The organism is Gordonia sp. SL306 (genome assembly GCF_026625785.1).
In the GTDB taxonomy this organism is placed as follows: Bacteria; Actinomycetota; Actinomycetes; order Mycobacteriales; family Mycobacteriaceae; genus Gordonia.
In genome coordinates, this window is the sequence record NZ_CP113063.1 from 1,260,591 (window position 1) to 1,491,276 (window position 230,686).

215 protein-coding genes and 3 pseudogenes (2 of these 218 only partly in view) are annotated in these 230,686 nt (G+C 66.2%); 76 read left to right on the top strand and 142 right to left on the bottom strand.

All coding sequences use genetic code 11. The features are described from left to right. On the bottom strand, positions 1-91 hold the 5' portion of the coding sequence (locus OVA31_RS05655) for a TetR family transcriptional regulator (protein WP_267630123.1). 518 nt of this gene lie to the left of the window's left edge; the window shows 91 of its 609 coding nt (coding positions 1-91); its start codon is at positions 89-91; its stop codon lies off the left edge, out of view. Positions 92-249: 158 nt separating this feature from the next. Between OVA31_RS05655 and OVA31_RS05660 the strand changes: the two genes are divergently transcribed. After that, positions 250-867 (top strand): Type 1 glutamine amidotransferase-like domain-containing protein, encoded by a 618-nt coding sequence (locus tag OVA31_RS05660; protein WP_267630124.1) that lies wholly within the window; start codon positions 250-252, stop codon positions 865-867. On the opposite strand, the gene OVA31_RS05665 is transcribed toward OVA31_RS05660, so the two are convergent. The 3 genes from OVA31_RS05665 to menD all read right to left on the bottom strand — a co-directional run bounded on the left by OVA31_RS05665 (position 819) and on the right by menD (position 4,206). Next, positions 819-1,337, bottom strand: coding sequence for a DUF3592 domain-containing protein (locus tag OVA31_RS05665; RefSeq protein ID WP_267630125.1), 519 nt, complete (start codon positions 1,335-1,337; stop codon positions 819-821). The two genes, OVA31_RS05660 and OVA31_RS05665, sit on opposite strands and share 49 nt — an antisense overlap. A gap of 122 nt (positions 1,338-1,459) precedes the next feature. After that, a complete protein-coding gene (locus OVA31_RS05670) occupies positions 1,460-2,380 on the bottom strand; it encodes a hypothetical protein (RefSeq protein WP_267630126.1) in 921 nt (306 codons plus the stop codon). 149 nt (positions 2,381-2,529) lie between these two features. Beyond that, positions 2,530-4,206, bottom strand: coding sequence for a 2-succinyl-5-enolpyruvyl-6-hydroxy-3-cyclohexene-1-carboxylic-acid synthase (menD, locus tag OVA31_RS05675; protein ID WP_267630128.1), 1,677 nt, complete (start codon positions 4,204-4,206; stop codon positions 2,530-2,532). 86 nt (positions 4,207-4,292) lie between these two features. Here menD and OVA31_RS05680 point away from each other — a divergent pair, with 86 nt between their 5' ends. The 3 genes from OVA31_RS05680 to OVA31_RS05690 all read left to right on the top strand — a co-directional run bounded on the left by OVA31_RS05680 (position 4,293) and on the right by OVA31_RS05690 (position 7,511). After that, positions 4,293-4,910, top strand: coding sequence for a class I SAM-dependent methyltransferase (locus tag OVA31_RS05680; RefSeq protein WP_267630129.1), 618 nt, complete (start codon positions 4,293-4,295; stop codon positions 4,908-4,910). Between the two features lie 174 nt (positions 4,911-5,084). After that, complete coding sequence (locus OVA31_RS05685; RefSeq protein WP_267630130.1) at positions 5,085-6,182, top strand: AbrB family transcriptional regulator; 1,098 nt, start codon at positions 5,085-5,087, stop codon at positions 6,180-6,182. Between the two features lie 45 nt (positions 6,183-6,227). Next, entirely contained in the window at positions 6,228-7,511 is a 1,284-nt protein-coding gene (locus tag OVA31_RS05690; protein ID WP_267630131.1) for a saccharopine dehydrogenase family protein, read from the top strand. Between the two features lie 59 nt (positions 7,512-7,570). Here OVA31_RS05690 and OVA31_RS05695 read toward each other — a convergent pair whose 3' ends face one another. The 3 genes from OVA31_RS05695 to OVA31_RS05705 all read right to left on the bottom strand — a co-directional run bounded on the left by OVA31_RS05695 (position 7,571) and on the right by OVA31_RS05705 (position 10,352). Further along, a complete protein-coding gene (locus OVA31_RS05695) occupies positions 7,571-9,367 on the bottom strand; it encodes a hypothetical protein (RefSeq protein ID WP_267630132.1) in 1,797 nt (598 codons plus the stop codon). Between the two features lie 136 nt (positions 9,368-9,503). Beyond that, positions 9,504-10,157 carry a PaaI family thioesterase gene (locus OVA31_RS05700; protein ID WP_267630133.1) on the bottom strand — a complete coding sequence of 218 codons (654 nt, stop codon included), beginning with the start codon at positions 10,155-10,157 and terminating at the stop codon, positions 9,504-9,506. 24 nt (positions 10,158-10,181) lie between these two features. Further along, a complete protein-coding gene (locus OVA31_RS05705; RefSeq protein ID WP_267630135.1) occupies positions 10,182-10,352 on the bottom strand; it encodes a hypothetical protein in 171 nt (56 codons plus the stop codon). A 127-nt stretch (positions 10,353-10,479) separates the two neighbouring features. Between OVA31_RS05705 and OVA31_RS05710 the strand changes: the two genes are divergently transcribed. Continuing rightward, positions 10,480-11,445, top strand: a complete 966-nt coding sequence (locus tag OVA31_RS05710; protein WP_267630136.1) for a 1,4-dihydroxy-2-naphthoyl-CoA synthase — start codon at positions 10,480-10,482, stop codon at positions 11,443-11,445. Positions 11,446-11,496: 51 nt separating this feature from the next. Here OVA31_RS05710 and OVA31_RS05715 read toward each other — a convergent pair whose 3' ends face one another. Then, a complete protein-coding gene (locus OVA31_RS05715; RefSeq protein WP_267630137.1) occupies positions 11,497-12,675 on the bottom strand; it encodes an EAL domain-containing protein in 1,179 nt (392 codons plus the stop codon). A gap of 304 nt (positions 12,676-12,979) precedes the next feature. Between OVA31_RS05715 and OVA31_RS05720 the strand changes: the two genes are divergently transcribed. Further along, the gene (locus tag OVA31_RS05720; RefSeq protein WP_267630139.1) at positions 12,980-13,900 is read left to right on the top strand and encodes a glycosyltransferase; all 921 of its coding nucleotides are present in this window, start codon (positions 12,980-12,982) and stop codon (positions 13,898-13,900) included. A 5-nt stretch (positions 13,901-13,905) separates the two neighbouring features. Here the strand turns inward: OVA31_RS05720 and OVA31_RS05725 are convergent, their stop codons facing one another. The 4 genes from OVA31_RS05725 to OVA31_RS05740 form a co-directional block, all read right to left on the bottom strand. Then, on the bottom strand, positions 13,906-16,053 hold the full coding sequence (locus tag OVA31_RS05725; RefSeq protein ID WP_324290188.1) for a glycosyltransferase: 2,148 nt from the start codon (positions 16,051-16,053) through the stop codon (positions 13,906-13,908). Further along, entirely contained in the window at positions 16,026-17,630 is a 1,605-nt protein-coding gene (locus OVA31_RS05730; protein WP_267630141.1) for a hypothetical protein, read from the bottom strand. The genes OVA31_RS05725 and OVA31_RS05730 overlap by 28 nt, the downstream gene beginning before the upstream one ends. Positions 17,631-17,665: 35 nt before the next feature. Beyond that, positions 17,666-19,012 (bottom strand): O-antigen ligase family protein, encoded by a 1,347-nt coding sequence (locus OVA31_RS05735; protein WP_267630143.1) that lies wholly within the window; start codon positions 19,010-19,012, stop codon positions 17,666-17,668. Between the two features lie 167 nt (positions 19,013-19,179). Next, positions 19,180-20,928: a WecB/TagA/CpsF family glycosyltransferase gene (locus OVA31_RS05740; protein WP_267630144.1), complete on the bottom strand. Its 1,749-nt coding sequence runs from the start codon at positions 20,926-20,928 to the stop codon at positions 19,180-19,182. Between the two features lie 47 nt (positions 20,929-20,975). Here OVA31_RS05740 and OVA31_RS05745 point away from each other — a divergent pair, with 47 nt between their 5' ends. Next, the gene (locus tag OVA31_RS05745; protein WP_267630145.1) at positions 20,976-21,137 is read left to right on the top strand and encodes a hypothetical protein; all 162 of its coding nucleotides are present in this window, start codon (positions 20,976-20,978) and stop codon (positions 21,135-21,137) included. 633 nt (positions 21,138-21,770) lie between these two features. Here the strand turns inward: OVA31_RS05745 and OVA31_RS05750 are convergent. From OVA31_RS05750 to OVA31_RS05780, 7 genes are all read right to left on the bottom strand, one after another. After that, positions 21,771-23,213 (bottom strand): lipopolysaccharide biosynthesis protein, encoded by a 1,443-nt coding sequence (locus tag OVA31_RS05750; protein ID WP_324290189.1) that lies wholly within the window; start codon positions 23,211-23,213, stop codon positions 21,771-21,773. 114 nt (positions 23,214-23,327) lie between these two features. Beyond that, positions 23,328-24,257 carry a hypothetical protein gene (locus OVA31_RS05755; RefSeq protein WP_267630148.1) on the bottom strand — a complete coding sequence of 310 codons (930 nt, stop codon included), beginning with the start codon at positions 24,255-24,257 and terminating at the stop codon, positions 23,328-23,330. A gap of 12 nt (positions 24,258-24,269) precedes the next feature. After that, on the bottom strand, positions 24,270-25,523 hold the full coding sequence (locus OVA31_RS05760; RefSeq protein ID WP_267630149.1) for a class I SAM-dependent methyltransferase: 1,254 nt from the start codon (positions 25,521-25,523) through the stop codon (positions 24,270-24,272). A gap of 1 nt (position 25,524) precedes the next feature. Beyond that, positions 25,525-26,295, bottom strand: a complete 771-nt coding sequence (gene rfbF, locus OVA31_RS05765) for a glucose-1-phosphate cytidylyltransferase (protein WP_267630150.1) — start codon at positions 26,293-26,295, stop codon at positions 25,525-25,527. Then, a complete protein-coding gene (locus OVA31_RS05770) occupies positions 26,292-27,473 on the bottom strand; it encodes a DegT/DnrJ/EryC1/StrS family aminotransferase (protein ID WP_267630151.1) in 1,182 nt (393 codons plus the stop codon). Before OVA31_RS05770 ends, rfbF begins: the two co-directional genes overlap by 4 nt. Then, positions 27,470-28,504 (bottom strand): NAD-dependent epimerase/dehydratase family protein, encoded by a 1,035-nt coding sequence (locus OVA31_RS05775; protein ID WP_267630152.1) that lies wholly within the window; start codon positions 28,502-28,504, stop codon positions 27,470-27,472. Before OVA31_RS05775 ends, OVA31_RS05770 begins: the two co-directional genes overlap by 4 nt. 335 nt (positions 28,505-28,839) lie before the next feature. After that, positions 28,840-29,736: a LysR family transcriptional regulator gene (locus tag OVA31_RS05780; protein ID WP_267630153.1), complete on the bottom strand. Its 897-nt coding sequence runs from the start codon at positions 29,734-29,736 to the stop codon at positions 28,840-28,842. Between the two features lie 173 nt (positions 29,737-29,909). On the opposite strand from OVA31_RS05780, the gene OVA31_RS05785 reads away from it, so the two are divergent. Then, a complete protein-coding gene (locus OVA31_RS05785) occupies positions 29,910-31,397 on the top strand; it encodes a sugar transferase (RefSeq protein WP_267631416.1) in 1,488 nt (495 codons plus the stop codon). A gap of 338 nt (positions 31,398-31,735) precedes the next feature. Beyond that, the gene (locus OVA31_RS05790; RefSeq protein ID WP_267630155.1) at positions 31,736-32,905 is read left to right on the top strand and encodes a sensor domain-containing diguanylate cyclase; all 1,170 of its coding nucleotides are present in this window, start codon (positions 31,736-31,738) and stop codon (positions 32,903-32,905) included. Here the strand turns inward: OVA31_RS05790 and OVA31_RS05795 are convergent. Continuing rightward, entirely contained in the window at positions 32,884-33,609 is a 726-nt protein-coding gene (locus OVA31_RS05795; RefSeq protein WP_267630157.1) for a hypothetical protein, read from the bottom strand. The genes OVA31_RS05790 and OVA31_RS05795 overlap by 22 nt on opposite strands. 140 nt (positions 33,610-33,749) lie before the next feature. On the opposite strand from OVA31_RS05795, the gene OVA31_RS05800 reads away from it, so the two are divergent. Continuing rightward, positions 33,750-35,879 carry an Rv1355c family protein gene (locus OVA31_RS05800; protein WP_267630158.1) on the top strand — a complete coding sequence of 710 codons (2,130 nt, stop codon included), beginning with the start codon at positions 33,750-33,752 and terminating at the stop codon, positions 35,877-35,879. Here the strand turns inward: OVA31_RS05800 and OVA31_RS05805 are convergent, their stop codons facing one another. After that, positions 35,880-36,944, bottom strand: coding sequence for an LLM class F420-dependent oxidoreductase (locus tag OVA31_RS05805; RefSeq protein WP_267630159.1), 1,065 nt, complete (start codon positions 36,942-36,944; stop codon positions 35,880-35,882). Between the two features lie 233 nt (positions 36,945-37,177). Here OVA31_RS05805 and OVA31_RS05810 point away from each other — a divergent pair, with 233 nt between their 5' ends. From OVA31_RS05810 to menE, 4 genes and pseudogenes are all read left to right on the top strand, one after another. Beyond that, complete coding sequence (locus tag OVA31_RS05810; protein ID WP_267630160.1) at positions 37,178-38,410, top strand: inorganic phosphate transporter; 1,233 nt, start codon at positions 37,178-37,180, stop codon at positions 38,408-38,410. Positions 38,411-38,476: 66 nt separating this feature from the next. Then, positions 38,477-38,758, top strand: coding sequence for a hypothetical protein (locus tag OVA31_RS05815; protein WP_267630161.1), 282 nt, complete (start codon positions 38,477-38,479; stop codon positions 38,756-38,758). Positions 38,759-38,889: 131 nt separating this feature from the next. Beyond that, positions 38,890-39,183: pseudogene (locus OVA31_RS05820) on the top strand (DUF3349 domain-containing protein); the annotation flags it as partial. 164 nt (positions 39,184-39,347) lie between these two features. Continuing rightward, positions 39,348-40,514 carry an o-succinylbenzoate--CoA ligase gene (menE, locus tag OVA31_RS05825; protein ID WP_267631417.1) on the top strand — a complete coding sequence of 389 codons (1,167 nt, stop codon included), beginning with the start codon at positions 39,348-39,350 and terminating at the stop codon, positions 40,512-40,514. 306 nt (positions 40,515-40,820) lie between these two features. Here the strand turns inward: menE and OVA31_RS05830 are convergent, their stop codons facing one another. Then, the gene (locus tag OVA31_RS05830; RefSeq protein ID WP_267631418.1) at positions 40,821-41,942 is read right to left on the bottom strand and encodes a DUF2235 domain-containing protein; all 1,122 of its coding nucleotides are present in this window, start codon (positions 41,940-41,942) and stop codon (positions 40,821-40,823) included. Between the two features lie 453 nt (positions 41,943-42,395). Between OVA31_RS05830 and OVA31_RS05835 the strand changes: the two genes are divergently transcribed. The 3 genes from OVA31_RS05835 to OVA31_RS05845 all read left to right on the top strand — a co-directional run bounded on the left by OVA31_RS05835 (position 42,396) and on the right by OVA31_RS05845 (position 44,528). Next, positions 42,396-42,656: a hypothetical protein gene (locus OVA31_RS05835; RefSeq protein WP_267630162.1), complete on the top strand. Its 261-nt coding sequence runs from the start codon at positions 42,396-42,398 to the stop codon at positions 42,654-42,656. Between the two features lie 146 nt (positions 42,657-42,802). Beyond that, positions 42,803-44,017, top strand: coding sequence for a DUF6745 domain-containing protein (locus OVA31_RS05840; protein WP_267630163.1), 1,215 nt, complete (start codon positions 42,803-42,805; stop codon positions 44,015-44,017). A 58-nt stretch (positions 44,018-44,075) separates the two neighbouring features. Further along, on the top strand, positions 44,076-44,528 hold the full coding sequence (locus tag OVA31_RS05845; RefSeq protein WP_267630164.1) for a hypothetical protein: 453 nt from the start codon (positions 44,076-44,078) through the stop codon (positions 44,526-44,528). 76 nt (positions 44,529-44,604) lie between these two features. On the opposite strand, the gene OVA31_RS05850 is transcribed toward OVA31_RS05845, so the two are convergent. Beyond that, complete coding sequence (locus OVA31_RS05850) at positions 44,605-45,456, bottom strand: GmrSD restriction endonuclease domain-containing protein (protein WP_420714143.1); 852 nt, start codon at positions 45,454-45,456, stop codon at positions 44,605-44,607. 1 nt (position 45,457) lies between these two features. Between OVA31_RS05850 and OVA31_RS24745 the strand changes: the two genes are divergently transcribed. The 6 genes from OVA31_RS24745 to OVA31_RS05875 all read left to right on the top strand — a co-directional run bounded on the left by OVA31_RS24745 (position 45,458) and on the right by OVA31_RS05875 (position 51,150). After that, a complete protein-coding gene (locus OVA31_RS24745; RefSeq protein ID WP_420714144.1) occupies positions 45,458-45,718 on the top strand; it encodes a hypothetical protein in 261 nt (86 codons plus the stop codon). A gap of 899 nt (positions 45,719-46,617) precedes the next feature. Continuing rightward, the gene (locus OVA31_RS05855; protein WP_267630166.1) at positions 46,618-48,360 is read left to right on the top strand and encodes an HNH endonuclease signature motif containing protein; all 1,743 of its coding nucleotides are present in this window, start codon (positions 46,618-46,620) and stop codon (positions 48,358-48,360) included. A 38-nt stretch (positions 48,361-48,398) separates the two neighbouring features. After that, the gene (locus tag OVA31_RS05860) at positions 48,399-48,710 is read left to right on the top strand and encodes a hypothetical protein (protein ID WP_267630167.1); all 312 of its coding nucleotides are present in this window, start codon (positions 48,399-48,401) and stop codon (positions 48,708-48,710) included. Between the two features lie 80 nt (positions 48,711-48,790). After that, entirely contained in the window at positions 48,791-49,375 is a 585-nt protein-coding gene (locus OVA31_RS05865; protein ID WP_267630168.1) for a YdcF family protein, read from the top strand. A 178-nt stretch (positions 49,376-49,553) separates the two neighbouring features. Next, the gene (locus OVA31_RS05870; protein WP_267630169.1) at positions 49,554-50,195 is read left to right on the top strand and encodes a TetR/AcrR family transcriptional regulator; all 642 of its coding nucleotides are present in this window, start codon (positions 49,554-49,556) and stop codon (positions 50,193-50,195) included. Positions 50,196-50,280: 85 nt separating this feature from the next. Beyond that, a complete protein-coding gene (locus OVA31_RS05875; RefSeq protein WP_267630170.1) occupies positions 50,281-51,150 on the top strand; it encodes a 1,4-dihydroxy-2-naphthoate polyprenyltransferase in 870 nt (289 codons plus the stop codon). A gap of 27 nt (positions 51,151-51,177) precedes the next feature. On the opposite strand, the gene OVA31_RS05880 is transcribed toward OVA31_RS05875, so the two are convergent. The 9 genes and pseudogenes from OVA31_RS05880 to OVA31_RS05920 form a co-directional block, all read right to left on the bottom strand. Continuing rightward, positions 51,178-51,444, bottom strand: a complete 267-nt coding sequence (locus OVA31_RS05880; RefSeq protein ID WP_267630171.1) for a cyclic-phosphate processing receiver domain-containing protein — start codon at positions 51,442-51,444, stop codon at positions 51,178-51,180. A gap of 54 nt (positions 51,445-51,498) precedes the next feature. After that, a complete protein-coding gene (locus OVA31_RS05885; RefSeq protein ID WP_267631419.1) occupies positions 51,499-51,828 on the bottom strand; it encodes a hypothetical protein in 330 nt (109 codons plus the stop codon). Positions 51,829-52,153: 325 nt separating this feature from the next. Beyond that, positions 52,154-53,071: a Clp protease N-terminal domain-containing protein gene (locus OVA31_RS05890; RefSeq protein ID WP_267630172.1), complete on the bottom strand. Its 918-nt coding sequence runs from the start codon at positions 53,069-53,071 to the stop codon at positions 52,154-52,156. Then, positions 53,064-53,354: a helix-turn-helix domain-containing protein gene (locus tag OVA31_RS05895; protein WP_267630173.1), complete on the bottom strand. Its 291-nt coding sequence runs from the start codon at positions 53,352-53,354 to the stop codon at positions 53,064-53,066. The genes OVA31_RS05890 and OVA31_RS05895 overlap by 8 nt, the downstream gene beginning before the upstream one ends. A gap of 77 nt (positions 53,355-53,431) precedes the next feature. After that, positions 53,432-55,219 (bottom strand): hypothetical protein, encoded by a 1,788-nt coding sequence (locus OVA31_RS05900; protein ID WP_267630174.1) that lies wholly within the window; start codon positions 55,217-55,219, stop codon positions 53,432-53,434. A 725-nt stretch (positions 55,220-55,944) separates the two neighbouring features. Then, positions 55,945-58,506, bottom strand: coding sequence for an FtsX-like permease family protein (locus OVA31_RS05905; protein ID WP_267630175.1), 2,562 nt, complete (start codon positions 58,504-58,506; stop codon positions 55,945-55,947). 11 nt (positions 58,507-58,517) lie between these two features. Then, a pseudogene (locus OVA31_RS05910) lies at positions 58,518-59,148 on the bottom strand (ABC transporter ATP-binding protein). Between the two features lie 205 nt (positions 59,149-59,353). Further along, positions 59,354-60,487 (bottom strand): PLP-dependent cysteine synthase family protein, encoded by a 1,134-nt coding sequence (locus OVA31_RS05915; RefSeq protein WP_267630176.1) that lies wholly within the window; start codon positions 60,485-60,487, stop codon positions 59,354-59,356. A gap of 6 nt (positions 60,488-60,493) precedes the next feature. Continuing rightward, complete coding sequence (locus OVA31_RS05920) at positions 60,494-60,820, bottom strand: DUF4229 domain-containing protein (RefSeq protein WP_267630177.1); 327 nt, start codon at positions 60,818-60,820, stop codon at positions 60,494-60,496. 200 nt (positions 60,821-61,020) lie between these two features. Here OVA31_RS05920 and OVA31_RS05925 point away from each other — a divergent pair, with 200 nt between their 5' ends. The 3 genes from OVA31_RS05925 to OVA31_RS05935 all read left to right on the top strand — a co-directional run bounded on the left by OVA31_RS05925 (position 61,021) and on the right by OVA31_RS05935 (position 62,164). Then, complete coding sequence (locus OVA31_RS05925; protein ID WP_164310910.1) at positions 61,021-61,242, top strand: BldC family transcriptional regulator; 222 nt, start codon at positions 61,021-61,023, stop codon at positions 61,240-61,242. A 69-nt stretch (positions 61,243-61,311) separates the two neighbouring features. Then, entirely contained in the window at positions 61,312-61,521 is a 210-nt protein-coding gene (locus OVA31_RS05930) for a hypothetical protein (RefSeq protein WP_267630178.1), read from the top strand. A gap of 166 nt (positions 61,522-61,687) precedes the next feature. Next, positions 61,688-62,164 (top strand): helix-turn-helix domain-containing protein, encoded by a 477-nt coding sequence (locus tag OVA31_RS05935; RefSeq protein ID WP_267630179.1) that lies wholly within the window; start codon positions 61,688-61,690, stop codon positions 62,162-62,164. Here OVA31_RS05935 and ccsB read toward each other — a convergent pair. The 7 genes from ccsB to OVA31_RS05970 all read right to left on the bottom strand — a co-directional run bounded on the left by ccsB (position 62,149) and on the right by OVA31_RS05970 (position 69,017). After that, on the bottom strand, positions 62,149-63,165 hold the full coding sequence (gene ccsB / locus OVA31_RS05940; RefSeq protein WP_267630181.1) for a c-type cytochrome biogenesis protein CcsB: 1,017 nt from the start codon (positions 63,163-63,165) through the stop codon (positions 62,149-62,151). The genes OVA31_RS05935 and ccsB overlap by 16 nt on opposite strands. A gap of 27 nt (positions 63,166-63,192) precedes the next feature. Next, positions 63,193-64,896, bottom strand: a complete 1,704-nt coding sequence (resB, locus tag OVA31_RS05945) for a cytochrome c biogenesis protein ResB (RefSeq protein WP_267630182.1) — start codon at positions 64,894-64,896, stop codon at positions 63,193-63,195. Further along, a complete protein-coding gene (locus OVA31_RS05950; protein ID WP_267630183.1) occupies positions 64,893-65,705 on the bottom strand; it encodes a cytochrome c biogenesis CcdA family protein in 813 nt (270 codons plus the stop codon). Before OVA31_RS05950 ends, resB begins: the two co-directional genes overlap by 4 nt. Next, on the bottom strand, positions 65,702-66,361 hold the full coding sequence (locus OVA31_RS05955; RefSeq protein WP_267630184.1) for a TlpA family protein disulfide reductase: 660 nt from the start codon (positions 66,359-66,361) through the stop codon (positions 65,702-65,704). The genes OVA31_RS05950 and OVA31_RS05955 overlap by 4 nt, the downstream gene beginning before the upstream one ends. 8 nt (positions 66,362-66,369) lie before the next feature. Then, positions 66,370-66,978, bottom strand: coding sequence for a histidine phosphatase family protein (locus tag OVA31_RS05960; protein WP_161062670.1), 609 nt, complete (start codon positions 66,976-66,978; stop codon positions 66,370-66,372). A gap of 17 nt (positions 66,979-66,995) precedes the next feature. After that, entirely contained in the window at positions 66,996-68,333 is a 1,338-nt protein-coding gene (gene hemL / locus OVA31_RS05965) for a glutamate-1-semialdehyde 2,1-aminomutase (protein WP_267630185.1), read from the bottom strand. A gap of 84 nt (positions 68,334-68,417) precedes the next feature. Then, positions 68,418-69,017 carry a TetR/AcrR family transcriptional regulator gene (locus OVA31_RS05970; protein WP_267630186.1) on the bottom strand — a complete coding sequence of 200 codons (600 nt, stop codon included), beginning with the start codon at positions 69,015-69,017 and terminating at the stop codon, positions 68,418-68,420. Between the two features lie 80 nt (positions 69,018-69,097). On the opposite strand from OVA31_RS05970, the gene OVA31_RS05975 reads away from it, so the two are divergent. Further along, entirely contained in the window at positions 69,098-70,525 is a 1,428-nt protein-coding gene (locus OVA31_RS05975) for an MFS transporter (RefSeq protein WP_267630187.1), read from the top strand. A 98-nt stretch (positions 70,526-70,623) separates the two neighbouring features. Here the strand turns inward: OVA31_RS05975 and OVA31_RS05980 are convergent, their stop codons facing one another. The 3 genes from OVA31_RS05980 to OVA31_RS05990 all read right to left on the bottom strand — a co-directional run bounded on the left by OVA31_RS05980 (position 70,624) and on the right by OVA31_RS05990 (position 74,049). After that, positions 70,624-71,082, bottom strand: coding sequence for an endonuclease domain-containing protein (locus tag OVA31_RS05980; RefSeq protein ID WP_267630188.1), 459 nt, complete (start codon positions 71,080-71,082; stop codon positions 70,624-70,626). Positions 71,083-71,665: 583 nt separating this feature from the next. Then, entirely contained in the window at positions 71,666-72,550 is an 885-nt protein-coding gene (locus OVA31_RS05985; protein WP_267630189.1) for an SGNH/GDSL hydrolase family protein, read from the bottom strand. Continuing rightward, positions 72,547-74,049, bottom strand: a complete 1,503-nt coding sequence (locus tag OVA31_RS05990; RefSeq protein ID WP_267630191.1) for a PucR family transcriptional regulator — start codon at positions 74,047-74,049, stop codon at positions 72,547-72,549. The genes OVA31_RS05985 and OVA31_RS05990 overlap by 4 nt, the downstream gene beginning before the upstream one ends. 103 nt (positions 74,050-74,152) lie before the next feature. On the opposite strand from OVA31_RS05990, the gene OVA31_RS05995 reads away from it, so the two are divergent. The 5 genes from OVA31_RS05995 (at position 74,153) to OVA31_RS06015 (ending at position 81,229) form a co-directional block, all read left to right on the top strand. Next, positions 74,153-75,547, top strand: a complete 1,395-nt coding sequence (locus OVA31_RS05995; RefSeq protein WP_267630193.1) for an aminobutyraldehyde dehydrogenase — start codon at positions 74,153-74,155, stop codon at positions 75,545-75,547. A gap of 10 nt (positions 75,548-75,557) precedes the next feature. Next, a complete protein-coding gene (gabT, locus tag OVA31_RS06000) occupies positions 75,558-76,910 on the top strand; it encodes a 4-aminobutyrate--2-oxoglutarate transaminase (RefSeq protein ID WP_267630194.1) in 1,353 nt (450 codons plus the stop codon). Positions 76,911-76,975: 65 nt separating this feature from the next. Then, entirely contained in the window at positions 76,976-78,946 is a 1,971-nt protein-coding gene (locus tag OVA31_RS06005) for a primary-amine oxidase (RefSeq protein ID WP_267630195.1), read from the top strand. A 49-nt stretch (positions 78,947-78,995) separates the two neighbouring features. Further along, entirely contained in the window at positions 78,996-80,465 is a 1,470-nt protein-coding gene (locus tag OVA31_RS06010) for an NAD-dependent succinate-semialdehyde dehydrogenase (protein WP_267630196.1), read from the top strand. Between the two features lie 215 nt (positions 80,466-80,680). Further along, entirely contained in the window at positions 80,681-81,229 is a 549-nt protein-coding gene (locus tag OVA31_RS06015; protein WP_267630197.1) for a YdcF family protein, read from the top strand. Positions 81,230-81,310: 81 nt separating this feature from the next. Here the strand turns inward: OVA31_RS06015 and OVA31_RS06020 are convergent, their stop codons facing one another. Further along, a complete protein-coding gene (locus OVA31_RS06020) occupies positions 81,311-82,474 on the bottom strand; it encodes an acyl-CoA dehydrogenase (RefSeq protein ID WP_267630199.1) in 1,164 nt (387 codons plus the stop codon). A gap of 113 nt (positions 82,475-82,587) precedes the next feature. Further along, the gene (locus tag OVA31_RS06025) at positions 82,588-83,310 is read right to left on the bottom strand and encodes a TetR family transcriptional regulator (protein ID WP_267630200.1); all 723 of its coding nucleotides are present in this window, start codon (positions 83,308-83,310) and stop codon (positions 82,588-82,590) included. Between the two features lie 177 nt (positions 83,311-83,487). Here OVA31_RS06025 and OVA31_RS06030 point away from each other — a divergent pair, with 177 nt between their 5' ends. Continuing rightward, a complete protein-coding gene (locus OVA31_RS06030) occupies positions 83,488-85,521 on the top strand; it encodes an acyl-CoA dehydrogenase (RefSeq protein WP_267630202.1) in 2,034 nt (677 codons plus the stop codon). A 17-nt stretch (positions 85,522-85,538) separates the two neighbouring features. Here the strand turns inward: OVA31_RS06030 and OVA31_RS06035 are convergent, their stop codons facing one another. The 11 genes from OVA31_RS06035 to OVA31_RS06085 all read right to left on the bottom strand — a co-directional run bounded on the left by OVA31_RS06035 (position 85,539) and on the right by OVA31_RS06085 (position 95,599). Next, positions 85,539-86,231: a DUF3093 domain-containing protein gene (locus OVA31_RS06035; protein WP_267630203.1), complete on the bottom strand. Its 693-nt coding sequence runs from the start codon at positions 86,229-86,231 to the stop codon at positions 85,539-85,541. Between the two features lie 11 nt (positions 86,232-86,242). Continuing rightward, complete coding sequence (locus OVA31_RS06040) at positions 86,243-86,659, bottom strand: hypothetical protein (protein WP_267630204.1); 417 nt, start codon at positions 86,657-86,659, stop codon at positions 86,243-86,245. Next, a complete protein-coding gene (locus OVA31_RS06045) occupies positions 86,646-87,431 on the bottom strand; it encodes a hypothetical protein (RefSeq protein ID WP_267630205.1) in 786 nt (261 codons plus the stop codon). Before OVA31_RS06045 ends, OVA31_RS06040 begins: the two co-directional genes overlap by 14 nt. Positions 87,432-87,580: 149 nt before the next feature. After that, complete coding sequence (locus OVA31_RS06050; protein WP_267630206.1) at positions 87,581-88,342, bottom strand: alpha/beta fold hydrolase; 762 nt, start codon at positions 88,340-88,342, stop codon at positions 87,581-87,583. A gap of 4 nt (positions 88,343-88,346) precedes the next feature. Beyond that, entirely contained in the window at positions 88,347-89,480 is a 1,134-nt protein-coding gene (locus OVA31_RS06055; protein WP_267630207.1) for a hypothetical protein, read from the bottom strand. 11 nt (positions 89,481-89,491) lie between these two features. Continuing rightward, a complete protein-coding gene (locus tag OVA31_RS06060) occupies positions 89,492-90,490 on the bottom strand; it encodes an aldo/keto reductase (RefSeq protein ID WP_267630208.1) in 999 nt (332 codons plus the stop codon). After that, positions 90,487-91,404, bottom strand: coding sequence for an NAD(P)-dependent oxidoreductase (locus OVA31_RS06065; protein ID WP_267630209.1), 918 nt, complete (start codon positions 91,402-91,404; stop codon positions 90,487-90,489). The genes OVA31_RS06060 and OVA31_RS06065 overlap by 4 nt, the downstream gene beginning before the upstream one ends. Positions 91,405-91,486: 82 nt before the next feature. Further along, positions 91,487-92,236, bottom strand: coding sequence for a FadR/GntR family transcriptional regulator (locus tag OVA31_RS06070; protein ID WP_267630210.1), 750 nt, complete (start codon positions 92,234-92,236; stop codon positions 91,487-91,489). Positions 92,237-92,319: 83 nt separating this feature from the next. Continuing rightward, a complete protein-coding gene (locus OVA31_RS06075; RefSeq protein ID WP_267631420.1) occupies positions 92,320-93,756 on the bottom strand; it encodes an MFS transporter in 1,437 nt (478 codons plus the stop codon). 10 nt (positions 93,757-93,766) lie between these two features. Beyond that, a complete protein-coding gene (locus OVA31_RS06080) occupies positions 93,767-94,528 on the bottom strand; it encodes an HpcH/HpaI aldolase family protein (RefSeq protein ID WP_267630211.1) in 762 nt (253 codons plus the stop codon). A gap of 45 nt (positions 94,529-94,573) precedes the next feature. Continuing rightward, positions 94,574-95,599 (bottom strand): ester cyclase, encoded by a 1,026-nt coding sequence (locus OVA31_RS06085; RefSeq protein WP_267630212.1) that lies wholly within the window; start codon positions 95,597-95,599, stop codon positions 94,574-94,576. A gap of 149 nt (positions 95,600-95,748) precedes the next feature. Between OVA31_RS06085 and OVA31_RS06090 the strand changes: the two genes are divergently transcribed. The 5 genes from OVA31_RS06090 (at position 95,749) to OVA31_RS06110 (ending at position 101,493) form a co-directional block, all read left to right on the top strand. After that, positions 95,749-97,143: a four-carbon acid sugar kinase family protein gene (locus OVA31_RS06090; RefSeq protein ID WP_267630213.1), complete on the top strand. Its 1,395-nt coding sequence runs from the start codon at positions 95,749-95,751 to the stop codon at positions 97,141-97,143. Between the two features lie 37 nt (positions 97,144-97,180). Beyond that, complete coding sequence (locus OVA31_RS06095) at positions 97,181-98,038, top strand: class II fructose-bisphosphate aldolase (RefSeq protein ID WP_267630214.1); 858 nt, start codon at positions 97,181-97,183, stop codon at positions 98,036-98,038. Between the two features lie 58 nt (positions 98,039-98,096). After that, positions 98,097-99,131 carry an ester cyclase gene (locus OVA31_RS06100; protein ID WP_267630215.1) on the top strand — a complete coding sequence of 345 codons (1,035 nt, stop codon included), beginning with the start codon at positions 98,097-98,099 and terminating at the stop codon, positions 99,129-99,131. 75 nt (positions 99,132-99,206) lie between these two features. Beyond that, entirely contained in the window at positions 99,207-100,490 is a 1,284-nt protein-coding gene (locus OVA31_RS06105; protein WP_267630216.1) for a lyase family protein, read from the top strand. Positions 100,491-100,497: 7 nt separating this feature from the next. After that, on the top strand, positions 100,498-101,493 hold the full coding sequence (locus OVA31_RS06110) for an asparaginase (RefSeq protein WP_267630217.1): 996 nt from the start codon (positions 100,498-100,500) through the stop codon (positions 101,491-101,493). Between the two features lie 30 nt (positions 101,494-101,523). Here the strand turns inward: OVA31_RS06110 and hemB are convergent, their stop codons facing one another. The 6 genes from hemB to OVA31_RS06140 all read right to left on the bottom strand — a co-directional run bounded on the left by hemB (position 101,524) and on the right by OVA31_RS06140 (position 107,944). Further along, positions 101,524-102,501: a porphobilinogen synthase gene (gene hemB, locus OVA31_RS06115; RefSeq protein WP_267630218.1), complete on the bottom strand. Its 978-nt coding sequence runs from the start codon at positions 102,499-102,501 to the stop codon at positions 101,524-101,526. Positions 102,502-102,587: 86 nt separating this feature from the next. Beyond that, positions 102,588-104,288 carry a bifunctional uroporphyrinogen-III C-methyltransferase/uroporphyrinogen-III synthase gene (locus OVA31_RS06120; protein ID WP_267630219.1) on the bottom strand — a complete coding sequence of 567 codons (1,701 nt, stop codon included), beginning with the start codon at positions 104,286-104,288 and terminating at the stop codon, positions 102,588-102,590. A 113-nt stretch (positions 104,289-104,401) separates the two neighbouring features. Further along, positions 104,402-105,358, bottom strand: coding sequence for a hydroxymethylbilane synthase (gene hemC, locus OVA31_RS06125; protein WP_267630220.1), 957 nt, complete (start codon positions 105,356-105,358; stop codon positions 104,402-104,404). Continuing rightward, positions 105,355-106,713 (bottom strand): glutamyl-tRNA reductase, encoded by a 1,359-nt coding sequence (locus OVA31_RS06130; RefSeq protein ID WP_267630221.1) that lies wholly within the window; start codon positions 106,711-106,713, stop codon positions 105,355-105,357. Before OVA31_RS06130 ends, hemC begins: the two co-directional genes overlap by 4 nt. Next, a complete protein-coding gene (locus OVA31_RS06135; protein ID WP_420714145.1) occupies positions 106,710-107,549 on the bottom strand; it encodes a redox-sensing transcriptional repressor Rex in 840 nt (279 codons plus the stop codon). Before OVA31_RS06135 ends, OVA31_RS06130 begins: the two co-directional genes overlap by 4 nt. 137 nt (positions 107,550-107,686) lie before the next feature. Continuing rightward, the gene (locus OVA31_RS06140; RefSeq protein WP_267631422.1) at positions 107,687-107,944 is read right to left on the bottom strand and encodes a glutaredoxin family protein; all 258 of its coding nucleotides are present in this window, start codon (positions 107,942-107,944) and stop codon (positions 107,687-107,689) included. 163 nt (positions 107,945-108,107) lie between these two features. Between OVA31_RS06140 and OVA31_RS06145 the strand changes: the two genes are divergently transcribed. Further along, a complete protein-coding gene (locus OVA31_RS06145) occupies positions 108,108-109,298 on the top strand; it encodes an HAD family hydrolase (RefSeq protein WP_420714146.1) in 1,191 nt (396 codons plus the stop codon). A gap of 87 nt (positions 109,299-109,385) precedes the next feature. On the opposite strand, the gene OVA31_RS06150 is transcribed toward OVA31_RS06145, so the two are convergent. From OVA31_RS06150 to OVA31_RS06195, 10 genes are all read right to left on the bottom strand, one after another. Further along, positions 109,386-110,549, bottom strand: a complete 1,164-nt coding sequence (locus OVA31_RS06150; RefSeq protein WP_267630222.1) for a zinc-binding dehydrogenase — start codon at positions 110,547-110,549, stop codon at positions 109,386-109,388. A 54-nt stretch (positions 110,550-110,603) separates the two neighbouring features. Next, positions 110,604-111,806: a lysophospholipid acyltransferase family protein gene (locus OVA31_RS06155; protein ID WP_267630223.1), complete on the bottom strand. Its 1,203-nt coding sequence runs from the start codon at positions 111,804-111,806 to the stop codon at positions 110,604-110,606. Between the two features lie 166 nt (positions 111,807-111,972). After that, the gene (locus tag OVA31_RS06160) at positions 111,973-113,028 is read right to left on the bottom strand and encodes an NAD-dependent epimerase/dehydratase family protein (RefSeq protein WP_267630224.1); all 1,056 of its coding nucleotides are present in this window, start codon (positions 113,026-113,028) and stop codon (positions 111,973-111,975) included. 126 nt (positions 113,029-113,154) lie between these two features. Next, entirely contained in the window at positions 113,155-113,256 is a 102-nt protein-coding gene (locus OVA31_RS06165; protein ID WP_003402602.1) for a 30S ribosomal protein bS22, read from the bottom strand. Between the two features lie 244 nt (positions 113,257-113,500). Then, on the bottom strand, positions 113,501-113,734 hold the full coding sequence (locus tag OVA31_RS06170) for a helix-turn-helix domain-containing protein (protein ID WP_161061838.1): 234 nt from the start codon (positions 113,732-113,734) through the stop codon (positions 113,501-113,503). A gap of 189 nt (positions 113,735-113,923) precedes the next feature. Then, on the bottom strand, positions 113,924-114,793 hold the full coding sequence (proC, locus tag OVA31_RS06175) for a pyrroline-5-carboxylate reductase (RefSeq protein WP_267630225.1): 870 nt from the start codon (positions 114,791-114,793) through the stop codon (positions 113,924-113,926). A gap of 86 nt (positions 114,794-114,879) precedes the next feature. Further along, a complete protein-coding gene (locus OVA31_RS06180) occupies positions 114,880-115,737 on the bottom strand; it encodes a thioesterase family protein (RefSeq protein ID WP_267630226.1) in 858 nt (285 codons plus the stop codon). Between the two features lie 44 nt (positions 115,738-115,781). Beyond that, positions 115,782-116,705 (bottom strand): sugar phosphate isomerase/epimerase family protein, encoded by a 924-nt coding sequence (locus tag OVA31_RS06185; protein WP_267630227.1) that lies wholly within the window; start codon positions 116,703-116,705, stop codon positions 115,782-115,784. An 8-nt stretch (positions 116,706-116,713) separates the two neighbouring features. After that, a complete protein-coding gene (locus tag OVA31_RS06190) occupies positions 116,714-118,282 on the bottom strand; it encodes a hypothetical protein (protein WP_267630228.1) in 1,569 nt (522 codons plus the stop codon). A gap of 99 nt (positions 118,283-118,381) precedes the next feature. After that, on the bottom strand, positions 118,382-119,374 hold the full coding sequence (locus OVA31_RS06195; protein ID WP_267630229.1) for a Ppx/GppA phosphatase family protein: 993 nt from the start codon (positions 119,372-119,374) through the stop codon (positions 118,382-118,384). Positions 119,375-119,519: 145 nt separating this feature from the next. Here OVA31_RS06195 and OVA31_RS06200 point away from each other — a divergent pair, with 145 nt between their 5' ends. Further along, positions 119,520-120,347, top strand: a complete 828-nt coding sequence (locus OVA31_RS06200) for a hypothetical protein (protein WP_267631424.1) — start codon at positions 119,520-119,522, stop codon at positions 120,345-120,347. Positions 120,348-120,557: 210 nt separating this feature from the next. Here OVA31_RS06200 and OVA31_RS06205 read toward each other — a convergent pair whose 3' ends face one another. The 4 genes from OVA31_RS06205 to OVA31_RS06220 all read right to left on the bottom strand — a co-directional run bounded on the left by OVA31_RS06205 (position 120,558) and on the right by OVA31_RS06220 (position 123,951). Continuing rightward, positions 120,558-121,244 (bottom strand): response regulator transcription factor, encoded by a 687-nt coding sequence (locus OVA31_RS06205; protein WP_164310878.1) that lies wholly within the window; start codon positions 121,242-121,244, stop codon positions 120,558-120,560. Then, positions 121,241-122,656 carry a sensor histidine kinase gene (locus tag OVA31_RS06210; RefSeq protein WP_267630230.1) on the bottom strand — a complete coding sequence of 472 codons (1,416 nt, stop codon included), beginning with the start codon at positions 122,654-122,656 and terminating at the stop codon, positions 121,241-121,243. The genes OVA31_RS06205 and OVA31_RS06210 overlap by 4 nt, the downstream gene beginning before the upstream one ends. A 151-nt stretch (positions 122,657-122,807) precedes the next feature. Further along, positions 122,808-123,140, bottom strand: coding sequence for a GNAT family N-acetyltransferase (locus OVA31_RS06215; RefSeq protein WP_267630231.1), 333 nt, complete (start codon positions 123,138-123,140; stop codon positions 122,808-122,810). Positions 123,141-123,204: 64 nt separating this feature from the next. After that, entirely contained in the window at positions 123,205-123,951 is a 747-nt protein-coding gene (locus OVA31_RS06220) for a phosphoglyceromutase (protein ID WP_267630232.1), read from the bottom strand. Between the two features lie 116 nt (positions 123,952-124,067). Between OVA31_RS06220 and OVA31_RS06225 the strand changes: the two genes are divergently transcribed. Continuing rightward, on the top strand, positions 124,068-125,501 hold the full coding sequence (locus OVA31_RS06225) for an APC family permease (RefSeq protein ID WP_267630233.1): 1,434 nt from the start codon (positions 124,068-124,070) through the stop codon (positions 125,499-125,501). A gap of 167 nt (positions 125,502-125,668) precedes the next feature. Here OVA31_RS06225 and OVA31_RS06230 read toward each other — a convergent pair whose 3' ends face one another. The 3 genes from OVA31_RS06230 to mshA form a co-directional block, all read right to left on the bottom strand. Then, positions 125,669-127,273: an AMP-binding protein gene (locus tag OVA31_RS06230; protein ID WP_267630234.1), complete on the bottom strand. Its 1,605-nt coding sequence runs from the start codon at positions 127,271-127,273 to the stop codon at positions 125,669-125,671. 190 nt (positions 127,274-127,463) lie between these two features. Further along, entirely contained in the window at positions 127,464-128,075 is a 612-nt protein-coding gene (locus OVA31_RS06235; protein ID WP_267630235.1) for a YbjN domain-containing protein, read from the bottom strand. A gap of 4 nt (positions 128,076-128,079) precedes the next feature. Then, complete coding sequence (mshA, locus tag OVA31_RS06240) at positions 128,080-129,429, bottom strand: D-inositol-3-phosphate glycosyltransferase (RefSeq protein ID WP_267630236.1); 1,350 nt, start codon at positions 129,427-129,429, stop codon at positions 128,080-128,082. Between the two features lie 165 nt (positions 129,430-129,594). Here mshA and OVA31_RS06245 point away from each other — a divergent pair, with 165 nt between their 5' ends. The 3 genes from OVA31_RS06245 (at position 129,595) to OVA31_RS06255 (ending at position 132,914) form a co-directional block, all read left to right on the top strand. After that, the gene (locus OVA31_RS06245; protein ID WP_267627959.1) at positions 129,595-130,803 is read left to right on the top strand and encodes an IS30 family transposase; all 1,209 of its coding nucleotides are present in this window, start codon (positions 129,595-129,597) and stop codon (positions 130,801-130,803) included. A 196-nt stretch (positions 130,804-130,999) separates the two neighbouring features. Further along, entirely contained in the window at positions 131,000-132,289 is a 1,290-nt protein-coding gene (locus tag OVA31_RS06250; protein WP_267630237.1) for a cytochrome P450, read from the top strand. A gap of 22 nt (positions 132,290-132,311) precedes the next feature. Next, positions 132,312-132,914 carry a TetR/AcrR family transcriptional regulator gene (locus tag OVA31_RS06255; RefSeq protein WP_267630238.1) on the top strand — a complete coding sequence of 201 codons (603 nt, stop codon included), beginning with the start codon at positions 132,312-132,314 and terminating at the stop codon, positions 132,912-132,914. A gap of 17 nt (positions 132,915-132,931) precedes the next feature. On the opposite strand, the gene OVA31_RS06260 is transcribed toward OVA31_RS06255, so the two are convergent. Next, a complete protein-coding gene (locus OVA31_RS06260) occupies positions 132,932-133,315 on the bottom strand; it encodes a DUF5313 family protein (protein ID WP_267630239.1) in 384 nt (127 codons plus the stop codon). Between the two features lie 245 nt (positions 133,316-133,560). Here OVA31_RS06260 and OVA31_RS06265 point away from each other — a divergent pair, with 245 nt between their 5' ends. Genes OVA31_RS06265 through OVA31_RS06275 form a run of 3 tightly spaced genes read left to right on the top strand, consistent with a single transcriptional unit; the run spans position 133,561 to position 136,254 of the window. Further along, the gene (locus tag OVA31_RS06265) at positions 133,561-134,487 is read left to right on the top strand and encodes a metal ABC transporter solute-binding protein, Zn/Mn family (protein WP_267630240.1); all 927 of its coding nucleotides are present in this window, start codon (positions 133,561-133,563) and stop codon (positions 134,485-134,487) included. A gap of 4 nt (positions 134,488-134,491) precedes the next feature. After that, on the top strand, positions 134,492-135,382 hold the full coding sequence (locus tag OVA31_RS06270) for a metal ABC transporter ATP-binding protein (protein ID WP_267630241.1): 891 nt from the start codon (positions 134,492-134,494) through the stop codon (positions 135,380-135,382). Continuing rightward, entirely contained in the window at positions 135,379-136,254 is an 876-nt protein-coding gene (locus tag OVA31_RS06275) for a metal ABC transporter permease (protein ID WP_267630242.1), read from the top strand. Before OVA31_RS06270 ends, OVA31_RS06275 begins: the two co-directional genes overlap by 4 nt. A gap of 15 nt (positions 136,255-136,269) precedes the next feature. On the opposite strand, the gene OVA31_RS06280 is transcribed toward OVA31_RS06275, so the two are convergent. Beyond that, the gene (locus OVA31_RS06280; RefSeq protein WP_267630243.1) at positions 136,270-136,794 is read right to left on the bottom strand and encodes a DUF2599 domain-containing protein; all 525 of its coding nucleotides are present in this window, start codon (positions 136,792-136,794) and stop codon (positions 136,270-136,272) included. A gap of 120 nt (positions 136,795-136,914) precedes the next feature. Between OVA31_RS06280 and OVA31_RS06285 the strand changes: the two genes are divergently transcribed. Further along, positions 136,915-137,958 carry a beta-mannosidase gene (locus tag OVA31_RS06285; protein ID WP_267631425.1) on the top strand — a complete coding sequence of 348 codons (1,044 nt, stop codon included), beginning with the start codon at positions 136,915-136,917 and terminating at the stop codon, positions 137,956-137,958. Here the strand turns inward: OVA31_RS06285 and OVA31_RS06290 are convergent. From OVA31_RS06290 to OVA31_RS06305, 4 genes are read right to left on the bottom strand one after another with little or no spacing between them, the layout of a single operon-like run. Beyond that, positions 137,951-139,651: an ArnT family glycosyltransferase gene (locus OVA31_RS06290; RefSeq protein ID WP_267630244.1), complete on the bottom strand. Its 1,701-nt coding sequence runs from the start codon at positions 139,649-139,651 to the stop codon at positions 137,951-137,953. The genes OVA31_RS06285 and OVA31_RS06290 overlap by 8 nt on opposite strands. Continuing rightward, positions 139,648-141,165, bottom strand: coding sequence for a glycosyltransferase (locus OVA31_RS06295; protein WP_267630245.1), 1,518 nt, complete (start codon positions 141,163-141,165; stop codon positions 139,648-139,650). The genes OVA31_RS06290 and OVA31_RS06295 overlap by 4 nt, the downstream gene beginning before the upstream one ends. Then, positions 141,162-142,685: a hypothetical protein gene (locus tag OVA31_RS06300; RefSeq protein ID WP_267630246.1), complete on the bottom strand. Its 1,524-nt coding sequence runs from the start codon at positions 142,683-142,685 to the stop codon at positions 141,162-141,164. The genes OVA31_RS06295 and OVA31_RS06300 overlap by 4 nt, the downstream gene beginning before the upstream one ends. 7 nt (positions 142,686-142,692) lie before the next feature. Beyond that, positions 142,693-144,672 (bottom strand): hypothetical protein, encoded by a 1,980-nt coding sequence (locus tag OVA31_RS06305; protein ID WP_267630247.1) that lies wholly within the window; start codon positions 144,670-144,672, stop codon positions 142,693-142,695. Positions 144,673-144,875: 203 nt separating this feature from the next. On the opposite strand from OVA31_RS06305, the gene OVA31_RS06310 reads away from it, so the two are divergent. Next, positions 144,876-145,676 (top strand): alpha/beta fold hydrolase, encoded by an 801-nt coding sequence (locus OVA31_RS06310; protein ID WP_267630248.1) that lies wholly within the window; start codon positions 144,876-144,878, stop codon positions 145,674-145,676. Positions 145,677-145,777: 101 nt separating this feature from the next. Here the strand turns inward: OVA31_RS06310 and OVA31_RS06315 are convergent, their stop codons facing one another. The 7 genes from OVA31_RS06315 to OVA31_RS06345 form a co-directional block, all read right to left on the bottom strand. Further along, complete coding sequence (locus tag OVA31_RS06315) at positions 145,778-147,328, bottom strand: carboxylesterase/lipase family protein (RefSeq protein ID WP_267630249.1); 1,551 nt, start codon at positions 147,326-147,328, stop codon at positions 145,778-145,780. A 147-nt stretch (positions 147,329-147,475) separates the two neighbouring features. Further along, on the bottom strand, positions 147,476-148,237 hold the full coding sequence (locus tag OVA31_RS06320; protein WP_267630250.1) for a LamB/YcsF family protein: 762 nt from the start codon (positions 148,235-148,237) through the stop codon (positions 147,476-147,478). A gap of 28 nt (positions 148,238-148,265) precedes the next feature. Next, positions 148,266-149,219, bottom strand: a complete 954-nt coding sequence (gene rlmB / locus OVA31_RS06325) for a 23S rRNA (guanosine(2251)-2'-O)-methyltransferase RlmB (RefSeq protein WP_267630251.1) — start codon at positions 149,217-149,219, stop codon at positions 148,266-148,268. A 1-nt stretch (position 149,220) separates the two neighbouring features. After that, positions 149,221-150,615, bottom strand: a complete 1,395-nt coding sequence (gene cysS, locus OVA31_RS06330) for a cysteine--tRNA ligase (protein WP_267630252.1) — start codon at positions 150,613-150,615, stop codon at positions 149,221-149,223. A 53-nt stretch (positions 150,616-150,668) separates the two neighbouring features. After that, a complete protein-coding gene (ispF, locus tag OVA31_RS06335) occupies positions 150,669-151,127 on the bottom strand; it encodes a 2-C-methyl-D-erythritol 2,4-cyclodiphosphate synthase (RefSeq protein WP_267630253.1) in 459 nt (152 codons plus the stop codon). Next, a complete protein-coding gene (gene ispD, locus OVA31_RS06340) occupies positions 151,124-151,873 on the bottom strand; it encodes a 2-C-methyl-D-erythritol 4-phosphate cytidylyltransferase (protein ID WP_267630254.1) in 750 nt (249 codons plus the stop codon). Before ispD ends, ispF begins: the two co-directional genes overlap by 4 nt. A gap of 41 nt (positions 151,874-151,914) precedes the next feature. Further along, the gene (locus OVA31_RS06345; RefSeq protein WP_161061799.1) at positions 151,915-152,403 is read right to left on the bottom strand and encodes a CarD family transcriptional regulator; all 489 of its coding nucleotides are present in this window, start codon (positions 152,401-152,403) and stop codon (positions 151,915-151,917) included. Between the two features lie 355 nt (positions 152,404-152,758). Between OVA31_RS06345 and OVA31_RS06350 the strand changes: the two genes are divergently transcribed. Both OVA31_RS06350 and radA read left to right on the top strand, forming a co-directional pair. Beyond that, positions 152,759-153,346, top strand: a complete 588-nt coding sequence (locus OVA31_RS06350; protein ID WP_267630255.1) for a hypothetical protein — start codon at positions 152,759-152,761, stop codon at positions 153,344-153,346. Positions 153,347-153,406: 60 nt separating this feature from the next. Next, positions 153,407-154,786, top strand: coding sequence for a DNA repair protein RadA (radA, locus tag OVA31_RS06355; protein WP_267630256.1), 1,380 nt, complete (start codon positions 153,407-153,409; stop codon positions 154,784-154,786). Between the two features lie 6 nt (positions 154,787-154,792). On the opposite strand, the gene OVA31_RS06360 is transcribed toward radA, so the two are convergent. Next, on the bottom strand, positions 154,793-155,377 hold the full coding sequence (locus OVA31_RS06360; protein WP_267630257.1) for a PaaI family thioesterase: 585 nt from the start codon (positions 155,375-155,377) through the stop codon (positions 154,793-154,795). A 28-nt stretch (positions 155,378-155,405) separates the two neighbouring features. Between OVA31_RS06360 and disA the strand changes: the two genes are divergently transcribed. Continuing rightward, positions 155,406-156,488: a DNA integrity scanning diadenylate cyclase DisA gene (gene disA, locus OVA31_RS06365; RefSeq protein WP_420714196.1), complete on the top strand. Its 1,083-nt coding sequence runs from the start codon at positions 155,406-155,408 to the stop codon at positions 156,486-156,488. A 15-nt stretch (positions 156,489-156,503) separates the two neighbouring features. Here the strand turns inward: disA and OVA31_RS06370 are convergent, their stop codons facing one another. Next, positions 156,504-157,670, bottom strand: a complete 1,167-nt coding sequence (locus OVA31_RS06370; RefSeq protein WP_267630259.1) for a CaiB/BaiF CoA transferase family protein — start codon at positions 157,668-157,670, stop codon at positions 156,504-156,506. Continuing rightward, positions 157,667-158,854 (bottom strand): acyl-CoA dehydrogenase family protein, encoded by a 1,188-nt coding sequence (locus OVA31_RS06375; protein WP_267630260.1) that lies wholly within the window; start codon positions 158,852-158,854, stop codon positions 157,667-157,669. The genes OVA31_RS06370 and OVA31_RS06375 overlap by 4 nt, the downstream gene beginning before the upstream one ends. Before the next feature lie 106 nt (positions 158,855-158,960). On the opposite strand from OVA31_RS06375, the gene OVA31_RS06380 reads away from it, so the two are divergent. After that, positions 158,961-159,968, top strand: coding sequence for a LacI family DNA-binding transcriptional regulator (locus OVA31_RS06380; protein WP_267630261.1), 1,008 nt, complete (start codon positions 158,961-158,963; stop codon positions 159,966-159,968). 144 nt (positions 159,969-160,112) lie between these two features. Here OVA31_RS06380 and OVA31_RS06385 read toward each other — a convergent pair whose 3' ends face one another. Both OVA31_RS06385 and OVA31_RS06390 read right to left on the bottom strand, forming a co-directional pair. Further along, positions 160,113-160,883: a hypothetical protein gene (locus tag OVA31_RS06385; RefSeq protein ID WP_267630262.1), complete on the bottom strand. Its 771-nt coding sequence runs from the start codon at positions 160,881-160,883 to the stop codon at positions 160,113-160,115. A gap of 114 nt (positions 160,884-160,997) precedes the next feature. After that, positions 160,998-161,633: a carbonic anhydrase gene (locus OVA31_RS06390; protein ID WP_267630263.1), complete on the bottom strand. Its 636-nt coding sequence runs from the start codon at positions 161,631-161,633 to the stop codon at positions 160,998-161,000. Between OVA31_RS06390 and OVA31_RS06395 the strand changes: the two genes are divergently transcribed. Beyond that, positions 161,632-162,528 carry an A/G-specific adenine glycosylase gene (locus OVA31_RS06395; RefSeq protein ID WP_267630264.1) on the top strand — a complete coding sequence of 299 codons (897 nt, stop codon included), beginning with the start codon at positions 161,632-161,634 and terminating at the stop codon, positions 162,526-162,528. The two genes, OVA31_RS06390 and OVA31_RS06395, sit on opposite strands and share 2 nt — an antisense overlap. On the opposite strand, the gene OVA31_RS06400 is transcribed toward OVA31_RS06395, so the two are convergent. Both OVA31_RS06400 and OVA31_RS06405 read right to left on the bottom strand, forming a co-directional pair. Then, positions 162,485-163,378, bottom strand: coding sequence for an alpha/beta fold hydrolase (locus OVA31_RS06400; protein WP_420714147.1), 894 nt, complete (start codon positions 163,376-163,378; stop codon positions 162,485-162,487). The genes OVA31_RS06395 and OVA31_RS06400 overlap by 44 nt on opposite strands. A 29-nt stretch (positions 163,379-163,407) precedes the next feature. After that, positions 163,408-163,788, bottom strand: coding sequence for a DUF427 domain-containing protein (locus OVA31_RS06405; RefSeq protein WP_267630265.1), 381 nt, complete (start codon positions 163,786-163,788; stop codon positions 163,408-163,410). Positions 163,789-163,860: 72 nt separating this feature from the next. Between OVA31_RS06405 and OVA31_RS06410 the strand changes: the two genes are divergently transcribed. The 3 genes from OVA31_RS06410 (at position 163,861) to OVA31_RS06420 (ending at position 166,460) form a co-directional block, all read left to right on the top strand. Then, on the top strand, positions 163,861-164,169 hold the full coding sequence (locus tag OVA31_RS06410; RefSeq protein ID WP_267630266.1) for an antibiotic biosynthesis monooxygenase family protein: 309 nt from the start codon (positions 163,861-163,863) through the stop codon (positions 164,167-164,169). A 29-nt stretch (positions 164,170-164,198) separates the two neighbouring features. Further along, positions 164,199-164,834 (top strand): LON peptidase substrate-binding domain-containing protein, encoded by a 636-nt coding sequence (locus OVA31_RS06415; protein WP_267631427.1) that lies wholly within the window; start codon positions 164,199-164,201, stop codon positions 164,832-164,834. Between the two features lie 123 nt (positions 164,835-164,957). Continuing rightward, a complete protein-coding gene (locus OVA31_RS06420; RefSeq protein ID WP_190266050.1) occupies positions 164,958-166,460 on the top strand; it encodes an aldehyde dehydrogenase in 1,503 nt (500 codons plus the stop codon). 254 nt (positions 166,461-166,714) lie between these two features. On the opposite strand, the gene OVA31_RS06425 is transcribed toward OVA31_RS06420, so the two are convergent. The 12 genes from OVA31_RS06425 to OVA31_RS06480 form a co-directional block, all read right to left on the bottom strand. After that, positions 166,715-167,323, bottom strand: a complete 609-nt coding sequence (locus OVA31_RS06425) for a hypothetical protein (protein WP_267630267.1) — start codon at positions 167,321-167,323, stop codon at positions 166,715-166,717. Continuing rightward, positions 167,324-168,277, bottom strand: a complete 954-nt coding sequence (locus OVA31_RS06430) for a hypothetical protein (RefSeq protein WP_267630268.1) — start codon at positions 168,275-168,277, stop codon at positions 167,324-167,326. Then, a complete protein-coding gene (locus tag OVA31_RS06435; protein ID WP_267630269.1) occupies positions 168,274-169,734 on the bottom strand; it encodes an MCE family protein in 1,461 nt (486 codons plus the stop codon). The genes OVA31_RS06430 and OVA31_RS06435 overlap by 4 nt, the downstream gene beginning before the upstream one ends. Continuing rightward, the gene (locus tag OVA31_RS06440) at positions 169,734-170,987 is read right to left on the bottom strand and encodes an MlaD family protein (protein ID WP_267630270.1); all 1,254 of its coding nucleotides are present in this window, start codon (positions 170,985-170,987) and stop codon (positions 169,734-169,736) included. Before OVA31_RS06440 ends, OVA31_RS06435 begins: the two co-directional genes overlap by 1 nt. Then, positions 170,987-172,252 carry an MCE family protein gene (locus OVA31_RS06445; protein WP_267630271.1) on the bottom strand — a complete coding sequence of 422 codons (1,266 nt, stop codon included), beginning with the start codon at positions 172,250-172,252 and terminating at the stop codon, positions 170,987-170,989. Before OVA31_RS06445 ends, OVA31_RS06440 begins: the two co-directional genes overlap by 1 nt. Before the next feature lies 1 nt (position 172,253). Beyond that, positions 172,254-173,477, bottom strand: coding sequence for an MCE family protein (locus tag OVA31_RS06450; protein WP_267630272.1), 1,224 nt, complete (start codon positions 173,475-173,477; stop codon positions 172,254-172,256). Then, on the bottom strand, positions 173,474-174,532 hold the full coding sequence (locus OVA31_RS06455; protein ID WP_267630273.1) for an MCE family protein: 1,059 nt from the start codon (positions 174,530-174,532) through the stop codon (positions 173,474-173,476). The genes OVA31_RS06450 and OVA31_RS06455 overlap by 4 nt, the downstream gene beginning before the upstream one ends. Further along, positions 174,525-175,703, bottom strand: a complete 1,179-nt coding sequence (locus OVA31_RS06460) for an MCE family protein (RefSeq protein WP_267630274.1) — start codon at positions 175,701-175,703, stop codon at positions 174,525-174,527. Before OVA31_RS06460 ends, OVA31_RS06455 begins: the two co-directional genes overlap by 8 nt. Positions 175,704-175,708: 5 nt before the next feature. Then, positions 175,709-176,560: an MlaE family ABC transporter permease gene (locus tag OVA31_RS06465; protein ID WP_267630275.1), complete on the bottom strand. Its 852-nt coding sequence runs from the start codon at positions 176,558-176,560 to the stop codon at positions 175,709-175,711. A 3-nt stretch (positions 176,561-176,563) separates the two neighbouring features. Continuing rightward, entirely contained in the window at positions 176,564-177,304 is a 741-nt protein-coding gene (locus tag OVA31_RS06470) for an MlaE family ABC transporter permease (protein WP_203588569.1), read from the bottom strand. A gap of 114 nt (positions 177,305-177,418) precedes the next feature. After that, positions 177,419-178,309 (bottom strand): 3-oxoacyl-ACP reductase, encoded by an 891-nt coding sequence (locus OVA31_RS06475; RefSeq protein WP_267630276.1) that lies wholly within the window; start codon positions 178,307-178,309, stop codon positions 177,419-177,421. Between the two features lie 95 nt (positions 178,310-178,404). Next, positions 178,405-178,593 (bottom strand): ferredoxin, encoded by a 189-nt coding sequence (locus OVA31_RS06480; protein WP_164310824.1) that lies wholly within the window; start codon positions 178,591-178,593, stop codon positions 178,405-178,407. A gap of 158 nt (positions 178,594-178,751) precedes the next feature. On the opposite strand from OVA31_RS06480, the gene OVA31_RS06485 reads away from it, so the two are divergent. The 4 genes from OVA31_RS06485 (at position 178,752) to OVA31_RS06500 (ending at position 183,810) form a co-directional block, all read left to right on the top strand. After that, positions 178,752-179,954, top strand: a complete 1,203-nt coding sequence (locus tag OVA31_RS06485; protein ID WP_267630277.1) for an acyl-CoA dehydrogenase family protein — start codon at positions 178,752-178,754, stop codon at positions 179,952-179,954. Between the two features lie 110 nt (positions 179,955-180,064). Further along, complete coding sequence (locus OVA31_RS06490; RefSeq protein WP_267630278.1) at positions 180,065-181,213, top strand: acyl-CoA dehydrogenase family protein; 1,149 nt, start codon at positions 180,065-180,067, stop codon at positions 181,211-181,213. Then, a complete protein-coding gene (locus OVA31_RS06495) occupies positions 181,210-182,775 on the top strand; it encodes a long-chain-fatty-acid--CoA ligase (protein WP_267630279.1) in 1,566 nt (521 codons plus the stop codon). The genes OVA31_RS06490 and OVA31_RS06495 overlap by 4 nt, the downstream gene beginning before the upstream one ends. A 96-nt stretch (positions 182,776-182,871) precedes the next feature. Continuing rightward, a complete protein-coding gene (locus OVA31_RS06500; protein WP_324290193.1) occupies positions 182,872-183,810 on the top strand; it encodes a hypothetical protein in 939 nt (312 codons plus the stop codon). 76 nt (positions 183,811-183,886) lie between these two features. Here OVA31_RS06500 and OVA31_RS06505 read toward each other — a convergent pair whose 3' ends face one another. Beyond that, complete coding sequence (locus OVA31_RS06505) at positions 183,887-185,035, bottom strand: NAD(P)H-dependent flavin oxidoreductase (RefSeq protein ID WP_267630280.1); 1,149 nt, start codon at positions 185,033-185,035, stop codon at positions 183,887-183,889. A gap of 1 nt (position 185,036) precedes the next feature. Continuing rightward, entirely contained in the window at positions 185,037-186,680 is a 1,644-nt protein-coding gene (locus tag OVA31_RS06510; RefSeq protein ID WP_267630281.1) for an acyl-CoA synthetase, read from the bottom strand. 71 nt (positions 186,681-186,751) lie between these two features. Between OVA31_RS06510 and OVA31_RS06515 the strand changes: the two genes are divergently transcribed. Beyond that, positions 186,752-187,573, top strand: coding sequence for a crotonase/enoyl-CoA hydratase family protein (locus tag OVA31_RS06515; protein ID WP_267630282.1), 822 nt, complete (start codon positions 186,752-186,754; stop codon positions 187,571-187,573). 50 nt (positions 187,574-187,623) lie between these two features. Here OVA31_RS06515 and OVA31_RS06520 read toward each other — a convergent pair whose 3' ends face one another. The 3 genes from OVA31_RS06520 to OVA31_RS06530 form a co-directional block, all read right to left on the bottom strand. Continuing rightward, positions 187,624-189,039 (bottom strand): cytochrome P450, encoded by a 1,416-nt coding sequence (locus OVA31_RS06520; protein ID WP_267630283.1) that lies wholly within the window; start codon positions 189,037-189,039, stop codon positions 187,624-187,626. 62 nt (positions 189,040-189,101) lie between these two features. Then, positions 189,102-189,581, bottom strand: a complete 480-nt coding sequence (locus tag OVA31_RS06525) for a TetR family transcriptional regulator (RefSeq protein ID WP_267630284.1) — start codon at positions 189,579-189,581, stop codon at positions 189,102-189,104. A gap of 286 nt (positions 189,582-189,867) precedes the next feature. Then, on the bottom strand, positions 189,868-190,905 hold the full coding sequence (locus OVA31_RS06530) for an LLM class F420-dependent oxidoreductase (RefSeq protein WP_267630285.1): 1,038 nt from the start codon (positions 190,903-190,905) through the stop codon (positions 189,868-189,870). Positions 190,906-190,997: 92 nt separating this feature from the next. Between OVA31_RS06530 and OVA31_RS06535 the strand changes: the two genes are divergently transcribed. From OVA31_RS06535 to OVA31_RS06545, 3 genes are read left to right on the top strand one after another with little or no spacing between them, the layout of a single operon-like run. Beyond that, the gene (locus OVA31_RS06535; RefSeq protein ID WP_267630286.1) at positions 190,998-192,032 is read left to right on the top strand and encodes a Zn-ribbon domain-containing OB-fold protein; all 1,035 of its coding nucleotides are present in this window, start codon (positions 190,998-191,000) and stop codon (positions 192,030-192,032) included. A 42-nt stretch (positions 192,033-192,074) separates the two neighbouring features. Continuing rightward, the gene (locus tag OVA31_RS06540) at positions 192,075-193,124 is read left to right on the top strand and encodes a thiolase domain-containing protein (RefSeq protein ID WP_267630287.1); all 1,050 of its coding nucleotides are present in this window, start codon (positions 192,075-192,077) and stop codon (positions 193,122-193,124) included. Further along, the gene (locus OVA31_RS06545; protein WP_267630288.1) at positions 193,124-194,302 is read left to right on the top strand and encodes a thiolase domain-containing protein; all 1,179 of its coding nucleotides are present in this window, start codon (positions 193,124-193,126) and stop codon (positions 194,300-194,302) included. Before OVA31_RS06540 ends, OVA31_RS06545 begins: the two co-directional genes overlap by 1 nt. Positions 194,303-194,429: 127 nt before the next feature. On the opposite strand, the gene OVA31_RS06550 is transcribed toward OVA31_RS06545, so the two are convergent. From OVA31_RS06550 to OVA31_RS06560, 3 genes are all read right to left on the bottom strand, one after another. Then, on the bottom strand, positions 194,430-194,978 hold the full coding sequence (locus tag OVA31_RS06550) for a carboxymuconolactone decarboxylase family protein (protein WP_267630289.1): 549 nt from the start codon (positions 194,976-194,978) through the stop codon (positions 194,430-194,432). 126 nt (positions 194,979-195,104) lie between these two features. Next, positions 195,105-195,566, bottom strand: coding sequence for a nuclear transport factor 2 family protein (locus OVA31_RS06555; protein WP_267630290.1), 462 nt, complete (start codon positions 195,564-195,566; stop codon positions 195,105-195,107). Beyond that, entirely contained in the window at positions 195,563-196,852 is a 1,290-nt protein-coding gene (locus OVA31_RS06560; RefSeq protein ID WP_420714148.1) for a cytochrome P450, read from the bottom strand. The genes OVA31_RS06555 and OVA31_RS06560 overlap by 4 nt, the downstream gene beginning before the upstream one ends. Positions 196,853-197,191: 339 nt before the next feature. On the opposite strand from OVA31_RS06560, the gene OVA31_RS06565 reads away from it, so the two are divergent. Then, positions 197,192-198,355, top strand: coding sequence for a steroid 3-ketoacyl-CoA thiolase (locus OVA31_RS06565; RefSeq protein WP_267630291.1), 1,164 nt, complete (start codon positions 197,192-197,194; stop codon positions 198,353-198,355). Beyond that, positions 198,355-198,843 carry a nitroreductase family deazaflavin-dependent oxidoreductase gene (locus tag OVA31_RS06570; RefSeq protein ID WP_267630292.1) on the top strand — a complete coding sequence of 163 codons (489 nt, stop codon included), beginning with the start codon at positions 198,355-198,357 and terminating at the stop codon, positions 198,841-198,843. The genes OVA31_RS06565 and OVA31_RS06570 overlap by 1 nt, the downstream gene beginning before the upstream one ends. Here OVA31_RS06570 and OVA31_RS06575 read toward each other — a convergent pair. Beyond that, a complete protein-coding gene (locus tag OVA31_RS06575; protein WP_267630293.1) occupies positions 198,824-199,477 on the bottom strand; it encodes a TetR/AcrR family transcriptional regulator in 654 nt (217 codons plus the stop codon). The two genes, OVA31_RS06570 and OVA31_RS06575, sit on opposite strands and share 20 nt — an antisense overlap. Before the next feature lie 189 nt (positions 199,478-199,666). Between OVA31_RS06575 and OVA31_RS06580 the strand changes: the two genes are divergently transcribed. Together OVA31_RS06580 and OVA31_RS06585 are read left to right on the top strand one after the other, a co-directional pair. Then, positions 199,667-200,923: a cytochrome P450 gene (locus OVA31_RS06580; protein ID WP_267630294.1), complete on the top strand. Its 1,257-nt coding sequence runs from the start codon at positions 199,667-199,669 to the stop codon at positions 200,921-200,923. 114 nt (positions 200,924-201,037) lie between these two features. Beyond that, on the top strand, positions 201,038-202,282 hold the full coding sequence (locus OVA31_RS06585) for a cytochrome P450 (RefSeq protein ID WP_267630295.1): 1,245 nt from the start codon (positions 201,038-201,040) through the stop codon (positions 202,280-202,282). Positions 202,283-202,442: 160 nt separating this feature from the next. On the opposite strand, the gene fadD8 is transcribed toward OVA31_RS06585, so the two are convergent. Next, positions 202,443-204,083, bottom strand: coding sequence for a fatty-acid--CoA ligase FadD8 (fadD8, locus tag OVA31_RS06590; RefSeq protein ID WP_267630296.1), 1,641 nt, complete (start codon positions 204,081-204,083; stop codon positions 202,443-202,445). A gap of 183 nt (positions 204,084-204,266) precedes the next feature. On the opposite strand from fadD8, the gene OVA31_RS06595 reads away from it, so the two are divergent. Beyond that, on the top strand, positions 204,267-204,920 hold the full coding sequence (locus OVA31_RS06595) for a GNAT family N-acetyltransferase (RefSeq protein WP_267630297.1): 654 nt from the start codon (positions 204,267-204,269) through the stop codon (positions 204,918-204,920). 183 nt (positions 204,921-205,103) lie between these two features. Here the strand turns inward: OVA31_RS06595 and OVA31_RS06600 are convergent, their stop codons facing one another. Genes OVA31_RS06600 through OVA31_RS06610 form a run of 3 tightly spaced genes read right to left on the bottom strand, consistent with a single transcriptional unit; the run spans position 205,104 to position 207,221 of the window. Next, positions 205,104-205,484: a hypothetical protein gene (locus OVA31_RS06600; protein WP_267630298.1), complete on the bottom strand. Its 381-nt coding sequence runs from the start codon at positions 205,482-205,484 to the stop codon at positions 205,104-205,106. 2 nt (positions 205,485-205,486) lie between these two features. Next, positions 205,487-206,383 carry an SDR family oxidoreductase gene (locus OVA31_RS06605; protein WP_267630299.1) on the bottom strand — a complete coding sequence of 299 codons (897 nt, stop codon included), beginning with the start codon at positions 206,381-206,383 and terminating at the stop codon, positions 205,487-205,489. A gap of 46 nt (positions 206,384-206,429) precedes the next feature. Next, positions 206,430-207,221 (bottom strand): SDR family oxidoreductase, encoded by a 792-nt coding sequence (locus tag OVA31_RS06610; protein ID WP_267630300.1) that lies wholly within the window; start codon positions 207,219-207,221, stop codon positions 206,430-206,432. A 77-nt stretch (positions 207,222-207,298) separates the two neighbouring features. Here OVA31_RS06610 and echA20 point away from each other — a divergent pair, with 77 nt between their 5' ends. Genes echA20 through OVA31_RS06630 form a run of 4 tightly spaced genes read left to right on the top strand, consistent with a single transcriptional unit; the run spans position 207,299 to position 210,868 of the window. Further along, positions 207,299-208,072, top strand: a complete 774-nt coding sequence (gene echA20 / locus OVA31_RS06615; RefSeq protein ID WP_267630301.1) for a (7aS)-7a-methyl-1,5-dioxo-2,3,5,6,7,7a-hexahydro-1H-indene-carboxyl-CoA hydrolase — start codon at positions 207,299-207,301, stop codon at positions 208,070-208,072. Beyond that, on the top strand, positions 208,072-209,007 hold the full coding sequence (locus tag OVA31_RS06620) for a CoA transferase subunit A (protein WP_267630302.1): 936 nt from the start codon (positions 208,072-208,074) through the stop codon (positions 209,005-209,007). The genes echA20 and OVA31_RS06620 overlap by 1 nt, the downstream gene beginning before the upstream one ends. Next, positions 209,004-209,786 (top strand): CoA-transferase subunit beta, encoded by a 783-nt coding sequence (locus OVA31_RS06625; protein ID WP_164310797.1) that lies wholly within the window; start codon positions 209,004-209,006, stop codon positions 209,784-209,786. The genes OVA31_RS06620 and OVA31_RS06625 overlap by 4 nt, the downstream gene beginning before the upstream one ends. Then, positions 209,783-210,868 carry an NAD(P)H-dependent flavin oxidoreductase gene (locus OVA31_RS06630; protein WP_267630303.1) on the top strand — a complete coding sequence of 362 codons (1,086 nt, stop codon included), beginning with the start codon at positions 209,783-209,785 and terminating at the stop codon, positions 210,866-210,868. The genes OVA31_RS06625 and OVA31_RS06630 overlap by 4 nt, the downstream gene beginning before the upstream one ends. Positions 210,869-210,945: 77 nt before the next feature. On the opposite strand, the gene OVA31_RS06635 is transcribed toward OVA31_RS06630, so the two are convergent. The 6 genes from OVA31_RS06635 to OVA31_RS06660 form a co-directional block, all read right to left on the bottom strand. Next, entirely contained in the window at positions 210,946-212,544 is a 1,599-nt protein-coding gene (locus OVA31_RS06635) for an acyl-CoA synthetase (RefSeq protein WP_267630304.1), read from the bottom strand. Positions 212,545-212,616: 72 nt separating this feature from the next. Beyond that, entirely contained in the window at positions 212,617-213,216 is a 600-nt protein-coding gene (locus tag OVA31_RS06640; protein ID WP_267630305.1) for a TetR family transcriptional regulator, read from the bottom strand. 116 nt (positions 213,217-213,332) lie between these two features. Continuing rightward, a complete protein-coding gene (locus OVA31_RS06645; RefSeq protein WP_267630306.1) occupies positions 213,333-214,841 on the bottom strand; it encodes an aldehyde dehydrogenase family protein in 1,509 nt (502 codons plus the stop codon). Between the two features lie 221 nt (positions 214,842-215,062). Then, positions 215,063-216,217, bottom strand: coding sequence for an acetyl-CoA C-acetyltransferase (locus OVA31_RS06650; RefSeq protein WP_267630307.1), 1,155 nt, complete (start codon positions 216,215-216,217; stop codon positions 215,063-215,065). A 40-nt stretch (positions 216,218-216,257) separates the two neighbouring features. Next, entirely contained in the window at positions 216,258-217,079 is an 822-nt protein-coding gene (locus tag OVA31_RS06655; RefSeq protein ID WP_190266080.1) for an SDR family oxidoreductase, read from the bottom strand. Continuing rightward, a complete protein-coding gene (locus OVA31_RS06660; protein ID WP_267630308.1) occupies positions 217,079-218,338 on the bottom strand; it encodes an acyl-CoA dehydrogenase family protein in 1,260 nt (419 codons plus the stop codon). The genes OVA31_RS06655 and OVA31_RS06660 overlap by 1 nt, the downstream gene beginning before the upstream one ends. Positions 218,339-218,380: 42 nt before the next feature. Between OVA31_RS06660 and OVA31_RS06665 the strand changes: the two genes are divergently transcribed. Continuing rightward, complete coding sequence (locus OVA31_RS06665) at positions 218,381-219,931, top strand: FadD3 family acyl-CoA ligase (RefSeq protein ID WP_267630309.1); 1,551 nt, start codon at positions 218,381-218,383, stop codon at positions 219,929-219,931. A 63-nt stretch (positions 219,932-219,994) separates the two neighbouring features. Here the strand turns inward: OVA31_RS06665 and OVA31_RS06670 are convergent. From OVA31_RS06670 to OVA31_RS06690, 5 genes and pseudogenes are all read right to left on the bottom strand, one after another. Continuing rightward, positions 219,995-220,144, bottom strand: a pseudogene (locus OVA31_RS06670) (endonuclease domain-containing protein); the annotation flags it as partial. Positions 220,145-220,221: 77 nt separating this feature from the next. Beyond that, the gene (locus OVA31_RS06675; RefSeq protein ID WP_267630310.1) at positions 220,222-220,362 is read right to left on the bottom strand and encodes a type IV toxin-antitoxin system AbiEi family antitoxin domain-containing protein; all 141 of its coding nucleotides are present in this window, start codon (positions 220,360-220,362) and stop codon (positions 220,222-220,224) included. 114 nt (positions 220,363-220,476) lie between these two features. Beyond that, positions 220,477-222,039 carry a lysine--tRNA ligase gene (gene lysS, locus OVA31_RS06680; RefSeq protein WP_420714149.1) on the bottom strand — a complete coding sequence of 521 codons (1,563 nt, stop codon included), beginning with the start codon at positions 222,037-222,039 and terminating at the stop codon, positions 220,477-220,479. A 62-nt stretch (positions 222,040-222,101) separates the two neighbouring features. Continuing rightward, positions 222,102-223,556 (bottom strand): aldehyde dehydrogenase family protein, encoded by a 1,455-nt coding sequence (locus OVA31_RS06685; RefSeq protein ID WP_267630311.1) that lies wholly within the window; start codon positions 223,554-223,556, stop codon positions 222,102-222,104. After that, positions 223,553-223,768 (bottom strand): hypothetical protein, encoded by a 216-nt coding sequence (locus tag OVA31_RS06690; protein ID WP_267630312.1) that lies wholly within the window; start codon positions 223,766-223,768, stop codon positions 223,553-223,555. Before OVA31_RS06690 ends, OVA31_RS06685 begins: the two co-directional genes overlap by 4 nt. Before the next feature lie 110 nt (positions 223,769-223,878). Between OVA31_RS06690 and OVA31_RS06695 the strand changes: the two genes are divergently transcribed. After that, entirely contained in the window at positions 223,879-224,319 is a 441-nt protein-coding gene (locus OVA31_RS06695) for a rhodanese-like domain-containing protein (protein WP_267630313.1), read from the top strand. A gap of 121 nt (positions 224,320-224,440) precedes the next feature. Here OVA31_RS06695 and OVA31_RS06700 read toward each other — a convergent pair whose 3' ends face one another. From OVA31_RS06700 to folB, 8 genes are all read right to left on the bottom strand, one after another. Further along, positions 224,441-225,250 (bottom strand): type III pantothenate kinase, encoded by an 810-nt coding sequence (locus tag OVA31_RS06700; RefSeq protein WP_267630314.1) that lies wholly within the window; start codon positions 225,248-225,250, stop codon positions 224,441-224,443. A 1-nt stretch (position 225,251) separates the two neighbouring features. After that, complete coding sequence (panD, locus tag OVA31_RS06705) at positions 225,252-225,677, bottom strand: aspartate 1-decarboxylase (RefSeq protein ID WP_164310786.1); 426 nt, start codon at positions 225,675-225,677, stop codon at positions 225,252-225,254. A gap of 32 nt (positions 225,678-225,709) precedes the next feature. Continuing rightward, entirely contained in the window at positions 225,710-226,627 is a 918-nt protein-coding gene (gene panC, locus OVA31_RS06710) for a pantoate--beta-alanine ligase (RefSeq protein WP_267630315.1), read from the bottom strand. Continuing rightward, positions 226,624-227,595 carry a Rossmann-like and DUF2520 domain-containing protein gene (locus OVA31_RS06715; protein WP_267631431.1) on the bottom strand — a complete coding sequence of 324 codons (972 nt, stop codon included), beginning with the start codon at positions 227,593-227,595 and terminating at the stop codon, positions 226,624-226,626. The genes panC and OVA31_RS06715 overlap by 4 nt, the downstream gene beginning before the upstream one ends. Before the next feature lie 333 nt (positions 227,596-227,928). After that, positions 227,929-229,182 (bottom strand): DUF6779 domain-containing protein, encoded by a 1,254-nt coding sequence (locus tag OVA31_RS06720; protein ID WP_267630316.1) that lies wholly within the window; start codon positions 229,180-229,182, stop codon positions 227,929-227,931. Positions 229,183-229,266: 84 nt separating this feature from the next. Then, positions 229,267-229,800, bottom strand: coding sequence for a DUF3180 domain-containing protein (locus OVA31_RS06725; protein WP_267630317.1), 534 nt, complete (start codon positions 229,798-229,800; stop codon positions 229,267-229,269). Beyond that, a complete protein-coding gene (gene folK / locus OVA31_RS06730; RefSeq protein ID WP_267630318.1) occupies positions 229,797-230,324 on the bottom strand; it encodes a 2-amino-4-hydroxy-6-hydroxymethyldihydropteridine diphosphokinase in 528 nt (175 codons plus the stop codon). The genes OVA31_RS06725 and folK overlap by 4 nt, the downstream gene beginning before the upstream one ends. Continuing rightward, positions 230,321-230,686, bottom strand: partial view of a dihydroneopterin aldolase gene (gene folB, locus OVA31_RS06735; RefSeq protein WP_267630319.1) — the 3' portion only. 9 nt of this gene lie beyond the right edge of the window; 366 of the gene's 375 nt are visible here — the last part of the coding sequence; its start codon lies off the right edge, out of view — the gene reads right to left on this strand; its stop codon occupies positions 230,321-230,323. Before folB ends, folK begins: the two co-directional genes overlap by 4 nt.

Sequence of the window (230,686 nt, forward strand, 5' to 3'; positions counted from 1 at the left end):
GGTATTCCGCGACCGCCGCGTCGAGCAGACGTTCTCGCGTCTGCAGGCGCTGAGCTTCACGGCCCCTTGGTATTTCCCGCTCGATGCTCATGTTCAGCTCGTCAGTTCCTCGTCGACAGCCAGCAGTGAAGGTAGACACTGGTGTGCATCCCGTAAGCCCAACTGGAGTGATATTGACAGATGTCAGTGACAGGCGTCAACGAAATTGGGAAATCGGCTGTTTTCCATCCGCCGTGGCAGTCTGGTGGCATGGCCGAAATGCTGCTGTTGAGTCGATGGCTGGGGGCGGTTCCCGCCTTCCTCACCGCTCACGGGGCGGCCCCGAATGCGCGCATCGGCTTCGTGCCGACGGCGTCGTCGATCTATTCCGACCGGGCCTGGGTCGACCTGGATCGCAGCACGCTACGGCACCAGGGGTTCACCACCGTCGAGCTCGACGTCGAGACGATGCCGACGACGGACTTGGCCGTCGCACTCGACGACCTCGACGCGGTCTTCGTCTCCGGCGGCAACGTCTTCCATCTGCTGGCGGCGCTGCGTCGGACCGGGTTCGCCGAGATCCTCACCGAGCATGTCCGCGCCGGTCTCCCCTATCTCGGTGCGAGCGCGGGGGCCTGCGTCGTCGGACCCGACATCGAGCCCCTCGGCATGCTCGACGACCCGGCCGAGGCGACCGGCCTCGCCTCGACGACCGGACTCGGCTGGATCGACGAGGTGGTGGTGCCGCACGCAGACGGCATCGTCAGCGGGACGGCCGTCGTCGACGAGCTGCGCACCCGCTTCGGCGATCGGTTCCCGTTGCGATTCCTCGATGACGATCAGGCGTTGCTGGTCTCCGGTGATTCGGTCTCGGTGGTCGCGTCCTGATCCGGGTCGTCGGTGATGTCTTGGTCGGTGAGGTCTTCCGATGAGGAGCGGGACAGCATCCGGCGATTGATCTCGGACAGCGCGATCATCACCGCACCGACGACGAGCCACCCGACCACGGCGATCGACAGCGCCGGGACGATCGCCAGGGTCCAACTGCGCCCGGCCGGTCGCGCCAGGTCCGGATTGGTGACGTCGTACTCGACACTGATGCGCTGGCCCTGGGTCAGCTCCGTCGGGTAGAGCAGGCCGAGACGAGGGCTGTGGAACTGGCCGTCGGGGGTCTGGAAGTTGACCGCGGCGTGCAGCCGATCCGCCGACACCACGTCGGCCATGACCATCGCACGGTTCTCGTCGATCTGCCGATCATTCCTGTGACACCCCGCGACGAGGACCAGGCCCATCGTCGTGACCACCACGCCGAGTACGAGCAGCACGATCTGCACACGGCGCAGGATGGTCGGGTTCACGGCCACCACCTTAGTCGGCCTGTTCCGACCCATCTGGTTCTGGCCGCAGCTTCAGCTTCTGGCCGCAGCTTCAGCTCGAAGCCGGAACCCGATACTGCGGCCAGAAAGTCAGGCGAGCCGCGTCAGGCGAGCCGCGAGGCGAGTTCGAGCGCGCGCAGGATCTTGGCGTGCAGGCGTTCTGGATGCTTCAGATCCGCCCACGCCCATCGGACAATGATGTAGCCCAGCGCACGCAGTGCGTCCTCGCGGACCTTCTCTTCGTAGAGCACTTCCTCGATGTCACGCCCGTACGTTGCGCTCCGGTACTTCGCCCGACCATCCATCTCGCCGACGACACGGCCCGCGATGAGGACGTCGACCCGCGCCACGAACCGGCCGGATTCATCGGTGATGACCTGTTGGATCTCGGGTTCGGGGATGTCGGGGAAGGTCAGCAGGACGGCACGGCTGAACGACTCCGCGACACTCTCGGCACGACCATCCGCCACCGCGAGCGCCCGCCGGAGCGTGGCGGCACCGTGTTGACGCTTCGTGCGTGCGGCGTGTTCGTCGAGCACGTCGCGTCCCACCCCGAGGGCGAGTGCCGCATCGAGCGCGCAGACGGCCTGGTCGAATGTGCCCATCCGTGCCACATCGGCCGCGGTGCGACCCAGACTGGTGACCCGTCGCCCGTCGATGGCCTCGATGTCCGATTCCCGCAGTCGCCGATCCCGATGAAGGAAAACTGTCGCCGTCTCGCGTCCACCGGTCGACGTCACGAAATGCACGAGCTGATGATCGGGTTCGAGCAGTGGGAGACGGTGCACGGCCGCCGCCGACGTATGGCTGAGGGCACGCCGGTCTCCGCCGCCGAGAGACGCGGCGAACACTTTCTCCCGATATATCTCGTCGTGCTCGTTCGGCGCTGCCTCCGTCGCGCGGTATGTCCCCCGCCAGACCCGATCCAGTACCTGGTCGGCGACTGCCCCGCGAAGTTCGGAGTCGCCGACAAATGCCGCCTTCGCCCGATGAATGAATCCGAAGCCGTCCGCATGAAGATCCATGCCCTCTTTGACGCACCCGGACGCCCGGCGGATCCGGCGCAACATTCTGGCCGCACCTTCAGCTTCTGGCCGCAGTAGCAGCTCGAAGCCGGAACCCGATACTGCGGCCAGAATGACGACCCCTACGCCGGCCGGCCGTGCCGCGCTGCCTACGCCAGCCGCGCCGCGATAGCCGCGTGCACGTCGCGCAATGCCGCACGATCGGTACTCACCTCGACCACCTCGACGCCACCCGCAGGCGCCGGTTCACCCAGCACCGACGACAGCTCGCCCAGCCCGACCCGACGATGCGGGATGTGGAAACCGGCGCACAGGGACGCCAGGTCGGCGCGGTGCGGCGTCCCGAAGATCCGTTCGTAGGCACCCGCGTAGGGACCAGTGTTGAATCGCGGATCGCCCTGCTCCAGCAATCCGAAGATGCCGCCGCCGTCGTCGTTGGCCACGACGATCCGCAGCGACGACGGGCGCGGCTCACCCGGCCCCACCACCAGTCCGGTGACGTCATGGATGAAGGTCAGATCGCCCATCAGGGCAATGGTGTGCGCTCCGGGATCGGACCTGTCGAGCGCCAGCGCCGCTCCGATCACCGTCGAGTTGGTGCCGTCGATCCCCGCGACGCCGCGGTTGGAGAGCACCCGCACCCCCTCGGTGACCCGCCCGGCCAGCGCGACGTCGCGGATCGGGTTGCTCGCCCCGACCACCAGCTGGTCGCCGGGACGCATGGCGGCGCTGACGGCCCGCGCGACGTGAAGTCCGGTGGCGGCATCCGGATCGTCGAGCAGCAGACTGTCCAGCTCGGCATCCACCGCACCGAGAACCCGCTGCTGGGCGGCCGCGCATTCCTTGAGCCATTCCTCGCGCGCCTCCCCGATCGGTTCGACGCGCGTGCCGGTGGCGTACACGTTGCCGGACACATCCGGCCAGCGCGGACCGGTCGTCAGCGCATAGACACGCACCTCGGGATCGGCCAGCAGTTGCGAGACGCCGCGGTGCAGCGTCGGACGACCGCAGATGATCGCCTGCTGGGGCCGTAACGCTCCGAGCGCCAACGGATGCAGCGGCGTATGTGCTTGCGGTGCAGTCGGTTCCGCCACCGTCGGGATGCCGGCGAGCGCGGGATGGAACCCCGCCCCGTGACCCGAGACGACGACGGTGTCGAGCGACAGGTCGATGGGGATCGGCACATCGAGCTTGCCGACCGGAGCCTGCGTCCACGGCAGTCCGTCGGGGCGGCCGGCGAAACTCCCGAGATCGTCGTCGGGTCCGGCGCTCGCATCGGGCACCAGCGGCTCCCGCAACGGGATGTCGAATTGGACCGGCCCGGCGTTGCCGGTGCGGGCACCTCGGGCGGCCGCCAGCACACGGCCGACCGCCGACCGCCACTGGCTGTTCGTATCGAGGTCCTGCTCGGCCAGGCCGAGGCTGATCGTCGCGCGCACCTGGGTGCCGAAGATGCCGAACTGTTCGACGGTCTGGTTGGCTCCCGATCCCAGGAGTTCGTATGGCCGGTTCGCGCTCACCACCACCAACGGCACCCGCGCATAGTTCGCCTCGAACACCGCCGGACTCATGTTCGCGACGGCGGTACCGCTGGTCATCACGATCGGTACCGGCTGCCGCGACGACACCGCCAGCCCGAGGGCGAGGTAGCCGGCCGACCGCTCGTCGATCCGCACGTGCAGCCGCAGCCGGCCCGCCGCATCGGCCGCATGCAGCGCGAACGCCAGGGGCGCGTTGCGCGACCCTGGGCACAGGACCGCCTCGGTCACGCCGCCGCGGATCATCTCGTCGACGATGACCCGGGCCTGCAGAGTCGAGGGATTCATTCCACCAGCGTAGGACTGCTTGCGGTTGTCATCCGAACGGCCTGACGACAGTGGTGCCCGTCACATGGATGCGGCAGGATCGAGGCATGGGCTTCTACGACGACCGCGTCCTTCCGCACCTGATCAACCTGACCTGCGGGATGTCGGCGCTGACGCCGTTGCGCAGGCGCACCTGCGAGGGGCTGTCCGGTGACGTCGTCGAGCTGGGATTCGGCTCCGGCCTCAACGTCGACGTCTACCCCGATACCGTGACCCGCGTGTACGCGATCGAACCGTCCGACGGTGGGTGGGGAATCGCCGCCGACCGCGTCGCGTCGTCGCGCGTCCCCATCGAACGAGCCGGCCTCGACGGCCAGCGTCTTCCCTTCGACGACGACACCTTTGACGCCGCGCTCACCACGTTCACGATGTGCACCATCCCCGACCTGCCCACCGCGCTGTCGGAGGTAGCGCGGGTGGTGAAGGGCGGTGGCACACTGCATTTCCTCGAGCACGGCAGCGCGCCCGACGCCGCGGTGCGTCGCTGGCAGCATCGCCTGGAGCCGATCCAGCGCCGGGTGGCCGGTGGCTGCCACCTGACCCGCGACATCCCCGGGGTACTCGCCGACGCGGGCCTCACCGTCACGGCGATCGACCGCTTCTATCAGCCGGGCACCCCGAAATCGTTCGCCGCGATGAATCTCGGTGTCGCGCGGGTCGCGTGATCTCGATACATCCGCTCGCTACGCTCGCGGGCTACTCGATCAGCGGATGACGCGTCCCGCCGGTTGAGCCGCCCGCCGGTTGAGTAACGACGCGCGAGCGTAGCGAGCTCGTCGTGTATCGAATCCGAACCCGAGACCGAGGCCACACCCACCCCACCGCCTACTCTCGACCGAGTGCGTCGCTGGATCGTGTTGGCCCTCCTCACCGCGATCGCGACCTACCTTCTCGAACTCCTCGAAGTGGACGCGGCCGCATTGTTCGCCGGCCTCGTCGTCGCGGGTGCGCTGGCCATCGCCGGTGTCGCCCCACGCCGACGGTCCGCACCGCGTGAGGCCGACGACTCCGATCCCGCCGACGACTCCGCACCGCCCGCGATACCGCGACCGGCGATGCTCGCCGCACAGGGCGTGCTCGGCGTCTACATCGGGACCATGGCCGATCCGGAGACCCTGTCCGGACTCGGGTCGTCCTGGCTCCCGGTACTCGCCATCGGCCTGGGCACACTGGCCCTCTCGGTGACCGGCGGCGCACTGCTGGGTCTGCATCGTCTGGTCGACCCGTTGACCGGGTCTCTGGCCCTGGTGGCCGGCGGCGCGTCCGGGCTCGTCGCGCTCACGAGGGAACTCGGCGGCGACGAACGTATGGTCGCGGTCATCCAATATCTGCGGGTCGCGCTGGTCACCATCACGATCCCGCTGGTGGCCTCGGTGGTCTTCGACGCACATTCGTCTGGCGCCTCAGTGGCATCGCCGAGCGGCGGCGACCAGGCCTGGGGACTCCTGTTGCTGGCGGTCGGCCTGGGCATCGGCATACCGGTAGGCCGGCTCGTCCACCTGCCCGCAGCCGGACTCCTCGGCCCGATGGCGGTGGCCACCATCGCCGAACTGACCGGGCTGGCAGGCGACGCCGCGGTGTCGACGATTCTGCTGACCGTGGCCTACGCGGTGATCGGGTGGCAGGCCGGCCTCGGATTCACGATGGACCGGCTGCGAGCGATCGGCCGTGTCCTGCCGGCCGCGCTCGTGCTGATCCTGGCGATCGGTGTGGGCTGCGCACTGCTCGGGGTGTTGCTGTCGGCGTGGACCGGCGAATCGATGTTCGACTGCTACCTCGCCACCACTCCCGGCGGTATCTACGCCGTGCTCGCCGCCGCCACAGCGGCCGGGTCGAATGTCGCGTTCGTCGTCGCGGCCCAGATCCTGCGCGTGTTGCTGATGCTGTTCGTGGCGCCGTTCGCGGCGCGTGCCGCTGCCCGCCGGTTGGCGCGGTGACCGGCGACCTCGACCGGGTACCGGCACCTGACTAGAGTCGGGGGCATGAACGGGGACGCCAGCTCACCAGCACCAGGATCGAATGCCCGCGAGTTCGACGTCGTCGTATTCGGTGTCACCGGGTTCGTCGGCGAACTGACCGCCCGATATCTCGCCGAGCACGCGCCGACCGGCACCAGGGTCGCGCTGGCGGGACGGTCGGAGACCAAGCTGGCGGCCACCCGCAAACGGCTGCCGGCCCGCGCCCACGATTGGCCGCTGATCGTCGCCGACTCGTCGTCGCCCGCATCGCTCGACGCGATGGTCGCCCGCACCCGGGTCATCTGCACCACCGTCGGGCCCTACCTCCGCTATGGCGAGGCACTGGTGGTCGCGGCGGCGAGCGCAGGCACCGACTACGTCGACCTCACCGGCGAGGCCCCCTTCGTCCATTTCTCCATCAACAAGGCGCACGAGACCGCCGTCGCGACCGGCGCCCGGATCGTCCATTCCTGCGGGTTCGACTCCGTTCCCTCGGACCTCGGCGCCTACCTGCTGTACAAGAAGATCGCCGACGACAAGGCGGGCGAACTCACCGACACGACCTTTGTGGTCAAGTCGTTCAAGGGCGGCATCTCCGGCGGCACCTTCGATTCGGTGCGGGTCATCGCCGAGCAGTCACGCGACGCCGAGACGCGGAGGTTGCTGCTCAATCCGCACTCGCTGTCGGGTGAGCCCGGCAACACGCCGCGGGTGTCGATGTCGTCGGAGCCCAGCGACATGACGATGATCAGCGCCAAGAAGGTCGACCCGTCGATGCGCGGGACGTTGGCCCCGTTCTTCATGGCGGCGTCCAACACCCGGATCGTGCGCCGGACCGACGCCCTCCTCGACAACGCGTACGGCAAGGACTTCCGGTACGCGGAGACAATGTCGGTCGGCCAGGTCCCCGGGGTCTCCACACTCATCGCCGGTGTCGTCGCGGTGGGCACCGGCGTCTTCCTCGGCGCGATGAGCTTCGGCCCGACCCGCAAGCTCCTCGACCGCCTGCTCCCCAAGCCCGGCGAGGGACCGAGCGAAAAGGTCCGGGAGAAGGGATCTTTCGTCACCGAGACCTACACCACCACGACCACCGGCCGCCGCTACCGCTCGCGGATGCGCATGAAGGGCGACCCCGGTTACAAGGCGACTGCCATCATGCTCGGCGAGAGCGCCCTGACGCTGGCCCTCGAACGCGACCGACTGTCGAGCCTGACCGGCGTGCTGACCCCGGCCGCGGCCATGGGCGACGTCCTCGCCAACCGCCTCCGCACCGCCGGTGCCACCCTCGACGCCGTCGAGCTCACCTGACCCCGCCGACGGCAACCGGAATCCCGCCGACAGCAACCTCTTTCGCGCCGACGGCAACGTCAGACGATGACCGCCGCGCCCTCGATCGGCTTCACCGCGTCCACTGCCCGCCGCGGGATCGACGGAATCCCGTCCCCGGGCAGCGTGTCGGTCTCGGTGACGGCCGGACCGGCGCCGCTGCCCTGGGCCACCAGCGTGCCGTAGAGCCTGGGCTCCCCTCCGGCATCCCGCTCGCCCTGCACCGAGGTGACCGCGTACGACCCCTCTGGCAGGTCGATCCGATGTGTCCCACCGGCTTCCACGACGTAGAAGTCGGTTTGCGGCAACGTGTTCGACGCCGCGCCACCGGTGAACACGGTGACCGCGATGTCCTGGTCGCTGTCGTTGTGGATGGTCAGCCCACCGGTGTCGGTCGTGTAGTAGACGCCGTCCGCCGCCCCGTCGGCGCCGGTCGCGAAGGTCGGCCACAGGATGCCGGTCGCCAGACCGTCCGACGGGTCCCAGAACCGGTCGTCCGGATCGGCGACGGGATCGGCGGTGTCGCGGATCGCCCCGCCGAACGGATTGAAGTTGTAGCTCAGCGTCTGGTCATCCTGCACGACGACCATGCCGTAGATGATGGCGCGCCCGGCCGGATCACGTTGCCCCTGCATCACATAGCCGGAGATGTCGCCGGAGGCATCGATCGTCGTCGAGCCACCCGCGGGAACCACGTACACGCCGTCACCGTGCGGAACGTTGAACTGATCCACCGCGATGATCGCGACATCCGTGTCGGTCGTGTTGGTGAACGTGATCGTGTCGGCATCGGTGTCGTAGGTGTAGGTGATGCCGTCGTTGTCGACGATCCGGTAGTTGTCACCGATCAGCACCTGGAAGTCCGAGGGGTCGAGGTACTTGTTCCCCGGATCGATGCCGGACCACACCAGCCGTGCAGTGAGAACCTTGATCGCCTGGGCAAACAGGGAATCGTCGGTGTCGGCCGCCGCCGGCCGGGTTCCCGACGACAGCTCGGCGACGGTCTGCGTCGGTAGAGTGAACCGCTCGCCCGGCCCCAGCAGACCGACGTAATCGGTGCCGTCGTCGCGGCTACGCCTGCTGAGCACACCGGCCGTCACGAGACTCTGGTTGAGGAAGATCAGGCCGTCGCGGCCGGGTCCGTTCACCAGCCGGTAGAAAACACCCGAGCCGAGCGCCGCCAAGGCGGTAGTGGTGCCCGGTTCGCCGACGAACTCGTCGACCGGCTCGATTGTCGACGATGTCGCGTTGCCGGAATCGGGTACCACCGCGGCGGTCGGGTCGGGCGACGTCCGTGTCGCGGAGGGAGACGTACCCGCGCGATGGCGGCCCGGCGACGTCGGGTCGGCACGGTGGCGGCCCGACGTATGGGTGCCGGCATGATGCCGCCCCGACGACTCGGACTGCGACGGCGACGGGGTCGTCGGCGTCGGAGCCGACGACTCCTCGGCGGGCTGCTGCTCCGGTGTTTCGGGAGCGGGTGCCTCGGGAGCGGGCGTTTCGGGAGCGGGCGTTTCGGGAGATGCGGTGTCCCCGGCCGCGGCGCCCTCGGGGTCGGCCGGGTGCTCGGTCGTCGCGCCCGAAGGCTCCTCCGTGCTCGGGGCGTCGGGTGCAGAGGTCGACTCCCCGGTCTCCCCCGTCGAAGGCACGTCATCGGTTTGACCCGCGCCTGCGTCCGTCGTCGCCGATCCGGAGCCCGCATCAGACGGCGACGAGACGCCGGCGTCGGTTCCGGTGCCGTCATCCGCCGCGGCGATCGCGGCAGGCGCAGCGATCACCAGAGCGGCAGCGATGCCCGATGTGGCGACGATTCGCCGGGTCCGACTCAGCCTGTGCACCGACGATCTCGTCATTTCAGCCCTTCAGCGTCACGACCGCTCCGAATCCCGGGAAATTGTCGCCGGGATGGTCAAGAGTTCGATCGCGAGAAAGGCCCGCGGCGTTACCGATTCGACAGGTCGCCGCCGCGAATCGTTATTGCTGGCCGGGATTGAGCTTGATGAAAAGTGCGTCCATCTCGGCGCAGAGCCGGTCGCCGTCGTGGATCGTGCCCTTGATGAACACTTTCCGGCCGTCGACCTTCTCGGCCCAGGTCCGGCATTGCAGAGGCGTGTTCAACGGGGTGATCGATCGGTACTGCACGGTGAGATAGGCGGTCCGGCTGACGCCCTGGATTGCCACCGCCGATGCGTATCCGCCGAGATCGTCGAACGCCACCGCGACCTGACCACCGTGCGCGGCCTTGTTGCCACCGAGGTGGAAATCGCGGAAGGTCACGGTCGCGAAGACACCGTCGTCGTTGACGTCGGTGACCTCGAACGGCGGCAGGGTGATGTTGCCACGGGCGGGCAGATCGATCCGCGTTCCGGCAGGTGAATGCCACTCGTCGATCCGGACCGCGGCGAGTTTCTCGTTGATGGCGGCGAGCTCATCGATCAGTTCGTCGGTCAGTTCGGGCGTCGGGCAGGCGTAGCGCGCGCGGTCCATGAGCGTGCGGACCTGCTCGCTGAACTCTCCGTACCGCGGGCCGCCTCGTTCGGTCGTGATGGCCGTGTGCGCGCGGAAGCCACCCTCATGGGGATCCTCCACTTCGGTGGAAGTATCGGGACTGACGGCACCATCACTCATGGAGCAACCGTATAGAACGGACAATCAGCGGTCGCGACGTGCCCGGGGAGGGAGGTCGAGCGGGCGGCCGCCGATCTCACCCGGCTTCTCGTTTCGGTCGCGCAGACGCACTGCCCGGGCGATCACGAGCGCAAGCACCACCGCGACCGTCACCCACACGGTGACGATGATCGCGACGACGATCCAGCCCGACATCTGTTCAGCATGCCAAAGGTCGGCACCTATCCACCACTCGTGCCCACGTGGAACTGCCGGTTCATCGTGGCGCGATCTTCCGTACACCCGCGAACGTTTCTCGCGCCGTGCGTCCTAGGCTGTCGACATGAGCAACTCCGCTTCCGATCCTGGCCAGCCGTTCGACGCCGAACAGTGGGCGGCGGTGCCGGGCTTCACCGACCTCACCGACATCACGTACCACCGGCATACCGGACCGGGGCGCGCCAACGGAATCGTCCGCATCGCCTTCGACCGGCCGGAGATCCGCAACGCGTTCCGGCCACATACTGTCGACGAGTTGTACCGCGCCCTCGACCACGCTCGCCGCTCCCCCGATGTCGGCACGGTGTTGCTCACCGGCAACGGCCCGAGCCCCAAGGACGGCGGCTGGGCGTTCTGCAGCGGTGGAGATCAGCGGATCCGCGGGCGCTCGGGGTACCAATACGCCACCAGCCACGATTCCGACGTCACCGGAGCCGGCGCCGACACCGTCGACGACGCGCGCGTTAAGGCCGAAGGCGGCCGTCTCCACATCCTCGAGGTTCAGCGCCTGATCCGCACCATGCCCAAGGTCGTGATCGCGGTGGTCAACGGATGGGCAGCCGGCGGCGGCCATTCCCTGCACTCGGTGTGCGACCTGACCATCGCCTCACGTGAGCACGCACGGTTCAAACAGACCGACGCCGACGTCGGCTCCTTCGACGCCGGATACGGCAGCGCCTACCTCGCCAAGCAGGTCGGCCAGAAGTTCGCCCGCGAGATCTTCTTCCTCGGCGAGGCCTACGACGCGGAGACCATGTATCAGATGGGCGCGGTCAATCGCGTTGTCGCACATGTCGACCTCGAGAAGACCGCCATCGAGTGGGGACGCAAGATCAACGGCAAGTCGCCGACGGCGCAGCGCATGCTGAAGTTCGCGTTCAACCTCACCGACGACGGCCTCATGGGGCAACAGGTCTTCGCCGGCGAGGCGACACGATTGGCGTACATGACCGACGAGGCGGTCGAGGGGCGAGACGCGTTCCTGGAGAAGCGGTCTCCGGACTGGGACGCGTTTCCGTACTACTACTGAGACATCGACGCACTCTGGGGATGATCGCAGCGGTGCCAGGTTCCGAGCCGATCACCGGATGCGTGCCGAGGGTCTTCCGAACAGGTACCCCTGGGCGAAATCGAAACCCAGCTCCTGGAGCTCGGGAATGATCGCCTCGTCCTCCACTCCCTCCGCGACCATCGTTACCCCCGTCGCCTGGGCAACGTCACAGATCGCGTGCACCAGCGCGCGACTGGAGGCGTCATCGGGTATCTGGTCCACCAGATTCTTGTCAACCTTCAGAACGCCTATCGGGAGGTCGCGGACATACCGAAGCGCGGAAAACCCAGAACCGAGATCGTCCACGCAGATGATGCATCCGATCTCATGCAACTGCTGCACTGCAAGCGCAGCCGGGGTCCCGAGCCCGACCGCCTCGTTCTCGCTGAGCTCGATCCAGATTTGTCCGGGTTCAACACCATTCGTATCGACCAACTCCTGCGTGTACGTCCCGATCGCGCTGTCCCACAACTGTTGTGCGGACAAGTTGATGGCGACAAAAGCTTCCTCACCGATTGCAGGAACGATTTCTGACGACAGTGCCCGGACGGCTTCCCCGATCGCATGCCTGCCGATGGGCACGATCAACGAGGTCTCTTCGGCCACGGAGAGAAACGCATCAGGCGACAGCAGCCCAGCTTCGGTATTCCAGCGCAGGAGCGACTCATACCCGACGGTCCGCCTGTCCGGGAGGGTGACGATCGGCTGGTAGTGGAGCACGAAGTCGTTGTCGTCGGATCGGCTCAGACGGGTTGCGATCTCGACATCCTCGCGGATGCGAACGGGCGTCGTCGGGTCGGCGAACACCACATTGTGTTGCCGCGTGATGGCAGTCGACAGAGCGGAGTCGGCAAACTGCGTGAGAGCATCCGACGTGGCCACACTGGGCAGGTCCGCGCTGACCGCGACGCCTGCACAGATGTCCAGAAAACACGCCACCCCACCCATCTCCAGCCGCCGAGAGCTCAGGCTTCCTCTCACGGCGCTGACGAGCCCTTCGAGGCCGGGTTCAGTCGGCGGCAGCCAGATCAGCCACTCAAACGCTGAGCGCCGCTCAAAATTCGCCGTCGGACTCAACGGCCGCAACACCTCATCAACGAATCGGTCGGCGATCAAAGCCGATTCGGCTCGGCCATAGGCCACGGCAGCCCGGTGGTACGGGTCTGCAGCCATCGCGATCGCTGTCGTTCCCGCGAGTCCGCGCTTCATCACCGGCGCCCCGTCCTCAAATCTGGCCTCGGTCGGCCAGTACCCTGCCAGTGTATGTCCAAGTGCATCGACTCGGGGACGCCGATACTGCGCATGTTTTTGTCGATAGGCCGGGTTTGCTTGAGCCTGACGATGTCCCGCGGCGCATAAGATGCAGATGGCCGGGTGCGCCTACAGTTCAACAAGTCCCTACTCGCCGGCGCCTACGGCAGGTTCAGGGAGCCGACAATCCACGTGCCTTGTTCGGGTTATGATCTGTGCGAGCGATCGCCGGTTGACCGATGCGGACCCGACGGAGGTTGGAGTGCAGCAGCTTCTGAGTGTTTGCGTGCCGCTGTTCAACAGCGCCGATACGGTTCAGAAGTGCCTGGAGAGCGTTCTATCGCAGTCCTACGGCGACTTCGAGTGCCTGGTTGTGGACAACGCCTCCACCGATTCGACGGTCGAGCGTGTCCTTCAGTTCGACGACCCACGCATACGACTCGTGCGCAACGAACGAAATATCGGGCTGGTGGGCAATCACAACCGATGCGTCGAACTCGCACGCGGCAGCGTCATGCAGTTCGTACACGGAGATGACTGGCTCCTACCGAACTGCCTCGAACTTCTCCTGCCCTTCTTCGACGATCCCGACGTGGTCCTCGCCTTCGCACCGCGCATCGTGGAGACCGACGACACCGAATGGAAAGCGAGATACGCGCGTCTCGAGACACCATTGGCACCTTTGGCGACCATCAACAACGGGCAGGAACTGATCCGTCGATACCTCGACGCCGGCGCCGGAGGCAATCCGATCGGTGAACCCACCGCCGTGATGGTTCGACGCGAAACCCTGATCAAGGCCGGCGGCTTCCGGGTCGACGTACCGCAGCTACAGGACATCGAGGCGTGGCTGCGCGTCATCGCATTGGGCCATGTCGCATACGTGGACGACGAGCTGACGGTGCGATGGCACCATTCCGGCTCCGAGACCGATCTCCATCAAGGAGCGCCCTCCATCGACCGCATGTGGGTCATGACCGGACTGATGAACTGTCGCGAGTTGGATAACTCGTTGCGGCGACGCGCATTTACGCTGTGGCTGCGATCATTCGCACACGTCCCCGAGGACCTGGTCCGCAATCCCAGCGGGCAGCGCATGCAGTTGCTCAACCGCCTTGCTCGTCAGTTGGCGGCAACCGCGCGAACCACTCCCCTGACGTTCGGCGAAGGCACGAATCCCTGACACGATCACCCACGGAGAATCGACGAGAGCACCGGACCGATTCTGCGCCAATCCAGCGATTGTCGAGCACCCACGGCGGCGCAACGGAAACCGCGATTGACCGCAGGATCATCCATCTCCGTGAGCGCCTGGGCCAATGCAACGTGGTTCCGGGGCGGCACGACGAGGCCGATACCAAGAGATCGGACCGTCTCACCGAGCCCACCGACGTCGGACACGATCACCGGAACGCCGTGCTCGATCGCCAAGTGCAGCACTCCGCTCTGGGCTTCGAAGTCAGTGTACGGCAGCACAACCGCATTCGTGCGCGCCATGAGATCCGGAACCCGGTCGTGCTCGACGAACCCATCGATCCACTCGATTCGGCAGTCCCTGGCGACCCCAGCTTCGATTGCCTCACGCGTCGGATGTCCCGCTCTGCCGGCGATCGTCAGTGAGCACTCGCCCACATACTGTGTGAAGGCATCCACGAGCACCTCGACCCCTTTGTTTGCCCGGATTTCCCCGAACAACAGGTAGGTCGGTGGCCCACTCCTTCGCACGCCAGTGAGCGAAGACGATGAAATACCATGCGGGACAACGGAGAGATGGCGAACACGATACCGCTCACTGGCAACTCGACTGTTGCCTTCGGTGTGGACCAACACCGAGTCGGCCAACTGCAGCCCCTTTCCGGTGATCCATTCATCGACGACATCCAACCGCGATGCCGAATAATCGTGGCGCCGAATGTTATGCAGCCGCACTATCACTCGCTTTCCCAACAACTTCGACAAGACGACGATAAACGGCAAAGTGAAACGCTGGATCTCCTCCAGAAGAACGACGTCCACGTCGCGTGCACGCATCAAGAACCGGCTGAAGGCCACGTCGTGCCGTCGCCACGGCCGCGATCGCTCCCACACCCAGCGCCACGTCGATCCCAGGTCAGATCTCGGGATCTGCTTCGGGATCGCCACCGGTTGGTTGATCCGCTCGGAGACGAAGCGCACATCGAGGTCTGCTCGTCGGGGCCAGACGAAACGGATGTCGTCGTCGGTGTCGAGAACCCCGGTCAACGCGTTGAGGACGTACTCCGGGTGACCACCGCGGGCGGTGGGAGCGAAGACCGCCACAGTCGTGACCGCTCGTTCCCCGTCGTGTTCGCGCAACCCGTCATCGTATCGGCAGGAACGACCGATGGTCCACCGCGCAACCTTCTTCACAGCCGCTTCTCTTGTACCGTCGAGCAGACCGGCGATGGCAGCGCGAAGCTCCGCGATGCCCCCTCTAAGGCGGCGCTCACGCAGCGGTCTCAACAGCTGTCCGACAGTGCGCTTTGCGCCGGCACCGACGAGCAGCGACGCCAATCCGACATGCGGAGCAAGAACCACGATCCGATTTCGGTTCATGTAGCGGTGATAGACGGCGCTGCGCCGCTCGCCGAAATCAGTCTGCGAGCCGCCTTCCTCATGCCACACGCGAGCGTGGGGCTGGACCACCAACGACACTCCGCGACTCTTCCAACGTAAGGCGAGGTCGACGTCCTCCCAGTACAGGAACAAGCCGTCGTCGAATGCCTCGGCACGCCATAGCCGCAGCGTCGTCGCCAGCACTGCACCACTCAGAAAACCCGTCGTGTACGCATCGGTTTCGAACGGCGGCGGGACCTGACCGTAGCCCGAATGCGAGACCACGCCACGCCGTAGCTCGATGTCTCCTCCTGCGAACCAGACCACCGGAGCCACCCGATCGCCCGTCACGATCACCGGTGAGACGACGCAGTCACCGGAGATCGAGTCGATCGCGTGCGCCAGTTCGCGAAGGCATCCGCGCTCTATCCGGGTATCCGGATTGAGGACGCACAGCACGGCATCGTCGTCGATTGCGCAGAGATACCGCAGGATCGCATTGTGCCCGCTGCCGAAGCCGACGTTGCGTGGACTCCTGATCAGTGTCAGCCTCTCGACACCCTCTGCGATCTCCGACAGTCTGCCCCACTCCGCGTCGTCGACACTGTTGTCGAGAACGGTCACCGATCTCGCACCATCTTCGATCAACTGGCGGACAAGCACTTTCAAGTATCCAGAAGTGAAGTAGTTCACTATCGCCACGTGTACCCCGGGCCCCGAGAATCGATCTGTCATCACACACTCGGCTCGAATCTCCGCCATGCTGCCAGCATTCCGTTCTGCCGATCTCGGCCGGACTCTGCCATGAGTCCGTACTCATCGTTGATCAAGCCCCATTGATAGACCCCATGGACACGTTCCGATGAGGTCGCGAGCCGCCCGATACTCCGGTAGACGGCAACCCGGTCCACGTCCTCATCACGGCTCGCCCCCACCTCACCGAACACCAGCGGGATGTCCGTCGCGAGTTCGTACGGCGCGAGATAGTTGGTCCGGGAGCGAATGTGCGGTGGCCGATAGACGTGGATGTCAAAGAAGTCGATGACCTCGCGCCATCTACTCATCTCCGCTCTGTCAGTCAGCTTCTCGATCAGTTCCCCGGTGTGAACGTCGGATACCGACAGCGGTAGATCCGTCTCGTTCCTGATCGTCGCGGCCCACCGTGTGACATGCGCGAACACCACATTCTTCGCTATCTGCGGATAGATCACCGAGACCTCGTTGCAGAGTTCCACCGCCACCACGTTGTCGTAAGTGGACAGCTGCTTCGCGATCATGGTCACCAACGGCTCAACCTCGTCCAGGCGGTCCAACGGTGTGTGCCGGAGGTCGAGGAGACAGTAGTAGACAGACAGTCCTCGGCGCCGACAGTAGGCGGTGAACTGGTCGAGTCGTCGTCGATACGAGCCGGGGTCGACGGCACCGAACAGCATCGCACCGACATCTCCGACAATCCTGATCGTGCGCGATCCGGCCTCGACGGCGAGATCGATCGATTCGCGGACCCAGTCCCAATCCCAGCGGGTCCAGAAGTTCTGCCATGCCGAGCCGTCATCGATATCCGCGGCCCGTGGGATCACACAACTACCTTTGAGCCCCTTCGGAAGCGGGCCCGGCGACCTGAGCCGCTTTCCGATCAACGGGATGATCCCTACACCCCATGTGGCGCCCAGCGAATCGAACTCTCGGCGCAGGGTCGTGCCCGAGACAGCATGGTCCCAGCAGCGGAGCTGTTGCAGCATCCCATCGAAGGACTTCTGACGACCTTTGGCTCCCAGCGTCAGCCGCCCGACGCCTCCGAAACCGACCTGGCCGGAATAGGTTGCGACGTGCGCGCCGTTGAGAAACCCCTGAACGATCCGTGAAGAATCGAAGGTCATGGCGAAAACACAGGGCCGCAATGCGATCGATGTATCCTCCACCCGCATCAACTCGACCCCCCGGGACCAGATCGCGATCGAATCGATGTCCGCCAGCACCAGGTGGATGTCGACGTTCCGAGCATCGGTGAGGGTACAGATCCTTCCAGTTCCGCCGCTGCGGGCGTCGACCACTACCAGGAGACTGAACTCCGTAAGGCCCGGTAGAACGTTCGCCACCATGGCGTCCGTGGACGAGAATCGCCAACCCGCAGAGGACGGCTCGGGCAGTGTTGCCTGCCGGACCTGGGCCGGGCCGGGCACACCACTCCCGACCTGATTTCTTATCACCGCAAGCCCGTCGACGCGGTCGAATGAGGAACGCTTACCGTCGATGTCTAGGACACAGCCGGGACCCGTTGCCTCGGGATAGCTGCGGGGTGTCACCGTGCATCCGACAAACAGAGCAGGGGCTGCCACCGCGGCAAGTTTCAGGAGTCGACGCCTCGTGATCCTCAATGCACTGCCCTCGTCAGGATGTCGTCCGGCGTCACCGCAGCATCCTGCTTCATGACATCGCCGCGGCATGCTGCTCTGGCGATCGCATAACCCAGGAGGCAGCCGAACACGATCGAGCCCCCGTGATCGTTCGGCATCGGCGCGACGGCGATGACGGCCGCCAGGCCCGCCGTCGTCCCGGCGACAGCAATGCTCGGACCGTCTCGCCAGTTCCGGAGGATCACCGGTAGCACACAGGTGGCCAGCACTCCGAGGAACGCGACAAGTCCCAGGACTCCGGCCTTGGTCCTGATCCACCCGTAGTAGTTGTGGGCATACAATTGACCCGCACCTGCCGCGAACTCCTCGGGCGCACCCGTCGCCGGTTTGTACCTGAGGCCGAGTCCGTTTCCAAGAATCTCCTTATCTCCGACGCTTTCCGCGAGGTAGTGGTTCTCCAGACGCCGGTCCTGGGTTGATGAGTCGACCGTCCTCGTCGACTCATCAAGGCCGGAGATCACCCTGTTGGAGTAGCCGGAAACCTGGCTCTGCGCCCACTCATGCGCGCCCATGCTGCTCGCACCGACGAACGCGAGCCCAAGCGCCACGGCCAGCACCCCAAGAGCAACAGCTATGCGGACTATGATCCGCAGGAGCATTCCGTTCACCACGGCTGTCACAATCAGAAACGCGAGCATTACCCCCACGCCCAGAAACGCATTTCGCGAGAAGCTGAGGAAGTCCACTATCAGCGCGGGTATCAGAAGGACGACAATCATTTTCGTTCTACCGACACCGACCAGCAGCAACGCTACGGCGATCAAGGTAACCGCGAGCGCCAGCGGGGTCGTCGATGTGAGCAGCCGATGCGCATCTGATCCACCCGCCACCAGGCGACCCGTGGTCGTATACAGCTGTGCCGCTTCCTCTCGGCCGGACAGCGCGAGACCGGTGACCGACGACACGAGCATCAGGAGTGCGGACCCCGACAACGTGAAGAAGAGCGCGGGAACGTGCCGAGCGACATCGCCGAGGGAGACGATGACCGCGGCAACGAACACTGCTCCGACCATCGCCACCACCGGCCGCATGTCGTACTGCACATCGCGAATCGGATAGCCTGCCACCAGTCCGTGTGCAACTGCAATCATCACCGACACAATGAATACACCGAGCGCAATTGCGACCGGGGAATGCAACATTCGTCTACCGACCGGTTTCGCCTGTCGTAGCCGCACGCCCGCGTAGACAACCGCGGCGAGCAGGACGACCTCGTGGAAGTAGACGAACAGTCCGCCCACACGGACGCCGTCTGGCACCGATGCCGGCACCGTCATGAACGTGATGACGATGACCGCGTCCACAAGCAAGGCAGGCCGACGCCATACACAGGCCACCAGCGCGACGCCACCAGCGACGGCCACCGCGCTTTCGAAACGGCCGGCACCGAGAAGCACGACCACTGCCAGCATCGCACCACCACCGGCGAGGGCGACCCATCGCAGGCCCCCGGATGCCGGCGGGACGAAGTTCATGCCGGTGCCAAGACGTCGTCGACGAGAGTCAGCCACCGGTTGGCAACGGCCGGCTCCGAAAGACGTTCCCGTACCACCTGCACGGCCACGTCGAGTGCACTCCTGGTGTTCACGTCGTCGAGGGCGAGGACCGATTCCGCAAGACCGCGCGCGTCGCCCACCTCGAACGCGAGCGCCGCGCCGGGTTCGACAAGAAAGCCGTGCGCAGGAATCCGACTGACCACCAGTGGAACCGAGCTGGCGATACCCTCGAGCAGGACCATCGGCATCGCCTCCCATCGGGACGGCAATATCAACGCGGACGCGCGTGTCATCATCGTCCTGACCTCAGCGTTCGGTATCGGTCCCGCGAACACCACCCGGTCACCGAGACCGGCAGAACCAACCTGGGATTTGAGGACGCCCATCAGCGGCCCCTCACCCACCAGGGTCAGGGTGCGTTCCGGCAGGAAGCGCATGGCATCGACTGCGGTACATATCGATTTCTCGGCGGAGTGCCGCGCCACGATCAGCAGGTCTACCTCACGACGAGGGCGGTCGTCGATGTTCGCGGCCAGCGGCACCGGGTTCTCGATGACGACCCCTTTTCCGGCGGCGGGGCGAACCGATGGGGAAACGAAGACCTCTTCGTCGATGAGCGACATCCGCTTACCGGCCGAGTACATGCCCGCGGCCAGTCGCGGATAGCGATCGATCGGCCAATGATGAACAGCTACCACCTTCGGGCGATGAGCTCGACGTAGCGACATCGACATCAGGACCACCGCAGCGATGGCGTAGTGGGTGTGAGCGATCACCACGTCGCGCCCACGCATCAGGTCACGGAGTTTGCCCAACATCGTCGCGAGAGTGCGCGGTGTCGCGGGGCGGGTGTCGGCAAGGCACCGGGAATCCGCGAACAGGTCACTTCCCGACTTGTTGTACAGGAAGTACGATGGCAATCCGGCGTTCCCGGACACATGATGCTCGATCCACCACGACAGAGTCTGTGCGCCGGCTCTTTCCAGCTGAGTGACGATTTGCACCACATCCGGTTCAGCGAGCTGGTCGCGTTTGACGAAGAATCGCTTTTCGTCCTGTACTCGTAGCCCGGACATCTCGAGTCGCGCGGCCACATGGCGGAGCCGCACGGCAGCGACAAACGGCTCGACAGTGTAGCGCCGCGCCAGGCGACGCGGCTCGTGGCACAACCTCCACAACCAGCCGAGCCGCAATATATGCACCATCGGAGGAAAGTAGTTCTCCGCGTGGGCAAGTTGGTCGAGCCAACCTCCGGCCGTGAAGATCTCGACGCCGACAAGATCTTCTCGCAGCCTGATCGCAATCCGATCCTGCAATGGCGATCCCATGCCGAGAACGATCACGGTCGCGCCGGAAGCTCGGAGCCTCTGCACGAGTCGGGTGTGGTCAGCAATCCCGTCGAATCCATCGATTGCGAGAACCGCACCGGGGAACCGCTGTGCTGCCGACACTGCGGTGCCGGCTTCTCCACCGACGAAAGCCATTGTCCGACCTGAACGATGACATTCTCTGAGGATCGCGGGGAGGTTCAGGTCCGCCGAGGACCGCGTGATCGACGAGCCTTGAAGGCTCAGCATCAGCTGCAGGAACGTGCCGTCGACCCCAACCTTGTCGGCCTGCGCCACTGCCTCCCAGTCGGCCTCCAGCGCGCTATGATGGTTCAGCCACGTCGTCACCCGCGACACCTCGCCCGACACGTCTGGCACAGAAGCCTCACTGGTCATGACCGCGGCACCTCCTCCTCGACGGGCGACTGCCCACTCGGCCAGGAATGACCGTTCAGTTCAGCCGTTTCCGACACGGGGGCTTCGACATCATCTTCAACGGGCACAGCATCGCCATCACCGTGCTCAGGCGTCCTGTTCCGGACAAGACGCTCGACGCGACCCCAGGCGACGACGACACCGGCGGCCAGGAGCAAGCCGGCAAGTAGTCCGATGGCGAGGTTGCGGCCAGAACGCGGGGAGGACGGACCCTGCGGTGTCAGCGGTTCCTGCAGTATTCGCAGTGCGACGATCGGCCCGCCACCATCATCGGGTGAATCTCCCCATCGCGCGGCTTCGACTACCTGCTGGCACACCTCCCGGCTCAACCGGACAGCTTCGGTGGGTGTGGCAGCGGTCACGCCAACGCTCATCGCCACCGACTGTGGTTGCGTCTCAACACTGATACGGGACTGCAGATCGGCCACACTGAGATCCAGCCCCAGAGACGCTATGGCCTTCTCCGAGACACGGTCACTCGTTGCCAAGTCGCGATAGGAGACCACACGATCCTGTGCCATCAAGGAGCCTTGGTAGGATTCTCCCGGCGTTCCGCTCGTAGCGGGCGAAACGTACAACGAACAAGCAGCGGTGTATTCGCGTGGCATTGTCGAGTTCCCCAGGACGGCCGCGCCCACGCACAGTGCGCATACCGCAGCCGCCACAATCCATTTGAGACTTCGGTTCCGCAGCACGCGGCGTAGGTCACCGGTATTCATGGTGGTCCTCCTTGTATGGTGTCGCTTCGTCGGGCGCGACCTCAGCGCGCTCGATCACGTAAAGTTGGACTGTCACTTGCGTTGTCAATCCGACCTCCTGCCCCAGACACGCGGGAGGGTGTTCAGCAGACCGGCGATGCCCACATAGATCGTGGTGAACAGGACTGCAGACAACAGGAACGGGAGGATGGCCGCTTCTCGGGTGCTCGGATCCGCCACGATGCCGATCGGCATAGACACGACGAGCGCCGCAGCCGCGGCCGCGTAACCAGGAAGAACATTCACCAGATAACTACGGATCGGAACACCCAGCGCGAGGTGTACCAACACCACACCCACCGCGACGCCCAGAACCACTGCCATCGCGGCCGCGGCAACGACGCCGACGTAACCGAACAGCAGTCCTGCCGGAATCGCCAGAGCCAGCGCCAGTACGCAGGAGGCGACAGCCGACCAGATGAGCATTCGCATCCGGTTGATCGCCAGCGTCGCGGCCGTACTGACCCCGGTCGCGACGTTGAATGTCAGTGCCACGGAGAGCAGGATGGCCGCGCACAGCACCTCGTCGTTGGGTTCCCCCAACCAGAGCGGAATGGCACTGAATGACGTCGCCACCAGAAGGAAGGGCGCGAAGATCGATACACCACAGTTCAATCGGACCAGGGGTAGGTATGCGTCCCGGACCGCGCCGTCCCCGCCGTCGGCAAACCTGCGGGTCATGTGCGTTGTCAGAGCGACTGATGCGATCGATCCGAACGCCCGCGCGCCCAGGGCCAGACGGCTGCCCAGGTCATACGCGCCGGCCGCCGCCGGGCCTATGACGATCCCGAGAATGATTTTGGGAGACTGGAACAGGACGATGTCACCGACTCCGAGGACCTGCCCTTTCAACCCGAAAGCGATGACATCGCGGGTGATTGCGAGCGTGGGCCTCCCGACGGGAAACTCGCGTTCGTCGACCACGACGGCGACGACGACCAACACCAGGCCGATGACTCCGCCGATTGCGCTGGCAATCGCAAAAGTGCTGAGCTCAGGACCCACGACCAACCCGATGACTCCGCCTACCGCGACCAAGCCCGTCTGGACAGCCAGCCCCACATTCCCTGCGATCATTCGTCCGCGCCCGAAGGCAGCCGCGGCGACCACGCGCGCCAGCATCCCCGTCACGAGGATGACGGCCGTGGCGCACAGCAGTGTTCGCGCCAGCCCGACCGATCCGGTGTGCAGCGATCCCTCGAACACGAACGCAACGGCGCTTCCGACCGCGATCAGGATGCAGCCGAGCGCGATGGTGATCGCCAGCGCAACCCCGAGGACCGCACGTTCCGCAGGACGCTCACCTCTCGCATGATGTAGCGCTACAAACCTTGTCACCGAGCGTGATACACCAAGGTCGAACAACGCTGCGTACTGAGCCAAGGCGCCCGTCACGGACCAGATGCCGTAGTCGTGCATACCGAGCGTGAGCACGATGAAGGGCGTGACCAACAGGTTGAGGCCGTAGCCCGCCACCAACGGAAGCATCTGGGCTGCAGTGCCCGTTCGAAGGGAATGTTGCTGTGCCGGCGGATGCTCTGGCGCGCTGGATCTGCCGCCATCCGATACGGCTAGTGACCGAACCACCTGCCTCAACTCTCGTTAGTTGACTTCGAGAACTGCGGGATCGAAGACGAGGACCCCGTTCGCACTGCCATCCGCGTCATTCATCGCGATGACATCCTCGGGAAGCGGATCGAAGGTGTCTGCGCGCAGGTAGTCACGAACGGATGTACCGGTGGAGCGCGAATCCACGTTCTCCGGACCCACACGCGCCATCAGATCGTCGATATGCAGCGTTCTGAAGTCAAAACTGATACGCGCGCTATCGGTCTCGTTTGGGACCGTTGAATGCAGTTGCGCGCCCGAGAACGACAAGATGGAGCCGCTCTCACCCACCACCCGAACCGCAGACCCCTCCATCCCCGTGCCCGCCTTCGGATGTGGACGAGGATCATGGGTGACGTACCTGGCTGCGTCGCGTCGTGAAGTACGGTTCCATTCATAAGCGTCGAAGTCGGAACTACTGTTTTCGACCGGCCGACCCCAGAAATCGGGATGAAACTGCATCCCTTTGACTGCCGCGTTTCCGGCCACCGGGACCCACCAGTTGTTCTGACAGTCGGGCGCGGCATACCACGTGTCGCGGTGAGCGGAGTAGTTGTATCCCAGGCCGGACGACAGGTAGCTCGCGGTGGGAACGACCCGGAGTTTTGGCACATCGAAGTACGTCTTCGTGATGTCGGCACCGAGGTCCAGCAGGATCTCGCGGAGGAGTTCCTTGGATCGGAGGTGATGAGTGAATGCCGGTTTCAGCGCGGCGAGAATTCCTACATACTCCTCCACCGCGAGGTCCCGATGGGCCGTCATCGGATCACGGCCGTCGAACGCTCGGGATACCATGTCCAGTGCAAAATCAGCCATAGCTCTGATCGAGGCGCGCGGCGACAGGCAGAAAACCGTTCCGTCGTATACCCTTTGGCGACGGACATGGTCGGACAGATTCGCTTCGGTGGATACGACGAATGGCATGGCAACTCCTGACTATTGGTCGGTAGCCTCAGGGCTGAGAATCTCCAGGTGCGGAATCGGAATGACGAACTTCCCGTTCCAGTCTCCGACGAACTCCAGGTCGCGGACGATCTCGCCTCGCAGATTCCACGGGAGAATCAGCACATAGTCCGGCTTCGCCGTCCGTATGTGCTCGGGATCCATGATCTGCAGACGGGTACCCGGAAGATGGCGGCCCTGTTTGTGCGGGTTCCTGTCGACGGTGCACTCGACGAGATCTTGGCCGACGCCACAGTAGTTCAGCAGGGTGTTGCCCTTTGCCGGCGCGCCGTAGGCGATCACCCGCTCACCACGTTCACGGGCCGAGATCAGGAAGCTCAACAGTTCGCGCTTCGTACGTGCAGCTGCCACGGCGAAGTCACGATAGCCCTCGATCCTGTCGAGTGCGAAATGCGACTCCTTGCGTGCCAATGCATCCAGACGCTCGGTGAGCTCGTATCGATCACTTTCCGCGTGACATGCGTATATGCGCAGCGAGCCACCGTGAGTCGAGACCTCTTCGACATCGAACAATCGCAGACCGTGACGCTCGAAGACTTGCGTCACCGAGTGAAGTGAGAAATACGAGAAGTGTTCGTGGTAGATGGTGTCGAACTGATTGTGCAGGATCAGGCGCAGCAGGTGCGGGAACTCCATTGTGATACGCCCGCCGGGCGAGAGCAGCAGCTTCATCCCGGCGACGAAGTCATTGAGGTCAGGCACGTGCGCCAGTACGTTGTTGCCGATCAAATGGTCGGCGAACACACCTTCGTCGACCAGCTTCTCCGCGAGCTTCGTCCCGAAGAAGTCGACGCGGGTGTCAATACCCTTGTCGCGCGCAACCTCTGCAACATTCGCCGCGGGTTCGATACCGAGAACGGCAACGCCATCACGCTGGAAGTACTGCAAGAGGTACCCGTCGTTGCTGGCTATCTCCACAACTCTCGTCGACGAATCGATGTCGAACCTGTGGGTGACATCCTCGACGTACTCTCGCGCATGCTCCAGCCAACTCGACGAGTACGACGAGTAGTACGCGTAATCGGAGAAGATCTCTTCGGGAGTCTCGAACTCTCCTAGTTGGACTAGCAGGCAGTCGGTGCAGACGTATGCGTGCAGCGGGTAGAAGATCTCTGGTCGGCCGAGTTCCTCAGGTGCGACGTACGAGTTCGCCATCGGCGACAGACCAAGGTCGCAGAACGTCTCGGTCAGTTCGGCCCAGCATGATCGACAAACGGTAGAGGTCATTTCAATCGTTCCAGATCTTCCACGGAGCTTTACCGCACTCCCAGAGGTCGTTCAGCATCACCTTGTCCCACAGAGTGTCCATCCCGCGCCAGAAGCCTGAATGCTGGTAGGCCGAAAGCTGTCCATCGGTCGATAACTTTTCCAGCGGTTGACGTTCAAAGATCGTGTCGTCACCGTCGATGTAGTCGAGAAGCTTGGGCGAGGCCACGAAGAACCCGCCGTTGACCCAGCCGGAACTGCCGTGCGGCTTCTCCTGGAACTGCGCAAGACCGTTGTCGATGTCGAGCGTTCCGTAACGTGCCGGGGGCTGAACCGCCGTCACGGTCGCGACAGTGCCTCCGCGCTCGTGAGCATCGATCACCGCGCGCACATCCAGGTCGGCGACACCATCCCCGTAGGTAAACGAGAATGTGTCGTCGCCGATGTGTTCCCGCGCACGCAGCAGCCGGCCACCGGTCATCGTCTCGAGTCCGGTGTCGAGCAGAGTCACCTTCCATGGTTCGCACTTGGAGCTGTGGGTACTCACCGACCCACTCCCGAGATCGACTGTGATGTCGGACATGTGCAGGAAGTAGTTCGCGAAGTACTCCTTGATCATGTAGCCGCGGTAGCCCAAGAGGATCACGAAATCGGTGACCCCCGCGGCGCTGTAGATCTTCATGATGTGCCACAGGATCGGGCGTCCACCGATCTCGACCATCGGCTTCGGACGGGTTTGCGATTCCTCACTGATCCGAGTACCGCGTCCACCGGCGAGAATGACTGCCTTCACGATTGGTCCTCTCCTTGTTGAAGGATCGAAGTGAAGGCGACACACACGGCCTCGACCTGGTCCTCGGTGAGCATGAGCGCGGACGGGAGATTTATTGCCCTCGCGGCGATGTCGTATGCGACAGGATTGGTGCGGGCCGCGGTGGCCGCCGTCTCGTAACCGTCGAATGCGGGCAGAGAGCTCAGTGGCGGTAGGAATGGCCGGCTGTCGATCTGCCGATCGTCGAGCAGTTCCATCATCTGACGGGTGGACAGACCACGCGCACGATCGACAACCGCAGTGACCATCCAGAAGGTACTGACCGCGTCGTGTTCCCGAATGTTGAGAGTGACGCCGGTGAGCTCGGCCAACCGCGTTTCGTACCACGCGAAGATCTGCCGCTTCTTCTCGACGAGCTCGTCGATGCGCAGAAGTTGGGCACGCCCGAAGGCCGCTTGCAGACTGCTCATTCGAAACTTGTGGCCGATCTCGTCGGTGACAAAGAACCGGTGTTCGGTCGGTTTCCGGCCGTGATCACGAATCCTGGACATCCGTTCAAAGAGCGCGTCGTCGTCAGTGACGGTCATGCCGCCCTCACCCGTCGTCATCGTCTTCGTCCCGTGGAAACTGAAAACGCCGATGTTTCCGAAACACCCGGCGCGGATACCGTTTCGGGACGCGCCGATCGCCTGCGCGGCGTCCTCGATGATGGGAATCTCCCCGGCCACCTGGCGGACTCGGTTCATGTCAGGAGTGTTCCCGTAGAGATCGACGGTGACGATTGCCTTCGTCCGTGGCCCGATAGCCCGCTGCAGTGATTCGGGATCGATACACCAGGTTTCCGGATCGACATCGGCGAACACCGGCGTTGCCCCGACGTAGATGATCGGCGCCGCGGTGGCCACCCACGTCGCCTCGGGCACCACCACCTCGTCCCCGGGCCCTACCCCCAGACCCAGCATCGCCAGATACAACGCCGAAGTGCCATGCGGTACCGCGATCGCGTGCCGCAGCCCGAGATGATCGGCGAACTCCCGTTCGAAGAGGGCGACCGATCGCCCGGCATTCCCGTACCAGTCGGTAGCGGCGGCTTCACTGACGTAGCGCACCTCGAGATCGGTGACCCACGGACCGGCGACCGGAATTCGCGGCCCGGTCGGCCGGGCAACTGGCGTGGATAATGCGGCGATGTCGGTCACGCTGTCCCCCAACGTAGGTCCGTTCCTACGGCGCCGGCGGAACGCAGCCGCTGGATCTCGCGAAGTCGGACGTAAGCCGGCCCCGCGAACATCTCGGTCGTCATCCCACCCTCGCGATAGGCCCCCCAGAGTTGCTCGACCCCGTGCCGAACGGTCCATCGCGGCTGATACGCGGGCAGGATTCGACGAATCTTGGAGAAGTCGACCTTGTAGTCGCGAATGTCGGGTGATGCGTTCATGCCGAATCCGACGGCGCACTCGGGCACCACGTCTGCGACGATGTCCGCAATGTCGCGCACTTGGTAGTTCTCACCGGTTGTTCCGACGTTGAAAGCCTGGTCGTGGATCGCCTCCGTCGGCGCTTCGAGCGCGGCCGCGAAGGCATCGGCTATGTCCAGGACGTGCACCAACGGTCGCCACGGCGTGCCGTCGCTTTCCAGCAGGACCTTCCCCGATGTCGCCGCGTGCGCGACGAGATTGTTGACGACGATGTCGGCGCGGAGTCGTCGCGAGACTCCGTAAGCCGTTGCGTTGCGGAGGTATACCGGCGAGAAGGTGTCGTCGGCGATTGTGCTCAGGTACTGCTCCACGCGCACCTTGGATTCTCCGTATGGGGTCACGGGCTTGAATTCGGCGTTCTCGTCGAGTTCCTCGTCACCGCCTCTGCCGTACAGGCTGCACGAGGACGAGAACAAGAATCTCCGCACGCCCGCCTTCTTCGTGGCCGCCGCCAGACGCAACGATGCGTCCAGATTGATGTCGTGGGTCAATTGAGGGTCGAGATCCGACAGCGGGTCGTTCGAGAGTGCGGCGAGATGGATCACGGCATCAACATCGAGTTTCTCGAGATCGGTGGCGGTCACATCCCGGATGTCAGCGAACAGCGCCGGCAGGGTGACCGGTGCGGCCTGGAAATCACAGTGGCGAAAGAAGTCAGTGTCCAGGCCCACCACGTCATGGCCGCGAGCCTGGAGAACTGGGACCATCTCCGATCCCAGGTATCCCAGATGTCCGGTGACGAGGACCCTCATCGCCCCTCCTCGCGAGAATGATGCAGCCGTGCACAATCTGCGGATCTGACGAGTTCGGTCAGCAGGACCGAACAATCGTGATGTATCACTATTACTGTCCCCCAGGGCAACTGGACGAAACGCGGCAAACTCACCGACAGTGGTTCGTCTACCAGCCACGTTCGACGAGAGGATCACGGCTAAATCTAGGGTTCCCGGCCGTGGGCCACAATCAGATTCCGCGTGACAATTGACAGCCAACAGTTGTTCTCACTGCTAGGAGCGGCAGCGGACCGTTCGCCGAGTGCCGATTCCGTTGCGGGAAAGCCCAGTTGTGGGGCAGGCAAAGCCGACCGTCACGGTCGGAGCGATGCGACTATCCTGTTCCGGATATCGGAGGTGGTGTGCGGCAGCCACATGGCCTGCACCGGCATGGTCGGCGACTCAGCGATGTCGATGACCCGAATCCTGTTGCCGTATAGCCATCCCGGCTCGTTGGTAACGAAGGTGCATGCCTGCGGATGCGCGATCACAGCGGTGTGCGGCGGCGTACCGCGCAGTCTGGACACCGTCAGCCTGGGCTCGAACCCGGCAGCCTGACAGATCGATATCAGCATGCGGATGTATTCGCTGTCCTCTTCCGGCTCTGCTACCGACACCACGATCTCGTACTCCGTCAGGCCCCCCAGGCCGACTCGGTCGTATTGGGCCAGCGGGTGGTCGCTGCCGACGGCCAGTCGCAGCTCATGATTGCCGGCGATGGTCCCCGCCAGATCCAACGGCGTCTGGATCCCGCGCCTCAACGCGAGGTCGATGTGTCCGTCGAGCAATTCAGCACGGATCTGGTCCGCAAATATCAGGCGCACGGTGATCGGCACCGAAGGATCGGCGATGACGACCGGTTCGATGACCGTGAACACCTCGGAAGGTGCGAGATTCGGCGTGTGTCCAATGACGTACGGTCGTATGCTCGCCGCGCCGGCGGCCTGCACCATCGCCGTCAGCTGGTTGCCGCCCGCGAGAAGTGCTGCCGCACCCCGGTAGAGGGTTTCGCCGGCTTGTGTCAGCATCAGGCTGCGCCTCGTCCGCGAGAACAACTCGACGCCGAGTGTCCGTTCGAGTTCTTTGATCGCCGACGACGCCGCCTGCTGCGTCATGAACATCTTCTCGGCCGCAACGCGCAAACTGGGCGCCTCAGCGACGGTCACGAACATTCGAAGGCGTCGCAGGTCCAAATCATCTCGACTCTTCATCAACCTGTCCCTGTCAGTTGTCCACGACGCTGTGATTGTAGGTTGTGATTCCCATCTTTACATTGGTAATGCGCTTCCTGGACGTTTCGGGATGCACCTCGCGGACGAAACACAAGATCTGACGACCGGTTTGGGGGATCATGACTGCGTATCGCGCCACCGGGCACGAGTCGATGGCTGTCGAGCGACGCCGCCGACTCGGTCGCGATCGACACGAGTTCCTGCCGATCGCGTCGCGCGGACGAGCATGGGTCCCAGGGTTCGTGACCGCGATCGCTTTGACAGATGTGGCGGTGATATCGGCGGCAGTTGTTGTGGCACAGCTTCTCCGGTTCGGTTCCGGCTTGGATACCGACAGCTTCGGGGGTGTCCACGGTGATCCGGTGGTGGTCATGACATTGTTGATCGCGGCTTGGGTGATCTCGCTGAGAGCGCATCAATCGCTTGACCGACGCATCCTGGGCGTCGGGACCGAGGAGTACAGCAGGGTCACAACGGCATGCCTCAGCGTCTTCGGAGTCCTGGCAATTCTCGTTCTCGTCCTGAACCTGGAGGTTTCTCGTGGATACTTCGCGTTGGCGCTACCCCTCGGGACCGTGGGTCTGTTGGTGTCGAGATGGGTGTGGCGCAGGCAACTGAGCCGTCAGAGATCTCGCGGCATCGGTCTTGAGCGTCTACTGCTGGTCGGCGAGCACATGTCCGTGGCCAGCGTGACCGACCGCCTGAATTTTGCTCCAGAACAACCATTTACGGTTGTGGGAGCGTGCACAACGAACACAGATCCGCACGAGTCCTGGGTGGGCAGTTCCCGCGTCCCGGTGTACGGCGGCCTCGACGACGTGGCCGCTGCCGTCGCTGCCACTGACGCGACAACCGTCGCGGTCACCTCTCCGGATGCGTTCGGACATCGCGCCATGCAGGACCTGTCGTGGGACCTACATCTCATGGATGTCGACCTGCTGGTCGCTCCGGGGGTGGCAGATGTCGCGGGGCCCCGGATGATGGTGCGCCCCGTCGCCGGACTGCCACTTCTCCATATAGGCAGACCGAGTTATGCCGGCGCGAACCGGTTCCGCAAAGCGCTCCTCGACCGTGTCGGTGGCGCGCTGATCGTATTTGCCCTCGCGCCGCTTCTCATGGGCATCGCTCTGGCCATCAAAGTCGATACGCGAGGACCTGTGTGGCACCGGTCCGACCGCCTGGGCGTCAACAATCGACCGTTTCGCATGTGGAAGTTCCGGTCGATGGTTCCCGATGCCGAAGCGTTGATGGCCGATCTCGTCGACCGCAACGAGGGCAATGGGCCCCTGTTCAAGATTCACGACGACCCGAGAGTAACGCCCGTGGGCCGTGTCATCCGCCGATACAGCCTCGATGAGCTGCCGCAATTGTTCAATGTGCTGAGCGGATCGATGAGCCTCGTGGGTCCACGTCCACCGCTTCCCTCCGAAGCTGCGACGTATGACGGTCGGGTGGCCCGCCGGATGCTCGTGAAGCCCGGGATGACCGGCCTTTGGCAGGTGTCGGGACGATCGAATCTGTCGTGGGAGGAGTCTGTCCGGCTCGATGTCTCTTACGTCGAGAACTGGTCGATCATGCAGGACGCGGTGATCTTGTGGCGCACCTTCCGGGCAGTCGTTTCCAAGAACGGCGCGTACTGAACAGCAGCACGTCATTGCATTTCTCAGTTGGTTGCCATGCACTGTCGCCGATGACTTCGTTTCGCTAACAAAGCATTTAGCGATACACGCAATCCGGTCCACCATTGCCGGCCGGCATGATCCGAGATTCGCCAAACCCAGCGGGGGATCCGCATCGAAATTTCATCCCATTGACGGTATTGATGCTCGCACGCGCCCCAGACTTCCCCGCGTGGGTTAGTCTCGATGCGTTGGAGCGTTCGTCTTGTCATTCTGTGTGCGTCGCAGACGATGACTTCGTTTCGCTCACAAAGCATTACAAATGAATAATACAGTCGGGGTCACAGGGGAGACGAAGTGTGACCGTTCTGAGAATAATGTTCGACCGATATGACGCCCGATCCCTGGCCACGCTCATCAGCACCGGCGGGGTACTTCCGCTGCCCATCGTCACATTGCTCGCGCCGGACACTCTTCGACCCGGCTCGCTCGTCCTGCTGCTGATCATCTGGTCGTTCATCGCAGCTGTGTTCGTGATCACTGCGATCCGCAGCCGACTCACCGACGCCGAGTTCGCCGTGCTCGGCGGTTTGGGCATCATCGGCATCTGCGGGACTGCCCTGATCCTGTCGAACAAGACGTCAGCCATGGCGGTCCTAGCCCTCGTCGCGGCCATCCCGACCATCGCCGCGATCTCCCCGTCGATCCCGCTGATGTTGTCCCTCAGCTCGCTGGCAGCAGTCGGCGCGGTTGTGGTGCTCGCCGTGATTGCCGCGACACCGGCGGCGTTCGTCATCAGTGTCGGAGCGATCCTGGGGTCCATAACGGTGCCGCTCTTTCTGGTCATCGCCTTGCGGCGATCGCTGGAAGCCACCCTGGAACGCCAGACGCAACTGAGCGGTATCGACCCATTGACAGGGCTGCTGAACCGGCGTGGCTTCCTCAGCCGGGTCGCCCCACTGCTCTCCGCGGCACACGTCTCGACCGGCTGGGTCGGCATTCTGTTGATGGACATCGACCACTTCAAACGGGTCAACGACGTGTATGGGCACCTCGCCGGCGACGGGGTGTTGCTGACCACCGCTGCGGCTATTCGTGAGGTGGCCCCGCCCGGATCGGTGGTCTGTCGTTTCGGTGGCGAGGAGTTCCTGGTGTTCTGTGTGGCCCGGGACGAGGCGGAACTACGTATCGCGGCCGAGCGGTTCCGCCTCGCGGTCTCCGAGGCGGCTCCGGTGACAGTGAGTGTGGGAGGAGTCTGTGCCCCACTCATCGCTTCCAGTCGCTCACGCGGCGCATCAACCGACGAAGTCGTGAGCCAAATGCTCGACCGCGCGGACCACTGCGTCTATCAGGCGAAAACACAAGGCCGCGACCGCACAATCATCGAGCCGATGGATCCGGTGCTATGGCGTCGCCCCGCGGTCAATCCGGGGGCAGTCAAGCCTCATGACACCACCCTGCAGTACACCGTGTTCGAACTCTTCTCCCGGCAGCTGGGTACGGCGAATCAAGCCGCCGAACGCAGCTGAGCCAGATCAGAGGTCCAGAGCGCATCCGCCTCGGCACGCATTCGGCTCCACGTCTGTGGTGACGTGTGCGCTTCGAGCCGCGCCAGGTCCCACCACATCAACTGCGTTCGATAGCGGTCGTCGGGAAACGGCGTCGGCGGGATCGACGTATCCACGCGGCCACCACCGGATTCCCAGCGCTTCAGGACGTGGTCGCCCGCGGTCGCCATCATGTGGCCCACACCGGCCATCTCCATGATCACAAGTCCGAGCCGGGCGAGCTGTCCGGCAACATCGCGCGCGACGGGCGAACGTTCGTCGACCCACGCTGTCTTCACCTCCACGACCCCTTCGTCGAGCCGAGACTCGATCGCATTGACCAGTGGCACCTGCCCTGACTGGCCGGCCCACTCTTCCAGCGCGTGGGATTGAGCGGCGGCGACGAACCGATGCTGAACGCGCAGACCTCCGAGTACCTTCCTGTCCTCACCGATGACGGCGAAGAACCGGGCTGTGCTCTCGCCGTCGGCGACGAGGTCGGAGTCGAGTGCGGCGGCGCATCCGTGGCGGGTGTACGCCGCTGCAGCACCGCGCAGATATCGTCCCCACAGGCGCCGTTCGGCGTGTGGGGTCGCGGTGATGAGGGTGTACTGATTGCCACGCGTGAACCCGGTCCGATCGGATGGCGAATCCGAGAACGCACTACCGTCAAGAATCGCTGTCATCGCCGAGCGCCAGCCTTCCAGAGTGACACTTTGGACGGGTGACTGCTCTGGTCTGAGTTGCAGGCTTGCCATGCTGCACAGTTTGCGCGGGCACCCTCTTGGGAACTTACCGGACTGGTAGCGTGGCAAACTAATTTTGCGTGAGCCCAGATACCAGGAACCCCTTTCCAGACGACGCCGTCGCAACGATTTACACCGAAGGCTCAGTTCCCGCAGCCCTGGCCGACGACCCCATTCTGGATGTACTCGACATCACCCCAGGAGCATCGGCGGCCCTCAGCCAGTTGTTACCACGGCCGACGAGGAATCTGCTCGATGAACCTGCACGGTATGTGCACTTTCCGTGGCGGCGCGCGCTGATCAGAATTCCCGGCCCGAACTCGTATCGACGACTCCGACTCGACCGCAACAGACACAAGATAACGCTCGCCGAGCACGACTGTGCCGCCCGTTTACGAATCGGAATCGTCGGCTTGAGCGTCGGTCATGCGATTGCGTTGACCCTCGCGCTCGAGGGGCTCGCCGGTGAGTTTCGTCTGGCCGACTTCGATTCTCTGGAAGTGACCAATCTCAACCGCGTCCCCGGATCGCTGGTCGATCTGGAAATCAACAAGTCTGTCGTTGCCGCGCGCCGGATCGTGGAAATTGATCCGTACGTGAGGACATATCCGTTCACCGACGGAATAACGACAGGAAATATCGACGAATTCCTCGCCGGTCTCGACCTCGTCATCGAGGAGTGTGACTCCTTCGATGTCAAGGTCCTCATCCGACAACACTGCCGGCAGCTCGGCATCCCGGTCCTGATGGAGACCAGCGACGGAGGAACCCTCGACATCGAACGCTTCGACCTCGAACCGCAGCGTCCGCTGTTCCACGGCCTGGCCGGCGACTTGAACATCGACGATCTCGTCGATCTCGACCGCGCCGCCCTCACGCCACTCGCGGTGAGAGTGCTCGAACCTGCCAAGGTCACGGCGCCGATGGCGGCCTCGGCGATCGAGCTCGGTCACACCGTCACCGCGTGGCCGCAGTTGGGTGGCGACGTCCTGCTCGGCGGTGCGACCGTCGCCGCGGCCGTACGCAGGTTCGTGCAGGGCCGGCCGCTGCCGTCGGGACGCGTGCGGTTCGACCGCGATGCGTGGCTGGACGACATCGCCGACCCCCTCGCGCTGCAGCCACCGCCGGCCTCCGCGCCGACGACGCCCGAACCGCCGCTCACCGACGGCATGTCCGGTCGTGATCTGGTCGCCTATGCGGCGTCGCGAGCGCCCTCGGCGGGGAACCAGCAGCCGTGGGAGATCATCGCTGATGAACGATCGGTGACGATCCTGCTCGACCCGACGCGAACGTCGATCCTCGATGTCGGCCACCGGGCCTCTGCCGTGGCGGTAGGGGCGGCGGCCTACAACGCCCGAGTCGCCGCCACGAGCCGCGGACTGCAGGTCGAGACTCAGATCGTCGGCGCCGGCGACAGGCTCGGCGTGCGGATCGCGTTCGACGGCGCCACGAACGCCGACCTCCCGCCTACTGTCACCGACCTGTCAGCAGTGTTGGCCCGCGGCACCCGTCGTGGACACGGTGACGGTTCTCCGATGCCCGCAGCGGATGCGGCCCGAGTGGCCGCCGCCGCCGACACCGAACACACTCGGGCTATCGTGCTGACCGATCGAGCCGACGTCGAGCACTACGCGTCCATCGCGGCACGCTCTGATCGCATCCGGTTCCTGACGCCCGATCTGCATCGCGAGATGTTCGCCGAGCTGACCGACGACCCCGGCGATCAGACCGGCATCGACATCGAATCGCTCGCCCTGCCGGCGGCGATGAAGGGAATGTTCGAGGTGCTACGGCGGCCCGAAGTGATGGCACTCCTCGACGACTGGGACGGTGGCGAGGCGTTGGGCGCCGACGCGGCGGCCCGAGTGACGTCCTCCTCCGCACTGGTCATCGTGGTGCAGGACAGCAACGATCTGGCGGCCTACACAAACGCCGGCCAAATCACCGAGCAGGTGTGGCTGACCGCCGAATCGTTGGGCTTCGCGGTGCATCCGGTGACCCCGGCATTCCTCTACGCCTCCGATGACGCGTCCGCGCGCGGTCTGTCGGACGGACACGGCGACGAACTCGCCGAGCTTCGCCGCTCGATGCTGACGGCCTGGCCGTTGCGCAACGGCGAGGCACCGACGATCGTGTTACGGCTCTCGCGCTCGACCGAGTATCCGGCGATGAGCCGACGAGAGCCGGTTGATCGCTCGGTCGCCCGGTGATCAGCCCACAACCCCCCGCAGGATCTCCATGTCCGCCACCCGCTCCTTGTGCGACCCGGCCGCCGGCGTCGCGAGCAAGCAGCCGACCCCGGCACCGCGGAAGGCCTCGACGCGTTCCGCAACCAGCGAGCGCGGACCGATCAGCGACATCGCACGCACGAGTTCGTCCGGCACGGCTTCGGCGGCCTCGGCCTTCTTCCCGTCGAGGTAGAGGTCCTGGATGATCTTGGCCTCATCGACATAGCCATAACGCTGCGCGAGGGTGTTGTAGAAGTTCTTACCGCGAGCTCCCATGCCGCCGATGTACAGCGCGGCGTGGTGGCGGACCGCCTGTAGCGCGTTCTCGACCTCCTGCTCGTCGTCGGAGATGAGGGTCGCGGCCTGCACCACGATCTTCAGCGGCGGCAGCGACGGATCGCGCTTGGCCTTACCCGCGGCCAGCGGTTCGCCGAACGCGGCATCGACGAACTCGGGGTGGAACAGGAACGGCTGGAACTCCTCGAACATCTCGGCGGCGAGCTCAGTGTTCTTGGGACCGATAGCCGCGAGCAACATCGGGATCTTGTCGCGGACCGGGTGGTTGATGATCTTCAGCGGCTTGCCGAGCCCGGTGCCGCCATCCTCCTTGGTGAGAGGGAGGGTGTAGTGCTTGCCCTGGTAGTCGGACTTCTCGCGCTTCCAGATCTTGCGGCAGATCTCGGCATGCTCGCGGGCACGCCCGACCGGATAGTCGTACTTGACGCCGTGGAAACCCTCGATGACTTGGGGACCCGAAGCGCCGATGCCGAGGATCGCCCGGCCACCGCTGATGTAGTCGAGGCCGGCCGCGGTCATCGCGAGGTTCGTCGGGGTGCGTGAGTACATGGGCAGAATTGCGGTCTGCAGTTCCATCTTCTCGGTCTTGGCCGCGATGTAACCGAGCTGGCTGACGGCATCGAAGCTGTACGCCTCGGGAACTGCGATGCGGTCGACGCCGACCGATTCGAAGTCGGCGAGGTTGTTGATGGTCTCGCGGAAATCGCCCGCGTAGTTGATCGGCATTCCGAGCGTCATCGCAGCAGTCATGGTCGGATTCTTCCACAGCTGTCGTGCGGGTCACACAGCTGCCCGAGCGCTCGATCTGCCCGGCCGACAAAGCCCTGGGGCCGCGAGCCCGCCCGGCCGGTGGCGGATTGACGGCGGCAACATGAACAACGGATGAACATATCGAGCTTCTTGGCAAACTCCCAGGTCAAATCGAACATTTCAGGCGTTCAAGGGTTAGGTGACCGGGCCTGCGGGACCGCATCATATTGAGTATGACCGGAGAGATGCTGATTCTTGTGCTGCTGGTGATCACGGCACTTGGCTTCGACTTCACCAACGGATTCCATGACACCGGCAACGCCATGGCGACATCGATCGCCACCGGCGCACTCAAGCCGAAGGTCGCCGTCGGGCTCTCGGCGATCCTGAACCTCGTCGGCGCGTTCCTGTCAGTCGAGGTCGCGGCCACCATCACCAAGGAAGTGCTGAACATCCAGCAGACCTCCGGTGACGACAAGGGCGACATCATCAGTGGCCTGACGCCCACCACCGCACTGCTGATCATCTTCGCCGGCCTCATCGGCGGCATCCTCTGGAACCTGTTCACCTGGCTCTTCGGCCTGCCGTCGAGCTCGTCGCATGCACTCTTCGGCGGCCTGATCGGCTCGGGTATCGCAGCGCTCGGGATGTCCGGCATCAACTGGCACGGCGTGTTCTCGAAGATCATCGTGCCCGCGCTACTCGCTCCCGTGATCGCCTGCCTGGTTGCCTCCTGCGGCACCTGGATGGTCTTCGCGATCACCAAGAGGATCGCCGAGAGCAAGAAGGAGGAGGGCTTCCGGTACGGCCAGATCGCCAGCGCATCACTGGTTTCCCTCGCTCACGGCACCGGCGACGCGCAGAAGACGATGGGCGTCATCGCGATGGCCCTGATCGTGACCGGTCACCTCGATGCGTCGTCGGTCAGCCACGGTCTGCCGTTCTGGATCGTGTTCAGCTGCGCCGGCATGATCGCGCTCGGCACCTACCTGGGTGGCTGGCGCATCATCCGAACCCTGGGCAAGGGCCTGGTCGAGATCAGCTCGCCGCAGGGCATGGCAGCCGAGGCATCGTCGGCGGCCATCATCCTCACCTCCAGCGCCGCAGGCATGGCGCTCTCCACCACGCAGGTTGCGACCGGCTCGATCCTCGGCTCGGGAGTCGGTAAGAAGGGCGCCCAGGTCCGCTGGGCTGTCGCGGGCCGCATGGCCATCGCCTGGGTGACCACCCTGCCGGCCGCCGGCCTGGTCGGCGCGCTCTGCTTCGGCATCGCCCACCTGCTCGGCAACGCCCTGGGTGCGGTGGTGATCTTCGGACTCCTGATCGTCGCGTCGGGCTACATGTACTGGCGCGCACAGCAGAACAAGGTCGACGCCAGCAACGTCAACGCCGAATGGGACGACTCCACCAACTCGATCATCCCGGCCGAGACCGCCGTCGCCGAAGCCAAGGCCCCGGTCGCCTGACCCGCCGCCTCTCCACTGTCGCCTGACCGGCCGCTGACGCCGTCAGACACGAAAGGACAAACCTCGATGGACATCGTCGAAGCGATCGGCAAGGTTCTGATCGTCGGACTCATCTTCGGCGCCGGCCTACCCGCCCTGTTCGCGTTCGGGCTTCGGTTCCACGCCGAGGGCGCATCCGAGACCAACGCCGACGGCACTGTGTCGCAGGGCAATCCGGCCATGCGGGCGCTCGGGTATGTGATCTTCGGCGTGGTCGGACTGCTGATCCTGCTCGGTCTCCTGTGGATCACCCGGCAGACGATCTTCTACTACACCGACATCAAGATCTTCCCGTTCGGCTACAAGTAGGCGTTTCCGTCGTCAAGGTTTGCTCAAACCAGGTCTGCTCATCATCGTCACTGTCGGGATCTTCGCCTGACCACATACAATCGCGGCAGAAGAGTCTGCGCTGCCGTCGGGGAAGAAAGGGGGCCGCATCCGTGGATCGACCACAGTTCCTCCAGCGAATCGTCGAGTGGCTGCGTGCCGGCTACCCCGACGGAGTGCCGCAGGGTGATTACATCCCGCTCGTCGCGCTGCTACGGCGCCAGTTGACGGAGGACGAGGTCCAGGAGGTCTCCGTCGACCTCATCGCCGAGTCCCCGCCTCCCCCGGAACCCATCTCCAAGATCGACGCCGCGGTCCGGATCACCAAGGTCACCCATGAACTCCCCCACGAGGCAGACATCGCCCGCGTCCGTTCCCACCTCGAGGCATCGGGATGGCCATTCGACGACAGCCCCCTTGCCTCGGCCACCCCGGACAATCCGTCGACGGACCCCGGCGACCCGCCGACGGCAACCGAGAATCCGTCGACAGCAACCGATGATCCGTCGAGCGGGCACACAAATCCCCCGACCGGGCGAGACGAGACCGATGACCCCGACGGTGATGAGTCCTGAAGACTCTCCGCGCCCTTCATTTACCTGCCCGACCCGAGGTTCTCGACCGCCTCGGTGACCTGTCCGCGATCCTCGACGGTTCGGCTGCGTTCGTACCGGTACCGGACGACCCCCGTGACGTCGCTGCGCTGCGCGACGCACTCGGTGTCGGCGAGATGATCGACGACGAGATCTCGTTGGTGGTCTCGACGTCTGGTACCACCGGAGTTCCGAAGGGCGCGCAGCACACTCCCGGCACCCTGGCCGCATCCGCCACCGCCACCGCGACTCGGCTCGGCGGTCCGGGCAACTGGCTGCTGGCACTCGCTCCGCATCACATCGCCGGTGTGCAGGTTCTGTTGCGCGCCTTGGCTTCCGGCTTCACGCCCGCGGCCCTCGACGTCACCGACGGCTTCGACCCCGATGCCTTCGCGGACGCTCTCGAGAACCTCGACGGCCCGCGCCGATACACGTCCCTGGTGCCGACGCAACTGATCAAGGTGCTCGATTCGCCACGGGCCACCGCAGCGCTACGCAACGCCGATGCACTCATGGTCGGCGGCGCCGCAACGCCGATTCCGTTGCTGCGCAGAGCTGTCGACGCCGGAGTTCCGATCACCCGCACCTACGGCATGAGCGAGACCGCCGGTGGCTGCGTCTACGACGGCGTACCTCTCGACGGGGTCACCGTGCGCATCGACGACGCGAATCCCGAAGGCGTGGGCCGGGTGATTCTCGGCGGGGCCGTGGTCGCGCACGGCTACCGCAACCGCCCCGATCATCCCGCCTTCGTCGAGCCGGGCTGGTTCCGCACCGACGACCTCGGCCACCTCGACGACGCAGGCGTCCTGTCGATCGTCGGCCGCGCCGACGAGGCGATCTCGAGCGGCGGCCTGACCATCGTGCCGCAAGTGGTGGAGGCGGTGATCCTCGACGACCCCGCCGTCGCCGAATGCGCTGTTGTCGGAGTGCCCGACGATCGGCTGGGCGAGAAGGTCGTGGTGTTCGTCGTCGCTTCTGGCACAACAACACTCGACCCCGATCAAATTCGCGGGTCGGTCACTGAGCGACTGGACCGCTACGCTGCACCGCGCGAGGTCATCGAACTCACCGAGCTTCCGACGCGGGGGCCGGGCAAGGTGGATCGTCGGGCGTTGCGGGAGCGGTACGCCCCGCGCCCATAGCCCCCGTTTCGCTTCTGGCCGCACCTGCAGCTCCTGGCCGCAGTATCAGCTCGAAGCCGGAACCCGAAGGTGCGGCCAGAACAGGGCTATTTCGACGACTCGGTGGACGAACTGGTTGCGGGCGCATTCGACGGAGTTTCGGACCATCTGCTCTCACACCGAAGCGCGATCGCCATCGGATCGTCCCTCTGCTGGTGATGTTGCTGAACGAGGTCGTCGAACCATCTGACCCCGTCGTCCCGCCTTCAGCGCGAGATCGACAGGACGGTCGGGGTCATTTTGTGATAGTCGGTAGGTGGATCGCGGCTATTGATCCACCGGCAAGAAGTCGACATCGAGTTGCTCGCCCTCGGCGTCGAGGTACCCGCGGAGCTTCGGCGGTTGATATCCCGTGACTTTCCCGGCACGTCGCGCCGCACATGACGCGACATATTCGGACCCGCGGTCGGCCTCGCCGATCGGACGGTCGAGCCGCGCGAGCAGACGGTAGAAGCCCTTCCTGGACTCGTCCAGTGCCGCGTAGGCGTTGGTCCCCTGCAGGAGACGATCGATTCGGTTGAGAACAGCGATCGGGGCTGTCGACGCCGCACCGTCGGCCGCGACGTCGCCAGAGGTGCTGCCACCGAACGTCAGTCCGTGATCGGACGCCTTCTTCATCATCCAGACGAGCGGAATGTTGCTGATTGGCGTGTTCGCATAGCCGCCCCCGACATTGCAGTGCACGCCGGAGAACCAGACCTGCTCCACTACTTGCTCTTTCGCATCCGGATTGGACAGCCAGAGGGTGGGCTCGAACGGACCTCTCTTCTCATCGATGGCCAGTGCGTGATAAGCCGCTCCGACTTTCGAGCTCAGCTTGGTGTCATGGAAAGCCCACCGACTGTTGACCTTCTTGATCAGTGGGTACTGGCCGAACGGAATGCCCAGTGATCCCACGGTGTCCCAGACACCGATGAAGCGGATATTCACGTCATCGTGCGAGTATTGCTGCCTGAAGCGCTTCGCCGCCTCACCGTCCGGAGCATTCTCCGTCCTGTCCCGGTCACGGTAGATGTTGAAAGCCTGGTCGATTTGCTTCTTGTTCTCGCGCTTCAATATCCCCACATTGCGAATGAAACCGGCGAGACTACGCGCGGTGTAGGCTCCCCGACTGAATCCGAACAAGAAGATCTCATCGCCCGGTTCGTAGTTGTCGACGAGTTCCTCATAGCCCGTCTTCAGGTTCTTCGACAGCCCCCACCCCAGGGCGCCTCCCCGGATCTTCTGCAATGGGTTCGACCCGACACCGGCAACATAGAACTTCTTCTGGGGGGTGCCATCGTCATTGAACTTCGCGATCTCCTCGAACAGCGTGACCACGTTTGTGGGATTCCGCTGCCCGAAGAAGTTCCACGTACCGTCGCAACAGACGATCAACCGCTTCGTCATAACCACCCGACCTCCTCGTGAAACTACCCACTTGCCTGGTGACTTTACGGCTCGAAACCGAAGGGCCGCGTCGAGCAAACAGTGGAATGAGCTGGATCGTTGGCTCGACCGGTCAGCTCAACGGGCCCTCAGCACCTGCCCGCGAGCCCGGCCGAATATCCGTGGGGCGCGCCCGCCGGTCGACAGCGAGTCCGCGGGACCCTGCCCGACGAGCGCAGAGCCTCGTCAGTCCTTCAGTTGATGGACAACCACGCGAGCGCCTGCTTCTTCGAACAGTCTTTCTCGATAACAAAGCCCGCATGTGAGAAACTTAACAGCGAGCCCCGCACCGGGAAGGCAGGTTGATGATGCGGGTCGAGCGACCTGAACTCGTTAGCGTCGGCAACGAAACGTTCCGTACCAGAACACAATCAGCGGCCGGTTCACACCGGACATCTCCAGAGGAGAGCAGCCATGACCATCAGTATTCGTAAGGTCGCCGTCGGCGTCGCTATCGGCGCAGCGGTGTCGATGCCGCTGGCGCCGGTCGCATCGGCGGCGCCGTCCACGGTCCCGGCGACCGCGTCACACGACGCGGCCACCATTGTCGTCCCCGACCTTCCAGTGCCCCTTCTCCCCGTTCCGCTGCTCCCCGTACCGCTGGTGCCCATCTTCCCGCTCCCGGATGTGCCGAAAGCCGTCTGCATCACGTTCGTGTGCGTACCGGTCAACTGACAGCGCCAAGGCACTGCGCCAACAGGTCACACGAATCGAAAGGGCTTGCTTAATAGCGTATTTCGTATGCGCACTTGCGCAGGCCTGGATTCGGTGCCACTCTTGATTGCTATGACTACCGGAAAGGCGGACACCGCCACCCTCGCGTGAGCGCCGTGCCGTTCCACTCATGGACTCCTGATCGAGTCGTTCTCTCCAACCCATCTGGGCAAGAGGTTGCCGACATATCGGCGATCCGCGATTTCTGGCTCGAGTACGGTCTCTCAACTCGCCGCAGCGATAGAGCCTCAGCCGAATCTGCTGTCGCACAGTTATATCGACGATCGTGCTGTGCTGAACCCGAGTTCATCTGGGTGCCGTCCCCGCGGGCCGCATCGGAACTGATCGAAGCCGAAGGCCTCGCGTCGAACATCTCACTGGCCGACGATGCCATAGCCCGACATATTGCCGGCATGATTTCCTTATCACGCGAACGTATGACCGCCCGCGTCCCGAACGACAAGTGGCAGCACTCAGATACCCGCCTGGCGATCGAGGCCGCTCGGGTCATGACGCCGGAACATGCGATAGAGGCCGGTGTGGATCTCCGCGTCGTCATTCGATCCGGTGTGCAGGACCCATTGCGCACCAGCTTGTTTGATGGGATCGCGCCTGCCATCCGGACGATAACGACGTCGTTCAGCGGGCTCGTCACCTGGTACGGACAACAGGAGGCCCACCACATCGCCGCCGGCCACGCCCTCCTGCGGTACGGGCGAGCCAGACCGTCACCAGATGATGTCGAGTTGCTGGAGATCCAGTCCACACTGGTCACCGCCACGGGCTGGTGGTGGGCGTTCGACGACGTCTGCGTGATGTCCGAACGACCGTCCGCATTGCACACCGAACCGACACCGGGCGGTGTGCACAATGAGCGCAGATTGCATCACGCAGATCGACCCGCTGTCGAGTTCATCGACGGTGCCGCGGTACACGTCCTGCACGGCACCATCGTCCCCGACTGGGTGGTGAGCGATCCCACGCCCGAACGCATTGCGCAGGAACGCAACATCGAGGTCCGACGTTCCGCGATCGAGCACATTGGGTGGGACGCCTACATCGACGCTGCCGGCCTGACCCTGGTCGATCAGGCAGACGATCCCGGCAACAGTGGATGCCTGCTGCAGCTGTATGCGACCCCGCGTGAGTGGCGCACCAACGGGAAGATCCTGCTCGCGGTCAACGGTTCTCGGGAACGCGACGGACATCGTCGTCGATACGGCCTGCAGGTACCCGGCTTTGTCCCGTCGGCGCTCGACGCCGCAGGCTGGACCTACGGCATCCGCGGCGACGACTATGCCGGGCTGGTGCGACGGACCTGACCTCGAAACCGCCCTCCACCATCCGATTCCGTTCTCGGACAACCACCAAGGTGATCACATGAACTCGACCATGACTCTCTCCGATCTCACCGAGCTCTCGGGCATCGATGTCTTCGACTATCTCGACCAGACCATCTCGATACCGGTGATCGACGGTATGCAAGCGCAGGGTGACCTCATCGTGGTGCCATGCCCGTTGCTTGCTGACGCCGTCAGCACAGTGCCGTGGACCCACCGCGTCGGGGTACCGCTGAGAGGCGTGGAGCTCCTCCGTAGTGCGGCCGGCGGCAACCCGCACAGCCTGGTCGCCGACAGCGGACGCTGCAACTGGCTGTCGCCGGTCACCGACGAAAGCGGCCTCGCCCTAGGCATTCTCGACACCGCCGTGACCGCTTACCTCATCCATCCCGAGCACGGTGCCACCGGAATCGCACCTGGACGGTATGTCATCCGCAGGCAGCGTGAGCGCAGCACTGCCGGCCTGTATGCCGTGCAGATGGTCGCGGACTGACGTGAGACCTCCCGACGGCGACGAGATCGATTGCCAGATCGGCTTCAGCGAGACCGACCCTGACGATGTGCCACGACTACTCGCAGGCGACACCGTCACCGTCTCGATCCAAACCGGACCGATAGCCCGGCTCGCCCGCCTGAATCGGCGCAGCGCCGGCCGCCCGTACCGCAGAGCAGTTGCGGTAATAGGTGCTGCCGCTGTCATCCGCTACGGGCGGAGGCGCCACGTACACCGGCTGAGTGGTGGTCGGCGGCGGAGTGTAGGCGGGCGCGGGTGTCGCTGTCCTCGTCGCGGTCTCCGACGGTTCCGGTGCCGGGCTGGTGGTCGCGATCGGGGTACCGCCGCAGCTGGAGAGAATCCGCGCCATCGCGTCCTTCTCCGCCTGCGTCACCCACAGGCGATAGAGCACTTTGACGTCAATCTGCCGGGATACGTAGGCGCAGCGATACGACTTGTTCGACGGGAGCCAGGTCGCGGCGTCACCGTCGCTCTTCTGCTGATTCGCCGGTCCGTCGGCGGCTTGCAGGTTCCGCGGATCGTTCGCGAGGTTGCGACGCTCGATGGGGCTCAACTGCTGGGCACCCTTCTGCCAGGCGTCCGAGAGCGCCACGACGTGATCGATCTGCACTGCCGACGACGTCGTCTTCCCCCGGACAAACGAAATCGTTGTGCCAGTGTATGGGTCATTCAGCGTGCCGGTTTGCACCGCGCACCCGTTGGAGCCGGACTTGAAGCTGATCGCCGTCAAGTCGCGGCGCAGGATGTCGTTGCGGGTATCGCAGCCGTTGTGGCCGCCGGCCACCGAGACGTCGTCGGTCCACGCCTGTCCGAACTGCTCACGGGAGTAACCGGTTTTCGGGGCACGGCCCTTCACAGCCAGAGTCTCGAGCTTCGCGAGCGAGCCGTCGGCGGAGTTCGCTGACACCGTGGTCGCCCCGGCGGCGGCGACAGGCCGCAATGTCGGCTCGCTCGACGACGTCGTTGTGTTTGTGGCCGCGCCCGAGGCCGTCGACGACGTGGCTACCGGTTCCGACTCACCCGGCCCACAGGCCGTGCTGATCACGACGACACCGGCCAACACCGCGACACCGGCTACGAGCGCCGTCCGGCTGTTGCGCGAGATTCCCGACTTTGACTGCGCGTTCACTTCTTCAACCCTTTGTTCCTTGGCATTCCCCACCCTGTGATCGGCGAGCGGTGTGGGGACGTTACCCAAGTCCTCGTTGCAGGCCCAGGGGCATCCCGCGACCGCCGACTCAGATCCGGCGTCACTTGGGGTGGGATCATCTCGTTGGCGCCGATACCGACTCCGACGACGGGACCGTAAGCACTGGCGGGAGTGTTTGTAACCGCATAGACAAGCCGCTTGCCGCACAGATCCAACCGTTGATCACCGAAGTACGCAGCAAATACCCGAACTCCCAGATCGCGTTGATCAAGCAGGGCCCTCGGCAGGGTTCGGACGTGTCGCGTCAACTCTTCGAATATGCATCCGCTATGTCGGCTGAAGGCGACCAGGTGATCGACGTCTACTCCGCATTCCCCAGCAGCACTGCGGGTCTCGCGGCGGTGATGCTACCCCGAGCCGGGAACGTTCTGATCTGTCGGGCGAATTCGGCCATGTCCATCACGACGCGGAAATGACTTGCGAGGCCCGTCCCGGAACTCGATGATCTCTCGGACGTCGAACTCGACGTCTTAACCCGTAGCCGCGAGGCCCGGTGGATCCAGTGGGCCGGCATGGGTTCCCACTGCGGTCCAGGCAAAGCTGACCCGCGGCTCGTGCGGGTGGAAGAAGGGATCGTGCGAATTGAATCCGCGTAGGAGATCTGCGACGAAATCCCTGACTGCGGTTTCATCGACGGAGTTCGCGGAGCGTCATCGAGCGGCATGATTCCACCTGACAAGACTGAGGCTCTTCAGTCGGACAATGCGGTCGCAAGCCTCTGGGCGATCCGCCCTTCGAGGCAATTTCATCTCGACTGATCGACGCCGATTGCCTCGGCGAAAGGGCTTGCGCGGAAGGTTTCGAACCTGTTAGACTTCGAACATACGTTCGAACAAACCGGATCCGGGGGTCCGCCACATGAGCGAGTCCGACTCCGATCATGCCCATGCGTCTGTCGATGACGGTGGTGAGGTCGATGTGGCGGCGGTGGCCGGCCAGTGGTTACCGCAGGGCATGTTCGCCGAGCATCATCCGCGCAGTCATGACGAACTGCTCGACCGACAGGCCGAATTGGCCACGGCCGCCGCGGCGTCGGTCGGTGATCTGCCCGCCGGTGAGAATGTGGTGGAGCTCTACCGTGAGCTGCACGGAATGCTCGACCGCATCGCCGGCATCGACACCACCGCCACCGGTGAGGCCGATCTGGTGGCGGTGGCCGCCGAACACGAACGCGCCGCCCGCCGGATGAGTTCGATCGGACACCGCCGGGTCATGGACGTCTGCGACCGCGACGCCCACACCGCCGCCGGCTACCGCTCACTGCACAACTTCATGGCCGAACGGCTGCGCATCGGCGACCTACGCCACCGCAAAGAACAGATGGCCGCGGTCTCGCAGATGTACAACCTGCAGGGCGAATTGCTCGCCCCGCGCTTCCCGCAGACGGCCGCCGCGCTGGCCGACGGCGCGATCGGACCCGACCACGTACACACCATCGTGAACGCCATGGCACGCATCCCGGCCGCGGTGGCACCCGGCCTGGTGGAGGCGGCCGAAGCCAGTCTGGCCTACTTCGCTCGCGACTTCTCCCCGAAAACACTCACCGACCTCGGCGCCCGCATCCTGGGCCACCTCGACCCCGACGGCACCGTGACCGATCAGCGTGACCGCGCCCGCCAACGCCGCCTGCTGCTGAGCAAACACGACGCCCAACAAATGAGCCGGCTGACCGCCACCCTGGACCCGACCACCCGCGCCATGTTCAACGTCGTACTCGCCGCCTGGGCCGCACCCGGCATGAACAACCCCGACGACACGCAATCACCCACCGGACAACGCGAACACGCCGACCCCGACACCCTCGCCGACGCCGCCGCCCGCGATGCCCGCACCCCCGAACAACGCAACCACGACGCGTTGCGCGCCCTGCTCGACTACATCCTGAAAAGCGGTGGACTCGGCGACAGTCACCGCGGACTGCCGCCACACGTGATCATCGCGATCACCGAACAGGAACTACGCGAACGGGCCGGCCTCGGCCACACCACCACCGGCGCCACCCTGCCCATCGCCGACATCATCGAACTCGCCGCCCACGCCGACCTGCACCTGGCCGTGTTCGCCGACCACACCCGCGAAGTCCTGCACCTGGGCACCGCGAAACGATTCGCCAACCAAGCCCAACGCCTGGCGCTCTTCGCCCGCGACGGCGCCCACTGCACCCACCCCGACTGCGACATGCCGTTCAGCCACACCGAAGTTCACCACGCCGAACGCGACTGGGCCGACGGCGGCCGCACCGACATCGACGCCCTCGCCGCCGCGTGTCCCACCCACAACCGCATGGTCGGACCCAAACCCGGACAATTCACCACCCACATCGTCGCCGACGGACCCGACGCCGGCCGCCCCGCCTGGACCCGCAACACCGACGGCACCCGACCACCCAACCCGCCACGCATCAACCGACGCAACCACATCGCCGACACCCTCCGACACCACCTCGACGACAGCGGACTCTCAGGTGACACCCCCGCACGCCCAAAAGAAGTGGCCCCACCCGACTACCGATACGCCGGACCCATGCGCTTCACCCGACTCGTACACGACGGCATCACAGTCGAAATCCTCACACCAGACGACCTCGACCTGGCCCGGTAAATGCGACTGCCCCACCGCCGTCACTGGATACTGGTGGGATGCGATCGATCGATCCGTTCCACGCGCTTGTCCTCCTGGGACTGCTCTTCACCAGCGGCGCATGGTGCCTGGCCCGTCCGGGACGATGGTCGGCCACGGTGCTCGTCGTGGTGGCCGGAGCGTGGATCGTGTTCAACGGACCGCTGGAGGGTCGAACGCTGTTCGTGCTCAGCGCCCGCCACGGAGTGACCGAAGGGGATGTGCTGTCGGTCGTCGGGTTCGCCATCGCAGGATGGGCGCTCTGGCAGACCGAGACTCGAGCCGGGCGACGGTGGGCGCGCGAGCGAAGAGCACGACGCAGGTCTCGCTGAGCGAATCACTCCTGGACCAGCCCGTGTGATCTGTCGTACAACGATCCGCCACTCGCACTCGAGCCGTGCACAATTCAGGAATGGCGGTACGGCGATCTCGGTTCAGATCCATCGCCGCCATCGCTCTCTGCGTGCTGCTCATCGTCGCCGCGACCGTCGTCGGAGTCGGCTATCAGCTCTTCAACCGCGAACACCAGGACGAACTACGACCTGCGGATGCCATCGTCGTCCTAGGCGGCGAGCACGACGGCCGAGAGGATTACGGACTCCGATTGGCGCACGAGGGATTCGCCAAAACTGTCGCGATCTCGGATCCGTACCGCCCTTACCCACTCCTCGACAAACAGATCATGGACCGCGTCTGCAATGCAGGCACCCCCGACATAGAGGTCATCTGCTTCGCGCCGGATCCGTCGACGAAACAGGGCGAGGCCATGTTCATCCAACACCTGGCAAAGGAGCGTGGCTGGCGATCGGTGATTGTGATCAGCTGGCGCTATCACATGGTGCGCGCCCGGTACATCTTCGGACAATGTTTCGACGGACAGGTGATCATGCGCAGCGTCCCGCGCGACTATTCGCGATCTGTCGTCAAATGGGCGTATCAATACGCCTACCAATACGGCGGGCTCGCCAAAGCCGCCGTACTCGGGTGCGACCGATAGCGAACCTCGTCGCAGGAAACAGCGATATCGCCCGAAGACATCTCAACAGCTGCTGAGACCTTGGCTTCCCAAACGGCCCCGGGCTGGCTCACGCTTATAGACTGAACTCTCGGTTGCGCAGCCCAGGCCCGCGAAATGGACAGCGGGCGTTGGGGTGCGAGTGTGAAGGAGAAGCGTCATGGCACCCAGAAATCATCGCCAACGTGAACGGCGCCGCAAGTTCGGCGAGGCATCCATCGAGATCATCGCCACTCACGGACTACGAGCGCTCACCCATCGGGCAGTCGACGAGACCGCCGGGTTTCCCATCGGCTCGGTGAACTATTACGCACCCACCCGCGCCAAGCTCCTCGCACTTGCCCTGGAGACAGTCCACGAGGAGCTGCAGACACTTGCTGCCGAGTCGTTCGGGCCACTCCTGGGACCCGGCCCCCACGACCAGAGGACAGTGGTCGAGTGCGGGACCAACTTCGTCGACACGGCTCGACGAAAGGGCCTGGCCGTGGTCACCGCGCGACAGATGCTGCTGGCCGAAGCGCAGTTCTATCCCGAGCTGGGCGAATTGATCGAGTCACACCGGAGGCAGCTCATCGAGCTCTCGGTAGTGGTCGGCGCTCCTTTTGAGCCAGCACGGCCCGAGGAGGCGGCAACGATCGTCGTCGCGCTGATGGACGGGCTACTGCAGCAGTTGGTCGTCGGCAAGTATGAGGCCTTCACCAGGCCGATGATCCGGCTCGCGATGTCGCGAATCTGCAATATCGGCAGCGAGTCGTCGCGGCTGGTCGGTGCGGAACAGGTGCCCGTACGGAACTCGGCGTAGCTCCGCGACTCGCCCGGCGTGTGAACTCCCAGCAAGCCCAATGCCACCGACATCCCGGCCGTACCTGCGTGGCAGGATCGATCTCGTGGCAACCCCGAAGCAGTGGCTAGAAGGCGCGCGCCCTCGCACGCTGCCCAATGCGATCGCGCCGGTCGTCGTCGGCGTGGGAGCGGTGCGCGACCTCGGCGATGTCGTGTGGTGGAAGGCAGTACTCGCACTCCTGGTCGCGGTCGCGTTCATCATCGGCGTGAACTTCGCCAACGATTACTCCGACGGAATCCGCGGCACCGACGACGATCGGGTCGGTCCGATGCGACTGGTCGGGTCCGGGGCAGCGTCGCCGGGTGCGGTGAAGCGCGCCGCGTTCGCCTGCTTCGCGGTCGGCGCGATCTGCGGGTTGGCGCTGGCCATCAGCACTGCCTGGTGGCTGGTCGTGGTGGGCGCCATCTGTATCGCCGGCGCCTGGTTCTACACCGGCGGCAACAAACCGTACGGCTACATCGGACTCGGCGAGATCGCCGTGTTCGTCTTCTTCGGGCTGGTTGCGGTGCTCGGCACGCAATACGTGGTCGGTGACACCGTCGACTGGGTCGGGCTGCTGTGCGCGATCGCGATCGGCTCCATCTCGTCGGCCGTGCTGGTGGTCAACAATCTGCGCGACATCCCCAGCGATACCGAGTCCGGCAAGGTCACCCTCGCGGTTCGGCTGGGCGACAAGAAGACCCGCATCTTCTTCGGCGTACTCCTCGCCGTTCCACTCGTGGTGAGCCTTGCACTCATCGCCGCGACCCCCTGGGCACTGCTCGGCCTGCTCGCGGCTCCGCTGGTGTGGCTCGCCTACAAACCCGTGCGGGCGGGCGCACTTGGTCCCGGGCTGATCCCGGCGCTCGGCGGCACCGGGCAGGCCATGCTCGCGTGGGCGGTGTTGTCGGCGGTCGGTCTGATGATCAGCTGATCGAGATTCCCCGCCGCCACCTATCGGTCACGGCTTGTACCGGGCGATCATGCCCTCCAGCCATTCGACGCCGACCGGGTTGGCACTGTGCACCCGAACCTCCTCCGGCCACACCCCGTGTTCACACATCCACAACACGATGGGCCGCGTGGTGTCGTCACCGCCGAGATCGTGATCGAGTGAGAGCTCCTCGACCGGTTCTGATCCACTCAGCGCGTCGATGGCAGCTGCGCTCGTGGTGCACCATGTCCAGCCGTCGGGGGCCGGGCGGAGGTCGTCGACCCAGAGTTTCATCCGACCACGGTGGCAGACTCACAGGTCCGGGGCGAATGAATATCTGCGCTCCCCTCACCTACCTCGGCGCTGCCCCTGCGGAGGAGCCGTATCCGCCGGCCGCAATGCCCAGCCCGGCACCCAGTGCGTCACCTTCTCCTGCCGGTCCTTGGCGGTGATCGTGTAGGTGACCTTGCCGTACCACTCGCCCCATTCCGACCGGGCCCACGCCGTGAGCACACCGAGGTGCACCGACCGGATCTGCAGACCATCCGGAAAGTACTCGCCGGTGTAGTGCGGGGTCTGCGGATACAGGGCGTTCAGGTCGACGAGCACGGCCTTGTGGCCGACCGGGAAGTACACCGGTCGTCGTGGTTGGCCGCTGTCGCCGCCGATCCACTTCATGCTCACATGTCGAACACTAGTTCGAATAACGTACATCGACAAGCCGGCCCCACCCCGGCCGGGTGGCGGGCTACTCAGCTCGATCTGGTGACCCGAAGGGGCGTGATCTCGCCGCGCCGCGCGGACGGTACAGGCGGAATCCACAACAAGTCACCCAGCCTCACGTGAGCCACATCTGTTGCGCAGCAACACATTCGGAAATGACAACATCCGCAGATGGCCATATCTCACAATGCAACAGATCGGCCGGCCGCCCTCGATCACGAGGACGACCGGCCGATCATCGTGTGCCGCTGGGCGTCACCGCCCGAGCGTCACACCGGCGTCACACGCCGGCATCGACCTCCGGCAGGCTCGCCAGTACGGCGGCCTTGAGATCGTCGGCACTGGTGGCCGACGCGATGACGGCGCGCGATGCGTCGTCACCGGCGTCGATGATGCCGATCAGGAGGTACTCAGGACGCAGCCGCCGGTCGCCGCGCTCACGCGCGAGTTCCACGGCCTTTCCGAAAACGTCTCGGGTCTCGGCGGCGAAACGTGGGCGCGACCCACGGCCACGCGGTCCGCGTCGTCCGCGACCCGGTTCCCAGGGCCCCTCGTCGTCGGCGAACGGCCCACCCGGGCCAAAGGGTCCCGGACCGAAGCCGCCGCGGCCGAAGCCTTCCGGACCGAAGCCCGGTCCGCCGGGGCCGAATCCACCGGGCCCAAAGCCGCCGGGGCCGAAGCCCTCAGGACCGAACCCTTCGGGATCGCACCCGTCCGGACGAGGTCCACGACCCCGATGTGGGCCATGTCCGTGCCGGTGCCCCCGGCCCCGTCCGCGGCCATCGGGCCCGCCGCGGCCGCGTCGGCCGTATCCGCGGTCCGGGCGCTCGGCCCAGCCCTCGGATACGTCTTCACCGAATCGGCCGCGGACGGCCTCGCGCACCTTGTCGAGGTCGATGCCGATGCTGCGCAGGGCATCTCGGTCCTCGTCATAGCGTTGCTTCGCCGATTCCTCGGCGCCGGCGTCGGCGGCCTCGGCGGTGTCGTCGTGCTCGGCGTGATACTTCTGCGCCGCCTCGCGTGCCGACGTCAGGGTCAGACCCTGCTCGCCGAGCAGCGTGAACAGCGGACTCCGGGCGTTGCAGAGCATGCCCAGGATGAGGTGATCGTTGCCGAGTTGCCGGTGACCCAGGTCGCCGGCCTCCTGCATGGCGAAAGCCAGCAGCATTCTGTCATCACGGTTGAATCGCTCAAACATTGTTGATGTCTCCTTCTGGCCCGCTCGCGCGGGCCTCACGTTGTGAATGTTTCTGGTGCACGGCTTGGCGGCTGATCTGCAGAACTTCTGCGATCGACTGCCAGCTCCATCCGTTGGCGCGGGCATTGGCGACCTGGACGTCCTCGAGACGGTCGGCCAGGGTTCGCAGCGCCCGAACCGCGGCCAGCCCCCGGGCGGGGTCGCTGCTCGCGGCGTCACCCGCGAGGTCGGCGCCAGTGGCGTCGGCATGTGCCGTATGGGTCGGATTCTCTTCGTCGTGCATGTTGTCAGGTTATGTTGACATCAACCCGTTGTCAAGAATTATTGACAGAGAATCTTCGCAAGCTGCTGACGAACGGCTCACCAGGGCAAACGCAGTGGGATGTCCGGGATGGGACCCGGCAGGTCGATGTCGCCGTCGAGCAGATCACCGAGCGGACCGAGACCGTCCCTGATTATCTGCTTGCCACCCTCCACCACGATGTCGAGCAGCCCCTCGGCGTACGGATCGGTGGGCCGGTCGGGCGCGCGCTCGACGTATGGGGTGGGTTCGTCGCCGTTGATGACCCGGACGATGTTCCGGAAAGCGTCGGAGTTCGGGTCGTGCCAGTAGGAGCCGTGCGAGCTGGTGCCCTCGATCAGGGTGCGGTGTCCGTTCGCGTCGGGCCCGGTGAATCCGGTGTCCATCCGGACGACCCCCGCCGCGGTGTCGGGGTCGGAACCATGCGGATTGCCCGGCACCGACTGGACGTACTGGATCGGGTCGCCCGGGGCCGTCAGCGAATATCGCTCGACCTCGGGGTTCGGGTTGCGCCACGGTCCGTCGAATACGCCGGTACCCGCCGACGACGCGTAGACGACCCGGTCGGCACGCAACCCCAGTTGTTCGGCCGAACCGACCACCGATCCGCCGTAGGAGAATCCGATGAACGTCGTCGTCGCCTCCGGCGCGCGCTGCGCGAGCTCGGCGTCGAGGGCCGCCCCGAATCCGACAAGACGTGGAGCCATGTCCCGCGCGAAACCGGTCTCGACTGCGGAGTCGTCGATCGACTCCCCGAGGCCCGATCCGATACCGAGAAGGCCGGCGACCGCTCCCCTGCCGACTGCGTCGGGCAGCCCCTCGAAGCCGACCTTCTGTGGCAGGTCACCGTCGAGGTAGACGAACACGGGTCCGCCGGTTCGCTGTGCGAGATCTTGTGCAACGCCGTAGGATTCCGCGCTCCGATTCATCGAGCTACGCGTTCCGGGGACGTAGACGGTGGCGTTGCGGGTGCCCGATCCCAGTCCGCCGACCATCTCGATGAACCGTCCCTCGGCGGTGTTGTCGAAGGCGATGAACCTGCGTTCCGCGGTCCCGTCGGGACTCCGCTTCGCGAACTCCTCGAGCACTGCCGCACGCGGACCTGCCGCCCGGCCAGCCTGCCGCTCCTCGGTCAACGCGTTCCGGATGTTGATCTCGTTGGCGTCTGCGCGGGTGTCGAAGTCGACGCCGTCGAGGTTGCCGATGGTCTGGGGATCGGCATGCATGACCCGGCGGCGGTCGTCCGCGGCCATGCGCGACCACAGTTCCCGGCGCTCGACCGCTGTCATGCTCCGCAGCGTTGCCACCACTTCGTCGGGATTCACGTTGTGTCCATTGGAGAACCGGGGCACTGGTTGGCCGGTTCGCGTGGCGGCGAGTTCACCGGCAAGTCGTTCGAGGCGCGCACCATGGTCGTCGTCGAGCTGCCCGACCACCTCGAGCGCCCTCATGATCGCCACCTCGAGCGCCTGGGCGTCAGTCTCTTTCGACATGTCGACGCGCACCACCTCGCCGAGATCGGTGACGACGAATCCGCCCGCGAGCGCGGCGTCGACCAATCGGAGCACGAGTTCGCGTGCATGGGTCAGATCGGCGCCGGCGTCCTCGGCCTCGTCGGCGATCCGGTTCAGGATGTTGCGGATCTCGTGCACGTTCCCGCGCTCCCGAGCGACGGTCAGGTCTGCCGCACAACGGCTCTCGCCACACCAACCCGACGTGGCGTCGAGAGCACGGATCACCCCATCCATCGCGTTGTCGAGGGTTGCCGCCGCTGACTCGGCGACCGCTCCCGCCTCACTGACCCGATGGGTGTTCCATTCGCGCAGTTCGGGGATCGTCGGACGCATCAAGGTCTGGAGGGGTCTCTGAAGGATGTCGCGGCCGCACGATCCTCGCTGTCCGAGTCGATCCGCAGGCGATGCAGAGTCATCCCTATTGCCTCCAGCCGGTCGGCGACCGCGGCAGTCGCGTTCCTGGCTGCCACTGCTGCGGCCCGCAATGCCAACGCCACCCGGCTCGACGGGCACGAAACATGCTCCAGCGCTCCGAGATCAACGTCTCGGATCACCGTCGCCTGCGAGCGCCACGCATTCGCTGCGCTTGCGACCTCCTCGGGCCGGATACCGAAGCCGGGAGATGTCGGGTATCGCCGATCCGATGCCATCGTCGACCTCCTTCGAAACGGATCGGCGCAACGCCGATGGGGCATGTCTGGAGATACGACGCAGTGCACGTCGTCGGGGTTCCATGAGCGCCGGTTGTCCACAGATGTGTCACGAGCGCGGTTGGTCGGCGCATCCGCCGGTGATACTCATCGCCATGAAGTACATAGGAAGACCGACGACGCTATCGCAAAGCAGCCGAATATGGTTATCTCACACTGCGTTTCACCTACACGGCAGTCACGACCGGGTGGGAGGACGCGGAGGGACAGGTGCTCGCGATCGTGCGCGAGGGTCGCCATCTGCGGCGAGGCAAGAAGAAGACTGACATCAGGATCACCTCACCGGACCAATGAGCACACTATGTGGACAACGCCCGGCTGAGGTGATGCTGATGTCGCCGGAGCCGACTACTCGGTCAGAATCGACTCGCTGATGTTCATCCGGGACGCCCGCTGGGCCGGCACCAGTGCCCCGACGATGCAGAGCGCACAGGCGACGCCGACGAACAGCAGCGTCGACGGTCGGGGCGAGTACGCGATCTCGATCGACGTTGTCGCGGAGAGGATCTTGTCGGAGAGGAAGTGCAGCGCACTGCCCAGCACCAGCCCGGTGACCGAGCCGATCAGCGCGATGCCGGCCGCCTCGGCCACCACCATCCGCGAGATGAACCGGCGCGATGCGCCCATCGCCCGCAGCACCCCGAGTTCTCGCCGACGCTCGATCACGGAGAGCAGCAAGGTGTTCAGCAGTGCGACTGCGGCCGCGAGCGCCACGATCCACTGGATGGCGATGGTGAACGCACCTGCCTGCTGGGCCTGCTCCTGGGCGGCCGACAAGGCCTCCGCTCCCGACTCCACGGTGACGGCCTGGCCCCCGACCGACGGGTTGGCCGCCGCGACCGCATCGAGCCGCTCCCGGATCTGGGTCTGGTCGGCGTTCGGGTCGGTGGAGACCTGCAGGTAGGTGTTGTAGGGGCGGTCGAACCAGTCGGAGAGCACCGTGTTCGACATCGCCGCGGTACCCGAGCCCATCGAGATGTAGTTGACGGTCTCGATAACGGGGACGTCGCGGTAGCCGCTCGGGGTGGCCAGCCGCAGGGTGTCGCCCGCGTGCGCGTCGAGGGTCCGGGCGAGCACGTTCGACAACAGGATGCCATCGCCGGCCAGAACCCGCTGCAGCGCTTGCGGACTGGCCTTCTTCACAAACGGCGCCAACGATCCCGGCTCGAGTCCCTGCACGTATACCGCGGCCTCGCCGATGTTGAGGCTGGCCCAGTGAGCGCCGACAACCTTCGTCACGCCCGGCACCTTCGCCACCTCGGACTCGATCTCCGACGACATCGGCGGCCCGGTCGGCAGGCCACCGCCGGCGTCGGACGACAAATAGAAGTCGGGGTCCGCCAGACCGTCGAGCGAGTTCGATATCGACCCGACCAGGTTGTCGAGCGCGCCCGAGGTGCCCATACCGACTGCCACGGCGACCGCGACGGTCATCAGGGTGGCCCAGGCGCGCCGCGGTGCGCGTTCGGTGTTCACCGCCGCGAGCTGTCCCGGCCCGCGGAACCGGCGCGTCAACATCACGACCAATGCGACGAGTTGCTTGGTCAGCGCATAGCAGAGCAGAAGTCCGCCGACCGCGTAGACGGCCCCTGCCAGGATGGCGGGGCGGCCGGGCACGGTGGTCGCGACGAACCACGCCGCCACCAGCAGCACCGCCCCGACGACTCCGGAGATCCACACGGCGCGTCCGGGTTTCGTCGAGTTGTCGGCGACCTCACCGGCGATCATCGCCTCCACGGGTGACACCGCGAACACCGACCGCGCGGCCAGCGACGTCGCCGCCACACAGGCCACGACGCATGCGACGATCGCGATCACCGGCGCGTACCCAGGCAGGTGATAGCTCACCGCGGTCGCCAAGGTATCCGTTTCGGCCTCGGGAATCCTGCCGATCGCCCACCGTCCCGCGAGGATGCCGATGGGTACACCGATCAGCCCGCCGACGAATCCGAACAGCGCCGATTCGCCCAGGAGGTCGCCGACGAGATGTCCGCGCCGTGCGCCGAGCGCACGCATCATCGCGAGCGACTGCCGACGTGACGCCACGGCCATGTTCATGGTGTTGAACACCAGGAAGCCCGCGATGACCAACGAGATGAGCGAGACGAGGAGGGTCGCGTCGCGGGTGACCGAACTGGCCACCTCTGCCTGCTTCGCGCGGAAATCCGGGTCGACGACCACGGCTCGGCCGTCGACGACTCGCGAGACGTCCGACTTGAGGGCCGGGATGTCGACGCCCGGTTTCGCCACGATGAGGATCGAGTCGACCTTGTCGGCCCGCGACGCCAGGCGTTGCGCGAGGCCCAGATAGGCGAAGACGAAGTTGCCCTTGTTGAGTACCGCTGCCTTGTCACCCTCGACCACCGAGATGACCCGCACCGGAACGTCGTTGATGGTCAGTTGCTGACCTTTGCGCAATCCGGTCCCCGCACCGACGATGATGCCGTTCTCGAGATCCTGCTGTCCGATGCCCGAGGACTGTTGGGCCGAGACCGCTTGCCGCAGTTCGCCGGACAGCGCGGTGACCCGGAAATCCGAACCCAGCAGAGCGGTCGTGCGGTTGTCGATCACCACCGAGTCACGGATGAGCGGCACCACCGACTTCGCCGCAGGCACGCCGCCGCGGATCTCGCCGGCCAGCCCTTCGTCGATACCCGAGTCGGCGATCGACGCGACCTCCACCTGGGCGGTCCCGGTGATGGCCGCGTTCACCTGGCGCACCGACTCGGTCAACGACCCGTACAGGCCGAGCACCGAGATCAACAGTGCCGACGCGACGATCACCACCAGCAGCGACGTGGCGACCCGCAGTCGGTGGGTGCGGATCTCGCGGAGATTCAGCACCCGAATCCGCGACAACCCGGACGCGACCGAACGGAGCGGATTCGCCCGCCGGGCCGCGGAGCTCACCGGGCGAGCATTCACGCGATCTTCCCGTCGCGCACCGTGATCGTGGTGTCGGCGACGTCGGCGGCATGCGGATCATGCGTCACCATCACGACCAGACGATCCGCCGTGTCGTGCGCCACCTCCGACAACAACGCCAGTACCGAATCCCCCGTCGTCGAATCGAGGTTCCCGGTCGGCTCGTCGGCCAACAGGATCGTCGGATCCATGATCAACGACCGGGCAATCGCCACTCGCTGCATCTGCCCGCCCGAGAGCTCCGAGGGACGGTGATCGACACGATCGCCGAGCCCCACCCGCTCCAGGAGTTCGATCGCACGCGGCTTGGCCTTGCGCAACGACTGACTGTCGAGCAGTCGCGGCAAAGCCACGTTCTCCCACGCCGACATCGTCGGCACCAGATTGAAGAACTGGAACACGAAACCGACGCGATGGCGCCGGAACGCCGAGGCCTGCTCGTCGTCGAGCGAACCGAGGTCGATACCGTCCACCGAGATCGTGCCCGACGTCGGAGAATCCAAGGCACCCAACACGTGCAGCAGGGTGCTCTTGCCCGCACCCGACGGACCCGACGATCGACGCGAACTGCCCGCCGTCGAGGGTCAGATCCAGACCGTCCAACGCCCGCACCAGCTGGTCCCCCATCTGGTACTCACGCACCAGACCCACGGCCTTGACCAGCGGTTCACCCTCGACATCGCCCACACGCGAATGCTATCCCACGGCGATGAGGTAACCCTAAGTGCGGCCCTTCGATACGCTCGCAAGCTCGCTTCTCAGGGAACAAGGGACGCTCGCAAGCTCGCTTCTCAGGGGGCCTGGGGAAGATCCCTTCTCAGGGAACAGAGCGTCAGGAGACCGCGGCCGTCCACTTCCCGGACGCGAAGAACTTCTCGAGCACCGCCGTCGCCTCGGTCAGGTCGAATCCGTGCTCGCCGAGCCACCCGTCGTCGAAATAGGTGGTGCCGTAACGGTCGCCGGAATCGCAGAGCAGGCTGACCACGCTGCCGGACTGCCGCTGCGCCACCATGTCGGCGACGATCTGCAGGGCTCCCCACAGGTTGGTCCCGGTCGAGGCGCCGACGCGTCGACCGAGCCGATCGCTGACGCAGCGCGCAGTCGCGATGGACGCGTCGTCGGGGACGCCGATCATCCGGTCGATCACCTGGGAGACGAACGACGGCTCCACACGCGGGCGGCCGATCCCCTCGATCCGCGAACCCACCTCGGAGGTGAGCGTGCCGTCGGCGGTGTCGTAGGCCGGCAGGAAGACCGAGTTCTCCGGGTCGACCACGGCGAGCCAGGTTGGGTGGCGCCGGTAGCGCACGTAGCGACCGAGGGTGGCCGACGTGCCACCGGTTCCCGCCCCGACCACGATCCAGGTCGGGATCGGATGATCCTCGTCGGCCATCTGCGCGAAGATCGATTCGGCGATGTTGTTGTTGCCACGCCAGTCAGTCGCACGCTCGGCCATCGTGAACTGATCGATGAAATGACCGTTCAGCTCGGTTTCGAGCCGGAGTGCCTCGGCGTAAACGTCACCCGCGCGTTCGACGAAGTGACAGCGACCGCCCTCCCGCTCGATGAGCGCAGTCTTCGACGGAGAGGTACTCGACGCCATCACCGCGATGAACGGGACGCCGATCAGCTTCGCGAAGTAGGCCTCACTGACCGCGGTCGACCCGGACGACGCCTCGATGACGGTGGTGCCCTCCCGCACCCAGCCGTTGCAGAGTGCATAGAGGAACAGCGAACGGGCCAGTCGATGCTTGAGCGAACCGGTCGGATGGGTGCTCTCGTCCTTGAGATACAGGTCGACGCCGACGTCGGTCCCGTCGTCGGCGGTCCACCTGGACCAGTTCGGCAACAGCACGCGATGCAAGTGCGTGTCGGCACTGCGACGACCGTCCGCCTCGATCAGACGTACCGCGTTCTCCGACCACGTGCGGTCGCCGCGATGGTCGACGATCCTGGTCGGCTTCATCCCGACTCAGTCGGCCTGGCCGCGCAGGCGGGATTGCAGGTCGTCGTGTCGTCGCCGACGGGCATCGTCGACGGCCGCGATCTGCCGGTTCACCCGCAGACGCAGGGACTTGAACAAGACCATGCCCAGCGGCAGGGCGATCAGGACACCGAACACGGCAGCCACCAAGAGCGGCACCTGGACGCCTGCGATCGCGCCGCCACCGATGATGATCGCCGCCACCACGACGACCAGCGCCAGCCTCGCGAGGGTGTAGAGCGCCAGCGACAGCGCAACGCTGCCTGCGGTCGCCTCGCGGTCGGTACTCGTGTCCACTGCCTTGTCTTCACTCACGGTGTCAAGGGTACTGCCCGCGAGGTCGCCCATTTTCGCCCATTTGCGGCGATCCGGACGTCTCGAATGTCGGTTTTGCACTCTCTTTACCAATTGCTGACCGTTCGAGTACCCAGGCATCCGGCGTGTATCCATGAACCAGACCCCACATATTTCATCGTTGCATGTTCATCGTTGCAGGCGAGAGAAGAGGAACACACATGACTGTCATCGACTCAGCCACCCACGGCATCATCACCCCAGGCCTTGCGAGTCAGCACACCCTGACGCCCGGCCAGGTCGCGTCCATGTTCAACGTCAACCCGAAGACCGTGGCCCGCTGGGCCAGCTCCGGCCTGCTGGGATCGATCCGCACCCCGGGCGGTCACCGTCGCTTCCGCGAGGCCGACGTCGTCGAACTGCTGAACCGCCGCACACACTGATCCTGTCGACCGACGGGGTCCGCCCCGCCCCATGGCAACCTCACGTACGCTGGTAGACGGGAGGTTGCCATGACGTTTCTGTTCGCTTTGATCGGCATTGCAGCGATCGGTTTCCTGCTCTGGCGCGCCTTTGGCCCCCAACTCGCCGATCGCGAGGATCACGACGACCGACCCACCCGGCCCATCGGCCCGGTCGGCCCCGACGACGATCCCGATTTTCTCCTCGATCTCGACCGCCGCACGCGGGGGCCCAATGGGTCCGATGCCGACGACGCCTGACGCCTCGACGCAAGATCCGTTCTGACGTCGCGGAATCCTGGACTTACGCCCGCGTACCCTACTTGCAGGTAGGGTAATCTCTTTCCATCACGCAGTGTGGGTACCACCATGTGGACCGCCGGCGAAAGGTGCAGGAGATCAACGAATCACGCGCGGACAACCCACGTTGACGCCCGAGCGGGGGCGCCCGGCGCCCGACGACGAACCCGGCTTCGCAGAGAAGCTGGGCTACCTTTTCGAGCACTCGCGGGATGAGAACGGCGTGCCGTACACGGGCAAGAAGATCGCCGAACGGGCCAACGACCTCGGATATTCACTCTCGGACGCCTACATCTCGCAACTCCGGACGGGTAAGGCCCGGACGCCGTCGTTCCGGACCGTCGAGGCCATCGCGCGCGCATTCGAGGTGAGCGTCACCTATTTCCTGGCCAATCCCGACGAAGACCTCGAGCGCGTCCGCCAGCAGCGCGACTACGTGGAGATGCTGGCGACCACCGGAACACATCTGTCCGGGATCGATGTCCGCTCGATCTGCCCGGACACCATCGACGTCGTGATCGCTCTGCTCAAAATGGTCAAGGCGCAGGCTGTGGAGACCCAGCGCACGCCGCCCGGCGAAGACAGCGGTCAGAGTCCCGCGTAGGAGTGCAGGCCGGAGACCACCAGGTTGATGATGAACAGGTTGAACAGCAGCGCGACAAAACCCGCGACGTTGATCCAGGCGGCCGCGTTGCTCCGCCAGCCCGCAGTCGCGCGGGCATGGAGATACGCCGCATAGATCACCCAGGCGATGAACGACACCGTCTCCTTGGGATCCCAGCCCCAGAACCGGCCCCATGCCGACTCGGCCCAGATCGCACCGCAGATGACGCCGAGACCGAACAGCGGGAATCCGAAGACGACGCATTTGTAGGCGAGTCGATCGAGGGTGTCCGCGTTCGGGATTCGGTCGATGACCCGTCGCACACCCGCGACGAATCCGGATCCGGCGGCCGCCGGATCGTCGCTCTCCGGGCGACCCCACCGCATCTTGATCAGGTAGAGGGCACTGGCCACGCCCGACACCAGCAGCACGCCCGACGACACCGAGATGATCGAGACGTGGATCGCGAGCCAGTACGACTTCAGCGCGGGGACCACCGGAGCGGCCTGCGTGTACAGCCAGCGACCGCCGATGAACATCAGCAGCGAGACCGGTAGCAGCACGAAAGTCAGCAGCGGCCGGTGTTCGGGCTTGCGCAGCACCACCAGGCCGGCGATGACACAGGCGGCGCACGTCAGCGAGATGAACTCGTACATGTTGCCCCAGGGCGCACGGCCGGTCGCCATACCCCGCAGCACGATCGACGAGATGTGCGCGATCAGTCCGACGACGACCACCGGATAGGCCATGTTGCCGAGCCGGTCACCGAGATTGCGGCGAGGGGTGTCGGCGATCTTGCCGGGCGCCCGATCGTCCACAGCCACCCCGGACCCACCGGCGGTGACCAGTTGGGCCGACGACGTCAGCTTGCGACTACGGGCACCGGCGAGCGCCGCGAGGAACAAGAACATCGCGAGCACGTAGATGGTGATGGCGGTACCGAAGAGCAGATCGGAATACCGCGCCAGTGTCTCGTCGACGTGCATCGAACCGGTGTTCATCGCACTCGTCCTCTCAGTCGATCCCGCTTACAGTCGCCGCCCGCGTATCCGATGTGCCCTCGAGGTGCGCTCGGCGTTCGGGTCGGCCGAGTCGCGCACCAGGTCGTGAGCCTGCTCCTCGAATCCCTCGCCCCAGCCCGCCTGATCGGTACGTGCCAGACCGGCAATTTCTACTACAGTACGTCGTTCGCCGGGGTCTCCGGAAACCGAACCGGGCACGGGCACGAGTCGGACCCAGATGCGCCGACGCCGGATCAGCAGCGACACGAGCAGGCCCCCGAGCATCACGATCGCCGAGACCAGCACCCAGACCTGCGAGGGATCGTGCGAGACCTGCACCGACACCCATCGCTGATACCCGTCGAACCGCACCGAGGTGCCGTCGGCGAGTCGGTGTGTCTGTCCCTGCGCCAGGTTCACCTGCGCACGCTGCTGCAGGCGTCCCTGCTCGATGAGCGTCTGGTCCAGGGAGTACGCATTCTGCGGTTTGCCGGTGTCGAGCCCGGTGTCGCCCTCGTAGATGCGGATCGCCACCGCCGGGTCCTTGGGAATCGGCGACGACGAGGTCAGCAGGGTGCCGTGGTAGTTGGCCGTCGGGGCGAACAGCCCTTCCAGAGCGACCTGATGCGAGCGGCGCTCGTCCTCGTTCGGGTAGAGCCCGGCCGGGGTGTCGAAGCGCGCCGCCCCCGACGACATCATCGTCTGCATCTCCTCCGGGATGAACAACGCCGTCTGCTGACGTTGCTCACCGTTCGGGAACGTGACCGTGAACGTCGGGGCGTAACCGTTGCCGAGCACGTAGACGCGGTCACCGGCCACCCGCAGCGGGTCGTTCACCCGGATTGTCGTCGACTTCCAGCTCGACGGGTCGGTCCGCTGGGTGCCCTCGGTGTAGCGCACCTTGGCCGTGTACATGTCCGGTTGCCCGTTGGGCAGGAAGGTCGCGTCGAAGCCGTCGACGCGGAAGCAGAACGGGTTGAGGTCGGTGCCGTCGACGAGATTGCCCGCCCTGAACGAGTCGTAGACGGCGGTCGAGGTGTTGCAGAGACCTTGCTCGCCGTCGGCGACGAGGCTGCGGGTGCCCTCGTAGCCGTACAGCTTGCCGAAGGCGATCGACACCAAGAGCGCGAGCAGCGCGAAGTGGAAGACCAGGTTGCCGAACTCGCGCAGGTAGCCCTTCTCCGCGGACACCTCGACCACGCCGTCGTCCTTGACGACGGTGGTGCGTCGCCATCCGCGGAGATTGCCGGAGATGCGTCGCGCCAGGCTTTCGGGGTCCCCGTCCACCTCGTGCTCGACGTGTCGCGGTAGGCGCTTCAGATTCCGCGGTGCGGCAACGGGTTTGGCGCGCAGGCTGTGGAAGTGCTCGATCATCCGCGGCGTCAGGCACCCTACGAGCGAGATGAACAGGAGTACATAGATGGCGGTGAACCAGGCGCTGGCGAACACGTCGAACAGCTGGAGCCGGTCCATCCACTGGCCGAGCCAGCCGTGTTCGTCGATGTAGGCCTGCGTCTTCTGCTCGTTCAGCGGCCGCTGCGGGAGGAGTGCCCCGGGGATCGCAGCGAGGGCGAGCAGGAACAGCAGCACCAGCGCGGTCCGCATCGAGGTGAGTGAGCGCCAGAGGTTGCGGGCCGGCCAGAGTACCCGGCGGAAGATCCAATGGGGGCGGGACGGACCGGGCGTCGGGCCGGACACCTCGGCGTCGGGGGTCACGTCTGTCTCGGTCATACTGGCAGCTCCGTGTCGGTGATGAAGGCGTCGCGGACCCACACGATGAATTGATCCCAGAGCCCGGTCACCAGGGCGACCCCGACGGCGATGAGCATGATCCCGCCGAAGATCTGGATCGCCCGTGCATGATTGCGCAGCCAGCCCAGGCTGCGCAGAGCCCAGGCCGACGAGAACGCGAGCACGACGAACGGGATGCCGAGGCCCGCGCAGTAGGCGACGATGAGTGCGACACCCTTGGCGGCGGTCGCGCCCTCGGTGCCGCTGGCGGTCGCGATGACCGCGGCGAGGGTCGGCCCGAGGCAGGGTGTCCAGCCCAGGGCGAACACCGCACCCAACAGCGGCGCACCCACCAGGTTGGACATCCGGCGGGGCGCGAAGCGGAACTCGTGCTGGGCCATCGGGACCAGCCCGATGAAGACCAGTCCCATCAGGATGGTCACCACGCCACCGATACGTTGCAGCACTTCGCGATTCACCACGAAAGTGTTCGTGATACCGAGCACTGTCGCAGTGGCCGCGACGAAGACGACGGTGAATCCGAGGACGAAGAGCCCGGCGGCGACCGCGACCCGCGAGCGGCCGCGCTTGGCCGGTTCGCCGACGGTGACGGCCGGGGCCTCGGCACCGACGAGCCCGGCGAGATAGGACAGGTATCCGGGCACCAGGGGGACGACGCAGGGTGACGCGAAGGAGACCAGTCCGGCGACGACACACGCGGCGAGCGCCAGCAGCAGCGGCCCGCTCGACACCGTGGTGGCGAACGTGTCACCGATGGCGGCCTGCGGTGCGAGTTCGATCATCGTCATGGTCGGCCCGGGGCCGGTGCGGCCGACGACTGCGGTGCAGCCGAACCCGGAGTCGACGACGCCGGGGTCGACACCGACTCGGCAGCGACCTTCCGGACGGTCGCGTCGAGTTCGTCGGCCGTGACCGCCTTCAGGAACACCGCGGCAGGCCGATGCTGACGGTCCAGGACCACCGTGGTCGGCACCACGGCGGTCGGAGTGGTGAGGCTCGACAACGTGATGCCGTCGTAGTCGTAGATCGACGGGAACCCGACACTGCGGTCGGCGACGAAGTCCTTGGCCGACTGCCGATCGTCGCGCAGGTTGATACCGAGGAACTCGACCCCGAGACCCTTGGTCTGCTCGTAGACGCGCTCGAGGTCGTCGGCCTCACCGCGGCACGGCCCACACCACGAACCCCAGACGTTGATGACGACGGCCTTGTCGCGGAATCGCTCGTCGGACAGCGAAAGCGGTTGGTCGGTGACGAGATCCGGCCCCGACAGGTTGGCGACCTTCTTGCGGTCGGCGGGCGGATAGGTGATCACGGTCTGCCCACCCGGGGAGACGAACTGGAATGTGTCCCCCTGGGCCACTGCGTCGTCGCCGGTGCCGCAGCCACTGATCACCCCGATCAGGGCCGCCATTACCGCAACCAGCAGGCAGAACCTTCGCACGCTCGTCCTTACGCTCCCGTTGCCAACGGGTCCGACGCACCGGCCGGCTCGGAGTAGATGATGTCGACGAGGGCGTCGCCCTCGTAGATGAGGCTGGTCAGCGAGGCCAGCGAGCACTGCCGGCGACGCGGGTCGTGCCAGAGCCGCTGGCCCTCCAGGAAGCGACGCAGCGTGTAGACCGGCAACTGGTGGCTGACACAGACGGCCTCATGACCGCGGGCGGCGTCGCGCGCCTTGTTGGCGGCGGCCAGCATGCGGTGCGCGAGTTGGATGTACGGCTCGCCCCACGACGGGGTGAACGGGTCACGCATCTTGGGCCAATGCCGGGGCTTGCTGAGGGCGCCGTCGCCGACCGAGACCTTGAGACCCTCGAAGACGTTGTCGGCCTCGATGAGTTCGTCGTTGGTGACGATGGTCAGCCCGTGGGCGCCGGCGATGGGTGTCGCCGTCTCCTGGGCACGCTGCAGCGGCGACGCGAACACCGCGGTCACGTCGTGGTCGGCGAGTGTGTCGGCGACCTTGTTGGCCTGTGCGCGACCGCTGTCGGACAGCCGGAACCCGGGCAGGCGCCCGTAGAGGATGCCGTCGGGATTGTGCACCTCGCCGTGCCGCATCATGTGGACGATCGTGTTGGTCACTGGGACTCCCCCGTTGCACTGGCCGATGCGCTTGCTGCGGCCCGGGCCGCAGCCGGCAACGCGTCGGCGATTCGTGAGAAAGCATCCTCGTCCAGCGCCGCGCTGACAAACCAGGCCTCGAAGGCGCTCGGCGGCGGATAGACCCCGCGCTCGAGCAGCGCGTGGAAGAACGGCGCGAACCGCCAGGTCTCGGTGGCCTTGACGCCGGCATAGTCGGTGATCGGGTCGGCACGATCGGTGAAGAAGATACTGAGCAGATTGCCCGCGCTCTGCACGCGGTGCGCCACTCCCTCGGCGCTCAGCGCCTCGGTGAACAGGGCTGCCAGTCGATCCGCGTTGGCGTCGAGAGCGGTGTAGGTCTGCGCGTCGGCGTGCCGGAGGGTCGCGAGCCCGGCGGCGACGGCGACCGGGTTCCCCGACAGCGTGCCCGCCTGATAGACCGGCCCGGTCGGGGCGAGGTACTCCATGATGTCGGTGCGGCCGCCGAATGCCGCCGCGGGCAGGCCGCCACTCATCACCTTGCCGAAGGTGTAGATGTCACCGGCCACGCCCTCGATGCCGTACCAGCCTGCCGGACTAACCCGGAAACCCGTCATGACCTCGTCGATGATCAGCAGCGCGCCGTGCCGGCGGGTCAGTTCCCGCAGACCGGCGTTGAATCCGTCGTGCGGGGCGATCGCGCCCATGTTGCCGGCAGCGGCCTCGGTGATCACCGCGGCGATCTCGTGGCCGAACTCCTCGAACGCCTTCGCGACGGCCTTGAGGTCGTTGTAGGGCAGTACCAGGGTGTCGTGGGCGGAGGCGCCGGTGACCCCGGGTGAGGTGGGCAGGCCAAGCGTCGCGACGCCCGAGCCGGCGTCGGCCAGCAGCGCGTCGACATGGCCGTGATAGCAGCCGGCGAACTTGATGATCTTGGACCGGCCGGTGAATCCACGCGCCAGCCGGATCGCCGACATGGTGGCCTCGGTGCCGGAGTTGACCAGGCGGACCCGCTCGACCGGGTCGACACGGTCGATGATCTCCTCGGCCAATTCGATCTCGGCCTCGGTCGGGGCCCCGAAGGAGAGTCCGCCTGCAGCGGCCTTCTGGACTGCCTCGACGACCGCTGGATGGGCATGGCCGAGGATCATCGGCCCCCACGAACTGACGAGGTCGACGTAATCGTTGCCGTCGACGTCGGTGAGGTGGCAGCCCTTGGCCGAGGCGATGAACCGCGGATCTCCGCCCACCGCGGAGAAGGCCCGGACCGGGGAGTTGACGCCGCCCGGAATGGCCGCCGTGGCGCGGCGAAAGAGTTCTGCGGACTTCGCGGCGGCATCAGCGGATCGGGTCACGGCCTCTAGTGTTCCAAACGCCGCCGACGGGGCCCAAATCGTTCAGGCTGCTCTCAGCCTGCGGGAACAGGTCGGTGACGGCGGTCACCCGCTGTGAGACTCCGTCGACCACCCGTTGTCGAGCAGGTCGACGATCGCCCGCAGGGCCGCGCGGGAGTCGGGCCGGAACCCGGCCAGGCCGGGGATCTCCAGCAGATAGCGTGCGAGCGCGCGGATCTGGATGTCGTCGGGGCCGCGGCCGTAGGCGTCGGCGAGCACCTCGGCCAGGTCGCCTTCGCCGACCATCCAGAGCTTGCGCGAGTAGTCGGTGAGCGCGGGCGTGTCCATGATCAGCCGCGTGCGCTCCGCCCACTCGGCGTCGGGCTTCTCGAGGAACGGACCTCGGGTGAGCAGGAAATCGCCTATCGCGGCCAGTGCCGAACGATCGGGGTCCCGATCGCGGACCGCGGCGACGATCCCCTCTCTGCGCTCGGTGCCGTCGTCGAAGATCAGGGCCGGCTTGCCGTCGGCGAAGTGCTTGAAGACGGTCGCGACCGCGGTGTCGGCCGCCTCGGCCACCTCCGCCACCGTCACGTTGTCGTATCCGCGCTGCAGGAAGAGCTTCATCGCCGCGTCGCTGATCGCCTGACGCGTCTGCGCCTTCTTCCGCTCGCGGCGGCCCATCGCGGCAGGTGTTGTCGTCATGGTCACAGTTTACATTCTTGTAGTAAGTACATTAGGAGAGTTATTCTACTTTCATACCAACTACGAGATGGAGGCTTGACGTGACGACGACACACGACACATCCCCGGCCAGAACCGGGCCGTCCAACCTGCTGATGTGGGCGATCCTCGGCCTGGTGCTCCTGGCCGACGCGTTGGACATGATCGATTCGACGGTGACCAACATCGCGGCACCGACGATCGCCGACGAACTCGGCGCGGGCGAGGGCCTCATCAAGTGGCTCGGCGCCAGTTACGCGCTGGCGATGGGAGTGCTGCTCGTGGTCGGCGGACGACTCGGCGACAAATTCGGTCAACGACGGGTGTTCCTGGTCGGCATGGCCGGGTTCACCATCGCGTCGGCGGTGTGTGGCCTCTCCCCCGACGCCGGGCTCCTCGTCGTCGCGCGCATAGCCCAGGGCGCCTTCGGCGCGTTGATGCTGCCGCAAGGCATGGCCATCATGACCAAGACGTTCTCTCGCGAGATGCTGGCCAAGGCCTTCGGTCTGTTCGGACCGCTGCTCGGCATCGCCTCGGTGGGCGGTCCGGTCCTGGCAGGCTTTGTCATCGACTGGGACATCGCCGGGTTGTCCTGGCGGCCGATCTTTCTGGTCAACGTCGTGCTCGGCGTCATCGGACTCGCTCTTGCCGTTCGCCTGCTACCCCGCGATGACGGCAACGGAGACACCGTGATCGACGGCTGGGGTTCGGGCATCCTGGCGGTCGCGATGTTCGGGTTGATGTTCGGCCTCATCGAGGGTTCGACAGCCGGTTGGGGCCCGATCCCCATCGCATCCCTGATCGTCGGCACCTGCGCCGCAGCACTGTTCGCGTACCGGCAGGCCCACACCGCCGACCCACTGCTGCGACCCAGTCTGTTCCGCAACCGCGGTTTCACCTCCGGCCTGGTGATGGGACTTCTCGTGTTCGCCGCCACCAGCGGCCTCGTCTACGTGTTGTCGCTGTTCATGCAGCTGGGCATCGGGGCATCGGCCCGCGAGACATCGCTCGGCCTGCTGCCGCTGACCCTCGGCATCATCGTCGCCGCCGGGGCGACCATGGGCGGACTGATGACCCGCCTCGGACGGACCCTCGTCGCAATCGGTCTGGTCGGGATCGTCGTCGGGGTCGGCTGGCTGCTCGCCCTCGTCGCCGCGTCCGGTACCGACCTCGGCCTCTGGATGATGGCCCTGCCGATCTTCGTGATCGGCCTCGGGATGGGCGCCTGCTACGGGACCATCTTCGACATCGCGCTCGGCGACATCGACGCCGACGAGGCGGGCAGCGCCAGCGGCTCGATGTCGGCGATCCAACAGCTGGCCACCGGAATCGGCTCCGCGACAGTGACAACGGTGTTCTTCCAGCTGGCCACCGGGAGCGAGGTCCATGCGATGGAGATCAGCCTCGTGATGGTGCTCGGCGCAGCCGCGATCTGCCTGCCCGTGGTCCGGCTGCTGCCGCGTCGGGCGCCTGCGGAGCTCGCGCACTGAGTGGGTAGCCGGGCCGCGCGATATGGATGCGGTGTCAGCGAGGACTCGCGACAACTATTGATCCGAGACCCCGCTGACGCCGCATTCATATCGCGGCGTCATCCGGCGAGTTGCTTCACGTGCTCACGCCGGCGAACGAGGTCGAGTACCGTCGCCTCCGCCTGCTCCCACTCATGCACCACACGCCGGTAACTGAACCGCAGGGTGACGTAGCCGAGGCGGGCCGCCTCCTCGTCACGCCGGCGATCCTTCTCGATCTGTTCCGGCGACCGATCGTGGTACTCCACACTGTCGATCTCGATGATGAGACGGTCGCCGACCAACAGGTCCACCCGACCCACGCCCGTGATCCGGTGCTGCACCCGGACTCTCATGCCCAGAGCGCGCAGGCGACATCGCACCATCGTCTCGGTGCCCGATTCGGCACCGGGGTCACAGCGGTCGAGGAGGCGACGAATGCGACGAGGAGCGCCGATGAACACCTCGTCGAGGTCGGACCTCTCCAGCAGGTTTTGATGGAGGATCGAGTCGCAGACGACGACGATGCCCCTCCTCATCCAGACATTTGAGCGCATGCCGGAGTGCGGTCCGGATCTCGTCGACGGCGTCGACCTCCCGCTCCGGGGGCGCGTACTGCTTGCAGTACCGATGCTTACCGGATCGATGTACCGCCTCACGACCGCGAATGTGCATCTTGCTGGGCCCGGGCGGAATCCAGACCCCGTGGAGTCTCAGCGCCGACACACAACTGACCACACCCCCGGTGGCCACCGCCGCCGCCACCGATGTGTTCGCCGACCGAGTCGCATACCAGCCGCGCCGCAACAACCGGAGATCGCCGTCCGCACACGCCCGCCGGAGACGGCTCTGGGTGACGCCGAGGTCTCGTAACTGCGCCCAGGAGGCGACTCCGTACGGAATGTGGAGATCACTCAGGTCCATGGAGTCAGCGTGGTGCAGAAATGCTCACCGAATTCGGCAGCGCCGGGCCGGATGGCCGATCTGTGGATTGTTCTGTGACTGTGGACAAGTGGCGGCAGATATGGATGCGGTGTCAGCGGACCTTCGTGACAACTATTGACTCGACACCCCGCTGACACCGTATTCATGTCGCGGCGGCGGACCTGCCCGGCGACCGGCCTACCGCAGGGCTGCCGCCACCTGATCCGCGATTGCCTGCTGGCCCAGCCCGTTCGGGTGAGCCGGGGCGGCGCCGGTCGCACCGACCTGCGGCTCGATCCAGCGCGTACCCACCGGTTCACAGGCGTCGTGCCCCTCCGACACTCCGGACATGTCGACATAGGTGGCACCGGCCTGCTCCGCGGCCTGCTGCACCGATCGGTTCAGAACCGCCTGCAGCTCACGGAGATACGGGACGTCGCCGGCCGCGACACGCATCGTCGGATAGCAGCCCGTCTGCGCCGGCAGGATCCATGGGTAGCCGACCGCCAGCACCTGCGCGCCCGGCGCCTTCGCCCGCACCGCCGCGAGTGCGCGTACCAGCGCCGGGTAGGTGCGATCCCGGACTATGTCGACGTACTCCGCCCCGTGCGCGGCACGGCACGGCGACCCACTCGGATCGGTCGCCGCCACGTCCGAGCACGCACGGATCGCGGTGGTGTACACCGCGCTGTCGTTGCCGCCGATCATCACCGTCACCACGTCGGGGCCACCGGTGAGAGCATCCAATTGAGCGGGCACACCGGCATATTGGGCCGTGAAGAAATCTGCGGTGTCGGCGCCGCTGCAGCTGACGTCGTCGAGCCGGTAACCACGTGCCGCCGCGAGCAGGTGCGCGAAGTTACGGGATGACCGGAGACACAGCACGGGTGAATCCTCCACCAGCGGTTGCACTCCCGCCGCGGCGCTGTAGCTGTCGCCGAGATTGACCTGCCGCGGCGCAGGCATCGGCGAGCTGCCGGCAGCGGACGTGGAGGTGGATGTCTGCGGCTCGTCGGGGGTCGTCGCGCAGCCCCCGAGTACGGACACCACAAGCGCCAGAACGACTGCCGCGGCGCGCCTCATGCGTCCGCCCCCAGCAGCATCAACAGCAGCTCAGCCCGGGTCCGCGCATCGGAGAGGTCGACCTCCAGCATGTCCTCGATCCGCTCGATCCGGTGACGCAAGGTGTGACGATGCACCCCCTGCGCCGCCGCCGCGACACCCCAGTTGCCGTTCGCCTCCAGGAATGCCAGCAGGCTCGCGCGCAGATCCGTGCCGTGCTGGTCGTCGTGGGCGATCACCGGTGAAAGGCGTTGTGCGGATGCGTCGGCCAGCGCCTGCCGGACCGGGTTCATCGTCAGCAATGAGCGGCTGCCACACAGGTCGACCAGTTGCCCGACCGCCGCCGACCGGCACGCCAGCCGCGCCTGTCGCACCGATTCGCCCACCTCACGCAACTCGCCCGGCGGCCCGATCCCGCCCGACACCGGGGCACTGCGATTCATCATGGCCAGCAGTCCGACGGCGAACTCGACGTGATCGTCGCCGCGCAACAAGGCGATCACCTCGACGTCGTCCCGATGGACGAACACCGGTCGCCATCGATGATCGAGGTCGTCGACGAGCCGACGCCGCCCCTGCGTGGCCGCCTCCGGGTCGGCAAAGGTGAAGACCGCGGCGCGGACCCGCCCGGCCCGGTCCGCTGCGCGCCCCAGTATCCGGTGCAGTCCCGGTCCGCTGACCGAGCCGTCGATCGCGAGGGCCAGCGCGTCGTCGTGCAGATCCACGACGTCGCGGGTCACCTGACGCGGTTTGGCATGTTCGATGGCCAGCAGCGAGGTGGCGTGCCCGACCAGCATGCGCGCGACATCGTCGAGGGCCGACGTCCCGACGACACCGAGATGCCCGTAGGTCCGACCGCCCGAGCCCACCCGGGCCACCGTGATCGTCGCGTCGTCGGTCATCCACACCGCGCCCGCGGACGCGGGATCGCGCACCACCAGATCGCGAATCCGATTGAGGTCGGCGGACGGGATGGTGCGCGGCGCCGTCGCCACCACGGAGAGGCCGGTGTCGAGGAGCACCACGTGCTGGTCGATGGCCTCGGCCAGCTCACGGACCAGCGCCGCGGAACCGCCGGACGCGGCGGCCCGGGTCATTCGCGGTTGCGCCTTGGTGGCCGTGACCAGTCGGGCCGACCGTTGTGCGGCGATCTGATCGAGCACGGCCCGGGTCACCGCGGAGAACGGGATCGGCAGCGGCACCTCGAACAACGGCAGACCGAGCTCGTCCGCGGTCTCCGCCATGTCCCGGGGCACCTCGTCGAACCCGAACCCGACACCGAGCCCCACCGCCGCGACACCCACCCGGTCGAGACCCGTCAGATACGCACGGCGCCCGGCCGCGTCGTCGCCGAGCCGCAGCCCGGTGGTGAGCAGCACCTCCCCGCCCGACAACCATTCTCCGGCGTTGGCGAGCTCCGAGGACACCGCGCAATCGAGCGAGCGCCCCAGCCCGTCGGCCCCGCCACGCAGCGCCAGCTGGAGCCTGCGCTGCGCCAGCAGCCACCGGACGGTCGTCACACAGTTCACCCTAGCGACGAATGGACATGATGGAGTGAACTCCGCCTGCGCCTGTACAGAATGTCAGGCCGCGTCGCGCCGCGGACAGGCGAACACTGGACCCATGTCCGTACTGCAGAACTACATCAACGGCGAGTTCGTGCCGTCGACGTCCACCGAGACCATCGACATCGTCAATCCGGTCGACGAATCCGTCGTCGCCGTGTCTCCGGTCTCCACCGCAGCCGACGTCGACACCGCGATGTCGGCGGCCACCGCAGCTTTCGCCGGTTGGAGCACCACCACGCCGTCCGAGCGTCAGAAGGCGCTGCTGAAGCTCGCCGATGCGATCGAGGCCGGGTCGGACCGACTCGTCGCAGCGCAGGCCCGCAACACCGGCCAGCCCGACGAGCAGATCGCCGACGAGGAGGTCACGGTCGGCGCCGACCAGGTGCGGTTCTTCGCGGGCGCGGCCCGCATGCTCGAGGGCAAGTCCGCGGGCGAGTACATGTCCGGCCACACCTCGTTCGTCCGACGGGAACCGGTCGGCGTGATCGGCCAGGTGACGCCGTGGAACTACCCGCTCATGATGGCCATCTGGAAGATCGCACCGGCCATCGCGGCGGGCAACACCGTGGTCCTCAAGCCGTCGGACACCACGCCCGAATCCACTCTCGTGCTGGCCGAGCTCAGTCAGGGCATCCTGCCGCCGGGCGTGCTCAACGTGGTGCTGGGCAACGGCGAGACCGGGGCTGCCGTGGTGGGTCATCCCACCCCCAGGATGGTGTCCATCACCGGCTCGGTACGGGCCGGGATCGCCGTCGCGGTGTCCGCCGCGCAGCAGCTGAAGACCGCACACCTCGAACTCGGCGGCAAGGCCCCGGCCGTGGTGTTCGCCGACGCCGATCTCGACAAGACCATCGAACCGCTCGCGGCGGCCGCGTTCTTCAACGCCGGCCAGGACTGCACGGCGGTCACCCGCGTCCTGGTGCACGAGTCCATCCACGACAAGGTCGTCGACCTGCTCGTCGCGGAGGCGGAGAAGGCGACCGTCCCACCCCTCAACAATGTCAACCACTTCTCCAAGGTCACCGCCATCCTGGACGGCATCCCGTCGCACGCGACGGTCGCCACCGGCGGAAAGCGCAAGGGCGACAAGGGGTTCTTCGTCGAGCCGACGATCATCACCGGAGTCCGGCAGGACGACAAGCTGGTGCAGGAGGAGACCTTCGGCCCGGTGATCACGGTTCAGCCGTTCACGGACGAGGCCCAGGCCGTCGAGATGTCCAACGACGTGGCCTTCGGTCTGGCGTCGAGCGTCTGGACCACCGACCACGGGACGGCCATGCGGATGTCGTCCGCCCTCGACTTCGGATGCGTCTGGGTCAACTGCCACATCCCGCTGGTCGCCGAGATGCCGCACGGCGGCTTCAAGCATTCCGGCCACGGAAAAGACCTGTCGCTCTACGGTATCGAGGACTACACCCGGGTCAAGCACGTGATGAGCAACATCGAGTGAGGTGAATGCGATGACCACCATGGCCCACCTGTTGCCACAGAAGCGGCATCTGGTGACCGAACTGCCCGGACCGCGGTCGAGCGCGCTGACCGTCCGCAGGCGGGCCGCGGTGGCGCCCGCCGTCGGGTCGGCGGCCCCGGTGTACGCGGTCGACGCCGACGGTGGCGTGATCATCGACGTCGACGGCAACTCGCTCATCGACCTCGGGTCGGGCATCGCGGTGACCACCGTGGGGGCGAGCAACCCTGCGGTGGCCGACGCCGTTGCCGCGCAGGCTCATCAGTTCACCCACACCTGCTTCATGGTCACGCCGTACGAGGGCTATGTCGCGGTGGCCGAAAAGCTCAACGAGCTCACCCCTGGCGATCACGAGAAGCGCACCGTGCTGTTCAACTCGGGCGCCGAGGCCGTCGAGAACGCGGTCAAGATCGCGCGACTGGCCACCGGTCGCGACGCGGTGGTCGCCTTCGACCACGCCTACCACGGTCGCACCAACCTCACGATGGCATTGACCGCGAAGACGATGCCGTACAAACACAACTTCGGGCCGTTCGCCCCCGAGGTCTATCGGATGCCGATGAGCTATCCCTACCGGGACCCACTCGGCGCCGACGGCGTGGCCGCCGCGAATCGGGCGATCACCATGATGGACAAGCAGATCAGTGCCGACAGTCTGGCCGCGGTGATCGTCGAACCCATCCAGGGCGAGGGCGGATTCATCGTTCCCGCACCGGGATTCCTGCCGACGCTCGCGCAGTGGTGCCGTGCCAACGGGGTGGTGTTCATCGCCGACGAGGTGCAGAGCGGTTTCTGCCGCACCGGCGACTGGTTTGCCTGCGACCACGAGGGCGTGATCCCCGACCTGGTCACGATGGCGAAGGGTATCGCGGGCGGGATGCCGCTCTCGGCAGTGACCGGACGCGCCGAGCTGATGGACGCCGTCCACCCCGGCGGGCTCGGGGGCACCTACGGTGGCAACCCGGTGGCATGCGCCGCCGCCCTCGCGGCAATCGACCAGATGACCACGCTCGATCTGCCGGCGCGTGCCCGGCAGATCGGCGAACTCATCCTGTCGTCGCTGTCGGCGACCGCGGCGTCGCTGGCCGGTGACGGACGTGACGTGATCGGCGACATCCGTGGCCGGGGCGCCATGGTTGCCGTCGAACTGGTCAGGCCTGGCACAACCGAACCCGATCCGGAACTGGCCAAATCAGCGGCCGCACATGCCCTCTCTCGCGGCGTCATCGTGCTCACCTGTGGCACATTCGGCAACATCCTGCGATTGCTTCCGCCACTGGCCATCGACGACGAACTTCTCGGTGAAGGACTCGACATCATCGGCGAGGCGCTCGCCGCCGACTGAACTGCACGGTATCCGACGAACAGCACGCGACGAGCACGGCAAACCGACGAGCAAGGAGACCGCCCATGACGGACACGGCAGCTCAGGCAACAGATTTCGGGCATCCGCTCGATCCGCTCGGCGCCGACGAGTTCCGGGCGGTCACCGCCCTTCTCGCGCGTGAGCACGGCGTCGGCGACGGCTGGCGGATCGCCTCGATCGAGCTCGCCGAACCGACGAAGGCGGAGCTCGCGGCGTACGGGGCCGACGGCACCGCGCCGGCACGCCGAGCCGTCGTCATCTGTCTGGACTCCGGGGCGAACGCCACCTACAAGTCATTTCTCACTCTCGGCACGGATCCCGACGCGCCCGGCACCGTCGACTCCTTCGACCATCTGCCGGGCGTCCAGGCGAACTTCACCGTCGACGAGTTCGAGGAATGCGATCGTGTCCTGCGGGCGCATCCGGATGTGCAGGCGGCGCTCGCGCGTCGCGGCATCACCGACCTCGACAAGGTCTTCATGGACACCTGGACCTATGGCGGCGCGGTGATCCCCAGGGAGTTCGAGGGTCGCCGACTCGGCTGGTCGGACACCTGGGTCAAGGACGCCGACGGTGCGAATCCGTACGCCAATCCCGTTGCGGGGCTGCATTGCGTGATCGACGTGAACACCATGGAGCTGTTGCGCATCGAGGACAGCGGCGGATTCGAGCAGGCCGAGGTGATGGGCGAGTACGTGCCCCGCCACATTCCGCAGCGCATCCGCGACGAGTCCCGCCGTCCGCCTCTGAAGCCGCTCGAGATCACCCAGCCCGAGGGGCCGTCGTTCACCCTCGAGGGCAACCGGCTGACGTGGCAGAACTGGTCGTTGCGGGTCGGTTTCAACTATCGCGAGGGCATGACGCTGCACACCGTCAGCTATCACGATGCCGGCCGGGAACGCAGTGTTGCACATCGACTCTCATTCGCCGAGATGATGGTCCCCTACCGCGACCACTGCGAGGACCATTACCGCCGCACCGCATTCGACATCGGCGAGTGGGGCCTCGGCTTCATGACCACCTCACTGGAGCTGGGTTGCGACTGCCTCGGCGAGATCCGCTATCTCGACGCCGTGCTGCACGACAGCGCCGGCGAGCCGTTCACCATCACCAACGCCATCTGCATCCACGAGGAGGACAACGCGGTCCTCTGGAAGCACGTCGACCACGACGCCGGTGCCGAGGTCCGCCGGATGCGGCGCCTCACGGTGAGTTCCCATGTCACTGTGGCGAATTACGAGTACCTCGTCTACTGGCGGTTCTATCAGGACGGCAACATCGAATGCGAGGTGCGGGCCACCGGCATCATGGTCACCACCCCGATGCCACCCGGCGTGACGTCGAACCCGCACGGCACCACCGTCGACAACCGTACCTACGCACCGTTTCACCAGCATTTCCTGGTCGCCCGGCTCGACCTCGACATCGACGGCACCGACAACACCGTGTTCTCGTCGGAGACCGTCGCCGAACCGATGGGCCCCGGTAATCCGCTCGGACTCTCGCTGATCCAGCAGAACATCGCGTTGCGCACCGAGTCGGAGGGCATGCAGAACATGAACTTCGCGACGCAGCGGGCGTGGAAGGTCGCCAACACCAACGTCACCACGGCGCTCGGGCACCACCCCGCCTACAAGCTGGTGCCCACCGGGGCGCTACCGCCCATGTTCGATCCGGCGTCGCCGATCTTCCGGCGGGCGACGGTGATCGGCCACACCCTGTGGGTGACCCCGAATCAGCCCGATGAGCGTTGGCCGGCAGGCGAGTTCGTGAACCAGTCAGATCACGACACCGGACTCGGTGAATGGACCAAGGCCGATCGTCCGATTCTCGACACCGACGTCGTGCTCTGGTACACCTTCGGCATCCATCACATCACCCGTCCGGAGGACTGGCCGGTGATGCCGGTGGACACGGTGTCGTTCTGGCTCAAGCCCTTCGGCTTCTTCGACCGGAACCCCGCGCTCGACGTCGAACCCTCGCCGGGTTCGCACAGCTGCCACGGCGACGACTGATCGCTGCCCCGTACCTGCTCGCACGCAACTGACAAGGATGTGAGACCGAATGAGCAACAACGACGTGGTGGACCCGCAGGCCGTTCTCGACGGCGTCCCGACCGGACTCTGGATCGACGGCGCGTCGGTGCCGTCGACGGCGGGCGGCACATTCGCCGTGTACGACCCGGCCACCGAGGAGGAGCTGGTGTCGGTGGCCGACGCGACGGTCGAGGATGCGCGACTGGCGCTCGACAAGGCGGTGGCGGCGGCCGACGACTGGGCGGCCACCCCGCCGCGCGAGCGTGGTGAGATCCTCCGTCGAGCGTTCGAGCTGCTCACCGACCGCGCCGACGACCTCGCGTTGCTGATGACGCTCGAGCTCGGCCGGGCGCTGCCCGACAGTGCCGCGGAAACCAAGTACGGCACCGAGTTCCTGCGATGGTTCGCCGAGGAGGCGGTGCGCATCGACGGCCGGTTCACGCGATCACCAGCGGGCACCGGGCGCATCCTGGTCTCGCACGCGCCCGTGGGTCCGTGCCTGGCGATCACCCCGTGGAACTTCCCGCTGGCGATGGGCACCCGCAAGATCGGGCCCGCGCTGGCCGCCGGGAACGTGATGCTGGTGAAGCCCGCACACGAGACACCGCTGACCATGCTGGCACTCGCCGAGGTGTTCGCCGAGGCCGGGCTGCCCGGCGGCGTGTTGTCGGTGCTGCCGACGAGCAGCTCCGGCGACCTGTCCACGGCGATCATCACCGACGACCGGATCCGCAAGATCAGCTTCACCGGCTCCACCCCGGTCGGCCGGAACCTGTTGGGGCAAGCTGCCGAACGTGTGCAGCGTACGTCGATGGAGCTGGGCGGCAACGCTCCGTTCCTGGTGTTCGACGACGCCGACATCGACGCCGCGGTCGAGGGTGCGTTCGCGGCGAAGATGCGCAACGGCGGGGAGGCCTGCACGGCGGCCAACCGATTCCTGGTGCAGGCCGGTGTTGCCGAGGAGTTCACCGCCAAGCTGACCGAGAAGATGTCGGCGGCGCGCCTCGGCCCCGGCTACGAATCCGGGATCACGCTCGGGCCGCTGGTCAGCGCCAAGCAGCGGGACAAGGTCGCCGAGGCCGTCGACGGCGCCGTCGCCGACGGCGCACGAGTCCGGTTGGGCGGCAAGGTGCCCGAGGGCAAGGGCTTCTTCTACCCGGCGACCGTGCTCGATCAGGTCGACGCGTACGCCGCGGTGACACGGGGCGAGATCTTCGGCCCGGTCGCCGTGATCAGCACCTTCGAGTCCGAGTCCGACGCCGTGAAGGCTGCCAATTCCACCGAATACGGGCTCGCCTCGTATTTCTACAGCCGCGACCTCGACCGCTGCATGCGTGTCGCGGAAGCTCTCGATTCGGGCATGGTGGGCGTCAACCGGGGCGTGATCTCCGACCCCGCCGCACCGTTCGGCGGCGTCAAGCAATCAGGCATCGGACGCGAGGGTGGCAGCGAGGGCATCGAGGAGTATCTGTCGGTGAAGTACATCGCGCTGACCTGAGGTCCCGGCGCCGATGCCTGATTCCCGAAGGACGCAGCACCGCGGCCCTGAAAAGCGCCCCCGAAAACCGCCCTCTGCAGGGCCGCCGTCGACAATATGTCAGCGGCGCACTCCTGAGGGGCGGTTTTCGGGGGCGGATTTCCGGAACGGTATTCGCTGGACGCCGGTTGTGTCGTACAGATGCGACTTTCGGCGATTTCCGTACACTCGTGCACATGCGTGTCAGGGTCACCGCCATTCTCGTATCACTCGTCGCCGCACTGGGCCTCACGGTCGCCGCGCCTGCGCAGGCCGCGCCGGGTCCGGGTAGTTCCGATCTGCTGTCGCCCAACAGCCTGTTCCTCTGGCAGAGTCCGCCGACGCGCTACATCGTCGTGCTCGGGGCAAAGATGGGGACCTTCGGGCAGACGCCCGGGATCTTGAATCAGCGGATGAACGTCGCCGCCGGGCTCGCGAAATCCCATCCGTTCAACCGCATGATCGTCTCCGGGGGCAACACCTGGTGGCTACCGGTGTCGGAGGCGCAGTTCATGAACGTCGGCCTGCTGCGTCGCGGTGTGCCGGTCTGGCAGATGGTCAACGAGGGTGCGTCCACCAGCACCGTCCAGAACGCCGGCAACACGGTCGGCATGCTCAAGGCTATGGGCGCCTCAGGTGCGCTGATCGTCACCAACGGTTTCCACATGCCGCGCGCCATGAAGGACTTCCGCGACGCAGCCGCGAAGGCACACGTCCGTCTCGACTTCCGTCCGGCGTACGCCTGACCGTTTTCGCTCACCGTCTCCGTTCCCGCTCACTCGGACGAATGAGCGGGAACGGATTGCGTGAGCGAAAGGCCGGCTGAGTCAGCGCAGCAGCGCGCGACTCATGACGACGCGCTGGATCTGGTTGGTGCCCTCGTAGATCTGGGTGATCTTGGCGTCACGCATCATGCGCTCGACCGGGAAGTCGCGGGTGTAGCCTGCGCCGCCGAAGAGCTGCACGGCGTCGGTGGTGACCTCCATGGCCACGTCGGAGGCGAAGCACTTGGACGCCGCGGAGATGAACCCGAGGTTCTTCTCGCCGCGCTCGGCGCGCGCGGCCGAGGTGTAGACCATCAGGCGAGCGGCCTCGACCTTCATCGCCATGTCGGCGATCATGAACTCGACGCCCTGGAACTTGCTGATCGACTGACCGAACTGCTTGCGGTCCTTGACGTATTCGATCGCCTTGTCGAGCGCACCCTGCGCGATCCCGACGGCCTGCGCGCCGATGGTGGGACGGGTGTGGTCGAGCGTCTGCAGCGCGGTCTTGAAACCGGTTCCCTCATCGCCGACGATCCGGTCCTCGGGAATGGTGCAGTCCTCGAAGTAGAGCTCGGCGGTCGGCGAGCCCTTGATGCCCAGCTTCTTCTCCAGCGGTCCGACGGTGAAGCCCGGATCGTCCTTGTGCACCATGAACGACGAGATGCCGTTGGCGCCCTTCTCCGGATCGGTCACGGCCATCACGGTGTACCAGCTCGACTTGCCGCCATTGGTGATCCAGCACTTGGAACCGTTGAGCACCCAGCTGCTGCCGTCCTTGCGGGCGCGGGTCTTCATGGAGCCGGCGTCGGAGCCGGCCTCGCGCTCGGACAGTGCGTAGGACGCCATCGCCTCACCGGACGCGATCGACGGCAGCACCTGCTTCTTCAGCTCGTCGGAGCCGTTGAGGATCAGGCCCATGGTGCCGAGCTTGTTGACGGCCGGGATCAGCGACGACGACGCGCACACGCGCGCGACCTCTTCGATGACGATGCAGGCGGCGACGGAGTCGGCGCCCTGGCCGTCGTACTCCTCCGGCACGTGGATCGCGTTGAAGCCCGAAGCGACAAGGGCATCGAGGGCCTCCTGCGGGAACCGCGAGTTCTCATCGACGTCCGCGGCGTGCGGTTCGATCTCCTTCTCGGACAACGCACGGATCGCCTCGCGCAGCGCCACGTGCTCCTCGGGCAATTCGAAGACGTTGAATTCCGGGTTACCGAATCCCATGATCACTCCCTTACGAGTCTGTGCTGTGCATGGCGATGACACTGCGTGCCATCGAATAGATCCAGGCTAACGCACTGCGGCACTCAGTGCCAAGCCGCTCCTGACGCTTACTCTCATTGTCCGCGATGTCGCTGCTCTGCACGCAGTTGTTCGGCGACCTGCCGCGCAATCTCATCCGCCGACGTCCCCGACGGGTAGGTGACCACCGATACCACTGCCCCGGCCTCGGCCGATCCGGATTGCCCTGCCGGAGCCGACGCAGCGAAGCTTGCGCGCACCCGTCCGAGTTCGGCGCGCAATCGCTCCATCGTGGCGTCGGCATCGCCGCGGATCATCGACCGCAGCAAATAGTTGTGCGCGCCCGTGATAGCGGCGGCGTACGCGACGACACGCACCGGCGACTCCCCCGGCAACCGGACGCGCAGGAAGTCCTCGAAGAGCCGTTGATATCGATACGTGGTCACCAGTTCGCGGTCGCGGAGCGCCGGCACCTCCTGCACCACCCGGAACCGTCGTACAGCCAGCTCGCGGGTGTCCCGAAAGTGTGCGAACACCTGCTCCGCAGCCGAGCACACCACGACCCATGGATCGCCGTCGGCGGCCTCGAGATGTGCGGCCACCTGCGCCAGGAGAGCTTCGTGGTCGGCGAAGATGACGTCTTCCTTGGCGCCGAACTGCCGGAAGAAGGTGCGCCTCGAGATGCCCGCGGCCGCGGCGATCTGCTCCACCGTCGTCGATTCGTAACCCTGTTCGGAGAACAGCCGGATGGACTCGGCGACCACGTGGACACGAAAGTCCGCGGGGTCGGGGGTGATCGCATCCGTTGCCGTCGACATGGGTTCAGTATCGCCGACGCGCGCACCTCGCCGCTTCCGGCCGCACATTCACCTTCTGGCCGCACTCCGATCCCCCAGCCGGAACACGAGGGTGCGGCCAGAGACACAGAACGCACCGGGGGTAGCAGCCGCCACAAACCCCTCAACCCGCGCCGGTCCGGTACGTAACGTGGGGGCATGGCAACTCCCATCGAGAGTCCCTCCACCACCGTCTCGGAGACCGACGTCACCGACGACCCCGACGCCGTCACCCCACCAACCGACGACCTGACGTCCGACGAGCGTGCGCTGCTCGTCGACAACCTCCGTTACGTCCTCGACGGACGGTGGCGCGCCACCCGCGACCTGGTCCGCGAGAGCGCCGATCGTTCCGACCTCCTCCCCGACCCGTCCCGCACCCTCGACGAGGCCCGCACGCGGATTCTCGCGGAGATGCGCGAATTGGCGCAGAACGGTTTCGCCGCAGCCGGATTCGCGTCGGACCACGGCGGATCCGGCGACGTCGGCGCGTCCATCACGGCCATCGAGATGCTCGGGTACGCGGACTTGTCGCTGATGGTCAAGGCCGGCGTCCAGTGGGGACTGTTCGGCGGTGCCGTCGAGAACCTGGGGACGGCGCGGCACCACGATCGGTACGTCACCGACATCATCAACCTGGATCTGCTCGGCTGTTTCGCGATGACCGAGACCGGCCACGGCTCCAATGTGCAGGCGCTGGAGACGACGGCGACCTACGACGCCGCGACCGAGGAGTTCGTCATCCACTCGCCGACGCCGTCGGCGCGCAAGGACTACATCGGCGGCGCTGCCCAGCACGCCCAGGTGGCCGCGGTGTTCGCCCAGCTCATCACCGGCGGTCCGGGCGAGGAGCCGTCGAGCCGCGGCGTGCATTGCTTCGTGGTGCCGATCCGCGACGAGAACGGCGACGATCTGCCGGGCGTGACCACCAGTGACTGCGGATACAAGGGCGGCCTCGCCGGCGTCGACAACGGCCGGATCACCTTCGACCAGGTGCGCATCCCGGCGGAGAACCTCCTGAATCGCTACGCCGATGTGGAGGCCGACGGCACGTACACCTCACCGATCGAGAACCCGAACCGCCGCTTCTTCACCATGCTCGGCACGCTGATCCGAGGCCGGGTCAGTGTCGCCGCCACCGCAGGCGCGGCCGGTCGTAAGGCTTTGACTCTGGCGACGCGATACGGGTTGGTACGCAAGCAGTTCGAGGCTCCTGAGGGAACCGACGAGATCGTCGTGATGGACTATCTGGCGCATCAGCGAAAGTTGCTGCCCCTCATCGCGAAGTCGTATGCGATCGCCTGCGCGCAGAACGAGCTCACCTCCGAACTCCACGAGGTGCAGTCCGGCGCTGCCGACGATTCGGACGCCGGCCGTCAGCGGCAGCTGGAGAGTGACGCCGCCGGACTCAAGGCGTACGCCACCTGGCACGCCTCACACACCATCAACGAGTGCCGTGAAGCATGCGGCGGCGCAGGCTATCTCGACGAGAACCAGCTCTCGATCATGCGTGGCGACATCGACGTCTTCACCACCTTCGAGGGCGACAACACCGTCCTGACCCAGCTCGTCGGCAAAGAGCTGCTGTCCGCCTATGCCGAAGACGTGCAAGGTCTCTCGACGGCCGGTTGGGTGCGGTTCGTCGTGGGGATGGCACGCGACGTGGTGGTCGAGAAGACTGCCGCTCGGCAGGTGGTGCAGACCTTGCTCGAGGGCTCCGACGAGGACACCGAGAAGTCGAACCTGACGAACCGCGGCACCCAGATCCGACTCTTCCGCAACCGGGAGGATCACCTGATCCGCACGTGTGCGCAGCGACTGCGGGTCGCCCTCGATGACGGCAACGATGCCTTCGAGGTGTTCAACAACGCGCAGGACCACCTACTCAAGGTCGGGCGGGCACGCACCGAACGCGTCGTGCTCGAGGCTTTCATCCAGGCCATCAACGACTGTGATTCACGCTCGGCGGCAGAGGTTCTGGGCAAGGTGTGCGATCTGTTCGTGTACTCGGCCCTCGAGAGCGATCTGTCGTGGTTCCTGATGCACCGACAGGTGTCGGTGGAGCGCGCGAAGGCGATCCGTCGCGGCGTCAACGAACTGTGCACGGAGCTGCGGCCGCACGCGCGGAGCCTCGTCGACGCCTTCGGGGTGCCGGAGGGACTGCTCGGCGCCGCCATGCTGTCGAACGCCTGAGCGGCGAGAGACGGGGCTCAGCTGTCGTCGCGTCTGCCGCGCGGCGGCAATCCCATCTGCGCCGCCTGGTGGGCGACGGTCAGTTCGTCGCGGAACCGCCCGACGTCGCGGGCCCAGGCCTGGGCGAGCCCGCCGTCGGCAAGCTTCACGCCAACCCCCTTGCGGCGGCGGGGCACGGCGGGGAGTTCACCCAGCGCCCGTGCACTCTCCCACGTCTGATGCTCGGGACCGTTGTTCTCGGGATAGATCTTCGCGATGTCGGTCAACGGCAGCTTGCGCGTGCCCTGCTGCAGGGTCGCCTCGGTGAGGCGGACGCTGACATGGGTGCGGGCCGCGTGGACCTGTACGAGGGAGAAGCCGACGAGGATCACCGCGAAGATCATCATCACCGGCCAGTGGACCTGGCCGGGTCCGGCGATCTCCATCGCGAGTACGGCGCCGATCAGGATCGGGCCGATCGACACCACCCACCAGCTGCCGCCGGGTTCGTAGAACAGCACCTCGCCCTCGTCGACCGGCTCGGCAGGCTCGGGCGTGGGGGACGGTTCGTCGGCCGCAGTGTCGTCGGCCGCAGTGTCGTCGGCCGCAGTGTCGTCGGCCGCAGTGTCGTCGGCGGCCTCGGCCGTGGTGTCTGACTCGTCAGCGGTCTCCGCGACGTCGGGGATCTCGTTCGCCTCGTCGTCGGGGCGCGACTCGTCCGGTTCGGTCACGTCGGGGCGACTCACTTCTTGCTGGGCTTCGGCGGATTGGTGGCGGCGTACCAGGCCTCGGATTCCGGGCGGTAGGCCAACAGGGAGCCGAACAGACCCACCAGCGCCGCCACCAACGCGAACGCCAGGATGGGGAGTCCGAAGCTGACGATCAGCAGCATGATGACCACCACCAGCGTCAATGCAGAGAGCGATGACCGCCACCGGGCGTCACCGACGAAAGCCTTGCTCCCGATGAGGAAGTAGCAGACACCGATGATGGCCACGATGATGCCGACACCGATGGGCAGCAGGGTCGGGCCCGAGGAGACGATGCCCAGCACGATGAACAGGACTCCGAGCGCGACGAGAAGGCCACCCGACACCGTCCAGCACCGATAGGCCCAGACGACGAGTTTCGGTCGTTCGGCGGGATCAGGACTCACCACGTGATTCGTTTCCTTCGTTCGGCTGCGGACGCGTGGACTGGGTCTCCCCAGGAGGTTGTTGCCCGTCACCATACGGCCACGATTGTGGCGTCGCCCTCTGCTGGTCTCCCGGACCCGGCGACCACTGCGACCCGCCTGTGGGCGGTCCCGGCTGGCGGTGGGGCTGCTGAGGATGGTGGGGGTGCTGCGAGTACTGGGGGTGCTGCGGATAGTGGAAATGCTGTGGGTACTGAGGTTGCTGCGGGTACTGGGGCGGCTGCGGCGGGCGTTTACGGTGAGCGGCCATGTCGCGGCAGTACTGCTCGGATTCTCGACGGAGCAGGAGCACCGACGCACCGATTCCGGCGACCCCACTGATGACCATCGGGATCATCACCCATCGCGGCTCGACGTCGCCGAACAGACTGAACACCAGATTGACCGTGATGAACACGCCCATCGCGGCCACGATCAGGCGCGCCCAGTTGTAGCCGTTGCGGGTCAGCAGGACCAGGCCGGCAGAGACGACCGTCAGCACCACGCCGAAGATCGCGAGGACGACGATGAGGGTTCCGCTCGATGTGAGGAGGTCGACCTGCTCACGCGGGGTGTCGGCGGGCAGGGTGCGGATCTGCCGGTCCCACGCGTCACGCAGTGACGGGTACTGGCCGATGAACGCGACGATCTGACCGATGATCACCACCGCCCACAGCTCGGTGGCGATGGACATGGCGTCCGGGCGATCGGGACGGGTGCCCTGATCGGGTGGCGCCGGTTGGGTCGGTGCGGTCATGGCTCCAGGGTAATGAATGGCCGAACGCGTTCACCACACGATCGAGTCCACCGATCGATCTCTCGCACGCGCCGAACGGGCTCGTGTGTCCAATTTTCCTGAACCACGTCGAGTCCACGATCCAGCTGGATTGAGCCGAGTCAGAACGACTACAACCGCGACGATTCTCGCTCGATGCAACCACTGGTCCGGATGTGTGAATCGAACCATTCCGCGATGATTTCACCAGTCACCCTTGGATGCTCCATCGGTGTCAGGTGCCCGCTGTCGACAACCAGCTCAAACGCAGAGTTCGGCAGTCGCTCGGCAATGTTCCGCATCACCCGACCCGGACACAGCGGGTCCTCACCACCAGCCACGATCAGGGCCGGGCAGGTGATCCCAGCCAGATCGTCCAGATAATCGCGACGCGATTCCTGCGCCGCCAGCTGAGCCATCGTGCTTGCGGAGCCGATACGCTCGGCCATGCCGACGACACGATCGATCAACGTCGGATCCGCACTGATCGACTTCGCCGACACAAGACTCCCGAGGATTCGCTGCTGTTCCGCCCCGGACGATGCGCCGTTGGCGAGGCGCATCTTCGATTCACGCCAACCGCGGAACTGGTCGGGACGCGGTGCTCGCGCGTTGCTGGAAAGGACTACCATCCCAGCGATACGTTCCGGGGCGCATACGGCGAGGTGCATCGCGACGATGCCGCCCAAGGACAGCCCCACAACCGTGAATCGCAGAGGCGCCTCGGCAAGAATGTTCTCAGCTACAGCCGAGATCGAATCGCCGCGCAATGCCGCGTGATGAACGCGAGCCCCTTCCGGTAGGTGAGGTTCCATGTCCTCCCACAACTGGTCGTCGCACATCATTCCCGGGATCAGAACGATGTCGCCGACGAGCTCGACGCCGACCGTCACGGACTCAGTCGTCATCGGAAGATCGGGACACGAGTGACCACGGCGCGATGTACCCGTTCGCGTCGAATGCCACGTCCTTGTCGCGCGCCCGTTCCAGTACCTCTGCATCCCAGTCGATCCGAACCCGACCATCACCTCCGTTGATCACCACCATCTCGCCGGCGCCGTAGTCAAGCTGTTCAAATCGCCGCCACACCCCAGCAGGAATCGAAACGGTGTCACGGGGCTCCAGGATCACTGATCGCTCATCGGCACCTGTGTTGACGGTGATCTTCCACCTGCCGCTGCGGGCGATCATCGCCTGCGCCGCACTGTGCCGGTGGGTCAGCAGACCCTCGCCGGTGTGGGCCCGCAACCAAGCGAGGTTGAATCCGTGCGGGTTGAAAACGCGCGGTTCTTGGTCCCGGTCCTCGGTCATGCCGTACCCGATGACCAGCGCTAGTTCCGCTTGCCCACCTGGCAAGGTGCTGCAGATGAATGCCCGATCCGACCACCGCAGATCGTCTTCGGTGGTGATTCGGTGTCGCATCTCCTCAGGCGTGTAGTGCCGCAACACGTCGATCTCCTGCTGCGGCATCGGACGAATCAGGTCGGCGTCGGTCGGTTCGCCGTCCGGACTCTCGATCAGTTCGTTCTCGCGACTGAGGTACAGCCCGTAGTTCGCCGCCTCACGCAGCACAGACGGGCCCCACAGGATGCCGCCGGTGTCGTCCATGCCAAGGACGGTGAACAGCCACCCGTCGTCGGGCCCGACATTCGTGAAACCACGATAGATCCAGGTGGGTACCGTCACCACGTCGCCAACCGACGAACGGTATTCGCCCGCGGTACCGTCGACTCCCCATCTGAATAGCCAATCTCCGCTGAAGTTCAGGAAAACCTCGGCCGTGAAGTGCAGATGCAAGTTGTTGGTGATGCCATTCGGCATTGCGGCGGCACCGACGTTGAAACCGTGGGGTTCACGAAGGTTGATCACCTGATCAGAGTTCTGCGAAACGCCCGAACCGATCAGCGCATAGTTCTCCTTTCTGTCGGATCCAGGTGTCTTGCAATCGATGAATGCCTGATTGCAGCTCACCAGATCCGCTCGCCTGATGGTGCGCCGATCCAATTCGGCCTGGGTGACAGGAGTCGCCATGGTGTATCTCCTCAGAATGTCGTGACGGTGGGAAGGGCGAGTGCGCTCAGCCGCGCAGCATCGTCGGCCTCGAGCGAAAGGTCCAGCGCTGCCCAGCTTTCGGTCAATTGGGACACTGTGCGGCACCCGACGACGGGAACCGTTGGGAAGTCGGCCTCGAGCAGTCCGCGCAGCGCAAGGCACGTCGCCGTCACGTGGTACCTGCCGGCCACCTCGTTCAATTCCTCGGCGGCCCGCGCATTGCGCGGGGTGTCGTACCGGCGCACCGTTTCAGGCAGTTCCGCTCCGGAGCCCATCTTGTCGAAGTACCCCTTGGCCTGCGCGGAGTAAGGTACGGCCGGCATACCGCCGGACCGATGGATCTCGAAGAACTGTGCGTCCATGCACGTGAGATCCGGAGCGACGCTCTCCGGCCGGGGTACGGCGAGGCTCCACTCGAGCTGATTCGCCACGAAGCCCCGGATCCCGGACTCCTCTGCGTGGCGGATCGCCGACATCAGGCGGTCGGCGCTGAGATTACTTGCCGCGTAATGACGGATCGCGCCTTCATCGACAAGCTCCTCGAGCGTCGTCAGGATGTCCCCTATGGGACGTGCGGGGTCGTCACGATGCAGATAGTAGACGTCGATCGGCTCACCACCGAGGTTCTCGACACTCGCGTAGGCATCGGCGCGCAGAGCCGCACGCCCCAACCGCGGGACCGAGGACTCCGATAAATCGTGATGCCCGCCTTTGGTGGCCACCACGAAGGCGGAGCGACAACCACGCGACGCCATCCACCGACCCAAGGTCTTCTCACTACAGCTGCGCTCCGCATCGCGAATCCAGTCGGCGTACACATGTGCGGTGTCGATGAAGTTCCCACCCAACTCCGCGAATGCGTCCAGCAGCGCGAATGATTCGTCATCGTCGAGTGCCGAGCCGAACCGGTTGCCGCCGAGACACAGTCGCGACACGGTGAGATCGGTCCCAGGCAGCGAAACCTGAACCGAGGAAGATGCGGTGGTCATCGGTGGGCGGCTCCGGTCTCCGAGACGTCGAGTCCGGCCATCGACTCGAATGTCTCGAGAATCGACCAGATGTCCTGTTTTCCCAGACCTGCAGCCTGCCTCTGGGTCATCAGCTGCCGCACCGACGAGGTGAGGACCATGGGAACTGCGCTGTCGCGCCCCGCGGCCAGAACAAGGTCGAGATCCTTTGCTGCGGTGTCAATGTCCGACGGAGGATCGGTAAAGCTGCGCTCCTTGAGCATCGGGGCTTTCAGAGACAGCTGGATCGACCCCAGCGGACCTTCGGTCAGGATGTCGAGCATCTGCGACATGTCCACCCCGCCTATCTCGCCCAGGGTGAGCGCCTCGCCGATGAGAGCCGCGTACGCGCCCACGATCGCGCTGTGCACGAGTTTGAGGTACGCGGCAACCGTACCCTCGCCTACGTAGAGAACACGTGAGCCGAGGACGTTCAGCGCCGGCTCTGCGCGATCGAACGCAGAGTTGTCACCCGAGGCAAAGACGGTGAGCTCCCCCTTCTCTGCGAGCCCGATGCTGCCGGCGACCCGGCCGCATAGGAAGTCGACGCCTGCGCCTTCCATTGCGGCGGCAACCTCGGTAGTGGCTTTGGGCGAGGTGGTACTGAGGTCGAGGAACAGGTGCCCCCGGCCGGCGCCGTGGATGACGCCATCGACACCGAGAGCGACCTCGCGGAGGATGGCGTCGTTCATGATCATCGAGATCGTCAGGTCGGACCTCTTGGCGACCGCCGCCGGGGTCTCTCCGGTCTTTGCGCCCATCGCCGAGAGTTTCGCGCATTTGTCCCGATCGATGTCATAGACGACCACCTGATGGCCGGCGCTGAGCAGATTGGCCACCATCGGGGCGCCCATTCGTCCGAGACCAATGAAGCCGACTACGAGAGAGTTGTCCATGTCACGAAAGACTAGTCACGTCCGACTCATGGGTCAACCGGTCGACCAATTGAGTTATATTTTGACCTGCGACAGCTTCGTCCTACTGCTCGATGGTGTGGGCCAGATTCCGATTGGCGCTGCGCATGTGCGCGAACATGGCAGCGCGGGCGGCCTCGGCGTCACCCTCTTCGATCGCCTCGAAGATCGGGACGTGCACTGCCAGCGAGGACCGGGTCTCACCCATCGCCGTGATTACCCTGTTGGTCCAGACCTGCAGTAACGATCGAATACTGGACAACACACCGGCAAGTACGCTGTTACCACTCAGCTCAGCGATCTTGAGGTGGAATTGCACATCGGCCGCAATGTATTTGGCTAGATCCGTGTCGGCTTCTCTCATCTCGTCAACGATGACGCGTAGCTCCTCGAGCCCTTCCGCTGACCGCCGTTTCGCGGCCAGACCGGCCAAGATCACTTCGACCTCCGCGCGGGCCTCGGTGAGGTCTTTCACGCGTCGCTCACCAAGCAGGAGTCCCCATTCGATAATGCGGGGCAGCAGATCCGAACTCGACGCGGCGAGATAGGTGCCGTCGCCCTGTCGGACATCCAGCAATCCGAGCAGGGTGAGTGACTTCAAGGCTTCACGTACTGCCGAACGTCCGACGTCCAACGTCTCCGAGAGCGCGCGTTCAGACGGTATCTTCCCCCCCGGCGGGACTTGACCAGACAGCAGATACTCGATCAGCCGATGGGCGAGTTCCACACTCGCCGGCTGACGTCGCTCCACTCGCGTCAGGCTCGGCACATCCACTTGCGACACGAACTCACACTCCCTCTTACCGTCCACCACCACAGTATTCGACCGGTTGACCACTATAACGCGTTTCGGGCGCCTCGACATGTGGTGTCGTGACGCCCGAAACTCGAGACAGCTCAGCGGTGGTATTTGTCGGCAGCCAGCACGGTGCCACGCGTCTCACGGAAGCCGAGTGCGACACACACCAGAGAGATCGATGCGATCGCGCAGACATAGATCGGCACCGACCAGATCGTACCGGTCGCGGACACGAGGAACGTGGCCACCAATGGCGCTGTGCCACCGAATATTCCGAATCCCAGATTGTAGGCCATCGCACTCGCGCTGTACCGAACCTTGGTCGGGAACATCTCGGCCATGCTGACGGTCAGAGCGACGGAGATGAACATGATGGGAATCATGTAGATCAGCTGGGCCACCAGCGCCGCTGCAAATGTGTGTGCAAGGAGGATCTTGAACGCGACAGGAATACAGACGAACGTACTGATACAGGCAGCCAACAGCATGGGTTTGCGCCCGATACGATCCACCACCATTCCGGAGACGACCAACAAAGGCAGGAGGACGGCAAGCGCGATGAAGTTCGTGGCGAGCGCCTGCGCCTTGGGCATGTTCACATCGTCGCCTTGCAAATATCCTGGCAGGAACGTCATCCAGGTATACGACAACACTGCGTTTGTGATCGCGAAGCCCGCGAAGATGAGAATCGGCTTCCACTGATTCTGAAGCGCATCCACTACCGGCCGGCTGGCGATGACCTGGTCGGGCGCCCCCTCTTCGCTGGCCCGCCGCTGTTCCTCTTGAAGAGCGCGGAATTCAGGTGTCTCCGGGATGCGCAAGCGGAGAAACAGCCCCACAAGAGTCAACGGCATCGCCAGCAAAAAGGGAATCCTCCACCCCCACGTCTCCATCTGACCATCGCTGGCGAAGGTGGCCACCAACGCCGAAATCCCCGCACCGCAAAGCAATCCGAGAAACACACTCACCGACAGAAAGCTCGTGTAGAACCCGCGCCTCTTGGCGTCCGCGTATTCGACGATGAAGGCGACTGCACCTGCGTACTCACCACCCTGCACCAGGCCCTGCAACAGCCGTACCACCAGCAGGAACATAGTCGCGGCGAATCCCACTGCGGCGTAGCTGGGGAGAACGCCGATCAATGTCGTAAGCGCGCCCATCAAGATGATGGCAACGGCCAGCGCGTTTCGCCGACCCAATCTGTCACCAAACCTACCGAAGACGATTCCGCCGAAAGGCCGGACGAGGAATGAGGCCGCGAAGCCCGCATAGACGCCCAGCATAGCGGCGGTGTCGTCATGCCCGGGAAAGAACGACGTGGCCATGTATGGGGCGAGGAAGCCGTAGATGCCGTAGTCGAACTGTTCGATGAAGTTGCCAACGGTTCCGGCAAGAACCGGCTTGCGCAGGGAGACCTTCGGATCGGCCGGTCGCGCACCTCCGGTGGTCGGCGGCGGAACTGTTTTGGTTTGCGTGGCCAACGGAACCTCCATGGTGGACTTGGATCGTCTTGCTATCAGATGGTTTTCGAGCATGGCGGCCACCTCAGTAACCGCTCGCATCGGAGACTAGGGTCGTCAGCCGGCGAATCACACTGAGCCGGCGATTGGCTGCATCTCGTAGGAACGAGATGTCATTGCCCGGAGTGACGAGGTCCATGCCGCAGTCGACCATGTCGGCCGCAGCATCCTCTCCACCACAGAACGCACCGACAAAGATGCCGCGCGCGCGAGCTACCTGCACTGCTCGCCTGATGGCTTCCCGAACCGACTCTGGCATGGCGCCGCCCGGACGCTCACCGAGCGACATGGCCAGATCGTTGGGGCCAATGTAGATACCATCCAGTCCTTCGACTGCCGCAATCTCGTCGAGATTGTCGAGTGCGGAGCGTGATTCGATCATCGCCCATGTCAGCACCGAATCATTCGCGTGATCAACGTAGTCGGGGCCCCCATAAAGGAGTCCGCGCGACGGACCAAAACTACGGGTCCCCACCGGCGGGTACCGGCAGGCACCGACAAAGTCACGACACTGTTCGGCGTCATCGATCGACGGGCAGATGATGCCGTAAGCACCGGCGTCGAGAAGCTTTCCGATCTCGGCTCCGTCGAGTCGGGAGCAGCGCACCATCGGCACCGCAGGGCCGGCCGAGATGGCCTGCAGCAACGACACGGCGGTGTCGATGCCGAACATGCCGTGTTGCAGATCCACGGTCACACTGTCGAAGCCTGCATAGGAGAGCGCCTCGGCCGCATACCTGCTGTCGCTGGAGATCCAGGCATTCGCGGCCACAAGCCGCTTCGACATCAGCTCCTGAAGATGGTTAGGTCGCATCATAGCCTCCCGACCTGGTTAGACACCGGTCGGTTCATCGCCACGAGCGCGGGCGACCTGGGCCAGAACCGCGAGTTCGTCGTAGACACGCCATTCCCTGATAATCTTGCCGTCGCGGAATTGGAAATGCGAGACGCCGAAGATCTCCACCGGACTGTTTGTCACCGGTCCGTATTGCGGCACACCGGAATAGGTCCCGTTGAGAACCCACACCACGGACACGCGGGTGCCGTGGAACGAGTCCTCGTTGAAGGCGACGTCATAAATCTGGACCTGCGCGTCCGGAAACGGACCGAACAGGTGGTCGAGTTCGGTCTTGTACCCGTCGCCTCGGGCATGGGTGCGGTAACGGGTGGTCTCGATGATGATGTCGCGACCGAAGTAGTCCGGAACCAGATTTCGCAGATGTTGGTTCCAGACCTCATCGACCATCGCGACCACGAAATCATCCTCGTCGCAATCAGTCTCGGGACGGCAGCCCGACACGCCCTCCACGAGAGGGTTCGACGGCGCATCGCCGAGCAGGCCGGCACGCCCTTTCTCACCGAGTAGCCCGATGCTGGGCGAGAACGCGATCTGTCTCCCAACGGCTTGGACGTCGTGCCCGGACTGCTCCACCACGGCCCACTCGTCCCGAACCACCCACTCCTCGGCGACCATGGCATCGCGCACCAGACATACCGCGATGTTCCTCGAGACGGTGTGCTTGAAGGTCGGCGGACCGTACTGCCAGAAACCTTCCTGCTTGCCGCAGTTGATGATGCGATGCGAGCTGATCCAGGTGTCCTCGTCGCGGGCCTCCCAGATGACGTCTTCACCTGTGAACAGCCGGTGAGGGTATGCGGCGTTCTTCTGTAGACATGCCTGGATGATCGGTTCGTTTCCCACGATCGTGCCGTAGGCACCGTGCACCGGGATGTCATGCCGATAGTGATCGCGAATCTGCCCCATCCCCCGTGGCTCCCAAATCCGATCTGTCCACTGCAGGATGTAGTCCTCCGGATCGGCATAGGGGGCGTAGGCAGACTTGCTCAACTCGATCATGGCGCTCCGTTCATGCGGCTGTTGACGTGATGCAGACCACACTAACCAGATAAACCAAAATTGGTCAACCGCTCGACCACTGCGCTACCGTGGCTGTCACATCGCGATATGCGGTGTCGGCAGACATCGATAGACAGGAGCGCTCGGCAATGGTGAACACCGAGGTTGCGGAGCTCATATCGCTGGCAACGCAGATGATGCGGGATCGTCGCAGAGTCCTGGTGCTCGACGACGATCCGACGGGTTCACAGACCGCCTCGGGCGCGCCCGTGGTCACCGACTTTTCGCCCGAATCGATTACCTGGCTCTTGCGCAACGCAACTCCGACGGGATTTGTACTCACCAACTCTCGTTCACTCGACGCAGCGGCCACCCGCGCCATGACCCGCGACATCCTTCAGACCGCAAACCGTGCCGCCACCGATCTCGGCGTCGACCTGTCGTTCCTCAGTCGGTCGGATTCCACTCTTCGCGGCCACTTTCCACTCGATGTCACACTCATCAACGAGCTCGTTCCCACAGGAAAGTCCCGTCTGGTGGTCGTCTGTCCCGCCTATCCTGCCGCAGGCCGAATCACCCGTGACGGCTTACACCTAGTTCGGTCCGGGGAAAATTGGGTCCCCGTGGGCGAGACCTCTTTCGCGAAGGACGCCACGTTCGGATTCTCGAGTTCGACTCTGCCGGAGTGGGTGGAGGAACGCTCCGCCGGTGAGTGGAGAGCGGCGGACGTCGCCGTCATCTCGCTGTCCGACATACGCCGCGGAGCCGATCACGTCGGACGTCTGCTTCGCCGGCACGCGTCGCCGACCGGCTCGATCCCGGTGTGCGTCGATGCCGAAACAGAAGCAGACCTGGACACGATCGCGGAGGCATTGGAAAGCGCCGAGAAGTCGGGTGTCACGACGATCGTGCAATGCGGCCCCTCACTGGCGCGCGCACGAGGCGGTCTCCAACACAGCCGACGTCTGAGCCCCGCCGACCTCGCTCGTTCGATGGACTCGACGTCGGATGCGCATGGCCTGGTGGTTGTCGGCTCACATGTCGGATTGACCACGGCACAGCTTGCGAAGGCCGACAAGCTCGACGGCATCGTCACCATCGAACTTCCGTCTGCCGAATTGATCGACACTGATCGCAGGTCGTCCGTCATCGAGTCGGTGATACGTCGGTGCACAGACGCGCTGGCGAAGTCCGATGTTGTGTTGCGGACCAGCCGTGCGGTCACCACCGGTCGAGACGCCGCAGAGAGTCTGTCGATCGCGGCTCAGATCGCTGAAGCGCTGAGCACGGTGACACGCGCTGTCATCACGGCGCGTGAGCCGAAGTGGATCATCGCAAAAGGCGGTATCACGTCATCCGACGTCATCACGAAAGTCCTGCGCATGACGCGGGCAAGGGTTCTGGGCCCGATTCTCGACGGGATCGTCCCCGTCTGGATCGACCAATCCCGCTCCGGGCCGCTATGCGTGGTTTTTCCGGGCAATGTCGGAGACCCCGACAGCCTGCGCGACGTCATCACCACCCTGCGCGAAGTGAGTCGATGAGAGTATCCCTTCGACACACCGAGAGGAAGGAAGCCTCGTGCCCCGCTTCTCACTGACCGCCGCCATCGCGGAAGGCGTAACGCACGGAAGCATTGTCGGCGCATTCACCTGCTACAACCTCGAACAACTCGCGGGAGTGGTTCGAGCCGCTGAGAGCACCACCCAGTCAGTCTGCCTTCTCCTGGCCGAAGGAGCGTTCCGTTCGGCCCTCGGGCCGGCGCTGTGTCGCGCTATGGTCTCCGCCGCCGAGCAGGCGACCGTGCCTATCGCGATTCAGCTCGACCACACACGCGACCTCGAATTGATGCGGCGGGCCCTGGATCAGGGCGTCACCGCGGTGATGGCGGACGGTTCGACGCTTCCCTATCCGGACAACGTCCGGTTGGTCACGGACGCGCGAGCCATCGCCATCCGCTATGGCGCGTCCGTCGAAGCCGAACTCACGCACATTCCTGGCGACGAAGACCGAGCTGTCGCCGTCGCGACGACCACCGGCACCGATGTGAGCCGTGCCGTCGAATTCGTCGATCAGACCGGAGCAGACCTCCTCGCGGTCGCGATCGGAAACGTCCACGGTGCCTATGCCACCCCTCCTCTGCTCGACCTCACACGACTATCCCGATTGCGCGCGGCGCTGCACCTGCCCCTCACGTTGCACGGGACCTCCGGTGTACCGGACGATCAAGTCCGCAGCGCCATCGTCAATGGTATCCAGAAGATCAACGTCAACACCGAACTCCGCCGGTCCTACCTCGACGCCGCCCATGAAACGACTCGGGACGAACTCAGCTCTGCCAACCTCCTGGCAATCGGCGCTCGCCTCTCCGCGGCCGTGGAGGCGACCACCGCGGTCCATCTCGACCGTTGCCGCCACCGGCAAGCCCAACACGATTGATCCTCAACGTGTTTCACCCAGATGTTCAACCCACCGATAGAGAAAGGATCACGTATTCATGTTGCTCTCCAAGGACGTGTATGCCCCATTCGACACCCCGGAGGAGTACATCTGTGGGTGGACCGACCTGATCTGGGATGACTTCGGGTTCGGTCGACTGCCCGAGCACTATGCGAAAGACGTTGTCGTGCATGGCGCCTACGGAATCATCCGGGGCGCCGAAGACGTGATCGCCAACTCGATGGTGAAGAAGAGTACCTTCCCCACTCGGGTCGGCACCGCCGAAGACGTGATCTGCGAACCCCGCAGCGATCGTTCGTTCATCAGCCACCATCGTGTATTCCACTCCGGCCCTCAGGCCGGACTCGGCCTACACGGTCCTGCGACGCTGAACAATTCGGAATCGCGTAACATGGCGATCTGTCTGGTGCGTGACGGCCTCGTTGTCGAGGAATGGGTGGTCCGGGACGAATACCGCGTCTGCACCACACTTGGCCTCGATCCCGAAGCGGTTGCACGTCAGTTGGCGTTCTCCACCGATCCCGAAGGGCTGTTCGGCACCACGGCGCCTGCGGACGTTGTGACCGCGGGAGAATCGGGCACACGGCCGGACACGCATTCCGACGAGGCCGAGTTCATCCGCGAATTCATTGAGGAAGTGTGGAACAACCGTCGCCTCGAGCGCGTCCCCGAGTTCACGCTGCGCGATCTGTTCCTGGAAACCACCCGAGCGCGGGTCCGCACCCGGCCGCTGAACTATCAGGTCGACCTCATTCAGATGCTCGCGCCGTTCCCGCATGCCGAGATCGAGGTGCGCGACATCGCGGTCAGCACGGCCCCGGAGCAGGGGACCCGGGTCGGAGTCCTGTGGCGCCTCACCGGCGCATACTCGGGCGTGCCCCTCTATGGCCCGGTCACCAACTCTCCGATCGAGATACTCGGATCGTCGCAGTTTCTGCTTCGCGGTGGCCGCATCATCCGCGAATGGCGAGTGTTCGATGAGGTCGCTGTGATGGCGCAGGTCGCCAGGGCCCGCGGCGACGTCCCCCGCCTCGGCGATCAGACGCCTACGTCGAGCCCCAAGCATCAGTAGTCGGCGGGCGGTGCCGGGCGGCAGGCTTCCGCGCACGGCACTGCCCCACCCCTCGACCTCCCCGAAAGGCTCTCGATGACCACGACGACTCGTGTTCCAGACGACGACCTCCCTCTATATGGCACACAGACCTCGTTGTCGTTAGACAACTTCGCCGGACCAGGCCGTACCTTGGGCACTGTTCCAGCCTTTGTTCGCAACTACGCGTACGTGAAGCTTGCTGCAGCTCAGGCCAATTGCGATGTTGGCAGGCTCGAGAGCACCCATCGCGATGCGATCGTCGCTGCCTGCCGAGAGGTGGCTGCCGGAGCGCATTCGGCCCAATTCCCTTCCGCTCTGGTACTCGGCGGCGGTGGGACGACGACGAACATGAACATGAACGAGGTGATTGCATCTCGAGCCTCCCAGATAGCCGGGATGTCGATCCATCCGAACGATCATGTGAATGCGTCTCAGTCGACCAACGACACTTATCCGACGGCCATGGCACTCACCGTATTCGAGCTCGCCGAGGAACCGTTGACCGCGCTCGACCGGCTGATCGCCGTCCTCGATGACAAAGCCGCGGAGTTCGAGAACACCCCCCACCTGGGTCGCACCTGCCTTCGCGATGCCGTCAGCCTGACGGCCGGACAGTCACATCGAGCCCAATCCGCCGCGATCCACCGAGTCGCCGACGGCGTGCGGCGCGCCGTACAGTCGATGACCACGATTCCGTTGGGCGCGACCGCAATCGGCACTGGGCTCGGTACGCCGGATGGTTACCGCGAGGCCGCGGTCGGTCATCTGACTCGGGCCGCCGGCATCGAACTCCATTCGGCCCCAGATCCGTTCGACGCCTTGGCCCATCTCGACCCCTATGCCGAGATCAGCTCAGCTGGTGCACGCGCTGCGATCACCCTGGCCAAGATCGCCGCTGACGTTCGACTGCTGTCCTCAGGTCCGACAGGCGGTGTCGGCGATCTGACGATCCCAGCCGTTCAAGCCGGCTCATCGATCATGCCGGCCAAGGTCAATCCGGCGATCCCTGAGTACGTGATGCAGCTCAGCTATCGAGTGAGGGGTACCGCGTATACCGTCGAATGTGCGGTCAGTGCAGGCGAACTCGAACTCAACGTGATGGAGCCGGTGATTCTCGACTCTATCGTCACCATCTTCGCCGACCTTGCCGCCGCCGCATCGTCGTTCGCTGATCGTTGCGTCTCAGGAATCTCGTGGAACGGCCCCCGACGTGAAGGAAATCTGGCCGCCGCAATGGACGACTGGGTGACCCTCGCGTCATCCTCTGGCTACGAAACCGCCACCACCCAATATCGCACGAGCACTTGGGCAGAATCATCGCACGAGCCGACGAAGTAGGGGTCTGATGACCGAGCGCCGCCGCATCGTCCTGTGCACTCTCGGCGGGACGATCGCCGCGGTGGGATGCCCGGGGGTGAATGGGGTAGCGCCAACCAGCGATACGCCACTCCTGGGCGAGAAGCTCGACGTCTCGGGCCTGGACCTGGAGCTCAACGAGCAGCGGATCAGCACTCTCCCCTCCGCTGCAATAGATTTCATGCTCATACATCAGGTACTCGCCCACGCGGAGAGCGCTGCCGACGAAGGCGCGTCAGGCGTGGTGGTAACGTCCGGCACCGATATGCTCGAAGAAGTCGCCTTCGCGCTGAGCCTTCTGTGGACGAAGCATATTCCGATCGTGGTCACCGGTGCGATGCGCCACCCGGGGTCGGTGAGTCCTGACGGGGACGCCAACCTGGTCGCGGCCCTACGAGTGGCCTCAGATTCACGGAGTCGAGGCCTCGGATGTGTCGTCGTGATGAACGACCGAATATATGCACCGTGGCTACTGCAGAAACGCCACAGCACCAACGTCGACGCCTTTGGTTCGGCACTGTCCGGACCGCTCGGCGAGGTGGACGAGGGTAACGTCCACCTCTTCTCACGACCCATCACCGGTTACTCGCTTCGCCTACCTGACGACGCCGAGTTCCCACCTGTCGCACTCATCCGACCCGGACTCGGCGACGACGGACGCCTCCTCGAGTGCCTGACCGATCTCGGCTACCAGGGACTCATCGTGGAGACTGCCGGTGGTGGATCCGTGCCGCCATGTTGGATGAGGGTTCTCGGACGAATCGCCAGGCAGATTCCTGCGGTCTACGCATCCCGAACGGGATCAGGGCCCGCACTCCGGTCCACTTACGCCGGTCCCGGTGCCGAAATCGACTTGCAGGATCAAGGGCTGATGGCTGCAGGCCTACTCGACGGCCCGAAGGCACGTGTGCTGTTGACCCTGCTCCTCGCCAGAGGAACCTCGCGGCCCGGCATTCGCGACGCCATGTCCGCATACGGGGCATAGTCATCGTCCCAGAGAGCCCGGACTGGCGATTCAGTTCAACCGACTCGCGACCTCGGTCGCCCAATACGTGAGGATGATCGAGGCGCCGGCACGCTTGATGGAGGTCAGCGATTCGAGGATGGCCGCGTCGCGGTCGATCCAGCCACGTTCTGCGGCCGCGGTGATCATCGCGTACTCGCCGCTGATCTGATACGCCGCCACCGGGACGTCGGCGACCTCGGCGGCGTCCCGGACGATGTCGAGGTAGCTCATCGCGGGTTTGACCATCACGAGATCGGCGCCCTCCTCGAGGTCGAGGCGGATCTCCCGCAGTGCCTCGATCCGATTCGAGGCGTCCTGCTGATAGGTGCGGCGATCCCCTTCCAGCGACGACCCGACGGCCTCGCGGAACGGGCCGTAGAAGGCCGACGCGTACTTGGCGGCGTAGGCCAGGATGGCGGTGTCCGTGAGCCCCTCGGCGTCGAGACCGGCGCGGATCGCGGCGACCTGACCGTCCATCATGCCGCTGGGGCCGAGCAGGTGGGCACCCGCGCGCGCCTGCGCCAGCGACATGGACACGTACCGGTCCAGGGTGGCATCGTTGTCGACCCGCCCCCGGTCGTCGATGACCCCGCAATGCCCGTGATCGGTGAACTCGTCGAGGCACGTGTCGGCCATCAGCACGGTCGAGTCGCCGAGGTCGGCCGACAATGTCCGCAGGGCGCGATTGAGCACGCCTTCCGGATCGTCGGCGCCCGATCCGACGGCGTCCTTGTCGTCGGGGGCCGGGACACCGAACAACATCAGCCCCCCGACACCGGCGCGGACCGCCTCGTCGGCGGCCTTGCGCAGTGAGTCGGGCGTGTGCTGGACGACGCCCGGCATCGACGAGATCTCGCGCGGCTCGTCGATGCCGTCGGCGACGAACATCGGCAGGACCAGATCCTGCGGTGCGACGACGGTCTCGGCCACCAGGCGCCGCAGCGCCGGAGTGGACCGCAGTCGGCGGGGACGGATCACCGGTGCCATGGACGCATTCTCCTTTGCTTGCGAGCCCTTCGAGACGCTTCGCTCCTCAGGGAACGGGGGACGCTTCGCTCCTCAGGGAACGGTAGTCAGGACCGCGACCGCCGCGACTTCTTCCGCGGAGGCGGCAGCGCACCCTCGGCACGCAGCCGCGCGGCGTGCTCGGCGAGTGCGTCCACCAGTTCGGACACCGAGGCGCTCTCCGGCTGCACGTCCACGCGCAGACCGAATTCCGTTGCGGTCTCGGCAGTCTTGGGGCCGATGCACGCAACGATGGTGCGCGCGTGCGGCTTTCCGGCGATACCGACGAGGTTGCGGACAGTGGAGCTCGAGGTGAAGCACACGGCGTCGAAGCCACCGGTCTTGATCATCTCGCGCGTCTCAGCGGGCGGCGGAGCAGCCCGGACGGTGCGGTATGCGGTGACGTCGTCGATCTCCCAACCGCGTTCACGCAGCCCCTCCGAAAGGGTCTCGGTCGCGATGTCTGCGCGGGGCAACAGGATTCGGTTGACCGGATCGAAGACGTCGTCGTACGGCGGGAAGTCGTCGAGCAGTCCGAGCGAGCTCTGCTCGCCGGAGGGAATGAGCTCGGGCTGGATGCCGAAGGTACGCACCTTCTCCGCGGTCGCCTCGCCGACGCAGGCGATCTTGACACCGGAGAAGGCCCGGGCGTCGAGACCGAACTCGGCGAACTTCTCCCAGACAGCGCGCACCGCGTTGGTGGAGGTGAACACCACCCACTGGTAGCGGCCGTCCACCAATCCCTTGACGGCCCTTTCCATCTGGGCTGGGCTCCGCGGCGGCTCGACGGCGATCGTCGGCACTTCCTTGGGGATGGCACCGTGCGACTGCAGGCGATCGCTCATGTCGCCGGCCTGATCCTTGGTACGCGGCACCAGCACGGTCCAGCCGTACAGCGCCCGCGATTCCCACCACGAGAGCTTGCCGCGGTGGCCGACGACCTTGCCGATGGTCAGGATCAGCGGGCCGACGAGCGCGTTGCCCTGTTCGTTGAGCGAGGCCAGCGTCGACTCGATGGTCCGCTGGGCGCAGGTGGTGCCGTTGACGGTGATGGCGACCGGGGTCTGGGCGGCCATACCGTGTTCGGTCAGCGCGCTCGCGGTCTCCGCGAGGTGTCCGGCGGTTGCGTGCAGCACCAGCGGGCCGGGGGCCGCGGCGAGCGCCGCCCAATCGACACCCTCGGACCGTACATCGGCCTCGGTGTGACTGGATCCGAGCGGCATGCCCGCGTAGCTCGGCACCACGGACGCGGCGGGGAGCCCGGGCAGAACCTCGAACTGCACCGACGACCGCGCGACGGCATTCACCTCGGCGAGCACCGAGTCGGTGGTGAGGGGATCACCCGAGACCACTCGCACCACGTCGTCGCCCGCCCTGGCGGCTGCCACGAGGGTCTTGGCGACCTCGGCCGGATCGCCGAGCGCCGGATGCACCACCGATGTCTCGTCCGAGTCGCCCTCGACGTCGGGGTCGGCGGCCTTCGGGGATTCGGCGTCGGCCGGATCGGACTTACCTGGGTCGACCTTCGTGGCGGCGTCCTTGGTGGCGTCCTTGCCCGCGTTCTTGCCCGACCGTGCCGACGACTCGGATTCGACGCGATTGGCCGCGCCGATCATGTCGACCACACCGGCCGGGACGTCGGGATCGATGTAGGCCGTGGTGGCCTTCTCGATGACGTTTCGGGCGCGCACGGTCAGCAGGTCGGGGTCACCTGGTCCCGACCCGACGAACAGGATCCGTCCCGGATTGACCTTTTTCGTACGGCTCATGAGTTCGCACTCTCCTGCCCCTGTCGGAGCTGCAGTTCTCTCTGCTACCGGAGTCGCGAGGGTGAGTGGGCTCGATTGTCGCGACCCGCTCACCAAGGGCGCCGAGGGCGCCGCTAGGCTTGCGAACCGCGGCCGACGAGCACGCCCGCTCCCAGCTCCAGCAGTTCGGCGGCGAGATCCTTGCCGAGTTGCTCTGCACGATCGACGGGTCCCACCACCGAGGCACGGATCACATCCGATCCGTCCTCGGCCGCCACTGCCGCGCGGAGCGACAGTTCGGCGAAGATGCGCCCGTCGTCGTCGATCGACTCGACCACCTCGGCGATCGCTCCGACCGGGGCGGTGCACCCGGCCTCGAGGGCCGCGAGCACCGATCGCTCGGCGTCGATCGCCGTATGTGTGGACGCGTCGTCCAACTCGGCGAGTATTCTCACCAGTTCGGCATCGTCGGAGCGGCACTCCACGGCCAAGGCCCCCTGTGCCGGCGCCGGTAGCATGACCACCGGCTCCAGCGCCTCGCTGACCTCATCGGCCCTGCCGATGCGTACCAGACCGGCTCTGGCGACCACGACCGCATCGAGTTCACCGCTGGCGACTTTGCCCAACCGAGAGTCAAGGTTGCCTCGTAGGGGGCGGATTTCCAAACCGAGACCCAATGCTCTAAGCTGTGCCGCCCGGCGTGGCGCCGAGGTCCCGACCGTGGACCCGGGAGGCAGTTCCCCGAGCACCATCCCATCCCTGCTGACCAGCGCATCTCTGGGATCCTCGCGGGGCGGGACGGCGGCGATGGTCAGTCCGGATTCCGGTGCCGTCGGCAGATCTTTGTACGAGTGGATCGCGACGTCGATCTCGTCGTTGTGGAGCGCGACGCGGATAGCCGTGGTGAACACCCCGACGCCGATCTCGGCAACCGGCGCCTGCGAGGCATCACCGGCGGTCCGGATGATGACCAACTCGGCCGGGTGCCCGGCGGCGATCAAGGCATCGGCGACGGTCTGGGCCTGGGTGGTGGCCAGCAACGAACCACGAGTACCGATGCGGATCACGTTGCTGTCGGCTCCCGCGCTCACTGCTCGGTCCGGCCGGCGTCGCCCATCTCCGGCGCCGAGACCGATTCCGCGGCACCCGGTCTGAGCTCGAAGAGTTCGCGCAGCGCCTCGGCGTAGTGGTCGCCGTTCGGGGTCGAGGCGAGTTGCTTCACCCGGACGGTCGGGGCGTGGAGCAGCTTGTCGACGACACGTCGCACGGTCTTGGCGACCTCGTCGCGCTGCGGGTCGTCGAGGCCGGGCAGTCGGGTCTCGAGGCGCAGGATCTCCGCCTCGACGACGTCGGCGGCGCGCTGACGCAGCGCGGCGACGGTCGGGGTCACCTCGGCCTGACGCTGGTGGGTCAGGTAGTCGGCGAGTTCGGCGGCCACGATGGACCGTGCGGCGTTGGTGTCGTTCTCCGCGGCCTGGGTCTCGGAATCTCCGCGCAAGCCCTCGATGTCGACGACGTGGACGCCGGGCAGCCGTCCGGCGGCGGGGTCGACGTTGCGAGGCAGGCCGAGGTCGCAGATGACCAGCGGGCGCCCATCGGTCCGGGCAGCGAGCGCCGAGTGCACCTCGCCGACGCTGACCACCGTTCCGACCGATCCGGTGCAGGTGACCACGACGTCGGCGACGGCCATCGCGGCGGGCAGCTCGTCCAACCCGGCACCGCGGACCGCGATGCCGTGATTGGCGGCGATGTTGCCTGCGAGGTGTTCGGCGTTGGCGACGGTGCGGTTGACCACGACGAGATCGCGGACACCTTCGCGGGCGAGCTGCGCGGTCGCGAGGCCGCCCATCGCCCCGGCACCGACCACAACGGCCGAACGCAGCCCTGAGGTGGTCGCGGTGCCCTCTGAGCTCGACAGGACGGCCTGCGCCCGATGCAGTGCCACCGAGACGACGGAGGCACCCGCGCGGTCGATCCCCGTCTCGGTGTGGACGCGCTTGCCGACGCGCAGCGCCTGCTGTGCGAGTTCGTGCATGACCCGGCCGGTGGACTGATTCGCATCCGCGTCCAGGTAGGCGTTGCGGATCTGCCCGAGGATCTGCTGCTCGCCGACGACCAGCGAGTCGAGTCCGGCGGCGACGGTGAAGAGATGTTCGACGGCCGCCTCCGAGTAGCGGACGTAGGCGTGGCGGGTCATCTCCGTGACGGTCATCCCCGAATGGTCGCCGAGGACCGCACCGACCGCTTCGAGTGCGGGGTGGAACGCGTCGACCACCGCGTAGATCTCCACGCGGTTGCACGTCGAGACGAGCATCGCCTCGGAGATCGCCCGTGACGACAGCAGTGCGTCGACGAGCTTGGGTCGATCGTGGTCGGAGACCGCCAACCGCTCGAGCACCTCCACGGGTGCACTGCGATGCGAGACCCCGAACAACAAAACACTCACGCCGTCACCGTTTCCTCACCCGTGGGTGAGCCCATTCGATCCATACGGGTCCCACCCATTGCGGGTTTCCTGTTCGACGCACGCACACCCGTCGTCCGACCGGCCGAGGCCGATCCGGGACGCGTTCGCGTCGCGTTGAACGCCAACACCTGTAGCTCCAAGGCTAGATCAACCTGTCGGACGACAACATCGGAGTCCGTCCTCAGTGTCATTTGAGTGACGTTGAGCAGTTGTCGGACACCGGCCCCGGTGAATGCGTCACACGCGGCCTGAGCGGTGGCGTCGTCGGTCGCGATGACCCCGATCTCGATTGCCTCGGCGCCGTGACCTGCGCAGACATCGGCGATCGTGGACAGCGGCGCGATCACCGGGCCACCCGGCTCGATGATGCTGCCGATCAGGGTCGGGTCTGCGTCGAACATCGCCACGACTCGGAATCCGCGACCGAATCCGGCGTGCGCGAGCAATGCACTGCCGAGCCGTCCCGCCCCGGCGAGCGCCACCGCGTGCGCGCTGTCGGTGTGCAGGGCGAGGGAGATCCGTGCCGTCAGCCGTCCGACGTCGTAGCCGACCCCACGCACGCCGTTGGCGCCCACATGGGACAGATCTTTGCGCAGGATCGCCGAGTTGACGCCGGCCGCCGTTGCCAGCTGGACGCTGGAGGCCACCAGGACGCCCTGCTCGCTGAAGGACCGCAGCACGTGAAGGTAGGTCGCCAGGCGGGTCACCGTCGGTTCCGGGATGTCCGGGCTCACCGCGAACGTGTCGTCCGCCGAGGACGTGGACACCGACTTGTCGGATGTGGGGGCCTCAGAGCCTGTCGCGCTGCCGCTCACGGTCTGGTCATCCTCCTCCGGCCGTCGGCGGAAACCACCCGCCATCCCCCATCCAGATCCCCGTACCGGACCTCAGCGTATACCGCGCGACAACCTCTTCCGCCCCCGACCGCCGAGTCCCGTCAGCCTCACTGTCCTCAGCCGTCACGCCTCGCCAGATCGGCCCGCAGGCGGGGCTCGTCGATCTCCCAGTAGCTGTGTTCCTCGCCGTCGAGCAGCAGCACCGGCAGCCGGTCGCCGAACTCCGCTCGCACCGTCGGATCGCCGTCGTCGGCGGCCCGATCCACGTCCACCTCGTCGAAACCGGTCCCGAGTTCGGAGCAGATCCTGGCGAGGTCGGCGCGGGCGGTGGCGCAAGCCGAACAGTCCGCTCGCGTGAGCAACGTCAACGGCATGGCGCGTTCCACCGATCACCTCCATCGCGGCCGCGTCGTCGGCCTTGTTCCGTCAGCCTTGTCACAGCGCCAGTGTGACACCCTCACGATCGAGCCCGACTAGTCTGGACCGTGGCTACTGTGGACATCCGGAGACGGAACCGAAGGCGTGGGAGGTTGACCTGTGGGCGAAGCTCCGGACGGCGCCGGGAGCGAAGCGAGCGGGCCACCTGGGCACGGCGCCGGGAGCGAAGCGAGCGGGCCCGAGGTCGACAACACCGATGCCACCACCCCGGCCCTCGATGAGACCGCGCTCGATGGTGAGGACTGGGAGACTCACGCCGAGAGCATCGATCCGTCGGGAACCGGCGGCGACGACGGACTCGACGACTCGGGCGGCGACGACACCGTCGATGATGACGAGGACGCCTCACGGGTAGCCACCTGGATCTCCGAACGTGCCCGCGCCACCAGCGGTCGCTTCCGACAGACGGCTCACGAACTACGTCAGGCCCTGGCCGGTGAGGCGAGCGCCCGGGTCGCCGTCGACACGCTGCGCGCCCGGCCACCGTCGGACGAGGAACCCCCGGAGACCCCGCGTGATCTGACCGCCGCTGCGTTCTTCGACGTCGACAACACTCTTGTTCAGGGCGCGTCGATCATCCACTTCGCCCGTGGCCTGGCCGCGCACAAGTACTTCACCTACGGTGACATCCTCGACTTCGCGTGGACGCAGGCGAAGTTCCAGATCACCGGCAAGGAGAATCCCGACGATGTCGCGGAAGGTCGCGAGAAGGCGCTCTCCTTCATCGCCGGACGCCAGACCTCGGAGCTGATCCAGCTCGGCGAAGAGATCTACGACGAGTACATCGCCGACAAGATCTGGCCCGGCACAAGGGCTTTGGCACAACGTCATCTGGACGCGGGTCAGCAGGTGTGGCTGGTGACGGCAACGCCGGTGGAACTCGCGCAGACGATCGCCGAGCGTCTGGGGCTGACCGGCGCCCTCGGTACCGTCGCCGAGAGTGTCGACGGCGTGTTCACCGGTCGACTCGTCGGCGACATCCTGCACGGTCCCGGCAAGGCGCACGCGGTGCGCGCGCTGGCGATCCGGGAGGGTCTGAACCTCAAGCGCTGCACCGCATATTCGGACTCGCACAACGATGTGCCCATGCTGTCCCTGGTCGGGACGGCGGTGGCGATCAACCCGGACGCCGACCTCCGCGAGGTGGCCAAGGTGCGCGGTTGGGAGATGTACGACTTCCGGACCGCCCGCAAGGCGGCGAAGTACGGCGCGACGACGGCGTTGGTGCTCGGCGCGGCCGGCGCGGGTGCGGCGACCGCGACGAGGTTCTGGCGGCAGACCCGGAACTGAGGCCCGGATTGCTGTCGGCGCGAAGTCGGTTGCCGTCGGCGGGAAATGGGTTGCTGTCGGCGGGGGATGGGTTGCTGTCGGCGGGGGCTACAGCGTAGCGACATCCGACATCGGATCGATCAGCACCTTTGCGTGATGCTCGGCGCCGGCGAGCGCGTCGAACGCCGCCTGCACCCCACCGAGTCCGACGGTTGCGGTGATCAACGGACTCGGGTCCACCTCGGCGTCTGCGATCATGTGCAGGGTATCGCGGAATTCGCCTGGGTCGTAACCGAAGACGAAGCGAAGATCGATCTCCTTGTTGATCGTCATGGCCGGCCGGAAGGTGTCGGGCTGCATGCACACGCCGACCACGACGACCCGTGACCGGAACGGCGCATGGGACACGATGTCCTCGATGATGCCGGGCACGCCGACACACTCGAACACCACCGGTCCCCGCGGTGTCGCACCGACGCGTTCGGCGAGCCGCATCACCTTCCACCACGGCACACCGGGGATTCGCTGCAGTTCGTGCATCGCGCCGAACGCGGTGTCGAACAGGTCGCTCGCGCGGGTCAGGTACTTGCGCTTCTCGGTGCACGCGTCCCACGGTGACTCGGCCGTCGGGTCGACCACGACGTCTGCCCCGCAGCGTCGCGCGAGCGCCCGGCGACCGGCCGAGAGGTCACTGGCCACCACCGATCGGACTCCTGCCGCCTTCAGCATCAGGATCACCGCGAGCCCGATCGGTCCGCAACCGATCACCACCGCGACGTCACGCTTGCCGACGTCACCGCGCCGGACCGCGTGGTGCGCGACCGCCAACGGCTCGGTGAGGGCGGCGAGATCCGCCGTCACGTTGTCGGGCACCGGCATCGTCAGGTCCTCGGCCACCAGCAGCAGGTCGGCGTAGGCGCCCGGCGCATGCACCGACAGGCCGGTGAGGTGCGCGTCGTCGCCGTGCTTGATCATCGGCAGGGCAACCACCGATGTCCCCGGCGCCCAACGCTTTCGACACCCCGGCCCGTACGCGACCACGTCACCGGTGAACTCGTGCCCCATGACCACTGATTCCGTCGACCGCATGAATCCGCCGTAGCCGACCTCATCGGCCACGGCGGCGCTGGCGTCGCAATGCGTACGCGCGTGGAGGTCGGAGCCACAGATACCCGCCCTGATGACGCGGATCAGTACCTGTCCCGGCCCCGGTGTCGGTATCGGGAGCTCGACCACCGACAACTCACCGTCGCGGCATGCCACAGCCTTCATCTTCGGTCCCCACCCTTCGTCGCCTCGCTGTCTTCCGGCGACGGCCGGGTTCGATCAGCCGAAGTAGACGCTACCGCGACGGCTGAGCATACGGAACAAGGTCTGCTGGATTTCTTCACGGACGTGATCGGTCAGGTCGAAGACCACCATCGGATCGTCGGCGGAACTCTCGCCGTAGGAGCCGGTGTCGATCGGGCGACCGAAGTGGATGTGCCATTTCGACGGCAGCGGGACCACCCCGAGCGGACCGAGCCAGGGGAAGGTGGGGGTGACCGGAAAATACGGTAGACCAAGTACTTTCGCGATCGGCTTGAGATCGGCGAGCATCGGATAGATTTCTTCGGACCCCACGATGGAGACGGGGACGATGGGAGCGGCGTTGCGCAGGGCGGTGGTCACGAAGCCACCACGCCCGAACCGCTGCAGCTTGTAGCGGTCCTTGTACAACTTCCCGATGCCCTTGTAACCCTCGGGCCACACCGCGGTGAGTTCGCCTGCCCGCAGCAGCCGGTCGGCGTCGTGATTGCAGGCGAGGGTGGCGCCGATTCGGCGGGCGACCTCGCTGACACCGGGGGTGTCGAATGCCATGTCGGCAGCCAGAACTCGCAGATAACGTCCGGCCGGGTGATTGTCCCGCACGGCCAGCGACGTCATGATCGCGTCGATCGGGAGCGTGCCCGCGTGGTTCGCCACCAGGAGCGCCCCGCCCTCGGTCGGCAGGTTCTCGATCCCGGTGACCTCGACACGGAACCACTTCTCGTAGACCTGCCGGATCGCCGGGAACCACACCGACTCGGTGAAGTGCGGATCGAAGCCGAACTCGTCGACCTCGTACTCACCGGTCATCCGTTCCCGGATGAACCCGGCGGTCGCGGTCAGCGAGTCGGCGACCGCACCCCGGATACCGGAGAGCGAGAAGAGCGGGCTCGACCGCGACGGACCCAGGTGCTCGACAAGGGGCTCGGCGGGCAGCCGCACGTCCTCGTTGATCGGCGTCACGCGCGCGGGCGGCAGCCCGAAGCCATCGGTGTTGGGATGTCCGGGTTGTGTGCCTTGTCCGGAATTTTGTTGCACCGTCATAGTTTTCGCGGACGGCCGGGCTCCGGCGGGCTGCTGACTCGGGTGACGCGCACGGCCTTGTTCGCGCGCGGCACGACGGCTCGAATGTGGCGGTTCGACACCATCGCCCGGCGTCGCGTAGAGCTGGATCACCTTTGCAGTACGTGCGTCATTGGCGCCACCTGCCAAGAGTCTCACCCCTACGTTCCACGTTGCGTTCGAACCCCGACGGCCACGATGGCGTCTCAGCGATTATGCTACGCGCTCACCGGACTGGGTCTGGTGTCCAAGTCTAAGGCCTAGGTCTCGTTCGTGCACAGGTGTGCGCGAAGTCACGCGGCCGAGTCCGACACGACGCCGATTCTCATTGGAGCTGGTGCGCGGCATCGACCACCCGTCGTTCGAGTGATCGCCAGGAGTCGGGCGCGACAACGGCGGACGACCCGCCGCGTTCGATGAAGTCGTCGACGGTCTCCAATGTCGAAAACCGCGGCGCGAAACCGAGTTCCGCGCGCATCCTGGTGGTGTCGAGCACGCGCCCGTAGGTGAGGTACTCGGTCTGGCTGGAGCGTAATTTAGCCGACCTAAGGTCTTGGAACACGCCGGTGATCGGCGCGAGCAGACTGCTCGGCACCGGGAGTTCGATGTGGCCGATACGCCGGATCGCCTGAGTCAACGTCACCACTCCCTCCCCGGAGACGTTGAAGGTTCCGGGCTTGCCGGTGAGGGTCACGTGCTCCATCGCCGCCAGCGCGTCTTCCTCGTGGAGGAACTGCAGCCGCGGTTGATAGCCGATCACGGTCGGCACGATCGGCAACGAGAGATAGGAGCCCATGCGCGTGTTGATCCGTGGACCCAGCATCGCCTGCGGCCGGACGATGGTGACATCGATGTCCTGTCGCCGACGCCCCAGCCCGCGGACATAACCCTCGATGTCGAGGAGGTCCCGACCGTACCCGCGCTTCGGCTCACGGCGGGCAGGTGTCTCCTCGGAGAAGTGCGACGGATCGTGCGCACTGGCGCCGTAGACCATCGCCGTCGAGCGCAGGATCAGCCGCTTCACCGAGGGACTGCGCTGGCAGGCCGCGCACACCTGCATCGCGCCGACGACGTTGAACTCCTTGATCGCGGCCGAGTGCGGCGCGGTCTCCATGATGGAGGTCGCCGCGTGCACCACGGTGTCGACCTCGTAGCTCGCGATCGCCTTGGCGATCGCCGGCCGCCGGATGTCGAGACGCAGGAACTCGGCGCGACCCATACGGCGCATCAGGTCTTTGCGCGGCAGTCTCGAGTCGACTGCGAGCACCCGCTCGATATCGGGGTTGGCCGCCAACCGCGCCACGAGGTATCCGCCGAGGAAGGTGGACGCCCCGGTGACCAGCACCGTTCGCGGCGTCGCGGTGGCCCGCTCGTCTGACATGCCCCAAGGCTAGCGGGCCGTCACGCGCTCCGCTGCGCGCAGCCGATCAGCTCAGAGGTGCAGAAACACGAAGAACCCGCCATGAGCGGGTTCTTCTCGGCAGGTCGCCGGTCGTGGAGCCGACGACTATTTGCCGAGCTTACGACGCTGCACCCGGGTCCGCCGCAGCAATTTGCGGTGCTTCTTCTTCGACATGCGCTTGCGGCGCTTCTTGATCACAGAACCCATCGGGGTGCTTCCTCACGGTTGACGCTTCTATTTCTGACAGTCTGGTGTGCCCAGCCATGCGTGGCGCAGCGCGTAGGCATCAGCACGCGAAGTCCCACATTACCGGTCCCCGGTGGTCAAGCGAAAATCAGGTCGTCAGATGCCACAACTCCCCCGGCCGAGTCACGCCGACAAGCGCGCTCCGCCGAGGGAGTGGAGATGTCGTTCGGACCGGATGACCGTCCGGCGCCCGAGGGGCCGGCGACTAGCCGACGTCGAAGTACGAGGTCTCCAGGTAGTCGTGCACGGCCTTGGCGTGCACCCGGAACGAGCGGCCGACGCGCACGGCAGGCAATTCGCCGCTGTGCACGAGCCGGTACACCGTCATCTTCGATACTCGCATCAGCGATGCGACCTCGGCGACCGTGAGAAACTGCGAGCCCGAGGCCGCATTGCTCACCGCGCCAGTCCTGTCACCAGGCTTTTCTGCAGGTGCCATGAATTACTCATACCTCCGGTGCACGCGTCGCGGCCGCCGGCTTCCCCTCCGGCGGACATCAGACACGCACGTGCTTAAAGGAGCTTAGCGTGGCTGATGTGAAAAAAGCGACGTGAGTTGTGTGAATGTTGCGGCAAATTTTGCGTCAACCCCTACATCCTGGGGTTTCGCAGGCCATCGACCACAAATTCAGGGGGTGTCGGGATCCGTCCGACGCCCGTTCGCACCCGAAAAACCCTCAATGTCGGGTCGATGTCCGGCCTTCGCACTCGCCTGTGCGCACGCCCGGGTCGCCTCGTAGACACCGTGTCGAAAGCCGTTGGCCTCGAACGCGCGGATCGCCGCCGCCGTCGTCCCGCCGGGCGACGTCACCGCAGCGCGCAGATCGACCGGCGACAGTCCCGATTCGCTGAGGAGCAGACCGGCGCCCCTGATCGTCTGCACCGCCATCTCGGTGGCCTGCGGCCGACTCAGGCCGAGAGCCACACCGGCATCGATCATCGCCTCGGCCATCAGGAAGACGTACGCGGGCCCGGAGCCGGAGACCGCGGTCACCGCATCCATCTGCTTCTCGGGCACCACCGTGACCTTGCCGACCGATTCGAGGAGCCCCACGACCGCGGCGAGCTGTTCGTCGCCGACATAACGTCCCGGCGACACCGCCGACATCGCCTCGTTGACCAGCATCGGCGTGTTGGGCATCACTCGGATCACCGGGGTACCGGCCTGCAGTGCGTTCTCGTACCGGGAGATCGGGATGCCGGCCACCAGGGTCACCGTGACACGCTCGGAGTCGGCGCTGTCGTCGGTGTTCGCCAGCTGCCGGAGCACCGAGTCGACATCGTCCGGCTTGATCGCCAGGAACACATAGTGCGCGCCCTCGGCGGCCGAGGCCACATCGGTGACGAGGACGCCGTACTCGTCGGCGATCTCCTTGGCCCGACTCGACATCCTCTCGGCGACGACGAGGTTCTTGGTCTGCTTGCCGGACTGGATCAAGCCGGCCAGCAGTGCCTCTCCGATCTTGCCGCCGCCCACGATGGCGATGCGTTCGGTCACGAGTGATGCCTTCCTGAAGTCTGATGTGTGAGCGGGTCGCGGTGGATACCGCGAGCCGAGTGCCGCCCGGTGGTCCGAGCCCGATGCTATGAGCGCTGCGGGATGAGCGCGAGCTGTCGCGACTGCGCGACGACCGTCCCGGTCGAGTCCACCACGAGATGGTCCTCCTCGAACATCCCGGGTCCCACCTCCGTACTCGTCGCCGCGAACCGAAGCCAACCGGGTGCCGGATGACGGCGGATGTAGGTGGTCAATTGGACGGTGGGAGCCCAGCCGAACAAGGCCAGATTCATCACCACCGGTGGCGAGATGTCGCAGACGAGCACGGCGAAGTTCGTGTCCGGCTCCCCGCCCTTCGGGCGGACCCATCCGCGCACCACGGGCTCACCGGTCTCGCCACGCGCGATCGGGAAGGTCTCGGGGTCGAGCACGAAATCCAGCGCGGGCCCGAGGTGGTTCACCTCGGCGATCGGCGAATCGTCGAGTGCGATACCGCTGGGCGGTGGCTCGACGGACGTTCCGTCGAGCACTGTCTGAGCCGTGTGATGGGGCACGCCGGTGTCGGGGCGCGCACAGGTGACCGACGACGACACCATCGTCCGACCGCCCTGCATGGCGTCGACGGTCATCACGGTGACCGTCCGGCCGCGCTTGCGCACCAGCACCTCGAGGTCGATCGCCGCGGCGTCGGGCGCGGCGAGGTAGTCACTGCTGATGGCGACCGGGATCTTCGTCGCCTCCGCGTCGTCGTCCGAGGCCCCCTGCGGGGAGAGGTCGGTCAGCGCCTGCCGGGCCGCATGCGCGACGACCATCTGCAGACTGCCGCCGTGCACCTTCGGTCCGATGGTGAACACGGGGTCCATCACCGCGCGGTAGGTGATCCGGTCGTCGCCCGACCTGCCCACCTCGGTGAGGGCCAACACGTCGGCCAGCTTCTGAGTCATCGATCCGCTCTCTGGTTCATGTCGGGCGGACTCGACCGGCGCGTTCACACGTGGTCGGTCCGGACCCGTTCGGGGCCGTCCGAGGGCAGCGTCCGTCGGAGATGCTGCCGCGCAAAATCTAGCGAATGTGCCAACAGTGCACTGCGTTCGGGTTTGTTGCGGGCGGAGCTGGTGGTGACCTCGAGCACAACGGCGCCGTCGAAGTCGCTCTCCGCGAGAAGTCGGCAGACCTCTGCACACGGTTGATTGCCGTCGCCGGGGAGCAGGTGTTCGTCGGTGGCCGCGCCGTCGCCGTCGGCGAGATGCAGGTGATTGAGGCGCGATCCCATCCGCTCGAACATGGCCAGCGCGTCCACGCCCGCGGTCGCCGTATGGGAGAGGTCCAGGGTGTAGTTGGCGTAGCCGTCGTCGGTCGGGTCGATCGACTTGCCGAACGCCGACGCCGCGAGCCCGGGACCGCCACCGCGACCCGCGAGACGTTTCGCCGAACGCTCACCCGCTCCGAACAGGCGGTCGGCGCGCATCGGGAACATGTTCTCCACGGCGATCGCGATACCGCTGTCCTCCTCGAGTTCCGCGACGAGATCGTCGAAGGCTTCGACGTAGGCCCGCTGCCAGCGAAAGGGCGGATGCACCACCACGGTCTGGGCGCCGAGGTCCTCGGCGGCCTGCACCGACCGCGCCAGTTTGACCAGTGGGTCACGACCCCAGACGCGCTGGGAGATCAGCAGACACGGTGCGTGGATCGACAGGACGGGCACCTGGTAGCGCTCGGACAGGTATTCGACGTGCCGGATGTCCTGGCTCACCGCCTCGCCCCACACCATCAGCTCCACGCCGTCGAATCCGAGTTCCGCGGCGTAGGCGAATGCCGCCTCGGTGTTCTGCGGATAGACCGACGCCGTCGACAACCCGATGGGGATGTCGCGCGTCTCGGGTCGTGTCGGCGATGGCACGGCGTCTGTCACGGTGGGACTCAGGTGGCCAACAACACCAGTGGGCCGATCGTCACGATCAGCCCGACGCCCAGCGCGAGAAGTGTGGTCGTGAGATCTTTCGTCCGCCGCACGAGGTGCGCGAAGGTGACGATGCCGAAGATCACCAGCACGGCCAGCACCAGCGCGAAGTAGACGTTCCATTTCCACAGCTCGGTGAAGCCCCAGAACAGTCCGATGCCGATCGCGAGGCCGGCGATCGACTGTCCGATGACAACAAGCCACGCCACCGTCGGCGAGTGCTTGCTCCCGTCGGTGTCACGCTTGTCGTCGGTGTGCTCGTCGTCGGCGATCGCAGGCGTGGCCGCCGGCGCGACGTCGCGATCGCTGGTCGTCGCGACGGGGTCGAGAGCCTCGGCGCGAGCGGTTTCGATCGCAGCGGCCCGACGACGGCCTGCACGGGTGCTGAGATCGTCGGGGGCCGGGCCGTCGGTCTCGGCCGAGTCGGTCTCGGTGTGTACGACGTCGGTGGGTTCGGCGTCGAAGTGGGCCGTGTCGATGTGGGCCGTGTCGAAGTCCGGGCCGTCGGCGAGGTCACCGATGTATTCGGTCCGCGCCTCGGCGGGGTCCGACGACTCTGCGACGGTCGGTGCGGCGAACGCGGCGGTACCGCCCACCGACAGATCGTCGAGGTCGGGCTCCCGGTCGGTGTCCGCGACCTGGTCGGGTTCGTCGACGTCGGGTTCGTCGGCCACCACCTGCTCGCGCGCACGCGCCGCAGCGGGACGGCTGGACCGGTCGGCGTTCTGTTTGTTCTTGAGCCAGCCGAAGCGCCGCTTCGGGGGCTCGGGCTCCTCGTCGATGTCGGCGAACGCACGATAGGCCTCGAAGTCGTCGGCCGGTTCGGACTGTTCCTCGACGGCCTCGGGTGTCCCGGACGGGGAGGCCAGGTCGTAGCCGTCGATGTCGTCGGGCTCCACGACCACCAGGTCGTCGTCATCCTCCACCACGGGGATGATTCCGGTCACTGCGTTCGCGTTCTCCGAATCTGCAGCCGACGGACGGCCCCGAGGTGCCGGGCCCGGCCGGTTGGCGCCGGTCTGGGGCGCGAGTCGACCGGTCACCGATGAGGCGCTGAAGTCACGGGTGGAGGGCGAGGCATATCCGGGCATCCCGCTCGCGGTGGGACCGGACGGCCGGTTCGACGGCGGCGGCCCGTCCGGACCGGGCTTCTGAGATGGGAACGGGGACGGCGCCCGGTCTGCGACCGGGCGGTCATCCGCATAGCGACGTGCGACCGGATTCGCCGACCGTGGGAAGGCGCTCGCATCGTCGCGGCGCTCCTCCGGCGTGGGCGTTTCCGGAGCCGACCGGCGATTGCCGCCGGTCTCCGGCTCGGTGGGGCCGGCATCGGGCGGGTCGGCCGACCGGACGCGCGGGATCTCACCGGTCAGTTCCGACACCGACACCGAACCTTCGCGGCCGACGCGGCGCCTGCCGCGGCCCTCGCGGGCCCCGCCGGTGGCGGCACCGCCCTCCTCGCGACTGCGTGCCAGCAACTCCGACACGGAGATCGGCCGTGAGTCCGGTGCATCCGGTTCGTTCGCCATCAGAGTGCGCTCTCCGTCCTCGAGATCAACCCGCCCCCTCGCGGGACATCGTCAATTGTGTGTCCGATGTCCTCCGCGCCTGCGGATCGGGCACACCGGTCATCCAACGCCGCGGTCCACTCCCCTGGTTCCCACGGCTCCGTCTCCGATGGACTCTGCCGATTCCGCCGGCTCCGAGTCGAGCCGACGCAGGATGACCCCCTCGCGCAGCGCCCACGGACAGATCTCAAGTGTATCGACTGACAGCGCCCGCATGGCCGCCTCCGCCACAAGAGCGCCTGCGACCAGCTGACCTGCGCGATCTGCGCTCACGCCCTCGAGTTCGGCGCGATCGTCACGAGTCATCCGCGAGATGAACGAGATCAGTTGACGCAACCCGCTCGACGTCAGCTGTCGTTTCATGCGGGGGCCTGCGCTCGACGGCGCCGCACCGGTCAGCCGCGCCAGACTCCGGAAGGTCTTCGACGTGCCGACCGCGAGATCGGGTTTGCCCGGGTCGATGAGTTCTTTCGCCGCAGGCCGCAGCTCCGCGTCGAGCCAATCCCGCAACACCGACACCCGGCGGCGGTCCGGCGGGTCGCCGGGCAGCCACTCCCGCGTGAGCCGGCCGGCACCGAGTGGCACCGACAGCGCCACCTCGGGTTCCTCGTCCACCCCGTTGGACATCTCCAGCGATCCGCCGCCGATGTCGAGCGCGAGGATGCGGCCTGCGCTCCAGCCGTACCAGCGCCGCACCGCCAGTGACGTCAGTCGCGCCTCGTCGGGACCGGAGAGCACGGTGACCTGCACGCCGGTCTTGCGTGCGACCTCGGCGAGCACCTCGTCGCTGTTGCTCGCGTCGCGTACCGCCGACGTCGCGAAGGCCATGATCTGCTCGCAACCCGACGTCGATGCGATGTGGGTGAACTCGTCCACCGACTCGATGAGCTTGGCTGCCGCGCGATCGGACAGGCGGCCGCGGTCGTCGATCTGCTCGGCGAGGCGCAGCACGGATTTGGTGGAACTCATCGGAGTGGGATGGCCACCGCGGTGGGCGTCGACCACCAGCAGATGAACCGTGTTGCTGCCCACGTCGAGCACTCCTAGACGCACGTCCTCAAACCCTACTGCGTCGTCGACCACGGCACACCGGAGACCCTTGCCGCGGTCCCCGGCGCGGCACGTCCCCGCTCGACATGCGAAGACGCCGCCGGCGGTTACCGTGGACACCATGGCCCGCACCGAAGCATCGACGCGCATGAAACCGGCGCCCGAGGTGGATCTCGACTTCCCGCGTGAATGGTACGAATTCATCGATCCCGACAATTCCGAACACGTCATCCGAGCGGACCTGACGTGGTTGCTCTCCAACTGGACATGCGTGTTCGGGACCCCTGCGTGCCAGGGCATCATCGAGGGCCGTGAACACGACGGCTGCTGCAGTCACGGCGCCTACCTGTCCGACGAGGACGACCGTCAGAAACTGGCCGAGGGCATGGCCATGCTGACCGCCGACGACTGGCAGTTCCACAAGAAGGGCTCCGGTAAGGACCCGCTCGGCCCCCGCGGTTATCTCGAAGAGGGCGACCTCGACGACGAACCCGCGCTCAAGACTCGAAAGTACAAGGGCGCCTGCATCTTCCTGAATCGGCCCGGCTTCGAGGGCGGGGCCGGGTGCGCATTGCACTCGATGGCGCTGCGCCGGGGACTCGAACCGCTCACCGTGAAGCCCGAAGTGTGCTGGCAACTCCCGATGCGTCGCGAGGAGACCTGGGTGGAACGCCCCGACGGCACCGAGATCCTCCAGACCACCATCACCGAGTTCGACCGACGCGGCTGGGGCGAGGGCGGACACGACCTCCAGTGGTATTGCTCCGGATCGCCGGACGCGCATGTCGGCGCCACCCAGGTCTGGGAGTCCTACGGCCCGGAGCTCACCGAGCTGATCGGCCGACGGGCCTACGAGGAGCTGGCCGCCGCATGCCGGCGTCGAAACGGATTGGGCCTGATCGCGATTCACCCGGCCACCGCCGCCGCGACGACCCGCCGGGAGACCGACATCAAATACGAGCTCCTCGAGGACTGACCGCCCCTCGAGGCCGAGCCCTCCCCCGCCGAGCGTGCGCAGAATTTCGCCGAGCGTGCGCACTTTCCCGCCGAGCGTGCGGACACGACGACGTCGTGCGCACGGTGGGCGAGATTCTGTGCACGGTGGGCGAGATTCTGTGCACGATCGGCGAGGTTGCCGAGGCCTCCGCCCGGCGAGTTCGGCCGTGGTCACCGGCCGCGTGGCGGGCTACGGCTCGAACTTGTAGCCGAGGCCGCGAACCGTGACGAGATGTTTCGGAGTGCCCGGATCGGGTTCGATCTTGGACCGCAGGCGCTTGACGTGGACGTCGAGGGTCTTGGTGTCGCCGACGTAGTCGGCGCCCCAGACCCGGTCGATCAACTGACCGCGAGTGAGCACTCGTCCGGCGTTGCGCAACAGGTACTCGAGGAGGTCGAACTCCTTCAGCGGCAACGTGGTCGACTGGCCGTTGACCGCGACCGTGTGGCGCTCCACGTCCATCCGCACCGGGCCTTCCTCCAGCACGCCGATGGCCAGATCCTCCTCGCCCGCGTCTCCGCCGCGACGCAGAACCGCACGGATACGCGCGATCAGCTCACGTGCCGAGTACGGCTTGGTGACGTAGTCGTCGGCGCCGAGTTCGAGTCCGACGACCTTGTCGATCTCACTGTCACGGGCGGTCACCATGATCACCGGCACACCGGACCGTGCCCGCAGTGACTTGCAGATCTCGGTGCCCGACATGCCGGGCAGCATCACGTCGAGGAGAACGATGTCCGGGCTGACGCGGTCGAACGCGGTGAGCGCCTGAGCCCCATCGGTGACCACGCTGGCCTCGAATCCCTCTTTGCGGAGCAGGAAGGCCAACGGGTCGGCCAACGATTCCTCGTCCTCGACGATCAATACGTGCGTCACCTATGCAATTCCTTCGGTCGACTCGGGTGATCCGATCCGGCGTTCGACGCCGGATCGAGGTGTGCGGGCAGGACCAGATCGTCGTCGGGAAACCCGGGGGTCAGATCCTGCGGGATGCTGAGGGTGAACGTGGAGCCGGTGCCGGGCTTGCTCCACAAGCCGATGTTGCCTCCGTGATTGGCGGCGACGTGCTTGACGATGGCCAGACCGAGGCCGGTACCGCCGGTGCGGCGCGAACGGGCCTTGTCCACCCGGAAGAATCTCTCGAAGACGCGTTCCTGGTCGTCGGGCGCGATGCCGATACCGCGATCGGTCACCGCCAGGGCGACCATCGGGCGCCCGTCCGTGGTGGTGATGCGACGGCTGATCGAGACGGTGGTGTGGGCGGGCGAATACACGATGGCGTTGACCACGAGATTGGACAGGGCGGTCAGCAGGAGTCTGCGATCGCCGCGAACGGTGAGTCCCGACGGCTCGTCTGCGCGCAAGGTGATCGAGACCGCTTCGGCACTGGTCGTCGCGCTGTCGATCGCCTCGGAGACCAGCTCGTCGACGTCGACCGGGGCGAACTCCGACGTCTCGCCACCCTGCAACCGCGAGAGGGCGATGAGTTCGCTGACCATGTTGCCCATGCGGTCGGATTCGACGAGCACACGACGGCCGAAGTGTTCGACCGACTCCGGGTCGTCGGAGGATTCGAGGAGGGCCTCGGCGAGCAGGCCGATCGCCCCGACCGGGGTCTTCAACTCGTGTGAGACGTTGGCGACGAAGTCGCGACGAGTCGCCTCCACCCGCGAATGCTCGGTGTCGTCGACGCCGTAGACCACGGCGTAGCGCTCGGCGTCGTGCGCGACGAGCCGCACGAGGCAGCGCACCGACTCCACGTTGCGCGCAGTGGTGCGGCCGGTGGAGATGAAGCCGAGCGACGACTGGGTCGGGGTGAACTCGAAACGCGCCTCCACCTCGGTGTCGAGAACCTCTTTGGCGGCATCCCACACGGCATCGGCGAGCAGGCGTTCACGGACGACGCCGAGCTCCACGGCCTGATGGTTGTAGAGGACGACGTCGCGGAACTGATCCACCACCGCGACCGCGCTCTCGCTGTTTCGCACGATGAGACTCAGCAGTCCGGCCTTGGTCATCCGCCCGTCGCCGGTGGTCACGTCGACGTCGGTGTCGCGCAGCTCGGCCGCCTCGTCCACCTCGCGCGGTGCGTGCGCTGCATGCATCCGCGATTCGAGCAATGAGGTCGCCACCTGGGCCGAGGTCGCCTGCGGCGAACTCGTCCTGGGTGCGGAGAACGGTCTCCACGCACGGCCGGCGCTTGAGCTCCGCCCGCGCCAGCCGAGTCCGACGAGCACTCCGCAGACCAGCGCGAGCGCGAAAGCCGCGACCAACAATGCAACGGTCACAATTGCAGCTTACGGCGCAACAAACGCCCACTGCACATTCCTGGCCATTGTTCCGCGGCTGTTCACCCGGTGTTCGACCATTCCGTCCCACCGTCGCTCGGGCGTTGCTATGCCGGGCGATCGCGCAGCCCGCAGACGTCTCGGCCGCCGATCACTGCGGTACGGGAACCGCCATGTCTGCATACTCGGGATGTTGCGAGATGAAGCGCTGCACATACGAGCAGACCGGCATCACCTGCTTGCCGGTTGCGCGGATGTCGTCGAGCACGTACCGAACGAGTTGTCCCGCATAGCCATGACCGCTGAACTGCTCGCGGACGACGGTATGGGTCAACACCACCTGATACGGCTCCGAGACATAGTCGAGATAGCCGACCATCTCCTCGTCGTCGCTTGCCTCGGCCGCCGGATCCGGAGTCAAGATCGCTTCGTACCGCTCCTGAGCAGGGGAATGGGTGATGCGTAGGGTCCCGACATTCGCCATGGCATCCAATGTAGCGCGGGTCACAGCATCGGCACCATGACGATTTTGTTACAGCTGGCCCGAGCTACTTCTGCCCTTGGGCCGCAACGGCTGCGGCGCCCGCTGCGGCCGCTTCCGGGTCCAGGTAGGTCCCGCCGGGATTGAGGGGCTTCAGGTTCTCGTCGAGGTCGTAGCGCAACGGGTTGCCGGTCGGGATGTTGAGGCCGGCGATGTCGGCATCGGAGATGTCGTCGAGGTACTTCACCAATGCGCGCAGGGAGTTGCCGTGGGCGGCGACGAGCACCGTCTTGCCTGCCTTGATGTCGGTCGCGATGGTCTCGGTGAAGTACGGGATCATGCGTGCGACGACGTCCTTGAGACATTCGGTCAGCGGCACCTCGGCGAGATCGCCATAGCGCGGATCGTCGGATTGGCTGTACTGCGCGTCACGCTCGATGGGCGGCGGCGGGGTGTCGTAGCTGCGACGCCACAGCATGAACTGTTCCTGGCCGTATTTCTCGAGGGTGTCCGCCTTGTTCAGGCCCTGCAGCGCGCCATAGTGGCGTTCGTTGAGACGCCAGTCGCGCTTGACCGGGATCCAGTGCCGATCCGACTTGTCGAGGGCGATCTGCGCGGTCTGGATCGCCCGGCGCAACAGCGACGTGTAGAGGATGTCGGGCAGGACGTCGTGCTCGACGAGCAACTCACCGGCACGGACCGCCTCGGCCTCGCCTTTCTCGGTGAGCGCCACATCGACCCAGCCGGTGAACTGGTTCGACGCGTTCCACTCGCTCTCGCCATGCCGCATCAGAATCAAGGTGCCGTTGCTCATGGGAAGAGTTTCGCATAATCACCACAAGGCCACCCGTCTGCTCCCGAACGGCGACGAACCGGCCTCAGAACGATCAATAGCGCGCAATTCGGGCAAAACGGGTCTAGCTTCTCTACATGACCGTCAGCGCGGAAACCGGCGCGGCCGGTGCCGGAGAGTCCAAACAGCCCGAACTCAGACGTGTGCTCGGATGGAAGCTCCTGCTGCTCTTCATCATCGGCGACATCCTGGGAACCGGCGTCTACGCCCTCACCGGTCAGGTGGCAGGCGAGGTCGGCGGCGCGGCCTGGGTGCCGTTCCTGATCGCCTTCGCCGTGGCCACCCTCACGGCGTTCTCGTACCTCGAACTGGTGACCAAATACCCCCAGGCAGCGGGCGCCGCCCTGTACGTGCACAAGGCATTCGGCGTCCACTTCATCACCTTCATCGTGTTGTTCACGGTGATGTGCTCGGGCATCACGTCGGCCACGACGGCGTCTCGGGCGTTCGCCGTCAATATGCTCACCGCGTTCAGCGGCGGCGACAAACCCGATGCCACCAGTCCGGCCCTGCTGTTCTTCGCGATCGCATTCCTGCTCGTCGTCATGTTCATCAACTTCCGCGGTGTCGCCGAGGGAGTGGGCACCAACGTGGTGCTGACGCTCGTCGAACTGTCCGGCCTGCTGATGGTGATCTTCATCGGCTACTGGTTCATCGTCGGCGGCAACGCCGAACACTGGGATGCGGTGGTCGCCTTCGAGACACCGGACGAGAAGAACGTCTTCGTCGCGATCACGGCCGCCACCTCACTGGCGTTCTTCGCCCTCGTCGGATTCGAGGACTCGGTGAACATGGCCGAGGAGTGCAAGGAACCAGTGCGCATCTTCCCGAAGGTGATGCTCAGCGGTCTGGCGATCACCGCGGTCGTCTATGTGCTGATCTCCATCTGCGCGGTGGCGATCGTGCCGGTCGGTGTGCTCGCCGAGAGCGAGACGCCGCTCGTCGACGTGGTGCAGTCCGCTGCGCCCGACTTCCCCATCGGCGATCTCCTGCCGTGGATCTCGATGTTCGCCGTGGCCAACACGGCGCTCATCAACATGATGATGGCCAGCCGCCTGCTGTACGGCATGTCGAAGCAGGGCGTGCTACCTGCGTTCCTCTCCTACGTGCACCCCGGTCGACGGACTCCCGTGGCGGCCATCATCTTCACCACGGTCATCGCCCTCTGCCTGCTCGTGTACGTGAGCGCCGACCCGGAGAGTTCGGTGGTCGGCCTCCTGGGCGGCACCACCGCACTGCTCCTGCTCGCTGTGTTCACCGTGGTGAACATCTCGGTACTGGTTCTCCGGCGCAAGCCGGTGCAGCACAAACATTTCCGCACCTGGACACCGCTCGCGGTGCTCGGTGCGATCACCTGCGGCTATCTCACCCTGCCGGTGACCGGGCGCGACTCGGAGCAATACGTCATCGCCGGGTGGCTGCTCCTGCTCGGCGTCATCCTGTGGGTCCTGACCTACTGGCACCACAGACGACAGCAGGTCCCCGAGGGGCACCTCGAGGACGTGAACTGACGGGAGCCATCCACCAACCGCCGGTCGAGTAGCCGGGACGAAGGAGCGGCGTATCGAGACCACTTGTGCTGCAGGTGATCTCGATACGCCGCCTCGCTCCGCTCGGAGGCTACTCGATCAGCGGGGTGTGGGCTACTCGATCAGCGGGTGAGGTGAGGGCCACCCGATCAGCGGCGCAGATCCTTGCGCAGGATCTTGCCCGATGCGGACTTCGGGATCGCGTCGATGAACTCGACGGCCCGGACCTTCTTGTGCGGCGCGACCTTTGCCGCGACGAACTCGATGACATCGGTCTCGCTCAGCTCGGCACCCGGCTGCTTGACGACGAAGGCCTTCGGGATCTCCTCGCCGTCGTCGTCGTTGACGCCGATGACCGCGGTGTCGGCGATCTCGGGGTGTGTCAGCAACAGCGCCTCGAGTTCGGCCGGTGGGACCTGGTAGCCCTTGTACTTGATGAGCTCCTTGAGCCGGTCGACGATGTAGACGCAGCCGGTCGGGTCGACCTGGGCCATGTCGCCGGTGTGCAGATAACCGTCGGCGTCGATGGTGTCGGCGGTCGCCTGCTCGTTGTTGAGGTAACCGAGCATGACGTTCGGACCCTTCACCCAGAGTTCCCCGGGTTCCGAGAGTCCTTCGGCCGGCAGGTCGATCTCGTCGCCGGTGGCCGGGTCGACGATCTTGTTCTCGGTGTTGGGGATCGCCCAGCCGGTCGACGAGAGCGGCGGCTCGTCGTAGCCCAGCGCGGACTTGGTGTCGATCGGGATCAGATGACTGACCGGCGACAACTCGCTCATGCCGTAGCCCTGCAGCATGTGCAGGTCCAGCCGCTTCGCGACCGCCTTGCCGAGCTCGTCGTCGAGGGGCGCGGCGCCCGACATCATGACGCCCAACGACGACAGGTCGTACTGGTCGATGATCGGATGTTTCGCCAACGCGACCGCGACCGGCGGCGCGATGAAGGCCTTGGTCACCTTGTGGTTCTGGATGTTCTCGAGGAACTCGACGAGGTCGAAGCGCGGCATGATCACCAGACGTCCACGGTTGTACAGCGCGGCGTTGAGCAGCACCGTCATCCCGTAGATGTGGAAGAACGGCAGGACCGCGATCACCACGTCGTCGTGCGCCAGGCCCTGCAGCGGCTTGATCTGCGCGACGTTGGCCACCAGGTTGCGGTGGCTGAGCGCGACACCCTTCGGATTGCCCGTGGTTCCCGAACTGTAGGGCAGAGCCGCGACGTGGGTTGCCGGGTCGATCGTGATGTCCGGTGCCGGCAGATTCGGCCCGAGCAGATCGACCGCGTTCGGATGACCCGAGCTCTCCTGCCCGTCGCCGTCGAGAACGATCAGGTTCTCGTCGGAGATGCCGACCTCCTTGGCGGCCGCGGCCGCCTGCTCCAGCATCGGCGAGATGGTGATGAGCATCGTCGCGTTCGCATTCTTCAACTGCTTGGCGATCTCCGTCGCGGTGAACAGCGCGTTGATCGTCGTCGCCGTGCCGCCGGCCCGCAGGATGCCGTGGAAGATCGTCGCGAAGGCCGGGATGTTCGGCGACAGCACACCGACCACGTCTCCGACCCCGATCCCGCGCGCCGCCAGGGCGCCTGCCGCCGCATCGATCTGGCCGATCAACCGGCGATAGGTGGTCTCGTCGCCCGACTTCGGGTCGACCAGTGCCACCCGGTCGAGATCCTCGTCGGCGATCGACCCGAACAAGAAGTCGTAGACACTCACGTTGGGGATCTCGACGTCGGGATAGGGACTCTTGAAGCTCATGACACCTCCGTTGGTGATTTTCGGGCGCAATCGTAGCAATACTCGTTGTCGAGTTCCGCCCGAACGCAATGTCCGCATCGTCCGATTCATCCGCATACGGTGATCCGGTCTTGCGCAGGCACAACTCTACGAGAAGACCCCTATCACTGTGACAGCGCCCACACGTTCGGTCGAGCGGCCAGCGCCGTGATCAGTCCAGGTCATCGGCCGAATCGCCGGACCGTTCCCCCACCGCGTCCACCGACGTCACGCCCGGAACGTAGCGGTCCGGCAGCGGTTCACCGGGTTCGGGCAGTGACTCCTTGTCGATCAGATGCTCGAACGCGAGCAGATTGCGCAGGGACTCGCCACGCGACACCCGCCACGCCCATTCGCGTTGGATCGAGGCGAGGAATCCGATCTCCAGAAGCGTGTTGAAGTCGCCGTCGGCGGCCTCGAGGACCTGGCCGAGCACCCGGTCGAGTTCGTCGGCGCTCAGGGCATCTCCCGAGATGCGGCCGACCAGGTAGATGTCGCCGGTGTTGTCGATCGTGTACGCGACCCCGTACAGCCGACGGTTGCGTCGAAGCAGGTAGCGATAGACGCCCTCGTGGTTCTCGTCCGGACGCCGGCACACGAACGCCTCCACGCGGACGCCGTGCGGGCCCGCGGTGAGGAGAACGGTGGTCGTCAGCTTCCGCTCGCCCGGCAGTTCCAGCACGAGGTGATCGGCCTGGGCGCCGCCGGCATCCTTGCGACTGAACGAGATCTCCCGTTCGGTCAGCGCGGCTTCGAGCAGTTCGACGATCTCGGCCTGATTCACTCGATCATCCTTGTCCCACACTCATCTTGGACCGGCGCCTGCGCCAGCGCCGGGAACCGCGCCGCACGGTGGCCGCGCCGGCGGCGGCCGGGTTCCGCGCGGCGAACGACTGCATCGCGGCCGAATAACTGGAGAGCAGCTGGGTCGAGGTGTGCTCCCACGAGAACTGCTCGGCGTGCGCGCGGGTGTTCTGCCGCATCGACGCCAGGCGGTCGGGATCGGCCAGCAGCCCCCCGATCGCGTGCGACCAGTCCTCGACGTCGTGCCCGTCGACCAACACACCGGTCCGGCCGTCCGCCACGGCCACGCTCAGACCGCCGACGTCGGCGGCCACCACCGGGGTGCCACAGGCCTGCGCCTCGATGGCGACCAGCCCGAAGCTCTCCGAGTAGCTCGGCACGGCAACCAGATCCGAGGCGCGGTACACCTGAGCGAGCCGATCCGCGGATTGGGGCGGGAGGAAGGTGACGGAGTCGGCGATACCCAGGTCGGCGGCCAGATCGATGAGGGCGGTGGGTTGCGCGAGGCCGGTCCCCGACGGCCCGCCGACGATGAGGACCCGGACCGGGCGCCCCTGCCTGCGCGACCGCTCAATGATCGGTGCGGCGGCCGCCAACAGAACGTCGGGAGCCTTGAGTGGCTGAATCCGCCCGACGAAGGTCAACACCGTCTCGTCGTCGCGGAGACCCAGTTCGGCCCGCGCCAGAGCACGCGGCCCCGGCGAGTAGACATCGAGATCCGCGCCGGGTGTCACCACGTCGATCCGCGAGCGGTCGGCGTTGTACATCGACACCAGCTCGGTCGCCTCGGTCTGGGTGTTCACCACCATGCGATCGGCCTCGTCGACCACCTGCTGCTCGCCGATCACCCGCAGCATGGGTTCGGCCGTGTCGCCCTTCGCCAGCGACGCGTTCTTGACCGCTGCCAGCGTGTGCGCGGTGTGCACCAACGGCACTCCCCAGCGATCCCGCGCGAGCCAGCCGACCTGGCCGGACAGCCAGTAGTGCGAGTGGATCAGGTCGTAGTAGCCGGGCTTCTGCATCGCCTCGGCGCGCAGGACGCCTGCGGTGAACGCACAGAGCTGAGCAGGCAGATCACGTTTGTCGAGACCTTCGAACGGTCCGGCCACGACGTTGCGGACGATCACACCGGGTGCGGCGTGCACGCTCGGTGCGTCCGACGACGACGTCGCGCGGGTGAAGATCTCGACCTCGACCCCGCGACGGGCCATCCGCGTCGCGGTCTGCCAGACGTAGACGTTCATCCCCCCGGCGTCGCCGGTACCCGGCTGCGCCAGTGGTGACGTATGCACCGAGATGAGTGCGACGCGCCTCGGCAACGGGGGGCTGGTCATTCCTCCACCTTAGAGAAAGTCGACGCAGCCACTCGGCCCGGCCGCGTCGACGTCCCGAGCGCACCCCTCCACGCGCCGATCGGGCGCAGTTCTCCGCCGAGCGTGCGCAGTTCCCCGCGATGGCCTCAAGGGATCGTCGCAACACCCTGAGTGAAGGGAGTTGTGATGGGGCGGTTGAAGCGTGGGCAGTCGATGCCGGCGTTGCCGGTGTGGGAGTTCTGGCAGGGGCGGGCGGGTGGGATGAGCACGGCGGCCGCGGCGCGACACGCGGGGATCTCGGTGCGGTTGGGGCATAAGTTGATGGCCAAGCATGGTGGGGTGATTCCTACTGTGAGCAGGCCGGCCGCGTGTGATGAGCATGGGTCGGGGCCGCAGTCGCGGTATCTGTCGGCTGATGAGCGTGACCTGATTGCGAATAAGAACGCTGTGGGACTTTCGGTGCGCCAGATCGCGCGTGATCTGGCGCGGGCTCCGTCGACGATCAGCCGCGAGTTACGGCGGAATCGGCCGCAGCATCGCACCTACGCCGCGGGCTATGCCCAGCGGCGAGCGCAGCATCGACGGGCCAGACCTAAGCTGCGCAAGCTCGAGTCCAACGATGTGCTGCGCGCCTATGTCTGGGACAAGCTCAGTGGCCTCGAGCATTGGTCCCCGGCACAGATCAGTGCTCGGCTGGTAACGGAGTTCGCGGATGATGTGAGGATGCGTATCAGTCCTGAGGCGATCTATCGAACGTTGTTCGTTTTTCCTCGCGGTGAGATGAAACAGCAGGTCACAGCATCATTGAGGTCGGGGCGTAGCGTGCGTAAGCCGCGGACGGCCCGGACGGGGTCGACCATCGTGCCGCGGGAGTTGCTGATCGCTAACCGCCCGGCCGCGGTCGAGGATCGGGCGGTTCCTGGCGACTGGGAAGGTGATTGCATTCTGGGCCGCGAGGGGCACTCGCAGATCGGCACCCTGGTCGAGCGCACTACCCGATTCACGATCCTGCTCCACCTGCCCACGACTCGGACCGGGCAGGACCTGCGCACCGCACTGGCCATCGGGATCGGTGATCTACCCGCCCATCTGCGGCGGTCGATCACCTGGGATCAGGGGTCAGAGATGCGTGGCGTACACACCAACATCGCGGTCGATCACAATCTGCAAGTGTGGTTCTGTGACCCGCACTCGCCGTGGCAGCGTGGCACCAATGAGAACACCAACGGCCTTCTCCGGCAGTACTTCCCGAAAGGGACCGACCTGTCCGTCCACAGCAGCGACCACCTCAACCAGATCGCGACCGCACTCAACAACCGGCCACGCGCAGCCCTGGGATTTCGCACCCCAGCCGAAGCCTTCACCGACCTGCTAGCCTCCCACAACCAGCCATAGGTGTTGCGACGACCGCTGGAATCCGCCCGCCGAGCGTGCGCAGTTCCCCGTCGAGCGTGCGCACTCCGCCACGGGTGCGCACGCTCGGCGAGATTCTGCGCACGCTCGGCGAGATTCTGTGCCCGATCGGCGAGATTCTGTGCCCGCTCGGCGAAGGGTGGTTGACACTTTATTCACAGTGTCTCATCATCGAATCATGTCAACCGAAGTGTCTGAGCGCGCGGAGTACGTCTTACGGTCGGGGCCCTCGTGGGCGGATCCGCATCCGATGTACGCAGCACTCCGGGAACGGTCGCCGGTGCACCGCGTGGCCGCCGACGCCGACAACGGCGCCGCGGGCGACTTCTGGGTCCTGACCCGCCACGCCGACGTCATGGCCGCGGCGAACGACACGTCGACCTTCTCCTCCGCACAGGGACTCACGGTCACCTATGGCGAGCTCGACGCCATCGGCATGGCCGACCATCCTCCGATGGTCATGCAGGATCCGCCGTCGCACACCGAGTTCCGCAAGCTGGTCGCGCGCGGCTTCACCCCTCGGCAGGTCATCGAGGTGGAGCCGAAGGTCCGCGAGTTCGTCACCGAGCGCCTCGACCGACTACCCACCGATGGTCCCGCCGACATCGTCGGCGAGCTCTTCAAACCACTGCCGAGCATGGTGGTCGCCCACTATCTCGGTGTGCCCGAGGAGGATTGGTCCCGCTTCGACGGATGGACGCAGGCTATCGTCGGTGCCGCATCGGGCATCGGGGGGATGGCGGCCGCCGGCGAATCGGCGGGTGCGGCGACGATGGAGATGCTCTCGTACTTCACCGAACTCGTCGACCACCGTAAGCGCCACCCCGCCGAGGACACGGTCTCCCAGCTCGTCGCCGCCGGCCTCGCCGACGACCCAGACGATCCCGGGGGCCTGCTCTCGATCCTGGCGTTCACCTTCACCATGGTGGCCGGCGGCAACGACACGACGACCGGCCTGCTCGGCGGCAGCGTCGCGCTGCTGCACCAACACCCCGATCAACGACGACGGCTCGTCGAGGATCCGGACCTGATCCCCGGGGCCATCGATGAGTTCCTCCGCCTCACCTCGCCCGCACAGGGATTGGCGCGCACCACGACCCGCGACGTCTCGTATCCGGCGCCCGACGTGCAGCGGGTCGGTCATCTGCCGCCCCAGGCGACCGACGGCGCCGTCACGATCCCCGCGGATCGCAAGGTGCTGCTCTGCTACGGGTCGGCCAACCGCGATCCCGAGGTGTACGGGCCCGACGCCGACGTCCTCGACGTCACCCGTCGACCCCGCAACATCCTCACCTTCAGTCACGGCAACCATCACTGCCTCGGCGCCGCGGCGGCACGGATGCAGGGACGTGTCGCGCTGACCGAGCTGCTCGCCCGCCATCCCGAGTTCACGGTCGACGTCGCCGGGATCGAATGGGCCGAGGGCAATTACGTTCGACGACCAACCTTCGTGCCGTTCCATGTCTGACACCCCCATGTCTGGCACCCCCATGTCTGATACCCCGGCGACCGCCGACTGGCTCGCGCCGGAACGGGCCGTGCTCGCCGCACAGCGCATCCTCGACATCGCCGAGCGGATGTTCGTCGAGAAGGGGGTGTCCGCGGTGACCATGCGCGACATCGCCTCGGCCGCCGGATGCTCGCGTGCCACGTTGTACCGCTACTACCCCGGCAAGTCGGAAGTCCTTGCGGCCTATGTCGATCGGACCGCGGCCGAGCTGGGGGCAGCGGTCGGCGCAGCCACCCGGCACGAGTCCGATCCGGGTGCCCGACTGGTCGCCGCGGTGACCACCGCCGTCGCCGGAGTGCGGTCGAACCCCGCACTGTCGGCATGGTTCGTCTCGGATGCCGCCGGCCGGTCGGCGAACCTGGCGCTGCTCTCGCCCGCGATCGAGGAGATCGCGGTGGGGTTCCTCGGCGACATCGCGCCGAGCACCGGGCCGACCGAACAACGCGACCGCGCACGGTGGGTGGTGCGCGTCATCGTCTCGCTGTTGACGAGCCCCGGCGAGACCGCATCATACGAGCGAGAGCTGCTGCAGCGCTTCGTCGTTCCGGTCGTGACAGCCGGAGCGCGAGGTCCCGTCGACTGACCCGACCGACCGAGGCGTCACCGGCCGCGGTACTTCCTCCGGTACTCGTCATAGAGGTCGGCGTTGCGATCCCGCTCGAGCTTGTTGACGAGATCCGGATCGAGACCGTGCTGACTCAGCCGGTGCCGCCGGTACACGCGGTTGAGCGCGATCGAGAAGAAGATGTACGGGATGATGATCGGGATCGTCATGTTCAGCCGCACCATCAGATCCGCCGGCACGAACATCATCGGGGTGATCAGCAGCAGACAGGGGATCGCCCACCGCACGACCATCCGGACCGTGGCGCCGGGACCCGCGAGATCGCGGGTGACCCAGTCGGTCATCGACGGTGGAAGTTTCGCGCCGTACGCGTAGCGCACATACTGCAGGGCCGTCGGAGTCGTGCGTTGCTCGGTCATCCGGCACCGCCACGTCGCATCGCGCTGATACGCCGGCCCATGTCTCAGCTCCTCGCTCCTGGTACCCCGCGGCCCGAGCGTAGTCACCACGCTTCCCCTGGGGCCAGAAATCGATAGTACACGATTGAATTGATGGCGACTCACTGCGCCGACCCACTGCACAGCGGCCCGATTCGCCGACGAGCCCGGAGCTCACCTACACTGCTTTCGGTAACGATTGTCATTTGCGTGAGGCGGAGAACACGATGAGGCGAACACTGGCCGCGACCGCGGCCCTGCTCGGAGCCGGGGCCCTGGCCCTGACCGGGTGCTCGGGCACCGACGACGGCAACCCGTCCGGCACACCGACGGTGGTCACCTCGACAAATGTGTGGAGTTCCGTCGCTTCGGCGGTGGCAGGCGACAAGGCCACCGTCACCTCGCTCTACACCAACTCCGAGGGCGATCCGCACGAGTTCGAGCCGTCGGCAGCCGACACCGCCGAGGTCACCGACGCCGGCGTCGTCGTGCTGAACGGCGGCCACTACGACGCCTACATGGAAGATGCCGTCAAGGGTTCGGACGCGACCGCGATCAACGCCTACGACATCCTGGCCGGCGAGAGCCACGAGGGTGACGGCCACGACCACTCCGACATGAACGAGCACGTCTTCTACGACCTGGCGGTCGCCGGGCAGGTGGCGACCGAGGTCGGGGACGCACTCGCGGCCAAGGATCCCGGCAACGCCGACACATTCCGGACCAACGCGACGGCCTTCAACGAGAAGATCACCGGTCTGCGAGGACAACTGGCCGCCATCAAGGCGGCTCACGACGGGACGAAGGTCGCGCAGACCGAGCCGCTGGCGGGTTATCTGCTCGACGAGGCGGGGCTGGTCGACGCAGCGCCCGCCGGATTCGCCCAGTCGGTCGAAGAGGGCCAATCTCCGTCGGCCGCCGACCGGGCCGCGATGGAGGATCTCCTCACCTCACGCACCGTCGGCGCGCTCGTCTACAACACCCAGGCGGTTGATTCGGTCACCGAAAGCGTGCTGCAGACCGCCCAGAAGGCCGGGGTTCCGGTGGTCAAGTTCACCGAGACCCTGCCCGACGGCGTCACCGACTACATCACGTGGCAGTCCCGCCAGATCCAGGCGTTGAGTGCCGCACTGGGTGAGCATGCCGCACACTGACATCATGGCTGATCCCGACCACAGGACCGACCCGGCGGCCACGCCGACGACCGCCATCGGGCCGCACCCGGACACGGTCGCCACCTTCGAGCACGGCCGACTCGCCTTCGGCTCGCGGGTGCTCTGGGACGACCTGAATCTGCGCATCTCGCGCGGCGAGTTCATCGCGGTGCTCGGTCCGAACGGTTCCGGCAAGACCTCCTTCCTGCGCTGTCTGCTCGGCCAGTATCCCCTCGACGCCGGCCGGCTCGACGTCACCGACGCCATCGGTTACATCCCGCAGCAGCACGCCGACGACGCTGATCCGATGGCCATGCGCGGCCGCGACCTCGTCGGCTTCGGCGTGGACGGCGGCCGGTGGGGCATCGGGCTGCGTGGCCGGTCGCGTCGCAAGCGGCTCGTGGACGCCGCACTCGCCGAGGTCGGGGCGACCGCCTACGCCGACGCCCCGATGGGGCTGCTCTCCGGTGGCGAGCAACAACGTCTGCGGGTGGCCCAGTCGCTCACCGGTGACCCGACCTTGCTGTTGTGCGACGAACCACTGTCGAGCCTGGACCCGACCAATCAGCAGCTCGTCGTCGAGCTCATCGACGAACGACGACGCAACGCCGATACCGCGGTCGTGTTCGTGACCCACGAGATCAACCCGATCCTGCCCTACGTCGATCGGGTGCTGTACCTGGTCGGCGGGCATTTCCGGATCGGCACGCCCGACGAGGTGATGACCACCGAGACGCTCTCGAACCTCTACGGCAGTGACGTCGAGGTTCTGCGGGTCAACGGACGACTGCTGGTGATCGGCGGCGAGGACGCCCACCACTGCGAGCATCGGCCCGAGCCGGCGAGCGCCGCCACCCAGCCGGACGACGACGGCGGGCGGTCCGGCCTCACATGACCGTCGCAATCCCTCAGGCGGCCGCGGAGATACAGATCAGCAGACTCTGGGATTTCAGCGAGACCGCCGAACTTCTCGGGCGTGGCTTCGTCCAGCAATCGCTCATCGCGGTCGCGCTCCTCGGCCTGCTCGGCGGCATCCTCGGCCCACTCATCGTGGCCCGGCAGATGTCGTTCGCGGTCCACGGCATCAGCGAGCTGTCGGTGACCGGCGCCTCGGCCGCCCTGCTGCTCGGCATCAGCATCAACGTCGGCGGGGTGATCGGTGCGGTCGTCGTGGCCGCGGTCTTCGGCTACATGGGTAACCGCGCGCGCGAACGTGATTCGGTGATCGGCGTGGTGATGGCCTTCGGCCTCGGCCTGGGTGTGCTGTTCCTGTCGCTCTACGGCAGCGCACGAACAGGTTTCGCGATGCTGACCGGACAGGTGGTGAGCGTGGGCACCGGCGGGCTCACCGCGGTCGCGATCACCACCGTCGTGGTCGTCATCGGCATGGCGGTGATCTATCGCCCCCTGCTGTTCGCGTCACTCGACCCGAGGGTGGCCCGCGCCCATGGCGTTCCCATCCGGACCCTGTCGGTGGTGTTCGCCGTGTTGATGGGTCTCGCGTGTGCCCAGGGCGTCCAGATCATCGGTGCGCTGCTGGTGATGTCATTGCTGATCACTCCGGCCGCGGCCGCGGCGCGCCTCACCGCGAATCCGACGACGGTGCTCGTGCTGTCGGTGGTGTTCGCGGAGGTCGCCGCCGTGGGCGGGCTGATCCTGTCGCTGGCGCCGGGTCTACCGGTCTCGGTGTTCGTGACCACGATCTCGTTCGTGATCTACGTCGTCTGCCGGTGGGCCGGACACCGACGGCATTTCGCGACCCGCTGATCTCGACCGCAGGCCTCACTCCTCCGGGCCACCCGGATTGCATCGGGTCTCGATCATCACCTGATCGGTCACCACGGGTCTCGACGGCTCGAGGTTCCAGCTGGGCTTGTTCGGCTCGACCAGCCGTGCGAACTGCCAATGGCAATCGAACTGGGCCCGCATCCCCGGCGTGTCGGCATCCGGCGCCTGCGTGAGGACCTCGTGCCAGGCGACATCGGCACCGCGCGGATCGTCGGTGCGCCTGCCCGACGTCGTGGGGTGCACCTGCAGGCTCGGCCCGACCGCCGTCTGCACCCACTCGACATGGTCGACGTAGGGCGGGTTGTACGTCGGTGTCGGGCTCACGGCCCCACCGGAGGCCTGCGGTGTGGTCACGGGCGGCGTCGGCGCTGCGGAGGGCACCGCAGCGGACGCCGAATCCCTCGAATCGTCGTCGGACGATGTGCATCCGGACAAGACGACTGCGACAGCCACGACAGCGGAGACGATCCCGACGATGCTGCGGATGCGGCGAGTGGGGCGAATGAGGTCGACATCCATACCCGAACCCTAGCGGCGACAACGCGGTAGTCTCCGGCTGTGGGATGGCTTCGAGCGGTTCCCCGACTGTGCGCCACCGTGCTCGTGGCGTGCGTCGTCGCGACCGGGTGTGCCCAGTCGATGTCCGACTCGCCCACCGTTTCGTCGGCGGGACACGACTTCAGCGGTCGCGTTGCCACCACCGACAACGGACTACTTCTCGACGGCCGCCCCTGGTGGCCAACCGGTTTCAACGCCTATCAACTCGGCACCGACTGGTCGGTCAACCGCGGCTGCGGGGCGCAGGTGAATCTCGACGACTACTTCGCCCGGCTCCCGCCGCACGCGTTGACCCGGATCAGCCTGTTCTCGATGTTCGTCGTGGACAAGAAATCCGGCCTGCTGAACTACGGTCCGCTCGACGCGGTGTTCGCCGCGGCGACGCGCCACCGGCAGATGGTGCTACCGGTACTGACCGGGAGTTCGGGCGCCTGCGAGGACGGCAAGTTCAAGGACCGCGGCTGGTACGCGGACGGCTGGCAGACCCGGAAAGCCCTCGGCGGGATGACTTTCGCCGACTGGCTCACCACCGCCGTGTCTCGCTGGAAGAATCAGCCGATCGTGGCGGGCTGGGAACTCGTCGGCGAGCCCGAGGCCGGCGTCTGCACCGCGAGCGGATGCGATTGGCAGGCCCGCGAATGTCCCGACGACGGCGCCGATGTCCTACGGCGATTTTTCGACGAGGCCGGTGCGAAACTACGCGCCGTCGACCCGAAGCGCCCGGTCTTCTCCGGCTTCATCGGCGGTGATCAATGCGGACTCAAGGGCGCCGATTACGCCCGGGTCGGCGCGTCGTCCCAGATTGACGTACTCGACTTCCACGATTACGGGGGCGGACCGACCGATTACGGCCCGGCGGGTAGCGACCTCCCGACCCGGATCCGGCAGGCCCGGACATTGCGCAAACCCATCGTGGTCAACGAGATCGGCATCAAAGCGGGTAGCTGCCTGCCGGCCTCCACCCGCGCCGACCAGTTCCGCGACAAACTCACCCAACAACGGTCGGCGGGCACCGCAGGCGGTCTGTTCTGGGCATTCGTACCGGATCCGCGACCGCGCGAATGTACCTATGACATCGGTCCCGACGATCCCGCCTGGCAGGTCGTGGCGGACACGGTCAGTTGACGGTGTCCGCGGGGTCGATCTCGGTCTCGGTCAGCTGGGCGGCAGGCGTAACCCGATAGATTCGCCAATCCGGCAGATCTGCACCTTGATTGCGCGCCTCCAGCACGAGCACTCCGATGCCCGCGCCGTTCTCATAGAGCGTCGGATACCGGATGTTCAGGGCGTCCGATGCCCCGCGCCCAGTGGGCGGCACCGACAACATCAGCGCAACCCCATGTGCGACAGGATCGTTGAGGATGGCGGAGAAGTCCTGATCGGACGGGATCACGAACTGTTTGGGACGTTCGGACTGCGCGATGACGGCGAAGCCATAGACGGTGTCGCAGAGCACACTGCCATCGGGAAGATGGAGCCGATCGAGGTATTGGGCAAGTGCGCGCTCGGTGGAGAAGGAGCGCACGCTGCGCTGGGCGTCGAGAGCCTTCTGGTCCACCGCATCCGGATTCGGCGCCACCACCTGCGTCAGAGCGTATTCCTGGGGTGCGTACTTCTTCGAGGTCATCCCCCACGCGGTCACCGGTACCGCCACCACCATCGTGACGACTGCCGCCGCACCGAGCAGGAAATGCCCTCTGGTCCGGGCCGCGACCAGGTCCGGCAGTCGCGCGTAGGTCCCCAGTCTGCGGGCCGGAGTCGCTCGGCGCGCCGGAACCGCGATGAAAGCGACGATCGTCGCCAAGAGGATCACAGTGATGTAGAAGCGTAGGAAGCCGAACGTGGAGCCCCGTACGTAGCTGAAGATCTGGAAGAAGAGCACGGAACCGATCAGCGGAAGTGGCGCGAGCACGGGACCCATTCGTCCCCACCGGCGTCTCACGTTCAAGACGATCGTGAGTAGCAGAGGGAACAGCGGCGCCAGGATGAGGACCTCCACGATCGAGAAACTCAGCGCCTGGAACGGCCCTCCCGTGCCGCCGCCGCCGGACTGCTCCAGGATGGCCGTGTTGCCGTATTGCGAGCTCAGCTGCGCGAAGAGGTCACCGGTGATCAGCCAACTCGTGATGGCCCACACCACGAAGGCGACCGCGCTCGGGAGGGCAACGAGTCCCATGTCGAGGATCGCCCGGGAGAGCCGATTGTCCCGATCGGCACGTCGATAGGTGACGATGAAGACCACGATGCCCGCTGCCAGCGCCGCCGCGGCACCGTCGTACCGGGTCAGGTAGGCGAAGCCGAGAGCCATGCCGGCGGTGACGAGTTCGTGGACGTCGTCGGTGTCGATCCACCGCATGCCGCGTCGGCCGGCCCACGCGAGGAAGAACAGGTACGGGGCCTCACTCATGCCGTTCGCCGCGTAGAACACGATCATCGGATTGGCCGCGTAGCAGATGGTCACCGGGATCACGATCCGCTTCGAGACGCCACGATCACGCGCGATCCCCGACAACTGGATCACCGAGCCGGCCATGAACCCCGACGACATGATCGCCGCGGAGATCGCCGACGTGGTCATACCGGGGAAGATCGGCGTCAAAGCGGTCAACGGCAACTGCACGAGCGCCGTCAGCGGAGTGAAGATGAAGCCGATCGCCGAGACGTGCGGGTTCCGGCTGAACAACACGCTCTGCGCCGCCTGCACGCGTGAGAGCGAGTCGCCTGCATAGAGCCGAACGTCGGTGGCCAGATAGAGACCCACCACGAGATAGACGACCCACACGATCGCGAACAACGCGATGATCTGCCTGCGACTCATGACGACGCACCCTCGGCGCCGGACGGAACGGAATCGCCGGAATCCGCGGCATCGTCAGAACTGCTCGACAGGCCGTGAAAGGTCTTCTCCCAGTACGACGGATTGAAGAGCATCTGCCACATGCCCTTGATGGCCGCGATACTCATCAACACCCAGTAGGCCGGCACCATCAGGGCCGACCAGATCAGCTTGCTACGGCCGTCCTCGCGGATCGAGACGAGATTCATGTAGATGGCCGCCCCGTTGCCGAAGATCAGCGAGACGAGCGAGAGGTAGTAGATCGGCCCGGGGAAGATGTCCGCGAACACCTTCGGCTGTCCGGCGAGCCAGATCACCATGATCAGCCAGAACACCATGTTCATGCACGCGATCACCGGGGTGCCCGCGATCAGCAGGGTGAATCGATACCACGCGACCGGTCCCAGGATGCGCCACAGGGCCACGGGCCGTCGCATGTGCACCAGCCACGTCTGCATGTAGCCCTTGTACCAACGTGACCGCTGGCGAACCCAGTTGATCGCATCGACGTTGGCCTCTTCCAGGGTGAGCGAGTCGAGCACGGCCGTGCGATAGCCGCGGCCGGCGATCCGCACACCGAGGTCCGCGTCCTCCGTCACGTTGAACGGATCCCAGGCACCGATGTCGTCGAGGACGGCGCGCAGGAAATGGTTCGAGGTGCCGCCCAACGGGATCGGCGCCCGGCTCACCATCAGACCGGGCAACAGATAACTGAACCAGATCCCGTAGTCGGCGGTGAACCACTCGGTGAGGACGTTGTCGCGCGAGTTGTGGAAGTTGAGTTTGCCCTGCACGCAGACGACCGTGTCGTCGGAGTCGCGGAACGATGCGACGGCCCGCCGCAGCTGCAGCGGGTCCGGCAGGTCCTCCGCGTCGAAGATGGTGACGATGTCACCCGTCGCGAAATGCAGGCCGTAGTTGCAGGCCTTCGGCTTGGTCCTGGGCTGGGCCGGTGGGACGAGGACCACGGTCACCATGTCGTTGTCGCCGACCTCGCGGGCCGCGGCGATCGTGGGTTCGTCGTCCTCTTCGAGCAGCAGCAGGACCTGAAGCTTGTCGCGTGGATACTCGAGCGACTCCATGGCGCCGATGAGGTCGCCGACCACCTCCGGTTCGCCGTAGGCCGGCACGAGCACGGTGTAGGGCGGCAGGTCGTCGTCGGCGATGGCACGGGCCTGCTCGTCGGTGATCACGATCGCGCCGTTGACGAGCCCACGCCGGAAGATGAGGACCCGATCGACGAGGGCCAGGATGTAGACAACGGTCGCGATCGACACCAGGCCGGCCGTCGTCCCGATCGGGAACACCACCAGCAACACCACGATGGCCGCGAGGGTGCCGAGCCCGATGATCTTCTGGCCGCGGCTGAACGGTACCGACGCGCTCATCTGAGCGTCCTCGTCTCGCAGTCGCTCGACGGCGTCGTACAGCGCCGCTTGGCGATAGTCCTCGTCGGCCATCAGTTCGTCGATGGTCCGGCCGTCACGCGTGTTCATGATGAGGCCTTTGCGGTCGCGTCCACCTGCGCGTTGATCAGATCCTCCGCGTAACCGACGAGGAGATCCCTGTCCTTGAACTGCGGTTCGAGGTCGATGGTGACCGCGGTTCCCCGAAGCAGCACGGTGAGGAACGTGGACAGATTGCGGGCGATCGTCATGTCGGGAGTCGGAAAAGGTGCATCAGGATCATGGTTGTCCACCGAGACCAGGGTGACTCGCTGCGTCCGCTCACCGTTGTTCCAGTTCCACGAGAGCCGGTTGTAGGTCAGGTAACTCTCGTCGTCGACGACCGTCTGCAACGAACCCGTGACACCATGCGGCAGCGATACCGGCACCGACGAGCTGAACCGGTCACCGATCAGGTAGTAGGTGAAGATCACCGGGTACACCTCGAAGCTCAACGGTGCCACCGTTTCGATCGACGTCACCGCGATCTTGCGAGGCCGGGCGAATTTGTCGAACTCGAGACTGCCCTTCGACTGGAAGATGTTCTGCACGGCCATCGTGGCGTCGGGACCATAGAGGCTGGTGACCCAGTCGTAGCGGGTCACCTGTCCCGCCACCCATCCGGGTGGCACCAACACGGGCGGTCTCGTGTCGAGGCCCGCGATGTGAGTGTTGGGCGTTTCCCCGAAAGACGGTATCGGGATGAAGAACATCGCCACTGCGAGCACGACGACCAGAAATCCCGGACGACCGACCCGCCGCACAGACACCGGTAACATCGCACGGCCGAGCGGACTCCACGAGTCTCCTTGTCGCCGTCGGTAATCCACGTAGAGCCAGGCGCTCGCGACGAGCGCGGCACCGACCGCCGGGACCGTCTGATACGCCATCATCGGCGCATTCGGGAAAACGAGCCGTAGTCCGATCAGGGCCACCGCACCCACGCCTGCGGCAATGGCGGCGCCGAACAAGCCGCGCCGAGGTGTTCGCGCAGTCGCGACCGCCGTCGCAGCCGCACCGAAGGCGACCATGATCGCTCCGGCGACCACCGGTCCTCCGCCGAAGGTCAGCACTTCCACCCGATAGGGAACCGGCCAGATCATCAGCAGCAGGAACCACACCCAGCGGTAGCGGGCCACGGGGCGTAGACCGTACATCAGGCAGGAACTGCCCAGCAGGAACATCCACAGGCCCAACAGATCCACATGTGTCGTGAGGTAGGCGCGCGAGTACCTCAGGTTCATGAGGGAAAGAGTCAGCGCGACGATGAGGATGACCGTGCCGACAATGACATCGGTCTGGCGATCGTGGATCGGCAATTCCGGTCCGCGACGCCACGACACACCGATCGCCGCGATCACCACGAGGACCACGACGGCAGGCAAATAGGTGATCAGCGTGTACGCGCGCATCTCCTCGAACACCGCGTCGAGGGTGTGCCAGAACGCCACGACCGCGGCAACCACGATCAATACCCACCGGACCGCCACGACCGCGGCCGCGTTCTCCGCGATCCGCTCGCGGAGTCCCGGACCGCCCGCCGCGGGCGCCGGTGCGGTGTCGACGGTCATGGGCTGCCTACTGTTCCGGCTGGTGCGGCCGGGCCGCCCGCGCGCGCCGTCTGCGCATGATCACGGTCCCGCCGATCACGATCCCGACGAGTAGCGCCGCTCCCACGATCACCCCGGTGATGGTGAACCACGCCGCCTCGTCGTCGGACGCCGCTGTATCCGCCGCATTCACCTCGTCTGAAGCGACCGCCACCGGGTCGTGCCCGGGAACCTGCAGGATCGCGTCACCGCTGACCGACGACCACCGCTTGTCTGTCGACATCCACCGCAGCAGGCCGTCGAGGTCGCTCGCGTCGTCGGTGGACGTCGCGACCAGAAGGCTCCGGTCACCGCTGCGTGTCACCTCGAGCGCGCCGTAGTCGACACCCGGATTGAGCGTGACCGAGGACTCCTGGGGATCGTCGCCCTGCGACACGACCTTCAACGTGCGTCCGTCGGACTGCAACGGCAGATCCAGATCCGGCAGCTCCTTCCCGTCGGCGGAGATCAGGATCCCCGGCTGATCGGAGGAACCGACGGTGTCCATCGACACCACGTCGACCCCGAACGGCACGGCGGACATCGCCTGCAGACCGGATGCGATGGAGACGGCGCGGGAGACGTCGCCGACGTCGCCTTTGGACCACGCGAGTTGGGTGCGCGGCATCAGGGCCTGCGGCAGGGACTGAAACCCGCTCGGCACCGGCGGATCGGCCTCCTCCGACTGGATCTCACCGGCGGAACTCAGACTCAGCGAGCTGCGGTAACCGGTCCCGCAGCTCTCCCCGAGGTCGCCGCGCTCGAGCGTCACGGTGAGCTCGGTGTAGCGGGTCACGACGTCCTGGGGCACGTCGACCCACGAATTGAAGGTTCCGCTGCCGTCATTCTGCAGGGTCGCGATCGCGCGGTCCCCGACCTTGACCGAGATCAGCCCGTTGGCGTCGCGCGGTCCCGGGCTGTAGGAGCCCTCCAGCTGCACCCGGATGTTCTTGGACGGTCGTCCCAGCCTGGTCTGATCGATGCCCACGCTGACCGATGGCCATGATGCCGACGTGGCACTCTGATCCGTGACCCCGATGTCGGAGAGCGTCTGCACATCCGGCGGGAGTTGCGGTGCGCCGTGCAGGGTTCCGGCCACCGCCGCCGAGCTCAACGCGATCGGCGAGAGACTGGACGTGAGGAACTGTGTCTGCGCGAGCAACTCGTCGGCCGATCCGCCGATCTCGAGGTAGTTTGTGCCACGGTTATCGTGCAGTGACAGCCCGGGCGGCGCGTCGGTGCTGATCACGACCTGTCGCTCCAACGGTCCCGGCGCCGTCGGGGGTGTCGCGCCCCGGGGCAGCGCGACCGTGCTGATCGGCACGGGCGTCGTCCCGTAATTGGCCACCACAGCGGTCGCGAGATTGACCGCCGCGGCCCCCTCGGCCTGCTGCACGTCCTGAGGGACGTAGATCGTCAGTCCACGCAGCACCGGCGGCAGGAATTCGGCGACGGTGTCCGGGATCGACTCTCGCCCTGTGTAAGCGACGCTGGCATTGACGATGCGCAACGCGTGCTGAGGGTCGAACTGACAGAAACCCTCGATCTGCAGATAGCCGCGCAGGACCAGGTCGGCGGCGTTCTTGTCGACGCGGACACCGCGAAGGGACAGCTCGATCGGCGCGTTGGGCGCCGGGTTGATCGGCGTCCGGGAGATCAGCCGATCACCCTGCAGGACATCGATGCTGCCGCCTTTGACGAACGCCGGCAGCTGGGTGTTCCCGCGCAGTACCGACGGCGTGAGGTCCTTCGGGACGGGCAGGGTCAGACTGACCTCGCCCTGCTGTCCCGGGAAGGTGATCGTCGAGGACGACCCCAGATCTGCCAAGCTCATCGCGGGCGGGGGATCCCCCGGTGCGGCAGTCGCGGTTCCAGCCAGCCCGGACAGTGCGGCGACCATCCCCACCACCGCGACGATGACGACCGGAACCTTGCCGGCACGACGCCGCGACCTCTGCCGAATGTCCATCGAACCCCTTCAATGCGCGTACGCCCTGCGGTCGTCCGCGCCCTCGGCGAGACATACTCAGTGTTACTGAAGTGAACCTAATCGACCAGCCGTGGATGTGACAGAGATAATCCCGTTCTCGTCTGCGCCCGTCTCGATTGTCGTTGTGGATTCGAGTCACAACCGTTTCCCGATGGGCGGCGACTTCTGGAACGATGGGCGGAGTGTCGAGCGTGACCGCGGGTGAACAGATCGACGGCGGCGTCTATGTGGACGTCGACGGACGGCGGGTGTGGCATTTCCACGGCGGCGACCCTTCTGGCCAGGCCATCGTGCTGCTGCACGGGGCCTTCGGCTCGGCGGCCACCTGGGGCGCACAGATCGCCGACTTCACCGGCGTCGGATTGAACGTCTACGCTCCAGAGCGCAGTGGACACGGCCACTCACCCGATCACGACGGCCCGTTCTCCTACGCCGACATGGCGGCAGAGACCATCGACTACCTCGAGAACGTCGTGAGCACACCGGCCCATCTGGTCGGCTGGAGCGACGGTGCGGTGATTGCCCTGCTCGTCGCCCGGCAACGACCCGACCTGGTCAACCGCATGGTGCTGGTGGCCAACTACGTCAACACCGACGGCCAGGAGGCCGCCGAGTTCTTCAGCCTGATCCAACAGCGGAATCCGTCCACGGTGGAGTTCCTGCGCAGCGGCTACGTCCCGATTTCGCCGGACGGGCCCGAGCATTTCGACATCGTGTACGAGAAGACGGTTGCCATGCTCAGCCGCGAGCCCGAATACGATCTCGACGACTTCGCCGAGGTCGCGGCCCCGACCCTGGTGGTCGCCGCGGATCGCGGCGTTGTGCGTATCGAACACGTGCTGGCGCTGTCCCGGGTGCTGCCCCACGGCCGCTTCGCGGTGCTCCCGGGCACGCACATCCTGCCGGTGGAATCGCCCGAACTCTTCAACCCGCTGGTGGTCTCGTTCCTCGCGGCCGATCCGGCGAGCCACTGGGCCCCCTGACCACCGACCCACCACCCCCCTGCCGACAGCAACCTGCTTCCCGCCGACAGCAACCCGTTTCCGCCGACAGCAACCTGTTCGCCGCCGGACGGCATCGCCACTCAGGCCGAGGCGTGGACCTTCTGCCAGGCGGCGCGACGGGCACCCTCCGGATCGGTCTGCACCCGGTCGGGATCGTCGATGATGAGCACCTTGCGACTGCCGGACTCGTAGGCCGGCCATCCCACGCCGGGAACGCCGCCGGTGGCGAAGGCTCCCCAACGATCCTGCACATCGGCGATCACCCGCCCGGTCGACCGCCAGTCCCCGACCGCGAGGCCGGCACCCAACGCCGTGCGGTACGCACCGAACACCGCGAACAGTTCGGTGGCGTGGGTCGCCCCGACACCGGTCGCGGCCAGGATGCGGGTGTGGAAGTCGTAGCGATAGACGTAGGTCGGCGCGACCCGGCTGTGCCCCTCGGCGAAAGCCACCATCGGTGCCCAGAACACCGCATCGGCAGCCAACTGGACGTCGTCACGCTGACCGCCGTTGTACAGGGCCCGGATCTCCCGACGGTCCTGTTCGTCGGTGACCCGCACCAGGGCCTTCTCTGCGTCCGGCAACACATTCCAGAACTTGGTGAACAGCTGCCCCTCGTCGTGGTTGCTGCCGATGATCAGCGGCACCGGAAGCGTCGTGCCCGCCGCGGCCGCATCCAGCGGCGATGCAGGCAGATAAGCACCGTCGACCACCGGTCCGTATGGGATCGCGTCGTCGACGCCTGCCGCGGCGGCGAACTTCGTCAGACGGTCCCCGGCACGCAGGATCTCGTTCGCCGACGACCGGGCGAGCAGCGCCTGGGCGTCGGTCGCCGCGATCGGTTCGGCCTCGGTGTCGACCCGCGTCGACCGACGCTGCGGATCCCGCAGCAGGCGCAGGAACTCGTCGGCGTAGATTCGTGCGGAGTCCTTGCCGATGACGAGTTCGGTGGCCGGACTCTCCGCGATGGCCCGGTTGAACAGCCCGTTCGCGGCAGGCGTGCTCAGCAGACTCACCACCGACGTGCCGCCGGCACTCTCACCGAAGATGGTCACGTTGTCGGGGTCGCCGCCGAACGCCGCGATGTTGCGTTGCACCCACGACAGCGCCGCCACGTGGTCCTTCAGGCCCAGATTCGAGTCGAACGGCCGGTCATCGGTGGCGTAGGCGCCGAAGTCGAGGAACCCGAACGGGCCGAACCGGTATTGAACGGTCACGACGACGACATCCTGCGCACGGGCGAGCAACGACCCGTCGTAGAGCGGAGTCGCCGCGGTGCCGAGGATGTACGCGCCGCCGTGGATGAAGAACATGACCGGTCGCGGCTTTGACGACGGACGATCGGGCGCGAACACGTTGAGGGTGAGGCAGTCCTCCCCCACCGGCTGATACTTGCCGGGGGCGACCGCGGTGAACTGCTTCTCCTGGATCGCTGCCTTGGCGAACCGGGTGCAGTCGCGGACGCCGGGCCACGGATTGACCGGCTGCGGATCACGAAAGCGCAGGCCGGCCACGGGCGGCGCGGCAAACGGGATGCCTTTCCAGCTGATGGTGCCGCGCCGCGTGCGCTTGCCCCGCGCGCCCTCGACGATGCCATCGGCGGTGGTAACCCTGCTATCGATCGATGTCATGTACCCCAACATAGACGACGCCCCGATCTCACCGGCGGAGCCGGTTTGTCCCGCCGACAGCAACACGTTCCCCGCCGAGAGCAACCACGTTCTCGCCGACAGCAACGTGCATCGACGCTTCCGGGCCCGAAACCTCAATCGGCGAGCTCAGGCCGAGATCGAGATACCGGCCTCCCGAAGCGCGTCGCGGACGGCCCGCGCGTGTGCGACGGCCCCGGGGGTGTCGCCGTGCAGGCAGACGGACTCGGCGTCGACGGTGATCGCCGACCCGTCGACGGCGGTGACCGCGCCGTCGACGATCAGCCCGACGACACGTCGCGCAATCTCGGCGCTGTCGGTCAGCACGGCCCCTTGCTCGGTCCGCGGGACCAAGGTGCCGTCCGGCAGGTAGCCACGATCGGCGAAGGCCTCGGTGATCACCGGGAGCCCGGCCGCCTCGGCGCGCCGCAACGACACCGAGCCGGGCAAACCCATCAGCGGCAACGAACCGCCGAGCTCGACGATCGCCGCCACCACCGCGTCGGCCTGCCCCTCGTGCTTGACGATGGAGTTGTACAGCGCACCATGCGGTTTCACATAAGACACCTCGGCACCGACCGAGCGGGCGATGCCGTCGAGGGCACCGATCTGATAGATGACATCGGCAGTCAGGTCCTCGGGCGCGACATCCATGAAGCGTCTGCCGAATCCCGACCGGTCCGGATAGGAGACCTGGGCACCGATCCGCACGCGGGCGTCGGCCGCCGCCCGACATGTCGCGATCAGTTCGGCGGGCGTTCCGGCATGAAAGCCACAAGCCACATTCGCGCTGCTGACGACCTCGAGCATGGCCTCGTCGTCGCCGACACCCTCACCGAGGTCGGCGTTCAGGTCGATGACGAGATCCGCTGGTCGTCCGCGTCCACCCATGCCGCGCAGTCTAGCGGCCGCGGCGGGGCTACTGCCGTCGCTGACGTGCGAACTCGGCGAGCACGACGCCGGCCGCGACCGAGGCGTTCAGGCTCTCGACATCGCCGGCCATCGGGATCGACATGATGGAGTCACAGGTCTCGCGCACCAGCCGCGAGAGGCCTTTACCCTCCGACCCGACCACGATGACGGTGGGACCCGTCCCGTCGTACTCGTCGAGGGTCACATCGCCCTCGGTGTCGAGACCCACCAGCTGGGCCCCGTCGGCCGCCCAATCCTTCAGCGTTCGAGTGAGATTCGGCGCCTGCGCGACCGGCAGTCGAGCGGCCGCTCCGGCACTGGTCCGCCACGCGACCGCCGTGACACTGGCACTGCGTCGCTGGGGGATGAGCACACCGTGGCCACCGAAGGCCGCGACCGAGCGGATGACCGCACCGAGGTTGCGCGGGTCGGTGATGTTGTCGAGTGCCACCAGCAGCGGCGGCGTCCCGCTGTCGACGGCGTCGCGCATGAGGTCGTCGGGGTGGGCGTACTGGTACTCGGGCACCTGCAGGGCGATGCCCTGGTGCATGCCGTTCGACGACAGGCGGTCGAGTTCGTTCTTCCCCACCTCGAGGATCGCGATGCCGAAATCGCCTGCCATCTTCACACTCTCGGCAACCCGCTCGTCGGGCTCGGAGTTGGTGGCCAGGTACAGCGCGGTTGCCGGCACCCCGGCGCGCAGGCATTCCAGCACTGGGTTGCGGCCGAGGACGTACTCGGGGCCGTCGTCCTTGCGGGTGCGGGCACCGCCACGACCGGTGGTGGTCTTCGCCGCCGCCTTGGCCCGCTTGTGAGCAGGGTGATACGGCCGGTCGACCGCCTTGGGAGTGGCCCCGCGCGCCTCGAGTCCGCGGCGTCGCTGCCCGCCCGAACCGACCGTCTGCCCCTTCTTGCTGCCGGTCTTGCGCACCGCGCCTTTACGTTTGGAGTTTCCTGCCATGTCAGGACGTTCCCTTCAGCGACCACTGCGCACCATCTGGTGTGTCGGTGACCTCGATGCCGGCCTCGGCGAGTCGATCGCGGACCGAATCCGCGGTCGCCCAGTCTTTTTCCGCGCGCGCCCGCGCTCTGCGGTCGAGCTCGGCGCGCACCAGGACATCCAGTGCCGTGGTGGCCGCACTCTCGTCCGCACTGTCGTCGGACCAGTGTTCGTCGAGTGGGTCCACGCCGAGGATGCCCATCATCGCGCGCACCGACGACGCAGCCGCGAGCGCGACGGGCCCGTCACCCGACTCGAGTGCGGTATTCCCTTGTCGCACAACGTTGTGCACCACTGCCAGTCCGGCGGGTACGCCGAGATCGTCGTCGAGCGCGTCGGCGAACTCCGCAGGGATCTCCCCGACCGCCACCTCACCAACGCGCGACGACACCCGCGTCACGAACGACTCGACCCGCCGGTAACCCGCGGCCGCCTCGGTGAGAGCGCCGTCGGAGTATTCGAGCATCGACCGGTAGTGCGCACTGCCGAGGTAGTAGCGCAGCTCCACCGCGCGTACCCGCGACAGCATCGCCGGGATCGACACCACGTTGCCCAGCGACTTGCTCATCTTCTCGCCGCCCATGGTCACCCAGCCGTTGTGCAACCAGTAGCGGGCGAACGGATCTCCGGCTCCGTGCGCCTGCGCGATCTCGTTCTCGTGGTGCGGAAAGATCAGATCCATTCCACCGCAATGGATGTCGAACTCCGGACCGAGAAGCGACGTGGCCATCGCGGAGCATTCGAGATGCCAGCCGGGACGTCCTGGCCCCCACGGCGTCGGCCACGACGGTTCGCCGGCCTTGGCCGCCTTCCACAGGGTGAAGTCACGCGAGTCCCGTTTGCCGGTCCCGGCGCTCTCCCCCTGATGCACATCGTCGAGCCGGTGCCCCGACAGCGATCCATAGTCGGGCAGGCTCAGCACGTCGAAGTAGACGTTGCCGTCCGATTCGTAGGCGTGGCCGCGGTCGATGAGTCGCTGCATGTACTCGACCATCTGGGTGATGAAGCCCGTGGCGCGCGGTTCGCTCGACGGCGCGATCACGCCCAGCGCGTCGTACGCGGAATCGAAAGCACGCTCGTGGGTCGCCGCCCACTCCCACCAGGGACGACCGTTGTCGTGCGCCTTGCGGAGGATCTTGTCGTCGATATCGGTGACGTTGCGGACGAACAGGACGTCGAGTCCCTGATGTTCGAGCCAGCGCCGCAGCACGTCGAACGCGATCCCGCTGCGCACATGGCCGATGTGGGGTACGCCCTGGACGGTCGCGCCGCACAGGTACACCGATGCGTGTCCGGGGTGCAGCGGAACGAAGTCGCGCACCTCTCGGGAAGCGGTGTCATACAGGCGCAGGGTCACGACGTGCAATCCTACCTGGTCAGATTCGCCATTCGGTCCCGGTGGCTCCCGGGTCAGTCGAGCAACGCGGTCGCGACGGCCGCCACACCCTCGCCCCGACCGGTCATTCCCAGCCCGTCGGTGGTGGTCGCCGACACCGACACCGGCGCGCCGAGCGCCGCACCCAGCACCTGCTGCGCCTCGTCACGACGAGGTCCGATCTTCGGCTGGTTGCCGATCACCTGGACCGCGGCGTTCACCACCTGGAAACCGGCGTCGGTGACGAGTTGCCGCACGTGCTCCAGCATCGCCACCCCGGAGACGCCCGCCCATTCGGGGCGACCGGTCCCGAACACCGAACCGACATCGCCGAGTCCGGCTGCCGAGAGCACCGCGTCGCACAGGGCGTGCGCGCCGACGTCACCGTCGGAATGGCCTTCGCAACCGGGTACCAGGGGGAAGTGCAACCCGACCATCCAGCACGGCGCGTCCGCGTCCACCCGGTGCGCATCGGAGCCGATGCCGACTCTCATGAGGGTCGCTCCGTGCGGTGGTCTCGATACGTCTCCTCGCTGCGCTCGTCGACTACTCGACCAGCGGACAACGTCTCCGCGACGATGTCGCGCGCGATCCGGAGATCCCAGGGCGTGGTGATCTTCATGGCCAGCGGATCGCCGGCGACCACGTGGACCGGTATCCCGGCACGCTCGGCGAGTCCCGCATCGTCGGTGGCAAGGCCGGAGGCGTCGGCATGAGCCTGCATCAGCGCTGCGCGGGTGAACCCCTGGGGGGTCTGGATGGCACGGAGACGTTCGCGGTCGACGGTTCGGATCACCGGCTCACCGGTCCCCTGCCCGGCCGATGCGGGATCGACCTCTTTGAGCGTGTCGGCAACCGGCAGTCCGGGGACCACGGCGAGATGTCCGTGACGCACGGCGTCGACGACCCGATGGAACACGTCGGGCGGCGTGAGTGGACGCGCGGCGTCGTGGATCAGCACGATGTCGGAGTCGGTCCCGGCAATGCCTGCCCGGACCGACTCGGACCGGTGCGATCCACCCGCGACAACGGTGGCGTCCGGGACCAGCCGCGTCGCCTCGTCGATCAGGTGGACCGGAACCACCACGACGACGGTGTCGGCAACCCCTGCTCGCAGGATGCCGTCGACACAGTGCTCGAGAATGGTGGTTCCGCCACCCAGATCGACAAAGGCCTTCGGGGCCGCCTCACCCAGCCGGGTGCCCGACCCCGCAGCCGGGACGACCACACTCACCGTCATACCGGCGCCGCCAGGACGTCAGTCACGTGCAGTTCAGTGGGTCAGGACGCCGCGGCCAGCACCTCGTCGAGAATGCTGGTCGCCTTCTCGTCGTCGGTGTTCTGCGCCAGCGAGAGCTCGTCGACCAGGACGCGGCGGGCACGGGTCAGCATGCGCTTCTCACCTGCCGACAATCCGCGGTCCTGCTCACGACGCCACAGGTCACGAACGATCTCGGCGACCTTGATGATGTCGCCCGAGATGAGCTTCTCCTGGTTCGCCTTGAATCGGCGTGCCCAGTTGGTGGGCTCTTCGGTATGCGGGGCGCGAAGCACCTCGAAAACCTCGCCGAGCCCCTCTGCGCCGACGACGTCACGAACGCCGACGTATTCCAGCTTCGTCGAGGGGATCTGAACGGTCATGTCACCATCGGCAACTTTGAGAACGAGATATTCGATCTGTTCGCCCTTGATGGTCCGAGTCACGATGTCCTCGACCCGAGCAGCACCGTGATGTGGGTAGACAACGGTGTCGCCAACTTTGAAATTCAATGTTCCGTGCCCCTTTCGAGTAGACCCAGTCTAGCACGGGCGTCCGAGAGGGCCCACACAACGGTGCAGGTCAACGCGCTGTACCGTGCCCGCCGGCCACCCCTCACGGGGCGACGGACCAGCACAAACCGGGCCGTGATCGGCCACACACGGGCACTGCCGAAACCCCCTCCGGCACATCGTCGCACCACCCTCGACGGCACCAATCCGACACCCGATCGGACTTTTGCCATCGCCGCCCACTACGCTGCGTAGTGCAGGGTTCACGCATGTGCGTATCGGCCTTTCGAATACCTGGGAGGAACGGGTGTCAGTGCTTCGGAAAACCGCTCGGCGTTCGGCTGTCCGTACGCGCATGGGGCGTACGGCCAAGGTGACCGCGATCGCCGCGGCGGGCATCGCTCTCGCACTCGGCACCACTGCGTGCGGCGCGGGCCAGATCTCGCAGACGGCGAGCCAGGAACCCGCGGTCAACGGCAACCTGGCGAACGTCGGTTCGATGCAGCTGCGGAACGTGCAGATCATGTACCCGACCGACAAGGCCGACGAGGTGTTCGGCAACGGCGGTCCATTCGAGATCTCGTTCGTGGTCAGCAACGTGGACCCCGTCCTCAACGACCGCTTGGTCGCCATCGACGCTCCCGACGGCGGCAAGGTCACCATCGTCGGTGACACGAGCATCGCTGCGGGACAGGCACTTCGTGCCGGCAAGCCGGTCGGGCTGCTCGAGCCCGAGAACGTCCAGACCACCGACGCGGAGAAGCGCCTCACGGTGACGCTGTCCGGAGCAGGCGACTCGGTTGCGTCCGGTCTCACGACGCCACTGAAGTTCCGCTTCGAGAAGTCCGGGGAGGCCACCGTCGACACCCCGGTCGACTCCGGCGCCACTCTGCCCCGTCAGGACAAGATCCGGCAGGCCGAGGCCCCCGCCGTCGAGCACTGAGCTCCCTTTTCGACTGTCGCGCTTCGCGCGGCTGTCGGGGGCCCTCACTAGGCTGACCGGGTGGCCAAACCGAAGTCGTCCTTCCGCTGCAGCGCCTGCGGGCACTCCGTCGCAAAATGGGTGGGCCGCTGCCCGGACTGCGGCGAATGGGGCACGGTCGACGAGGCAGCCACCACGATCGGCAGCCGTGGCAACGCGGTCGGCGGCGTCACGCCCACCAGCCCGGCCCGCCCCATCACCGAGATCGACGCAAACTCGTCGGTGGCGATTCCCACCGGCATCGAAGAACTCGACCGCGTCCTCGGGCGTGGCGTGGTGCCCGGATCGGTGATCCTGCTCGCGGGCGAACCCGGCGTCGGGAAGTCGACTTTGCTGCTCGAGACGGTCAAGCACTGGGCACATCGCGGCCAGAAAGCCCTCTACCTCACCGGCGAGGAGTCGGCCGGGCAGGTGCGCATGCGTGCCGAGCGCACCGATGCGGTTCACGAGAACGTCTATCTCGCGGCCGAATCCGACCTCGCGACCATCCTCGGCCACGTCGATGCGGTGAATCCGTCACTCGTCGTCGTGGATTCGGTCCAGACGGTCGTCGCGACCGGAACCGACGGCGTGACCGGCGGCGTCACCCAGATCAGGGCAGTGACAACGGCATTGGTGTCGATGGCCAAGAACCGCGGGATCGCCGTGGTGCTCGTCGGGCACGTCACCAAGGACGGCGCGGTCGCAGGCCCTCGCTCGCTCGAGCATCTGGTGGACGTCGTCCTGTCCTTCGAGGGCGACAAGCATTCGAGCCTCCGGATGGTGCGGGGCATCAAGAACCGATTCGGGGCCGCCGACGAGGTCGGTTGCTTCGAGCAGCGCGACGACGGGATTCATCAGGTACCCGACCCGTCCGGGATCTTCCTCCATCAGCGCGACGCCGACGTCACCGGTTCGACGACCATGGTCACGATGGACGGCAAGCGCGCGCTGGTCGGCGAGATCCAGGCGCTCGCCAACAAGAGCACCATGGCGACGCCCCGGCGGGCCGTATCCGGTCTGGACTCGGCCCGGGTGTCGATGGTGCTGGCCGTGCTGCAGGCCCGGCTCGGCGCGCCGCTCAACGACCAGGAGGTCTACCTCGCGACCGTCGGCGGGATGCGCGTCACCGAGCCGGCCGCGGATCTCGCGATCGCGCTGTCGGTGAGTTCGGTGCTCGACAACACCCCGATCCCACACACCACCGTCGCGATCGGCGAGGTCGGCCTCGCCGGCGAGGTGCGGCGGGTGTCCGCGGTGGCGAAGCGGGTGACCGAGGCCCGACGGCTGGGTTTCCGCCACGCGATCATCCCGGCGGGTACCGACGAGAACCTGCCGTCGGGGATCCGGGTCACCCGCGTCGGCAACCTCAACCAAGCAGTCCGCGCCGGACTGGCGAGTCCGGTCGAGGCGCCGTTCTGAACGGGCTCAGGGCCGCGAGAGTCGCTGCTTGTACTCGTCGGAGATCTGACTCTTGTCGATGTGCTCGGCGAAGTGTTCGCGGGCATTGATCGACACGAAGATGGCATGGGCCGTCGCGACCGGCTGATCGGGGTCACCGATGTGCGCGACGCCCTCGGTGTAGAGCTTGCGGCGTTGCCGCCCGAGCAGCGTCGCGCGGAACTGCAGGGTCGATCCGACCGGAATGGGCCGGAGGAAGTCGACCTCGAGGTGCACGGTGACCGCCGACGGCCCGACGAGCAGCGGCGCCATCCCCATCACGTCGTCGAAGGCAGTGGTCAGGATGCCGCCGTGCAGCACGCCCGGTCCACCCTCGAAGTGGGTCTCGACGGCCATCGACGCGGTGACCGTGAAGTCGTCCCCGGCATACATCTCGAGATGCAAACCGTGCGGGGACTCCTCTCCACACCCGTAACACATCGGGTTGTGCATCCTCATCCGCTCACCCGGCCGTACGGCCTTGGGATGACGCTCGATGGGGTCCAGGTCGGTGGGCACCACAAAACCGCTCTTCACGTCCCGATACCCTAGTCCGTACGCGGTGTCACCCATGCGACGTGGTGGGACCGGAAAGGGCGTGATGGTCGAGATCGCGAAGTCGGAGCTGACCAGGGAGACCCTGGCACGGGTGGCCCCGGGCACCGGTCTGCGTGACGGGCTCGAGCGCATCCTGCGTGGCGGGACGGGCGCCTTGATCATCCTCGGGCACGATTCCGACGTCGAGAAGATCTGCGATGGCGGATTCCACCTCGACGTCGAGTTCGCCCCGACACGTCTGCGCGAGCTCGCGAAGATGGACGGGGCCGTCGTCCTGTCCACCGACGGCAAGCGGATCGTGCGGGCCAACGTCCAGCTCGTGCCGGATCCGTCGATACCCACCGAGGAGTCCGGTACGCGCCATCGTGCCGCCGAGCGCACGGCCATCCAGATCGGCCACCCGGTGATCTCGGTGAGCGCCTCGATGTCGATCGTGAGCGTCTACGTCGACGGCGTGCGGCGTGTGGTCGAGAGCCCGGACCCCATCCTGTCGCGGGCCAACGTCGCCCTCGCGACGCTCGAGCGGTACAAGACCCGACGCGACGAGGTCATCGCGGGACTGTCGCGGGCCGAGATCGAGGACTACGTGATGCTGCGCGATGCCATGTCGACCGCACAGCGCATGGAGATGGTTCGGCGGGTGTCGGTCGAGATCGAGGAGTATGTCCTCGAACTCGGCGCGAACGGCCGCCAGGTGAGCCTCCAACTCGAAGAGCTGATCAGCGACAACGACACCATGCGCGAACTTCTGGTCCGCGACTATTACGCGAGTCCGGAGCCGGCGAGCACCGAGGAGGTCCGGCAGGCGCTCGAGAGCATCGAGCAGCTGTCCGACGCCGACCTCCTCGACCTCACGCTCCTCGCGGGCGCACTCGGTTATCCGACCACCATCGAGGCGCAGGACACCGCGATGAGCCCGCGCGGTTACCGGCTCCTGGCGCGCATCTCACGTCTGCAGTTCGCCCACATCGACCGTCTGGTGCGGAGTTTCAGCACCCTGCAGGCACTGTTGGCGACCAGCGCCGCCGACCTGCAGGCCGTCGAGGGTATCGGCAGCATCTGGGCCCGCCACATCCGTGAGGGACTGTCCCGGCTGGCCGAGAGCAGCATCGAGCGATACGAGTAGCCGCGGCGAGACAGCTCAGACGGCGTCGATGACCCGATCGTGCTCGTCGAGGCGGGGCGGCGCGCAGCGGTAGGTCGCCGGAGTTCCGCTCATGTGAATCGGGTTGGCCACCTGCCGGATCGGCTCCTCACGTCGCGGGTCGTCGATGGTCACCACCGGCGTGAGTCCGAGTCGCTCGGCGAGCGCGATCGCGTCGGCGATGTTGTTGAGCGGCCCGCAGGGCACGCGAGCACCGGTGAGCGTGGCGAACCAGTTGTCGGCGGTGTCCTGCGCGAGAAGCGAGTTGAGGATGTCGACGAGCTCGGTGCGATGGGCGACGCGATCGGAGTTGGTGGCAAACCTTTTGTCGGACGCCATTTCCGGCCTGCCGAGAGCGTCGACGAGCGCGGCGAACTGACGATCGTTCCCGACGGCGAGGACCAGTGGCCGGTCGGCGGTGTCGAAGACCTCGTAGGGCGCGATGCTCGGATGCCGATTGCCCATGGCATGCGGCACCACCCCCGCCGCTACGTATCCCGACGTCTGATTGACGAGCGCCGAGAGCAACGACGAGAGCAGATTGACCTCGACCCGCTGTCCCTCGCCGGTGTGGTCGCGATGACGCAGCGCCGCGAGAATGCCCACCGCGGCGTGCAATCCGGTGATGACGTCGACCATCGCGACGCCGACCTTGGTCGGGCTGTCCTGGTCGGGTCCGGTAATGCTCATCAGACCGCCGACAGCCTGGATGAGCAGGTCGTAACCGGGGAGCTGATTCTCACCGCCGAATCCCGTCACCGAGCAGTAGACGATGTCGGGGTTGTCCTCGCGCACCGCGTCGTAGCCGAGACCCAGCCGGTCCATCGTGCCCGGCAGGAAGTTCTCGACGACGACGTCGGCACGCTCGACGAGTCGTCGGGCCTCCGAGAGCCCGTTCGGGTCGGTGAGGTCGAGGGCGACCGACCGCTTGTTGCGGTTCACCGAAAGGAAGTACGACGACTCCGCGGCGCCCGGATCGCCGACCCATGGCGGCCCCCAGCTGCGGGTGTCGTCGCCCGAGCCGGGGCGCTCGATCTTGATCACCTCGGCGCCGAGGTCGGCGAGCAGCATCGTCGCGTAGGGGCCGGCCAACACCCGGCCGAAGTCGGCGATCACCAATCCGTCGAGGGCTCCGCCCGCGTCATCACCGAGCGAACCACTCACCGGAATGCGCCCTCGCCGGTGAGCGCCTTGCCGATGGTCAGCTGATGGACCTCGGAGGTGCCTTCGTAGGTGAGCACGGACTCGAGGTTGTTGGCATGGCGGATCACCGGGTATTCGAGCGTTATCCCGTTGGCGCCCAGGATGGTTCGGCATTCGCGCGCGATCGCGATCGCCTCGCGCACATTGTTGAGCTTGCCGGTGCTGACCTGCTCGGGGGTGATCTCGCCGCGATCCTTGAGACGACCGAGGTGGTAGGCCAGCAGGTGCCCCTTGCCCACCTCGAGTGCCATGTCGGCGATCTTCGCCTGGGTCAGCTGGTAGCCGGCGAGCGGCTTGTCGAACACCTGACGTGTCTGCGCGTAGTCGACCGCGACCTCGAGACAGTCACGTGCGGCACCCATGGAGCCGAAGATGATCCCGAAGCGCGCCTCGCCGAGACTCGTGAGCGGTCCGCGGAGTCCCTGCGCCTCGGGCAGCATCGCCGTCTGCGGCAGGCGGACACCGTCGAGCACCAGCTCGGACGTGACCGACGCGCGCAGCGAGACCTTCTTGTGGATCTCGGGGGCCGAGAAGCCCGGCGTGTCCGTCGGCACCACGAACCCACGGATGCCGGCCGGGCCGTCGGCGAGATCGGTCTGCGCCCACACCACCGCGACGTCGGCGATCGATCCGTTGGTGATCCACATCTTGGTGCCGTTGAGCACCCAGTCGTCGCCGTCGCGTTTGGCGTGTGTGCGCATCCCGGCGGGATTCGACCCGAAGTCGGGTTCGGTCAGACCGAAGCACCCGATCGCGTCGCCTGCCGCCATGCGCGGCAGCCACTCCTGCTTCTGCTCCTCGCTGCCCCAGTGGTGAATCGAGAACATGGCCAGCGAACCCTGCACCGACACGAGACTGCGGATACCCGAGTCAACCGCCTCGAGTTCGAGGCAGGCGAGACCGTAGGTCGTCGCGCTGAGCCCCGGGCAGCCGTAGCCCTCCAGATGCATACCAAGCGCACCGAGCGAGCCGAGTTCCTTCGCGATGTCGCGGGCAGGCAGCTTCGCCTCCTCGAACCAGTCCGCGACGTACGGACGCAGGCGCTCGTCGGCGAACTTCCGGACCGTGTCCCGGATCGCGATCTCCTCCGGCTCGAGAAGCGAATCGAGGGCGAAGAGCTGGCTCAGGGTCTGCGGTCGGGACATCGGTTCCTCCGGGTTTGCGAGAACGATTGCAAGAACGTTTGCATCGACTAATGTAGGGCTGCCGGGCTGAGTTCGTCAACCCGCATCCGGAGGGAGGTGAGCGAGCATGCGCGACGGAAACCGGGCGCCGACTCTGAAGGAGATCGCCGAACGCGCCGGCGTGCACGTGTCATCCGCCTCCCGGATCCTGCGTCAGACCGAGCCCGCCGACGGATGGTCGGAATCAGCACTTCGGGTCCGCCGGGTGGCCGCCGAGCTCGGGTACCAGCCCAACCTCTGGGCGGCCAGCCTGCGCACGCGCAAGACCACCACCCTCGGGGTCGTGATGACCCGGCTCACCGACGGGGTGGTGGCGACGACGTATCAGGGCATCGAGGAGGCCGCGTCCCGCGCGGGGTACTCCGTCCTGCTGTCGAGCCCGCCCGACGATCTCGACGCCCAACGTCGCGCCATAGAGCTACTCGTGGGCCGCCAGGTGGACGGCCTCCTGCTGAGCAGCCTGCACGATCCGGGCCGGCCGTTCATCGACACGCTCCGCATCGGCAACGTCCCGATGCTCGCGGTGACGCGCCACGCCGAGTCCCGACTGCCGTTCGTCGGCGGCGACGACGTACACGGCGGTCGGCTCGCCGCCCGGCACCTGCTCGACCGCGGGCACACCGACATCGCCGTCGTCGCCGGCCCGCATCATGCCACCACCGCAGGCGATCGGCTCAAGGGATTCCGCGCCGAGCTGCACGACGCGTCCGTCGAGCTCCGGGCGGACCGGATCGTGCACTCCACGTTCGAGGTCGACGGCGGCATCGAGGCCGGCCGGGCCTTGCTCGACTCCCCGACGCGCCCCACCGCGATCTTCACGGTGTCCGACACCATCGCCATCGGCGTCATGGGCGTCGCCCGTGACCTCGGACTGCGCATCCCCGACGATCTGGCACTGGTCGGCTACAACGACATTCCCGTCGTCGCGCAACTGCCGGTCCCGCTGACGACCGTCCGGTCGCCGGCCCATGAGATCGGGGCGACGGCGGCTCGCCGATTGCTCGACCTGGTGGCCGGTCACGAACCGGAGACCGTCCGGCTACCGGTCGAACTCATGGTGCGCGCGACCACCTGACCCCCACGGTGACCCCCACCCCTACCCTTGCCCCGCAGCCGCGACGGTTTCCGTCATCCGCGACGGCATTTAGGGGGCGCGGATGACGGAAACCGTCGCGGCTGCGGAAAGGGAACGTGCGGGCGGGGAACGTGCGGGAGGGGTTCAGGGCTGCGCGGGCGCCACCACGTTGAACGTGATCGGCGCGGACTCCTTCTCCCCGATCTTCCCGATGGCCTGGTAAGCCCCGACCGCGATCGGCACGCGCGGCTTGTCGCAGCCGGGGCTGCTCGTGGTGCCCGACCATGTGATGGTGTCGCGCACCTGCTGCGAGGGTTTGAGGTTCACGTTGTTGACCGTCTGCAGGGGCGAGCAGTCGCGCGCCGACCAGAGGGTCCGGGTGCCGTCGAGGGTGCGGACCACCACGTTCTGCGCGGCCTTGCCGACGTCGCGGGTGCAGTCGGTGAGTCCGGCGTTGGTGGTGACGATCGTGAAGACCGGCTGGTCACCCGTGCTGTAGGTCGGCTTGTCGGTGTACAGGACAACCGAGATGTTCGCGTCGGGGCACAGCCCGGACGGTGGCACCGGTCCCGGCGCCTGCGCGACGCCACTCGGCGCCGGCACCGACGACGACACGGCAGCCGAACCGCCGGCCTCGCCCCCGGACTCTCCGTTGCCGGTGCCACCGGTTCCGCCGCCGGAGACCTGACCACTCGCCGACGGATCGGACGACTCAGCTGTCGGCGCGGTCGAATACGCCGTGGACGACGCAACAGACGACGACGCCGCTGCATTCGACGGATTGTCACCGTTGCTCCCGGTGGCCCAGATGATGAGTCCGATGATCAACGCAAGCACGACGGCGGCACCACCGAAGGCGACGATACGACGTCGCCAGTAGATCTCAGGTGGTAGCGGGCCTTGCGGTTCGATCACGGAACCCACGCTAACGGCCCCTGTTGACGCCGCGTCCGACCGCGCTCGGCGTGTCGCACAAACAGCACCTGACCGGCCAAAAGTCTAAAGTCGGGGTTCAGCCCCAGGGCCGTGTCAGGCGTCGACGGTGTCGATACCGTCGAGCTGACCGATGACGCCGCGCACCTGCGCGCGCCCCTCGCCGAGCTGATAGGTCAGTCCGACGATCGCAAGGCGGCCGTCGGCGACGCGGTCTGCGATGATGCGGCTGCGTTCCATCAACTGTTTGCCGGTCTCGAGGACGTGCCGCGCCTCGAACTCGTCGACGCGGGTCAGCCCTTCGCTGCGGCCGGCCAGAATGCTCGGACTCACCTTCTCGACCACGTCGCGGATGTAGCCGCCGGGGATCTGCAGGTTGTCGAGGGCGTTGAGAGTGGCCTTGACCGCCCCGCAGCTGTCGTGGCCGAGGACCGCGATCAACGGCACCTCGAGTACCTCGGCGGCGAACTCCAACGAGCCCAGCACGGCCGAGTCGATGACCTGGCCCGCCGTGCGGACGACGAACATGTCGCCGAGCCCCTGATCGAAGATGATCTCGGCGGACAGACGCGAGTCCGAGCAGCCGAAGAGCACCACGTGCGGGTGTTGTCCCGACGTCAGTCGCTCACGATCCTCGATACCCTGTTTGGGATGTTGAGACTCACCGGCAACGAACCGATCGTTCCCTTCCTGCAGGATCTTCCAGGCCTCGGTCGGCGTCACTTGGCTCATGGCCACTAGTGTGCCACCGGCCGTTCTGCTCGGCTGGTTCGACCTCCACGAGCGCGATCTGCCCTGGCGTGAGCCCGGGTTGTCGGGCTGGCAGATCCTGATCAGCGAGATCATGTTGCAGCAGACCCCGGTCTCGCGCGTCGTCGGGCCGTGGCGCGAATGGATCGAAAAGTGGCCGGTACCGTCGGCGATGGCTGCTGCGTCGGCAGGCGAGGTACTACGCGCGTGGGGCAAACTCGGCTACCCGCGGCGGGCGCTCCGGCTCCACGAGTGCGCGACCGTGCTCGCCGAACAGCACGACGATCGTGTCCCCGAAGACGTGGAGACGATGCTGACCCTGCCCGGCATCGGCGACTACACCGCCCGCGCGGTCGCCTGTTTCGCTTACGGGCAGGCGGTTCCGGTGGTGGACACCAATGTTCGACGGGTCATCGCCCGCGCCGTGCACGGACGCGAACAGCCGGGCAATCCCTCTCGTGCCGACCTCGCCGACGCCACCGCTCTCTTACCGACCAGCACCGACGGCTCTGTCGATGCGGCCGCACCACGGTTCTCCGCCGCGCTGATGGAACTCGGTGCGCTGGTGTGCACGGCCCGCAGTCCGAAGTGCGACGAGTGCCCGCTCCCCGACTGCACCTGGGTACGGCTCGGCCGGCCGGCTCACACCGGACCGGCCCGCAAGGTGCAGAAGTTCGCCGGCACCGACCGACAGGTCCGGGGACTGCTGCTCGACGTCCTGCGCGGTACCGACCATCCGGTGGTCCGGGCCCGCCTGGACACGGTCTGGACCACCGACACCGCCCAACGCGACCGTGCCCTCGATTCGCTGCTGACCGACGGACTGGTGGAGCTCACCGCCGACGGTCGGTTTTGTCTTGCAGGGGAGGCGAATTGATGACCCACCCGGCCGAGGTGGTCGGCATCCCGGCCAGAAACGCCTCCACCGCACCGCGATAGATGTCCGGGGCGTCGTCGTGCACCAGATGTCCGGCGTTCGGCACACGCAGGTACTGCGCTGCGCTGTGAGTCGAACACATGGTGCGCATCTGCCCGGGTGGCGTCACCGAGTGCTCGGCCTCGATCACCAGCGACGGCACCCGCACCGAACTCCATTCGGACCAGAACTCCCGACCGCCCCATTCTTCGGCGATCTCCGACCAGATCGGCAGACTGCCGTGCAACCGGCCGTCGTCGAAGGCCTCGTAGAAGTAGCGGCCGGCGACCTCGCCGAACATCTCCTGCGCATGCGACATCGACGCGAACCGGTCGGGCCAGCTGTCGAACCACGGCGTCCAGTTGCGGGTGGTACGTCCGCGGAAATCCGGCGCCATGTCCTCGATCACCAACGCCGACACCATCTCCGGGTAGGCGGCCGCCGTGCACCAGGCGTGCAACGCGCCCATCGAATGGCCGATCAGGACCGCGGGGCCCTGATCGATCCAGGTGAGGACCTCGGCCAGGTCGGTGACGAATCGCTCGGTGCTCAGCTCGGCGGGATCATCCGGCGCCTCGACGTCGGCGCCGGTATGGAAGGCCGCGTCGAGGGTGAAGACGCGACCGTGCCGTCGTAACCACGGGATCTGACGTCGCCAGGTGCGGCCGCGCCCCATCAGGCCGTGCAGCAGGACAATCGGGCCGACACCGCGGACAGGCTGACCGTCGGAGTCGGTCGGTCCGCCGTGATCGAGCAGGCCGATGTCCGCGGTCCCGGTCTCCGGCGTCGGCGGGGGTCGAGTGGCGGTCACGGCTGACAGGGTATGGCAGTGGCCGCCGATCAGCCCGATGCCGCGTCGACGTCGACCGACACCCGACCCGGATAGAACGCGACGTGGTCGGCGATCTCCGCGACGGCGTCATAAGGGGATCGGTAGACCCAGACCGCGTCGGTCAGCACCTCGCCACCGAGGGTGAGGTCGTAGTAGTTGCACTCGCCCTTGTACGGGCAGAAGGTGGTGGTCGTGCTCTCGCGGAGCACCGACGGGTCCACGGATTCTCGGGGTATGTACTGCACGGGCGGGTACTCCGCCTCGCGCAGGGTGAGCGCATCCGCCGTCCGCGCGACGACGCTGTCGCCGACTCGGACGACGACACGATCGCCCGTCGGCGACACCGTGATCGGGTGATCGGGTCCCGGTTCCAGTCTTCCGCGTGCCATGACACCTCCACTGCGACATATGTGCGGGCGAACTGTCGATACCTCACTCCAGCATGCCAGTAGGGTGGGTCCATGGCAGTTGTGAAGATCAATGCGATTTCGGTACCCGAAGGCGCCGGACCGGAACTCGAGAAGCGATTCGCGAATCGCGCCCATTCGGTCGACGGCTCTCCGGGATTCCTCGGATTCCAGTTGCTGCGTCCCGTGAAGGGTGACGACCGGTACTTCGTGGTCACCCAGTGGGAGTCCGAAGAGGACTTCCAGGCGTGGGCGTCGGGCCCGGCGAAGGAGGCACACTCGGGCGAGCGTGCGAAGCCGGTGGCGAGCGGGGCCGACCTGCTCGAGTTCGAGGTCGTACTCGACGCCAAACCCAGCGCCTGACAGGCGTGCCGCGCGCCTCGGGCACGCCGATGTTCCCACTGGGAACCGCACTGTTGCCCGGTGAGCCGCTGCCTTTGCGGATCTTCGAGCCGCGATACCGGCAGATGCTCGCCGACTGCCTCGACGACGACGATCAGGAGTCGGCTGCGGCGACGCCCCGCGACGCCGGGTTCGGGGTCGTGCTGATCGCACGTGGCCACGAGGTGGGTGGCGGCGACGTCCGGCACGATGTGGGCACCTTCGCCCGCATCGAGAACCTGATGCGCCAGCCCGACGGCCGGGCGTCGCTCACCTGCACCGGCGCGACGCGAATCCGGATCACCGAGTGGCTCCTCGATGATCCGTATCCGAGGGCCGTCACCGAGGCCCTCCCCGAGCCTCGGATCGGTCCCGACGACCATGCCAGGGTGATCGAACTCGGCCTCGCGCTGCGCGCCTTCGTCGACGAGGTGGCCACCACCCGGCCCGAGGCGGCGCCCGTCGGCCTTCCTGACTTCGACGTCGCCGACCTCGCCGAACACGGTCTGTTCGAGTGGGCCACCCGGTTGCCCATCGGCCCGGCCGACCGGCAACAGCTGCTCGAATGCGACACCGTGGCAGAGCAGATCTCTGTTCTCGACGATGTCGTCGAGGGACTCACTGCGATGATCCGCTTCGGCCGCTGATATCTGCCGGGTGAGAATTCCGGGTTCGGTCGACGCAGGTGGCGACCACCCCTGGCCCCGAAGTTAGAACGTGTTCTAGTATCGGTTGTGGAGTAGTTCATACCACCACTCAGGAGCACATCTATGACCGAGACCGTCGAGTCCCGTCCGGCATCCGACCTGGTCGGCGCCGGCGACCAACCGCAACTGTTCATCGGTGGACAGTGGGTGGATCCGCATTCGACCGAGACGCTCGAGGTGTTCTCGCCCGCCACCGGGGAGCGCGTGGGTTCCGTACCGCTCGCCGACGAGGTCGATGTCGACACCGCGGTCAAGGCCGCCCGGGCCGCATTCGCGTCGGGCGTCTGGCGCGACACCGCACCAGCCGATCGGGCCGCGGTCCTGAACCGGGCGGCAGATCTGATCAACGAGCGCATGGGCGAGATCAGCAGCCTGGTCTCTGCCGAGATGGGCGCCACCCCCACCGATGTGACCACCCTCCAGGGGCTGGCCGGCACCGGAGTGCTGCAGGGTTACGCCGCCGCCACCACCGACTTCGCGTGGGAGGAGAAGCGCGCCGGACTGTTCGGTGAGACCCTGGTGACCCGCGAGGCCGTCGGTGTCGTCGGCGCGATCATCGCGTGGAACGTCCCACTGTTCCTGCTGTGCAACAAGTTCGGCCCCGCGCTGGCAGCCGGCTGTTCCATCGTGCTCAAGCCCGCTCCCGAGACCCCGCTCAACGCAAACCTGCTCGCGCAGCTCTTTGTCGAGGCGGGCGTCCCCGAAGGCGTGATCTCGGTGGTGCCCGGCGGCGTCGCCGCGGGCCAGGCACTGGTCGACCATCCCGACGTCGACAAGATCACCTTCACCGGCTCGACCGTCGCAGGCCGTGCGATCGCCGCGCGCTGCGGCGAGACCCTCAAGCGCTGTTCGCTGGAGCTCGGCGGCAAGTCGGCAGCGATCGTCCTCGACGACGTCGATCTCGAGGCCAACATCCACATGCTGGTCTTCTCGGCCGGTCTGATCAATGCCGGCCAAGCGTGCGTCGCCCAGACGCGCGTTCTGGTCCCACGCTCGCGCCACGACGAGATCGTCGATGCCATGGTCGCCACCGCCAAGACCTTCACCCCGGGACTGCCGACGGCGGAGGGCACCGGGCTGGGCCCGATCATCACCGCCAAGCAGCGGGACAAGGTCGAGGGTTACGTGGCGAAGGGCAAGGAGGAAGGCGCAACGGCCGTGCTCGAGGGCACCCGCCCCGAGGGCCTGGAGAACGGCTTCTACGTCACCCCGACGATCTTCACCGGCGTCACCAACGACATGACGATCGCGCGCGAGGAGATCTTCGGCCCGGTCATCAGCGTGATCGCCTATGACACCGTCGACGAGGCCGTCGCCATCGCCAACGACTCCGATTACGGTCTGGCGGGGTCGATCTGGACTGCCGACGTCGAGCGCGGCGTCGAAATCGCCAAGCAGGTCCGCACCGGAACGCTCGGGATCAACTGGTACGCCATCGATCCGGGTTCACCGTTCGGCGGCTACAAGAACTCGGGCATCGGCCGCGAGAACGGCCGCGAGGGTCTCGAATCCTACGTCGAGCACAAGTCGATCCTCATGCCGATGGGGTATACCTCCGAATCCTGATCTCTCACAGGGGAATCGGGGTCGGTCGCCGAACGGTGACCGACCCCGTTTTTCGTGCCTGCGCCTCCTGACCAGAAAAGCGCCCCCGAAAAGCGCCCTCCTCCAGAGCCTCGTCGACATATCGTCGACGAGAACCGTGGACAGGGCGCTTTTCGGGGGCGCTTTTCTGGCTAAGCGGGCCGCACAAGTCCGAACCAGCTGCCGGTCGAGTAGCCCCCGAGCTTGCGAGGGAGCGTATCGAGGCCGCGTGGGCGTCAGCCCGCGGGCGGAGCCGACGGGGCAGGTGACGACGGAGACTTCGACGTCGGCATGGGAACAGCACCGGGCGGCGGTGTGTCCGTCTGCTCGACACGGCTACGGAACGAGTCGTCGGTGATCACGTCGATCCCATTGATCATCCACCGATCGCCCTGCTTGACCATGCTGAACGTCAGCCTGCTCGGGTCCACGCGGACGAGTTCCTTGTTGTTGCGCGTGACCGACTGGTTCATGAAGATCAGCACCTTGGAGGTGTCCTGGGTGTTGGTCACCACGCCGGCGTCCTGGATGGTCACGGCTGACACCACACCCTGCTTACGCACCTCGGTGGCGAGATTGTTCTTGGTGACCAGATCGTCGTAGGTCGGCTTTGCCGCACCGGTCAACACCGACTGCGACTCCGCGATGTGCTGATCGACGTTCTGTGGGGTGTACCCGAACATGGTGGTGGCGTAGCCTTTTGCTGCATCCAGGGATGAGTTCCGCGCGTTCTCGGTTGCTCGGTCGTCGAAGAACCGGATGCCGAGGAACACCGTCACGGCCGCAGCCGCGACCAGCAATATGACAAGCGTTGCCGCGACGACGCGGCCGGTGGTGATACGCATCTACGTCACCCACTCGAAGTTCGTCATCTTCAGGTCGCCGTTGATCCGGGTCATCTGTACCCGCCACCGGAACGTCTGAACGATCGTCTCCTCCTTGGGATCCGGATTCTTCATCTGCCACCCGTAGACGACGATGGCAGTTCCCTCGTCCGGCTCCGCCTTGGTCACGGCCTCCGACAGGATGGTGGTCTTGGTGTCGATCTTCTGGTCCTTGACCAGACCGACAGCCTGCTTCATCGAGTCCTGCATCTGCTGCTGAGCCTTGCCACTCGTCTTGTCCTGCAACGTCTTCAGAGCACCGTCGACGTTGTTCGGGTTGAGTGTGGTCAGGTTGACGATCATCTGCGAGGCGAAATCCGAGTACTCGGCTCGCAGGTCGTTCTTCTTGTCATAACGGTTGATACCTACTGCGAAGATCACCGACACCGCAACGCAGGCGACGATCACGACCCCGCACACCGAGGCCAGGACGATGCGCTTGGTCCGCGACGAATCGGCGCCCTTGTACCGGACCGCCGACCCGTCGCCGGCGAGACGATCGTCGCGGCTCCGACGCGACGCGGCGTTGCGCGCACTTCGACGCTCTCGATAGGTGAGCTGATCACCCGCGACCGGGATCGATTGCTCCTCGGAGTCGCCCTTACCGGTGTCACTCTTACCCGGGTCGCCCCTGTCGGTTTCGTCTGCGTTCTCGACGGCTTCGGCAGTACCCGCCGCTTCACCGGCGCTCTCGATCTCACTGGAGCCTTCGACCTCGGCGTCCGACGACAGCTCCTCGGCAGGCGCCGCGGCCCCTCCGGACCCGGCCGAACCCGGGGGCCGTTTCCGCCCACGGCCGAGCGGGGCCTTGCGAACAGGCGCACGACGAACAGGCGTCGACGGGGCCGACGCCTGTTCCTCCGTGCTTTCCGGGCTGGGGTCGGGCGTGGTGTCCTCAGACTTGTCCGAGGTCACTTCTGCACCGTGCTGCTGATCATGCTCTCCCACGTACTGTCTTGTCCTTGTGAATCCTGTCCCAGACCGGCGTTGTAGGTCTTGCCGTCCGGACCGATGTAGTCACCCGTCTTGGGATCGTACGGGGTGGCATACACCGCGGCGCCGGGCGTGTAGCTCGACGGGGTCGCCTGGGTTGCCTCACCGCTCGCGGGCTTTGCCTGACCACCTGCGGGCTTTGCCTGGCCGTTCGCCGGCGCCTTGAGCCCGAAGGGCAGCCCGTCCGGGAAGGCGACGTTCTCACCCTTCGGCTTGTAGCCCGTCCGGCATTCCTCGGGTGTCGGAGCCCGGCGACCCGGGAACTCCGCGCACGGGAAATTCCGGGCGCCGCGCACGGCAAGGTTCGAGTCCTGCGGCACTCGGCACAGCATGCCCGGCGGGATGTCGCGGGGCGTCTGGATCGCAGGCGATCGCCACTGCGAAGCCGGCATGAATCCCATCGTGCAGGTCCCCGGGTCCTGGAAGCCCAACGCGAAATCCACGTTGGCGCCGTAATGTCCGTTCTCGGTGTTGAGTGCGGTGATGAGAGCGGCCATCAGGCGTGGATAGATCACCACGATCTGCTGGAGATTCGGATGGTAGACCGCCAGTGTCTTCGCTGACACGCCCAGATTCGCGATGAGCATCGGCAGTGTCTGGTCCATCGACGAGAACAGTTCCTGCGTCTGCGACGCCGTGGACGGCCCCTTTTCGAGGATGTCGGTGACCTCTGGGTTGTTGGCCCGCAACTGATCGGTGAACTTGGTGACATCTGCGGTCCAGGAACGGATCTCGTCGGTGGTCTGCGACTGGGTGGACAACAGCGGCCCGGACTGATCGATGAGTTTCATCAACGGCTCGGTGTTCTTCGACGCGTCGCCCACCAGCAACGTCATCGAGTCGAGCAGTCGCTGCAACTGCTCACCGGTGCCGTTGAAGGCCTCGAAGGCCTCGTCCATCACCGAACGCAGCTTCGTGTCGCCGACCTTGTTCAGCAAGGCATTCGCCTGGTCGAGCATGGTCGAGATCTCGACGGGTACCTGGCCGCTGTCCACCACCGAGCCGTCATACAGGTGGCCGGACGGTCCGTTCGGCACCGGTGTGAACTCGACGTACTGCTCGCCGATCGCCGACACACTGCGCACCGCGGCCTGCGACGACACCGGGATCTCGGTCCCGCTGTCGATCGACAGGTCGGCGACCACACCGTTCTCGGTCAGCTGGACCGCAGTGACCTTACCGACGTTCACGCCACGGAAACTGACGTTCGCGTTCTGGTACAGCCCACCGCTGCTCGGCAACTTGAGCTCGACGCGGTACTCGCCGATCCCGAACATCGACGGAATCCGGATGTAGAAGATCGCCATCGCGATCAGCGCGATCACCGTGACGATGGCGAAGATCAGCAGCTGGATCCGGACGAAGCGGGTGATCTTCATCAGTTGCCCCCGCTCTTCTTGGGCGCCGGCGCCGAGGCGGTCGCCGGGGCGCGTCCGTTCGATTGCTTCTTGTTCGGCTGCATCCCATCCGGGCTCAGCGGCGAGGTGAACGGATCGAGACCGCGTTTGGCCGCACCCGCCTGCTGTCCGAGGACGCCTTCCGGCCCGACCAGGCCGACCGAGGAGAGCAAACCGCGCGACAGCCGTCCGAAGCTCAGATCGAGCACGAGGTCACTGTTCACGTAGTCGCCCTTGACGATTTTCGGGATGGCCGCTTCGTAGAAGGGGAAGGTCAGGAAGATGCCGAGCGACTGTGTCAGAGCCGGCCCGGTCGCCTGTAGTTGATCGAGGACCGGCGACAGATTCGACACGATGGTCTTGATGTCTTTGTCGTTCGCATCGATGATGTCGTTGCTCGTCTTCGAGAGCTTCCCCAGAGCGCCGAGCGTGTCGATGAACTGCTGCTTCTGCTCGTTGAGGAGACCGAGGATCTGCGGCCCGTCGGAGAGCGCCTTCTCCACGGTCGGGGTCTGCTCGTTGATCGACGCGGCCAGTCTGTCCAGTCCCTCGGTCGCCCGGATGATGTTGGCCTTCTGGTTGTTCAGATCGCCGACCAGGGTGTTGAGCCGCGGCACCAGCTTGCTGATGGTGTCCTGCCGCCCGGTGAACACCGAGTTCATCTCGTGCACGATGTCGCCGAACTGCGCCAGCCCACCACCGTTGAGCACCACCGAGAGCGAACTCAGCACCTGCTCGGTGGTCGGGTAGGTACACGCCGCGACCTGCTGTGCCGAATTGATGTCGGGCACCGACGGCGCACCGGGACTCGTCGTGATGTTGCTCTGCTCAGGACATTTGGTGAGCGGAATCTCCTCACCTGCCGCCATCACCCCGCCGGTCGGGTTCTCTGGCTGGACGATCTGCAGGTGCGACGACCCGAGCACACTGGTCAACCCGACCATCACGTGCGATCCGCGCGGCACGGTGACACCAGGGTTCAGACGGATGTCCACGTGCGCGTTCCAGTTGTCCACCGTGATCGGACCGACGCTGCCGACGGTGGCGTCGTCGATCATCACCGGCGCATTCGACACCAGTCCGGCCGCCGTCGGGATCATCGCGGAGATCACGTACGACCCGTTGCCGGTGCCCTGCGCACCCGGGATCGCCATACTGTTGAGCCCCTGGAAGCTACACCCCGACACACCGGCGATCAGGGCGGCGAGGATGACCGCGATTCCCGCCCGGCGCATCAGTTCTCACCTCCGAACGGCACGAGGAGATTGCCGAGGGCACTGCCGCCGGAGTTGTCGTTCTTGCGGGTCTGGGCGTCCTGCTCGCGGATTCCCGCCTGCGCACGCGCCTTGACATCGGCGTTCTGGTACTGGATCTGGTTGGGCCGCGCATTGATACCGGTCACCGGATTGGTGAGGAACGGCGGGTAGTTCATCGAGATCGAGGAGAGGACCGGCGCCATCACGTCGACACATTTCTCCACCTCTGCCTGGCTCTGCCCCGGTCGGTCGTTGGCCTGCATCGACCCACACAACAGCGTGATGAGGTTCGCGCCCATGCCCAGACCGAAGATGCCGGAGAGGGAGCCGGTCATCGGGTTGTAGATGTTGTAGAAATTGGCCAGCTGATGCGGCCCCGAGTGCAGGAGCCCGCGGATCTGCTGGTCCTTGTCGGCCAGGATCTTCGTCGTGTCGGAGAGATTCTTCACCGAACCGGACAGTGTCTTCCCGTTCTTGTTGATGAAGTCCTGCACGTCCGACATCGCACTGTCGAGGTTGTGCAGAGCGCCGTTGAGTTCGTCGGTGTTGTTTCCGAGCACCTTGCTGACCGATGCGATGCGGCCGTTGAACTGAACCATCTGCTCATGGCTCGTCGACAACGCGTCCGTGAGTTTCTGCAGGCTCCGGATGGTGGAGAACAGGTCGCCGCGGCCGGCCGAGAGGGTGCCCATCACGTCGGAGAGTTCCTTGATCGACGCGTTGATGGCCGCCCCGTTGCCGTCGAGGTTCTTGTCCGCGACATCGATCAGCCGTGCCGCCGAGCCGGGATCGGCACCCTTGGGACCGACCGCCTCGGTGAGTTTGGACAACTGCTTCTTGATGTCATCCCATTCGACGGGGACGGCCGTCCGGTTCATCGGGATGTCGGCGTTCTCGGCCATCTTCGCGCCGCCGGCGTACACCGGGGTGAGCTGGACGAACCTCCCCGACACCAGGCTCTGCGCCACCACTACCGCCTTGGCGTCGGCCGGGATGGGAGTGTCCTTGTCCACCTGCATCTTGATCTCGACATCACCGTCACGCGGCGTCACCGAGGTCACCTTGCCGACGTTCACGCCGAGGACCCGGACCGGGTCACCGTTGTAGAGCCCGCCGGCGGACGGGAAGTAGGCGGTGATCGTGTTGTTGGTCGCCTTGTTGAAGCCCACGTAGCCGATGACGATCACCAGGATCGCCAGCACCACCGCGGCGATGGCCTGCCAGATGCGTTTGCCGATGCCCATGTCAGCCCCCCTGCCCCTGTGTCGTCGCGGGGCCCTTCGGATATTCCAGCTTGGGCGCCTTCGGCTTCGGCGCATTGTTGTCGTAGCCGGGCACCAGCTTGAAACCGTTCGGGTTCAACGGATTCGTGTAGTTGAAGGCCTTCCAGACCTCCGGGTACTTACGTTGCAGGACCTTCATGAACACCGCGGTGTAGTCGCCGAAGGTCGGGATGCCCACCAGCGACGAGAAGTACGGCCCCGAGGACACCGCCTCGCCGAGGACGTTGGCGTACGGACCGAGCTCGTCGATGGCCGATTTCAGGCTCGCCTGGTTGTCGGTGAGGATCTTCAGCACTCCGTCGAGTTTGGTCAGGACCGGGGTCAGCTGTGCGTTGTTGTCCTTGATGAAGCCGCTGATCTGCACACTCACATCACGCGTGCCGGAGATCAGCGCCGCGATCGCCGCCTGCCGGGTCTGCAGTTCTCCGACGAGCGAATTGGCATCCAACAGAAGCCGATTGATCTGCTCACTGCGGTCCCCGACGATCTTGGTGACCTGATTCGCCTTGCCGAGCAGTCCCCGCAACGCGTCGTCACGGTCGGCCACCGACTTCGAGAGTCGGGCAACACCATCGACGGCGCCGCGCACCTGATCCGGCGTCTGCGCGAACGTGTCCGACATGACATTGAGCGCCTTGTTGAGCTGGTCGGAATCCGTCTCCGCCAGTGTGTCGGTCGCGCCCTCGAGGGCGTCGGTGAGCGAGTACGGCGCGATGGTGTTCTCGTTGGGGATCTCACCGCCGGGCCGGATACGGTCCGGTCCGTGCGGCAGGATCGTCAGGTTGCGCCGGCCCAGGACGGTCTCGGTCTTGATCGCCGCCTGCGAATCGATCCCCATCATGACGGTGTCGTTCATCCGGAACGTCACCTGCGCCTTGGTGCCACCGTTGGTGTTCGCGAGCGAGACATTCTGAACCGTACCGACATTCACGCCGGATACGGTCACGATGTCGCCGGAGACAAGGCCGCCCGCGTCGTCGAAGTAGGCCTTGTAGGTGCTGATCGGCGACAGGTACGGCAATTTGTCCATCTGCATGGCCACAATCACCACGAGAGCGGTGATCACCACGCCGATGACGCCGATCTGCGCCCGACTGCGCCCGCCGCGCTTGTCTTCTCGGGCGACGTCTGCGTCCCCCGACGTCGTGCGTTTGTTGCGGAAGATTCCGCTGAACGGAAGGCTCATGAGATCGGGCACCTCCCCCCGGGTCCGGTCGTGTCGCCCGTTGCATCGATGTTCGTCCACGAGATCTGTTTGCCGCCCGGACCACTGAAGATGATCCGAACCTTGCAGAGCCAGATCTGCAGCCACGCACCGTAACTGCCGAGATTGGACAGCTTGTGGAAATCACCGGGTAGCCGCTGGATCAGGCCGCTCACGTAGTCGCCACCCTTGAGGACCTGCTCGGAGGTCTTGCCCAGGTTGGCGGTGGTGGACTGGATGTCGGGTCGGGTGGACACGAGCAGATCGGACAGGCCGTTGGTCAGCTTCGATGTCTGGGTCAACGCATTGCCGATCGTGCCCCGCTGCGCGGACAGGCCGGTCACGAGTTGTTGCAGCAGATCGACGCTCTGATCGAAGCCCTTGCGGTCACCGTCGAGCGTCGTCAGGGTCTTGTTCAGATTGTCGATGACCTGGCCGATCAGTGCGTCACGATCGGCGAGTGCATTGGTGAACTGCGAGGTGTTCGACAACAGACTGTTCAGGCCGGCACCCTGCCCCTGGAAGACGTCGATCAAGGACGCCGAGAGTTCGTTCACCTCAGCCGGATTCAGTGTCCGGAAGAGAGGCTTGAACCCGCCGAGGAGCTTGTCGAGGTCGAGCGCCGGTTGGGTGTGCGCAACCGGGATCTGGTCGCCCGGCGAGAGTGTCTTGTCGGGGTCGCCGGTGCCGCGCTGCAGTTCGAGGTAACGGTCACCGGTGAGGTTCTCGTAGCGTACGAGCGCCTGGACCGAGGTGGGCAACGGGAACTTCTGGTCGACGCTGAAACCGATCTTGGCCTCGTTGTCGGTGGTGAGCGACACCTTCTTGACCGACCCGACCTCGACCCCGGCGATCTTCACCTTGCTCCCCGGCTTGATCGCCGACGCACTGGTGAACAGTGCCGAATACTCCTCGGACTTGCCCGAGCGATATTGGCTGAACACGACGACGAGCGCCACGAACACCAGGACCATCACGACGGTGAACGCTCCCAGTTTGATGAGAGTTGCGCGGAACGCGCGGGCACGGTTATCCACGGGGCGGTGCTCCGAACAGCAATTGGAAGATCTTCGTCTTGTCGGCCTTGGGAGTGGTACGAGGCTGGTAGGGGGTGCTCGCGGTGTCGCTCACATAGAACGGCACGTGCTCGGTCGAGTCCACGTTGCTCAGCCCGCCTTCACAGGTGGGAGGGCCGTTCGCAGCCACCCGCGGGAGATCCTCGGGGTACCGGTACGGTTCCTTGCCCGGCAGCAGACCGGCGTTCAACTTCAGCAGGCCGTCGTTGACGCCGAAAACCGGTGCCGCCTTCTGGCCACCCTGGGCGACCGAGGTGATGAAGCACTTCAGGCCGGGGGCCTGATATCCGAGCAGCCGGGCCGTCGGATTCAGGTTCGACAGCGCCGAGATCAGGGTCGACTTCGACGGCGCGATGATCCCGTTGATCGTGTTGGCCATCCCGGTCGCGTTGATGAGCAGCGCGTCCAGATTGGCGGTGTTGTCCACCAGGGTGTTCCCGACGTAGGTGAAGTTGTCCACCGTGCGCATCAGGTTCGGCATCGTGTCCGCGTACACATTCGTCACTGTGGCGGTTTGCCGGAACAGGGCATTGAGTTCGGGAAGGTGCTTGTTGGTCGTACCGACCAGCTTCGACAACTGATCGACAGCGACACCGACCTGCTCACCGCGTCCCGACAGCGCGGTGTTGATCGCACCGAGCGTTGCGTTGAGCTTCTCCGGCTGCAGCTGCGCGAGCACACCCACCAGCTGCTGGTACACCGTGTTGAGCTCGACCACCACGTGATCGGCGTCGATGGTCTGTCCCGACTGGATCGTCCCCGACGCCCCGGACGACGGGACAACCAGGTTCACCGCCTTCGCACCGAAGATGGTGTTCGACTTGATGTCGGCGCTCACGTTGCCCGGGATCTTCGACATCTGGTCGGACGCGATGTCGAGTTTGACCACCGCGTTGTTGCCGTTCTCCGAGATCGACGCGACCCGGCCGACCTCCACACCACGCAACTTGACCTTGGCGTCCGGGTTCATCACCAGCCCGGCTCGCGGTGCCTGCAACGTGACCGGCTGGGTCGAGTCGAACCAGCCGAGGAACTGGCCGGCCGCCGCCGCGATGACGGCGACCAGCGACACGACCATGACGGTCGCCGCCGTCCGGCGGACCGCTCTGCTGCGCTCCTGTCGTCTGACCATGTCCCTTATCCCGCCAAGTTGAATTTGCCGTCGGCGCCGTAAATGGCGAGCGACGTCAAAAGTGTGATCACAACCACAACAACGAGCGATGCACGAACCGCGTTCCCCACCGCGACGCCGACGCCCACGGGACCACCCGACGCGTTGTAGCCGTAATAGGTGTGGATGAGCATCACGGCCACCGCCATACAGATCGCCTGCACGAAGGACCAGAGGATGTCCGACGGGATGAGGAACGTGTTGAAGTAGTGGTCGTAGACGCCTGGTGACTGTCCGTAGATGAACACCGTGGCGAACCGGCTGGCGATGAACGAGGCGAGCGACGCGAGCGCGTAGAGCGGGATGATCGCGATCAGGCCCGCGACGATCCGGGTGCTGACCAGATACGGGATCGAGGAGATCGCCATCGTCTCGAGGGCATCGATCTCCTCACTGACCCGCATCGCGCCGAGCTGAGCCGTCGCACCTGCGCCGATCGTCGCGGCGAGGGCGATACCCGAGATGACCGGGACCGCGATACGCACGTTGATGAACGCCGAGAAGAAGCCGGTCAGCGCCTCGACGCCGATGTTCGCCAGCGAGCTGTACCCCTGGACGGCGATGGTGCCGCCGGTGAACAGCGTCAGGAAGCCGACGACCACCACCGTGCCGCCGATCATGGCGAGCGCTCCGGTACCCATCGAGATCTCCGCGATGAGACGCAGGGTCTCCTTCTTGTAATGCTTGATCGCTCGCGGGATCGCGACGATGCTGTCCCAGTAGAAAAGGGCCTGATCGCCGATCTGATCCCAGTCCTCGCCGGCTCGCTTCGCGGCGATGCGGGCACTGCGGAACCTGGTCGTGAACGGAAGAACCATGTGTCAGCCCGCCGTCGCTTTGAGACCGACCGCGGTCACCACGACGTTGACGACGAACAACGCCATGAACGAATACACGACGGTCTCGTTGACCGCGTCGCCGACACCCTTGGCACCACCCTTGACGTTGAGGCCCTGATAGCAGCCCACCATCCCGGCGAACAGGCCGAAGAGCGCTGCCTTGACCATCGAGATCATCAGCTCCCCGAAGCCGGTCAGCAATGTCAGGTTCGCGATGAACGCGCCCGGGTTCACGTCCTGCAGGAACACCGAGAACATGAATCCGCCGCCGATGCCGATCGTGCACACAAGGCTGTTGAGCAGGATGGCCACTCCGGTGGACGCGATGATGCGCGGGACGACGAGGCGATGGATCGGGTTGATGCCGAGCACCTTCATCGCGTCGATCTCTTCGCGGATGGTGCGCGCGCCGAGGTCGGCGCAGATGGCGGTGGCTCCGGCACCCGCGACGATCAGTACCGTCACGATCGGTCCGATCTGGGTAATCGTGCCCAATGCCGCGCCGGCACCCGACAGATCCTGTGCGCCGATCTCGCGCAACAGGATGTTCAGCGTGAAGCTGACCAGGACGGTGAACGGGATGGCGACCAAAAGGGTCGGGACCATCGAGACCCGGGCGATCGCCCACGATTGCTCGACCGTCTCGCGCCATTGAAATGGCCGGCGGAACAGCTCCCGTGCGGATTCGACCCCCAGGGCGACGAAGTCCCCAACACCTGACATAGGCGTGGCGAGCTTCTCAAACACCAACACTCCTTACCCCCCGGGGGAACCCCCCGTCGCTGTGCCCGCCCCGGCGAACACCGCGAACTTATCATGTGGTCAACACACGTTTGGTCAGTCGACCAATTCACTCGCCGAGAACGTCCGGCTCGCATCGCGGCCGGCAAAGTAGCTGGTCAGCGTCTTCGCCAGGTCGCCATCTTCCCATGCAGCCCCCACTGCCGTGAAGGTCTCCTCCACGGTCGGGGCGGCCATCAGCATGACCTTGGCCCCGTAGACGACGAAGACCTGGCCGGTAACCCTCTCGGCATCGCTTCCGGAAAGGTATTTCACCAGCTTGACCACGTGTTCCGGCGCAAGCGGATCGGCACCGTCGTCGGGAGCATCCCCGAAGACGTCCGAGGTCATCGGCGTCCGCGCGCGGGGACAGATCGCATTGGCCCGGACCCCGTAACGCTCGAGCGCCCGCGACGCCGACACCGTCAGGGCGATGATCCCGGACTTGGCCGCAGCATAGTTCGCCTGCCCGCCCGGTCCGAGGAGTCCCGCTTCCGAGGCGGTGTTGATCAGGCGCCCGTAGACCGGCCCCCCGGCCGCCTTCGAGGCGCTGCGCCAATGGCTCGCAGCGTTGCGATTGAGCAGGAAATGCCCGCGCAGATGGACCCGGATGACCAGATCCCACTCGTCGTCGGTCATGTTGAACAACATCTTGTCGCGGGTGATCCCCGCGTTGCTCATGACGATGTCCAGAGAGCCGAGGTCGTCCGTGGCGGTCCGCATGATCTCCGTCGCGGTCGCCGACTCCCCGATGTCTCCCGCCACTGGGACTGCCCGGCCTCCGGCCGCCGTGATGACGTCGATGACATCACTCGAATCGAGTGACGCCGCAAGGTCGTTCACGATCACCGTGGCGCCCTCGCCGGCCAATCCGATCGCCTCCGCGCGACCGAGGCCCCCACCGGCTCCGGTAACGACCGCTACACGTCCGTCCAACGACTGACCCACGCCAGTTCCCTCCTCAAGGCTGCAACAAACTAGAACCTGTTCTAGCACGAACGCGCTCAGACCGGAACCGGTTGGTCAGATTCCCGTCGTTCGGCTCATTCCAGCGAGAGCGCGGACTTGGGGCAGCTGGCCACCACCTGCCGCATCTCCTCCTCGCGCTCTGCGGGCACCTCTTCGTTGAGAATCACCAGGTAGTCGTCATCATCGAGGTCGAATACATCCGGCGCCATGCCCACGCACACGGCATTGGACTCGCAAAGGTCGAAATCTGCCTTGATTCGCATCCTGGCCACTCCTTCGAGACTGTTCGTCTGGTTGACGGGCTGTGTCATTCAGGTTAGAACGTGTTTCAGAAGTTGGCGAGTACCACCTCGCCATCTCCGGTTGATCACTGTGACATATCGCCGGTACGCCCCATCAGCCCGAGGACACGGAGAGCCCGATGCGCATCGCCTACACCGACCAGCAGACAGACCTTCGTCGGGAGTTGCGATCCTACTTCGCGGCCCTGATGACCGATGAGCGCCGAGCCGCCCTGACCGGCGGCGAAGGTGAACTCGGCGAGGGCGATGCATACCGCGACGTGGTCGCCCAGATGGGCAGCGACGGGTGGCTCGCCCTCGGTTGGCCGACCGAGTTCGGCGGCCAGAACCGGTCCATGATGGACCAGCTGATCTTCACCGACGAAGCGGCGATCGCCGGCGCCCCGGTCCCGTTCCTGACCATCAACTCGGTCGCGCCGACGATCATGCACTACGGGACCGACGAGCAGAAGGCGTTCTTCCTGCCGAAGATCGCGGCGGGACAGTTGCACTTCTCCATCGGCTATTCGGAGCCCGGCGCAGGCACCGACCTGGCGGCGCTGCGGACCACGGCCATCCGAGACGGCGACGAGTACGTGATCAACGGCCAGAAGATGTGGACCAGCCTGGTTCCCTACGCCGACTACATCTGGCTCGCCTGTCGGACCGACCCGAGCCAGCTGGAACCCGGCGGGAAGAAGCACAAGGGCATCTCCATGCTGATCGTTCCCGCCACCGCGGAGGGCTTCAGCTACACGCCGGTGCACACGATGGCCGGGGTCGACACCAGCGCCACCTACTACCAGGACGTCCGGGTGCCCACCTCGGCGCTGGTCGGCGAGGAGGGCGGCGGCTGGCCACTGGTGACCAATCAGCTCAACCACGAGCGCGTCGCACTGTGCAGCGCCGCTCCCATCCAAACCGCTTTGCGAGAGACAGTCGAATGGGCGCAGAACACCAAAACCGGTGACGGGCAGCGGGTCATCGACACCCCGTGGGTCCAGAGCAATCTCGCCCGCGTCCACGCCAAGGTCGAGTTCTTGAAGCTGATCAACTGGAAGATCGCGTCCATCGCTGCATCCGGTGCGTCGCCCAGCCCAGCCGATGCGTCGGCGACAAAGGTCTACGGCACCGAGTTCGCCACCGAGGCATACCGATTGCTGATGGAGACCGTCGGCCCCGCCGCGACCCTGCGGCGCGGCAGCACCGGCGCACACCTGCAGGGCCGCCTCGAGCGGTTCCAGCGTTCCTCGCTGATCCTCACCTTCGGCGGCGGGACGAACGAGGTCCAGCGCGACATCATCGGCATGCTCGCACTCGGACTGCCGCACCAGCGCCGATAGTCCGCCGGCCGCTGGTCGAGTAGCCGCCCCGCCAACCGCTGGTCGAGTGGCCGCGACGAAGGAGCGGCGTATCGAGACCACCACCCACCACCGAAAGCAGCGCACGAACAATGGATTTCACACTTCCCGAATCCGGCGAGGACGTCCGCGGGCTCGCACGCGACATCGCCACCAAGATCAGCACGCCCGAGCGGGTGGCCGACCTCGAGACCGCCGACGCATCGATCGACGCCGACCTCTGGCGCGAACTGGGCGCCGCCGGCCTGCTCGGCCTGGAGCTGTCGACCGAGCTCGCAGGTGAGCGCGGCGGCGACTTGTCCGCGATCGAGAACTCTCTCGTCGCCGAAGAACTCGGCCGGGTCCTCGCCCGCGTCCCGTTCACCGCACACGCCTGCGCCGCGCTCCCTGTCATCGCGACCCGGGGCACCGCCACGCTGCGCGAGTCCGTCGTCGTCCCGGGAGCCGGCGGAGACATCGTCGTCACTGTCGCGTTCGAGGAGGACCTCGGCACCGACGTGACGGCACCGATCACCGGCGTGACACGGGCAGGCGACCGTCTCACCCTCACCGGCACCAAGGTCAATGTGCCCTATGCGGGCGTCGCGAACACGTTCGTGGTCAATGCGATCGGGCCCGACGGTCCGGTCGCCGTCGTCGTGCCCGCCGACGATCCCGGAGTGGAGATCACCGCCACTTCGTCGACGGGCAGGATCCCCACCGGCCAGATCGACCTCACCGACGTGACCGTCGACGCCGATCGCGTGCTGGACGGCGGCGTCACCGCGATTCATGACATCGCCGATCGCCTGACCATGGCGATCTGTGCGGAACAATCCGGAATCGTCTCTCGTGCACTTGAACTCACTGCTGAGTACGCGCGCGAACGGGAGCAGTTCGGTCGCGCCATCGGCTCCTTCCAGGCTGTGGCGCAGCGCCTCGCCGACGGGTACATCGACTCACAGGGCCTCTCGCTCACCACCACCCAGGCGGCGTGGATGCTCGCGAACCTGCACGGCGATGCCCCGACCGGCACCGAGACGGACCTGCGGACCGCGATCAACACCGCCAAGTTCTGGGCGACCGAGGCAGGCCACCGCGTTGCCCACACCACCGTGCACGTCCATGGTGGTGTCGGTCTGGACACGAGTCACCCGGTGCATCGATACTTCTTGCGCGCCAAGCAGAACGAGTTCACCCTAGGTTCGTCTCCGGTCGTACTCGCATCGATCGGCGCCGTGCTCGCCGACACACCGGTGTGACCCTCGCGGAACTGCTGTCCGCGCTCTCCGAGGTCGATGATCGCGGGCTTCTCCACGACGACGAGTTCGTCTCGTGGCGGTCCCACGTGGCCGCGTCGAACGCGCGGGGTGACGTTCTTCGAAATCTGTTGCCCGCAGATCGGCCACCGCACGTCGGCGTGCTCATGGAGAACTCCCCCGAGTTCAGCTACCTCCTCGGCGCCGCGGCGATGGGTGCGTTCGTCCTCGTCGGGCTGAACACCACCAGGCGCGGCGCGGGACTGGCCGCCGATATCACCCGTGCGGACTGCCAGATCGTGTTGACGGACAACCGGACACGACATCTGCTCGATGACGTGGACCTCGATGACGTGCCGGTGATCGACGTCGATGATGAGCGCTGGGTGATCTCGATACGCGACTCACTCCGTTCGCCGCTACTCGATCAGCAGGAGGGCCGCGACGAAGGAGCGGCGTATCGAGACCACGCCCCGGCCCCTGACGACCTGATGATGCTGATCTTCACCTCCGGCACCACCGGCGACCCGAAGGCCGTCCGGTGCACACAGCGAAAGTTCGCCGAGAGCGGCCGGATGCTCGCGGAGCGATTCGAGATCGGTCGCGACGACGTCGTGTATCTGGCGATGCCGATGTTCCATTCCAACGCCGTGATCGCCGGCTGGTCGGTCGCACTTGCCGGCGGCGCGTCGATCGCACTCCGTGATCGATTCTCTGCCAGTGGTTTTCTTCCCGACGTCCGTCGTCACGGCGTCACCTTCGCGAACTACGTCGGCAAGCCGCTCAACTACATCCTGTCCACGCCGCAGCGACCCGACGACGCGGCCAATACGCTCCGCATCATGTACGGCAACGAGGCGTCCGCGCGGGACCGGGTTCGGTTTGCCGAGCGGTTCGGGTGCCGCGTCGTCGACGGATTCGGCTCCACCGAGGGCGGTGTCGCAATCACGCGGACGCCGGACACTCCCCCCGATGCGTTGGGCCCGCTCCGTGCCCCGACCGCGCTGATCGATCCGCAGACCGGCGATCCGGTGGCCACCGGAGAGATCGGCGAGATCGTCAACTCCTCCGGTCCTGGACTCTTCAGCGGGTACTACAACGACCCGGATGCATCGTCAGAGCGCCTCCGCGGCGGTGTCTACCACACCGGAGACCTTGCCTGGGTCGACGACGACGGCTATCTCCACTTCGCCGGTCGTCTCGGCGACTGGCTCCGTGTGGACGGTGAGAATCTCGGTACCGGGCCGATCGAGCGCATCCTGTTGCGCCACGAACGGATCCGGCAGGTCGCGGTCTACGGGGTGCCGGTCGAGATCGGCGACGAGATCGAAGCGGTCCTCGTGGTCGACGACGAGGCCCTCGATTCCGATGGCTTCACCGAATTTCTCGAGACACAAAGCGATCTGGGGCCGAAGCAATGGCCGCACCGGGTCCGGGTGACCGACACCCTGCCGGACACGGCGACCTTCAAGACCGTCAAACGCACCCTCCGCGACGACCAGGCACCTCCCACCTGGGTCCGCGACGGTCATCGCTACCGGTCCGCAGCGGGCACCCCCAGCTGACCCGCACACAGAGAACTCCCACAAACACGCGATGCATACCGTGTTTGTGGGAGTTCTGGTAGCACAGAATTCTCGACGGACCCGATCGAGCGGCTGGTGCGTCCAATCTTCATGCATGATTTCCCCACCGGCCGTAACCGGATCACCTTTCGTCGCGACGCCCTCGCACAGGGCTTCACCGACAACCAGCTCGCACGCGCGGTGAGCGACAAACATCTCGCCAAGATCTGGCCCGGCGCATTCGTCGCGACCGCAGATCTACCGTCGGACCCCGAGCAACGTCATCGCCTGCGCTCGTCGGCTGCCTTCGATCTCAGCGGCGGCAACTTTGCGCTCAGCCATGAATCGGCGGCGCTACAACACAACCTGTCGCTCCTGAAACCTCAGTTGGATCGAGTTCATTTCGTCACCGGACTCCGGACCGGTGGACGGGTCGAGAAGCAGCGGCACCTCCACTCGGGCCACCTCGATCCAGCCGACGTGACCACAATCGACGGCCTCGCGGTGACCTCGCTCGAACGAACGGCGATCGACGTGGCGTGTGGCGGCGGGTTCGCGCAGGCCTTGGCAGTCCTCGACTCTGCCCTACGACGAGGTGCCGACCCCGAAGTTCTCGGCGAACTTCTCGAGAGCCGTCGCCGGGGGGTCACCCAGGCACGCCTGGCACTCGACCATGCTGACGCGGGCGCGGAGAACGCGGGTGAATCGTGGGGGCGCGCCCAGATCATCGCGGCCGGCCTACCGGTGCCGCGCCTCCAACACGAGTTCTTCGACACGAACGGCGACTTCGTAGCGCGAACCGACTACGACTGGGTGGGCAAGCTCGCCGCGGAGTTCGACGGCATGAAGAAATACGAACGGCATCTCCGCGCCGGGGAGACCCCGTTCGACGCCATGCGCCGCGAGAAGGAACGCGAAGACGCCCTCCGACGCCTCGGCGTCATGGTGATCCGCTGGGTGTGGGCCGACCTCCGACACCACCGGGTCGTTCCGATGGTCCGCGAATGGCTCGAGCGCGAAGGGATCGCCGCCTGACAACACGCAAAACTCCCACAAACACGCAATGCATACCGTGTTTGTGGGAGTTCTCCGTGTCTACGAGCGAGTGCCGTCAGGCAACCGGCGACGTCAGCGTCGCATTCATCCGTCCGACCGCCTGCTCGTACTCGCTCACCAGTCCCGCGATCATCTCGGCGACGGGGGTGATCTCGTTGCATCGTCCGACGATCTGACCGGCAGGCATCGCGACGACATCCGGATCGTCGGCCGCGGAGATCCGTGCATGCGCCTCCGCGACGAGCAGGTTCTGCAACGGCATGGGCAGCGGGTCTGGCGCGCCGGGCGCATCCCAGGCGTCGGTCCACTTGGTCTTCAGCAGCCGTGCGGGCTTGCCCGAGTAGATCCGACGACGCACGGTGTCGCGCGACGTCGCCTTCAGCAGCGCCTTCTGGACTGTCGACGGCCCGTCGGCGTCGGGCTCCATACCCAGTTTGTATTCGGCGGCGGTGAGCCAGTAGGTCCCCATCCACACGCCCTGCGCGCCGAGCGCGATCGCGGCGGCGATCTGACGACCGCTGCCCACACCGCCGGCGGCGAGCACCGGCGCCGAATCCTGCACGGCATCAACGAGTTCCGGCCACAGGATCATCGAGGTGACCTCGCCGGTGTGTCCGCCACCCTCGTAGCCTTGCGCGATGACGATGTCGACGCCGGCCTCCACGTGATGCAGCGCATGCTCTTTGGCGCCGGCCAGGGCCGCCACCAGCACGCCGTTGTCGTGCGACGTCTGGATCACATCGGCGGGCGGCGAGCCGAGTGCGTTGGCGATCAACTTGATCTGACCGTACTTACGCGTGTGCTCCATCGCGATGTCCACGTGGGACCGGGCCACCGAGTGCAGCCACCCCAGCACGCCGGCGTCCACCCGCTCGCCGTTCGGCAGCGGCGGGACGCCCAGGTCGTCGAGGGTGCGCTCGACGAAGGCACGATGCTCCGGCGAGATCATCGAATCGAGGTCGACCTTGCTGCCCTCGGTCGGGATCTTCGCGGGCATCACGATATCGACGCCGAACGGCTTGCCGTCGGTGTTCTCGTGCATCCACTCGAGGACCTCGTCGAGTTCCTCGGCGTCGTTGAAGCGGACACAACCGAGGACGCCGAGGCCACCCGCACGACTGATCGCGGCCGCCACGTCCTGGCTCGGGGTGAACCCGAAGATCGGGTATTCGATGCCGAATCGATCGGCGAGTTCGGTGCGCATGTCAGCTCTTCTCCGGGGCGCCGAGCGCCTCATCTACGGGACGTTCCTGGGTGATTCCGGCACCCCACCGGTAGTCGGGCTTGCCCGCAGGCGATCGCTTGATCTCGTCGACGAACCACACACTGCGGGGACACTTGTACCCGGCGAGTTCCTTGCGGACGACGTCGTTGAGGTCGGCCAGCGTGGGACGCGCATCGCCGCGGGTAGCGATCACCGCGGCCACCCGCTGACCGAACCGGTCGTCGGGAACACCGACGACGACGGTGTCGAACACGTCCGGATGGGCCTTCAGAGCGCCCTCCACCTCCTCGGGGAACACCTTCTCGCCGCCGGTGTTGATGGACACCGAACCGCGACCCAGCATCGTGATGCTGCCGTCGGCCTCGAGCTGGGCCGAGTCGCCGGGAAGTGAATACCGAACGCCGTTGAACTCCCTAAAGGTCTTCGCCGACTTCTCCGGATCGTTGTGATAGCGCAGCGGGATGTGCCCGGACCGCGCCAACACCCCGACCTCTCCGCTGCCCGGTTCTACCGGCGTCCCGTCCTCGCGCAGGACGTGGGTCTCGCTGTCGGCGTTCACGCGTGGTCCGCCGGTGTGCGGCGTGTCCTTGGCGACCACGCCCAGCCCACCGAAACCGGTCTCCGACGACCCGATCGCGTCGATGATCACCGCATTGGGGAAACGGTCGAGGAACTGCTCCTTGATGCTCGGCGAGAACAGGCAGGCCGACGACGCGACCGACACCACGCTGGAGAGGTCGTAGTCGTCCTTCTGATCGAGCGCCTCGATCATCGGCCGCCCCATGGCATCTCCGGTGATGAAGATGACGTTGACCCCGTGCCGCTGCACGGCCTCCCACGCGGCCGGGCCGCTGAAGTCCGGGTAGACAACGGCTTTCCCGCCGCCGAACAGTGCCTGGAACACCGCCCACTGCGAGCCACCGTGGATGAACGGCGGTATCGGGAAACGCACCAGCTGGCCACCGTCGGCGCCCGCACGGGCCAGCTGCCATTCGTCCGCCACGGGTTCGCTTGTGTACCAGTCGATGCCCCCGCCGAGAACACGCCAGACATCTTCCTGGCGCCACACCACACCCTTCGGCTTGCCGGTGGTGCCGCCGGTGTAGAGCATGTACAGGTCGTCCTCGGAGCGATCCTCGAAATCCCGATCCGCCGACGACTCGGCGATGGCGTCCTCGTAACGGATCGCGTCGCCGTAACCCGCGCAGGAGAGGTCCGCGTCGGTCCCGTCCTCGATCACGATCCGGTTCGTGATCGACGGAGAGTTGGGCAACGTGTTGCACACGCGCTCGCAGTACTGGCGCTCGTGGATCAGCACCGACATCCCCGAGTCGGTGAAGATGTGCTCGAGCTCCGCCTCCACGTAGCGGAAATTGACGTTGACCATCACCGCGCGGGCCTTGAAGATGGCGACCATCGCCTCGACGGATTCGATGGTGTTCCTGCTGTACAGCCCCACCCGGTCGCCCGGCTGCACGCCGAGATCACGAAGCTTGTGGGCGAGCGCGTTGGACCGCGCCTCCAGTTCGGTATAGGTCCGGGACTCGTCACCCGAGACGAGGGCTGTTCGTTCGGGCATGAGATCGACCGCATGCTCGATGAGGTCGGCAATCGTATAGGCCATGGCATCAAAATTAGAACGTGTTATCGTTTTGGGCAAGCAGCAATCACGTACTGGATTCGCGAGGGACGACGATGACGACATTTGCCGGTTCCGACACCACCACCGACCGAGGGCCGGACTGCCTCGTCGAGAAGCGCGGACACGTTCTGATCGTGACGATGAATCGTCCGGAGGCACGTAACGCGCTGTCGGCCGAGATGATGCGGATCATGGTCGAGGCCTGGGATCAGGTCGACAACGATCCGGATATCCGGGTGGCCGTCCTGACGGGTGCCGGCGGCGCCTTCTGTGCGGGCATGGACCTCAAGGCGATGAACCAGAACTCCCCCGGCGACACCGCCGATTCGGGTTCGTGGAATCCGGCGAGCCTGCCCGCCCTGCTCAAGGGCCGCCGTCTCACCAAGCCGTTGATCGCCGCCGTCGAGGGGGCCGCCATCGCAGGCGGTACGGAGATCCTGCAGGGCACCGACATCCGGGTGGCCGGCGAGAAGGCCAAATTCGGTGTCGCCGAGGCTCGCTGGGGGTTGTTCCCGCTCGGCGGCAGCGCAGTTCGACTGCCGCGTCAGATCCCGTACACCATCGCGGCGGATCTCCTTCTGACCGGCAGGCACATCACCGCCGCCGAGGCCAAGGAGTACGGCCTCATCGGATATGTGGTGCCCGACGGTTCGGCGCTCGACAAGGCACTCGAGATCGCCGACACCATCGCGGCCAACGGCCCGCTCGCGGTCCAGGCGATCCTCAAGACCATGCGCGACACCGAGGGCATGCACGAGCTCGACGCCTTCGAGATCGAGTCCAAGCTCGGCATCTCGGTCTTCAAGAGCAAGGACGCCAAGATCGGCCCGAAGGCCTTCGCCAACAAGGAGAAGCCGGTCTTCACCGGCGAATGAGACGATTTCGTAGCAATAATCCGCGGCACACGCGGATTATTGCTACGAAATCATGTGTTGAGCGCCAACTGCCTTCGCGGCTCGAGACCGAGCTCGAAGTCCCGCGGCACCATCGTGAGCCGTTCGTCGACGGCGAGTTCGTAGTCGGGATCGCCGGTCAGGTCGTACCGATGAAGCAGGCACGCCAGGACCAATACCGCCTCGTGGATCGCGAACTGCCGGCCGATGCACGCCCGCAGGCCGCTGCCGAAGGGTTTGTAACTGTGCGCGGGACGTTGTTTGACGTTCGCCGGTAGGAACCGATCCGGATCGTAGACGTCGGGGTTCTCCCAGACGGCAGGATCGCGGTGCACTTGACCGAGCACGATCACCGCCCAGTCCTCCGGCCGCATCCGGTACCGATCCGCGAGCATCGCCTCCGACCGCGGGCTCCGTGCGAACGCAGGCACCGTGGGCCAGATCCGGAGCGCCTCGTCGAGACATCGGCGGATGTAGCGGAATTTCGGCACCTGCCCGAAGGTCGGCGTCGCGCGAGGATCGGCGCCGAGGATCTCATCGGCCTCACGCTGCGCTGCCGCCAGCACCTCCGGATTCCGGGACAGGTAGTAGAGGGTGAATGACAATGCACCCGAGGTGGTTTCGTGTCCCGCCACCAGGAAGGTCAGGATCTGATAACGGATGTTCAACGGAGACAGCCGCTCTCCGGTTTCCGGATGCGACACGTTCAGCATGATCCCGAGCAGATCGTGCTGATCGGACGACCCGGTGCGTTCGGCTATCAGGTCGTCGAGGAGCCGATCCACATATGCCTGCTGGTCGGCGTTGCGATGGTCCAGGTAGCGTCCGAGCAACCGACCACCCGGCGCGGTCAACAGTCCCCCCTTGCGCCGGCCCGTCTCCAGCGCACGGATCATCGCCCCCACGAACGGATGCGGCTGCGACGTGGTGAACGAACCGAAGTCGTGACTGAACGCGGCACGGCTGAGCGTCTCCATGGTCAGCTTGGTCATCGACCGGGTGACGTCCACCGGTCCGCTCTGCCGGTCCCAGTAGTCGAACAGCTCCCCGGCCGTCTCCAGCATCGTCGGGTGATACGACTGCATGGCCGACTTCGTGAAGGCCGGCATCAGGAGTTCATGTGCGAGCTGCCAATTCGGCTCGTCGTTATGGGCGGTGAACAGACCGTCGCCTGCGTACTGGCGGAGTGCGGTGATGGCAGGCGGTAGCGCCTTGCAGAAGCGCGACTCGTCGCACAATTCGGCCGCAAGCGCGACATTCGAGACGAACACGAAGTTCTGCCGGAAGATTCGCATCTCGTAGATCGGCCCGAGGTCGGCTCCCCACTCGAGAAGACTCAGCAGGGGATGTCGAGGGTCGGACACGCCGAGATCGCCGATGAAGGGTTTGCGCCGGCCGGCGTGCGGAAATGACTGCCCCGACCAATCGTTCTTCAGTTTCCTGCCCACGGTTCGACGATGCGCGCGCCGACAACGGATGTCAATCCGCCCATGGGTGGACATTTGCGACGTCAGCGCCTGCTCGCCGCATCCGCTCCGACCGCGACGGCCGGTGCGACCCAACGGCGCAGGTAGCACCGCAGACTCTCCCCCGTCCGGGGCGGCTCGCCGGGATCGACGATGAAGGATTGCAAAGTCCGCAACATGAACTCGACCAATTCGTCGAGATCAGCGTCGCTCCAACCCTGGACACGCCAATCCACGCCGACCTCGTCGAGGATCGATCGCCCGAGTCCGATGGCCTCCGGCGAGGTGACCTCGTCGAGATACCGAGATCTGCCGGTGGCGTTGAACAGCAGGGCGAAACGTTGGTCGGCACGCAGTTGCTCGATCGTGATGGCGATCCCCTCGACCACCGCGTCGACCGGGCATGCGGTCTCACGCAACGCCGTCGAGAGTTCCAGAAGGAACGCCGCCGCCGCCGATTCGGCCGCCGCCAACACAACCGAATCCGCGCTCGAGAAGTAGCGGTAGACGGTCTCGCGGGTCACCCCCGGAGCGCTGCGCCACACGTCGGATGCTGACCGACTCGCCACCTTCGATGAGATCGCCTGCGACTTGCACGATGCGATCGATCGCTTCGGCGTCATCGTCCGGCGCGGAGCCGTTTCGTCCGTGTGCCGGCACCGGTCTCTCCTGGTCGATCATGACTGGACAGTGTAGCCACGTAATGTGTGGTCGGCCCCCGACCTGGCCGCCCTGACGCCCTCCGACACTGCGCGTCGGCGGCAAATCACCTTGATGCCCAACATATTTCGCAAGGTCCTGCTCCGCAGATCAGACGAGAGTGGCGAGCTCGGCGATCGTCCCGGTATCTCGAGCCGTCACCAGGAGCATGCTGACCCCGGCCGCCTCCCACTGCTTGATCTGGGCGCGGACCTCGTCAGCGGTCCCGACGATCATCGTCTCCCGGACCATCTCGTCCGGCACCGCAGCCATCGCCTCGGCCTTCTTGCCTGCACGGAACAACGCGCCGATCTCGTCGACCGCGTCGCCGTACCCCATCCGGCGATAGAGCTCCGCGTGAAAGTTCTTCTCCTTGGCCCCCATCCCACCGACGTAGAGCGCCGTCGACGGCCGGTACCGCTCGATCGCGGCGGCGACGTCGTCGGTGATGACCACCTGAGCGGTCGCCGCCACCTCGAAGTCGTCACGACTGCGCCGCGCACCCGGCCGCCCGAATCCTTCGGCCAGCCATTCCTCGTACTGGTCGGCCAGACGCAGACTGTAGAAGATCGCCAGCCAGCCGTCGGCGATCTCCGCGGTCTGGGCGACGTTCTTCGGCCCCTCTGCCCCGAGCCAGATCGGGATGTCCGCGCGCAGCGGATGGGTGATCGGTTTGAGCGACTTGCCCAGTCCGCTCGATCCGGGCGCGTCGACCGGGTACGGGAGCGGGTAGTGCGGCCCCGGGTTGCGCACCGGGGCCTCGCGAGCCAGCACATCCCGCACGACCTGCACGTACTCTCGCGTTCTGGCGAGGGGCTTCGTGAACGGCTGGCCGTACCAACCCTCGACGACCTGTGGTCCCGACACCCCGAGCCCCACGATGTGGCGTCCGCCCGACAGATGGTCGAGCGTCAACGCGTGCATCGCCAGCGAGGTCGGCGGCCGCGCGGACAGTTGGGCCACCGAGGTACCCAGCTTGATACGCTCCGTCGCCGCACCCCACCACGCGAGCGGCGTGTAGGCGTCCGAACCCCACGATTCGGCCGTGAAGACCGCCTCGAAGCCTGCTTCCTCGGCTGCCGCGATCAACGCGGGCGCGTTGTCGATGGGCCCCTGCCCCCAATATCCGAGCTGTAGTCCGAGCTTCATCTGGCGTCCTCCAACGTCGCCCCGGCCACGGCGGGTCCGAGTCTGTGACATGCACCTTGTGCCTCAATACTAGAACGTGTTCTACTCGATGCGTGAGCACCAGCACAACAGCACCCCGTCCGGCCCCGGCCAGCCCCGTCGCGGCGGTACCCGAGCCGGAGTCCCCGATCCTCACCGCTCCCCTGAAGAACTCGTTCGAATACACGCGTTCGCTGGGGCCGGTACTGAGTCAGTTCGCACTCGCGTTGCGCGACGGTCGCATCGTGGGCTCGAAGAGCAGCGGCGGCACCGTCTCGGTCCCGCCCGTCGAGTTCGATCCTGCCGGCGGCGCCCCGACCACCGAGTTGGTCGACGTCGCCCCGACCGGCACCGTCGTCTCCTGGTCATGGCAGCAGGAACCGCTCGAACCCCAGCCTCTGGACAAGCCGTTCGCCTGGGCGCTCATCAAGCTCGACGGCGCCGACACGTCCTTGCTGCACGTGGTCGCCGTCGATTCCCCCGGCGACATCTCGACCGGCCTTCGGGTGCACGCGGTCTGGCGTCCGGCTCGGATCGGCCGGATCGACGACATCGCATACTTCGCTCCCGGCGAGTCCGGGGATGCCGCTCCCGCCAACGAGGCCGAGACTCCCGAGGGCGACCTCGTGGTCATGAAGACGCCGATCACCACCGAGATCGCGCACTCCGCAACCGAAGAGGAGTCCTGGTATCTCGAGGGACTCAAGGCAGGCAAACTCTACGGTTCCCGGATCGGCTCCGGCGTCGACGAGGGACGCGTGTACTTCCCGCCCCGCAAGGTCAGTCCGGCCGACGGGGCCGCGGCGGCCGAGCGGGTGGAGTTGGGCAACACCGGGATCGTCACGACGTTCTGCATCGTCAACGTGCCGTTCCAGGGACAGCGGATCAAACCCCCGTACGTGGCCGCCTACGTCTTGCTCGACGGTTCGGACATCCCGTTCCTACACCTCATCCTGGACTGTGCGGCCGACGACGTCCGAATGGGCATGCGTGTCAAGGCCGTCTGGCTTCCGGAGGACGAATGGGATCATTCGATCGGCAACATCAGCCACTTCGCTCCGACCGGTGAGCCCGATGCCGAGTACGAGACCTACCGCGATCACCTCTGATCGATCATCTGACACTTCTTCTCTGAAGAACTAGGAGCTCTTGTGACACTCCCCCGGATTGCGATCATCGGGTTCGCGCACAGCCCGAACATCGTCGGGACCCATGGCACCACCAACGGTGTCGAAATGCTGATCCCCTGTTTCCAGAAGCTGTACGCCGACATCGGCATCTCCCGCACCGACATCGAGTTCTGGTGCAGCGGATCGTCCGATTACCTTGCCGGCCGCGCATTCTCGTTCATCTCCGCAATCGACTCCATCGGGGCCATGCCGCCGATCAACGAGTCACATGTCGAGATGGACGCCGCGTGGGCGCTGTACGAGGCGTGGGTGAAGATCGCCACCGGCGAGGTCGACCTCGCACTCGCCTACGGCTTCGGCAAATCCACCGCGGGCAACATGGATCAGACCCTCGCCCTGCAGACCGACCCATACACCGTGGGGCCGCTGTGGCCCGATGCGCGCTCACTCGGCGCCCTGCAGGCCCGTGCCGGCATCGACTCGGGCGCCTGGACCGAGGCCGACATGGCCGCGGTCGCAGCGCGCACCACCGGCTCATCGGTCGACGACCTGCTCTCGGCCGACCTCGTCGCCGATCCGCTTCGCGCCCATGACATCGCGCCGTACACCGATGCCGCCGCGGCCGTGATCATCGCGAGCGAACGACGGGCCCGCGAGCTCGTCGCCAACCCGGCATTCATCACCGGGTGGGATCACCGCATCGACACACCGAACTTCGGAGCGCGAGATCTGACCGTCTCACCGTCGACGTCGCTCGCCGCCGACACGGCCTTCCGTCATCGCACGCGGGCGGTCGACGTGGCCGAGATCCATGCGCCGTTCACGCATCAGGAACTGATCGTGCGCAACGCGATCGGCCTGCCCGATTCGGTGCGGATCAATCCGTCCGGTGGCGCACTCACGGGGAACTCACTGTTCTCGGCGGGGCTTCAGCGGGTTGGCTACGCCGCCCACGAGATCCTGACCGGCCAGGCAGAGACCGCGCTGGCACACGCGACGAGCGGGCCGCTGTTGCAGCAGAACATGGTGGTCACCCTGAGCGCAGACGAGAATGCGGGAGACGAGAACTGATGGCACACAACAATCGCGCAGCGGTCCTGGGCACCGGCCAGACCAAGTACGTCGCCAAGCGCCACGACGTGACGATGGCGGGCATGTGCCGCGAGGCCATCGACGCCGCCCTGGCGGACGCGAAGGTCTCCATCGACGACATCGATGCGATCGTGATCGGCAAGGCGCCCGACCTGTTCGAGGGCTCGATGATGCCCGAACTGGCGATGGCCGAGGCCATCGGTGCGGTGGGCAAGCGGATGATCCGTGTCCACACCGCCGGTTCGGTGGGCGGCTCCACCGCCAACGTCGCCGCGTCCCTGGTGTTCGCCGGTGTTCACCGGCGGGTCCTCGCCGTCGCCTGGGAGAAGCAGTCCGAGTCGAATGCCATGTGGGCGTTGTCGATCCCGGTTCCGTTCACCAAGCCGGTCGGCGCGGGTGCGGGCGGCTTCTTCGCGCCGCACGTCCGGTCCTACATCCGGCAGTCCGGTGCGCCGTCACATATCGGCGCCATCGTCGCGGCCAAGGACCGGCGCAACGGCTCCAAGAACCCACTGGCCCACCTGCAGCAGGCCGACATCACCAAGGAGAAGGTGATGGAGTCCCAGATGCTGTGGGACCCCATCCGTTACGACGAGACGTGCCCGTCGTCGGACGGCGCGTGTGCAGTGGTGATCGGCGACGAGCAGGCCGCCGACGACGCCGTCACCGCGGGTGATCCGGTGGCCTGGATTCACGCCACGGCGATGCGCACCGAACCGCTCTCCTACGCCCACCGCAACGTCGTGAGCCCGCAGGCCGGCCGCGATGCGGCCGCGGCGCTGTGGAAGTCGGGCGGGATCAGCAATCCACTCCAGGAGATCGACGCGGCCGAGATCTACGTGCCGTTCTCCTGGTTCGAACCGATGTGGCTGGAGAATCTCGGGTTCGTCGGCGAGGGCGAGGGCTGGAAGCTCACCGAGGCAGGCGAGACCGAGATCGGCGGGCAGCTGCCGGTCAACGCATCCGGTGGCGTGCTCTCGTCGAACCCGATCGGCGCGTCGGGCATGATCCGCTTCGCCGAGGCCGCCATCCAGGTGATGAACAAGGCGGGCGATCATCAGGTGCCCGACGCCCGCAAGGCGCTCGGCCACGCGTATGGCGGTGGATCGCAGTACTTCTCGATGTGGCTGGTGGGCGCGGACAAGCCCGCTCACTGACCCGGGCACCCGCCGACAGCAACACGAATTTCGTCGACAGCAACCGACCTTTCGCCGACAGCAACCGCTTCACTCATCTGAGCGGTTGCTGTCGGCGAAATTCGTGTTGCTGTCGGCGTGAAAGAGGTCAGACCCTCGGCTCCGGCAGCGCGCACGCCGCACCGTCGGACATACCCGTCGGGCGGACGCCGAGCGACTGGTTGAGCCGCGCACGCTGGTTCTCCCACGCGATGGTCGCCGCGAGTTCGGCGATCTGACCCTTCGACAGCTCGCGGGACAGCTGATCCCGCAGTTCCGCCAGGTCGTCGCCGACGGCCGGCGTCACCGTCATCGCCTCGGCGTAAGCGAGTACCGATTTCTCCAGATCCGTGTAGGCATCGCTCGTCCGGAAATTCGGGAGGTCGCGCATCTGCTGCTCGGTGACCCCGGCGCCGCGTGCCAGCGCAGACCCGATGTCGAGACAGAACTCGCAACTGACGAGACCAGCGGTCTTCAGCTCTGCGAGTTCTTTGAGCTTCGGGTCGAGGCGGTTGCTGAACAGCAGCGCCGATTCGTAGACGCCGGTGGCCGCGAGTAGTTGCGGTCGGCGCCCGAGCCACCCGGCCAGGTCACCACGATGTCGCTTCGACGACCCAAAGGCGTTGACGTAACCACGGATACGCTCGATTGCACGCATTGCTCCACCTTCGCAGCAGCTGGTGTGGGGCAATGCGGTAAAACGAATCCACCCCACCTCTCGTCATCTACCTTCGTCCGAGACGAGGTGGAAAACAAGAGATGGGGTGGAAAAGTGGCGTCCGCCTCAGGCAGGCCGGACCGACTTGATCGTCTTCTCGACTTCCCAGAAGGCCCGCAGCGCACTCAGTTTCCCGTCGGCGTCGGCACGGTAGGTGAACACCCCGTGCGCCTCGGAGACGTGCCCGGCAATGTGGGTGACGATCTTGCCGACGTAGGCGACCTCATTGCCACAGATGATCTCGTCGTCGAAGACGAACTCGATGCTCTCCGTGGTCGCGATCGACTTGTCCCAGAACTCCGCGATCTCTTCATGACCGTGGAATCCCTTACCTTCGGGATCGAACATCGACGGCCCGACCGGATCCTCCACCGACCCCTCAGCGGCGAAGTTGTCCAACCACGCCTGCTTGTCGCGTGCCGCGACCAGTTCACGTGATCGCCGACCCGCCACGACCGCGGGATGATTCTCGCGGTCGATGTTGAGGTAGGCGGGCGAGTCGTTGAGTCCGGTCTCCTGTGCCGTCATTTGACGCCGTAGTCGACCCGGAGTTCCTTGACACCGTTGATCCATCCGTGACGGAGACGACGCGGGGACTCGAGGCGGCTGATGTCCGGGACCAGGTCGGCCAGCGCGTTGAACATCAGGTTGATCTCCATGCGGGCGAGGTTCGCGCCGATGCAGAAGTGCGCACCGTTGCCGCCGAAGCCGACGTGCGGATTGGGATCGCGCAGGATGTTGAACGTGAACGGATCCTCGAAGACGTCCTCGTCGTAGTTCGCCGAGCCGTAGAACATGCCGACGCGCTGGCCCTCCTTGATGTCGACCCCACCGATCTGGGTGTCGCGCTTGGCCGTGCGCTGGAAGGTGTTCACCGGAGTCGCCCACCGGACGATCTCGTCGACGGCGGTGGCAGGCCGCTCCTTCTTGAACAGCTCCCACTGGTCGGGGTGCTCGAGGAAGGCGTTCATGCCGTGGCTGATCGCGTTACGCGTGGTCTCGTTGCCGGCGACCGTGAGCAGGATGAAGAAGAATCCGAACTCGGCCTCGTCGAGGCTCTGGCCGTCGATGTCGGCATTCACCAGCGTCGAGACGATGTCCTCGACCGGATTCTTCCGACGCTCCTCGGCCATGTTGTAGCCGTAACCGAGGATCTCGGCGGAGGCCATCTGCGGGTCCGCCTCGAAGTCCGGGTCGTCGTAGTTCATCATCGCGTTCGACCAGTCGAACAGCTTCTCGCGGTCCACCTCGGGAACGCCGAGCAGGTCGGCGATCGCCAGCAGCGGCAGATCGACGGCGACGTCCTCGACGAAGTCTCCCGTACCCTTCTCGGCGGCCTTGCCGACGATGGTGCGGGCCGCGGTGTCGAGCTTGTCCTCGAGCGCCTGCACGGCACGCGGGGTGAAGGCCTTCGACACCAGCTTGCGCAGGCGGGTGTGATCCGGCGGATCGTGGTTGATCAGCAGCGCCTTGGTGACGTCGAGCTGCTCCTGGGTCATGTCGTCTTCGAACCGCATGATGACGCCGTCCTTTGCGGTCGACCAGTCATCGTTGTTCTTCGAGATCTCCCGGATATGGGCGTGCTTGGAGATCACCCAGTACCCGCCGTCGTGGAAGCCCCCACCCTTCCCCGGAAGCTGGGCATTCCACCACACCGGAGCCGTCTTGCGGAGTTGAGCGAATTCCTGGACCGGAATCCCCTTCTCCAGAAGGAACGGGCTGGTGAAGTCCCAGCCTTCCTCCTCCATGAACGAACTATTCGCCGCAGCGCCCCCGATATCGGCGCCGGCTGTCGCACCCTGAGCCTGGGTCACGTCACACCACCTCGCTGTGAGATTAGAACCTGTTTCAATCCCATTAGAGCACACTGTGACCCAAAAGACAGTCCCCAACGAGAACTTGTTCTAGTTTTGCTCGCCGGACAGGCCCGCGAGGTGGGAAAATGCTACCAATATTCATTGCAACATCGAGGACGAGGGGCCGGTCACGAGGTCAGAGCGGGCAGACATCCTGCCCGCGACCACCCAACACCCTTCCGGCAGAACGCGTTCTGACCACCGCTGTGGCCACAAGGCGCCCGGCCGTAGACGCGAATAGGAACTTGTTCTACTTTGAGGAGGTCGAAGTAGAACAGACCTGAAGAGGAGTTTGGCATGGGTGTGCCGGTTATCGTCGAGGCAGCGCGGACGCCGATCGGCAAGCGAGCCGGGTGGTTGTCCGGCCTGCATGCCGAGGAGCTCTTGGGGCTCGCGCAGAGCGGCCTGATCGCCAAGGCCGGCATCGATCCGGGCATCGTCGAGCAGGTGATCGGCGGCTGTGTGACCCAGGCCGGGGCGCAGGCGGGCAACATCACCCGCAAGGCATGGTTGTCGGCGGGTCTTCCGGAGCACGCAGGCGCCACCACCATCGACTGCCAGTGCGGGTCGGCGCAGCAGGCCAACCACCTCATCGCGGGACTCATCGCCACCGATGCGATCGACGTGGGCATCGCGTGCGGAATCGAGATGATGTCGATGGTCCCCCTCGGAGCGAACGTCGGCACCGACGCCGGTCCGTATCACGCGGATTCCTGGGCGGTCGACATGCCGAACCAGTTCGAGGCGGCCGAGCGCATCGCAGCACGACGCGGCATCACCCGGGCCGACGTGGACGCCCTCGGCGAGCGCAGCCAACGGCTCGCCAAGCAGGCGTGGGACGAGGGACGGTTCGACCGTGAGGTGTTGGCACTCAAGGCGCCGGAGCGCACCAAGGAGGGCGAGCTCACCGGGAACGTCCTCGACGTCAGCCGGGATCAAGGCCTGCGGGAGACCACCCTGGAGTCGCTGGCCGGACTCAAGCCGGTCCTCGACGGCGGCATCCATACCGCGGGCACGTCGTCGCAGATCTCCGACGGCGCCGCCGCGGTTCTCATCATGGACGAGGCGAAGGCCCGGGCGCTTGGCCTGACGCCCCGTGCACGGATCAAGGCCCAGGCCCTCGTCGGCGCCGAGCCCCACTTTCACCTCGACGGGCCGGTCCAATCGACCGAACGCGTACTCGCCAAGTCGGGAATGGCGTTGTCGGACATCGATCTCGTCGAGATCAACGAGGCCTTCGCCTCGGTGGTGCTCAGCTGGGCCCAGGTCCACAAGGCGGACATGGACAAGGTGAACGTCAACGGAGGCGCCATCGCACTCGGACACCCGGTGGGCAGCACCGGTTCCCGGCTGCTGACCACCGCACTGCACGAACTTGAGCGCACCGACGGCCAGACGGCGCTCATCACCATGTGCGCCGGTGGTGCACTGTCCACCGGCACCATCATCGAACGCATCTGATGCCGGTCATGGATCCCAATGCACGGCCGAAACAGCTGAGCTCGCCTGCCGTGGCGTCGCTGATCAAGGTCGGCTCTCGCCTCAATGCGAAGGTGTACAAGGCCACCGGCGGGCGGCTGGGCAACACCTGGCGAATCGGCGCCGGTCTACGAAATCCCGTCCCGATGTGCCTGCTCACCACCATCGGACGTAAGTCGGGTGAACCCCGGACGGCACCGTTGCTCTACCTCCGCACGGGCGACTCGTTCGTGGTGGTCGCGTCGCAGGGCGGGTTGCCGAAGAATCCCGCGTGGTACCTCAACCTCGTCGCGAACCCCGAGGTGACCATCCAGGTGGGCAAGGAGACCTTCGACCTGCGGGCGCGTACGGCGTCGGATGCCGAACGCGACGATCTCTGGCCGCAACTCGTCGATCTCTACGCCGACTTCGACACCTATGCGGCGTGGACCGACCGGAAGATCCCGGTCGTCATCTGCGAACCGCGCTGACCCGGTCCGGCCGCGCCTCTCGTCGGGGCGCGGCCACCAGGGCACGTATCGACGCACCCATCCACACATCCAGGAACTCCCTGAGCTCCGATGCCGAGCGCCCCGGCGAGCCGGGGTCGATGACCATGGATTGCAGTGTGCGCAAAACGATTTCAACCACGACGTCGAGATCGCGGTCGGTGTAGCCCGCCCCCGCCCAGTCGACGTCCATGCGGTCGACCATCGACCGCGCGAAGACGCGGCCGATCTCCGAGGTGATCTCACCGACGACCGGCACGCTGAGCCGGTCGTCGCGGAGCAGTAGCCCGACGTAATCGTCGTCGCGGAGTTCTTCGAGCACGCCCACAACGCCTTCCACCACTGCGTCGTCGGCGGCCGTGATCCCGCGCAATCGCTCGGTCATCCGATCCAGGAGTGCGCCGACGGCGTCGAGTGCGGTTGCCGAGAGCAACACCTCGGTGCTCGCGAAGTACCGGTAGACGGTCTGCCGCGTGACGTCGAGTTCACGGGCGACATCGGCAATGCTCGTCGATGCCCCGCGCCTGTCGATGATCGTCCGGGTGGCGGCGAGAATCCGCGCGGTGGCCTCGTCGTCGTTGCGGGGCACTCGACCACCCCAACCGTGCGTCCTCATCGGCCTGCACCCGTCGACGCGATCCGGACCGGATTCATGGGAACTGACCCTACCTGCCAAGCCTGTTGTCGCGCCGAGTCGCGCGGGCGGTCGACCATACGCATAAGATTGAGATGTATGGTGTAGTGGCATCGGCCACACCGCGCGTGGTCCATCGTGACCCGCGCCGGCAAAGAGCAGGGAGAACCCATGACTGCAGCCACCAGCGGAGTCTGTCCATTCGGCGAAGGCTATGACTTCACCGATCCCGATGTGCTCGAGCAGGGCATCCCCCGCGAGGAGTTCGCACAACTCCGCCGCACCGCGCCGGTCTGGTGGAACGCGCAAGCGCCGGGCACCTCGGTGTTCACCGACGGCGGCTATTGGGCGATCACGAAGCATCGCGACATCCGCGAGATCTCGAAGCGCAGCGATGTCTGGTCGACCAACGCGAAGGGTGCCATCATCCGGCTGCCGGACTACATGACCCCCGATCAGCTCGAGTTCACCAAGGCACTCCTGGTCAATCACGACCCGCCCGAGCACACCCGTCTCCGCAAGATCGTCTCGCGCCTGTTCACGCCCAAGGCCGTGAACGCGCTCTCCGAGGTTCTCACGGATTACGCACGCGACATCGTGACGGAGGCCGCGGCGAAGAACACCGGCAACTTCGTCGACGACATCGCCATTCACCTACCGCTCCAGGCGATCCTGGATCTGATCGGCGTGGCCGAAGCCGACCGGTCACGGATCCACGTCCTGGTCGACGCCATCATCAACACCGACGATCCGGACCAGACGATCGACCCGACGATGGCCAATGCCGAACTGCTCGGCTACGCCTACAACCTCGCCGAGGAACGGCGCAAGAACCCGACCGACGATGTGGTCACGATGCTGGTCAACGCGGATATCGACGGCGAGGCCCTCGACGAGGCCGAATTCGGATTCTTCGTCATCCTGCTGATCACGGCGGGCAACGAGACCACCCGCAACGCGACCACACACGGGATGAATGCGTTTCTGGAGAACCCCGCGCAGTGGGAACGCTTCAAGCGTGACCGGCCCAGTACCGCCGTCGACGAGATCCTCCGGTGGTCGAGTCCGGTGAACGCTTTCCAACGCACCGCCCTGGTCGACACCGAGGTGAGCGGGGTGCCGATCCGGGCAGGCGAGCGTGTCGGGTTGTTCTACGGCTCGGCCAATTTCGACGAGGACGTGTTCGACGCGCCGTTCACCTTCGACGTCACTCGCGATCCGAACCCGCATCTCGCATTCGGCGGCAACGGACCGCATTTCTGCATCGGGGCCAACCTCGCCAGGCTCGAGCTCAATCTGATCTTCACCGCGATCGCCGACACCCTGCCGGACATCAGCAAGGTCGGCGACATGCGGCGCATCCGCTCCGGTTGGCTGAACGGCGTGAAGGATCTCCCGGTGCGCTACGGGGTCTGCCCGGTCTCCTGAGCCGTCACACGAGCGCCTCGCGGCGCGGCATCGCGACCATACATCGTCGAATTGGGTGTAATTTCGAGTGACGTGGGCCACACTCGGACCACTACCGCGACCCGCGAGGACGACATGACTGCATCGGCCACCCGCAAGTTCGAGGACATCGACTTCACCGATCCCGACCTGCTGGAACGCGGTCTACCGCTGGCCGAGTTCGCCGTTCGCCGCGCAACCGCGCCGGTCTGGTGGAACAAGCAGGCGCTCGGTCCCACCTATTTCGACGACGACGGGTTCTGGGTGATCAGTCGACACTCGGACATCAGGTCGATCTCGAAGGACACCGCGACGTGGTCGAACTGGGCCAAGGGCGCGGTGATGCGGGTTCCCGAACATGCGACGCGCGAGCAGCTCGAGGCATCGAGGTGCTTTCTGCTCAACATGGATCCGCCGGAGCACACCCGCATGCGCAAGATCGTGTCCCGCATGTTCACCCCACGGGCAGTGGCGTCACTCGAGGAGTCGCTGTCGGCGGCGGCACGCGAGATCGTGACATCCGCAGCCGAGAAGGGCAGCGGGAATTTCGTCGACGACATCGCAATCCACCTGCCGCTGCAGGCCATCCTCGGTCTCCTCGGCGTGCCGGCCGAAGACCATGACCGTCTCTGCGACCTCGCCGATTCGATGGTCAATCCCGATGACCCCGACTCCAAGTACGACCCGCTCACCGCCAACACCGAGATGCTCGCCTACGCGTACGCCATGGCCGAGGATCGTCGGAAGAATCCCCGCGACGACCTCGTCACCACGCTCGTCGAGGCCGACATCGACGGTCATGCACTGAGCGAGCTCGAGTTCGGTTTCTTCGTGATCCTGCTCGTCATCGCGGGCAACGAGACCACCCGGAACGCGATCTCGCACGGCGTCAACGCATTTCTCGACAATCCCGATCAGTGGGCCCGGTACCGCAGCGATCGACCGGCGAGCACCGTCGACGAGATCATTCGCTGGGCCACGCCGGTGCACTGCTTCCAGCGCACCGCGATCACCGACACCGAGGTGGCCGGCGTGCCGATCGCCGCCGGGCAGCGCGTCGGGTTGTTCTACAGCTCGGCCAATTACGACGAGACCGTGTTCGACGACCCGTTCACGTTCGACATCACGCGAGATCCCAACCCGCACCTGAGTTTCGGCGGCAACGGCGCCCACTTCTGCATCGGCGCCAACCTCGCCCGGCTCGAGATGAACCTGATGTTCGGCACCCTTGCCGACATCGTCCCGGACATGTCCAAGATCGCCGAACCACAACGTGTCCGGTCGGGCTGGCTGAACGGGGTCAAGGAACTGCGCGTCTCGTACGGCTCGCCGGTCGAGTAGCCCACCCCGCGAGGCACGAGCGTGCCCACCCGCCGGTCGAGTAGCCCGCGAGGAACGAGCGTGCGTATCGAGACCACCCCGCAACATCCGGGGTCTCGATACGTCACTCGCCTAGCGGCTCGCGACTACTCGACCGGCGGGTCGATGAAGATGACAGCCCTCAGCCGACCCCGCGCTCCGAGTTCTCCCAGAACTTCGCGCGCAGAGCCTTCTTGTCCGGCTTGCCCAGCGCGGTCAGCGGAAGCGACTCGACGAAGACGACCTGCTTCGGCGACTGCACCGCGCCCTTGCGGTCCTTCACCGACTGCTGGATCTCCTTGGTCACGAGCTCCTTGGCCTCGTCGCCCTGATCCGCGTCCCCGCGCAGCACCACGACGGCGGTGACGGCTTCACCCCACTTGTCGTCGGGAACCCCGATCACGCCGACCTGACCGACCGACGCATGCTCGGCGACAACGTCTTCCACCTCACGTGGGAACACGTTGAAGCCGCCGGTGACGATCATGTCCTTGGTGCGGTCGACGATGTACCAGAATCCGTCCTCGTCCTCACGGGCCACGTCGCCGGTACGCAGCCAGCCGTCCCGGAAGGTCTCCGCTGTCTGTTCCGGCAGACCCCAGTACCCGCCGGCCAGCAACGGCCCGGCCACGCAGATCTCGCCGGGCTCGCCCTGGGCGACCGGCTTGTCGTCGGGCCCGAGCAGCGCGGTCCGCAGGAATGCCGACGGGCGGCCGCAGCTGCTGAGCCGCCGGGTGTCCTCGCCGGGCTTCGGGTGGTCGTTCTTGCCGAGGTAGCTGATGACCATCGGCGCCTCGGACTGCCCGTAGTACTGCGCGAAGATCGGACCGAAGCGATCGATCGCCTCTGCGAGGCGAACCGGATTGATAGCCGACGCACCGTAATACACGGTTTCCAGCGACGACAGGTCGCGGGTGCGGGAGTCCGGATGATCCATCAACGCATAGAGCATCGACGGCACCAGCATCGTCGCGGTGATGCGCTCCTCCTCGATCACGCGCAACACCTCGGCTGGATCGAACTTGGCCATGACGACCATGGACCCACCCTTGATGAGCGTCGGCACGAAGAAGGCCGCGCCGGCGTGCGAGAGCGGCGTGCACATCAGGAACCGCGGGTTCTCCGGCCACTCCCACTCGGAGAGCTGGATCTGCGTCATCGTCGACATCGCACGCGCGGTGCCGATGACGCCCTTCGGCTTGCCGGTGGTGCCTCCGGTGTAGGTGATCGAGACGACGTGCTCGGGCGGCAGGTCGGCGGCGACGAGCGGCCTGGGCTGGTAGTTGGCCGCCTCCGCGATCACGTCACGGCCGTAGGCGGCGAGTTCCTCCGGGACCGGCCCCAGGGTCAGCACCTGCTTGAGGCTCTCGACACGCTCCATCAGCGCTGCGGCACGCTCGACGAACATCGGGACGGGATCGATGACGAGGGTGGTCACCCCGGCATCGGAGAGAACGTAGGCGTGGTCGTCGAGGGAGCCAAGTGGGTGCAGCGCCGTGCGGCGCCACCCCTGGGTCTGCCCGGCACCGATCACCAGCAGCACCTCCGGCCGGTTGAGAGCAAGGAGTCCGACGGTCGAGCCGGTCCCTGCCCCCATCGATTCGAATGCCTGCTGATAGCGACTGACCGCGTCGGCCATCTCGCGTCCGGTGAGCTCGGTGTCCCCGAGGAACAGCACCTTGCGGTCGGCGTGGCGGCCCAACGCGGCCACCAGCAGGTCGCCGAGGTGGGTGCCGCCCCGCAGATGGTCGAAGTCGGTCGTCGCATCCTGAACATCAGTCATGGTCATCAAGACTAGGACGTGTTACAGACCAAGGGAAGCACCGGACCCATATTTGCCGCTATGACATGGCGATATGCCGACATTGAATCCGACAACACCGACATAGAACACGTTTCATTTCTCAGCCGGTCGACGGATACGTCTCCCGCACGCGCGCGCAGCCACTGAACTACGATCATGGGCATGACCGATCTGGATCTGGCGACCACCCGCCGCGACATCACCGACGCCCTCCTGACCGCTCTGGAGCGCCGCCACGAAGTACTCGACGCCATCGTCGACGCCGAGAATCGCGCCGAGGCCGTCGCCACCATCGCCACGCTGCTCGGCAAGTCGAAGCTCGGCGCCGAGGCGATCCTCGGCATGTCTCTCGAGCAGCTCACCAAGGACGAGCGCCGGAAGAACCAGGCCGAGCTCGACGACCTGAACAACGCATTGACCTTCACCCTCGCCGAACGCCCGGCCAGCAGTGGCGACACGCTGGAACTGCGCGCCTTCACCGGTGACGACGCAGACCTGTTCAAGGTCCGTACTGAGGAGTTGAAGGTCGCGGGCGACGGTTCGGGTAGCCCGGCGGGTGACCTTTCCGACGAGATCGCGAAGGCCACCGAGCGCGTCGACAACGAGGACGCCGTCTGGCTGGTCGCCCTCGAGGGCACCACCAAGGTCGGACTGGTCTTCGGCGAACTCATCAACGGCGAGGTGGACGTCCGGATCTGGATCCACCCGGACCACCGCAAGAAGGGGTATGGCACCGCGGCCCTTCGGAAGTCTCGCTCGGAGATGGCGGCGGACTTCCCCGGCGTGCCGATGGTGGTGCGGGCGCCAAGCGCCTGAGCCCCGCCCCCGCCGATCGGGCGCACTTTCCCGCCGACCGTGCGCAGTTTCGCGCCGACCGTGCGCAGTTTCCCGCCGACCGTGCGGTCCCCACCGACAAGCGAGAGCTGGTCGGCAGCAAGACTGCACGGTCGGCGGAATTCTGTGCCCGATCGGCGAAAGGCTGCGCCCGATCGGCGCACGTCACTTACGTCGGGGCACCCCGAACCGAGCCACGATCGCCCGGATCTTGTTGTCCTCGTCGACGACGAAGGACTCGGTCACCTGCGCGGCGAGGCCGAGGGTCTTGGGACGGACGTGCACCCAGAATCGCGTCGACACCATGTGCCCGTCCACCTCGGCGGTGAAGCCACTGATGCGATGGATCAGCCGGAACTGCGGACCACGTGCGAGCCCGCGGGCGATGTGGGCCCCGTTGCGTCCGGTCTTCATGCCCATCTCGGTACGCGTGCAATCCGGATGCAGGGCGACTCCCGACGGGTCGTGACTGACCAGCGCGTCCACGTAGGCCCGCGCCGACGCGATGAGCTGCGCTTCGCGCTCGGGGCCGGCGGTCGGTGTCACGTCTACCGTGCGCCGTAGACGGGTACCGGGACCGGCGACTTCGCCAGGATCTCGTCGACCACGGGCCCGAGTTCACCCGGCGTCCATTGCGATCCCTTGTCCTGCTCGGCGCTGCGCTGGAATGCGTCGACCACGGTGATCTTGCCGCCCTCGACCTCGAAGACGCGTCCGGTCACCGACGACGACTCCGGCGATCCGAGCCAGACCACCAGAGGCGAGATGTTCGCCGGGTCCATGGCGTCGAACGATCCGTCTGCAGGCGCGGCCATCTGTGCGGCCATCGCCTCGCCCGCACCCATCGTCATCTGGGTCCGCGCCGACGGTGCGATCGCGTTCGCGGTGACGCCGTAGCCGGCCAACTCCGCGGCCGCCTGAATGGTCAGAGCGGTGATGCCGGCCTTGGCGGCAACGTAGTTCCCCTGCCCCACCGATCCGAACAGGCCCGCGCCCGACGAGGTGTTGACGATCCGGGCCGCGCGCTGCTCACCGGCCTTCGACTCCGCACGCCAGTACGCGGCGGCGTGGTGCAGCGTGACGAAATGCCCCTTGAGATGGACGCGGATCACCGCATCCCACTCGTCCTCCGACATCGCGACCAGCATCCGGTCGCGGACGAATCCCGCGTTGTTGACCAGGATGTCGAGGCCACCGAACTCCTTCACCGCGGTCTCGACCAGCGCGGCACCGTCGGCCCAGTCGGCGACATCGGCCACTCCAGCGACGGCTGATCCACCGGCATCGGTGATCTCACCGACCACGGCGTGCGCTGCGTCGGCGTCGAAGTCGTTGACCACGACCTTGGCCCCGTCGGCGGCGAAGGCCAGCGCATGCGCCCGCCCGATCCCCTGTCCAGCACCCGTCACGATCGCGACGCGGCCCTCATTCAGCTTGTCAGCCAAGACTTCTCCCCTTGTGTCGATTGTTCGGTGTCACGGCGTGATCGGATCACACCTGATTGTCTGCGGTGGCGACGGCCAGGAACGCCGGCTTCTCACCACCACCATGCACGGTCAGTGTCGACCCGGTGACGTAACCGGCCAACGGGCTGAGCAGGAACGCCACCGCGTTGCCCACATCGGCGGGCATCGCGAGCCGGCCCATCGGAATGGTCGCCCCCACCGCGGCCACCCCGTCGTCGTCACCGAGGTGTAGGTGCGCCTGTTCGGTCAGCACGGCCCCACACACCACCGAGTTGACGCGGACCTGCGGGGCCCACTCGATCGCGAGCGAGGTCATCGCGTTGTCCAGACCTGCTTTCGCCGCACCGTAGGCCGACGTTCCCGGCGATGGCCGATGTCCGCTCACACTGGACACGTTGACGATCGCGCCACCGGTCTCCTGTTGCTGCATCACCGCGTGGGCGGCCCGCGCCACGGTCAGCGGTGCCAGCAGGTTCAGCTCGACGATCTTGCTCGTGAAGCGGGGTGACGCGTCCGCCGCGAGCGCGAACGGCGAGCCGCCGGCATTGTTCACGACGCCGTCGAGCCTGCCGTGCGTCTCCGCGATCCCCCGGATCATCTCATCGACCGCATCGGCGTCCCGGACGTCGCAGGGGACGAACTCGACATCCGTGTCCTCGCCCGGGTTGCGCCCGCACACGACCGGGACCGCGCCCAGCTCGGCCAACACCCTCGTGATGCCGGCGCCGACGCCACGCGTGCCGCCGGTCACCAGGACGACCTTCTTGTCGATGCCGAGGTCATGGCCCTGACCTGCGGCCTGCGACTGTGCCTTCATGGGTGCTACCCTACCAAACAACCAAGCACTTGCTTGGTTCCAGCTTGGTTCACAGGCAGTACCCGAGAGGAGCTGGTGTGCCGATCACCACGACACACACCGAGAACGGCATCGTGACCGTCACGGTGGACTACCCACCGGTCAACGCGTTGCCGTCGGCGGCGTGGTTCGAACTGGCCGACGCCATCACCGCTGCGGGCGAGGACATGTCCACGCACGTGGTGATCCTGCGAGCCGAGGGACGCGGCTTCAACGCAGGCGTCGACATCAAGGAAATGCAGGCGACCGAAGGCTTCGACGCCTTGATCGGAGCCAACCGCGGCTGCGCTGCGGCCTTCTCCGCGGTGTATGACTGCGCGGTTCCGGTGATCGTCGCGGTCAACGGTTTCTGCGTCGGCGGCGGTATCGGACTCGTCGGCAACGCCGACGTCATCGTCGCCTCCGACGATGCGGTCTTCGGCCTTCCCGAGGTCGACCGTGGCGCCCTCGGCGCCGCCACTCACCTCGCCCGGCTGGTGCCTCAGCACATGATGCGCACGCTGTATTACACGGCGCAGAACGTCACAGCCAAGCAGCTCGAACACTTCGGCTCGGTGTACAAGGCCGTCCCCCGCGAACAGCTCCTCGACACCGCACTCGAGGTCGCCGAGAAGATCGCTACCAAGGACACCCGCGTCATCCGCGCGGCGAAGGAAGCGATCAACCACATCGATCCCGTCGATGTGAAGGCCAGCTACCGCCTCGAGCAGGGCTTCACCTTCGAACTCAACCTCGCCGGAGTCGCCGACGAGCACCGGGACGCATTCGTCAGTACCGGTAAGACCTTGAACACCAATGGAGGACGCGCCTGATGACGCCCACCCCGACCGACAAGACCAGCTCCCTCGACGACGTCATCGGCGAGCTGCGCGACGGCATGACAATCGGCATCGGCGGCTGGGGCTCACGCCGCAAGCCGATGGCCCTGGTGCGCGCGCTGGCGCGCTCGGACGTCAAGGACCTCACCCTGGTCACCTACGGCGGCCCCGACCTCGGATTACTGTGCGCCGCAGGCAAGGTCCGGCGTGCGTACTACGGCTTCGTGTCGCTGGATTCCGCACCCTTCTATGACCCGTGGTTCGCGCAGGCGCGCACGTCCGGTGCCATCGAGGCGCGGGAGATGGACGAGGGCATGGTCAAGTGCGGTCTCGAGGCCGCGGCCTCGCGTCTGCCGTTCCTGCCGATCCGCGCGGGACTGGGCTCCGATGTCCCGACGTTCTGGGACGGCGAGCTCAAGACGGTCTCTTCGCCGTACCCGGCTGCCGACGGCCGCACCGAGACCCTGATCGCGATGCCCGCGCTGCGGCTCGACGCCGCGTTCGTCCACCTCGACCTCGCCGACAGTCGCGGCAACGCCGCGTACACCGGCGTCGACCCGTACTTCGACGATCTCTACTGTGCCGCCGCCGAGCGGCGCTACCTGGAGACCGATCAGCTGGTCTCCACCGAGGTGCTGGTGAAAACCGTTCCCACGCAGCGGTTGCTGCTCAATCGCATGAACGTCGATCGGGTGGTGCACACGCCGAACGGTGCACATTTCACCTTCGCCGGCACGGCAAGCGAAGCGAGTGGTCCGAACGTCCACAGCGACTACGGCCGCGACGAGAAGTTCCAGCAGTTCTATGTCGAATCCGCCAAGGATCCCGAGAAGTGGGCGGCGTTCTCGCGCCGCTTCCTCGAGGTCGACGAGGCCGCCTATCAGCGTGCGGTCACCGAATGGCAGGGCGAGCAGGAGGATCAGCAGTGAGCACCAGCACGAGTGACCCCAAGACGGTTGAGCCTGTCGAAACCACCCGGGCCGAATACTGCGTCATCGCCTGCGCCGAGATCTTCGCCGGCGCCGGTGAGATCATGGCCTCGCCGATGGCACCGACTCCGCTGCTCGGCGCACGGCTGGCGCGACTGACCACCGAGCCCGATCTGCTCATCACCGACGGTGAGGCACTGATCCTCGCCGACACCCCGGCCATCGGGAAGACCGGACCCATCGAGGGGTGGATGCCCTTCCGCAAGGTGTTCGACGTCGTCGCCTCGGGTCGTCGTCATGTTGTCATGGGCGCCAATCAGATCGACCGGCACGGCAACCAGAACCTCTCGGCGTTCGGCCCGCTGCAACATCCGACCCGCCAGATGTTCGGCGTGCGTGGCGCTCCCGGCAACACGATCAACCATCCGACAAGTTACTGGGTGGCCCGCCATTCGTCGCGCGTCTTCACCGACCAGGTCGACATCGTGTCGGGCGTCGGCTATGACAAGGTGGACGCCGACAACCCCGCGTACCGCTACCTGAACATCCCCCGTGTGGTGACGAATCTCGGCGTCTTCGACTTCGAGGGCCCCGACCACACGATGCGCGCGGTGTCACTGCATCCCGGTGTGAGCGCCGACGAGGTCGCCGAGAACACCGGCTTCGAGATCGCCGGCCTGGAGTCCGCGCCGGCGACCCGCAACCCCTCCGACGAGGAACTGACACTGATCCGGGATGTGCTCGACCCCAAGGGTGTCCGGAATCGAGAAGTGAAATGACTTCTCCCGCGCGCGCCGCGGGCCTGTCGACCCGCTTCACCGAGTTGGTCGGTGTCGAGTACCCGATCGTCCAGACCGGCATGGGCTGGGTGTCGGGGCCGTCGCTGACGTCGGCGACGTCCAATGCGGGTGGCCTGGGCATCCTGGCGTCGGCGACCATGACCTATGACGAACTCGAGGCGGCGATCGCCAAGACGAAGTCGTTGACGGACAAGCCGTTCGGGGTCAACATCCGCGCCGATGCCACCGATGCCCCGGAGCGGATCGATCTCCTCATCCGCGAGGGCGTCAAGGTAGCGTCCTTCGCGCTCGCGCCGAAGCAGGACCTGATCGCCAAGCTCAAGGATCACGGCGTGGTGGTGATCCCGTCGATCGGCGCGGCGAAGCACGCCGTCAAGGTGGCCTCATGGGGCGCCGACGCGGTGATCGTGCAGGGCGGCGAGGGCGGCGGACACACCGGCCCGGTGGCCACCACCCTGCTGTTGCCCTCGGTGCTCGATGCCCTCGGCGACAGCGGGATTCCCGTGGTCGCGGCGGGCGGCTTCTTCGACGGTCGCGGCCTCGTGGCGGCGTTGTCCTATGGCGCCGAGGGCGTCGCGATGGGCACCCGCTTCCTGCTCACCTCCGACAGTGCGGTACCCGACTCGGTCAAGCAGGAGTACATCGGGCGCGGCCTGGGTGACACCGTGGTGTCGGTCAAGGTCGACGGCATGCCGCACCGCGTGCTGCGTACCCCGCTCGTGGAGGCGCTCGAGAGCGGCAGCAAGGCCAAGGCGCTCTACGCCGCGGCGCGAAATGCCAACGAGTTCAAGCAGTTGACCGGCATGAAGTGGACGACGATGCTGCGCGACGGTCGCACCATGCGCCGCTCGGGCGAGCGCACCTGGCAACAGGTCATCATGGCCGGCAACACACCGATGCTGTTGCGCGCCGGGCTCGTCGAAGGCGACACCCGCGCAGGTGTCCTGGCATCGGGTCAGGTGGTCGGCATGATCGACGACCTGCCCAGTTGCGACGAACTGGTCCAATCGATCATGACGCAGGCGCATTCACGGTTGAAGGTGCTGGGTTCGTTGTCCTGAGCGTCCGTCGCGATATGGATGCGGCGTCAGCGCGACGTGGACTCAATAATTGACGTGTCTTCTCGCTCTGACCGCATTCATATCGCGGCCAGGTCCGCGTGCCGGACGCGCAGATCCTTCTTGAGGATCTTGCCGCTCGGATTCTTCGGCAGCGCATCCGCGAAGACCACGAACTTGGGACGCTTGAACCCCGCGAGAACGCCGGCGAGGTGTTGCTCGACGGCATCCTCGGTCAACGTGACACCGTCCTTGGGCACGACCACTGCGGTCACCGCCTCGATCCATTTCGGATGCGGCACACCGAAGACCGCGACCTCGGCGACCCCGTCGAGCAGGTAGATGGCCTCCTCGACCTCGCGGGAGGCGACATTCTCGCCGCCGGTCTTGATCATGTCCTTCTTGCGGTCGACCACCGACAGATACCCGTCGGCGTCGACGATGCCGAGGTCACCGGAATGGAACCAGCCGTTGCGGAACGCGACGGCGGTCTTGTCCTCGTCGTTGAAATACCCGAGACAGGCGTGCGGACTGCGGTGCACGATCTCACCGACCTCGCCGACCGGGACGGGATTGTCCTCATCGTCGACGACCCGCGTCTCCACGTTGAGCGCTGCCCGGCCCGCGGACCCGGCGCGGTCGATCTGCTCATGCGGCTGCAGGATGGTTGCGAGCGGCGACATCTCGGTCTGGCCGTAGAAGTTCCACAGCGAGACGTCCGGGAGACGCTCCGACATCTCGCGGAGGACCTCGACTGGCATCGGTGAAGCGCCGTAGTAGCCCTTGCGCAGCGACGACAGGTCGCGGGTGTCGAAATCGGGATGCCGCAAGAGCGAGATCCACACCGTCGGCGGACAGAACAGCTTGGTCACCCGCTGCGATTCGATCGTCGCGAGGATCGCGGCCGGATCAGGACCGGGCAGGATGATGCTCGTCGCACCCAGGTAGACGTCGACCGACAGGAAGCAGTCCAGCTGTGCGCAGTGGAAGAGCGGCAGCGAGTGGACCTCCACGTCGTCGCCGCTCATACCGCCGTCGACGATGCACGAAACGTACTGATTGATCAGCGATTTCGACGACAACAGCACACCCTTCGGACGCGACTCGGTGCCGGAGGTGTACATCAGGCGAAGCGGATCGTCATCGGCGACGGACACCTGGGGCGGCGTGGGGTCACCGGCGAGCATCCAGTCGTCGACGCTGTCCCAGCCCGCGACGGTCGCGTCCCCACCCATCGTGATCACACCTGTGATCGCGTCGGTGAAGCCAGCCAATTGCATCGCCTGGGCCACCGTGGGCACCAACGCGTCCTCGGCGACCACCGCCCGTGCGCCCGAGTGATCGAGGATGTACGCGATCTCCTCGGGTCCGAGTCCGAAGTTCACCGGCACCAGGACCACCCCGAGCCGTGCGGTCGCGTAGTGCAGCACCGCGAACTGCCAGCAGTTGTGACTCACCAATGCCAGACGTTCGCCCTTGACGAGGCCCCGCGCGGTGAGCGCGTTGGCACACCGGTTCACGGCCGAATCGAACTCGGCGAACGTGAGCGTCATGTCTCCGCTGACGATCGCGGTCTTGGTGGGGATTCGGAGTGCGCTTCGACGCAGCAGATCACCGAGGGTGTGCTGGCGGGCGGTGCCGATCGCGGCCGTCGTCGGGGGTGTGAAGCGCTCTGCCATGGGTGTCCTTCGCTACGTTCCGGGACCACTGGATGTTATCCGGGTCACAGTACCGAACGCAGAGGAGCCTGGTCAGCGCGGCAGTATCCCGTCCAGGACGATCGACAGATACTGGGCGGCGATGTCGTCGGCCGACAACGCACCACCCGGGCGGTACCAGCGGACCGCCACCCAGACCGTGTCGCGCAGAAAGCGATAGGCCAGCTCGACGTCGAGGTCGGCGCGGAACTCGCCGTCGTCGACACCCCGCCGCAGGACGGCGTGCCACAGCCGGCGGAATTCCGTGTTGCGCTCCCCGATGTAGGCGAAACGTTCTTGTCCGGCAAGCCGTTTGGCCTCGTCCTGGTAGATCGCGACGGCGTTGCGCTGCTCGTCGATGGCCTCGAACGACGAGACGATGAGGCCGCGCAAGGTCTCGGTGGCGGTCAGTCCGGCGTCGGCGATGACCCGGTACCGTGCGAAGAGGTCGTCGAGAAAGCCCCGGAGGATCTCGTCGACGATGGATTCCTTGGAGTCGAAATGATGGTAGAGGCTGCCGGACAGGATGCCGGCAGCGTCGGCGATGTCGCGCACGGTGGTGGAGCGCAGGCCCTGCTCGGCGAACATCTTTCCCGCCGTGGTCAGCAATTCGTCGCGCCGAGTGGAGCCGGAGACGGTGCCGCGGGGTGCCATGCAGTCACCCTAGCAAGCGCTTGGCCGGTTTCGTGGATCGTCGGGGGCACGGTCGAACGTCCCGAACGCGAAATCGGCCGGGCACACAGGGTGCGCCCGGCCGATTTCGGTGCGGATCAGCGCTTCTTGAGCTTCTTGATGGCGCGCTTGTTCAGCCGGCTCCAGAGTTTCATCTGACCGTTGGTCATCTTGGTGTCGCGGGCCGTGAACGGCGGCGACATCATCTCGGCGACCTTCAACGGCATCGTCGACACGGCAATCGCACGCGCATGACTGAACGTGTCGAAGCCCGTCTTGCCGTGATAGCCGCCCATGCCACTGCGACCGACACCGCCGAACGGGAGCTCCGCACCGAACATGTGCAGGGCGAAGTCGTTGGCGTTGATCGATCCGCTGCGGGTGCCGTCGGCAAGACGAGCCAGGTTCTCGTTGTCGTCGCCGCACCAGTACATGGTCAGCGGGTGCGGATGCGCGGCGATGTAGCGGATGGCCTCGGCCAGATCGCGATACGGGTACACGGTGAGGACCGGCCCGAAGACCTCGTCCTCCTCGATCTTCATGCCCGCCTTGACCCCGGTCAGCAGTGTCGGCGCGATCTTGCGCTTCTCGGCATCCGGGAGCGGCTCGCCGGCAGGCACCACCTGGCGGACATCGGCTCCGAGTTCCTGCGCGTCGGCGATCAGCCCGAGGATGCGGTCGTAGTTCTTCTGGTTGATCGTCGCCGTGTACTCGGGGTTGTTGCGGACGGTCGCGAAATTCGCCGTCCAGCGGGCGATGACCTTGTCGGTGAACTCGCCGACCTTGGCCTCGGGTACGAACACGTAGTCGGGGCACAGGCAGACCTGGCCGCCGTTGACCATCCGCGCGTCGGCGAGCATGGTCGCCGCCTTGTCGATGTCGGCATCCGGATCGACGACCGCGGGGTTCTTGCCGCCGAGTTCCAGGGTGACAGGCACCAGGTTCTTCGCGGCCTCCTGCGCCACCGACGCTCCGACCTCCGGCGACCCGGTGAAGAACATGTGGTCGACCTTGAGCTTGGCGAAGTCGGCGCCGCCACCGTGCTTGCTCGTGATCACGGCGAGCTCTTCGATCGAGAAGTAGTCGGGTGCGTGCTTGGCGATCACATCGGTGGTCCGCGAGGTGATCGACGACGGGCGCATGAGCACCCGGTTACCCGCGGCGAAGGCGGCACCGGCCGGGACGAAGGTCAGCTGCAGCGGAAAGTTCCACGGCCCCATGATCCCGACCACGCCGAGCGGATCGTGCCGGATGCGCTGTTTGAACCCCAACGCCCCCTGCACCTTTGCGGTGTTGCTCTCCTGCATCCACTTCTCGACACCACGGCGCTGATGGGTCAGGTCGACCATGCAGCCCGCGACGTCGGCGGCGAGGGACAACTCACGCGGGCGGGTGCCGAAGTCCTCGTTCAGCGCCTCCGCGATCTCGTCGGCGTTGTCGAGAAGCAACGACGAGAGCCGAGTGATCCGGTCGATACGGGTTTTGGCATCGGGGATGCCGTCCCGCAGAAATGCGGCGCGCTGGATGTCCAGCAGTTCGGACATGGTGTGCGCTTCCGACGACACCCGGCCCGAAACCGCGGTGTTCACCTCTGCTGGTTTGGTCATCGAGATCCTCCGATAGTGCTGGTGGCGAGCGCCCTCAAGAGACGAACTCGCGCGTTTGTTCCAGCATAGTATGCGTCAGATCACACGGTTCTGGCCACATGCGTTTTCAGATGATCCTCACCAGGTGGTCCGCGCAATGCGCCGACAGCAACCGATTATTCGCCGAGAGCACCGCATCCGTCTTGCTCTCGGCGAATTTCAGGTTGCTGTCGGCGGGCTCGTCAGAGGCGTTCGATGATGGTGACGTTCGCGGTGCCGCCGCCCTCACACATGGTCTGCAGCCCGTAGCGTCCGCCGGTGCGCTCGAGTTCGTTGAGCAGCGTCGCGAACAGCTTGGCGCCGGTCGCCCCCAGCGGGTGGCCGAGCGCGATACCGCCGCCGTTCGGGTTGACCTTGGCCGGATCCGCGCCGGTCTCCTTGAGCCACGCCAGCACCACCGACGCGAAGGCCTCGTTGATCTCGATGACGTCGATGTCGTCGATCGACAACCCAGTCTTCTTCAGTGCGTATGCAGTCGCCGGGATGGGCGCCGACAGCATCATCACCGGATCGGCACCCCGCACCGAGAGGTGGTGGATGCGTGCCCGCGGCGTGAGGCCGTACTCCTTGAGCGCGGTCTCCGAGACGACCAGCGTTGCCGATGCGCCGTCGCAGATCTGCGACGCGACGGCCGCGGTCAGCCGCGAGCCCTCCGCCAGCGGATCGAGTCCGGCCATCTTCTCCAGCGAGGTCTCACGCGGGCATTCGTCGACGACACAGTCGCCGAGCGCGACGAGCTCCTTGTCGAACCGTCCCTCGGCGATGGCCTGCTTGGCCCGCTGATGCGACTGCAGCGACCAGCGCTCCATGTCCTCTCGGCTGATGTCCCACTGGGTCGCCATCATGTCGGCCCCGTTGAACTGCGAGATGGCGGCGTCGCCGAACCGTTCGCGCCAGCCGACGGATTCCGCAGTGGGCGTGGTGAACCCGAACTCCTGGCCGGCGATCATGGCCTGCGAGATCGGGATGGCACTCATGTTCTGCACGCCACCGGCGAGGACCACATCCTGCGTGCCGCTCAGCACACCCTGCGCGGCGAAGTGGATGGCCTGCTGCGACGACCCGCACTGACGGTCGACGGTGGTGCCGGGGATGTCCAGGGGCAGACCGGCGGCCAGCCACGCCGTCCGCGCGATGTTCCCGGCCTGCGGGCCGATGGCATCGACACAGCCGAACACCACGTCGTCGACGACATTGGGGTCGATGCCGGTGCGATCGATGATCGACGACATGACGTGCGCACCCATGTCGGCGGGATGGGTCTTGGCAAGCGACCCGTTACGCTTCCCGACCGGCGTCCGGACGGCGTCGACGATGTAGGCCTGTGGTGTGGACATCTGGTCCTCCTGGTGGATGGTGTGTGAAAGTTTCTGCGACCTAAGCCCTCTGGCTGGAAATCGAGACGACCTCGCCGGTGAGATAGGTGGTGTAGTCGCTGGCCAGCATGGCGATGGTCGCGGCCACCTCCCACACCTCGGCGGCCCGTCCGTAGGCCTCCCGCGACGCGAGCTCGTCGAGGAGTTCGTCGCTGGTGACCTTGGCGAGGAACGGGTGCTTGGCGATCGACGGGGCGATGGCGTTGATCCGCACGCCGAAGTCGGCGGCCTCTACCGCGGAGCATCGGGTGAGCGCCATGACGCCTGCCTTCGCCGCCGCATAGTGCGCCTGCCCGCGCTGGGCGCGCCAGCCCAGCACCGATGCATTGTTGACGATCACACCGCCGTGCTCGACGGCCCGGAAGTAGCGCAGTGCCGCGCGGGTGGCCCGGAACGTGCCGTTGAGCGTGATATCGAGGACGCGGTCCCATTCGTCGTCGGTCATGTCGGCCACCGGCGTCTCCCCACCGAGCCCGGCATTGTTGACCAGGACGTCGATGCGTCCGAGTTCGCCTGCGGCAGCGGAGATGAGCGCGTCGACCTCGGCCGACTCCTGCACGTTGCACACGACCTGTCCGACGGTCTGGTCGCCGAACTCCGACGCCAGCTTGTCGCGCGCCTCCCCCAGTCGTCGTTCGTGCCAGTCGCTGATCACCACGTCGGCGCCTTCGAGCAGCGCACGGCGCGCCGTGGCGAAGCCGATCCCGGTACCGGCGGCCGCGGTCACCACCACCTTGCGGCCGAGTAGCAGACCGTGCCCGGGAGTCTCCTCCGGCGCCGTGGCCAGCGGTGAACGATTCTGTGCGACAGTGGTTTCAGACACTAGCGAGCCTCTCGCGGTAGGCCGAGCACCCGCTCGGCGATGATGTTGCGCTGAACCTCGTTCGAGCCGCCGTAGATGGTGTCGGCGCGCGTGAACAAGAAGAGTCGTTGCCAGTCGTCGAGTTCGACGTTGTCGGGGTCGGTGATGTCGTTGACAACGCCCTCGACCGTGGCGGTTGGCCCGATCAGCGACGGTGCCCCGACCACGGCCATCGCCAGCTCGCCGAGGTCGCGATGCCAGTTGGCCCACAACAACTTCGCGACCGAGGCCTGCCCGGCCTCGGAGACGATGTCGCCGGCCAGGGTGCGCTGCGCATGAGCTCGCATCACCTTCAGCCCGATCCAGGCCCGGGTGATCCGCGATGCGATCTCCGGATTCTTCGCGGACCCGTTGGATTCGGCGATCTCGATGAGATTGCGGAGTTCGCGGTCGAAGCCGACCTGCTGACCGAGTGTGGAGACGCCGCGCTCGAACTGCAGCAGGCCCATCGCGACCTTCCAGCCGTCGCCCGGCTCGCCGACGATGAGGTCGGCGTCGGCGACCGCGTCGTCGAAGAAGACCTCGTTGAACTCCGAGGTGCCGGTGAGCTGTTGGATCGGCCGGACGGTCACACCCGGCTGATCGATCGGCACCAGCAGAAAGCTGAGGCCCTTGTGCCGCGTCGAACCCTTCTCGGTTCGGCAGATGACAAAGCACCACTGCGCGACGTGCGCGAGGGACGTCCACACCTTCTGGCCATTGATGATCCACTTGCCGTCGTCGAGGCGCGCGCTGGTGGACACGCCAGCGAGGTCGGAGCCGGCGCCCGGCTCGGAGTAGCCCTGGGCCCAGAGTTCGGTGACGTCGACGATGCCCGGCAGGAAGCGCTGCTTCTGCTCCTCGGTGCCGTATTCGATCAGCGTCGGCCCCAGCAGTTCCTCGCCGAGGTGGTTGACCCGCGCCGGAGCGTTCGCCCTGGCGTACTCCTGGTGGAAGATGATCCTCTGTTCCAGCGTCGCGCCACGGCCTCCGTATCGAGTCGGCCAGCCCAGACACGTCCATCCGGCACGGGCCAGATGACGGTCCCAGGCCAGCCGGTCGTCGAAGAACTCGTGCTCGCTGCCCGGCCCGCCGCGACCCTTGAGGTGCGCGAACTCGCCTGCGAGATTCTCGTCGAGCCAGGCGCGCACCGCGGTGGCGAACGTCTCCGCCGCATCCGGCGACGTCCGCGCCCATTCGCCGAGGTCAACCGACCGATCGGCAAGGTTGATCGAGGTCATGACCGCTAGCATAACTCACCAAGCAAGTGCTAGGTTGGGGCCATGGAGGCGATCCTGACGACCCCGGCTGCCCTGCGCCGGGCCGCACAGACCTGGCCCGACCGAACCGCACTCGTCGACGAGCAGTGGCCGGACCGTCCGACGGTCGACCTGACCTGGTCGGAGTTCGCCGAGGCCGTCCGCACGTTCGCGGCCGCGCTCGTCGCATCGGGCATCAACGCCGGCGACCGCGTCGCCCTGTGGTCGCCGAACAGCCACCACTGGCCCGTCGCGGCGCTGGGGATCCACTACGCGGGAGCCACGTTGGTCCCGCTCAACACCCGGTACACGAGCGGCGAAGCGGTCGAGATCATCGAGCGTTCCGACGCGCGTGCCGTCGTGGTGTCCGGCGAGTTCCTCGGCGGCAACCACCTGGCCGACCTGCTCGGCGAGCACGCCGCGGCCATGCCCGACGTCGTGGTCGGGGTGACCCTCGGCACGTCGTCGGTGCCCGACGGTGCGATCGAGTGGTCGGAGTTCACGGCCAGGGCAACCGAGGCCACCCGCGCCGAGGCGGATGCGCGTGCCGATGCCGTGGCTCCCGACGACATCTCCGACATCCTGTTCACGTCGGGTACCACCGGGAAGTCGAAAGGCGTGCTGGCCGAACACCAGCAGACGATGGCCGGCTCGCAGGCCTGGGGATCGAACGGCCGGCTCTCCGCCGACGACCGGTACCTGATGGTGAATCCCTACTTCCACACCTTCGGATACAAGGCGGGCATCCTGCCGTGCATGCTGTTCGGCGCGGCGATGCTGCCGCTGGCGGTCTACTCGCCGGCCGAGGCGATGAAGCTGGCCGACGCTCAGCGGGTGACGGTGTTCCCCGGTGCGCCGACGATCTTCCAGACCATCCTCGACGACCCGGCCCGCCCGGATCACGACCTGTCGTCGTTGCGGCTCGTGGTGACCGGTGCGGCCATCGTGCCGGTGGTCCTCATCGAGCGCTTGCAGAGCGACCTCGGCGTCGACACCGTTGTCACCGCATACGGACTGACCGAGGCCAGCGGATTCGTCTCCACGTGCACCCCCGACGATGACGACCAGACCGTCGCCAACACCTGCGGCCGGGCCTTCGACGGCATGGAGATCCGCTTGTCCGACGAAGGCGAGGTGCTGGCGCGCGGCAAGATGGTGATGCGCGGCTACCTCGACGACGAGGCCGCCACCAAGGAGACGATCGACCCCGACGGTTGGCTGCACACCGGCGACATCGGGACGATCGACGATCGCGGCAACCTCACCATCACCGACCGCCTCAAGGACATGTACATCTCCGGCGGATTCAACGTCTATCCCGCCGAGGTCGAGCAGACCCTCGCACGGTTGGAGGGTGTCACCGAGTCCGCCGTGATCGGTGTCCCGGACGAGCGCCTCGGCGAGGTCGGTCGCGCCTACCTCACCCTGCGCGACGGCGTCGATCTCGACGAGGCGGCGGTGATCGCCTACTGCAAGATCCACCTCGCCAACTTCAAGGTTCCCCGCTCGGTGGTGTTCGTGGACGCCTTCCCCCGCAACGCCGCAGGCAAGATCCTCAAGCGCAACCTCGCCTAGCCTCCTGCTCCGCCCGCCCGCCCGCGATTTTGTAGCAACAATCCGCAGCTGGTGCGGATTGTTGCTACGGATCAGCGCCAGCACCCACTGCGGCCGAGTCGTCAGGTCGTGCCAGGTGAACCGGAGCACCGTCCATCCGTTCGCGATGAGGTCGTTCTGTCGTTCGCGATCGTGCTGGAACGCCTCGGCATCGGAGTGGTAGGCGAATCCATCACGCGCACAACGATGTCCACGGCCCGCGACCAGGACGGTGAGCGGAATCGCGGTGACCGACAAGCCATCCTTCGACGTCACGTCGACGGGATCCATTCACCCGACCGCACTCGACGACGCAGTTGATCGCCGGACACGCCGCAGCCGTAGGCCTGAGCCGTCGTGAACACCCCGTCGTGGTCGGCGAGCATTTTCCGCAGCGCGGCCTGATCCTCCATGCACGTCAGACGCACGCACCGCCGTCGCGGTTCCACCACGACCCGCCACCGCCCGCCGCCCACGATTTCTAAGCAACAATCCGTGGCTGGTGCGGATTGTTGCTACGGATCGGGTCAGAGGCGGGGCTTGACCAGCGGGAACAGGATGGTCTCACGGATACCGAGACCGGTCAGCGCCATCAGCAGTCGATCGATACCCATGCCGGTGCCCGCGGTCGGGGGCATGCCGTACTCGATGGCGGTGAGGAACTCCTCGTCGAGTTGCATGGCCTCGTCGTCGCCTGCGGCCGCGAGCCGGGCCTGGTCGACGAAGCGCTCACGCTGGATCACCGGGTCGACGAGCTCGGAATAGCCTGTGGCCAACTCGAATCCGCGGATGTAGAGGTCCCACTTCTCGACCACGCCTGGCACCGAACGGTGCGACCGGACCAGCGGCGAGGTCTCCACCGGGAAGTCACGGATGAACACCGGCTGCATCAGGTGCTGACCCACCATGTGCTCCCAGAGTTCCTCGACGAGCTTGCCGTGGCCGTAACCCTTGTCCTTGGGGACCTCGAGGCCGACGCGTGCGGCGATGGCGAGCAACTCGTCGACCGTCGTCTGCACGGGGACGATCTCCTCCCCCAGCGCCTCCGACAACGACGGATACATCTCCAGCGACGTCCACTCGCCGGAGAGGTCGTAATCCGATCCGTCCGGCATCGTCGGCGTCAGGGTGCCGAGCGCGTTCTGCGAAACCTCTTGCACCAGTTCACGAGTCATCACCGCGGCGTCGTCGTAGGTGCCGTAGGCCTGATAGGTCTCCAGCATCGCGAACTCGGGTGAGTGGGTGGAGTCGGCCCCCTCGTTGCGGAAGTTGCGGTTGACCTCGAACACCCTCTCGATGCCGCCCACGATGCACCGCTTGAGGAACAATTCTGGCGCGATCCGCAGGAAGAGGTCGATGTCGAACGCGTTGGAGTGGGTGACGAACGGCCGGGCGGCGGCACCGCCGTGCAGGGTCTGCAGCATCGGCGTCTCGACCTCGAGGAAACCCCGATTGCCCAGTGCCTTACGGAGTTCGGCCATCACCGCGACGCGGGTCCGGGCGATGCTGCGCGCCTCCGGCCGGACGATCAGGTCCACGTAGCGCTGCCGCACCCGCGATTCCTCGCTCATGTCCTTGTGCGCGACAGGCAAGGGCCGCAAGGCCTTCGACGCCATCTGCCAGTCGTCGGCCATCACCGAGAGCTCGCCGGTGCGGGAACTGATCACCTCGCCGTGGATGTAGACGATGTCGCCGAGATCGACCTCGGACTTCCACCGCCCGAGGGATTCCTCGCCGACGCCGTTGAAGCTCACCATCGCCTGCAGCTGGGTACCGTCCCCCTCCTGGAGGGTTGCGAAGCACAGCTTGCCCTTGTTGCGCAGGAAGATGACGCGGCCCGCGACACCGACGATCTCCCCGGTCTCGGAGCCGGCCTCCAGGTCGGGGAAGGTGGTGCGGATCTCCGACAGGCTGTGCGTCCGCGGGATGGACACCGGATATGCTTCGCGCCCGTCCCCCAGGATGGCCTCGCGCTTCTCCTGACGGATCCGGACCTGTTCCGGCGTGTTGTCGTCGGTCAGATTCGACCCGCTCGCTGCGCTCCCGGCGTCGGGGGCGGCTGCATCGGGGGTGGTCGGGGTGTTGCTCACCCCCGAGACCCTATCGGAATCATCAATCCGGGCCGATTCGTGGTCGCGGTGCCGCCAAGGAGTCAGAACGGGTACTTTTCGATCTCCGCCTGCATGGTGACCCATTGCAGATCGCAGAACGTGTCCAGATTCGCCGAGGTGCCGAAGTGTCCGCCGGTACCCGACGCCTTGGTGCCGCCGAACGGCGCGACGGCCTCGTCGTCGACGGTCTGGTCGTTGATGTGGATCGCGCCGGAGCGGATCCGATCCGCGAGGTCGAAGGCCTTGAAGGCGTTGGCGGTGAGGATCGACACCGACAACCCGTATTCCGACGAGTTGATGATGTCGATCGCCTCGTCGACGCTCTCGTAGGTGCTCACCGGCGCGACCGGACCGAAGATCTCCTGTGTGAAGGCCTGGGCATCGGTCGGGACGTTGCCGAGAACCGTTGGCCGATAGAACAGGCCCTGGTAGGTGCCGCCGGCCTCCAGCGTCGCGCCTGCCAGCACCGACGACTGCACGATCTCGTCGACCTTCTTCAGTTGGCCTTCGTCGATGATCGGCCCGAGGGCGTTGGCGGGGTCGGTGGGATCACCGACCGGGATGTGGCGGGCTTTCTCGGCCAGCTTCGCGGTGTACTCGTCGGCCAGTGCGGCCGGGACGAGATGACGACCGGCCGTCATACAGATCTGTCCCTGGTGGAGGAAGGAGCCCCAGGCGCCGGCCGACGCCGCGGCATCGACGTCGGCGTCGGGCAGGACCAGCACCGCGTTGTTGCCGCCGAGCTCGAGATGGACCTTCTTGAGCAGCGGCGCGGCGGCCTCACCGATCTTGCGGCCCGCGGCCGTCGAACCGGTGAAGGAGATGCACGGGATGTCGGGGTGATCCACGAGCGCGGCTCCGACGTCGGCGCCACCGGGGAGGACGTGCAGGAGGCCCGCAGGCAGGCCCGCGTCGGCGAGCAGTTCCGCCAGGGCGAGGCCACCCGCGATCGGGGTGCGCGGATCGGGTTTGAGGATCACGGCATTCCCCAGCGCGAGCGCCGGCGCGACCGACCGCATCGAGAGGATCGCCGGGAAATTGAACGGACTGATCACCCCGACGACGCCGACCGGGACGTGCCGACCGATCGACATACGGGGCTTCTGACTGCGGAGGACCTGGCCGTATGGCTGCGACGCCAGCCCGGCTGCCTCGGACAGCTCGGACGTGACGAGTCCGGCCTCGAAGGCCGCCTTGCCCTGACCGGAACCCGACTCGGGTACCAGCCACCGGGTCAGACGGGACGGATCGTCGGTGAGCAGCGCGGCGGCGCGGGTCATCACCGCGGCGCGTTCGGTGTAGGGCAACGCTGCCCAGGTGCGTTGGGCGGAGGTCGCTGCGCGCGCCGCGGCGTCGAGGTCGTCGCGGTCGGCGGCACCCACGGTGGCCAGCACCTCGCCGGTCGCCGGAGCGGTGACGTCGAGGGTTCCCGCGCCACCCGCGACCCACCCGCCGTCGAAGATCTTCTCGTCCCAGGGATTGCTCGAGGTGCTCATCCCTCGACCATAGATAAGCGGTCGACCGTGCGGTCGGGGATTCGGTCGGCGCCGACCGTGGACGCGATCCCGCCGCCGATCGGGCGCAGTTCCGCGCCGATCGTGCCCAGAAATCCGCCGACCGTGCGCAGTTTCTCGCCGATCGTGCGCAGTTTCTCGCCGATCGTGCGCAGATTCGCGGGGGTGGTGGCCCGCTCGGATGTGTGGCACACTGTTCGCCGTGATCAAGAGCTGTCTGGAGTGTTGTCAGGGCTGAGTACCGCATCTGCGGCCGCCCTTCTTCGACGACCCCCGCTCATCTCGATCACCTTCAGGACCTCTCATGACCGCCGTTCTCGCATCCATCGATGCCGTCGTTGATCCCTCCCACCCGATCGTCGCAACCTCGACCGACGCTCCCCTGTCGATCCAGTGCGCCGAGTACGCCCAGCATGTCGTCGACGGGGCAACCGCCGTCGACGTACGCAGCCAGCGCAAACGCCAGACCGACGGGGTGCTCACCGGAGCGCTGGCGATCGATCCGACCGACGTTCTCGCACGCCTGACGCCCGGCGATCCGGAGTCGCTGCGCGGTGCCACCCCCGATGCGCGCTGGCTACTGGTCAGCGACGACGGGCACGAGGCCGAATGGCTGGCCTGGCATCTGCAGGCGCGTGGCGTCACCGGTGCGGTCTTCGTCGTCGGGGGTTTCCGGGCGTTGCGTCGGGCGCAGGTTACCGGTCGCTTCAGCGATCAGGAACTCGCCGCCATCTCCGCGCACTGAAACCCGCGCAACTGCGCACGATCGGCGGGATACTGCGCACGATCGACGCAAAACTGGGCACGATCGGCGGGATACTGCGCACGATCGCCGCAAAACTGGGCACGATCGGCGGGTGGTGGGTCTAGCGGGCGCGGCCTCGCTGTTGCTTCGACCGCTCGTGGACCAGCCGGAGTCCGTCCAGCGTGAGGTAGGGATGGTGGACGGTGAGCGTCTCGCACTCCTCGAACATCAGCGGCGCGAGGTAGCCGGTGGCCACCACCGTCACGTCGTCGGAGTCGAAGCCGTCGACGGTGTCGCGCACCCGGTCGACGAGGCCGTCCACCTGCCCGGCGAAGCCGTAGAGGATGCCCGATTGCAGTGCCTCCACGGTGTTCTTGCCCAGCACGCTGCGGGGTGGCATCAACTCGACCCTGCGCACCGTGACGGTGTGATCGGACAGCGCCTCGACCGCGAGGTTCACACCCGGCGCGATGGCACCGCCGAGGAACTCCCCCTTCGCCGAGATCGCGTCGACGACCGTTGCCGTCCCGAACGCCACCACGATGACCGGACCGTCCGGGTAATTATGATGCGCCGCAACACAGTTCGCGACGCGGTCGGTCCCGACTTCTTTCGGGTTGTCGACGAGCAGCGGAACCCCGGTCCGCACACCGGGTTCCAGTAGGACGTGGTGGTGGCCGTCGCCGTAGTAGCGCGGCACCATCACGCGCAATTCGCGCAGCAACGACGGCACGGTGGACAGCGCAGCGACGCCGGTCACCTGCTCGACGTCGGAACCGAGCAGGCCGCGGAAGAGCAGCGCGAGCTCATCCGACGTCAGATTCGGCTCCGTGTGGATTCGCCAGTCGCGCACCATGGTCGCGTGTTCGCCGCTGCCGGCGAACACGCCGAGGTGGATGTTGGTGTTCCCGACGTCGACGGTGAGCAGCATGTCAGGCGGGCGCCTGCACGAGCTCGCGCGGATCCAGCAGCCCGGAGCCGTCCGGCACACGGGCCGGATCGGAACCGGATTCGAGGACCCGGTTGCGGTCGTCCACGAAGACCACAGACGGGGAGTACTCGCGCAGTTCGGCCTCGTCGAGGATGCCGTAGGCGATGATGATGACCAGATCGTCCGGATGAACGAGATGGGCTGCTGCACCGTTGATCCCGATGACGCCGGACCCACGCTCGCCGGCGATCACGTAGGTCTCGAGGCGGGCACCGTTGTCGATGTCGACGATGGTGACCTGCTCACCCTCGAGCAGATCCGCGGCATCGAGCAGATCCTGGTCGATCGTCACCGACCCGACGTAATGTAGGTCGGCCTGGGTGACCCTGGCACGGTGGATCTTCGATTTCATCATGGTGCGGAACATCTGTCGGGTTCCCTTCGTGGGTCGATCTGTGGTCAGTTGGCGGTCTGTTCGGGGTCGCGGCCGGCAAATCCGGTTCCGATGGCCACGCCGACGTTGTCGATGAGTCGCGCCGCGCCAATCCGCGCGGCGATCAGCAAGCGGCCGTCGCCACGTTCCGGTGGTTCCTCGAGCTGCCTTCCGGTGAGGGCGAGATAGTCCACCTCGATACCCGGGTGCGAGTCCAGCACCGACTGCGCCGCAGCGAGTATCGCGTCACGACCACCGGCCGCGGCATGGGCGCCCGCGAGCAGTGCCGCCGACAACGTGGTCGCGAGCTCGCGTTGGTCGGGGTCGAGATAGCGGTTGCGCGACGACAGCGCGAGGCCGTCGGACTCGCGAACCGTCGGCACGCCGACGATCTCGATGTCGAGGTCGAGATCGTCGACCATCTGCTTGATCAGGACCAGCTGCTGATAGTCCTTCTCGCCGAAGAAGGCCGCGTGCGGTGCCGCGATGTTGAGCAACTTGAGAACCACGGTGAGCATCCCGGCGAAGTGCGTGGGCCGTGCCAGTCCGTCGAGGACGGCACCGGCGGGGCCGGGCTGCACCATGGTCCGCCGGCCGTTCGGATACATGCCGGCGGCGGTCGGCGCGAACACGAGTTCCACGCCAAGCGGACGCAGCAGCGCGCAGTCGTCGTCGAAGGTGCGCGGGTACGCGTCCAGATCCTCGTTCTCACCGAACTGCAAGGGATTCACGAAGATCGACACGATGACGACGGTGTTGCCGCGTGACCTGGCGGCGCGGACGAGTTCGAGGTGACCCGCGTGCAGCGCGCCCATGGTGGGCACCAGCACCACCCGTTTACCCGCCTGACGCAGTGCCCGGCTCACCCGCTGCAGCGTCGCCGGATCGCGATGGACAGTCAGTTCTCCTGGGGTATAAGACTTTTCACTCAGATCAGATGTCATTTCGCCTCCAGAACATCGAGGAGATCGTCGGGGGCATCGGTGTAACCGGCCGTGCGGCGGGCCAGCACGCGGTAGGCCTCGGCGATATCGGTGTCGCCTGCCCGGTCGGCCGGCAGGGCACGCAGGGCAGCGAGGTGATCGGCGACGGCGGTGGCGTCACCGCGGGCGACCGGTCCGGTCAGGGCACGCGGTCCGAGTTCGAGCACGTTCTGCAACGCCGCGCTCACCAGCGGGCCGAGGATGCGCTCGGCAAGACGGATGCCGCTGCCGTCGACGGTCGCGGCGTCACGCGCAGACTGGCCGTCGGGACCCTCGATGGCCGAGTTGAGTGCGCTGACGGCGTCCGAGATGAGGGTGACCAGGTGGTTGGCGCCGTGTGCCAGAGCGGCGTGGTACAGAATGCGATCCGACTCCGCGATGCGCACCGGCTCGCCGCCCATCTCCAGCACGAGGGCTTGCGCGATCGCGTATCCGACCTCGTCGGCGGCGGTGACGGCGAAGGTCGCCTGCCGCAGACGGTTGGTGTCCTCACTGGTCCCGACGAAGGTCATCGCGGGATGTATCGCCAACGGCAACGCGCCGCGTTCGGTGAGAGGCGCCAGGATGCCGATGCCCTTGGCACCGGCGGTGTGCGCCACCAGCGTGTTCGGTCGCAGCGTTTCTGCCATCACGACGTCGTCGATCACATCGGCGAGCGCGTCGTCGGGGACGGCGATGATCAGGAGTTCGGAGCGTGCGACCACTGCGGAAAGGTCGAGGATCTCGGATTCGGGCAGCCGGTCGGCGGCGCGACGACGAGACCCCTCGGACCGCGCGACCACCGCGCCGACCACGTGACCGGCCTGCTCGAGTGCGGCCCCGAGCGCGGTCCCAACACGCCCGGCCGCGATCACGCCGACGGTGAGCCGGGCAGGCGCGGGCAGGTTGGAGAGACCGGACAGGTAGCGCGAATCATCATCACGGCCCATGCCGGGGCCGAGACCATCGCTCGGTGAGGTCACCGCTGTCCTCCGAATTGGAAGTTCCAGTCCCGGCTTCGGCTCGGGTACCAGACGTTGCACAGCAAGGTTAGGCCCTGCGAGCGCTCAGAGGCCAACGCCTGTGACAGGCCTCACGGGACGCAGTGCGTGCGAGCCGCCCACACGTGACGAGGGCCTTGGCCGGATTCTGTACCCGATCGGCGAGTTTCTGTACCCGATCGGCGAGATTCTGTACCCGATCGACGAGAAACTGCGCCCGATCGACGGGCAGCGGGGTGCCGGGTGGGGGTGCGGGCGGCGGACGGGCGGGGCGGAGTGCGGTCAGTCCTCGCGGCGGCGACGGCCACCGCCCGGTGAGCCGGACTGGCGCAGCTGACTCAGCAGCTCCGAGACGGGCAGGCCTGCCGAATGGGCGCTGTCGCCGTCGTCATCGTCACGCCGACGACGTCGTCCCTGCTGCAAGACGGGACTGCTGCTCTCCCCCGACGACTCGTGACGGCCCGAGGTGGTGGACGCTGCCTCGCCCGACGTCTCCTCCTCGACGACCTGCTCCCCGACGGCCTGGGGCTCGTCGGCCGCAGGGGTCTCGGTCACGGGGGTCTCGGTCACAGGGGTCTCGGTCACGGGCCTCTCGGCGGGAGCGGCATCGGCGACGATGGTCTCCTCCGCGTCGACCGCGACGTCGTCCGGGTCGACCGGAGCTCCCGACCGTGCCGCCACCTTCCACTCGTCGGTCGGCGTCTCGTCGACGTACCCGGTCGGCGTCGGCGACGAAGGGGTCGGCGCGGACGTGGTGAAGAACGACCCGGTGGACGGCGAGCCGACGTCCTCCGGCTCGGCCAGCACGGCGTCCTCGACCTGTTCGTCGATGGTGTCCTCGGGCACCTCGGTCGCGATCCGGCCCGACATCGGGTCGTCGTCGGTGATCACGGGGATGACCTCGGTCATCTCGTTGGGGTCGACGTCGGCGGGCACGTGGCGGCCGGCGCCGGCCGCAGGCGCGGTGGCAGCGAAGTCGCGGGCCGCCAGCACGCTGTCGTCGGTGCCGAACCTCTGGCCGTACGTCGAACTCGTGCTCGGGCGCTCTCCGCCGATGCCGGATGCCAGCTCGCGCAGTTTCTCGTTCGGCAGGGCGGTCCGTTGCTCTGGGAGCGATTCGCCGAGCAGCATCTCCAGGCTCGACCGCAACGCCAGCACCTGCTGCTTGAGCTCGGCGAGTTCCTCGTTGGATTCCGCGCTGACCTCTTTGCGGATGGTGGTCTCGACGTCGAGTTCGTACTGACGGCGCGCGGCGATCTCGCGCTCGAGCTGGAGTTCGTAGACCAGACGCAGATCCCGGCTCTTCGACTCCGCGGTCTCCGCTTGCCGCCGGAACTTGGTGACCAGGATCGCCCCGATCACCGCCGCCCAGAGCGCCGCGATCACCGCGAGGGAACCCGACACGGACAGCTGATCGGTGAAGACCATCAGAATGCTGGCGACCAGGGCGAGCACGATGAGCAGACCGAGCAGCCACTGTCCCACCGATCTACCGGATCGCCGCGACTCGGTGGAACGGCCGTTCGAGGTCGTCATGTTCGTGAACATACCGCCTGACAGCATCGATGTCGGCGAACCAGGGCGGAGAGTCACCGATTCACCATCTCCCGGGGGCGCCGGTCAGGCGGGCCCCGGATGGCCCCCGACCGGGTCGTCGGTCGGATCATCCGGTGCGCGGCAGCAATACTCGAGCCACAGCGCAGCAGCCACCAGCACCACGCCGCCGACGACCCCGACGATCGAGCCGGGCAGGTCGTGATCGGCCGCCGCCAGGTCATGTCGGGTGGCGAGGAAGATCAGCAGACCCGTCCAGACGCCCACTGCGATCGCGCCCAGGATGGCCGACGCCTTCGCCAGCGCCAGGACGCGGGCAGCGGTGATCGGGTGCAACTGTCCCCGCGCCCGCCCGACATCCCGCGACGCCACCCGGGCACGGACGATGAAGGCGATCAGCACCTCGAGGGCGGCCAGGACGTAGAGCACGATCCCGGCGAGCAGCGGCATCGGCGGCAGGCTGCCGTAGTTGTAGCGCACCAGGACGAAAGCCGTCACCGCGACGATGACGGCGATCACCGTCAGATCGCGCAGCCGAGTCGGCCCGAGCCCCGGCTCTTCGTCCTGATCGCGGCGCGACGGCCGTCGTGGCTCGGTCATCGGCGCCTCGTGACCGACAGCTGCGCCACCGGCACCACCCCGGCGCACTCCGACGGATCGATCCGATCGACCAGGGTCGCCACGGCCTGCGTGCCCTCGGGCGTCCACAGGGTGGCGTCCGGTTCGATCACGAGCCACGGGATGAGCACAAAGGCCCGTTCAGCAGCCCGGGGATGCGGGAGCAGCAGCCGCGGATCGTCGCTGCGCACCACGTCGACGCCCTCGCTCACCGTGATCACGTCGACGTCGAGCGTCCGCGGACCCCACCGGACCTCACGCGTGCGGTCGGCGGCCTCCTCGAGTTCTGCGCCGATCGCCAGCCACTCGTACGGACCCCGCGGACCCTCGACGATGAACGTGATGTTGTAGAAGTCCTCCTGCTCGACCCCACCCCACGGTGGCGTCGAGTAGACCGGCGACACGGCGACGAGGTCGTCGGCGAACCGCTCGACGACCGAGTTCAGGTGACCGAGCCGGTCACCGATGTTGGAGCCGGCCGACAGCACGGCCCGCGTCGCGGTCATCGGGACATGCCTTTCCGGGAGCGTCGCGTCACCACCGCGACGTCGCCGAACTGCAGCGGGATCGGCGCGGACGGCTTGTGGACGGTCACCTCGCACGCCGCGATCCGCTCGTCGTCCATGATCGATTCGGCGACCTCGCCGCCGACCGCTTCGATGAGATTGCGCGGTTCGCCCGCGACGATGTCGTGGGCCTTCTGCGCGAGCGCACCGTAGTCGACCGTGTCGTCGAGGTCGTCGGAGGCCGCGGCGACCGCGAGGTCGAGCCAGAGCGTGATGTCGAGGATGAACTCCTGGCCGTCACGTCGCTCATGCTCGAAGACACCGTGATTGCCGCGGACGACGAGTCCCCGCAGTTCGATCCG

Bases quoted from the DNA above. Each gene is read 5' to 3' on its own strand.
- OVA31_RS05925 (WP_164310910.1), top strand. From the start codon at position 61,021: ATGACTGTCATCGACTCAGCCACCCACGGCATCATCACCCCAGGCCTT.
- OVA31_RS05835 (WP_267630162.1), top strand. From the start codon at position 42,396: ATGACCATCAGTATTCGTAAGGTCGCCGTCGGCGTCGCTATCGGCGCA.
- ccsB (WP_267630181.1), bottom strand. From the start codon at position 63,165: ATGAACACCGGTTCGATGCACGTCGACGAGACACTGGCGCGGTATTCC.
- OVA31_RS06180 (WP_267630226.1), bottom strand. From the start codon at position 115,737: ATGACTCAGAAGCTGGCCGACGTGTTGGCCCTCACCGAGGTGGGCAGG.
- OVA31_RS05885 (WP_267631419.1), bottom strand. From the start codon at position 51,828: ATGAAGTGGATCGGCGGCGACAGCGGCCAACCACGACGACCGGTGTAC.
- OVA31_RS06170 (WP_161061838.1), bottom strand. From the start codon at position 113,734: ATGGCACCTGCAGAAAAGCCTGGTGACAGGACTGGCGCGGTGAGCAAT.
- panD (WP_164310786.1), bottom strand. From the start codon at position 225,677: ATGTTCCGCACCATGATGAAATCGAAGATCCACCGTGCCAGGGTCACC.
- OVA31_RS05755 (WP_267630148.1), bottom strand. From the start codon at position 24,257: ATGCCATTCGTCGTATCCACCGAAGCGAATCTGTCCGACCATGTCCGT.
- OVA31_RS05780 (WP_267630153.1), bottom strand. From the start codon at position 29,736: ATGAAGAGTCGAGATGATTTGGACCTGCGACGCCTTCGAATGTTCGTG.
- OVA31_RS06545 (WP_267630288.1), top strand. From the start codon at position 193,124: ATGGCACACAACAATCGCGCAGCGGTCCTGGGCACCGGCCAGACCAAG.
- OVA31_RS06350 (WP_267630255.1), top strand. From the start codon at position 152,759: ATGGGGCGTACGGCCAAGGTGACCGCGATCGCCGCGGCGGGCATCGCT.
- OVA31_RS06075 (WP_267631420.1), bottom strand. From the start codon at position 93,756: ATGCTCGAAAACCATCTGATAGCAAGACGATCCAAGTCCACCATGGAG.
- OVA31_RS06610 (WP_267630300.1), bottom strand. From the start codon at position 207,221: ATGAAGGCACAGTCGCAGGCCGCAGGTCAGGGCCATGACCTCGGCATC.
- menD (WP_267630128.1), bottom strand. From the start codon at position 4,206: ATGAATCCCTCGACTCTGCAGGCCCGGGTCATCGTCGACGAGATGATC.
- OVA31_RS06390 (WP_267630263.1), bottom strand. From the start codon at position 161,633: ATGAGCCAAGTGACGCCGACCGAGGCCTGGAAGATCCTGCAGGAAGGG.
- OVA31_RS05760 (WP_267630149.1), bottom strand. From the start codon at position 25,523: ATGACCTCTACCGTTTGTCGATCATGCTGGGCCGAACTGACCGAGACG.
- resB (WP_267630182.1), bottom strand. From the start codon at position 64,896: ATGACCGAGACAGACGTGACCCCCGACGCCGAGGTGTCCGGCCCGACG.
- OVA31_RS05995 (WP_267630193.1), top strand. From the start codon at position 74,153: ATGTCCGTACTGCAGAACTACATCAACGGCGAGTTCGTGCCGTCGACG.
- OVA31_RS06665 (WP_267630309.1), top strand. From the start codon at position 218,381: ATGGAGGCGATCCTGACGACCCCGGCTGCCCTGCGCCGGGCCGCACAG.
- OVA31_RS06510 (WP_267630281.1), bottom strand. From the start codon at position 186,680: ATGGCCTATACGATTGCCGACCTCATCGAGCATGCGGTCGATCTCATG.
- gabT (WP_267630194.1), top strand. From the start codon at position 75,558: ATGACCACCATGGCCCACCTGTTGCCACAGAAGCGGCATCTGGTGACC.
- OVA31_RS06685 (WP_267630311.1), bottom strand. From the start codon at position 223,556: ATGAGCACCTCGAGCAATCCCTGGGACGAGAAGATCTTCGACGGCGGG.
- OVA31_RS05870 (WP_267630169.1), top strand. From the start codon at position 49,554: ATGGCACCCAGAAATCATCGCCAACGTGAACGGCGCCGCAAGTTCGGC.
- OVA31_RS06410 (WP_267630266.1), top strand. From the start codon at position 163,861: ATGGCAGTTGTGAAGATCAATGCGATTTCGGTACCCGAAGGCGCCGGA.
- OVA31_RS05860 (WP_267630167.1), top strand. From the start codon at position 48,399: ATGCGATCGATCGATCCGTTCCACGCGCTTGTCCTCCTGGGACTGCTC.
- OVA31_RS06595 (WP_267630297.1), top strand. From the start codon at position 204,267: ATGACCGATCTGGATCTGGCGACCACCCGCCGCGACATCACCGACGCC.
- OVA31_RS06010 (WP_267630196.1), top strand. From the start codon at position 78,996: ATGAGCAACAACGACGTGGTGGACCCGCAGGCCGTTCTCGACGGCGTC.
- hemB (WP_267630218.1), bottom strand. From the start codon at position 102,501: ATGGCACCGGTGATCCGTCCCCGCCGACTGCGGTCCACTCCGGCGCTG.
- OVA31_RS05745 (WP_267630145.1), top strand. From the start codon at position 20,976: ATGACCGTTCAGTTCAGCCGTTTCCGACACGGGGGCTTCGACATCATC.
- OVA31_RS06015 (WP_267630197.1), top strand. From the start codon at position 80,681: ATGCGTGTCAGGGTCACCGCCATTCTCGTATCACTCGTCGCCGCACTG.
- OVA31_RS06440 (WP_267630270.1), bottom strand. From the start codon at position 170,987: ATGCGCCGGGCGGGAATCGCGGTCATCCTCGCCGCCCTGATCGCCGGT.
- OVA31_RS06190 (WP_267630228.1), bottom strand. From the start codon at position 118,282: ATGGCGAACGAACCGGATGCACCGGACTCACGGCCGATCTCCGTGTCG.
- OVA31_RS05805 (WP_267630159.1), bottom strand. From the start codon at position 36,944: ATGACTGCTGCGATGACGCTCGGAATGCCGATCAACTACGCGGGCGAT.
- OVA31_RS05985 (WP_267630189.1), bottom strand. From the start codon at position 72,550: ATGAGGCGCGCCGCGGCAGTCGTTCTGGCGCTTGTGGTGTCCGTACTC.
- panC (WP_267630315.1), bottom strand. From the start codon at position 226,627: ATGACATCTGATCTGAGTGAAAAGTCTTATACCCCAGGAGAACTGACT.
- ispD (WP_267630254.1), bottom strand. From the start codon at position 151,873: ATGACGGTGAGTGTGGTCGTCCCGGCTGCGGGGTCGGGCACCCGGCTG.
- OVA31_RS06415 (WP_267631427.1), top strand. From the start codon at position 164,199: ATGTTCCCACTGGGAACCGCACTGTTGCCCGGTGAGCCGCTGCCTTTG.
- OVA31_RS06640 (WP_267630305.1), bottom strand. From the start codon at position 213,216: ATGGCACCCCGCGGCACCGTCTCCGGCTCCACTCGGCGCGACGAATTG.
- OVA31_RS05710 (WP_267630136.1), top strand. From the start codon at position 10,480: ATGAGCAACTCCGCTTCCGATCCTGGCCAGCCGTTCGACGCCGAACAG.
- OVA31_RS06650 (WP_267630307.1), bottom strand. From the start codon at position 216,217: ATGTCCACACCACAGGCCTACATCGTCGACGCCGTCCGGACGCCGGTC.
- OVA31_RS05970 (WP_267630186.1), bottom strand. From the start codon at position 69,017: ATGACGACAACACCTGCCGCGATGGGCCGCCGCGAGCGGAAGAAGGCG.
- OVA31_RS06165 (WP_003402602.1), bottom strand. From the start codon at position 113,256: ATGGGTTCTGTGATCAAGAAGCGCCGCAAGCGCATGTCGAAGAAGAAG.
- OVA31_RS06580 (WP_267630294.1), top strand. From the start codon at position 199,667: ATGACTGCAGCCACCAGCGGAGTCTGTCCATTCGGCGAAGGCTATGAC.
- OVA31_RS05950 (WP_267630183.1), bottom strand. From the start codon at position 65,705: ATGACGATGATCGAACTCGCACCGCAGGCCGCCATCGGTGACACGTTC.
- OVA31_RS05895 (WP_267630173.1), bottom strand. From the start codon at position 53,354: ATGCACGACGAAGAGAATCCGACCCATACGGCACATGCCGACGCCACT.
- OVA31_RS06660 (WP_267630308.1), bottom strand. From the start codon at position 218,338: ATGACCTCGATCAACCTTGCCGATCGGTCGGTTGACCTCGGCGAATGG.
- OVA31_RS05750 (WP_324290189.1), bottom strand. From the start codon at position 23,213: ATGCTTCCGTTGGTGGCGGGCTACGGCCTCAACCTGTTGGTCACGCCC.
- OVA31_RS06360 (WP_267630257.1), bottom strand. From the start codon at position 155,377: ATGGGTGACACCGCGTACGGACTAGGGTATCGGGACGTGAAGAGCGGT.
- OVA31_RS06470 (WP_203588569.1), bottom strand. From the start codon at position 177,304: ATGTCAGGTGTTGGGGACTTCGTCGCCCTGGGGGTCGAATCCGCACGG.
- OVA31_RS06550 (WP_267630289.1), bottom strand. From the start codon at position 194,978: ATGCGTGCAATCGAGCGTATCCGTGGTTACGTCAACGCCTTTGGGTCG.
- OVA31_RS06490 (WP_267630278.1), top strand. From the start codon at position 180,065: ATGGATTTCACACTTCCCGAATCCGGCGAGGACGTCCGCGGGCTCGCA.
- OVA31_RS06635 (WP_267630304.1), bottom strand. From the start codon at position 212,544: ATGGCAGAGCGCTTCACACCCCCGACGACGGCCGCGATCGGCACCGCC.
- OVA31_RS06140 (WP_267631422.1), bottom strand. From the start codon at position 107,944: ATGCCGTTGACGTTGCTCACGCGAGCGGACTGTTCGGCTTGCGCCACC.
- mshA (WP_267630236.1), bottom strand. From the start codon at position 129,429: ATGACCAGCCCCCCGTTGCCGAGGCGCGTCGCACTCATCTCGGTGCAT.
- OVA31_RS06250 (WP_267630237.1), top strand. From the start codon at position 131,000: ATGTCAACCGAAGTGTCTGAGCGCGCGGAGTACGTCTTACGGTCGGGG.
- OVA31_RS05980 (WP_267630188.1), bottom strand. From the start codon at position 71,082: ATGAGGAGGGGCATCGTCGTCGTCTGCGACTCGATCCTCCATCAAAAC.
- OVA31_RS05855 (WP_267630166.1), top strand. From the start codon at position 46,618: ATGAGCGAGTCCGACTCCGATCATGCCCATGCGTCTGTCGATGACGGT.
- OVA31_RS05865 (WP_267630168.1), top strand. From the start codon at position 48,791: ATGGCGGTACGGCGATCTCGGTTCAGATCCATCGCCGCCATCGCTCTC.
- OVA31_RS06100 (WP_267630215.1), top strand. From the start codon at position 98,097: ATGTTGCTCTCCAAGGACGTGTATGCCCCATTCGACACCCCGGAGGAG.
- OVA31_RS06085 (WP_267630212.1), bottom strand. From the start codon at position 95,599: ATGATCGAGTTGAGCAAGTCTGCCTACGCCCCCTATGCCGATCCGGAG.
- OVA31_RS06245 (WP_267627959.1), top strand. From the start codon at position 129,595: ATGGGGCGGTTGAAGCGTGGGCAGTCGATGCCGGCGTTGCCGGTGTGG.
- OVA31_RS05845 (WP_267630164.1), top strand. From the start codon at position 44,076: ATGAACTCGACCATGACTCTCTCCGATCTCACCGAGCTCTCGGGCATC.
- OVA31_RS05725 (WP_324290188.1), bottom strand. From the start codon at position 16,053: ATGGCGGAGATTCGAGCCGAGTGTGTGATGACAGATCGATTCTCGGGG.
- OVA31_RS06200 (WP_267631424.1), top strand. From the start codon at position 119,520: ATGAAACCGGCGCCCGAGGTGGATCTCGACTTCCCGCGTGAATGGTAC.
- OVA31_RS06230 (WP_267630234.1), bottom strand. From the start codon at position 127,273: ATGAGCTTCAAGAGTCCCTATCCCGACGTCGAGATCCCCAACGTGAGT.
- OVA31_RS06225 (WP_267630233.1), top strand. From the start codon at position 124,068: ATGACCGTCAGCGCGGAAACCGGCGCGGCCGGTGCCGGAGAGTCCAAA.
- OVA31_RS06450 (WP_267630272.1), bottom strand. From the start codon at position 173,477: ATGAGCCTTCCGTTCAGCGGAATCTTCCGCAACAAACGCACGACGTCG.
- OVA31_RS06300 (WP_267630246.1), bottom strand. From the start codon at position 142,685: ATGACCGTCGACACCGCACCGGCGCCCGCGGCGGGCGGTCCGGGACTC.
- OVA31_RS05715 (WP_267630137.1), bottom strand. From the start codon at position 12,675: ATGAAGCGCGGACTCGCGGGAACGACAGCGATCGCGATGGCTGCAGAC.
- OVA31_RS06715 (WP_267631431.1), bottom strand. From the start codon at position 227,595: ATGGGCCGTGATGATGATTCGCGCTACCTGTCCGGTCTCTCCAACCTG.
- OVA31_RS06530 (WP_267630285.1), bottom strand. From the start codon at position 190,905: ATGAAGCTCGGACTACAGCTCGGATATTGGGGGCAGGGGCCCATCGAC.
- OVA31_RS06425 (WP_267630267.1), bottom strand. From the start codon at position 167,323: ATGCGTATCACCACCGGCCGCGTCGTCGCGGCAACGCTTGTCATATTG.
- OVA31_RS05960 (WP_161062670.1), bottom strand. From the start codon at position 66,978: ATGATGCGGCACGGCGAGGTGCACAATCCCGACGGCATCCTCTACGGG.
- OVA31_RS06585 (WP_267630295.1), top strand. From the start codon at position 201,038: ATGACTGCATCGGCCACCCGCAAGTTCGAGGACATCGACTTCACCGAT.
- OVA31_RS06030 (WP_267630202.1), top strand. From the start codon at position 83,488: ATGGCAACTCCCATCGAGAGTCCCTCCACCACCGTCTCGGAGACCGAC.
- OVA31_RS06380 (WP_267630261.1), top strand. From the start codon at position 158,961: ATGCGCGACGGAAACCGGGCGCCGACTCTGAAGGAGATCGCCGAACGC.
- OVA31_RS06285 (WP_267631425.1), top strand. From the start codon at position 136,915: ATGTCCGACTCGCCCACCGTTTCGTCGGCGGGACACGACTTCAGCGGT.
- OVA31_RS06720 (WP_267630316.1), bottom strand. From the start codon at position 229,182: ATGACGACCTCGAACGGCCGTTCCACCGAGTCGCGGCGATCCGGTAGA.
- OVA31_RS05740 (WP_267630144.1), bottom strand. From the start codon at position 20,928: ATGACCAGTGAGGCTTCTGTGCCAGACGTGTCGGGCGAGGTGTCGCGG.
- OVA31_RS06110 (WP_267630217.1), top strand. From the start codon at position 100,498: ATGACCGAGCGCCGCCGCATCGTCCTGTGCACTCTCGGCGGGACGATC.
- OVA31_RS06630 (WP_267630303.1), top strand. From the start codon at position 209,783: ATGACTTCTCCCGCGCGCGCCGCGGGCCTGTCGACCCGCTTCACCGAG.
- OVA31_RS06420 (WP_190266050.1), top strand. From the start codon at position 164,958: ATGACCGAGACCGTCGAGTCCCGTCCGGCATCCGACCTGGTCGGCGCC.
- OVA31_RS05890 (WP_267630172.1), bottom strand. From the start codon at position 53,071: ATGTTTGAGCGATTCAACCGTGATGACAGAATGCTGCTGGCTTTCGCC.
- OVA31_RS06305 (WP_267630247.1), bottom strand. From the start codon at position 144,672: ATGGACATTCGGCAGAGGTCGCGGCGTCGTGCCGGCAAGGTTCCGGTC.
- OVA31_RS05775 (WP_267630152.1), bottom strand. From the start codon at position 28,504: ATGAGGGTCCTCGTCACCGGACATCTGGGATACCTGGGATCGGAGATG.
- OVA31_RS06080 (WP_267630211.1), bottom strand. From the start codon at position 94,528: ATGTCGAAGCGGCTTGTGGCCGCGAATGCCTGGATCTCCAGCGACAGC.
- OVA31_RS06695 (WP_267630313.1), top strand. From the start codon at position 223,879: ATGACCGCCGTTCTCGCATCCATCGATGCCGTCGTTGATCCCTCCCAC.
- OVA31_RS06405 (WP_267630265.1), bottom strand. From the start codon at position 163,788: ATGGCACGCGGAAGACTGGAACCGGGACCCGATCACCCGATCACGGTG.
- OVA31_RS06565 (WP_267630291.1), top strand. From the start codon at position 197,192: ATGGGTGTGCCGGTTATCGTCGAGGCAGCGCGGACGCCGATCGGCAAG.
- OVA31_RS06220 (WP_267630232.1), bottom strand. From the start codon at position 123,951: ATGAGCAACGGCACCTTGATTCTGATGCGGCATGGCGAGAGCGAGTGG.
- OVA31_RS05690 (WP_267630131.1), top strand. From the start codon at position 6,228: ATGAACGGGGACGCCAGCTCACCAGCACCAGGATCGAATGCCCGCGAG.
- OVA31_RS06260 (WP_267630239.1), bottom strand. From the start codon at position 133,315: ATGACCGAGCAACGCACGACTCCGACGGCCCTGCAGTATGTGCGCTAC.
- OVA31_RS06505 (WP_267630280.1), bottom strand. From the start codon at position 185,035: ATGCGCACCGAACTCGCCGATCGATTCGGCATCGAATACCCGATCTTC.
- OVA31_RS06575 (WP_267630293.1), bottom strand. From the start codon at position 199,477: ATGAGGACGCACGGTTGGGGTGGTCGAGTGCCCCGCAACGACGACGAG.
- OVA31_RS06150 (WP_267630222.1), bottom strand. From the start codon at position 110,549: ATGAAGGCTGTGGCATGCCGCGACGGTGAGTTGTCGGTGGTCGAGCTC.
- OVA31_RS06395 (WP_267630264.1), top strand. From the start codon at position 161,632: ATGGCCACTAGTGTGCCACCGGCCGTTCTGCTCGGCTGGTTCGACCTC.
- OVA31_RS06460 (WP_267630274.1), bottom strand. From the start codon at position 175,703: ATGGTCAGACGACAGGAGCGCAGCAGAGCGGTCCGCCGGACGGCGGCG.
- OVA31_RS05830 (WP_267631418.1), bottom strand. From the start codon at position 41,942: ATGACGAAGCGGTTGATCGTCTGTTGCGACGGTACGTGGAACTTCTTC.
- folK (WP_267630318.1), bottom strand. From the start codon at position 230,324: ATGACCGCGACGCGGGCCGTGCTGTCGGCCGGCTCCAACATCGGTGAC.
- OVA31_RS06620 (WP_267630302.1), top strand. From the start codon at position 208,072: ATGACGCCCACCCCGACCGACAAGACCAGCTCCCTCGACGACGTCATC.
- OVA31_RS06060 (WP_267630208.1), bottom strand. From the start codon at position 90,490: ATGACCACCGCATCTTCCTCGGTTCAGGTTTCGCTGCCTGGGACCGAT.
- OVA31_RS06315 (WP_267630249.1), bottom strand. From the start codon at position 147,328: ATGACATCGATCGATAGCAGGGTTACCACCGCCGATGGCATCGTCGAG.
- OVA31_RS06465 (WP_267630275.1), bottom strand. From the start codon at position 176,560: ATGGTTCTTCCGTTCACGACCAGGTTCCGCAGTGCCCGCATCGCCGCG.
- OVA31_RS06270 (WP_267630241.1), top strand. From the start codon at position 134,492: ATGGCTGATCCCGACCACAGGACCGACCCGGCGGCCACGCCGACGACC.
- OVA31_RS06515 (WP_267630282.1), top strand. From the start codon at position 186,752: ATGACGACATTTGCCGGTTCCGACACCACCACCGACCGAGGGCCGGAC.
- OVA31_RS05930 (WP_267630178.1), top strand. From the start codon at position 61,312: ATGACGTTTCTGTTCGCTTTGATCGGCATTGCAGCGATCGGTTTCCTG.
- OVA31_RS05815 (WP_267630161.1), top strand. From the start codon at position 38,477: ATGGACATCGTCGAAGCGATCGGCAAGGTTCTGATCGTCGGACTCATC.
- OVA31_RS05670 (WP_267630126.1), bottom strand. From the start codon at position 2,380: ATGGATCTTCATGCGGACGGCTTCGGATTCATTCATCGGGCGAAGGCG.
- OVA31_RS06320 (WP_267630250.1), bottom strand. From the start codon at position 148,237: ATGGGTGGACGCGGACGACCAGCGGATCTCGTCATCGACCTGAACGCC.
- OVA31_RS06700 (WP_267630314.1), bottom strand. From the start codon at position 225,250: ATGCTGCTCACCGTCGACGTCGGGAACACCAACATCCACCTCGGCGTG.
- OVA31_RS06055 (WP_267630207.1), bottom strand. From the start codon at position 89,480: ATGGCGACTCCTGTCACCCAGGCCGAATTGGATCGGCGCACCATCAGG.
- OVA31_RS05795 (WP_267630157.1), bottom strand. From the start codon at position 33,609: ATGACAGCGATTCTTGACGGTAGTGCGTTCTCGGATTCGCCATCCGAT.
- OVA31_RS06005 (WP_267630195.1), top strand. From the start codon at position 76,976: ATGACGGACACGGCAGCTCAGGCAACAGATTTCGGGCATCCGCTCGAT.
- disA (WP_420714196.1), top strand. From the start codon at position 155,406: ATGGTCGAGATCGCGAAGTCGGAGCTGACCAGGGAGACCCTGGCACGG.
- OVA31_RS06290 (WP_267630244.1), bottom strand. From the start codon at position 139,651: ATGAGTCGCAGGCAGATCATCGCGTTGTTCGCGATCGTGTGGGTCGTC.
- OVA31_RS05900 (WP_267630174.1), bottom strand. From the start codon at position 55,219: ATGCGTCCGACGATCCCCGAACTGCGCGAATGGAACACCCATCGGGTC.
- OVA31_RS06215 (WP_267630231.1), bottom strand. From the start codon at position 123,140: ATGGCGAATGTCGGGACCCTACGCATCACCCATTCCCCTGCTCAGGAG.
- OVA31_RS05810 (WP_267630160.1), top strand. From the start codon at position 37,178: ATGACCGGAGAGATGCTGATTCTTGTGCTGCTGGTGATCACGGCACTT.
- OVA31_RS06160 (WP_267630224.1), bottom strand. From the start codon at position 113,028: ATGTCAGACGAGCGGGCCACCGCGACGCCGCGAACGGTGCTGGTCACC.
- OVA31_RS05660 (WP_267630124.1), top strand. From the start codon at position 250: ATGGCCGAAATGCTGCTGTTGAGTCGATGGCTGGGGGCGGTTCCCGCC.
- OVA31_RS06265 (WP_267630240.1), top strand. From the start codon at position 133,561: ATGAGGCGAACACTGGCCGCGACCGCGGCCCTGCTCGGAGCCGGGGCC.
- OVA31_RS05880 (WP_267630171.1), bottom strand. From the start codon at position 51,444: ATGAAACTCTGGGTCGACGACCTCCGCCCGGCCCCCGACGGCTGGACA.
- OVA31_RS06435 (WP_267630269.1), bottom strand. From the start codon at position 169,734: ATGAAGATCACCCGCTTCGTCCGGATCCAGCTGCTGATCTTCGCCATC.
- OVA31_RS06280 (WP_267630243.1), bottom strand. From the start codon at position 136,794: ATGGATGTCGACCTCATTCGCCCCACTCGCCGCATCCGCAGCATCGTC.
- rlmB (WP_267630251.1), bottom strand. From the start codon at position 149,219: ATGGCAGGAAACTCCAAACGTAAAGGCGCGGTGCGCAAGACCGGCAGC.
- OVA31_RS06065 (WP_267630209.1), bottom strand. From the start codon at position 91,404: ATGGACAACTCTCTCGTAGTCGGCTTCATTGGTCTCGGACGAATGGGC.
- OVA31_RS06105 (WP_267630216.1), top strand. From the start codon at position 99,207: ATGACCACGACGACTCGTGTTCCAGACGACGACCTCCCTCTATATGGC.
- fadD8 (WP_267630296.1), bottom strand. From the start codon at position 204,083: ATGACTGATGTTCAGGATGCGACGACCGACTTCGACCATCTGCGGGGC.
- OVA31_RS06675 (WP_267630310.1), bottom strand. From the start codon at position 220,362: ATGGAGGATCAGGCCGCGCTGCGGAAAATGCTCGCCGACCACGACGGG.
- OVA31_RS06555 (WP_267630290.1), bottom strand. From the start codon at position 195,566: ATGACGGCACAGGAGACCGGACTCAACGACTCGCCCGCCTACCTCAAC.
- OVA31_RS05700 (WP_267630133.1), bottom strand. From the start codon at position 10,157: ATGAGTGATGGTGCCGTCAGTCCCGATACTTCCACCGAAGTGGAGGAT.
- OVA31_RS06480 (WP_164310824.1), bottom strand. From the start codon at position 178,593: ATGCGAATCAAGGCAGATTTCGACCTTTGCGAGTCCAATGCCGTGTGC.
- OVA31_RS06725 (WP_267630317.1), bottom strand. From the start codon at position 229,800: ATGACCGAGCCACGACGGCCGTCGCGCCGCGATCAGGACGAAGAGCCG.
- OVA31_RS05705 (WP_267630135.1), bottom strand. From the start codon at position 10,352: ATGTCGGGCTGGATCGTCGTCGCGATCATCGTCACCGTGTGGGTGACG.
- OVA31_RS06045 (WP_267630205.1), bottom strand. From the start codon at position 87,431: ATGACCGCACCGACCCAACCGGCGCCACCCGATCAGGGCACCCGTCCC.
- OVA31_RS06255 (WP_267630238.1), top strand. From the start codon at position 132,312: ATGTCTGATACCCCGGCGACCGCCGACTGGCTCGCGCCGGAACGGGCC.
- OVA31_RS05680 (WP_267630129.1), top strand. From the start codon at position 4,293: ATGGGCTTCTACGACGACCGCGTCCTTCCGCACCTGATCAACCTGACC.
- OVA31_RS06275 (WP_267630242.1), top strand. From the start codon at position 135,379: ATGACCGTCGCAATCCCTCAGGCGGCCGCGGAGATACAGATCAGCAGA.
- OVA31_RS06025 (WP_267630200.1), bottom strand. From the start codon at position 83,310: ATGTCGACGGCAACGGATGCGATCACCCCCGACCCCGCGGACTTTCGT.
- OVA31_RS06295 (WP_267630245.1), bottom strand. From the start codon at position 141,165: ATGAACACGCGTGACGGCCGGACCATCGACGAACTGATGGCCGACGAG.
- OVA31_RS05785 (WP_267631416.1), top strand. From the start codon at position 29,910: ATGGCTGTCGAGCGACGCCGCCGACTCGGTCGCGATCGACACGAGTTC.
- OVA31_RS06645 (WP_267630306.1), bottom strand. From the start codon at position 214,841: ATGACCAAACCAGCAGAGGTGAACACCGCGGTTTCGGGCCGGGTGTCG.
- OVA31_RS05915 (WP_267630176.1), bottom strand. From the start codon at position 60,487: ATGAAGCCGACCAGGATCGTCGACCATCGCGGCGACCGCACGTGGTCG.
- OVA31_RS06445 (WP_267630271.1), bottom strand. From the start codon at position 172,252: ATGGGCATCGGCAAACGCATCTGGCAGGCCATCGCCGCGGTGGTGCTG.
- OVA31_RS06570 (WP_267630292.1), top strand. From the start codon at position 198,355: ATGCCGGTCATGGATCCCAATGCACGGCCGAAACAGCTGAGCTCGCCT.
- OVA31_RS06120 (WP_267630219.1), bottom strand. From the start codon at position 104,288: ATGAGCCGTACGAAAAAGGTCAATCCGGGACGGATCCTGTTCGTCGGG.
- OVA31_RS06375 (WP_267630260.1), bottom strand. From the start codon at position 158,854: ATGTCCCGACCGCAGACCCTGAGCCAGCTCTTCGCCCTCGATTCGCTT.
- ispF (WP_267630253.1), bottom strand. From the start codon at position 151,127: ATGAGAGTCGGCATCGGCTCCGATGCGCACCGGGTGGACGCGGACGCG.
- OVA31_RS06485 (WP_267630277.1), top strand. From the start codon at position 178,752: ATGCGCATCGCCTACACCGACCAGCAGACAGACCTTCGTCGGGAGTTG.
- OVA31_RS06020 (WP_267630199.1), bottom strand. From the start codon at position 82,474: ATGGGATTCGGTAACCCGGAATTCAACGTCTTCGAATTGCCCGAGGAG.
- OVA31_RS06090 (WP_267630213.1), top strand. From the start codon at position 95,749: ATGGTGAACACCGAGGTTGCGGAGCTCATATCGCTGGCAACGCAGATG.